The following is a 230686-nucleotide window of genomic DNA, read 5'->3' on the forward strand; positions in this document are numbered from 1 at the left end:
CGTTTATCTGATTTTTACTTTGGTGATTATCGTGGCACTTTTTAATTTGATTGGCGCTTTGATTATGATGATTTTGGAAAAGAAAGGAAATCTAAAAACCCTTTTTAATCTTGGAACTGAAATCAAACATTTGCGAAAAATATTCTTGCTTCAGGGAACTTTGCTAAGTATTTTAGGCGGTGTAGCTGGTCTTGTTTTAGGTATAATTCTGGTTCTTTTGCAACAGCGATATGAGATGATTATGATTACACCAACTTTAGCATATCCGGTTGTTTTTACTCTGGAAAATGTTCTCATTGTTTTGGGAACAATTGTTTCACTTGGTTTTGTGGCTTCCTTAATCGCCAGCAGCAGAGTGAGTAAAAAGCTGTTAAATTAAAATATTTCTTCGTAAAAAAAAATATTCTTATATTTAACGTCTTAAAATTTAAGCATATGATTGTTTCTGCCTAATCCTATTTTATTTTTTAGAATAATTAGGATACTTACGTTTTTTCTTCAGTTCAGATTATTACATCTGGACTAATCTTTTCATTTATCCTAAATATATCATGACAGAAATAACAATAAAAAAGAATTTATTTTCTAAAATTTTCACCACTTTAAAATTAGCAATCAAAGGAGACGAATCTTTTGATTACACTGCCGGAAGCATTAAAAAAGCAGTCATTCTATTAGCCATTCCAATGGTTTTGGAAATGATGATGGAATCGGTTTTTGCGCTTGTCGATTTGTATTTCGTCGGACATTTAGAACACAGTAGTTTCGCGATACAAACTGTCGGTTTAACCGAATCTGTGCTTACAATTATATATTCTTTAGCAATCGGAATGAGTATGGCGGCTACAGCCGTAGTGGCGCGACGCATTGGAGAAAAAGATCCAATCGCTGCCGCCAAAGCCGGAATGCAGGCTATCATTATTGCTTTTGCAGTTAATAGCGTTATGAGTATTTTGGGCGTAATTTATGCCAAAGATATTCTGATTTTGATGGGAGCATCTCTTGAAGCCGCAGAACATGGTTATCGATTTACACAAATTATGATTGGAAGCAGTTTATGCATTATGCTTTTATTCCTGATCAACGGAATATTTCGTGGTGCCGGAAATGCTGCCATTGCCATGAGGAGTCTTTGGTTGGCCAATATTTGTAATATTATTTTATGTCCGGTATTGATTAATGGCTTTGGTCCGATTCCCGCTTTTGGATTAATAGGTGCTGCGATGGCAACTACGTTAGGAAGAAGTATTGGAGTACTATATCAAGTATATCATTTGTTTTTTGGAAAAGGAGCTTTAAGAATTATAATCTCTTATTTTATTCCGGATTTTCAGCAGATTAAAGCTTTGGTGAAAATTGCGGCTCCTGGTATTTTACAATTCGTAATTGCTTCCTGCAGCTGGATTTTCCTGGCGCAATTGGTAGCTACGACAGGTGGAGATCATGGTTCTGCAGGGTATCAGACAGCATTGAGAATTATGATGTTTTTTATTCTTCCGGCTTGGGGATTAAGCAATGCTGCCGCAACTTTGGTTGGACAGAATTTAGGAGCAAAGCGAATTGATCGTGCCGAAAAATCAGTTTTTACAACTGCAAAATACAATGTGATTTTTATGCTAACAATCATGATAGTTACGTTATGTTTTGGTCAATACATTATTTCGTTTTTTACCAATGATGAAATGGTGAAAACAATTGCGGTTGAAGCTTTACAAATTATGAGTATCGGATTTGTTTTCTACGGAATCGGTATGGTATTGATTAACACATTCAATGGAGCAGGAGATACCTGGACTCCAACAGGAATTAATTTTTTTGGATTTTGGTTATTCCAGATACCTTTAGCCTTTATACTGGCAAAACATTTTGAGATGGGACCAACAGGGGTTTTTATTGCAATTCCTGTTGCCGAAACTGCTATAACATTAGCTGGGATTTTCTTTTATAAAAGAGGAAAATGGAAACGTATTCAGGTATAAACTTATAAAAAAAGATCTTCATTTTGAAGGTCTTTTTATTTTGAAAAAATAATATCTTCGGGGTATAAACAAAATCGTATCTTTAGCTTTTAAATTTTTTTTATGAAAAATAAAATCATTATTGCTTTACTTGTCTCAACAATCATGTTATGTACTGTTGTTGTAAAAGCACAAAGTTTAACTCCAACCTCTAGTATATCAGTAGCTGGAACTGCTGATAATTTTAAGGGAGGATATACTTTCTCATACGCAACATCTGGAACTCCTTGGAGTGGTGCACTTATTAGTTTTGGTGGCTTTGCAAATAATTATGATTGTCAGATAAGCTCAGATTATGGTCCTAATGGAGGAAATCACATTTCTTTTAGAACAAAAAATGGAGATGCTAGTACTTGGAATTCATGGAATGAATTGGCAACCAGAGGAACAAATAATTTTATTGGAAATCAAACCATTAATGGAAACATTGGTATTGGTACAACTGCTCCAAATTCCAAATTAACTATTAAATCAGGTAATACAGGTGTAAGTATTGATCCTGGAAACAGTCCGTCATATTTTGGAACTTTAGCTTTTAATAGAGAATCTGCTACAGGTCAGATATTTGATCCTAACGGTCAAGCTTTTCAAATAAATAATGGAGGTGCAGATAAAAATCTTCATTTTCAAGTTTATAATAATAATGGAACACAAATAACAGACAATGCGTTAGTAATTAGCGGAACCAATGCTAATATTGGTATAGGAATTTCAAATCCAACCAATAAATTAGATGTAAATGGTACAATTCACTCTAAAGAAGTAAAAGTGGATATGATAGGTTGGTCCGATTTTGTTTTCAAAAAAGAATATGATTTGCCAACACTTGAAGAAGTTGAAAAGCATATTGCTGAAAAGGGCTATTTAGAAAATATTCCAAGTGAGGAAGACGTTTTAAAGAATGGAATTAATTTGGGAGAAATGAATACTAAACTTCTACAAAAAATAGAGGAGTTGACGCTTTATACTATTGAACAAAATAAGAAAATCCAAAAACTTCAAGAGGAGAATAAAAAATTTATTGAGATAGAAAAAAGACTGGAAAAAATTGAAAAAGAGTCAAAATAAAAAACAAATCACCTTTTGCCAAAGTTATTAACTTTGGCAAAAGGTGATTTAAACAAATTCATATCCCGCATAAACCTGTTCAATTTCTTTCATAATAGCGAAAAGATTTTCAGGTTCATCAGTGGTCACTAATTTTTGTTTGTATTCTTTAAAAGAGTGAATTCCTTTAAAGTAATTGGTATAATGGCGGCGCATTTCTACAATTCCCAAACGCTCGCCTTTCCAGTCCATAGACCATTGCAAATGATTTCTGGCTGCTTCAACACGATCGCTCACAGTAGGAGAAGGCAAGTGTTCACCCGTTTTAAAGTAATGTTTTATTTCGTTAAAAATCCACGGATAACCAATTGCAGCACGACCAATCATGATACCATCGATGCCATATTCATTTTTATATTTTAATGCTTTTTCCGGACTATCGATATCTCCGTTTCCAAAAATAGGCATTGTAATTCTTGAGTTATTTTTTACACGTGCAATATGTGACCAATCAGCATGGCCTTTATACATTTGTGCGCGGGTCCTGGCGTGAATCGTCAAAGCCTGAACACCAATATCCTGAAGTCTTTCGGCAACTTCATCAATATTGATTGAACTGTCATCCCAGCCTAAACGCGTTTTTACAGTTACAGGCAAATCGGTACTGCGAATAACGGCTTTAGTTAAACGTACCATCAAATCAACATCTTTCAAAACTCCTGCTCCGGCGCCTTTGCAAACTACTTTTTTAACAGGGCAACCAAAATTAATATCAACTAAATCCGGTTTTACTGTAGAAACAATTTTAGAAGAAAGTGCCATTGCCTCTTCATCACCACCAAAAATCTGAATTCCAACCGGACGTTCATAATCAAAAATATCCAACTTCATTCTACTTTTGATAGCATCACGAATCAATCCTTCCGACGAAATAAATTCAGAATACATCATGTCAGCTCCATGCGTTTTGCATAATCTGCGAAACGGTGGATCACTCACATCTTCCATCGGTGCAAGTAATAAAGGAAATTCGGGTAATTCTATGTTGCCAATCTTGACCATCTTCAATATTTTGTGCAAAATTACAACTTTTTAGTTGAATTGACACAATTAGAGGTTCAAAGGGTCAGAGTAGTTAAGGTTCAACGGTGTTAGATACAGAGTTTAAACCTCTGTTATCCTGAGCCTTTGTAGCTTTGAACCTTCATACAGTGGTTTTTCTGTAGTCAAAGAACCGAATTGGTTTTCTGCTCATCGGATTAAAAACCAATGGATTTAAAGTTTCTTTTGAGGCAAATTCAATTTTTGGAGTTACTCTCAATTTTGCTCTGAAATGATCTTTTATTTCCTGCAAAAATTCCGGAGTTTGATTTTTTACGGCAATTTTTATCAGGATTTCATCGGTACCTAAATCATTGGTAGAAATCTCAATGATGTGGTTTTCAATAGTATCAAAATCACTCAAAACATCGTTCATTGCAGGCGGATAAAGTGTTGTGCCTTTATATTTAATCATTTGTTTTTTACGGCCAATTACTGGTCCAACTCTGAAAGTATTTCTTCCACAGGAACATGGCTCATCATATAGCTGAACGATATCTCCGGTTTTAAAACGCAATAAAGGCATAGCCTCAATTCCTAAAGTGGTAAAGGTTAATTCACCGGCTTCACCATTTTTTACAGGGTTATTATTTTCATCTAAAACTTCAGTAATAATTAATTCCGGATGATGATGGCCACCAATTCCGTACTCACATTCTGTAAAAGCGGTGCTCATTTCTGTTGAAGCATAAGTCGAAAACAACTTAATATTCCATTTTTCAGCGATTTTTTTGGATAAGGTATTCATCGAAAAATCCTGATTTCTCAAAGATTCTCCAATACAAACGGCTCCTTTTATACTTGAATTATTATAATCGATTCCATGAATTTCGGCATATTCAACCAACTTCAATAAAAATGAAGGAACGGTTATTAAATAGGAAGGTTTATATTTTAAAATAGAATCCCATTGCAATTCCGGAATTCCTGCACCTACGCGAATAACACCTACCTTTAGTTTTCTCAATCCTAAAAAATAAGCCAGACCAGCCATAAATTTACGGTCGATTGTTGTCATTAATTGCACAACATCGCCTTCTGCAATTCCGGCACAGGCAAATGAAATAGCTTCGTTATAAGCCAGTCGGTCTAAGTCAGAATCGGTTAAACCAAAAGTCACCGGATCACCCAAAGTTCCTGAAGTCGAAGAATAATCGATAATTTTATGCTGCGGAACACACAAAAAATCATCGTTATATTGTTGTAAATCCTCTTTTGTAGTTACCGGTAAATGTTGTAAATCTTCAAGGGTTTTAATTTTCGAAATATCAATATTTTGTCCGGCAAAAAGACGTTTGTAAAAAGGAGAGTTTTGGCTGATATAGTTTAAAAGTTCTGCTAATTTTTGCTCTTGAAAATTTTTAATTTCTTCTAAAGAATCTTTTTCTATTGCTGGAATCATTATGATTTTCTTTTGAGTTTTTTTAAATATTTTTCAATTGCTTCTTTATCAGGAACAGTTGTGATTTCTTTAGTTAATGCTTTTTCAAAGTTTTCTTTAGCAAGCCGGAAGTATTTCTGTTGGTAAAAGTACAACCCTGCTTTATAATACACAACCCAATAATCCGGATTTAAAGATTGGTAATTCTCAATAAAATCGAAAGGAATTTCCGTTTTATTTTTCAAATATAAATTTATTTTATGATCTTCAATTCTAAACTTTTGATAGTTTTTAAAGGCAATCGTTTCTAAAAACGGATCTTTGGCAATATTCAGGTTTTCTTCTTCAAACGAAATAATAGAATCCATTTTTCTTTCCTTAAAAATAGAATCTAAATTATAGCACACAAATTCGCCTAACTGATATGGATTTGCAGAAACCCAGACTAATTTTTCTTTAGGTTTAAAAATTATTCCGTGATGCGCCATCAATTGATTTAAGGCTTTTTCATTTCCATATCCCAATTTGATATTTTGTAAACCATCTTTATTCCTGAGAATTTCTGAAGCAATTTGGAGGTTAATTTTCGGATTTTCAATAAACAATTCCTGCATTCTCTCTAAGCGATATTTCGAATGGCTATTGGTAATTTGTGATTCATTTCGTTTGTCATTTTTATAAGCTTCACTCTGAAAATGATTTGAACAAATCAATTGATTGGTGTTTGGGACATCATAAACACCCATTCTTTCCGGTGAAATTTCAATCAGAATTGCTTTGTTATCCTGAGCACTTCCCACCATTATTGATTCAGAAACAAATACTTTTCTTTTTTTGGCAATTGCAATCGCTTCATCAATATTTTTAGCATATTGTAAAATTTCACGTGTCAGAATTGAGATCGGTGTCTTGGCAGTCAAAGGGATTTCTGATTTTCCTGCATTTATAGTTACTGTCAGGCCTTCCTTATTCATTCCGGAAACAGCACCAACCATGCCCGGCCAGGTAACCATCATAAACGGATGTCCTTCTTTTGGATTTATAAATGCCACTATTTTATTTTCCGCGAAAGCATCATTCACATAAAAATCAAAATTACGGCCCAGAATTAAATTACCATCTTCAGATTTTTCGTCCCAGGCGGCAAAAGAAGAGCAGCCTACCAAAGCCAAATCCTGCAAAGCATGACCAATATCGTGCGCAGCGTGCAAATATAAACTGAGCTGATATTGTTTGGCTAAGTTGTCAAAGTTATGCGAAGTGTATTTGGAAACTCCGTAAATTTCGGCTTGATATTCATTCGGAACATTCTGATATAATTTTCTGTTATACCATTTTAGAAAATTCCGAAGCAAATTTTGTTGAAATTTTGAAGGAACAATATTTTCAATTCGGGAGAAAAAAATCTCTTCTTGTTTTTTTAGAAGTGAATCTGACAAAGCTCCGGTTGTCAGACCAATTTCGAGTGGATCACCTTCTGTATATAATTCCCAAAGGCCTTGTTTGTTTTTTAAAAGAGAATTTTTGCCGGAAACAAAAACAGTATCTGCTTGTTTTATTACAATAGGTTTTATGGTATTATAGTTTGAAATGTCAGGTTCATGACGCATGGATTTTGAAGTACCGCACGAAACTAGTATCAACAAAAAAAGGAAAAATAAAATTATTATGATTCGATTCTTCATACACTCTTTTATTCAGATGCCTTATTGATTTTATTAACCAGATATTCTTTTCCAACAATTTCAGAACAAGTCACTACCGCTCCAATGGTCACACCTAAAACGCCATGCATGTTGATACCCTGACCGGTTAAATATAAATTATCTAATTTGGTTTTTGGTGAAATAAAAGTTTTCATGGGATTATTAGAATCTTTTACATAACCATACATATTGCCATTATGACCTCCAATGTAATCGCGATACGAAAGTGGTGTAGAGTTATGTACAGATTTGATGCAATCCTTAATTCCGGGAAATTTTATTTCAATTTCCTCTAAAAAGCGAGTTGCTTTTCTGGATTTAAATTCTTCATAGCTTTCGCCACGATCGTTTTTATCTGCAGTAGTATTAAAAGTATTTACCCAAGGTAATAAATCATCATATTTCATATAGGTGATAAAAGTCATTCCTTCTGCCCATTCTTCCAAATTTTTAGAGGCGTTCATTGAAGCCATGTAAGCTTTTGGCCATGAATTTTCATCATAGTCATGAGCATTCCAAACGTCATTACTATTCTTAAAATGGTAGTAATTGTGATTGATATATTTAAAGGTTTCAGGTTTAAAAACTATATAGAGACTAAAAGCAGATATAACACCTTCAAGGCTTTGAATTCTGCTATAAAAAGATTTTCTAAAGTTTTGTTCCCCTACCATTTTCAAAGTAGTTTTAGGTTCGATATTCGAAATAAAATAAGTCCCTGAAACTTCTGTATCATCTTTCATTTTAGCAGAAGTTACCTTATTGTTTTCAACACTAAAACTGATGACTTCTTTGTATTTAAAAAATTCCCCACCGTATTTTTTAAGCTGTTTTAAAAGCTGTTTTGTTATTTGACTCCCTCCATTTATACAACGCCATGAACTTTGGATATAAGAGTTTACAGAAAGGGCATGAACATAAAAAGGCGATTTATCAGGAATCCCCGCATATAAAAAATTTGACCCGGCCAGAACGGCTTTTAATTTTTCATTTTGGGTAAATTGATCAATAGTTTCCTTGGCGTTTAATGTCAGGATTTCACTATCATATTTTCCTTCCCATTTTAAATTATATAACGGGAATGAGTCGCAGGTCGATTTAACTTTTTCGCAATAATTTTCAATTGATTTTTTTTCTTCGGGAAAATGCTTTACTAATTGATTTACAAAATTTTCATATCCCTGAGCATGCGGATATTCTTTGTTCTCATCTTCAAATGAAATAACATCAAAAGCATCTTCGTCCATTTTTTTTAAATTCAATTGATCGATAATGCCAATATATTTAAAATATTTGTACAAATTCTGTCCTTCGCTTAATCCTCCGATATAATGGATTCCAGTATCAAAAATGGTTTTATCACGTACAAAAGTCTGAAGATTTCCGCCGTATTGATTATTTTTTTCAAGCACACAAACACTGTAACCTTCCTTCGCCAAAATAATTGCCGATACTAATCCACCCAAACCACTGCCTACAATAACAACGTCATAATGCTTTTTCATTCTAAATTTTTCTTTAATATGACTATTGAATTTTCTTCCAAAGCATATTCAAAACCAAAGTTAATCAAAGTAGTTTTTAAACTTTGACAATTCACTAAAATTACACAGGAAGAAGCAGAAACAATTTTTGAAATATCACTATTATAATTTTCTTCCGAAATTAAAATAACATCATATTGGATTTGAGCAGCTGTTTCAAGGTTTTCCAGATAAGAAATTTTCCTTTTTGAAACGATATAATTATTTTTGGCAACTGACAGTTTTTCTTCGTCTGAATTATAAGAATATATTTTTCGTTGAGGTTCCTGCAAAGCCAATAATACATCTAATTGTCCGTAATCATTCGATAAATGTAATATTCTGGCTTTCGCTGAAATATGCTTGTTTAAATGATAATAGGTTTCCAGATGTGTTTTTAAATTGCTTTTTACACTATTTATAATTTCTGCTTCTTTGTAATCATAACTGTTTATAAGCATTTTTTTGAAATATTCCGGACCTTCTAATTCCTGACGGATTTTTTGATATTCGACTTTAAAAAATGAACTTAATTGTTTGGTCCTTTCAGTATAATTTTTCCCGAATGTAAGATTATCAGGAGCAATTCTTTCCAAAACAGAAACAGTAAGACTGGTATCGTGAATTACAAAATCACCTTTCGGAATTGCTTCCGAAGCACCGTGAATAACCACAGGAAGAATGTCTAAATTGAACTGTTCGGCAAGATAAAAAGCACCTTTGTGAAAACGCTTAATCTCATTGCTTTCTGAACGGGTTCCTTCTGGAAAAATCATTAATGAATACCCTTCGTTTATTTTTTGACGTAAATGCTCAATACCGCCTTCAAGACCTTCAGAAACAGGATAAAATCCGGCTTTTTTAACTGTAGCGCCAAAAATAGGGGAATTGTAAACCCAGTCATTTACTAAGAAAATAATGTTCGGGCTCAGCATTCCGCATATCAAAATATCTAAAAATGAAGAATGATTCGCAATTATAATAGCTGGTTTTCGAAAGTCTTCATTAAAATTATTAATGACTTTTTTATGAAGAAACGGATTGGAATATAATACCGATTTCATGAATTTTGAAATCGCATATCTAAATCCTTTCATTTTTGTTTTTTCATTAATGGGAAGAATCGGCATAATAACCAAACTAAAAAGCGACATCAAAACACCGCCGGATCCATAGTAGAAAAAAGATAAAATACCGTGGAGGAAGGTTCTTAATTGAAATGGTGCATTTCCGTTTTTCGGACGATTTGAAATGAATAATTTAAAGAGAATTGGATAGAAAATAAAGGTAATGATGAGTGCGGCAAATACACCAATCAAAGATACCGATGAAATAGATTTTAACGCAGGATGCTCTGCAAAAATCATAGCGCCAATTCCTAAAATTGTAGTAATTACAGCTAAAATTATAGAAGTCCTGTAAATTGCAATTTCGTTTTTTCCGGTTGTATATTCTTTTTGGAGCGCACTTGTCATGAAAATACTAAAATCGACTCCGTGACCAAAAATCAATGTGCAGACAATCATGCTGAAAATATTCATCTGAATGCCAAAAATACCCATGATCCCTGCTGTCACAATTCCTGTCAAGGCAATCGGAATACAGCTTACAATAACTAATTCTATTCTTCGGAAAAAGAAAAACAAAATCAGAATTACGGCAACAAACGAATAATTTACAAGAGAATTAAAATCGGTTTTTAAAGTACTGAAAAACGTTTCGTTCATTTGCTGGCGATCTATGGCAATCAGATTTTTTTTAGTTTCAGCCATTTTTACAAAAGCGTCACGTTGTTTTGGAGCTACTTTTACTAAAGTTGAAATCGTGAAAAATCCATTTTTTTCAGTTACAAATTCATGCAGTTGCAAAGCCTGAATTTTTAGATAATCAGCTGCTGAAATCGGTTTGAAATTAAAATCCAGATGATCAAAAAAGATATTATAAGTTGTAGGCTTAAAACCTAATTTTGAACCTTCGGAAATTAAATCGGATTTCAAAAGTTGTTTTTTATTTGCATCCCAAAAAGAATTCCATTTTTCAATTTTCTGTTGCTGTTCTTTTTGTGAAAGCATAATTCCGCCCACTGAACTAAAGTTTAATATTTTTTGCTGTTGTTTTTCTTTAGACAGATCTGCAAAAAGACGGCTGTTATTTTGCAAAACTTCCTCCATACTTTTTCCGTACGAAGCAACATAAATTGTTTTTGAAGTTAGACTGGTACTTTCTTCCAGTTCTTTTTCGGCAGCTTTTATTTCTTTCGGAACAAAATTTAATTGCGACAAATCGTTATTAAATCCCACATTGTTATAAGTAAAACAACAGATAATCGTAATTAAAACACAAAAACCAATCAGGAATTTATTATTATGGAACGAAAAATGAGCCAATTTATCGATCACATTTTTCTTGTGTTCAAAATTATTTTCTTTCGGTTTATATAAATGTGGAACAATCAAAAGCGAGAAGAATGCAGAAGCCATAACAATCACGGCAGCAAAAATCCCCAAGTCATTTAGTGCTTCAGATTTCACAAACAACAAACATAAAAATGCAACAGCAGTGGTCGAACTGCTCATAATCAAAGGCATCGTAATGTCTTTGTATAGTGTTTTTACATCGCTGTTATGTTTGTAATGTGTCAGAATATGAATGGAATAATCTATTGTAATTCCCAACAGGACAGAACCAATTCCGAGTGAAATGGCTGAAATTTGTTCTTTTACAAAATATAAAAAAGCTATGGCAAACAGGGCGCCAAAAACTGTTGGAAGAAAAATGATTAATGGGATTAATATTTTTCGGTAGAACAAAATTAAGATCAGCATCAAAGTTATCATTGCGATTGTTGTCGTTAAGATAATATCGCTTTTAATTTGACTGGCATTGGCAACAGCTATCAAAGCCGAACCAAAATAACTGATCGAAGTTTTGGTTTTGAATTTGTGATTTAAATTGTCCTGAATCGATTTAAGCTTAGCTGCAAAAATGGTATTTTTTTCGGTTTCGCTTGATGGAAGATTTGAGGTGATAAAAAGTAATAATTTCTTTTTGTCTTTAGTCATTACAAAACCATTGTCGAGTATAAAATCGTCACCAACATTGAGCTGCTGTAATTTTTTTAAAGCAATGAAAGAAATCCCAAGCGGATCCTGCAAAATAAAATCTTTGGTCACAAATCCGGAAGGCGAAATAATCGATTTATAATTTCCCTGAACGGTTGCTGCAATACTATCTTTCTGAAGTTTATCCTGAATAGTTGTATAATCTTTATTTTCCAGAAAAAGAGGGAGATTATTGTACACAAAATCTATTGTCTCCTGAATGTTTTCTTCGTCAACTTTTCCTTGAATTCCGGTTATATATGGCTTGCATGATTTAGAGACACTATCTGAAAAAACGGCAGCCATTTCTTTTAAATCTTCATCAGTTCCATTTTTTTCCAATTTGAAAATAACGGTAATTTTATCAGCAAAATTAAGCTGTTTAAGCACTTTTGCCGTTACATCAGATTTGTCGTTTGTTGGAATAAGTTTCGTAATATCTTCCTCAAATTTAATTTTGGAAGCAAAAAAACCAAACACAAAAAGCATCGCAACAGCCAATAAAACCGATAAAGATTTTCTTCGGTTTACGAATAAATGGATGGCGTAAAAATAGTGATGCATATTTATTTTTTTTTGCCACGAATCGCACGAATTTCCATAATTTTTTTTCAATTTTTGAATAAAATCATGCTATTCCTTTATACTGTGGTTAATTTAAATTTTATTATTTTAAAAATATTCGATCAGAATTACCTTGATTAATTTGTGAAAATTTGTGCAATTCGTGGCAAAACTACACAGATTTTTTAAATCATTTTTAATCCTTTAATCTGCTGCAAAAATACATTTTAATCAAGGTTAGTTTTGTTTTTATCCGAACTAAAAGCCATTAAAAGCAAATAACTGATAAGACCAAAAAAAAGCGCTGAAACGCTTGCTAAAATAAGACTTCCAACGATATATTGTGTTGCATTTTGCTGAATATCATCAAACGTAAGTGAACTGTCTAAAACCAAAGAAGTTTCATTTGATACAAAATAGCTTCCCATTTTTAAAGATCCATAAATAATAAATGGAATAAAAGGCGGAAAACTCACATTTGAAGATAAATAAGCGATGACTTTATTGAGCCTGAGTAAAGTGGCAAAAGATAAAAGCAGTATGGTTTGAAAACCCCAAAAAGGTGACAGACCGATAAAAATCCCTAATGCAATTGCAGCGGCTTTTTTAAAATTAGAATCGTTGCTTTCTAAAATATCCTCCAGAAAAAACTTTTTAAAACCTTTTTTTTTTGCTTTTCGAAAAAAGTCTCTTGGCTTGATGTACAAAAGCGCATTTACAACCAAAACAGTATTCAGAATACTGATTCGGCTAAAATCTTTAAACGGACGAAAGTGTGAAACACGTTCGGCAGGATCATATAAAATCTGAATCGGAATATTTTTTACTAAAATACCTTTCCACGCTGAGCGAACAATCACTTCAATTTCAAACTCAAATTTATTGGTGTAATATTGTTTGGGGATCAATTGCAGAGGATATAATCTGAAACCCGATTGTGTATCTTCAAGTTTTATTCCGGTTTCAAATTGAAACCAAAAATTCGAAAATTTATTTCCAAAACTGCTTTTTTTCGGCACATTTTCCTGTGTCATATTTCGGCTTCCAATCAATAAGGAATTTGGTTCTTTTTGAATTTCAGTGATAAAATTTGGTATGTCAGCAGCAAAATGCTGACCGTCAGAATCAATCGTGATAGCGTATTCAAAACCTTTTTCAATTGCTTTTCGGAAACCGTTTCTCAAAGCTCTTCCTTTTCCTAAGTTTTCAGGATGATGAATTTGTAGCAGATCAGGATATGATTTTAAAATTTCACTTGTTTCATCAGTCGAACCATCATTAACAATTATGACGTTTGAAGTGTAATCTAAAACGGAATCCAATACTTTTTTTAACGTTTTGTGATTGTTGTATGTTGGAACAATCACACAAAAATGCGTTAAATTTAGTAGCTCTTGCTGTGATAAAATAGGTTTCATTGGTTGTATTTTCTTTACCTACTTCACAAATTGCTTCTCCTTTTCAGAGAAACTTTTAGATTGTAATATAAAGCTTTTAAGATATTCTTTTAAAGAGCCATTTTGCTCATTATAATGTTCAGTAATAAACTTTTTGTCTTCTTTAATATTTTTTTTATAACCCGTAATACCCGGTACATTTTCCTGGATACTCAATCGGATCATTCTGATTTCTATATTATTGGGCTCGCTTTTTATAGTCGATTCAAGTAGTTTGGCACCTTCTTTAAAACGTTCCATTTTTGCGCCTAATTTTTTTTCATATTTTGAATCCAACAAAACAGAAGCGGCTTTATAAGCTACTAAAATTTTATCATCATCATCAGAAATATTGGCCAGTTTAGCCGTAAATTCTTTGGCATTAATTTCAGATTTTGTAACCGTTGGATACATTTTTCGAATAGCAGCCAAATCAGGATTTGCAATAAATGCAAGCCATAAAAACAATGAAAAAAGCAGTTTCATAATTATATTTTTTTATACACATTACTTAGTTTCAAAGCAACGGTGTCGTTAAAATAGGTTGTATTTTTTACTTTTACAAAATCATCTTCGGTAGTTACAATATCAAGTTCTAAACGCAATTCCGGAGTAACTTCAGGATTAATAAGCGCCATGAATTTTACATTTGCAAGCGTTTGAATCATTAAAGTACTTTTTGTAATAGCTTCTGTAAGTTCTTTAATAATCTGAATCATGCAGACTCCGGGCATAATTGGGTTTCCAGGAAAATGACCTTTAAAAACCTTATGCTTTTCGTTCACTAAAATAGTAACAATGTATTTTGAATCACTTGTTTTTTCTTCTGAAAGTATTTTGTAAAAATCTTTTAAAACCATAATTTATTATTTTTTCCCAAAAGTATACGTTGCACCAAATTGAAATACCAAATTGTTTGTGTTAACGCCATCAGCATAATAATTAGTAAATGAATCTGTCAGACCCTTTTTAACTCTTGCTTCAAATGAAATTCCATTTTTTAAGCTGTATCCAAACCCACCGATAATTCCTAAATCAACATCTTCTCCTTTGTTAAAATTATATTCTTTCTCTTTTGGATCAACCTTAATATCGTTTGAAATAAGTATATCACAAAAAGGGCCTGCTAAAAAGTAAAAATTCTCAGCAAAATTGAATTTATTAATTGTAACTCCTGAAATATATTGTAAAGAGATATCTACATTCCCGTGATTATTAACAGTTATATAACTATTCGATATTTGGTCATAATAGTCAGTAGTTCCCATCGGAATATCTCCCTTAGCACCTTGTCTCGAATATGTTAATTCAGGCTGTAATGTGTAAACTTTTGAAAGCTTTAAAGCGCCAAATGCACCAATGTAAAAATCAGTTTTATTTCCGAGATCTGAATTTGTAAATTTCGAAATGTTTATTCCTGCATGAATACCAGGTCTAAATGTTACTTGTGCTTGTATTTTTGTTAATGTTAAAAAAACTATTACAATTATTAAATTTTTATTCATCTGTTTTTATTACATTTTAAAAGTATAACTGATGCCAATCTGGAAAACCTGATTTAAAATAACTTCATCATAATTTCCATTTTCATTATCATCATAAATACCGTCGTAACCGTAAATATCAATTAATCCTTGTTTAATTCTCGCTTCAAATGTTAATCCGTTAGGTAAAGTATACCCAACTCCGCCAACTAATGAAAGGTCGAAATCAATTGGGTCAAAACCATATTGATCAAAATTATCACTTGTTTTAAAATCTGCAGAAGGTCCGGCGAGGATATGAAAACCACTTCCATTAAAATGAAATTTAGCCACTGCATCAAGCGAAAGATAATTTAATTCATATTTTGCATTGTAATAATTATCATTAAAATCATAATAACGACCATCTGAACCTTGTCTTGAATACGTTAATTCAGGCTGAAGTGTAAAAAATTTATTGAATTTTATAGCAACAAATCCACCCACATAAAAATCCGATTTTAAACCATTATCATCAATATTGGTTAGTCTTGAAAGGTTTAAACCTCCTTTAAGTCCTGGGCTAACACTTACTTGTGCTTGTGTTGTTGCGATGCCGATAAATAAAACAAATGCAGTTATGATCGATTTTCTCATTTTTAATTGATTTAAAGTTTATTATTAGTTTTTAATTTTCTGATTTAAAATAATTTAGCTCTATTTTTAATTTAATATTCTGATGAATAATCTGAATCTTTTCAGCAAAAATATTGTTTTCTGAATTAAAAAAGACTGTAAATTTTTCTTTTGTTTGGGATGTGTGAACGACTTTTTCTAACTTTTGATCTTTTTTGGTCAGAAACAGGTAATTATCACGTTTTCCATCTGCAGATTTGTAAATGTCAAAAGATTCATTTTCAAATTGTTCCTGAATTGAATAATTCTTTTTCAGAAGCAGACGAAAATCTTCTTTTAAAGTGTTTATTAGAATCTTTTTGTCTAATTCTGATACAATCGAATTGACTTTGAAAGCCGTTTCGGAAATTTCAAAATCAAATAACTTGTTACCAAATTCTGTTGTAAAGACTATCCGATGTGTAGTTTCATTTATTTTTTTTGCGATGAAAATTCCGGACAATTCATTTCCATAAACTGTGATATTGGTTTTGTAAACGTAATCTGTTTTTGAATCTGAAAAATAAGGAACCTCTACAGCTGTTTTGTCTAACTTTTTAGAAGTATAATTTTTTGTGACTGAGCCACAAGAAAATAAAACAATCGCCAAAAGGCAATTAATTAATAAATACTGAATCGTCGATTTTTGCATTGATCACTTTATTTTTAAGTACAATTCGGGTATAATCATCTGATGATTCCAAAAGCTTTACTTGTACAACTGTAGCTTCTTCTTTATCAAAAGTCAGTTCAATTTGTTTGATATATTTTTTTAGCGTTGCATCTTTTGGAATAAATTTAGCCACATTCTGTCCTTTCGATTTGAAGTACGAAATCGTAAATTCTTTATCATCAAACATATTACCACTTACGCTTCCAATGATTAATTTGTTGATACGTCCAAAAATTTTGCTGTTGCCAATATCAACGGCACTTTTCTTACCTTCATCATTGATCAGGATTTTGCCGTTTTTAAAAACAATACTGTAATTATATGGCTTTTTATATTGCCATTGCAGTAAATTAGGTTCTTTAAAAATCATTTTTCCTGATGTTTCAATGTCTTTTGATAAAAAATCCAAATGCTTGTACTGAACAAAATCGGTACTTAAGGTTTTTATTTTCTTTGATACAACATTTACATCCTGTTTGAATGCAGCGATTTCTGCAGCCGTCATTTTTTGTTCCTGAGCTATTAAAGCTGTTTGACAAATGCTGAAAAATAGGGTAAGTAAAAATAGTTTAGTCTTCATATGCTTTAAGATTCAAAAGTTCTTCTACCGAAACAACCTGATAGTTTTGCTTTTGCAGAAATTGCAAAAACTGTTCCAATACCAAAACAGAGTGTGATGCCGTGTCGTGCAAAAGTACAATTCCGCCGGGAGAAATACGTTTAATAATCCGATTGAAAATTAAATTTCGATTTTTAATACCCCCATCAAGCGACCTGATATTCCAGCCAATAACCTTGTGACCGGTTGTTTTTAATGCTCTTCGAATAGATGGAGTAGTCACACCATAGGGAGGCCTGAAAAAATTTATTTTTTTTGAAGTATATTTTTTTAACAGTATGTCTGTTTGCTGAATTTCTTCCGTTATTTTTTTTGCATTATAAAAATCAAAAAAAGGAGAGTGACTGTACGAATGATTTCCAACCAGATGACCTTCAGCGATAATTTGTTTTACAATTTCAGGATGTGCTTTGATATTTTTTCCAATACAGAAAAAAGTGGCGGTTGCATTGTATTTTTTTAAAAGACTCAAAACTTCTAAAGTATAATCACTTGGACCATCATCAAAAGTAATTGCAATTTTTTTTTCGGTTTCTGATGCATTATTACAAAAAGCCTTTACATGATAATTTGAAGAAATTCGGGCTGAGCCTACTATATTTATTCCTAACCAAATCAAAACAATCCCAATAAACCACCAAAAATTAATTGCATTATAGAGATTCAAAAGAAGCAGTAAAAGCAATAAAAAAATAAAAAATAACGAGATGTTTTTATGCGTTATCATTTTGACAGTAACGTAAAACTATGATTTTTTCCACTCAGTTGATTGTACAATAAAATGGTATTATAAGCAGGTTTTTCAACATAATTTACTTTTATAATTTCCGGAACTTCTTGTGTTTTTATAACTTTTGATGCTACCCATAATCCAAAAGCTGAAGCAGTATCGTATTCGCCACACAAATGTTTGTAATACAATTGAGGTGTATTTACAAAAGCATTTTCAGTCAGTTTTTTATAGTAAGAATCGAATTTCAGATCACCATTAAAACCTAAAATGACAGCATCAATATCTGAAACTTGCAGATTATTTGATTTAAGAAAAGTGTTGATTTCAGTTTCAATTTCATTTTCTTCTAACGTGTTTTTAATTTCAACATCCAGAATTTCAGCATAAGTGGTGTCTTTTTTTTCATTTTCTAAAACAAAAAAACTGGCACCTTCACCATGAACTGCACCTGTTGTTGTTGGAGTTAAAAGATTAAAAGGCTGTTCACTTTCTTGTTTAACGCGCCCGGCTAATTTAAAAAGTGACATAGTATAATCACCATTTTCATCTACTCCGCCAACTAAAATCGAATTTGCTTCATTTTCTTCCAGTTGCATTTTAGCATCCAAAAGTGCAGACTCAAAAGAAACTGCGCCATTTACATATGTAAAATTATAACCTTTGCATTGCATTGTCAAAGCTATTTGTGCTCCAACGGTATTATGAGTTGATTGAATAAATGCGGTTGGTGTTAAAAATTCTTCGTTATTATCAAGGATATTTTTCAGGAATTTTTCAGAATCTTCGATGCATCCCAAACCTGTTCCGGTAATAATGGCGTCAACATTTTCTGTGTGCGCATCTTTCATCGCGAGAACCGAAGCTACTATTCCGTTTTTTACTCCTTTCGCCATTCTTCTGGCAGCAGCCGGAGAAATAAAATCCTTGTAAACAGGAGGAACAACACTAAGAATGTTGTCATTTTGATTGTATACAGCGTCTTCTAAAAAAACAGTATCAAATGTTTTTTGAGTCGAAATACAACTTACTCCATTTATATATGTTTTTTTCATTCGCTTTTTGAAAATATTAAGGTTGAACAATTTCCTCCAAAGCCAAAAGAATTAGACAAAACGTGTTCGATATTTTTATTTTTTAAAGAAGTTTGTGGTTTCAAATCAAACTCTTCCATTGGAGTTTCAAAATTCATGTTTGGATAAACGACATTATTCTGAATTGCCAAAACGCTGTAAACGGCTTCAATCGCTGCCGCCGCTGCTAATGTGTGTCCTGTAAAAGGTTTCGTTGAACTAAAATCCGGAACTTTTTTATCTTCGTAAATCCGAAGTATAGCTCTTCCTTCGGATAAATCATTGTTTGGAGTTGCAGTTCCGTGTACGTTGATATAATCTATTTCAGAAGGTTTTAAGCCCGAAACTTCAAAAGCTTTATTCATTGCCAAATAGGCGCCGTCTCCATTTTCTGAAGAAGCAGTCTGATGAAAAGCATCATTTGCATTTCCGTAACCGGAAACTCTGGCCAGGACTTTTTTATTTTGTTTTTTTACAATTTCATCCGATTCTAAAACAAGATAAGCTGCCGCTTCTCCTAAATTTAATCCTTTACGATTGTTGTCAAAAGGTTTGTTATAATCGTCTGATAAAATCATCAGTGTTTTGAATCCGTTGATGGTGAATTTTGCCAAAGCATCAGCTCCGCCAACAATAACACGATCAAGTTTTCCGCTTTTAATTAATCGGGCGCCCAGCATAATTGAGTTGGCAGCCGATGAACATGCGGTGCTGATTGTGGTAACCATTCCTTTTAAACCTAATTCTTCTGCAATTTTATCTGCCACGTCACCACCATCATGACAACTGATGTATTTTACAAGTTCAGGATTTTCGAAATATTTGTAATAATATTTTTCAGTCATATCCATTCCGCCTACACTTGTAGCAGAAATAAGCCCTGTTCTGAATTCGTTTATCGATGTGATTCCGGCATTTTCAACAGCTTGTTTTGCTGCAAAAGTGCCAATCATTGCTGTTCGCGAAAAGTTATTATCAGGTGTGAGATTTAATTCTTCAATCAATTCCTGATTGGTTTTCTTGATTTCGCCTACCTTATTAATGTCGGCATGAATCGTGGTAATATTCTCGACCCGAGTAATGGCACGTTTTTCATTTAGTAATGAATTAAAATTTTCCTCGACTGAATTTCCAATCGAAGAAATAATTCCCATTCCCGTTATTGCAACACCTTTTGTCATTTTAGATTTTAGATTTTTAGATTTTAGATTTTTGGACGATTCTTTAGGTTCACAAAATTTTGAAAACCATTTTGAATTAGATTTAAATATTTCTATCTAAGAAATCTAAAATCTGAAGCCTAAATCTACAATCTATTTAGTTCTGTTAGCTTCAATATAAGCTGCCATACTTTCGATCGATTGAAAAATAGTTTTTCCTTCTTTCGGGTCAACCAATTTAATTCCGTAATCTTTATCTAAAATTACGATTAATTCAAGAGCGTCAATTGAATCTAAACCTAATCCGTCTCCAAACAAAGCATCGTTATCAGCAATATCTTCAACTGCGATATCTTCAAGGTTTAGAGTTGTAATGATTTTATTTTTTAATTCTGCTTTTAATGCTTCCATGATTATTTGTTGTATAAAGTATTGATTGTTTCGTTTGTGTATTTTGTATTTTCTTCTGTACTTATTGTACAAAGAAAAGCTTTGTAATTGTCATTAAAAAATTCAACCCAGCCACAAAGAACCAAATCTGCTTTGTTTGAATTAAGAAGAATGTTCGAATAATTCGACATAAATTCAGGATTGAAGGCATCAAATATAAAGAAAGAATTTTCACTTTTCAGCTGATGACGGATACTTATTTCGCCTAAACATATATTTGGAAGCGTATAAACGAAAACTGCCGGACTCGGATAGTAGTTTTCTTTGTCTGAAATAGATTCCTGATATTTTACATCGGTGTCTAAACTCGAGGATTTATTGGCTAAAACCAAGGCGATATTATTTTCTGTTTGCTTCGCCAGTTCGCTATCGCTCGGGTCAGATGAAGTTATCGGACTTAAAAGCAATTCAGCACCTAAAAAAGCCAATTTGCTCAAAGCATCCATTTTGAAAAACTTCGGATATTGTATCTCAAAATTACGATAGGCCTGTTTTGAGAAATCCCCAAAACTGGTTGGTTCAATTTTGAATACAGAAGCTCCGTTCAAAACAATTTCGTTGTTTTCGATTGTACAATAGGATTGTATGTAGGTTTTATTTTGAGCCATTTTTTTAATTTAACACTAATTCCACAAATTAGCACAGATTTAATTTTTGGGTTTAAATTACACAAATAATATCCTCCGTGAGAATTAGTGCAATTCGTGTTTCATTTTTTCAAAAATCACAGCCGTATTACAACCTCCAAATCCGGAAGCCGTTTTCAAAAATATTTCAACACTTCCCTCTTCATTTTTCTGAATAACATTAATCGATTCGCTTACGCCGATTTCGTCAAAACCTTTCGATTCAAAAAGTATATTTTGATTCGCCGATTCAATTGCAATTACGGTTTCCAATAATCCCGAAGCACCTAATGTATGTCCATAAAAACCTTTTAAACTATTAATTGGAGCATTTTGTAAACCTAAACGGTTTAATGCAATTGCTTCCATTTCGTCGTTAAACGGAGTTGCGGTTCCGTGAGCTGAAATATAATCGATTTGATCTGAATTGATTTTCGCTTCTTTCATCGCATTCTGAATACTTCTAAACAAACCTTCGCCTGTTCTTGATGGTCCTGAAATATGATTGGCATCGTTGATCGAACTGTCGCCAATTATTTTTATTTTGGCATTCCTGACTTCCGCCGAAACTAAAACAGCTGCTGCTGCTTCGCCTAAACTTACACCGGTTCTGTTTTTAGAATACGGTTTACAAGGCAAATCGCTCATCGCCTGAAAAGCATTAAAACCAGACAAAACAAATTCTGAAACTTCATCGCCGGCAACCACAAATACATTATCGTACAATTCAGACTGAATCATTCTTTTGGCAACGGAAACTGCTAAAATTCCCGAAACGCAGGCATTAGAAATTACAATTGGCTGTGTTTTAAATCCGAAAAAATTGGCAACGTTTTTTGCCAAAACATCTAAATGTGCATTCTGAAAACTTGCTGCAGAATCATTTTTCAAAGCTGTAACATTTCCTTTTGTTGTAGAAAGTATAAATGCTGTTTTTGAGTTTAATTCAATTCCTGAATTTTTGATAATCGGCTCTAAAGCCAAAATCATCATTTTTTCTAAACGTGTATATTTTGTATCAGTGCTGATTTTTGTAAAAGCACTGTTTATTTTTTCATCATTAATAATCGAAGCATAAAATGCATTCGGCATCAAAGAAATGTCTTCATGCAATTGAATACCGGAATTACCACGAACAATCGCTTCGATATTCGATTGAACATCAAATCCTAAAGGCGTGATACAATTGGTTTTCGTGATATATACTTCTTTTGACATTTATGATTTCAATTTTTATTATCTAATTAATGGCACGCAGATTTGGCAGATTAAGCTGATTAAATGGGTTTTTTATTTAAAATTTGTGAAAATTGGTGACTCGAGCAATAGCGAACTGGCGAAGCAAATTCGTGTTTTACTTCATTAACCCCACTTTTCGTTTCCACTCCTCATAAAAAGGAGGATTTGTCAGCATTAAATTTCCGTCGCTATCTAAAAATACCTGAACCGTTTCGCCTGTGCAGGCTACTTCGCCTTTGGCATCAATTATTTTAAAACGATAAATTATTTTGGCAGCAGGCGTATCTACTACAGTTGTTTCTATTGTTACAACATCACCATAGCGAAGTGATAATTTATGTTCGCATTTTGATTTTACAATTGGTGTTGTGTAGCCAGTTGCAGCAATATCTAAATAAGTAAGTCCATGCTGGCGCCCAAAGGCTTCTCTTCCATCCTCAAAATAAGTAATATAATTGCCATGCCAGACAATCCCAAGCGGATCAGTTTCGTTAAAACGAATTCTGATTTCATGAGTCACAATCAGGTTAGTTGCTTCGTTAAACTGTTCTTTTCTTTTTGTCATAAAATAGTGCGATTGAAGTTGTGATTATAAAAAACAAAAACAACAAACTTATTTTTGGAATGATTTCTAATAATGTTACGTTGCGCAATAAAACATCGTAAAAGGCTTCTAATCCCCAATTCATAGGAGATGATTTAGCGATGATCTGCATGATTTTTGGCATTACAAAAACAGGTACCCAAACACCACCGATTGCAGCTAAAATAATAACACTCGTTGCGCCAAAAGGGGCTGATTGTTCTTGTGTACTTGCAACGGTTCCTAATAAAATTCCGAATCCGATGGCGGCAAAACCTGAAAATAAAGCGACAATACTCATTAAAAATAAATGCCCTTCGATATTTAATGAAGGCAGACCAATATGCGGAAACAGAAAAATGGCTACAGCAACCATCATATAAAACTGAATCATGCAAATGACAGAGTAGGTGATGGTTTTTCCGATGATGACAATTAAATTCGAAACCGGATTGGTTAATAATCGGACAAATGTTCCTTGTGATTTTTCTTTTACGATATTGATTGACAATGGAATTACGATAAAAAATATGGCAAAGAGGGTCCAGGCTGGAACATTGTGCTGTACTGAATTTGGAAGAATTTCTTTGTTGTTGATTTTCGGAATTATTTCTTTGAAAGTAATAAAACTCTTTTGTTCGAATTTTGTATTTTCTTCACCTAACTGATTCTGAAAAGTAGTGTAAATTGATTTGGTTTCGATCTGCGAAATCATTTTATCAATCGAGCTCATCACCGCATTTTTGAAACTCATCTGAACGGCAGGATCAAAATACAATTTAACTTCTTTTTCTTTAATTATTTTTGAAGGCTTCGTTGTTGCCGAGCTGTCGGATAAACCTATTTTACTCACAATGTTGTCTACATTCTGATCAATTTTGGTTTGTAAATCGATACTTAAATCTTCCGGGATTATAATTGCCAATTGAAACTTTCCTTTGTAAACAGCTTCCCTTGCAACCTCTTCAGTAATAGGTTTATTGTCAATTTGAGTAACAACGCTAAACAAATTGCTTTTTTCTAAATTATCAAAAACGGTTTTAGAGACTGAACCCTTATCATTATCGACCAATAAAATCTGAATTTTAGTATTACTTACAGTTTTAAAAGTACTGTCTTGTATTAAAGTTACCGTGATTACGAGCACCAATGGCATAATAAATAAAATAATCAAACCGCCTAAATCTCGTTTAAGGAGTAAAAATTCTTTTACGACTGACATCCAAATTTTATGCATCATCTCTAAAGTCTTTACCGGTTAATGAAATAAAAACGTCTTCAAGATTTCTTGCTTCAGGGGTTGAATGAATCAATCCTGACGGAGAGCCTTGCGCATAAATTCTGCCCCGGTCTAAAATAGCGATGTTAGTGCAAAAATCTTCAGCTTCGGCTAAATGATGTGAAGTATAAATAATGGTAGTTCCGTTTTGATTCAGGAATTTTAAATAATCTATAATGGCATTTTTCGATTGAACGTCAACTCCAACAGTTGGTTCATCCAAAAACAAAACTTTCGGATTGTGGAGGATTCCCGCAATCAGATTGACTCTGCGCTTCATTCCTCCCGAAAACGTTTCTATACGTTTGTCTGCGAATTTTAAAAGACCTAAAAGATCCAAAGTTTCAATAACCTTATCTTTTAAAACGGAACCTTTTAAACCATACATACTTCCAAAATAATGCAGATTTTCTCTGGCGGTTAATGTTGGATATAAAGCATATTCCTGAGGAACAACGCCAATAATTTTTTTAATTTTTAAGGAATGATTCGTGTAGTTCAGATCATTAATGGTGAAGTGGCCTGAAGTTGGTTTTACCAATCCGCAAAGCATAGAAATTAAAGTTGTTTTTCCTGCTCCGTTCGGACCTAATAATCCAAAAATCTGGCCGTCGTATATATTCAGCGAAAAGTCGTTCAAAGAATACATTTCTGCATTTTTGTACTTTTTCGAAAGGGATTCTATTTTTATAATGGGTTGCAAAATATTTAGCTGATTGCTTTTTTTAGTTTTTTGAAAAATATTTCTTCTCTGTTGGCAATATCAAAAAGGTCGTCAGCAATAGTGTTGTAGACATCTTCTTTGGCACTTCTGTTTTTGTAAATTCGGGAAGCTTCTACTGCAAAATCACGCCAGGAATCTCCAATTTGGGTCATTTCTTTAGAAAGCACCTTTAATTCCTCATTATTTAAAATAACGGAAGCCTCCTGTAAAAAAGCAGCATAAATAAAACGAAAACCTCCACCTCCGGTTCCAATTTCTTCCTGCATCCGAACCATTTGTGCCAGATAATGATTGGCTTTTCTGATACCATGTTTTGCAGGCCATTTTCTGATTCGTCCTGATACAAATTTAATTCCGCGTACGCCAACAATTGGCATTGGTGCCAGCATATCACGACAAGTATTTTTGATTCCTTTAATGATGGCACTTTTCAAATCAACAGACGCAGGGATATTAATTGGATAATACATTTGTCCTCTGGGAGCAAATGCACCTTTTGCAAAACGCACTTTATCCAATTCGTCATGTGTTAATGTGGTAACGGTTTCCATCACGGGATCACTGATTAAATAATCGGTTTTGGTTTTGCCGTAAACGACTAAATTGTGAGCGTTGAAATGAAAGCGGTATTCATCAGGAAAATAACTTAAATGATAAACACCGACTTGTAATCCGGTTGGAATATTATTTTTTAAATTCGCATCCAATGCAGCATTTGCATTAGCAACGGATGAGAATTTTTGCCTTTTTATTTTAAGATTTAAACGGTTTGCAACTTTATTAAAAATCTGTCCCGGTAAAGTTCTGTAACTTATTGCAGGTGCATGATTTACTTTTATAAAAGGCAGATACACGAAAAAAAGGCCAGACCCAATACCAAAAACCATCGGTTCGCTGATGTTCAGTCCGTTGTTTTTTAACAAATTCGAAGCCACTCCATTCTCACAATGAGCAGATTGATGATGTGTAAAATTAGTTTGCATTAGTCTGTTTGATATTTTTTAATTCGGCTATTGAAATTTCAAAAGCGTCTGCATATTTCTGTAAAATTTTATCGTTTAATTTGGCAAAAATTGCAGGCTTAAAATGCCTTTTTACACGCCATTTCCACATGCCAACATAGCCTGCAAGTATCGTAAGATCCATTTTGTTAAGTTCCATATAATAACAAATTGGACTTATTTCTCCCATTTGAACTTTTAATCTTGCTTCTTCTGCTCTTTCCTTTATGTCGTCAATAGCATTAGAAAGTGCAATTGCTTTAGGCTCCCAGCCTGTGCTCAGTGCAGTCGTATAGTTGCCATTTTCGTCGATGGCGTATACCAGTTCTTTTAAGTTTTTCTTGCTTAAATTACTATCGTGCTGAGGTACATTTTCTTTTTCCATGACAGTTTTTCTTTTCAATTAGAATTATGTTATCGTCGAAATTGTTTTTTGTATGAACAAGTTAATTTCACATTCTAAAAGTATTTTGTCGTCGAGTAAGCTTTCGCAGCTCATCGTACATAAAGTATAATCATCGCCAACAAATTTTGAAACCAAATTTGCCTTGGTTCTAATGGTGTCATTAACTTTTGGCAACGAATGTATTTTCAGGTTTTTTAAAGCGCTGATAAAACCAATGACATTTATGTTTTCATTTTCTGTTCCATCCTTGTCAAAAAAATATTTTTTGCCAACAATTGAAGAACAGGTTTGCGCTGTATTTTCGATTAACCCCGCTTCAATAAAAATGCCGTTATTAATAAAAATATTGTCTTCTTTTATCAAAAATATTGTTTCTACAAAGTTGGCATCCAAATTCAAAATTAAGTCAACCATTAGCATTGGCGCCCGGTGCGGTAAGTAATTTTGGATGTCTATTACAGTTTCCATTCCGTTGTATTATTTAGCCAAAACGGTTTTCATTTGCCCTTTTGCAATTTCTTCTCCATTCAGGGTAGTTACAATATTCACTAAAGTGATTCCTGCAAATTCCTGTAAAATTGTTACTGTTGATTGAATATTATTGTTTACCTGAGGTAATTTCTTAATTTCAATTTCTTTGATAGATCCAATATAACCTGTTGGTGCATTTTCATTTTTTAAAAAAAACTGATATCCTGTATGCAGAGCTACAGACTGCGCCATATGTTCAATTAAACCTGCTTCCAAAAAAGTATTATCATCAATAAAAATATTATCTTTTTGAATATCTAAACCTGAGATTAATGAAGTTTCAGTAAACGAATACATTTTGTCTACCATTACAAAAGGAAATTTTTGTGGTAATAAATTCTCTACAGCATTTTTTTCTAAAAGTAAAGTTGTTTTCATTAGCAAACTGTTAAATACGCATAGGCAAACGAAAATCTTCCACTTTCCGGAACCGATAATAAAATATGGTCTCCTTTTTTTAATTTTCCTGAATTCATCAATTCTTCAAGAGCGATGTAAATGGAGGCAGAACCAACGTTACCAACTCTCAGAAGATTCATAAACCATTTTTCCTCCGTAATTACAATTCCTTTTTCGTCCAAGCCTTTTTTAAGTCCTTCTACAAAGAAATTGGAAGAAACATGCGGTAAAAAATAATCAACTTGTTCTGCTGTAACATTATTTTTTGCCATCGCATCGCTCATACTTTCTACACCTTTTGGTAAAATAAATTCATCTAGTAATTTTACATCCTGTTTAACAGCAAATACAGATTCGTTTAACCATTGTTCAGGGGTAAAGTCGCTCCAGGGTTTTATTTCCCCATTTTCTAATTTATCACCACCGGCATACATACACGTTTCCAGTTCGAATGCATATGAATAGGATTCCATCCATTCAATTTTCAATGAAACAGAGCCTTCTCTGGGTTTGTTTTCTAATAAAAAAGCACCGGCTCCATCAGACAGCATCCAGCGTAAAAAATCTTTTTTGAAAGCAATAATTGGCTGTTCTTCAAGATTTTTTAAATTGATAATTTCGTGATTGTATTTTTGGGCAGCAAGCCATGTCGAAACTTTTTCAGACCCTGTACAGATTGCATTTTTAGAATTCCCAGATTTTATTGAAAGAAAACCGTATTTTAATGCATTCATTCCGGAGCAGCAGATACCGGTAGAAGAATTTAACTCAACTGATTTGTTTTTGAGCAGGCCATGAACCATAGCTGCATGGGAAGGTGCAAGAACATCAGGTGATGAAGTGCCACAAGAAAGTACTTCCAAATCCTGAGGTGTAAAATTTTCATCAAACAATTGTACAACAGCATTTCGGGTTAACTCTGTATTATTATGTGTGCTCTTTCCATTTTTATCAATGGCATAATAGCGACTCGAGATTTTATTATTGCGTAAAATAATACGTCTTGCTTTTGAGGCAGTATCATTTATAAGTCCTAAATAATTTTCCATTTCATCATTCGAAACGGCTTCATTTGGCAAATATTTTGCAGCTTTGGTAATATATACTTCAGACATAATTTAAATTAGTATTCTGAACTCCTTGATAATATTGAGTTTCTCTTTTTATAGTTTTTAGTTTAAACGGATAAGTAATAATGTGCAATATATATACTATTGGTGAGATTAACCATATAGCTAAGAATAAATAAATATAAAATATTTTGAGAAGTTGTTTTCTGTTTTTTTGATTTTTATAAATGAATTTGGACCATTTATTAAAAATTTTATTTGCAGTTTTATCAACCGTAATTAAATAAGGACTAATTCTGACACCATCAAGAGCTACCAATTTTGGCTGTAAGTTGGTTAAATTATTTTGATTAAATTCTGAAAGTATCGCTTCTCCAAATTTTGTTGACTCCTGAATATCTTTTTCAGAAACTCCGGGTAACGGAAAGAATCCTAAATATTTTTTCTTTACACCGGAAAACATCCATTCGACAATAGTAATTACACTAATTAAATTTCCAACACGATCTACCAAAGCTATATTTCCTACTAATTGAGCATTTGCCTGCTGTAATAAAACTTTAATTTTTTCCTGAGCCATAATCCACATATTTCGGGAACCGTTAATAGTAATTACAGGAGTGTTATTTAAGATTTTTTTGGCTTCATTACTCTTTAAAAAAGAATTGATTGGGATTGAAGGTGATAAATACCAAACCTGATAATGCAAAAGAACCAAATCAAATTTTGTATTTAATATTTCTTCAGGAATAGGTTTAAGTGCTGTTGGAATTTGCATAAATGATTCCGGAAAAGCATCAAAAAAAGAAGTTTTATCCCAGGGAAACGGAAATGGTTTTTCCAATTGTATTTCATGAAAAGCAACTTTTATTTCTTCGGAATTTAAAAATGGTTTTGCAATGTTTTTTGCAATAGATTCTAATTGTCCGGACTGTGAATAATAAATAACGAGAACATTTTTCATTAGGCTGGCTGCTTTGGTAGAAGGCAAAAGTAAGTATTTTTTTTAAACGAATTTTCGTATTTTATCAGTTCGTTTGGTATGAACCCAATCCGGCCAGGTGGATTTGTCTTCGGCATCATAAATGCGTATTTTTTGATTAGCATCTTCAATCAGTAAATCATCTGAAGTACATTTTAAAATAGAGGCTGCTGCCGAAACTCCGGAATACGTTGCTCCGGTAACGCCGTGTGACAATGTACAGGCACCACAAAGGTGTAAGTTTTCTATTTCGGATTTGTTTTTAAATGAGAATGGACCAACCTGATTTAAAGTTTTTTCTGTGCCGTACACATTTCCATTAGTCGAATTAATATAAAATTCATTTGTTTTTGGAGTTCCTAATTCAGCCTGAATAACATGTTTTTTGGCATCAGGAATAATTTTCTCCACATTATTCATTAATTTTTTGATGACTTTTTCTTTAAACGCAATATATTCCTCATTGTGATAGTCTCCAGTATCTGAAAAATTTGGGATATGCTCGTAATTGACATAGGTTACAATTTCGAAATTATGATAGCGTCCGTTAAAACTTGGCGGATCTTTAAGCGTTGTACAGCTCATAAACAAGGCAGGGAAAGAATTTCCGTCTGCAATAGTATCACTCATTAAATCATCAAAATTAGCATCGTCATTTTCATCCTTCATCACCCATATGTTTCCGGAATCAATTCCGTAGCGTGTTACATCTATATCCAATGTCAAAAATAAAATTAGGGACGTAACTGAATATTTTGTTTTTTGAAGTTTTTTAAGAAGCGAATTGCTCAGATGCTCTTTGCCAATTAAATTTAGATACGTAATCGACGGATCAGCATTTGAAATAATATTTTTTGCAAAAATCTGGTGGCCATTTTCTAATTGTACGCCAATTGCTTTATTATTTTCGATTATTATTTTCTTTACATTTTGGCTAATTCTCACTTCGCCCCCATGTTTTTTTATTCCGTTTGTCATGGCTTTTACGATGCCGCCGCCGCCGCCCATTGGATAAAATCCACCATCAAAATAATGACTCATTACCGAACAATGTACAGGAAAGCAGGCTCTGTTTGGGGAAAGCCCGTGATCGCCGCATTGAATGTTAAGAACAGCTTTCAGCACAGAATCCTTAATGTGCCAGCCAATCACTTTTTTTAATGGGAATAAAGCAAATTTACCAAAATGTTTAGTTCGAAAAGGAACTGTTATTTTCTGCCACCAGCCTTTTAATTTTGGAATTAACTGAAGCTCATAACTTACTCTTTCAACTAAAGAAAGATATTCGTTGATGTTTTTTTCTTCAGACGGAAAATGTGCAGAAAGTGTTTCTTTAAGGTTATTGATTCCTGCTGGCAAATCGAAAGTTTCATCACCAATTATACAATGCTCGAAAGCATTTTTATTCATTCTGAAAAACACCATATCATTGGCAATTCCGAGACCCCGATAAAGTTTGTCTGTTGATTGCCCATCATCCAGAAGTCCAACATAATGAACGCCAGGACTAAAACGCTGACCGTTTAAAGTGAAGCTATGACTCCATCCGCCGGGAACATAATGTTGTTCGAGAACTAAAACTTTTTGTCCTGCCCTTGCCAGACAAATTGCAGTTGCTAAACCACCAACACCAGAACCAATGATAACCGAGTCAAATTCTTCCATACGCTATATTAAGTTTACTAAAGTATGAAAAAACAATAGCTGTTAATTTAATTAGGGATTTATTCTTTGTTATTATTCCAGAAATCGAAATAATTAAACCATTGCAGGGGATATTTCTGCAGTATATTTTCAACACTTTCGATATAAGCTTTTAATAGTCCTTTTTCGTCACGATGTTTTACGGCTGCTTCTCTTGCATATAGATGATAATGTAAATGGGGTTCTTTCATTACATATACAAAAACTACCGGCACCTTTAATCGTGAGGCAATTAAAAAAGGACCTGCAGGAAAGTTTGCTTCCTGTCCCAGAATTTTTTCAGAAAGCGATTTTGTGCCTTCAAAATAACGATCGCCTGTAAAACAAACTAATTCATTATTTGCTAAAGCAGCATTAATCTCAAAAATATGAGATAAATCGTCTTTGATAATAATAAATTTTACCGTTGGTTTTTGTGTGACTGTTTCCAGATATTTTTTAATATCTGAATGCTCTAAATCGGTAGTAACTAAATTAATTTGAAAATCAATATCAATGTCACCTAGAAAATGTTCGGCAATTTCAAAATTTCCAACGTGAGCACTAATAAGAACCCCTCCTTTTTTCTCTGCCAATAGATTTGTTAGAATTTCGATTCCGTCAAATTCATAGGTGAATTTATTTCTCATTCCTGCAGAAATAGAAATTTTATCAATGATGGTCTGACCAAAAGTGTAATAACTTTTGAAAACCATTTTTTTAGATTTGAAATTGGAATACCCTAATCTTTGATTGAAATAATAAAAAATCGCTTTATTGCTTTTCTTTAGGAATAAAAAATAATAAGATGCAACAAAATAAAGTAATACATATGCGGCTTTAATACCTGCTTTTTGTATTAAAAAAACGAATATCCTATAGCCTAAAACAGTTCCTTTCGATTTGCCATCCCATTGACTCATTAAGCAACTTTAACTTTTAGTTTAGTTTCGATAAGGTCATAAAAATTCTCAAAAGTAGCAATTCCGACAAAATCCACTTCAACCAGTTTTACACCAAAATTAGCTTCAATAGAAACTACCAAGTCTACATAATCCAAACTGTCAAGTCCAAGTGTATCTTTTAAATTGGCATCCGGTTGGATTTCATCATTGTCAACTTCAAATTCATCAACCAAAAAACCATTAATTTTTTTTATAATCTCTTCTTTATTCATCACTTCATTTAAACTTTTTAACTACCAATGCAGAATTGGTTCCTCCAAATCCGAAGGAATTGGACAAAAATATGTCAAATTTTTTATTTAACGTACTTTTAACTAAATTTAATTTTGCAGAATCGGCATCCGGGTTTTCTAAATTGATGTTTGGCGCAATAAAATCATGCTGCATCATTATAATAGAATAGATTACTTCGCTTGCTCCTGCCATCCAACATTCGTGGCCTGTCATTGATTTTGTAGAACTTACATACGGATTTTTCTCACCAAAAACCTCAAAAATCGCTTTGGCTTCATTTTCGTCGCCAACCGGAGTTGAAGTTGCATGAGCATTTATATAATCAATATCAGTTGCTTTCAATTGTGCATCATCAAGTGCTCTTTGCATCGCAGTTGACGGTCCTTCGACATTAGGAGTTGAAATATGACCTCCGTTTGATGAAAATCCATAACCTGCAACTTCGGCAATAATAGTGGCGCCACGTGCTATAGCAGAGTCATAACTTTCTAAAATTAAGGTTGCGCCTCCGCCACTCGGAATTAAACCATCGCGGCCAGCATCAAAAGGTCTTGAAGCTTTTGTGGGTTCATTTTCTCTTGATCCGAAAACGCCTAAACCATCAAAACTGCTCATTGCATATTTGTTGATTTCCTGTGCACCACCGCAAATAATAATATCCTGAAAGCCGCTTTTTATTAAAAAATATGCTAATCCAATAGAATGTGAGCCGCTTGCACAAGCAGCACTTATGGTAAGATTGATTCCTCTAAGTTTAAATATAGTAGATAAATTCATTGTTACCGTAGAATTCATCGATTTAAAAATTGCTCCTGAACCTATTAAAGCAGTATCTTTTTTCTCGCGAACAATATCGGTAGCGTCAATAATAGCTTTTGAGACACTATCATTTCCATACATGATTCCAACTTCCCGGGTATCAAAAAAAGAATCGTCGATATTGGCATTTTTTAGGGCTTCGATAGTCGCCATATACGCATACTCGGTTTCTTCACCAATACTCATTCGTTGTCTGCGGGTTAGTGAATTCTTTAAATCAGGTTTTGGAACCATTCCTGTTAAGGCAGACTGAAAACCAAATTCTTTTCGTTCAGCATCAAACTGAATACCGGATTTTCCGTTGTATAAAGATTCCTTTACTTCATCTAAAGAAGTTCCGATACAGGAATAAATTCCCATTCCAGTAATTACAACTCTCTTATTCATCGTCTTTCAAGTAATTTTTTATCCGTTAAGTGTATTTTTTTTAATACATAGATTCATATAGTTTTTGTAAATTCAAAAAAGGCGTTTCACTTATTTGAAATAAACATACCTAACTATGTAAAGAAATATATTCTTTTAGTTCTCTTTTTACACATAAAAATCTATGTTTCTATGTGTTAAATGTTTTTAAGAATATATTCCTCCGTTTATGTTGATAATTTCTCCTGTGATGTAGCTTGCTTTTTTCGAAATCAAAAAACTTACTAAATCTGCCACTTCTTCAGCTTCGCCAAAACGATTTACCGGAATTAATTTTAATAATTCTTTTTCGTCTAATTGGCTTGTCATATCAGTTCTGATAAAACCCGGTGCAACTGCATTTACAGTAATATTACGTTTTGCAACTTCCTGTGCCAATGCTTTTGTTGCGGCAACAATAGCGCCTTTTGCAGCTGAATAATTAGTTTGGCCCGCTGTTCCTTTTACGCCGGATACAGAAACCATATTTACAATTCGTCCATATTTATTGCGAAGCATTTTTTGAATAAAAAACTGTGTCACATTAAAGAAACCGTTCAAACTTGTATTCACGACCCCACTCCAGTCTTCAGGCGTCATCCACATAAACAGACCGTCTTTTGTAATTCCGGCGTTGTTGACAATAGCTTCAACAATGGCTTCAGGATTAGCTTCCTCCCATTGGGTTAAAGCTTTTTGTACTTCTTCAAAACTCGAAACATCAAATCCTAAAATTTCTCCTGTTGCTCCTAATTTCTGTATTTCCTGAAGCGTCTCTTCCGCCGCAGTTTTGTTCGAATGATAATTAATCAGAATATGATAGTTGGCTTCAACCGCTAATTTTTTACAAACAGCACTTCCAATTCCTCTTGAACCACCCGTTACTAATACACATTTCATATATTAAAAATAGTTTTTTTATTATTTTTGAAAAAGCTCGGCATTTTCAAACCATTGGTTACCTAATACAGTTCCGTCTGGTTTAAGAAATCCCCATTTCTTTTCGTTTTTTACTCTTGCAACACCATTAATAAATCCTTTTTCCTGTTCTGTAAACAGGGCTACAATACCATTTGAAGTGATACCATATTGCGTTGGAATTACCAATTTTCCTTTCTCGTTAATAAATCCCCAATTACTTTCTTTTATCGGAGCTAATCCGTTTGTGCTGAAAACTTCAGCATCATTATAAGTTGGCGGAATTACAAAATCTCCTTTTAAATTAATATATCCCCATTTTGAACCAACAAGAACAGGAGCTAAATTTTTTGAGAAAGCTTTTGCTTTATCATATATAGGCAGAATTATCCAATTTCCTTTTAAATCGATAAAACCAATTTTTCCGTTTTTTCTCGCATAGGTTAAATCCTGTGTTCCAAAATCCCAGATTTTATCAGCACCATCTACCGTAATAAATTTCCCTGCAACAACCAGTCCAAAACTCTCTCCTTTTTTTGCCCAGGCTGTAGTTTTGTAATAATTGCCAATTTCCTGATAAGCAATCTCTACTACAACTTTTCCGGCTGTATTGATGATTCCCCAATTGTCATTGTTTTTTACTCTGGCAAAACCATTTTCGAATGATTTGATCATATCATATTTTGGCTCTAAAACAACGGTCATTTTTGGGTTTATTAATCCAATTTTATTTCCTTGTTTTATGAATGCCACACCATTTTCAAAATCAAATACTTTTTCAGAATTTGGTGCAGTCTGAACCTGTCCTTTAGCATTTATGTATACCCATTTTTTATCTTTGGATACTACGCAAATTCCGCTGTTGAAATATTTTACATTATCAAAAGCAGCCGGAATTACCCATGTACCTTTCATATCTATAAAACCCCATTTTCCATTATCTTCTACAGCTGCAAGGCCTTCGGAGAAATTTTTGGCGTTTTTATATTTTGGTTCTATACGAAAAGTTCCTTCTTTAGTAAGGTATCCGTATTTACCGTCTTTTTTAACTAATGCCAGTTCTTGAACCGAAGTCTGACTATTAACAAATTGAATAAACAATAACAACAAAAAAAGTAATGTTTTTTTCATAGCTTAAGGTTCAGATTAAAATATGACGTTTAATTATTTATAAGATGATCTTTTACTTGTTGAACAAACGGATACATCACCTGGTCTTCTTTAAATACAGGGATTATTTTTCTAACATCATCATACCATTTTTTAGTTACCGATGAGATTTTATCTTTTTGACCTAAATAATCAATTGCCTGAACAATTGTGATCATTTCTATACTTAATACTTCAAACGCATTTTCGATTACTTTTGAGGTAATTACGGCAGCATTTGTTCCCATACTTACGATATCCTGATTATCATTATTGTTCGGGATACTGTGAACATACATTGGGTTTGACAGCATTTGGCTTTCAGCAGTTGTTGAGGTTGCTGTAAACTGAACGCCCTGCATTCCGAAATTGAATCCCAGTGTTCCTAAATTGACAAATGGAGGAAGGATTTCATTGATTTTTGAATTCAGTAAATAATTCAATTGACGTTCTGCCAACATTGTTAATTTGGTAATAACAATTTTTAATTTATCCATTTCAAGCGAAATATAATCGCCATGGAAATTACCTCCGTGATAAACATGTTTGTTTTTTACGTCGATAATTGGATTATCATTTGCCGAGTTAAATTCGTCTTCTAAAATTGAAGCTACATTATTTATAGTTTCCAAAACAGGGCCTAAAATTTGAGGCACACAACGCAACGAATAATACTCCTGAACTTTTTCTTTGAAAATTTCCTCAGTATTCTCTCCTGAATATAAATGGTCTTCTCTTTTACGGATCAAAGTACTGTCTGAAAGATTTTGTCTCATTCTCGCAGCAACTTCCTGCTGTCCCTTATGACGTTTGGTTTGGTTTAATTCTTCAGAGAAATGATCGTCATACGCCTGAACCAATTCGTTTATGGCACAAGAGCATTTTAAAGACCAATCTAATAATTTATTGGCATGATGCACATTTACCACTCCAATTCCAGTCATTACAGAAGTTCCGTTAATTAATGCCAGACCTTCTCTGATTTCTACCTGAATCGGTTTTAGGCCTTCGATTTCGAAAACTTCCTGGGTAGGTCTTCTGTCTCCTTTATAAAAAACTTCTCCTTCACCAATTAAAACTAAGGCTAAATGGGCTAATTGTACTAAATCCCCACTTGCCCCAACACCTCCATGTTCAAAAATTAAAGGCGTAATGTCTCTGTTGATGAGTTCTGCCATTAAGTGGATTACAGATGAATGAACACCGGAATTTCCTAATGACAATGAGTTTAAACGGGCTAATATTGCAGCTTTTGCGCAAACAGGGCTCAAAGGTTTTCCTGTCCCTGAAGAGTGGCTTCGGATTAAATTATATTGTAGTTGAATCTGGTCGGATTCCTTGATACGGTATTGAGCCATTGGGCCAAAGCCCGTGTTTACTCCGTAAATTACTTTATTTCCTGAAAATTCTTTCAGAAAATTAAAGCTTTCATTAATTCTATTTAAAACAATATCGCTGACAACAACTTTATTATTTCCAAAAATAATAGACTCAAATTCTGCTAAACTTAAATATTCATTAATTGTATTCATTAAATCGGTTTTGATTGTGCTAATTTAATTTTATTTATCAAAATAAATGTGGTTATTTTGATGAAGGCAAATGTAGGTTAATAATTGATAACATTTTTAATATGATAAAGGAGTTTGTTGATGTTCTAATAATAGGTGCAGGACCTTCCGGATGTGTTTCAGCATCTTATCTTCACAAGAACAATGTTAAGATAAAAGTGGTGGAAAAAACAAAATTTCCAAGATTGGTTGTAGGCGAAAGCCTTATTCCGCGAGTGATGGACCATTTTGCAGAAGCTGAACTTTTTGAATGTCTCGATGCAATGAATTTTGAAAAAAAGCTCGGGGCCCGTTTTATCAGAGGGGAAGAAATTTGTGTTTTCGACTTTAGTAAAAAGTTTGGTGAAGGATGGGATTGGACCTGGCAGGTACCGCGTGCGGATTTTGATAATACTATGGCACAGGAAGTTATCAGGAAAGGAATTGATCTGGAATTTGAATCGGAAGTTTTGGAAGTTTCCTTTGAAGGGAAAAATTCTAAAACCATCGTAAAGGATAAGGATGGTAATCTAAAAGAAATTCATGCTAAATTTATTATTGATTCCAGTGGCTACGGACGTGTATTGCCAAGGCTTCTAGATCTTGATACTCCATCAAAATTAGACCCTCATTCATCGATATTTGCACATGTAAAAGATATCAACAGACCGGAAGGCGAGGAAGGAACTATGATTTCTTTTGATATTTTAGAAACCGAAGTATGGTTGTGGGTAATTCCTTTTTCAAATGGCAATACAAGTTTAGGAGTTGTGGGTCCAACAGATTTTATCAATTCACTTTCAGAAAATAAAGATAATGCCGAGGCTTTAAAAAATGCTATTCAGCTTTCCGATTATTATATAAAAAGATTTAAGGGAACGGAGTTTTTATTCAATCCTGTAAAATTGGAAAATTATTCAAGAGCTGTAAAAAGAATGTATGGAGATGGTTTTGCTTTGACAGGAAACAGTTCAGAGTTTTTAGATCCTGTTTTTTCATCCGGAGTTGCTTTTGCTACAGAATCAGGAATGCTGGCAGCAAAATTATATCTTAAGGAATCGAAGGGAGTTGAAGTTGACTGGGAAGTTGAATTTACAGGATACATGAAACGCGGAATTGCTGTTTTTACCACTTATGTGAAAGAATGGTATACCGGAAACTTGCAGACATTATTTTTTCATCAGCCTGAAAATCCGGATGTAAAAGAAAAAATATGTTCGGTTTTGGCAGGTTATGTCTGGAATGAGGAAAATCCATTCGTAAAAAAACATGACAATGTGATTAAGAATATGGCTTATCTGATAGAAATGGAAAACCAAAATAAAAAAAGCCCTAATTAATTAGGGCTTTTGCTTATATTTATTTTTTTATTTATATGCCTTTTTCAGCAGTAATTTAGCCAGTGATTTTGCAGTTTTGGCATATCCTTCTCCAATTCTGGATTCATTACTGAAATTATTTCCCCATTGATCTCCCGGAGCTTCTTCACTTGAAACTTCTAATAATACATTTGATTTGTTAGCTGTTTCAACAAACTTTAAATTTGTAGTAACTTTAGCAGGCTGTTTCATCATTGCGATATCCCAACCCGGATATAACCAAACAGTTTTTACTATTAAAGTATAAGGAGTAGTTAATCCTTCCTGAAAACTAACATCTTTTTTTTCTTTAACCATAATAACGTTCATTAATTCTAAAAACTTTGGTGTCCAGATTAATTCTTTAGAGGATTCCCATTTCTTTTTCCAAATATTTCCGTTTCCTTTTGATTTTTCATTTAATTCGGCTGTTCTTTCTTCAACATATTGTGCCTCTGTTTTTTTGTCTTTCATCATAGTAAAATCACTATAATCAAATTCTACGTTGATTTCTTTTTGATCTTTTAAAAAATCAAATTTTCCACTTACGACATTCATGTCCTGAGCAAATGTAAGCCCTGTAAAGAATAATAATGCAAATACTGTTTTTTTCATAAAGAATTAGGTTTAAGTTAAAATTCAAAAGTAAGTTTTTTATTTAATTTTTAAAGGATTAAATTTCATTCCGGTTTGTTTATTTTTCAGCCTCAAAAAATACCGTTTTTCTTTGATTATTAAGGTATTTCGAAAATTTTATCCATTAAAATCCATTTTTCGCCAGCTTTTGCCCAAGGTAATGCTTGTTGAAATTGCCACATCAAAGTCTCCCATTCCTGAACCTTTGCATTATTTTTATCCATCAGCGATTTTTTTTCAAATGTAAAATCTGCATCGGCTTCTATAATCATAAACAATCTGTTTCCTGTACAATAAATATCTAAAACAGTAATTCCTGAATTTTTAATGCTGTCAATTATTTCAGGCCATACTTTTTCATGTAACTTTTTATATTCCTGAATTAAGGTTTCGTCTTCTTTTAAATCCAAAGCAAGACAGAATTTTTTTTTAATCATTTTTGAAAATTATAATGGATGATTTTTAATATTTAAGCTTCGGCTTCTAAGCTGGAATTAGTGCTAAGTAAAAAACAACCTTATGAATAGGAATTAAAAGTAGAAATAATTTTGTTATATTGAGAATATTAACGTCTAAAATTTAACTTCCATTTCCAAAAGCATATTACACTAATCCGTAATTTTGTATTATGTATGCTTTAGTTGATTGTAATAATTTTTATGCTTCCTGTGAACGTGTTTTTCAGCCGAAATACATTGGAAAACCTGTGGCTATATTATCCAACAATGATGGCTGTGTGATTTCCAGAAGTAATGAGGCCAAAGCAGTTGGAGTTCCCATGGGCGTACCGGCGTTCAAGATCAGGGAATTGGTAAAAGAAAAAAATGTCAAATTATTTTCATCCAATTATCCGCTGTATGGTGATTTGAGTAATCGGGTTATGGCAATTTTAGGTCAATTTACTCCTAACGTAGAAATTTACAGTATAGATGAAGCTTTTCTTAATTTTGGTGGTTTAGACATTTTGGATTTTCAGGATTACGGGTTTCAGATGAAAAATCGTGTACAGAAATGGGTAGGAATTCCGGTTTGTATTGGCTTTGCACCAACTAAGGCATTATCAAAAGTAGCTAATAAAATTGCAAAGGAATTTCAATACAGAACCAACGGCGTTTATGTGATTGATACGGAAGAAAAACGTCTCAAAGCTTTAAAATGGACAAAGATTGAAGATGTTTGGGGTATAGGCTATCGGACTAAAAAAAAGGCTAAGCTTCAAAATATTGTTACAGCCCTGGATTTTACAGCACCTCAGCATGAAGCATGGATTAAGAAAGAAATGGGGATTATTGGCCTTCGTCTGAAATATGAATTAGAAGGCAAATCGGTTTTAGATTTAGAGCCTGTTGCAGATCAAAGAAAAAGTATTGCGATTACCAGAAGTTTTCCAAAACAAATATCCGATTTTGATTTACTCCGGGAACGTATTGCTACTTTTGCTGCGGTTTGTGCGGAAAAATTACGAAAGCAAAATTCCTGCTGCCATACCATTATTGTAATGTTGATTGTAGATAAACATTTGGTTAAAACATCCAAATATTATTTTAATATGGCACTAACGCTGCCTTATGCAAGTAACTCTACTTTGACAATTTCGAATGCAGCTATAGAACTGCTGAAGAAATTACACAAAGGAAATGAAGGAATCAGATTTAAAAAAGCGGGTGTTGTCGTGACCGAATTGATTGATGAAGATAAAAAGCAATTTCAGTTGTTTGATGAGGAAAATCCAAAACATCTGGCTTTAATGAAAGTGATGGACAAATTGAATCATAAAATAGGGGATGCAAAAGTAAAGCTGGCAACACAAAACCTGAAGCTGACCTGGAATATGAATCAGAATCATCTGTCGCCTAAATATACTACTGATTTTCAAAAAATACTTGAAATAGAATGTCTGTAAAAAAAGAACAAAAACTTACTTTTTTTCAGCCTGATTTCGAAAGTGGAATTAGGATTCCTTATATAAATGAGGGAGTTTCGGCTGGTTTTCCATCGCCGGCTGCCGATTTTATGGAAACAAGCATTGACCTGAATAAAGAGCTGAGCGAAAATCCTCTCGCTACTTTTTACATCCGGGTCAAAGGTAATTCTATGATTGATGCCGGTATAAATGATAAGGATGTATTGGTAGTTGATAGAAGCTTGGAGCCTCAAAACAATAAAATTGCAATTTGTTTTATTGATGGCGAATTTACCGTAAAACGCATTCAGGTCGAAAAAGACTGTTTATATCTTATGCCTGAAAACCCGGATTACAAACCCATAAAAGTGACCGAAGAAAACCAATTAATTATTTGGGGAATGGTTACTTATGTTATAAAAAAAGTGTGAAACTAATTTCTTTGTTTCACACTTTTTATTTAATTTAAAATATTTTTACCAGAATTTAATATATAAAGCGGCTATAATCAATAATGTGATTACAATTAAAACCATTGTCTGTGGTTTTACTTTAAACATTTCAGTATCCAATTCGAATGCTTTAGGATTTACTTTTGGTCCTGCGAAACTTATAGCAATCATAAGAAGCATAGTAAAGACAAATGATAATCCCATACAGATGTGGAACGGAATTTCGAAACCACCTTTTCCATTAGGCCAGGCTGTGTACAATAATGTTTCGTTTCCGAATAAAGCCGGTGCAAATTCATTGAATAAAACCGATAATAAGAAACCTGCGATTACACCTACGATTGCAGCTGTACCAGTTGTTCTTTTCCAAAACATACCAAGGAAGAACATTGCAAATACACCCGGACTAATAAATCCTGTATATTTTTGGATGTAAGTAAAACCACCTACACCACCAATTCCAAGAACGTCGTTCCAGGTAAATAAAACTGCCAAAAGCATCGCTGCGAAAACAGCATATCTTCCGATATTTACCTGATGTCTGTCGCTGGCATTTTTTTGAATGTATTTTTTGTGAACGTCTAATGTATAAATAGTAGAGATACTGTTTACTTTACCTGCTAATGAAGCTACGATAGCTGCTGTTAAAGCGGCTACTGATAATCCTTTTAAACCTGTTGGCAAGAATGTTAACATAGCAGAATAAGCTCCGTCTTTTCCTCCAACTAATTGTGGTAAATGTCCGTTTTTGTATAAAACAAAAGCAGCAATTCCAGGTAACATTACAATTAATGGCATTACTAATTTTAACATACCTGCAAACAAAATACCTGTACGGGCTGTTTGTAAATCAGCACCCAGCGCTCTTTGTGTAATATACTGATTACAACCCCAGTAGTTAAGATTGATAATCCAGATACCTGCCAAATAAGACATTAATCCCGGGAAAGTAAGGTATTTGTCAATTTCCAATTGAGAAGATGATGCTGTAGGCCTGTCAATTATCATTCTGAAATGCTCTGGTGCTTTCTCCATTAATACATTGAAACCAGCGATAGCATCCTGACCAAAACCAAAATACTGTCCTACAGTTGTTAAAGCAATATAGGAAGTTACCAAACCTCCAATAATTAAAACTGCTACCTGAATTACGTCAGTATAAGCTACTACTTTCATTCCCCCTAAAGAGATTATTAAGGCAAAAACAGCCAAAGCAACCATGATTGCATGCAGGTATTCTCCTCCGGCTAAACCATTAATAGCAACAGCTCCTAAATATAAAATAGAAGTAAGGTTTACGAAAACATATAAAAACAACCAGAAAACGGCCATGATTAAGGCAGTAGATTCGTTATAACGTGTTTTTAAGAATTGTGGCATTGTGTAAATCTTATTTTTAAGATAAACAGGAATAAACCAAACGGCAACAATAATCAAAGCAATAGCAGCAAGCCATTCATAAGCAGCAACTGCAATTCCAAGGAAGAAGCCCTCACCGCTCATTCCGATAAATTGTTCTGCCGAAATGTTTGAAGCAATCAATGAAGCTCCAATAGCCCACCAGGTAAGTGTTCCTTCTGCAAGGAAATACGCCTTTGCATCGTGTTCGTTTTTTTCGCGTTTGCGATAAATCGTATATCCGTAAATGGATACTACGAGAAAATAGATAATAAATACTGCATAATCTGCAAAAGCAAGTTTCTGGCTCATTTGTTAATAATGTTTGAAATTAATATAAAGTGATTTTTGTTGGTTTTTCTTAGTTGTAAAATAAATAATGCAGTTTTTTAATCCGAAAAAAATACGATATGTATTTTAATTTTGTTATTTTTTTATTAAAATGAAAATCAAAAGTAAAGTAAAAATTGTTATATACAATAAAAACAAATGTAATTTTCACATTTGTAACAAAAAAGGCGATTAAATAAAAAAAAAGATATGATTTCTTAATGTTTTTATTGTCTTATTTTTTGTTCCCATTTCCAGGCACTCGCAATTGCCTCCTCCAATGTTAATTGTGTTTTCCATCCTAGAACTGTATTGGCTTTATCAGTATTGGCATACGCTTCTGTGATATCACCTTCTCTTCTGTCAACAATTTTATAAGGTAGTTTTTGACCACTTGCTTTTTCAAAAGCCTGGATAACTTCAAGTACAGAACTTCCTTTTCCTGTTCCTAAATTGAAAATCTCTAATTTCTCTGAATTTTTTTTGCTGAGCAACCTTTGCATTGCAATTACGTGTGCTTTTGCCAGATCAACAACGTGTATATAATCACGAATACAAGTTCCGTCAACAGTTGGGTAATCATTGCCGTAAACAGATAATTCTTTTCGTAATCCTGCTCCTGTCTGAGTGATAAAAGGTACCAGATTTTGTGGAACTCCAAGAGGCAACTCACCAATTTCGTTTGATGGATGTGCGCCTATAGGATTAAAGTAACGTAATAGAATAGCATTCAGGTTACTTATTTTTGTAACATCACTTATAATTTCCTCGCCAATTTGTTTGGTGTTTCCATAAGGTGACATTGCCGGCTGCACAGGTGTTGATTCTGCAATTGGCATTACTTCGGCCTGGCCATAAACAGTGCAGGAAGAACTGAATATAAAGTTAGCTTCCGGTTTTTCCTGTAATTCCTGTAAAATGTATACAAGAGAACTAATATTGTTTTCATAATACAATAAAGGATTCTGAACACTTTCGCCAACTGCTTTTGAAGCGGCAAAATGAATTACTCCTGAAACATCAGTATATTTTTTAAAGAAATCCTTAACAGCAGTTTTATCTCTTAAATCTATTTGTTCAAAAAGTGGTTTTTTTCCTGTAATTTTTTCGATACCGTCAAGAACTTCAATTGAAGAATTAGAAAGATTGTCAATTACAATTACTTCGAAATTTTCGTTTTGTAATTCTACAACGGTGTGTGAGCCTATAAAACCTAACCCACCAGTGACTACTATTTTCATCTGTTTATTTGTTTTTATAGTGTATATCCGATTGTTCCCTTAAAATAGCAGCACTTTTTTCGGGTGTAATATCACGTTGTGATTCACCTAACATTTCATAACCTACCATAAATTTTTTAACACTGGCAGAACGTAATAAAGGTGGGTAAAAATGCATATGAAATTGCCATTCTTCATGTTTTTCCCCATCTGTCGGAGCCTGATGTATTCCGGAAGAATAAGGGAATGAAGTACTGAAAAGATTATCGTATTTCGTAGTCAGCTGTTTCAGAATGATGGCGTAAGAAGTTATCTCATCAGATGTGAACTCGGTAATTTTGCTGATATGTCTTTTACTGATAATCATGGTTTCGTATGGCCAAATTGCCCAAAACGGAACCAATGCTACAAAATGTTCGTTTTCTATTACAATACGTTCATCTTTTTTTAATTCAGCCTGAAGATAATCCTGTAAAAGATTGGTGTTATTTTTAACGAAATATAATTTTAGGTTTTTCTGGGTTTTTTCAACCTGAGTTGGCAATGATGACTGAGCCCAGATTTGTCCATGTGGATGCGGATTGCTGCATCCCATAACACTTCCTTTATTTTCGAAAATCTGTACATGATTAATATAGTCAATTTTGCCTAAATCGGTATATTCTTTTTGCCAGGTACGAATTATATTTTCGATATCCTTAATTTCCATTTCGGGTAAAGTAAGATCATGTCTTGGCGAAAAGCAAACGACTCTGGAAATACCTCTTTCTGGCTGTGCCTTAAAAAAAGTCTGTCTGATATCGTCTTCATAAATTATTTCATCCTGCTTCATGGCAGCAAAATCATTTTCGAAAACAAATGAATTCTTATAATTAGGATTGTTCATGCCATTTGCACGAACATTTCCCGGACACAAATAACAGGTTGAGTCGTATTCAGGCAGTTTTTCTGTTGAAATCGCTTCATTTTGACCTTGCCAGGGGCGTTTTGCACGATGAGGTGAAACCAAAACCCATTCGTTTATTAATGGATTATAACGTCTGTGCGGATCTTCGTTAATATCAAAATTTCTCATTAATTTGTTGTCTTATAAAGTGTTGTTCCGTTTGAGATTTTTACATCGTAAATTTTTAAATCAATTCCAAATGTATCAAAATAAAGGCTAGTAAACTTTTCTTTTACATTCTTTTCGTTTCCTTTTTTGATTAAAGTGATAGCGCATCCTCCAAAACCACCACCCATTAAGCGGGATCCGATTACAGTTTCTTCTTTTTTAGCCTGTTCAACTATAAAATCCAGTTCAGGACAGCTTACTTCATATTCTTTCGATAATCCGTCATGAGTATCAAAAAGTAATTGTCCCAGGAGTTCAATATTTCCGTTATCCAAAGCCTCACAAGCCTGAGTAACACGCTTAATTTCTTTTACAACAAAATGAACTCTTTTAAAAACAGTTTCATTCATTTTATCCTGAATGCCCAAAAGCTGTTCTTCTGTACAATCTCTAAAACTTTTTATTTCAGGAAAATGATTTTTGATGATAGAAAGTCCTTCTTCACATTCCAGTCTTCTGTTATTATATTCAGATGTAAAAAGGGAGTGTTTTACATTACTGTCAAACAAAACCAAAGAGTAATCTTTGAAATCAGCATTATGATATTCAAAATCTAAAGTGTTGCAGTCTAATTTTATTACCTTATTTTCAAGACCATGAACACTTGAAAACTGATCCATGATGCCACAATTGATTCCTACCCAATGTTCTGCTTTTTGTCCTAATAAGGAAATATCTACTTTTTCAATAGTAAGATTAAAAAGCTCTTTTATACCAAAAATCATCCCGCATTCCAGTGCTGCCGAAGAAGATAAACCGGAACCAACCGGAATATTACTGCTGAAAACACAATTGAAGCCTTCGAAAGAAAAACCATTATCCTGCAATTGTTTGATAACGCCAAGAATATAATTGGTCCAGACAACTTCACTTAATTGAATTTTCTGAGTTAAGTCAATTTCGAATTCTTCATTTAAATCGATGGCGATTATTTTGGATTTTTGAGAGTTGTTTTTCTCAAAAGCAAAACAGATTATTTTGTCAATTGCCGCCGGTAAAACGTAACCGTCATTATAATCGACATGCTCGCCGATAATATTAATTCTTCCCGGAGAAAGGACAATTTTTTGAGGGGCTGTCCCAAAAGACTTCTCAAAAAAAGCAGTGGTGTTTTGTATTAGAATCTCATTCATCATTTTGTAATTGTAATAATGTTGTTTTGTAATTTTTCTGATGTTGCGTTAAGCGTTATTTTCTTTTTTAAATTTTTAGTTTTAAGGATAATAGTTGCAATTCCGGCTTCGGCTTTTATTGGATTTTGACCAATTAGTTCAGCATTTCCTTCGCTTACAGCAAAAGTTACTTCGTTTATTGCTGTTGGAATAACAGTTCCGTCAGCATCGATAATTTTGGCATAAACAAAAACCATATCCGGAAACTCCGGATTTATGGCTTTGGAAGAAATATCATAACTAAGGTCTATTTTAGAAGCTGTTTCCGGAGTTTTGACACTATCAGAAGCTACTTTTTGTTCTTTTATAAATCCTTCTGCACGTAAAGTTCCGACTTTAAATTCATTAAGTTTAAAAATAAAAGGAGCATGTTCCAATTTGTCATTATTTATATCAATTATAATTTTTTGTTTTGCTATTAAAACATCATTCAGATACAAGACCACTTCATCACAATTACTGTAAACTGTTACATTCAAAGGAGATTCTGAGGTCCAGTTATTGGCAATAGTAACCACGGGTCCTGAGAATAATTTTTTATCCAGAACAATATTGGCATCACGCTGACTTTGGTAAAAGAAATAAGCAAATTTTGGAATTCTGAAAATATCACTTATTCCTGAACTTTCTAAATCCGGGCTGTAACCACGATTATAGTCAAACATTACCCAATTAGCCTCACCAATAGTTTGTGCTCCTTTTCGGTTTGAGTTGGATGCTTCCTGAAAATTATAGGCTTGCTGTAACAAACGTTTTTCACCATCACCACGTAATTGTCTTGATGTTCTTTCGTTTTCTTTCAAATTCGCAAATTGGGTCTGATTGAAACCTGCATTTTGTGCATAATATTCCCAATCTCCATATTCAGCTATGAAAATTTTACGATTTCCTTTGTTGTATTTTGTCCAATAATCTGGTGCTTTTGCGTGCTGACGTGCCGGAATAAACAAATCGTAATTTTCATTATCAATCCAACTTGCACTATAATTATGATCAAAAGGTAATTCTTCTTTTAATGTTTTGGTTGCTTTTTTCATGAATGCTGTACTCATGTCAGTTTCGTTCAGTGAAGCCTCCCAAAAAATAATACTTGGATGATTTCTGTCTCTTCTTGCCATATCGCGAATATCCTGATAAGCATTTTTCTGAAAAGTTTCGTTACCAAAAAACTGCCAGCCTGTTAAACTGTTCATAACTAAAACTCCTAACTCGTCACATGCATTTAAAAAAGCTTCAGAATGTGGATAATGTGATAATCGAACAAAATCGAAACCTGCATTTTTAATTTTTACAACATCACGATATTGGGCTTCATCAGAAATGGCATACCCCAAATAAGGATACTCCTGATGTTCATTTGTTCCTGTGATGTATAATTTTTCATCATTTAGATAATAACCATCTGCTTTTAATTCTGACTTTCTGATTCCGATTTTTTCAGAATAGGAATCAATGATTTTTTTACCGGAAATTATCTGAACTTCCAATCGGTATAAATTCGGATTATAGATAGACCACAATTTTGGATTTTTAATCGAAATTTTTTGAGTAAGAGCAAGATCAGAATTAGATTTTATATTGAAATTTTCTGACTTGAATTCCAATTTTTCTCCTTTATTATCCGTTAAAATATACTTTAAAAACCCAGTTTTGTCTGTCGAAAACTCATTTTTAAAATGTACCTGAACAGTTCCCGAAGCTTCATTTTTGTTTATGTTTTCGAAATTCACATACACACCGCCACTGGCAATTTTATTAGCGTTTACGGCATTAGTAATATATAATTTTGAAGCTGTAATTAAATATACGTTTCTGTAAATCCCGCCATAATAATTAAAATCTAAATCCTTCAACGGTTTCCCTGGTAAAAAATCGGCATTGTCTTCGTTATTGACTTTTACTTTTATTGTGTTTTCTTTATTTGAATTTAAATAGGGAGTGACATCAACTGTAAAAGGCAAATATCCACCTTTGTGATTGGTTACCTTTTTATCATTTATCCAAACATCAGCTTCCTGCATAACACCTTCAAAATACAGAAATGTTTTCTGGTCTTTTGAATTGTCAACTTTGAAGTTTTTTTGATACCATGAAGTTCCCTGAAATTGTTTTATGACTACCAAAGATTCAATCCTGTTTGTATGTGGAATTGTTACTTTTTCCCAATTTGAAGGTTCTTTTTCTTCTCGTTTAAATTCCCAATCAGCACCAAAATTCACTTTTGTACGCGATTGTGCCTGAACTTTTCCAAAAGAAATAGTTACGAAAAATATCAAAAAGAGTAATTTAAAAAATAATTTCATTTTATTACCATTTAAGAGTATGCTCAAAATTTTCAATCATTCCGATCAAAATTAGAACAATTGAAATTTATAAGTTGTTTTTTGAATATATTCATCTCCTTTTCTTAAAACGGAATTAGGAAAATGCATATGATTTGGTGCGTCAGGGAAATTTTGTGTTTCAAAACAAATTCCACTTGCCGAATGATAATCTGTGTTTTCTTTTCCTTTCAGAATATTAAAACAATTTCCTCCAACATAAACATGAACACTTGGCTGATCTGTATAAACGTTCATTTCTAAATTATTTTTCTGACTGAATAATTTTGCAGCCACTGCATTTTTTGATTCAACAACAAAAGAATTATCAATAACAGAAGGGCAATTTTTAAATGTTCTGAAATCAAAATCATGGTTCGTTAAACTTATAAACTCCCCTGTTGGAATACCTTCTGCATTAGTTTCCAGAATTTTATCGGAATTGATAAGCATAATCTGGTCTAAAACATCAGAGTCGTGACCATTAAGGTTAAAATAACTGTGGTGTGTAAGGTTTATGATGGTGTCTTCGGTCGTTGTTGCTTTGTATTCCAATCTCAATTCGTTTTCTTCGGTAAGTATATAAGTTAAAGTCACCTGCAATTCTCCCGGAAAATTTTCTTCTGAATCTTTACTCAATAGTGACAATGTTATCGAAGGATTTTCACCGGTTGTTATATTGGCAACATTCCATATTTTTCTGCCGAAACCAATAAATCCGCCATGCAGAGTATTTTCGTTGTTATTTTGGTTTAACCGGAATGTTTTATCATTCAGATTAAAAATGCCTTTGTGTATTCTTCCTGCGTAGCGTCCAACGGTTGTTCCAAAATAAGGAGCGCTTGGCAAATCATACGATTTTACATAGGAATCCAAATCATCAAAACCCAAAACAACATCTACTAATTTATTATTTACAGGGATTTTCAAACTTTTAATGGTTGCCCCGTATGTAATTAGCTCTGCCTGCATTCCATTTTTATTCTTTAGTGTATATGAATGTACAGAAATATCATTTGTTTTTTTGCCAAATAATTGTAAAGCAAATTCATCTGGAGACTCTGTGAATGATGTTGTTTTCATTGATTTTATTAAAAGTAGGAAGCCAAAAGTATAAATATTCACCAATAAAACATACCAGTACCTACCAGTTTTTGTATATTGCACAAAAAATCATTGTGTATGAATATTATTTCTATCCAGAATAATCTTGGTTTACCTAAGTATAAACAGATTATTCTATCAATTGAAAAGGCAATCGAAGAAGAGAAATTGATAAAAGGCGACAGACTCCCTTCTGTAAACAAGGTTTGTCTGGCTTTCTCATTATCTCGTGATACTGTTTTACAAGGATATGATGAACTCAAAAAAAGAGGTATTATTTATGCTATTCCCGGCAAGGGTTATTATGTTAAAAGTGTAGAAGTCACTATAAAACAGAAGATATTTTTACTGTTTGATGAATTGAATATTTTTAAAGAGGACATTTACAATTCTTTTTTAAAAAATATTGGAAAAAATGTACAGGTTGATATATTTTTTCATCATTTTAATGTTCCGGTATTCAAAAAACTGATAAATGACAGCAACGGGAATTATACCAAATATATAATTATGCCGACTAACTTAATCGATATAGTTGATAGCATAAAAACCCTACCAGTAAATGAAGTAATCATATTAGATCAGACTAATCCGGACTTAAAATCCTACCCTGCAATTTATCAAAATCATCAAAAAGATATATTTGAAGGACTTTCCAAAGGGAAGTCAAGATTGCATAAATACAAAAAACTTATTTTGATTTTCCCCGGATTCAGAGAACCTCTTGGAATGAAAATTGGGTTTGAAAATTTTTGTGCAGAATATGGTTTCGAATATGAAATTATAACTGAATTTAAAGACAGGGAGATTTCAACAGGGGATTTATATGTTATTCCTAATGATAGGGATCTTGTTATGGTAATAGAAAATGCCAGAAATCAAAATTTAAGGTTAGGATTGGATTTTGGAATTATTTCCTATAATGAAACACCGCTAAAAAAAGTTGTGGCCCAGGGAATCACCACAATATCAACACATTTTGAAGCTATGGGAAAAATCCTGGCCGAAATGGTTCTTAAAAGTAAAAATGAACAAATCGAAAATAAATCATCCTTAATTATGCGTAACTCGCTCTAAGTTATTTCCAGTTAATTGGTTATATGGCACTTAATTTTATTTCTGCTTATTAAATCATCAAAAAATTAATAAAAAAAATAAGGAAATAATTTTTTGTTTTTGTAGAATTATTTTACATACATTTGTAAATGTAAATTTTACACTTATTATTTAATTTGATTTTACTTCAGAATAGAAAATGGTTTCTATTTAAAATTCAGTTGAAAGAAATTATTAAAACCACTATAAACAAAACCAATTAGTTTTAAATTATAACTTAGAAATGAACAACAAAATTGACCAATTAGCCGCAGATAATATAAGGGCTTTAGCCATTTCGATGGTAGAAAAGGCAAATTCAGGGCATCCGGGAGGATCAATGGGAGGAGCTGATTTTATGCATATTTTATACTCAGAATATTTAAAATATGATCCAACAGATATGCATTGGATTTTCAGGGACCGTTTTTTTATGGATGCGGGCCATCTTTCAGCTTTAATGTATGCACAATATCATTTGTTGGGGAATTATGAAAAAGCAGATCTTCAAAATTTCAGACAATGGGGTTCTGTAACACCGGGACATCCTGAAATTGATGTAAAACGCGGTGTCGAAAATACTTCCGGGCCGCTAGGACAAGGACACGCAATGGGCGTTGGTGCTGCCATTGCTGCCAAATTTTTATCGGCAAGATTTGAGAATTTATTTGATCATAAAATCTATGGCTTTATAACAGACGGTGGAGTTCAGGAAGAAATTTCGCAAGGAGCCGGACGTATTGCAGGACATTTGGGATTAAATAATTTTATTATGTTTTATGATTCAAATGATGTGCAATTATCGTCAATGACAGATGAGGTGACGACGGAAAACACAGCAATGAAATATGAATCGTGGGGATGGAAAGTCATTACAATTGACGGTCATGACCATACTCAGATTCGAAGTGCCTTAACTGATGCGCATAACGAATCAGAAAAACCAACCTTGATTATTGGAAGAACAATAATGGGTAAAGGTTGCGTTACTGCTGATGGAACAATGTATGAAGGACAATGCGAATTACACGGAAAACCAATTGGTGCAACAAAAGCTGATTTTGATAAAACATTATTGAATTTAGGTGCAAAAACGGAAGATTCATTTGCTGTTTATGAAGAAGTTGCAGCTTATTATAAAACTATTTTAGCGCAAAAAACAAAAGAAGCTGCTGATAGAAAAGCTCAAATTGCAGTGTGGAAAAGTCAAAATTCTGCATTAGCCAAAAAAATGGAACAGTTTTTCTCAGGAGATTTGCCAGCTTTGGATTTTAGCAGTATAACTCAAAAAGCAAATGCTGCAACACGTGATGCTTCTGCTGCAGTTTTGGGATATTTGGCTGAAAATGTTGAAAATATGATTGTTTCTTCTGCAGATTTATCGAATAGTGATAAGACTGATGGTTTCTTGAAAAAATCATCGGTTTTACAAAAAAATAATTTTAGCGGAGGATTTTTACAAGCAGGAGTTGCTGAATTGACGATGGCTGCAATTGCCAACGGAATTGCACTTCATGGTGGAGTAATTCCGGTAGTAGCAACGTTTTTTGTTTTTTCTGATTATATGAAACCGGCTATTCGTTTGGCTGCCATTCAGGAATTACCGGTAAAATATGTCTGGACACATGACTCTTTCCGCGTAGGCGAAGACGGTCCAACTCATCAGCCAATTGAGCAGGAGGCACAAATTCGATTATTGGAAAAAATTAAAAACCATTCAGGAGACCAAAGTTTATTGGCTTTGCGCCCTGCAGATGCTGTTGAAACTTCTGTAGCCTGGCAAATGGCACTTGAAAACAAGAAAACACCAACCGGGTTAATTCTTTCAAGACAAGATATAAAAGATATTCCAACAGTAGGAAACTCAAGATTTGAGGACGCTTCTCAGGCAAAAAAAGGAGGTTATCTGGTAAAATCCACTCAAAATCCTGATATTACCTTAATTGCTAATGGTTCAGAAGTGGCAACTCTTATTGAAGCTGCTGCTGAAATTGAAAAAACAGTCAATATCAAAATAAATGTCGCTTCCATAATTTCTGAAGGACTGTTCAGATCACAATCTGCAGCATATCAGGAAAGTGTAATTCCAAAAGGAACCTTGGTTTTTGGACTTACAGCGGGACTTCCTGTTAATCTGGAAAATTTGGTTGGAAGTAACGGAAAAGTATTTGGACTGGATCATTTCGGATATTCTGCTCCGGCATCTGTTTTAGATCAGAAATTTGGTTTTACCAGTAAAAATGCTGCCGATGAAATCACTAAATATTTAAAAGAAAACAATTTTTAATTCATAAAATAAAAGAAACATGAAATTTTTTATAGATACAGCGAACTTAAAAGATATTAAAGAAGCCAACGATTTAGGAGTGTTAGATGGTGTTACCACAAACCCGTCATTAATGGCAAAAGAAGGAATTACAGGAGCGCAAAATATTCTGGATCATTATATAAAAATCTGTGAATTGGTTGAAGGCGATGTAAGTGCCGAAGTTATTTCGACAGATTTTGAAGAAATGATTGCCGAAGGTGAAAAATTAGTAGCCTTGCATCCGCAAATTGTGGTTAAGATTCCGATGATAAAAGATGGTGTAAAAGCGATTAAATATTTTTCGAATAAAGGCATTAAGACAAATTGTACATTGGTATTTTCATCGGGACAAGCTTTGTTGGCTGCAAAAGCAGGGGCAACTTATGTGTCTCCATTTATTGGCCGTTTAGATGATATATCGACAGATGGTATGAATTTGATTGAAGAAATCAGGTTAATTTATGACAATTATGGTTTTGAAACTCAGATATTGGCAGCTTCTGTTAGAAATGTAATGCATATTATTAATTGTGCGAAAACAGGATCCGATGTTATTACAGGACCTTTGAGTGCAATCGAAGGTTTACTCAAACATCCTTTAACAGATATTGGTTTGGCTACTTTTTTAGCTGATTATCAAAAAGGTAATAGCTAAAATAAAGAAAATAATAGTTTAGTTTTTATATGTAGTTTTTATTAAGTAAAAACCCTGAAAGTTGAGGCTTTCAGGGTTTTGTTTTTTTGATAAAGCTTAAATGAATTGTATTTTTAAATCATTAATTAGCTTCTTATTGTTTTCTTGAGAAATTATAAATTCAATACAAAATCGTTGAGTAATTTCTCTTCGTATTTTTCCTTATTAAAAGTATATAGATAAGATCCTTTTCTGGAAGATTGCATATCTTTTTCGTCCAGTTTAATTAAAATTTCTAACGAATTAATTTTACTGATAAAATTTCGTTTGTCTAATTCTTTACTTAAAATAGCCTCATATAATTCCAATAGTTGTCGCATGGTAAATTTTTCAGGCAATAATTCAAATCCAATTGGTTTTATCGAAGTTCTGTAACGTAATCTTCTAATGGCATGTTGCACCATTTCGTTGTGGTCAAAAATAAGATTTGGAGCATCGGCAATGCTAAACCATTGTGCGTGATAGTTTTTAATTAATTCAGCATTATGGTTTTCTATATTAATTAAAGCATAATAAGAAACGGAAATAGTCCGATCTACCGGATCACGATCTATTTCGCTGTAAGAATGTAACTGCTCCATATAAATATCGTGTAACCCGGTATAAGTATTCAAAATCCTTATAGCAGCATTATCCAATATTTCATCACGTTTCAAAAACCCGCCAATTAAAGACCATTTTCCCTTTTCAGGCTCAAAGTCCCTTTTGATCAAAAGTATTTTTAATCCCTGATGGTCGAATCCAAAAATGATACAATCTACTGCTAATAAAACCTTATCGGCAGAGCTATAACTGTTTAACATAATCAATTTTTATCGGTAAATATATAAACTTCCTAATAGCTTTCATAATTTTATTAATGTGTTTTTAACACTTAAGAAAATTTTATCATAACATAACCTTAATAACTACATTTTTATTAACTTAAGGTGTATTTATTAGCCAATAAATCGTTTCCATAGCGTAAACAGGTCTGTTTGTTTACATGTAAAATCTCTTTTAATCAAAATTAACTTTTATAAATAGGATTTTAAGTACGAAAATTAATTTTGTTTTATTAAAAAACAATTCAAAATTAACCTTTTTTATAATTTTTTTTGACTTTCCTTTTTTGCTTAAAAATATGCTTTTTTATTAAAAGTGTATATTTTACACAAATAATTTGCTTAAAACGTCATTTTTTTGAAAATAATACCAAATTTTAAATGTGTATTTAACACTTAAATTATGAGATGTATTTTTTTTATTCATTTTTTTTACGATTTTAATTTGTTTTTAAGCTTTTTTTTTATTTAAATTTACAAATGTAAAATTAACACTTATAATTATACACTTAACCAACTTAAAAAAACTAGTATGATAACAAAACCGCAATTATTTCTTTATTGGAATTTTTTATTACCAAAAAAAGAATGGCTCATAGCATTAGCAATGCTATTATTTTCTGTTAATCAAATGTCAGCTCAAGGCAAAGAGATTAAGGGAGTTATTACTTCGGCACAGGACAAACTGCCTTTGCCGGGAGTAAATATTATGATAAAAGGAACCAAAACATCCACTACAACAGGATTTGATGGGGAGTATTCTATTAAAGCATCACCTAATGATGTATTGGTTTTTTCATTTATAGGATATAACAAACAAGAAATCGTTGTAGGAAGTCAATCGAATGTTAGTATTGTTTTAAAAGAAGAATCTAATTCTTTAAATGAAGTAGTAGTTATTGGTTATGGTACTCAAAAGAAAGGGGATCTTACAGGATCTGTGAGTGTTGTAAATATGGCAGATGCAAAAAAAACTGTTACTTATGATCCTGCAAAAATGCTTCAGGGACAAGTAGCAGGGGTAACGGTACAGTCGTCTGGTGAACCTGGGGGTTTTGTTAATATTAAAATTAGAGGGATCAATTCATTTACTAATAATAACCCGCTTTTTGTTATTGACGGAATGATTGTAGATGCTCCTTATGATTTTGCTCCGGGAGATATAGAGTCTATGCAAGTTCTAAAGGATGCTTCTTCAGCTGCTATTTATGGTGTTCGCGGTGCTAATGGAGTTATTATTATAACTACTAAAAAAGGAAAAGCAGGTAAGCTGGATATTAAATACAAATCAATTGTAGGATTGCAGAATGTTGCCAAAGAATGGTCTTTGACAGACAGAGCTGGTTATCAAAAAATTACTACAGCGGCTGAGATAAATAAAGGTCTTACTGTTGCTCCAGGAAATGACCCAACAAGCCCGTATTATATTAATAATGTAAATACCGATTGGCAAAAAGAAGCTTTTCAAACAGGGATTGTTCAAAATCATTCCTTAACCTTCAACGGTGGTGCAGAAAGTTTAGGTTACAATATGAATGTGGATTATTTTAAGAACAGCAGTTATGTAAAATCACCACAGGAATATGAAAGATTATCTACTAATTTGAATTTATATGGCAAAAAAGGTAAATTTAAGTATGGTGCAAAATTAGGATATACACAATCTGACAAAGAGAATTTTAATAGTTACTCAGGCGCCTCGCCTATTGCAGATTTATTAGGTGCTATTCCAACAATGCCAGTTTACGATGCGAACAGACTTGGGGGCTATGGAGGTACAGATGTTTTAACTCAGAAAGCTATTTCGATGAATGTTATCGGTTATAATAATTTAATTACCAATAACGGGAAAAGAAATCGTTTTATAGGAGATCTTTGGGCAGAAGTAGAAATTGTAAAAGGTTTAAAATATAAATTAGATGCCAGTTTTGATCGTGTAGATTGGCAAAACAGAAAATACATCCCGGAAAGTGATTTAGGATGGTATTATATCACTAAGGCAGATGAAGCTACATTAGATGTTTCTACAGGTCATGAATCAAGAACATTTTTGAATAACTTATTAACCTACGAAGTTTCATTAGGGAAGCATAAAATTGATGCTTTGGCAGGTTGGATTCAAGAGAAAACAGATAATTATAATCATTGGTCAAAAGGAACAGGATATAAAAATGGAAGTATCAGTCAGATTGAGTATGCCAGTGTTGACATTAGTGCAGGCGAGTATAACAGAACCATTACGGGTATTTCATATTTAAGCAGATTAAATTATTCTTATGATGATCGTTATTTTGTTACTGGAAACTTCAGACAAGATAAAACATCACTTTTTGCTCCGGAGAATAATACGGGTAATTTCTACTCTTTTTCAGGAGCATGGAAAATCAGCAGCGAAAAATTTATAAAATTACCAGAATGGTTTAATACGATTAAAGTAAGAGGTGGTTATGGTGAGCTGGGAAATAACACAATAGCACCATATGCATATACTACTACAATAAACAAATTTGCAGGTTACGATTTTAATAATGAGCTTGCTCCGGGAACAACTGTAGTTAGTGCGGTTGATCCAAACGTACACTGGGAAAATACAAGTACTGCGAATGTAGCTCTTGAATTAGGTTTCTTTAATAATGATCTTCAATTTACTGGAGAATATTATCAAAAAAAATCAACAGGTTTATTAATTGGGGTACCATTACCTTTTTCAACAGGAGCATTTCCGGCAAGTGTTGTAACAAATGCAGGAGCAGTAAAAAATACAGGTTTAGAGTTTACAGCTACTTATAATAACCGTCATCATGAATTTAAATACAATATTTCGGCAAATTTAGGAACTTTAAAAAATGAAGTAACTCAAATTGGAATTAATGGAAATCCTATATATGGAGCAGCATCAAAAACAGAAGTAGGCAGATCTATAGGTGAAATTTTTGCTTGGCAAACAAATGGTATTTTTCAGGATGCAGCTGATTTAGCATCTTCTCCTACACAAACTAATGCAGGAATTGGTGATCAGAAATTTAAGGATATTAATGGCGATGGTGCTATTACCGATGCAGACAGAACATACCAAGGAGTTACAATTCCAAAATACAGTTATGGTTTCAACTTCAGTGCAGAATATAAAAACTTTGACTTTTCAATGTTTTGGCAAGGTGCAGGAGGAAATAAAGTATTTAATGCCATGTATCGTAATTTAATGATTGGAGATTATGGAAATCATCATACAGATGAGCTAAATTATTGGACACCAACCAATACTAATACTAATGTTCCTCGCCCAATTATAGGAGATCCAAATGGAAATGCAAGAGATTCAAATAGATTTATCGAAAGTGGAAATTATGTGAAATTGCAAACTATGCAAATTGGATATACAATTCCTGTAAAAGATAAATTTATTAAAAGCGCTAATGTGTATGTTAACGGACAAAATTTACTAATTATTAGTAAATACAAAGGTTATGATCCGGATTTTAACAGTAATGACGGATTGTTTTCAAGAGGATACGATGCAGGATCTTTTCCAAATCCAAGAACTATTTCTTTAGGAGTTGAAGTACAGTTTTAAAAATGACAAAACAATTAAAAAGAATCAAAATGAAATATAAAATATATAATTATATCACAATTTTCTTTTCACTTTCTGTCGTAATGACAAGCTGTGTGAATGATGAAGATTTAGTACAGGCAGACCCAAATGTTGAGACTGCGGCGTCATATTGGAAAACAGATGATGATGCTTTACGAGGAGTAAATGCTGCTTATGGAAGTTTACTGACAGACGGTACTTATATGAGAAGTACACCACTTTTATTAGATTTAAAAGCAGATGATACCCGTAGTAACAGCCCATGGGGTTCGATGGCTAACGTAGGACGTTTTAATTCAAATGTTACAGATGCCGCTATTTATGGATGGGCATTTGAAACGTATTATCAGGGAATTTATCGTGCTAATCAGGTTTTGACGAATGTACCAGGTATAGCAATGACAGATGCAGGACTAAAAAACAGAATTTTAGGACAGGCCTATTTTTTAAGAGGATTGTATTTGTTTCATGCCGTAAATATGTTCAAAAATGTACCATTACCTACAGCTTTAGCAACTTTTTACCCTCAAAAAACCCAAGCTGAGGGCTGGGCACAAGTAATTGCCGATTTTAAGGCAGCAGCCGAATTATTGCCATCTTCTTATGGTAATGTTATTGGAGTAGACGCGGGAGCAGCTGGTAAAGGTCGCGCAACAAAGGGAGCAGCTTTAGGATATTTAGGAAAAGCGTATTTGTTTACCAAAGATTTTAATAACGCTAAAATAACTTTTAAACAAGTAATAGATTTAGGAGTATATTCTTTGGTTTCAAACTACCGAGATAATTTTACAGATACGAACGAAAATAACTCAGAATCTTTATTCGAAGTACAGTTTAGCAGAGATGCAGGCGGAGTTGATTTAGGTTGGGGTGGAGCTCCAGCTACAGGATGGGGAAAAACTTCAGCAAGAGCGATTACTTACGCACCAAGAGGTTTTGGATGGACAGATGTACAGCCAACATGGGCTTTATTTAATGAATATCAGTTAGAAAAAACAGTTTCAAATCAGGTGGATCCTCGTTTAGATGCTACGGTTTTTTATAACAAACCTGGAGGAATGCAATTATACGGAAAAGATTTTGCTACTTTCTATGCTGCAAACCCAGGCGACTTAAATGATTTATTTTGTAGAAAATATCAAAATTCTGATGGAAATTATGCTGATGAATTTGACTGGCGTTCAGGTATCAACGAGCGTTTGCTTAGATATGCTGATATTCTTTTAATGTATGCCGAATGTTTAAATGAAACAGGTGATACTCCCGGAGCTTACACATATATTCAAATGGTTAGAGACCGAGTTGGTTTACCAAACTTGGCTATAGCTAAACCTGGGTTGACAAAAGAACAAATGAGAGAACAGATTGGTCACGAAAGATTCCTGGAATTTCCTCTTGAAGGCCACCGATTTGATGATATTCGTCGTTGGGGATGGTTACAGGATGATGCTAAGTTAGCATGGTTAAAATCCAGAGACGCAGAATTTAATTCGTATGTACAAGGAAGAGAATATTTCCCAATCCCGCAAACAGAAAAGGATAATAATCCGGGAACAATTCAGAATGACAGTTATTAATATTTTTTTGAGTTAGTAGAATGCATAATATCATGTGGCAGCTTAAAATTGCCATGTGATATTATGTCTTTAAAAAAAATTGAAAATACAGAGAAGTGAATTTAAGCAGTAACTAAAATTATAACAATGAAAACAATAACAAGTTTGGTTTTATTAGCAATATTATTAGGAAGTTGTCAAAATGAAGATGTCATTTCTTCAGATCAGGAAACAAATGCAATCACTAAAAATTCTCAGGTTACAAATATAACAGCCAAAACAGTTGCCGGAAATGTGCCTTCACACGATCCCAGCACCATTGTAAAAAGCGGGGTTAACTATTATGTTTTCACAACAGGAGATAATATCCCGATGACATATTCAACAAATTTAGCAAACTGGGCCTGGGGCACATCAGTATTTACTTCAACCCCAAGTTGGATTACTGGATATGTTCCGGGTTTTACCAAAACATTTTGGGCTCCGGATGTCGCCTGGTTTAATAATCGTTGGAACATGTATTATTCGTGCTCTACATTTGGTTCGGCTACTTCTGCAATTGGTTTAGTAACTACACCGGCTATTTCGCAAAGTGCAGGAACAACCTGGACAGACCGAGGTATGGTAGTGTCATCAAGTTCTTCTTCTGATGTAAATGCAATTGATGCTTCTATTTTAGTAGATGGCAGTAATGTTTATATGGCTTATGGTTCGTGGCATGCAGGGATTGGAGTAGTTCAAATTAATCCCTCAACAGGAAAACCAACCGGAACAAGAACAATTGTTGCCGGAGGAAACAGTGCTTCATGGGAAGCTCCTTGTTTAATTAAAGAGGGCAGCTATTATTATATGTTTGTTAACAGAGGTAATTGTTGTCAGGGAGTAAATAGTACTTATTATATTGTAGTGGGCCGTTCAACAAGCCCGTTTGGACCTTTTGTTGACAAAAACGGAGTATCCTTAAAAAGTGGAGGCGGAACAACAGTTTTGGCGACACAAGGAAATTACATAGGACCTGGACATTTGTCCAGAATTGTGGGAACCCAAAAAGGAGCTGTTCATTATTATGACGGTGCTGATAGCGGTAATCCTAAAATGGAAATTGTTTATTTTACATGGTCATCAGGCTGGCCAGCACTTTCTTATTAAAAAATTAATATTCAGAGGAAAGTTTTACTAATTTTCCTCTTTATAACTTATCTATAACATGAAAAAAACGTTTTTAATTCTATTTGTTTTTACATTTTGTAATCAAATAACTTTCGCTCAAAAAGAAACCACAGTTGTAACATTAAAAAATGACGACAAAGCCCCAACTATTAATAAAAATATCTACGGTCATTTTGCGGAGCATTTGGGCCGATCTATTTACGGAGGATTTTTTGTTGGAGACACATCAAAAATTCCGAATACAAAAGGAGTAAGAAATGATATTGTTAAAGCTTTAAAAGAATTAAAAATTCCAAATTTAAGATGGCCGGGTGGATGTTTTGCAGATACTTATCATTGGAAAGACGGGATTGGACCAAAAGAACAAAGACCAACTATTGTAAATAAATGGTGGGGTGGCGTAACAGAGGACAATAGTTTTGGGACTCATGATTTCTTAAATATGTGTGAATTGCTTGGTGCAGAGCCGTATTTATCAGGAAATGTAGGCAGCGGAACCGTTCAGGAATTGTCTGATTGGGTACAATATACCAATTTTAGCGGTAAAAGTCCGATGAGTGATTTGCGTAAAAAAAATGGAAGAACTGAACCATGGAAAGTTAAATTCTGGGGTATTGGTAATGAAGCCTGGGGATGTGGCGGAAATATGACAGCAGAATATTATGCTGATGAATATAGAAAATTTGCCACATTCATGTCTGATTGGGAAAACACTGGCGGAATTACCCGTATTGCATCCGGATCAAATAGTGCAGATTACCACTGGACTGAAGTTTTAATGAAAAATATTCCTCTAAATATGTTAGGCGGAGTTGGTGTTCACCATTATGCTGTAATCAATTGGGATAAAAAAGGAGATGGAGTTGATTTTACTGAAGATCAGTATTTTCAAACAATGAAGTCTGCTTTAAAAATGGAAGAATTGGTTACAAAACATTCTGCCATTATGGATAAATATGATGCAGATAAAAAAGTAGCCATGATTGTAGATGAATGGGGAGCGTGGTATGAGGTTGAAAAAGGATCAAATCCTGGATTTTTATACCAGCAAAATACTATGAGAGATGCTGTTTTAGCCGGGTCAACACTTAATATTTTTAACAATCATGCTGACAGGGTTCGTATGGCGAATCTGGCTCAATGTGTGAATGTACTGCAGGCAGTTATCCTTACTGATAAAGCAAAAATGATCTTAACACCTACTTATCATGTGATGCAGTTATATAGTGTACATCAGGATGCAAAATTATTACCAATAAGTTTTAATTCGCCAATGTATACTTTTAACGGAGAAACACTTCCTGCAATATCAGTATCGGCCTCAAAAGATAAAAGCGGGTCAGTTCATATTTCACTGGTAAATGTAGATGCAAAAAACAATAACAAAGTAGAAATTGATGTGAAAGACCTTGGAGTTAAAAATTTTACAGGGAAAATTATCACATCAGCAAAATTACAGGATTACAATTCATTCGAAACTCCAAACAAAATAGTACCAACTGTTTTCAAAGGCTTCGAGAATAAAAAAGGAAAACTAGAAATCACGATTCCTCCTTTCTCAGTAGTTGTTTTAGAAGGAAAATAAAAAAATAAAAAAATGAAAAAATCAAATTCCATTTTAAAAATCGCTTCCTGTTTTGGGCTTTTTTTATTTCTTTTTGCTGCAGTAAGTTGTTCAAGTGATGACCCTGCAACTGAAAATACAGATCCTCCGGTAGTTGAGCCGCCTGTGTTGCAGCCTGGTTTTCCAGGACCAACATATGCGGATAATTATAGTTCTATTTCTTCCTGGAACAGCAGGGCACAATGGAATTTAGCCAATGTACACGATCCATCTGTAGAAAAATGTGGTGAGTATTACTATATGTATCAAACAGATGCTTCCTATGGGAATGCACATGATGGTCACGGGCATTACCCTTACAGACGTTCTAAAGACCTTGTTACCTGGGAATATATGGGATCGGCTATGGCCACAGCCCCTGCCTGGGTAAAAGATTCCCTGAATAATAAAAGAGCAAGAATGTCTCCTGCTTTACCTGCAATTGAAAATCCCCGATATGGTTATTGGGCACCCTACATCAAGAAAGTAGGCAGTAAATACCGAATGTATTACAGCATTGTAGTAGACGAGCCAATTGTTGGAACCAGTTTTGAAACTTCATGGTCAGAAAGAGCTTTTATCGGATTGGCAGAATCCGATGATTTAGCAACAAATGTATGGGTAGACAAAGGAATGGTAGTATGTTCTGAACCTGATGGAGTAAAACCATACTCTTTTACAGGAGCCAGAAATTGGGAAAACGCTTATTTCAAATTTAATGCTATCGATCCAACTTTTACAGAGACTCCCGAAGGAGATCAATACCTAATTTATGGTTCCTGGCATTCGGGCATTGCATTACTGAAATTGAATCCAACAACAGGAAAACCGGATCAATTGAAAACCTTAAGTGATTATGGGACCCGTATTGCATCCAGAAGCGCAACAAGTCGTTGGCAAGCTTCTGAAGGACCGGAAATTATATACAATCCGGATAATCAATATTATTACCTCTTTCTGGCTTATGATGGTCTGGATGTTCCTTATAATACCAGAGTTTGTCGTTCCAAAAGCATTACAGGTCCTTTTTTAGGAATCAACGGTGCCAATGTAACCAATGGAGCTGATTGCTGGCCAATGCTTACCCATCCTTATGGATTCAATAATCATACGGGATGGGTTGGATTTTCTCATTGTTCTGTTTTTCAAAATCCGGATACCAAACAATGGTATTATGCATCACAGGCTCGTTTGCCAAAAGATGTACCAGGTATCAATGCGTCAAATGCTCTTATGATGGGGCATGTTCGTGCCATAAAATGGACAGAAGACGGCTGGCCTGTAGTTGATGCTGAAAGATATGCAGCTGTACCGGAAACTACTATTACAGAAGCATCTTTTATTGGAACCTGGGAACAAATTACAATGAATTATCAATATGCAGTCATTCAAAAATCGGTTACTATTTACTTAACAGCTGATAAAAAAGTGAGTGGAGGTGCTACTGGCACCTGGTCGTATGACAGCACTAATAAAACATTAACCGTAAACGGTGTAAAATGCAAAGTAAGCGATGCATGGGATTGGGAATCAGCTACCAGAAAAGTCACTATAAGCTACTCCGGACTTACCGGAGCAGGTGTGCCGGTTTGGGGTAAAAAAATTAATTAAAATCCAATTGCCCTTTCATAACCGGAAGGGCTTTTTGTAAAAAATAATGTTACCAAATTAGCCATAATGAAAAACCTGATTACAAGTCTGTCACTTTTAGTTTTGATTACGTCCTGCAAAACAGCTGTGGCACAATCTGCTGCAAGCCAAACAGATTCCGAAAAATTCAATAACCCGATTATCAAAGATAAATATACCGGAGACCCTGCCGCATTAGTTTACAAAGACAAAGCCTATTTGTATGCAGGTCATGATGAGGCACCTAATGATTTTAATTTTTATAAGATGAATGAATGGGTAGTCTATTCTTCTTCAGATATGAAAAATTGGGAATCACACCCGGTACCGCTTAAAGTAACCGATTTTAAATGGGCTTCTAATGATGCCTGGGCTTCGCAGGTAATAGAAAGAAATGGAAAATTTTATTGGTATGTAACAGTTTCTCACGGAACAGTTCCCGGAAAAGCAATTGGTATTGCGGTTTCAGACAGTCCGACCGGACCTTTTAAAGATGCCTTGGGAAAAGCTTTAATTACAAATGAGATGACAAAATTTACCGATATAAGCTGGGACGATATTGATCCTACGGTTTATATCGATAACGATGGACAAGCTTATTTGTTTTGGGGAAATACCGCTTGTCATTATGCTAAATTAAAAGCTAATATGATTGAATTAGACGGACCGATTCAGCACATAGATTTACCAAATTATACAGAAGCGCCGTGGATTCACAAACATAAAAACTGGTATTATCTATCATATGCCTATCAGTTTCCTGAAAAAATTGCCTATGCGATGAGTAAATCAATTACGGGACCTTGGGAATACAAAGGAATTTTGAATGAACTGGCCGGAAATAGCAATACAAACCATCAGTCCATTGTAGAATTTAAAGGGCAGTCCTATTTTATTTATCACAACGGAGGAATACAACCTCATGGAGGAAGTTTTAGAAGATCAGTTTGTATTGATAAATTATTTTATAACAAAGACGGAACAATGAAAAGGGTGGTTATGACTTCTGAAGGAATTACAGAATAATCAGGAAAATTTTGGAAAAAAAACAAAAACATTTTTTGCCATCTATTTTTACTCATTATATATGCATCCTTTTTTAAATACATTTTTTAACAATTATATTTTAACACATGGTTTTCTCCTATATTAAAGTGAGTTTGAAAAAAATAACGATTAAATCATTTTATTTAGTCGCAACTCTCTTAATTACTTTCTCCTCAATTGCACAGATGCAGGAATTTAAATTGCAAGAGATAAAATTAACGGGTGGTCCTTTCAAAAATGCTCAAAACGTTGATCTTAAATATTTATTAGATCTAAATCCAGACCGACTATTAGCACCTTATTTAATAGCTGCCGGCATACCTACAAAAGCGGATAGATATGGCAACTGGGAAAATATAGGCCTTGATGGACATATAGGAGGTCATTATTTAGCTGCATTATCAATGATGTATGCTTCTACGGGAAATAAGGAGGTTAAAAGCCGTTTGGATTATATGATTTCTGAATTAGCTCGTTGTCAGGAAAAGGATGGAACTGGTTATGTTGGAGGTATTCCGGAAGGAAAAGTCTTTTGGGATAGAATCCATAAAGGAGATATAGACGGTAGTGGTTTTGGTTTAAATAATACCTGGGTTCCGATCTATAATATTCATAAACTTTTTGCAGGCTTAATTGACGCCTACAATTATACTGGTAATGAAAAGGCAAAAGAAATTGTAATAAAATTAGGAGATTGGTTTATCGAATTAATCAGACCTCTTTCTGATGAACAAATTCAAAAAATTTTAAAAACAGAACATGGTGGTATAAATGAATCTTTTGCGGATTTATATAGCATCACAAAAAACAAAAAATACCTTGAAACAGCTGAAAAGCTTTCGCAAAAAGCCATTCTGGATCCATTAATTAAAAAGGAAGACAAACTAACGGGTTTGCATGCTAATACACAAATACCGAAGGTTATTGGTTTTGAGAAAATTGGAAAGCTATCGGATAATAAACAATGGTCCGATGCCGCACAATTTTTTTGGATGAATGTCACCGAAAAAAGAACTGTCGCTTTTGGAGGAAATAGTGTTGCTGAACATTTCAATCCTATAAATGATTTTAGCGGAATGTTAAAATCAAATCAAGGCCCGGAAACTTGTAATTCCTATAATATGGAACGTTTAAGTAAAGCGTTATTTTTAGACAAAAACAATGTGAGTTACCTTGATTTTTATGAGCGTACACTTTACAATCACATTCTTTCTAGCCAGGAGCCTAACAGAGGTGGTTTTGTGTACTTTACTCCAATTCGACCAAATCATTATCGCGTATACTCGCAGCCAGAAACGAGCATGTGGTGTTGTGTTGGTACAGGACTTGAAAATCATTCTAAATATGGAGAATTAATTTATAGCCATTCAGAGCGTGATATTTTTGTAAATCTTTTTATTCCATCCACTTTAAACTGGAAGGAAAAAGGAATAGAATTAGAGCAAACCACAAAATTTCCTTATGAAAATAACACTGAGATTGTTTTAAAACTTAAAAATCCTAAATCTTTTGTTTTGAATATTCGTTATCCAAAATGGGCAACGAATTTCGAAATTTTAGTCAACGGAAAATTGCAAAAAGCAGAAGCCAAACCAGCTAATTATGTTAGTATGGCAAGAAAATGGAAATCAGGAGATAAAATAACCATTGCATTTAAGACTTCAACACATTTAGAAAAATTGCCAGATGGTTCCAATTGGGCAGCATTTGTAAATGGTCCTATTGTATTAGCTGCTAAAACCTCTACTGAAAATTTAGATGGTTTGTTCGCTGATGATAGCCGAATGGGACATGTTGCTCAAGGAAAATACGTTTCGTTAGACAAAGCTTATGCGCTAGTAGGAGAAGAGGGAAGTTATGTTTCAAAGCTTAAAGACTTGGGTAATATGCGCTTTAAGTTAGATTCATTAGAATTACAACCATTCTTTGAAATACACGATGCCCGTTATCAGATGTATTTTCAAACCTATAAACAAGAAGATTACAAAGAAAAACAAGCATTGTTAAAACAACAGGAAATCGAAGCGATGGCTATTGAAGCGAACACTGTCGATAAAATAAATTGTGGAGAACAACAGCCTGAGGTAGACCATCATTACAAAGGAGAAAAAAGTGACTCTGGCTATGAAGAAGATGGCTTTTGGAGAAATACCAGTTCGTATATTTCCTATCAAATGGTAAATAAAAATCTAGAGGGCAAATTTATTGAGATAAGTTTTTTAGGAGACTTTAAAACTGACAACCTGGATGTTTTTATTAATGAAAAACCTGCGGAGATTATCGCAAAAAAAGACAAAATAATTCAATTCAAATTAGACAATACTCAAATTATTAATTTAAAAATTAAGTCTAAAGACGGCAAAAAAACGTCTAAAATTTATCAAATAAGAATTGTAAAATAAAAAATAATCATGCAATTGTACACCAAAATAAAATCAGTATTCACGATCCTATTTATTCTAACGGGATCCGCAGTTATAGCACAAGACATTGTGGTTCATGATCCGGTTGTGATCAAACAAAAAGACACTTATTATTTATATTGTACCGGAAACGGAATCAGTGTTTTTAGTTCAAAAGATTTAAAAAAATGGGATAAACAGCCTCAGGTTTTCAAAGAAAAACCAGTTTGGGCAGACGGTGTTGCAGTCGATTTTAAAAATCATATTTGGGCACCGGATATTTCGTTTCATAACAATATGTATTACCTGTATTATTCGGTTTCGGCTTTCGCCAAAAATACTTCGGCGATTGGCGTTGCAACCAATACGACCTTGGATCCATCTGATAAAAATTACAAATGGGTCGATCAGGGAATTGTAATTCAGTCACAGCCAAATCGTGATATGTGGAATGCCATTGACCCGAATTTAACTTTTGACGAAAACAATACACCCTGGCTGGCTTTTGGTTCTTTTTGGGAAGGATTGAAACTGGTAAAATTAAATCCGGATTTAAAATCGATTGCCCAGCCTCAGGAATGGCATACCATAGCCAAACGCAAGAGAAGTTTTGAACTGGCAGATTCTGATCCGGGAGACGGTGCACTTGAAGCTCCCTTTATTTTTAAAAAGAATGGTTATTATTACCAATTTCTTTCCTGGGATTTATGCTGTCGCGGAGAAAAAAGCACCTACAAAGTGGTGATAGGAAGATCTAAAAACATAACCGGGCCTTATGTAGATAAAGAAGGAAAATCGTTGGCAGAAGGAGGCGGAAGCATAGTAGTTCAGGGAGATGAAAATTATTTTGGAGTGGGTCACAACAGTGCCTATACTTTTGATGGTAAAGATTATATTATTTACCATGCTTACGAAAAGAAAACCAACGGAACACCAAGATTAGTAATAAAAGAAATACAATGGGATGCCGATTTATGGCCTCTTTTAAAATAAAATAATCAATTATAATTAAGAAATTATGCCTTTTTAACAAAGAAAACTATGATTCTATGTGTTAAAAAATAAAGCCAAAGATTAAAGGATTAAAACTGCTTCAATTTGCATAATCTGCGTGAGAAAAAAAATATACCTGCAAGGTTTTAAAACCTTGCAGGAGAAAAAACTGCAAAAATCAGTTGAATATGTTAAACCCGTGGCTCAAAAGACCACAAAAGATAAAACAAAACACAATTAAAATGAACTCTAAATTAATCACAAAAGCTACAATCTGCGGACTATTATTTAGCAGCATTCTGGCATCGGCACAAAAAAATAATCTTCAGGTTGATATTGCAAAAACAGTTACCAGGATTCAGCCTACGATGTACGGAGTATTTTTTGAAGATATCAATTTTGCTGCCGATGGAGGTTTATATGCAGAGATGATCAAAAACAGATCATTCGAATTTCTGTTTCCAATGATGGGATGGAATGAGCCAAACAGCGACCGTCATAAATTAAATACACAATCCGGAATTGCAAATGTGGTTCAATATTCCCAAAAAGGAACAAATCATAATTATTGCAGAGTAACTATTAATGATGCTTCCGGTTATGAGTTGATCAATGAAGGTTTCAGGGGAATGGGAATCAAGAAAGGCCTGAAATACAATTTGTCTTTAAAAGCATTAAAAATATCAGGGAATATTTCTAAAATCAAATTTCAATTCATTGATAAAGACAATAAGGTTTTAGGAGAAACGTCAATAGTACCGGCATCAAAAGACTGGTCAAATTATACAGCGCAATTAACATCATCTGAAACAGAAGCAAAAGCAAAATTAAAAATCACTTTTGAAGGAAACGGAGTGGTTGATTTAGATAATATTTCGTTGTTTCCCGAAGATACCTGGAACGGCAGAAAAAATGGATTGCGTAAAGATTTAGTACAATTATTATATGATTTAAAACCGGGATTTTTACGTTTTCCAGGAGGTTGTATTGTGGAGGGAAGAACTTTGGCAGAACGTTACCAATGGAAAAAATCAGTTGGAAATGTTGAAGACAGAGAAACTGCTGTAAACCGTTGGAATATGGAATTTTCGCATAGACCGGCACCGGATTATTTCCAAAGTTTTGGTTTAGGATTCTTTGAATATTTTCAGCTTTCAGAAGATATCGGAGCTTCTCCGCTGCCAATTTTAAGTTGTGGAATGGCTTGTCAGTTCAATACAGGCCAACTAGTTCCTATGGATCAATTAGACCCTTATGTGCAGGATGCTTTGGATTTAATTGAATTTGCAAATGGAGATTTAAATACAGCCTGGGGTAAAGTAAGAGCAGACATGGGACATCCAAAACCATTCAATTTAAAATTCATCGGAGTTGGAAATGAGCAATGGGGACCGGATTATATTGAGCGTTTTAAAGTGTTTCAAAAAGCGATTAAAACAAAATATCCGAACATCACGATTGTTTCCGGAACAGGACCATTTCCTGACGGGGATTTTTATGATTACGGTATGACCGAACTTAAAAAATTAAATGCAGAAATCGTAGATGAGCATTATTATAAAGATCCGGCCTGGTTCAGAAAAAATGCTACCCGCTATGATAATTATGACCGTAAAGGACCAAAGATTTTTGCAGGAGAATATGCTGCTCAAAGCGTGGCGATAGCAAGTCCGGACAATAAAAATAACTGGGAATGTGCTTTTTCTGAGGCTGCTTTTATGACTGGAATGGAAAGGAACGCTGAAGTAGTTCAATTGACATCTTACGCGCCATTATTGGCTCATGTTGAAGGATGGCAATGGACTCCGGACATGATATGGTTTAATAATTTGCAATCTTACGGAACGCCGAATTATTATGTTCAGAAATTATTTTCAAACAATAAAGGAACAGATTTAATCAATATTACGAAAGATGGAAAAGCAGTAACGGGTCAAAATGATTTGTTTGCATCGGCTGTAAAAGATGTGAATTCTAAAGAAGTAATTCTGAAAATTGTAAACACTGCAGGAACGGTTCAAAATGTTTCAATTGATTTAAAAGGAGCAAAATTAGATGCAAAAGGAACTGCTGTAATTTTGAAAGGAGATGGGTTAAATGATGAGAATTCTTTTGACTCTCCAACTAAAATCAGTCCTAAAGAAAGCGAATTTAAAGTAAAAGGAAACCAAATTCAATATAATTTTCCGGCTTATTCAGTTACTGTTTTGAAGATAAAGATGAAATAATCGCAACAGAATAAATGTAAAGCTAACGTTTATTTTTTGTTTTGATCTTAAACTCCTGTTTTGATGCATTATTTGTAAAAAACAGTCAACTTATTTTTATTAAGTGTTTTTTGTACACTTATAAATTAATTATTTTTATATTTGTCATTATTAAAATGAATTCGAATGAAAAATTACGTTATAGGATTAGATTACGGAACAGATTCTGTTCGTGCGGTGCTGATAGATACTGAAAATGGGCAGGAATTAGCATCAAATGTTTCTCATTATAAAAGATGGAAAAACAAGCAATATTGTGACGCATCGATCAATCAGTTTCGTCAGCATCCTTTGGATCATATTGAAGGCTTGGAAATTACGATTCAAACTATTGTAAAAGAGAGCAAAGTTGATCCGTCGCTGGTTCGGGGAATCTGTATCGATACGACCGGATCTTCTCCGGTTCCTGTAACGAAAGACGGAATTCCACTGGCTTTGACAAAAGGTTTTGAGGAAAATCCAAATGCAATGATGGTATTGTGGAAAGATCATACAGCTATAAATGAAGCAAATGAAATCAACGAATTAGCGGTAAGCTGGGGTGGTGAAAACGTAACAAAATATGTAGGCGGAATTTATTCTTCAGAATGGTTTTGGGCAAAAATCCTTCATATAGCAAGAAAAGATGAAGCAGTTCGTAATGCAGCGCATACCTGGATGGAGCACTGTGATTTAATGACGTATTTATTAATTGACAATAAAGATTTAAAAACATTCAAAAGAAGTCGCTGTGCAGCGGGACATAAAGCAATGTGGCACGAAGACTGGAACGGACTTCCTCCAGTTGAATTCTTAGAGAAATTACATCCTTATTTAGCAGCACTTCGTGGTAATTTATATGACGAAACCTATACTTCTGATTTAGTTGCCGGAAAATTAAGCAAAGAATGGGCAGATCGTTTAGGACTTACTACAGACACAGTTGTATCCGTAGGAACTTTCGACGCGCACTCCGGAGCTGTTGGAGCAAAAATCGAAGAGAATACTTTAGTTCGTGTAATGGGAACTTCTACTTGTGATATTTTAGTAGGTTCTTATGATGAAGTAGGTACAAAAACCGTTCGCGGAATCTGCGGTCAGGTTGACGGATCTGTAATCCCTGGATTTATTGGCCTTGAGGCAGGACAATCTGCTTTTGGAGATTTATTAGCCTGGTACAAAGAATTATTGATGTGGCCAACAGAGCAATTATTAGGTTCTTCTACAATTTTAAATGATACTCAAAAGGAACAATTAAGAGAAGAATTCAGTGATAAATTAATTGTAGAATTAACAAAAGAAGCTGAAAAGATTCCATTGTCTGAAAGTGTTCCAACCGCTTTAGACTGGATTAACGGGCGCAGAACTCCGGATGCGAATCAGGAAGTAAAAAGTGCTATTTCGAATTTATCTTTAGGATCAAAAGCGCCTCATATTTTTAAAGCTTTAGTAAATGCAATCTGCTTTGGATCTAAAAAAATCGTGGATCGTTTTGAAGAAGAAGGCGTAAAAATTGACAGCGTTATCGGTATCGGTGGCGTAGCCCGAAAATCTCCTTTCATCATGCAAACATTGGCCAATGTTTTGAACAAACCAATTAAAGTTGCAGCATCAGATCAGGCACCGGCTTTGGGAGCAGCAATTTATGCAGCGGTAGCTTCTGGAATTTATTCAAATGTAATTGAAGCCAGCCAAAAAATGGGAAGCCCTTTTGAAAGTGAATATATGCCACAGCTTGACAAAGTTGCTGCTTACAACAAATTACTTTTAGCATACGACCAATTAAGTGCTTTTGCAGATCCATCTATTAAAATTACAGAAAATGAGTTCTCTCTATAAAGATTTAAAACAAGAATGCTACGAAGCCAATATGCAGTTAAATGCACTGAATCTGGTGGTTTATACTTTTGGAAACGTAAGTGCAGTGGACAGAAAAAATGGTGTTTTTGCCATTAAGCCAAGTGGTGTTCCTTACGAAGATTTAAAACCTGAGGATATTGTAATCGTAGATTTTGACAACAATATTATTGAAGGAACCATGCGTCCTTCATCAGACACAAAAACGCATGCCTATTTATATAAAAACTGGCCAAACATCGGAGGCGTTGCACATACACACGCAACTTATTCAGTAGCCTGGGCACAGTCTCAGCAGGATATTCCAATTTTTGGAACCACGCATGCCGATCATTTAACAGCAGATATTCCGTGTGCACCGCCGATGGCAGATTCACTTATTGAGGGAAACTACGAACACAATACCGGAATTCAGATTTTTGATTGTTTCAAAGAAAAAAACCTTTCGTATGAAGAAGTAGAAATGGTTTTGATAGGAAACCACGGTCCGTTTGCATGGGGAAAAAACGCTGCAAAAGCTGTATACAACAGCAAGGTTTTAGAAGTGGTTGCAGAAATGGCCTATTTGACTTTACAAATAAACCCGAACGCACCAAGATTGAAAGATTCCTTAATAAAAAAACATTACAATCGTAAACACGGAAAAGATTCGTATTACGGACAATAGAATTTAGAAAAAAGAATAAAGAATAAAAATTTTCATCGGTTTCAAAACCTGAAACTAAGAGAACCTGAAACAAAAATAACAAAGAAGACATGATTGATATATCTCAAAAAGAAGTTTGGTTTGTAGTAGGAAGCCAGGAATTATATGGACCGGAAACTTTAAAACTAGTTGCTGAACATGCTGTAATTATGGCAAAAGGATTAGACGCTTCAAGTCAGATTCCGGTAAAAATTGTTTGCAAAGACACTTTAAAATCGCCTAAACAAATTTTAGATTTATGTTTAGAGGCAAACTCTGCTAAAAACTGTATCGGAATTATTGCCTGGATGCATACTTTTTCTCCGGCAAAAATGTGGATTGGCGGTTTAAGTATTCTTAAAAAACCATTATGCCATTTACATACACAATACAATGCTGAAATTCCGTGGGGAAGCATCGACATGGATTTTATGAACCTGAATCAATCAGCTCACGGAGATCGTGAATTTGGTTTTATCATGTCAAGAATGCGTAAAAAACGTAAAGTAGTTGTAGGGCATTGGGAAGATCCCCGCGTTTTAAACAAATTAGGAGTTTGGACAAGAGTAGCTTTAGGGTGGGATGAACTTCAAAACTTAAAAGTAGCCCGTATTGGAGACAATATGCGTGAAGTTGCCGTTACAGAAGGTGATAAAGTTGAAGCTCAGATTCGTTTCGGAATGTCTGTTAATGGATATGATTCTTCAGATGTGACCAAACATATTGAGAAAGTTACAGAGCAGCAATTAAATGATTTATTAGCGGTTTATGAAGCTTCTTATAGCTTAACTGATTCTTTAAAAGAAGGCGGAGCACAAAGAAGTTCTTTGGTAGAAGCTGCAAAAATTGAATTAGGTTTAAGAGCTTTCCTGGAAGAAGGAGGTTTTGGAGCTTTTACAGATACATTCGAAAATCTTGGAGTTTGGAAACAATTGCCGGGAATCGCGACACAAAGATTAATGGCTGACGGATATGGTTTTGGCGGAGAAGGTGACTGGAAAACGGCAGCAATGGTGAGAGCGTTAAAAGTAATGAATGTTGGACTTGAAGGAGGAACTTCTTTCATGGAAGATTACACCTATCATTTTACACCTCAAAAATCATATGTTTTAGGATCACACATGTTAGAAATCTGCCCATCAATTGCTGACGGAAAACCTTCTTGCGAAGTACATCCATTAGGAATTGGAGGAAAAGAAGATCCTGCTCGTTTGGTATTTAATTCACCTGCAGGACCTGCAATCAATGTTTCGTTGGTTGATATGGGTAATCGTTTTCGTTTGATTGTAAATGAAGTTGAGGCAGTTAAACCTATGGCAGAATTACCAAAATTACCGGTTGCAAGAGTTTTATGGGATTGCAAACCAAACCTGGATATCGCTGCAACAGCATGGATTCTTGCAGGCGGAGCACATCATACAGTATACAGTCAGTCCGTAACGACTGAATTTATGGAAGATTTTGCTGATATCGCCGGAATAGAATTATTGGTTATTGATGAAAAAACGACTATCAGGGATTTTAAAGATAAAATTAATGCCAACGAAGCATATTATCATATGTTTCAACACGGATTGTAAGGAATAAAAGAAGAGTCATTTCTTAAAATATTGAAAGTTTGAAAAGTAAACCTCGTTTTTTCTAAAAATTTTGGTTATATTAATTAGTTTTTTTTAATTCTTACGAGGTTTTTTCTTAACTTTCTACTCTTGATTTATAATGTAATAAAAACCAGTATATATGAATGTATTAAAACGTTGTGCTTTCGGAATTACGATAATCGGTTTGGCGTCTCTTTCCGTTCAATGTAAAAGTGATAAAAAAATGGATGTTACCTCAACTCAAGAAGCAAAAGATTCTGTAACGATTGAAAAATCGGCTTACGGAACAACTCCAAAAGGAGAAAAAATTGAAAGCTACAAACTGAAAAACCAAAATGGGATGGAAGTGGATATCATCACTTTTGGTGGAATTATCACTGATTTGAAAGTGCCAAATAAAGATGGAGTTTCTGAAAATGTCGTTACCGGATTTAATTCTCTGGAACAATATATGAAACCGAATCCGTTTTTCGGAGCTTTGATCGGACGTTTTGGAAACAGAATAGCGAAAGGTAAATTTTCATTAGACGGTAAAGAATATCAATTAGCGATCAACAATACACCAAATGCATTACACGGTGGACCGGAAGGTTTTTACAGAGCAGTTTGGAAAGCTGAAGAAGCAAAATCGGGAGAATCGGCTGTTTTGAAATTATCTTATTTAAGCAAAGATATGGAAGAAGGTTATCCGGGAAATTTACAGGTTTTTGTGACTTATACGTTAACTAAAAATAATGAACTTGAAGTTCTTTATGAAGCTAAAACAGATAAGAAAACAGTTGTAAATCTAACACAGCATTCCTATTTTAATTTATCCGGAGATTTTTCTAAAACGATTTTAGATCATGAATTGACATTAAATGCTGATAAAATAGTTCCTGTGGATGCTACCTTAATTCCAACAGGAGAATTAGAAGATGTAGCTAATACACCTTTCGATTTCAGAAAACCAAAATTAATCGGTAAAGATATTGAAGTTAAAAATGAGCAGTTAGAAAGAGGAAAAGGGTACGATCACTGCTGGGTATTGAATAATCCTGAAAAAGGAAAAACAATCATTGCAACAGTATATCATCCTGCAAGCGGAAGAGTTTTGGAAATGACGACTGACGAACCTGGAATTCAGTTTTATTCCGGAAATTTCCTTGACGGAACTTTACCAATGCGCAATGGCGGAACCTACGCTCACAGAACAGGTCTTTGTTTAGAGACACAACATTATCCGGATTCTCCTAACCAGAAAAACTTTCCTACGACAGTTTTAAATCCTGGTGAAAATTATAAAACGAAAACAACTTTTAAGTTTTCAGTAAAAAAATAAGTTAAATAAATTTTGTTAGTTTAATTTTAAAGCCTCGAAAATTGGTGATTTCGAGGCTTTGTTTTTTTAGAATATTAACCTAATTGATTTAATAAACTATTAGAAATTGAAGATGAACCGGAACAGTAGGTTAGTGGAATAGTTTTTGTCTAATAAATTGAAAAATTGTCTTTTGAAATATGGAAAATAAAATAAATCTACCAAAACCTTGTAATGAAAATTGGAATTCAATGTCACCAAATAAAAATGGTAGATTTTGTAACTCTTGCAATAAAACAGTAATTGATTTCACAAAAATGAATAATCCTGAAATTCAGCAATATTTCACTGAAAATTCAAGCAAAGAAAGAATTTGTGGGCATTTTAAATTTAATCAAATAGAAACCGAAGAAAGTATTAAATATGATAATTTAAGAAACAGATTTAGCCGAATCAAAATAAAACCAATTAAGAAAATCGCACTATTTTCATTGAGTTTAGTTTTTACTCTAACAAGTTGTATGGGGAAAGCAGTAGTAGATGGCGAACCAGCGGTAATAAGTAATGATACAATAAATGAAAGTGAAATTAATAATAAAGTTGAAAATAATGAAAAGCAGAATGATTCTATAAAAAATGAAATTATTCAGGCAAAGAAAAAAAATAAGGATTTGCCAACAAAAGGTAACTAATCAAAGCATCTTCCCAAACTTTTCTACTACAGAATTTTTAGTCAAGGTTATATTAAAAGTGTTCAATCTTATCAATAATTATGGTATTCAAACACCTCTTCAAAGCAGAAATAAATTGGACTTCCAATCAAAATTCTGCAGAATCAAATTCAAAATTCTATAGTAAAAGTCATAAAATTTTAATTGAAGGTAAACCTGTTTTGGATGTTTCGGCTGCAAAAGCTTTCAAGGGCGATCCGGAATTATACAATCCTGAAGACTTGCTTTTAAGCAGTCTGGTTTCCTGTCACATGATGTCATACCTATATGTATGCGCGCAAAACGGAATCGAAGTTGTAGCCTATTCAGACAATGCCGAAGCAACTCTCGAAGTTGCTCCAAATGGAAGCGGCCGTTTTACAGAAGTTCGCTTAAATCCAAAAGTTAAAATTGCAAATCGGGATAAAATTCAGGAAGCATTAGATCTGCATATAAAAGCAAACCAATTGTGCTTTATTGCGAACTCCTGTAATTTTCATGTTCTGCACAATGCCACTTGCGAAATGGCATAAAAAAAAGAGACTGTGTGAACAGCCTCTTTGTATATTGTAATTTTTTATTTTTTTTGATTTGGGGTTTTTTTCGAAAAGGGAAATTAATTTTTTAAGTCTTTAATCACTTTAAAAGCAACATCAACTTGTTCTTCTCCTACCAGAATTGTAAATTCGTTTGAGGTTGAAATTACTTCGTTAATAATAATTCCTTCCCACGCTAAACGCTGAAAAATGAAATAATAAATTCCCGGTACCACAATGTTTTCTTTCGGTAATTTAACAGTGATTGAAGCCAGATTGTCTAATTTCTGAATTAGTTTTTCGCGTAAAAAATGTTTTTCAACTAAATGGTTGATACTGCTGCTTACTACGATATTTGTTTCATTTACGCCACGTGATGAGGTATAAAAAATATCAGATAAAACATTAATATCAGAAATCAAATCAGCTTGTTTGTTTAAAACGGTGTCAGAAGCTGCAAACGTGTAATCGGTCAATTCAGAACGAACCGTAATTTCACCAATGTTTTTAATGACTTTGTTGATTTTGTGGTTCAGTTTAAAATCTAATTCTTCGGTTAACCTTTTTAGCGACATTACTACAGCGCCTTGTTTTACTTCTTTACCAAATTCGCTTTCTAATTCGGTCATAATGTTACGGGACAAAGAAGTCAAATTGATAATTCCCAAGGATAATGCATTTAGTAAAAATGGTTTGGTCTTGATGTAATTTTCTACAATAGAAGAAACGGTTTTCATAATCTTTTAATTGTTTTTGGTAACGTAATTGTGTTAGTTGGTTGTATGTGATGTTATAAATCTCTGCAAAGATAAATAAAAAAACAATTTGTTACAAATATAACAATAAAAAATTATGTTAAAAATGATAAAAAGCATCAGTAAGATGCTCAATAGCAAATGATTCTATGTTTTTGTGGATTGCAATGATGTCAAAACGTACTTCAAAATCTATATCCCTATCGTTTATGTAGGCATTTACTGCTTTTATTAGTAATTGAATTTTTTTTGGTTTTACAAAATCTTGTGGCAAACCAAAATCCAGATTCGAACGGGTCTTCACTTCAATAATGGCCAAAATGTTTTCTTTTTTGGCAATGATGTCAATTTCGGCTTTTTGAAAAATCCAGTTTCGGTCCAGGATTTCATAACCATTTTCTAATAAATAGCCTACAGCAAGTTCCTCTCCTTTTTTTCCCAGTTCGTTATGTTCAGCCATTTTTAGTTTTCAGTTTTCATTCTCAGTTTTCATTCTGAAGATGAGATTATTTCAAAGACACTAAATGCTAAGGTTTTGTTTTAAGCAGATTCTACAGATTTGAGCAGATTTTTTAATCCTTTTAGTCTTTCAATATTGTGATTTTAAATAAGAATCTTTGCGACTCTCCGTCTTTGCGAGATTTTATACAGTAGTGTTTTTTCTTAATTTAAGAAACGGTTATGTTATTTTTGGAAAACAACAGTACTTCCTGAAGCAGTAACTTCAATAGAAACTGTACTTCCCATAACAAGCGCACGATTGTCCTGAATGTGGCCTGCAGGAAAATTAAAAATCACTGGAATATTGTATTTTTTGGTAACATCATCCACAATTTCAAGTGCATTTTTTCCCCATGGAATCTCATTGTCCTTCATTTTGGTCATGGCCCCAATAACAATTCCTTTCAGGTTTTCGATGCATCCATTACGTTTCAGGTTCATCATCATACGATCGATGTGATATAAATATTCATCAAGGTCTTCGATAAATAAAATTTTATCCTTGCAATCGATTGCAGATTGTGATCCTAATAAACTGTACAGAATGGATAAATTTCCACCCACTAATTCACCTGTAGCTTTTCCAAAACGATTCATTTTATCCGGACCAACAGAATAAGAAAGCGGTTCGCCAAACAAACTCTTTTTTAATGAACTGATGGCGTCCGGGGTTGCTCTCGGAATACTCACCGGCATCGCACCATGAATCGATTTGTAGCCCATCGTGTTTAAATGGTTATGTAAGACAGTGACATCACTAAAACCGATAACCCATTTTGGATGTTGTCTGAATTTGGTAAAATCCAATAAATCAATCATTCGAACAGTTCCGTACCCACCACGAACACACCAAATAGCTTTGATATTAGGGTTATCCAGTTGTTTTTGAAAATCGGCGGCACGCTGTTCGTCAGTTCCGGCCAATTGGTTAAGATCAAGCCCGATTGTACTTCCAATTACGGCTTCAAGACCCCAGCTGTGCAATAAATCTAGCGTAGGTTTTAAATTATCATCGATATTTTTTCGGGCTGTGGCTAAAATGGCAACGGTATCGCCTTTTTGTAAATACGGTGGTGTTATCATATTTTGTTGTGATTGACAGGTAAAAGAGTGTAAAGCAAAAATAACAAATACGAATCGACAAAAAACAAAATATTTATTTATTGGAACTAATCGGTTGATATACATTTTCTCTTTGCTTAAAATTTATTTAAAAAAACAAAGATATAGATTTTGAAAAATAAAACTATTAGAAATTTCTGACAAATTGATTATTTTGATTAAATTCAACATTTTAAATTCTTTAAAATTATTTATGCGAATTATCATATCCGGAACCTGTTTCATTTTCTTTTTTTGTATTTCTTCTTATGCCCAATCTAAAAAATACATCATTCATACTATTGCCTTTTATAATTTCGAAAATCTTTTTGATATTAATGACGATCCTTTTACCAATGACGACGAATGGACACCAACGGGTTCTCAGCATTGGACAAAAGATAAGTATACCAAAAAACTGATTAATCTTTCCAGAGTCTTATCTGAAATAGGAATGCCGGACAATCCCAATGCCCCTACTTTTATTGGAGGTTCTGAAATTGAAAACAGGGGCGTTTTAGAAGATTTAATCAAAGAACCCAAATTACTCCGTTTTGATTATGGAATCATCCATTTCGATTCACCCGACAAACGCGGAATAGATGTGGCTTTATTATATCAGAAGAAATTTTTTAAACCTACTTCTTTTTCAAACATACCTTTATATGTATACAAAAATAAAGAGGTGACTGCAGCAGATAAAAAAGAAGAATCTATGGAAGAGGAAGTAGAGCCAGTTGCGCAAAACAATCGTGTTTTTACCCGGGACCAGCTTTTAATTACCGGTTTTTTAGAATCCGAAGAGATTCATATTATAGTCAATCACTGGCCATCACGCTCAGGCGGAGAAAAAGCTACAAGTGAATATCGGGAAGCAGCCGGAAAATTAAACCGAAAAATTATTGACTCATTACAGCAAATAAATCCAAATACAAAAGTGATTACGATGGGTGATTTAAATGATGGTCCGTATAATAAAAGTTTAAAAGTTGCTTTGGGAGCAAAAGCCAAAAAAACCGAAGTTCCGGAATTTGGTGTTTTTAACCCATTTGAAGAAATGGCAAAACGCGGAATGGGAACTTCTGCCTTTCGTGATTCCTGGGATATTTTTGATCAAATAATTATTACGGAATCGCTTATAAAACCTGATTTTTCTACCTTTAAATTCTGGAAAGCAGGAATTTTTAACAAACCCTACCTCATTCAAAACTCGGGACAATATAAAGGATATCCATTACGGCACAGCACAACCGAAGTCGGTTTCAGCGATCATTTTCCCGTTTATATTTATCTGATAAAAGAAATGAATCTATAGAGACGCACAGCAATGCGTTTCCATAATGTCAATAAATATTAAAATCAAGAATCTGAAGACGTACTTGCGTTTCGAAAGACGCACTGCTGTGCGTCTCTACAGAAAACTTTTTCTTAACTTAGCCTCTCAGAAAACTTAGTACCTAAAAAAATGGCCATAGCAAAACCTTTCAACCTGACAAAATGGATAGACGAAAACCGTCATTTATTAAAACCGCCTGTTGGAAATAAAAATTTATATGTAGATTCGGGCGATTATATCGTTATGATTGTAGCAGGTCCAAATGCCCGAAAGGATTATCACTACAACGAAACCGAAGAGCTTTTTTACCAGCTTGAAGGAAATATAAAAGTAGTGATTCAGGAAGATGGCGAACGCAAGGAAATGATTCTGAATGCCGGTGATATGTACCTGCATCCTGCAAAAGTTCCGCATTCTCCCGTTCGTTCTGAAGGTTCAATTGGTTTGGTTATCGAGCGAAAACGTGCCGGATTGGGTTATACTGATGGTTTGCTTTGGCATTGTGACAACTGCAACCATAAATTATACGAAGTATATTTTGAACTGCATAATATCGAAAAAGATTTCCTGCCTCATTTCGAACATTTCTACAATTCAGAAGAATTAAGAACCTGCGATAATTGCGGAACCATTATGGAATCTGACCCGAGGTTTGTTGCTAAAAAATAATTTTCAAAGATTTATAAATAAAAAACCGATAGACTTTTATTAGTTTATCGGTTTTTTTTAGGAGCTATTTCCCGCTATATATTTCAAACGAAGTTCACTGAACTCCGATTAAAATAAAAATTAAGTGAAGTAATCGGGGCTAGTATGTTTTCAAAAGTGTATTTATTCTTTCATATTATTACTTCTTCACACTCCCAATAATCCCTTTCAAAAAACCATTAAAATCAAAGACAGGATCTTCCTTCAGTCCCATTCTCACAATTACCATATCCAATGACGGAATAATTGCAACCATTTGTCCCTGATAACCGTTACAATAAAACATGTCGCGAGGGGCATCCGGGAATTTCCCTCCGGCATTAAGCCAGAATTGCGCTCCATATTTTCCTTCAGAAGTATTAGTAGGAGTTGCAGTGTATTTTACCCAGCTTTCATCGAGAATTTGTTCACCGTTCCAATTGCCTTTATTCAAATACAATAATCCAAATTTTGACCAGTCGCGAGGTGTTGCCCATGCGTATGATGAACCTACAAAAGTTCCGGACATATCCTGTTCGACAATCATCGAGTTCATTCCGATTTTATCAATTACGGCGCTGTACCAAAAATCAAGATATTCTTGTTGGGTTTTAAATTGTCTCTTCAAGATTAATGACAATAAGTTTGTGGTTCCGGAAGAGTAATTCCAATGTGTGTTGGGTTTAAACTGAGCAGGTTTGTCCAGTTGGACTTTCCCCATATCTTCTGCCAGAAAAAGCATTTTGGTAGCATCACAAATAGTGTTGTAATTTTCTTCCCATTCCAAACCTGAATTCATATGCAGCAAATCGTTTATGGTAATGTTTTTGCGTTCGTCATTTTGCCACTCTGCAACAGGAGCAGGTTTGTAAATATCTATTTTTCCTTGTTTCGCAAGAACTCCAAAAGCTGAACTGGTAATACTTTTTGTCATTGACCAGCCTAAAATTTTGCTGTCTTTGGTAAAACCAGTATCGTATTTTTCGGTCAGTAATTTATTTTTATACAAAACCACAACAGCACGTGTTCTTTTTAATTTTCCACCTGATTTGTCAAAAGCATTATCAATTGCTTTTTTCAATTTCAAATAATCAATATTTGCAAAAACGGTGTCTTTCGGTTCATTATTGCCGTAAGGGAAAGGTAAATTATTAATTAATGGAGTTCGTTTTGGAATTAAATAAGGCTTCGAAATATCATAATCATCATTAATTAAAGTCACTCCCAAACCTTCACGATAAATCGCTTTTCGTTCTTTCAATCCATAAACATTTGAAGTCGCAAATTTTCCGGCTTCGTCAATTGTATTGGTTGCCAGATCGATCATATCAATATCGTTGTCGGTTTTTTCGATTAACTCTTTTGAACGATTATCCAAAAAATGACCTGAAGCAATACTTTTGGCTGAAAAACCTGAAATTAAATCCAGCTTTGGATAGGTGGTGAACCCAAAATAAAAAATAATGATAACTAAAACAAGTGCAAGTAATTTGAGAATTTTTTTCATAATTCGATACAGCTATTTTTTATGCAATATAAATAATTTAAGGCCACAATTTTAATACCTAATTTAGAATTTCAATTCGGTAAAATTCATAAATTCAGAATAAAATTTACAAATTCAATATTCGAGATGTGATTTGATAGTGCTATAAAAGGAAATTATAGAATTGAAGGATAAAACAATTTAGTTTTAGTACTTTTGTAAAATAGAATTTTTCTAAATAAATTATGCTGGATATTCAAAAAATAAGAGCTGATTTTCCAATACTTTCTGAAAAAGTAAACGGAAAACCATTAGTATATTTCGACAATGGGGCAACTTCGCAGAAACCACAAATTGTGATTGATGCTATTGCGAAATATTATCAGGAAATAAACGCCAATATTCACCGTGGAGTTCATACGTTAAGTCAATTAGCGACAGATGCTTATGAAATTTCACGTGTAAAATTGCAACATCATATTAATGCCAAATTCGCACACGAAGTACTTTTTACTTCAGGAACTACGCACGGAATTAATTTAGTAGCAAATGGTTTTGCTTCTATTTTAAAGCCGGGAGATGAAATTTTGGTTTCTGCTTTGGAACATCACAGTAATATTGTGCCTTGGCAGATGTTATGTGAGAAAACAGGAGCTGTTCTTAAAGTTATTCCGATCAATGAAGAAGGGCAACTGATCATGAGTGTTTACGAATCTTTATTATCTGATAAAACTAAGATTGTTACGGTAAATCATATTTCGAATGCATTGGGTGTTATCAATCCTGTTAAAGAAATGATTGCAAAAGCACACGCTGTGGGAGCTGCTGTTTTAATTGATGGTGCACAGGCTGTTCCGCATTTAAAACCGGACGTTCAGGATTTAGACTGTGATTTTTATGCTTTTTCGGGGCATAAAATGTGCGGTCCAACCGGGACCGGGATTTTGTACGGAAAAGAAGAGTGGTTGAATAAATTGCCTCCATATCAGGGTGGTGGCGAAATGATTAAGGAAGTTACTTTCGAAAAAACTACTTATGCTGATTTGCCTCATAAATTTGAAGCCGGAACTCCAAATATCGCTGGTGGAATTGTTTTAGGAACAGCTGTCGACTATTTGAATGATATTGGTTTTGGGAATATTCAACTTCAGGAAAACAAACTTTTAGAACATGCCACAAAACGTCTTCTGGAAATTGAAGGCTTGAAAATTTACGGTACCGGAAAAAATAAAGCTTCAGTAGTTTCGTTTAATATCGATGGGATTCATCCGTATGATATTGGTTCCATAATTGACAAATTAGGAATTGCGGTTCGAACAGGACATCATTGCGCGCAGCCTATCATGAACTTCTTTTGTATTCCCGGAACCATTCGTGCGTCATTCTCTTTTTATAACACAAAAGAAGAAATTGATTTAATGGTTGAAGCCATTAAAAAAGCTAAAATCATGTTAAGCTAAAACCAAATATCTTATGCGAATATTATCTTTATTGTTGTTAACCATTTTTCTCGGAACAGGTTGTTCCAGTCAAAAAAAAGCAGATATGACATCTACACAAATTGAATATTCTGCTGTTTCAAGAGGACTGTATAAAAAGATTACGGTTCAAAACCAAACAGTATCTGTTACAACCGGAAGAGGTAAAGAAGCCGTTGAAAACAAAATAGATAATGCGAAATGGAATAAGATTGTATCCGAATTTGAAAAGATAAATTTAGAAAATATTCCAACTTTAAAAGCACCAACCGAAAAACGTTTTCATGATGGAGCTGCTATTGGGAATTTAAAAATAATTCAAAATCAAAAAACGTACGAAACTCAGGGTTTTGATAATGGTTTCCCTCCAAAGGAAATTGAAAAACTGGTAAGTTTGCTGACTGATTTTGTTAAAGAATAATTATGACAATTAAAGAAATACAAAACGAAATAATAGACGAATTCTCGATGTTTGATGATTGGATGCAGCGTTATGAGTACATCATCGAATTAGGAAAAAGTCTTCCGTTAATTAAGGAAGAATACAAAACAGACGAAAATTTAATCAAAGGCTGTCAATCGAAAGTTTGGCTGCAGGGTGAACAAAAAGATGATAAAATTGTGTTTACTGCAGACAGCGATGCTATTCTGACCAAAGGAATAATTGCGATTTTAATTCGTGCATTTTCTAATCAGAAAGCTGAAGATATTATAAATGCTGACACTCAGTTTATAGATGAAATTGGTTTAAAGGAACATTTATCAGCCACACGCGCAAACGGTTTGGTTTCGATGATTAAAAACATCAAAATGTATGCTTTGGCTTTTGACTCAAAAAATAAAAATTAAACTTCCGGTTTAAAGAAAAAACAAAACACAAAAATGGAACAAGTAATAGATACAAATGAATTAGGAGAATCAATCGTAAAAGTTTTAAAAAGTATTTACGATCCTGAGATTCCTGTAGATATTTATGAATTAGGATTGATTTACGACGTAATGGTAAACACTGATTATGAGGTAAAAATCTTAATGACATTAACGTCTCCAAACTGCCCGGTTGCGGAAAGTTTGCCAAGAGAAGTAGAAGAAAAAGTGAAAACAATTGAAAACATAAAAGATGTTGATGTAGAAATTACTTTTGACCCGCCATGGAGTAAAGATTTAATGAGTGAAGAAGCAAAATTAGAATTGGGAATGCTTTAAAAAAGGGTTCAGTAGTGAGTTTTTTAGTGTTCAGTTAGAAGCTGATCACTAAAAACTGATAACTGTTTACTGTAAAATTATGGAAGAAATAATTAATAAAGTTGCCAACAGTGCCTTGGAAGTATTTGATCTTGAGGATTATTATCCAAAAGGAATGCGTGTGCAAATTGATATTTCACAATGGCTTCTGGAGGGCTTTTTACTAAAAGAAAAAGATTTTAGAGAACATTTAAAAAATCACGACTGGTCACAATATCAGGATCAATATGTGGCTGTGCATTGCAGTACAGATGCAATTATTCCGACTTGGGCATTAATTTTAGTGAGTGTTCATTTGGCACCGTTTGCAAAAAAAGTGATTAACGGAACCATCGAAGACTTAGATGGAAGTCTCTATGAAGAAATCCTGAGTAAGATTGATTATTCTGAATACAAAAACAAACCTGTTATCGTAAAAGGATGTTCGAGAAAACCGGTTCCGATGCGCGCTTATATTTTAGCTGTAACATATTTGCAGCCCTTTGCAAGAAGTATTATGTATGGCGAAGCCTGTTCAGCAGTTCCTTTGTACAAAGAATCTAAGAAATAACGCACCTTTACAATCAATAAAACCTATAGAATTTAGTGGTTTTTAGTATATTTGTTAATACACTTAAACTAAATACCATGAGAAAGATATTCATATTACTCTTCGTTTTAGCAAATCTTACTTTTGTTCAGTCACAAAATTCCGAAAAGGAATTAATTCAAAATACAGAAAAAGCTGTAAAAAAAATCAATGATACTATTGAGGATGAAGACTGGAAAGCAAAAGGGGTTGTATCCCTTCTATTAAATCAATCAAGTTTCAATAACTGGGTTGCCGGAGGAGAAGACAGTTTTTCAGGAACTTTAGGAATCAATTATGATTTTAATTATAAAAAAGATGATGTAACCTGGGATAATAAAATACTTGCTTCTTATGGGCTTTTGCAGACTAAAAATTCTGATTTTGGAAAAAAAACCGACGACCGTTTAGAATTTAATTCAATTGTTGGAAAAAAAGCTTTTGGTGATTGGTATTATTCATACTTTTTAAATTTTAGAACTCAATTTACAACAGGCTACATATACGGTCAGGACGTAAACGGAAAAGAAGTCCGAACAGAAAATACCAAATTTATGTCTCCGGGTTATTTAACTACAGGCCCGGGAATCTATTGGTCAAAAGATGAGAATTTAAAAATAAACTTTGCGCCATTAACCTCAAAAATCACTTTTGTTGATGGTGCTTACACATCTGGTATCGATCAGGGAACAGGCTTGCCTTATATTGATGGGGACTATTTTGGAGTAGATGCAAATAAAACTATGCGATATGAATTAGGTTTTTATACCTCTGTTTATTACAAACTTGCTATTATGACCAATGTAACTGCTGAAAACACATTGAATTTATATTCTAATTATTTAGAAGATCCGCAGAACGTAGACATCAATTACTCCTTGAATATTATCATGAAAGTGAACAAATTTTTATCGGCAAATTTAGCTTTCCAGGCTATTTATGATGATAATGCTTTTCAAGGTCTTCAAACCAGAGAAGTTTTTGGTTTAGGAGTTAATTTCGGATTTTAATCATTAATTAGTTAGGAATAAAAAAACGGCTTTTGAAATTATCAAAAGCCGTTTTTTTATTCCTCTTCCTTCTCAATTGCATCCTTATAATCCGGATACAAGAATTTATTATAAGGAAATCTGGTAATATGAATTTGCCTTACTGCTTCATAAAGCCTTTCTCTGAATTCTTCAAAATTCTCTTTATTGACAGCCGAAATAAACAAAGCATTATCTTCGCCTAAACGATGCATCCAGGTTGTTTTCCATTCCTGAAGCGTATAATGTCTTGGTGTTTTTTCGGTCATTAAATCATCTTCATCAATGGTCAGATGTTTATAAGCATCAATTTTATTGAAAACCATAATTACCGGTTTTTCATGTGCTTTAATATCCTGCAAGGTTTGATTTACAGAGGCGATATGATCTTCGAATTCAGGATGTGAAATATCAACAATATGTAATAATAAATCGGCTTCACGAACTTCATCAAGCGTACTTTTAAAAGAATCTACCAATTGTGTTGGCAATTTTCTAATAAAACCAACCGTATCCGAAAGCAAAAAGGGCAGGTTTTTAATCACCACTTTACGAACAGTTGTATCTAATGTTGCGAATAATTTATTCTCAACAAAAACATCACTTTTACCAATCGCATTCATCAACGTGGATTTTCCAACATTGGTATAACCTACCAAAGCAACGCGCACCATGGCACCGCGATTGCTTCGTTGTACACCCATTTGCTTGTCGATAGTTTTGATTTTATCTTTTAGCAACGAAATTCTGTCACGTACAATACGCCTGTCGGTTTCGATCTCCGTTTCACCGGGACCACGCATACCAATACCTCCTTTTTGGCGTTCAAGGTGTGTCCATAAACCGGAAAGTCGTGGTAATAAATATTGGCACTGTGCCAGTTCAACCTGCGTTCTTGCATAAGATGTTTCGGCTCTTTGGGCAAAAATATCCAGAATCAAATTGGTTCTGTCCAGGATTTTACAATCTATAATTTTAGATATATTTTTTTGTTGTGAAGGCGTTAATTCATCATCAAAAATTAAAGTTGATATGTCATTTTCTTTTACATAAAGATTGATTTCATCTATTTTCCCAGTTCCAACAAAAGTCTTTGGATTAGGGCGTTCCATTTTTTGCGAAAAACGTTTAATAACTTCACCTCCTGCGGTAAAAGTCAAAAATTCTAATTCGTCTAAATATTCGTTTAATTTTTCCTCACTTTGATTCTGAGTTACAATACCAACAATAGCTGTTTTCTCAAAATTTATAACTTCTTTTTCTAACATATCTTTGAATAAGATTGCAAATTTAATGATTTGTAAACTACTACACTTATAGAATTTTGTTTTTAAGTTCTAAATAAATAATTTATTCTACAAAAAAAACCATTTAAAGATTTACATGAAATCTATAAATGGTTTTAAAAAAAAATAAACTGAAAACCTTTATTCGTAAATAAAAGTCTTTTCTGTTTTTACAATTCCGTTTTCCTCAATTTGAGAACAGGATATCGGGAAATTTAATTTATTGTATTTATACTTTTTACTTATAGCAACCAAAGCTGCCGAAGAAGGGCTGAAATTCATTTCATTATTATATGAAATATCCTCAAAGCTAAATTCATCTTCATGATAGGAAATCATTGGTACAATTACTTTATAATTATCTCCAAAAAGATTTTGAACAATTAATGATGCTACCGATTTTTTATCATCAAAAGTATATGTTTTAGAAATTTTATCCCCAACCAGTCCTCTGTGTTTTGATACATTATCATTCACATAGACATATTCAATTTTACCAATAATTGCTTTGTTTCTATCACGTGAAGTACGTCTTACAATGATGCCATTCTCAACAATATATTCAATATCTTCCAGTATATTTTGGTGATTTGTACTTTTCTTTGTTATTGCTTTTATTCTGGCTCCATCGTAACCAAAAGTTACTGTTTTGGTAATATAGTCATTGCCTTCGTGGTACTTATTTACAAATTTTGTAATATTGTTATCAGCATCATAAGTATAATTGCTCACTTCTTTCCAGTCGCTCCCAACTTTTTCTTTCACGGTCATATCCAATAATCCATTTTTATTATAAAAGAATTTCTGAATAACATCTGAAGTTGTGATGGTTTCTATTTTTCCTTCTTTAAATACAACGGTTTTGTTTACAATTTCACCGTCTTTAGAATTCTGGTAATTTGTTTTTACAATATTAATTTGTTTTAATCGGACCGGATTATCCTGACTATGCAATAAGGATGGTAAAACCACCATCATGATGGCAAAAAAGTAGATTTTTTTCATAAGAATTTCAATTGATTTGGGATGACCAAAATACAAAATTCTGTCAAATCTTAATAGTTTAACGCTGAAAAAGTAATAACTAGATTTTTAATAATTTTAAATACTGTAAATCAGATAGTTGTGTTATTTGTGTGTTTTATTTTTCACCAAACATTTTCACATCGTCAACCATAAACGCTCCATTAAGTGTCTTATCTTTTCCTGATCCTGTATATTTAAATGCAATATTGATATTTCCTGAATAAGCAGATAAATCAATTCCTCCCGAACTAATAAATTCACGTGTGGGCGTAGAAAGTGAGGCTACCTTAGCATTTAATTTTATCCATGTAGCTTTGGTCAAATTTGATCCGTCAAAATTGGTTGAAATATAAATTTCCAGCGTATTCAAAGGCGAATCAACTTTTAAGTCATGTTGTGCGCTTCTAAACGACAGTATGGTATTTTTATAGTCAGTTAAATTAATTTTCGGAGAAACCAGCCAGGCAATATTTTGCGCAGCTGTTGTACTTGTGGTATTAAACTCTGCATAACCGTTTCCGGCAGAAACCATACTTCTCCATAATTTTGATGCCTTTTCTACGATATTACTCCATCCTGGTAATGCAAAATTGACATTGTTTGTAACAGATTGAAAATCTTCTGTAAAAAAAGGAATATTTCTTTTTCCACCCATTACAACATCTTTTTCCGAGCGAATCATCAATTGATAATCTGAACCAAACTTGGTTAAAATCCCACGGACTTTTCCACTTCCTTCAGGAATTAAACTTCCTGAAAAATCTGCAAAACTGCTGGTTCTAAAAATGACTTGATTACCGGATTTATCCCTTAAATTCCAATTAGTCGACCCTCCTACATTATTATTTTCTTCAAAATAATGACGGCCAATTGCGGATTCTGAAAATTGAACCCCAGATAATTCAATTAAGGTATTCAGGTTGCTTTCATCCAAAGCTTCTTCAATCGTAATCTGATTGACTAATTTCTTTTCATCAATCATCTTACAAGAAGCATTTAATACTTTTTTGTAATCATTTTGAGAAATTCTTCCTACCGAAGCTGTTCCTGAATTACCTTCATACAGACTTCCAAGTCGCATTCCTCCATAAAATAAATCGGTAAATTGATCTTTTAATTTGATATAAACTTTATTTCCGATACGATAATCTACATACATATTTGTTGCATCTACCGAAACACTGAATCCAATGGCAGATTTGTTTTCAGTCGCTAAAGTCTGTAGATATAGGGTCTTGAAAAAATTCCCATTTTCATCACTTGAAACGACGTAAGCTTCAATAATATCGTCATAAACATATTTTGTTGCAGTTATAGTTGCGGTTTTTAGAACGTCTTCAACAGCTCTGTTGGCAGTTAAATCAGGTTGTGTACATTCTAATTTTGGAATGGCAGCATCTTCATTACAATTGCAAAAAAGTAGCAGGAACAATAAAACGAAGAGACATTTATAGTTGTTTTTCATAGAAAATAGTTTTATAAATTGATATTTAGGTTTACGAAATAAGTTCTTCCGTATCCATAAAAATATTTTGAGCCAAAAGAAGGAGTCCCACTGGAAACATCCTGATTTAACGCTCTGAAATTTGAATTTCTTGCCTGTTCAAAACCGCCTGTTTTATAGACAGCATCCAGAACATTATTGATGCTTGCAAAAAGTCCGATTGTTTTACCGTATAGCCTCCAGGATTTTCCGCCAATAACATTTAATAAAGAAACAGGATTTAGTTTTTCCTGTTTTAATAATACTTTTGCCCGCTCTTCTGTAGCTTCCGGAAAATTGAAGCCATTTGCAGGATTTGTATAAAACCGGGATGTTCTCGAAATAGCCGATACAGCAACATAACTATTCGAAATATAATTGATGTTAGCAGAAACCCACCAAAATTTAGGATCACGATATTCCATTCCAAATGAAAAGGCTTGTTGAGGCATTCCGGATTGTTTATAATTTTTCAGCAATGAATTTCCAAAATCAAAAGTCGTTTCTGTATCGGCAATAGCTGCATTTGCATCATTGGTTATTGATACATTAGGATTACTATTATAGGTATAATTTCCATAGGCTATAGCTGCATTAGTTTTAAGCGTAGATGAAATTTGATATTCGAAACTCAACTCTCCACCTATGTTTTTCTTGTCTAAATCGGTTAGTGTCTGACTCACAAAAGCATCTGTATTGTCATATCCTGCCCCGTCATCAAAAATTCCTTCTGCATAAAAAAAAGAAGTTTCAGTGGCATTTTTTATTAAGGAATAATAACCTGTAATCCGCATTTTTAGTTTTGGGGAATGATAAACATAATTTGCTTCGGCAGCACTTATATTTTCATTTTCTATTTTATCAACTACAGAATTATTCAAGCGGGAATTTGAGAACGTATTTCGAAGTGAAGGTGCACGTGTAAGATGCATTCCGTTAAAAAACAGCCATTGTTGCCCTGAAATTTTATAAGTCAGTCCGCCTTTAAATCCAAAATTCTCAAAATTCATTTTTTGGCTTTTGCCGAAAGAATTTGCCGGATAAATTCCGTTTTGATACAATCCTTCCCTTTGATATTTTGAAGTTGAAAAAGAATTACCCAAATAGAAATCTATTTTTCTATAAGAAAATCTGAACTGTGTGAAAGCATCTGCTGCAGTTGCATAATAATTAAAATTATAACCATAAGTATCACCAACTTTTACCTGTCGATCCGGATTTTTTAAATCTGATTGTGATTGATCTGCTTTGTAAAAGGAATCGATATCCTCAAAATATTCACCGCCTAACAGATCTAAAACATTTTGAAAATTATGAGATTTTAAATTTCTAAATGTTGCTCCGCCATTAAAAAATATATTTTCTGTGAGTTGTGTACTGAGATTTGAATTTATGGTAAAAGTTTTGTCATCAGTTCTGTCTTCGTATTGAATATAATGACTTTTCGAAGGTTCATATCCTGTAATAATTCCTTCATCATTTACGATTGGTTTTTGATTGGCTCTATACATTGCTTCCCAATTAAGCTGGGAATTTTCTAAAAACAAGGTTTTACTTTTCTCTGCATTTTCATAATCAGGTGTGAATTTTCCTGAAAATTCTCCGTCGTCAGATGCATAAAGAGAACTAAAATAACTGGGTAATTTTTTGTAGTAAGTCGGGTCAGGACTGTCCGCATTTTGATAATCTATAGTACTGTTTCCTACTTTTCCAAATTGATACATTACACTCGAATTGAGATTTGTCCTGTCATTTATTTTAAAATAATGATTAAGCATAAATAAAGGCTCAACTGTATTTTTGATTCTGGCATTTCGTTTTTCCCCATTCTGGAAACCCCAATACGAGTTGTATTTTGCTGTTTTTAACTGGGTAACTTCATCTGTATTTGGAGAGTTTTTTCCTCGCGAATTTGGAGTATAAAAACTTGTAAAATTTAAGGAATGCTTGTCGCTTAATTTTTTTTCGACACTCATAAAAAAAGAATTTGCATCATAATTTGTTCCTTCAAAATAGCCTTCGTCTGCCCGGCGTTTTCCGGCTGAAATAACATAAGCCCATCCCGACTCATTCATTCCTGAAGCATAAGTAGCCATCATTCTCCAATTATAGTTGGTATTACTTCCTGAGAAAGATATTCGGGCTCCTTTTCTATAAACAGAGGCCCGGGTATGAATTTGCTGTGTACCTAATATACCGCCAAAAGTATAATCTGAAGGTGCTGCTCCAATCGAAAACTCCTGATTTCTGAGAACATCATTCAGTCCTCCCCAGTTATTCCATTGTGGTCTGCCATCATAAATTTTATTCATTATCACACCATTGAGCATCATGGCAGCATTTTCACTATCTAAACCACGAACCCGAAATCTGGCCTGACCCCAATTGAAGGCAGCTGCCTGTAAAAAAGCATCTTTTGAAGATTGTAGAAGTCCGGAAGTGTTTTCAGAGGAGCTATTGTTATCTTCCAGATCACTTTCCAATAGAGAAATTATTGTAGCCTGAACGTTTTCTGATTGGTCTTCTTCTAATAATAAGATTCCCAGATTTACTTTTTTATCCAAATTGGGATTTATTTTTAAGAGTAGATCTTTATAACCCTGACTATGTATTAAAAGTAATTGTTCGCTATTGATGGATGAATGTAATTCGAAAGTTCCATCTTTTTTTGTGAGCTGCATCAAAGCTGAATTTTGAATACTCACCACAATATTTTCTATTGGTTTTTGAGTTTTACTATCAATGATTTGGCCTGAAAAAATAGTTTCCTGTTGTGAAAAAGCAATTTTGAAAGTTAAGAGTAATATAAGAACCAGATATTTTTGTTGCATGAATTAAAAACCGCATTTGTTAAAAAAAACCCTTTTCTTTATTTTAAGAAAAGGGTGTAAATAGTTTTTGACTGAATTTTTGAATCTCAAAAAAGTTCAGTTAAAAAATCAAACCGGGTTTTGGAAAAAAAATGTTTGAAAAGCAGAAATCGTGGTATTAGAAATTTTCAAACAAAATAATAATTTGAATAGTGTGAATTGTATTACAAAGGTAGTGTAAAAAAACTTTTTATTTGTTTTTACTTGTTAAAATGTGCATTAAAATTCATAATAATTCTGCATAAAACTGTAACACAACTGATTAAACCAAATTTTTTTGAATAAACGGAGAAGATTAATACTTAAAATAATCTTACAAATTAAAAAGAATTATGATTAGTTGGATATTTTTATTTTAGAAACCATGAAGGCAATCAAAACCCCAAATATCCCGATAAAAGCGAAAGAAAACTGAAGTCCGAAAGTTTGTGCAATATATCCAATTACAGGAGGTCCCATAAGAAAACCAAGAAAACTAATGCTGGAAACTATCGTTAAAGCCTCACCGGCAGAAGTCGTCGGATTTTTTCCTGCAACACTATAAACAGTAGGAACAATAGTTGAAACTCCTAAACCGACTAACATAAAGGCTAATGTACAAGGAATTATAAAAGGAAAAATAACAGCAGTGAAAAGCCCGACAGAAATCATACATCCACTGATTTGCATGACACGTATCCGGCCAAATTTATTATTCAGGGCGTCACCTATAAAACGTCCACCGGCCATCATGATCATAAATGAGGTATATCCAAGAATTACCAAAGCTCCGGGTGCTTTTATTATTTCTTTAAAATAAATACCACTCCAGTCAAACATAACACCTTCACTGGCCATACTGCAAAATCCGATTATTCCAAGCCAGATTAAGGAGCTGTCCGGTTTAGTAAATAATTTTTTGCCTTCTTTTTTTGATTTAATTTTTTCTTTGGCTTTGACCAAAAAATTAAAATTAAAAGCAATCATTACAAAAACAATTGCACCTACAATTAGAAAATGATGAAAGGGCGTTAAATGCAAAGCTAACATTCCTAATCCTGCCAAGGCACCTGTAAATCCTGCAAAACTCCACAGGCCATGAAAAGAAGACATGATATTTTTTTTGAAAAGTATTTCAGTATAAACGCCTTGCGTATTAACAGCAATGTTTGCTAAATTTCCAAATAATCCAAAAGTAAATAATCCTAAAGAAAGTTGTAATGTACTCGTTGCCAGGCCTAAATTAGTCAAACTGAAAACATACATTATTAAGGAAAAAATTAGAATACGATGACTTCCGAATTTGGTTACCATTTTACCCGAAAAAGGCATAATAATTAGCTGGCCAACCGGTAAGGCAAAAAGCACAGAACCTAATTCGCCTTCGCTTAAATGTAATGCTGTTTTAATATCCGGAATTCTGCTTGCCCAAGAGGCAAAACTTAAACCCATTCCAAAATAAAACACACCAACAGCAAAACGTACACGGTTTAAATAAGATGCTTTTGCATCTCGATATACTTTTTTGATCTTTCCTTTGGTCTGGAAAAGAGCTAATGGATTGAAATTTATCACAGAAATGTTTTGTAGAATTTGCAGATGCAAAAATACTAAATTCCTACTTTATAGTTTAGCAAACCATTGATTGTTACTAAATATACAACGTTATTGTTTATAAATTGTAAATACAATATAGATTTTACTCTAAATTAATTCGTTGCGTGTAATTATTTCAACACATAGAAACATAAATTTTGTAAACTTAAAAGTAGGCGTTTTCACTTAGTTTAAAACACACATAGCTGCCTATGTAAAAGAAATATATTTCTTTTTTGCATTCTTTTTTAATAAAATCTATGTTTCTACCTGCACTGAGCGGAGTCAAAGTGTGTTAAACAAAATTTATAAATTAATTACTTTTTGTTGTGCATTACTGGTAATGGCAGCTTCAATAATCTGCATCACTTTTATGCCATCCTGAGCTGTGACGGGCTCTGGTTTGTTATTTGCAATAGCCTCGTAAACACCATTAAAATAGTCAAAATAATTGCCCTGAAGCGTTTTGATTTTTTCGCGGACCGGCTTTCCGTCAATTTCTGTGTGCAAAAGCCCTTCAAAACCGTCTAATTCTGTTCCCCATGATTCAAGGTTTGGTTTTTTACCGATTTTAAGTTCATCTTCCTGAACATCGCCGCGAGGTTTCAAAAAAGATCCTTTTTTACCGTGAATTGTATAGGCTGGATTTGCTTCTCTGACAAAGAAACTGGCTTTTAGACGTATTCTGAAATCTTCATAAATCAATACTAAATCGATCCAGTCATCGACCAAAGAATTTTCTCTGGTATAGCGGATATCTCCAAAAACTGACTTTGGAGAACCAAACAAGCAAACAGCCTGATCAATTAAATGTGGACCTAAATCTTTTAAAATTCCTGCCCCGTCATTAGCTGTTTCTTTATGTGATTTTGGGCTTAAAACCGGATTATATCTGTCAAAATGAAATTCGGCTTCGACCAAATCTCCCAGGACTCCTTCGTTGATTATTTTCTGAACTGTTTTAAAATCACTGTCCCAACGTCTGTTCTGAAAAACAGCTAGTTTTAATCCTTTTACTTTTGCAATGGCTGCCAATTCCTCGGCTTGGGCAAGAGTAGAGGTAAAAGCTTTTTCGACAACAGCATGTTTTCCTGCGAGAAGTACTTTTTTAGCATATTCGTAATGGGTGTCAACAGGAGTATTTACAATCACCAAATCGACATCGTCAGCCAGTAATTCATCAATTGACGCATAGCTTTTTACGGTTGGATAATCTTCCCGGATTAATTTTTTGCTTCTTTCCCAGGAGCCTAATAATTCAAAACCCGGATGCAGGTCTAAAAAAGGAGCATGAAAAACTTTCCCTGACATTCCGTATGATAATAGTGCTGTTTTAATTTTTTGCATTTTGTATAATATTTAGTTTTTTGCCACAGATTATTATGATTAGAATAATTTCAAAAGATGTGGCCACAAATTACACGAATTATCACAAATCATTGAGCTTAAAAATCGACTATAACAATTTGCGAAAATTAGTGAAATTCGTGGCGAAAAAAGCTTTTTAATCTATGAAATCTGTAGTAAATAATTATCGTGTTTTAGCTCGCTCATATTGTTTCGGCCATTGAATGTCATCGTTTAAATCCCTGGCGAAATCCAAAGGCAAGTTAGGATTTCTAAGTGATTCTCTGGCAAACAAAACCAAATCGGCCTGACCATTGCTTAAAATAGTTTCTGCTTGTATGGCATGCGTAATCAAACCAACTGCTCCGGTTAAAACGGCAGCTTCCTTTTTAATTTTCTCTGCAAACGGAACCTGATAATTTGGTTGTAACGGAATTTGCTGATGCGAAACTAATCCGCCTGATGAAACATCAATTAAATCTACTCCTTTTTCTTTTAAAATTGCCGAAAGTTTTACGGATTCTTCAGGATTCCATCCGCCTTCTGCCCAGTCTGTTGCCGAAATCCGAACAAATAATGGCAAATCTGAAGGCCATTCTGATTGCACCGCTTCTGTAATTTCTAAGGTAAAACGGATTCGGTTTTCGAAACTTCCGCCATATTCATCGGTTCTTATATTCGTTAAAGGAGATAAAAACTGGTGCAATAAATATCCATGCGCGGCATGAATTTCCATAACCTGATAACCTGCTTCGACGGCTCTTTTGGTCGCAGATTTAAAATCGAAAATTACTTTTTGAATTCCGTTTTTATCTAAAGCTTCCGGAAGAAATGGCTCTTCCTCATGATACGGGATCGCACTTGGAGCAACTGTCTGCCATCCTATATTTGATTGGTCTAACTTTTTATTGCCCAGCCATGGAGCCGAAACACTTGCTTTTCGTCCCGCATGTGCCAACTGAATTCCGGGAATCGCATTTTGGGAAACAATAAATTCGTTGATTGTTTTTAATTTTTGAATGTGTTCGTCTTTCCAGATTCCAAGATCGGCAGGAGAAATTCGGGCTTCAGGAGAAACTGCTGTAGCTTCCTGAATAATTAAACCAGCGCCACCACTCGCACGGCTTCCTAAATGAACCAGATGCCAGTCATTGGCGAATCCGTCGACAGCAGAATACTGGCACATAGGCGAAATAACGATTCTGTTTTTTAAAGTGATTTTTTTTATAGTAAGTGGGGAAAATAATAATGAAGCCATAATAATGTAACTTTTAATGTATTTGAGCTACCAATTGGATAGGATAGCGTTTAAAAAGTAAAGTTACAGTATCTGGTTAAAAGTAGAAATCCAAATGTTTATTAATTAACAAACATTTAAAACCTTATGTGTTATATTGCACTGTCAAATTAAAATAGAAACGTTACTTTTGTGCGTTAAATTACGAACTAAAAATACAAAATGGATATAGTTATCAAGCTCTCTCAATTTCTATTGAGTTTATCATTACTTATTATTCTTCACGAATTAGGACATTTTATTCCTGCAAAATTATTTAAAACCAGAGTCGAAAAATTTTACTTATTTTTTGATGTTAAATATTCACTGTTAAAAAAGAAAATTGGTGAAACAGAATACGGAATTGGCTGGCTGCCACTTGGAGGTTATGTAAAAATCTCCGGAATGATCGACGAAAGTATGGACAAAGAGCAAATGGCCCTGCCTCCACAGCCTTGGGAATTTCGTTCAAAACCGGCATGGCAGCGTTTGATTATTATGCTGGGCGGTGTTACAGTAAACTTTATTCTGGCGTTTATTATTTATATCGGAATGGCGTTTGCTTATGGAGACACCTATGTAGCAAATTCTGATTTGAAAGACGGTGTTTATATTGAGAATCCTGCTATGCTTAAAGCTGGTTTTAGAACTGGTGATAAAATTATTTCTATTGATGGTAAAAAAGTAGAGAATTTTGATAGCGACATGAACATGAACGTTATCATGGCAAAACACATTTTAATTGAAAGAAACGGACAACAACACACCATCAATATCCCGAATGATTTTGTTGACCAATTATCAAAACACGAAAAAGGAGTACTTGTAGGTATCAGAATGCCTTTTGTTGTGAGTAAAGTTTCAGAAGAGTCAGTAAATACTTCTTTGAAGCCAAAAGATTTAATTGTAAGCCTTAATGGTCAAAAAGTAAAATACTATGATGAGGCAAAAGTTATTTTAGAAGCTAATAAAGGAAAAACAATTCCAGCTGTTGTATTACGTAATTTAAAAGAAACTCCTATTACTGTAAAGATTTCTGAAGCAGGGAAATTAGGGATTGGAGTTGGAGGTTTAGATATAAAATCATTAGAGAAATTAGGATATTATAAAGTAAGTACGAAAGAATACAGCTTTTTCGAATCTATTCCGGTTGGAATTGAAAAAGGAAAAGACCAGTTGGTTGGGTACGGAAAACAATTGAAAATGATTTTTAATCCCGAAACAAAAGCATACAAACAAGTAGGCGGTTTTGCAGCTATTTTTAACATTTTTCCGAATACCTGGAGTTGGGAAGCTTTTTGGACAATCACTGCTTTGTTGTCAATTATGTTAGGTGTAATGAATTTATTACCGATTCCGGCACTAGACGGAGGTCACGTAATGTTTTTATTGTATGAAATAATCAGTGGTAGAAAACCAAGTGATAAATTCCTTGAAAACGCCCAAATGGTTGGTTTCGTTCTACTTATCGCACTGCTTTTGTTTGCTAACGGAAACGATATTTACAAGGCAATTATCAAGTAGTAAAAATAATTTTTAAAAAGAGTTAAAATATTTTTGAGAAATTAAAAAATCAACTATATTTGCACTCGCTAAAAAGAGCAACAACTTCCTCCTTAGCTCAGTTGGTTAGAGCATCTGACTGTTAATCAGAGGGTCCTTGGTTCGAGCCCAAGAGGGGGAGCAAACTTTTTTTAGCAAACATATTTACCTTTAAGGTGATTCCTTCTTAGCTCAGTTGGTTAGAGCATCTGACTGTTAATCAGAGGGTCCTTGGTTCGAGCCCAAGAGAGGGAGCTTATTAAAAAGACTATCATGAAAATGATGGTTTTTTTTTTGCGGTAAAGCCAAGTAAAATTAATTTCTATCATGTACTATGGAACTTTTTGTATTATATATTACTAGAAATTAATTCCAAAAAAGGATTCCCGATTGAAATCAGTAAATCAATTTTCTTTGGATGGTGACTTAATAGCTTTGTATGAATCTGCATCAGAAGCATCAAGAATAACAGGGATTTCAAAAACTTGTATAACTAGGTGTTGTAGAGGGGAAAGAGAACAGACAAATGGATTTCTTTGGGAATATATCTAAAATTAAAGGCGGTCTAGAAAACCGCCTTTTTTATTAAATAAAATATTAAAACAAATTTACAAAGAACTTTTTTAAATTTTCCCATCTTGAAAATGACATAGGCAATTCTTCCTCAATCATCAATTCTTCCTCAATCGGACAACTTTTAAAATTCTTTTCGGAATAAAACTTCTTTTTATTCTTTTTATCTGCCTTTCTATTATAATCAATCTCATGCTTACTCCACTTAGATGCATGTATGATTTTATTTTCAACTATCCAATAATGTGATTGACATTCAAAACTCCAATTACCTATTGAAGGATTTAGAGAAATTGCTTCGCCATTATAAGTAAACTCCCAATCTGTAGGTGAAAAAGGAGTTATTACTTCATTACCACATCCACAAACACATTTATGAATTGCCGTTCCATATTCCATGGACACATACAACGTCATGTTTTCAATTACCTCTGGTATTGATTTTACAAATTTATACTCTAGTGTCTCCATTAATCAATTCTGCTACATTTATAGAATAAGTACTATGATACTCGTCAATAAGATCTTCATAAAAACCACACAATTTCTTCCATTTTATTACTGCTAGACCCGCATTTAATAAATTCAAGTCAGCAATTTGAATATTTGTAGCATATTCATTAATATCGGTATCAACAGACGGAATTCTTTTTTCTAGATGATCTTTATTTTCAGGAGTTCCAACCGTAGTCCTAACAATTCCAATAAGTTTATCATCTACCAATTGAACACCTAACCCAACATCCACGAATGAAACATTCATATTAAGCAACTCTGCAATAATTTCATTTCTAGCTGAATTTCTATCAATGCAAATAAACACATATGACATGTCTTCTAAGATATGTACATTATCCTTGCTTATATAATTAACATGAGGAACAATTCCTTTACGCATTTTTGAATAGATCTCGGCAAAATAGATTACTTTTTTCTTTCCTTCATTAAGCTCTTCAATCGAAGGTGCACCTGGAGATCGAAAAGCATTATGTTGTGAAAAATCGTCGGCATCAAAAAGATGAATTTCTGAAACTTTTGTTTTAGCTACTAAATCTAAAATATATGAACCAGTTCCTCCTAATCCAATTATAGCTATTTTTTGATTTACTAACTTTTCATTTACTGCAAAAATATTAGCCCTGCTTGAATTCGTGTCAAAATAATTAAAAACACTTATTGGATCATTGTCAACAAAAGGCTTAAATGTATTGGCAGTGACAGAACCGTTTAAAGATTTAGCGGGAGCCGAAATAAGTTGAATGTACCTTAAAAATTTTTCATAGTAATCATCGTAATTACCTTTGGCTGGTTTACTTGAAAAATAATGATTACCAATCATTCCTTCAAATAAAAGTTGATTTGGACTACTATTAATAATCTCATTCATTATTACACCATCCTTATGACATGGATGTTCACCCATAAAATGCATAGTGTGATCAGGAGGTCTTGATGCCAATGTTGGAGAAGCAAGACTTAAAGGACAAATCAAAATCCCTAATTTAACTTCCTTCTTTACATTTACATATGGTATGTGGTGGATACATATGTACCCACCTTTTATTTCTAATTCATACCCTTCATCTCTAAGCTTTTTTAAATCTAGACTAAGATTTATCAGTTGGTGTAGCATTGAATATCATTTTATTAATTACATAAACTACATCACCTTTAGCCATTTCTCCCCTAGGATTCTGTTTCGGTCCTTTTACGTACGTGACAGTATACGCTTTATTTCCATCATTTGAATTACCTTCTGCAAGTGCAACAACTTCTTCAAAAGTTATTGTTCTTTTTCCCCATGATTTATCTCTTGAGTTTACAATAATTACGAAATTTTGGTCATGCTTTTTAGAAAAGAACTTTTCCTTACCCGGTCTAGCTAAATCTACAATTTCATCATCAGTGATAAAATCGTCTTCATATCCTTCCTTTAAATCAAGAAACAAATCATCTTCAGGGTTAATTTTACCTAATTCACGAATTTGTATGCCTCTTATAAATTGTTTATACCAAACAAAAGGTACTTCATTAATTGTAAAGTGGAGTTTCTTCTTGACAAAGAAATACTCTGTATCAGGTCTTGCAAGATTTACAGATTTATCATTCTCTATTAGCTCATCATTATATGGTTTTGCTATAGAAAGATATAGTTCTGTATCCAGTGGAATACCTTTAAGCTCTTTTAGCTCAGCTCCCGTTTTATATTGGTCATAAGTTTCGAAGTCCTCACCTTCGATAATAAATTTAAGAGGAGTTTTTAATTTTTGAGCATCTTTTGCTCCGCTATTATTTTCCATGTTTATGGGTATTAAATTTTTAAAACAAGTAAATTGTATCGCTTATCATTTCGGCGATAATAATTGAAAAATCAACACTTTGACTACTGAATAAATTGCTTGTTTTAATTTTTTAATTACACAAAACAGGAAAAAACACTATTTTAAGATGCATTTCATCGAAATTAACTTAAAAAACTTGTATAATCTTTTTGAAGAAGTTACTTTTGAATTTCCACGTAGAAAAATAACTTCAGAAGCTAAGCAGGCTACTGTTTACTTCAAAAAGATTTTACAAGTCAGGTGATTTTTCTCCTGACTTTTTTTATTTTAATAAATGTTAAAACTGTTATCAAATTTGTAAACTATATTTTCCATTTTACAGATATTTTTAATTTATAAATAAGTTACCAGTTCACAGATATTCAAAGGTAATTAAAATAAACAAAAACACTACCTATGTCTTTTCAACAATTAATACAAGTTGTTAACAAATAATATTGTATTATTGTCTTTTATTATTATCTTTATATATACATAACAACAAAAACTACAATCATTTATTTATGGCAGAACAAATTCTACATCCTGGCGTATTACTAAGTAACATGTTGGATAAAAAGGGTTTGAGTCAAAGAGAATTAGCTTCAAGACTTGATATTGCTCATTCTTTACTTAGCAACATATTAAATAGCAATCGACCTATTAATATGAAACTTGCTATCTCTCTCGAAGCAATTAATTTTGGTACAGCTGATTTTTGGCTCACAAAACAAATGGAGTATGAACTTAATCTTGCTAAAAATGACAAAGAAATTATTAAAAAGCAAGAAGCTATTAAAACATGGAATCAAATAGAAAATTTAATTCCTATCTCTTATTTTAAAAAACTTAATATCTTAAAAACTGATTTCGAAGAAAATATTAATTTGATTTTTAAAATGTATGGCGCATCAGATTTAAATACACTAGAAAGTAATATAAATGGTTATTCCTTTAATAATTATAGAAAGTCATCTAAGTTTAAAGAAAATCGAAATAATGTCATTGCTTGGTCACATCTCGCAGAATTTCAAGCAAAACTTGAAAAAGTTAATGAATTTGATATTACAAAAGAAAATGAATTAGTTGAGGAGCTAAAGAAATGTTTTTTCAAAAACAATGATACTATATCAAAAACCAAATCTATATTAAAAAAACATGGTGTAAAGTTTTTAATATTAGACAGGCCTTCGCAAACACCTGTAGATGGGAAATCATTTATGTCTGGAGATAATCCTGCAATTACACTAAGTTTGAAATATAATAGATTGGATAATTTCGCTTACAATATTATGCATGAACTTGGCCATGTTTACAGGCATTTAACAAATGAAAAATATAAAAATGTAAATTTTTTCACAAATGCGCCTAATATAGAAAAAGAGGAATTTGAAGCGGATGAATTTGCCAGAAACAATTTAATCAATTTAAATGATTGGTATGAGTTTATTTCCACTCACGATGAATTTGATGACGATTCAATTTTGAAGTTTTCAAAAAAAATTAAAGTACACCCGGGAATTATAAGAGGAAGAGTGTGTTTTGAAAATCCGGATTATTATCGAAAAAGAACTGTAATTACTGCTTTAAATGTATTAAAATAAAACAATAAAACAATAAAACAATAAAACAAATTAAAGTATTAATATTACTAGTATAACCGTCCTTGGTTCGAGCCCAAGAGGGGGAGTTTGTTAAAAAGACTATCATGCAAATGATGGTCTTTTTTTTGTTTATGGAATTATCCTGAATTTGTAATACGAGTTTAAAACAAAAAAATAGTGGATTGGTGAAAAGGAAAATAGTTAAAACCAAAAAAACCTCTTCCGTTAAGAAGAGGTTTTTGTACCCGGAGCCGGAGTCGAACCGGCACGGTTTCCCACAGGTGTTTGAGACCAGCGCGTCTACCAATTCCGCCATCCGGGCTTAGCAGACGAAAAAACAACTAATAAATCAGTTATTTTAACGCAATAGAATGAAGTCATAAATGGCGTCATTCCTTTAACACGGTGCAAATGTAAAAAATTAAATTAAATGTTCTACTAAAAATACTTAAATTTTTCCTTTCAGTGTCCAATAAATTTTCTAAATTTGCACCTCGTTAAAACGAAGCACACACAACTAACTACACCCGAGGCAATTATATGTATTTTGCTTTACCGAAAATGGTGAAGCCGAATTGTACGAAGTGCAGCGGAGCAAAAACAACAAATTATAATGTCGCACCTAGAACCAGAAGCTAAAATTTTTGCTTGTTCACAAAGTGTTTATCTTGCAGAAAAAATTGCCGAACAATACGGGATTCCGTTAGGTAAAGTAACGATGTCAACGTATAGTGATGGAGAATTTCAGCCATCTTACGAAGAGTCAATCAGAGGATTACGCGTTTTTATCGTGTGTTCAACTTTTCCAACTGCTGATAATTTGATGGAATTGTTACTAATGATTGATGCGGCAAAACGTGCATCAGCAAGACATATTACAGCTGTTATGCCATACTTTGGTTGGGCAAGACAGGACAGAAAAGACAAACCAAGAGTTCCGATTGGAGCTAAGTTAGTAGCTAATTTATTAGATGCTGCCGGAGCGACAAGAGTAATGACAATGGATTTGCACGCAGATCAAATTCAGGGGTTTTTCGAAAAACCGGTAGATCATTTATTTGCATCAACCATCTTTTTACCATACGTAGAAAGTTTAGGACTGGAAAATTTAACTATTGCATCTCCGGATATGGGAGGTTCAAAAAGAGCATATGCTTACTCTAAGTTTTTAGAATCAGATGTAGTAATCTGTTACAAACAAAGAAAAGCAGCCAACGTTATCGACACTATGGAGCTGATTGGTGAAGTAAAAGGACGTAACGTAATATTAGTAGACGACATGATCGATACTGGTGGAACATTAGCGAAAGCAGCAGATTTAATGATCGAAAAAGGAGCATTAAGCGTTAGAGCAATTTGTACACACGCTATCTTATCAGGTGGAGCTTACGAAAAAATTGAGAATTCGAAATTAAGCGAATTAATCGTAACCGATTCAATCCCATTAAAGAAAGAATCAAAGAAAATCAGAGTCGTGAGTTGTGCACCTCTTTTTGCCGAGGTTATGCACATGGTGCACCACAACAATTCCATTAGTGGGAAATTTATAATGTAATAAGCAGTAAGCTTTAAGCCTTAGGCTATAAGCTTTCCTACTTAGTGCAGAAAAAGCCTAAAGCGTATTGCTTAAAGCTTACAGCAAACAAGAATATTTATTAATAACTATATTTTTTTACAATGAAATCGATTACAATTAAAGGATCAGAAAGAGAAAGCGTGGGCAAAGTGGCAACTAAAGCCTTACGTAATGCTGGAGCGGTTCCTTGCGTGTTATACGGAGGAAATCAGGCAGTACATTTCTCAGCGGAGGCTGCGGCATTCAAAAACTTGGTTTACACTCCAAATGCACACACAGTTGTGATTGAGCTTGGAAAAGGAAAATCATTCAATGCAATTTTGCAGGACATTCAGGTTCACCCTGTATCTGACAAAATCTTACACATTGACTTCTTTCAATTATTTGATGACAAAGAAATCACTATGGAAGTTCCTGTAAAAGTTGTTGGTACATCTAAAGGTGTTCTTGCAGGTGGTGTTTTACGTTTAAACACACGTAAATTAAAAGTTAAAGCTTTACCTAAAAATCTTCCTGATTTTGTTGAAGCTGACATTACTCCACTTGAAATGGGTAACAAATTATACGTTACTAAAGTTGGTGCTCCGGAATACAAAGTGATGCACCCTGAGAACACAGTTGTAGCTCAGGTAAGAATTTCTCGTGCTGCTATGAAAGCTGCTCAGGAAGCTGCAAAAGCTGCAAAAGCTCCTGCAAAAGGAAAGAAAAAATAATTTTTTTCAAATCAATACAAAAGCATCAATCGAAAGGTTGGTGCTTTTTTTGTTTATAAAGGTTCTGAGTTGCTAAGGTGGTGAGGTGAGAAAAACTAATATGTGTCAGACTGAGCCAAGTCGAAGTCCTTCATAAAAAATAATTATCTAATTGACACATTAATTATCAAATTTCAGGAGCAGAACTTTCTTTTTTTCAAGACCTAACGTTCCTGCCATCCGCTATATCTTTTCATCCGCAAAAAAGCGGATAAAAAGGATGCCGCTGCTGTCAGGGCTAGCCAGAGGTTTGGTTTTTATAAAAACAATCTTTGTCAGACTGAGCGGAGTCAAAGTCCTACTCAAGAAACCCGACAATCTGAAAGTGCAAAACTTTGCGGGACTTCGACTCCGCTCAGTCTGACAAAAATGAGAATAAAAAATCTGCTCAATCTGAAAAATCTGAGTAAAACCCTTTTGCTTAGCGAACTTCGTGAAAAAATCTTGCGCTCTTGCGTTTAAATGACAATACAAAATTATCTAATTGACACATTTTCTAATTATCTAATCAACAATTGGCACATTCCCTAATTAAGTTTATTTTTGCATCATGATAAAATGGATAATAAAACTGTTTTCATCAACACAAAAAGAAGAGAACACAGACAACATGAAACCGGAGGTTCACGAACACCCAAAAAACAATATAAAAAGCGTGAGTAAAAAATATTTAATCGTAGGGCTGGGTAATATTGGTGCCGAATACGTAAACACAAGACATAACATCGGATTTAAAGTCCTGGATTTTTTAGCCAGAAAAGAAGGTCTTTCATTTGAAACCGTAAAATTGGGAACGTTGGCCGAATATAAATTTAAAGGGCGAACCTTTTTTCTGCTTAAGCCAAACACTTATATGAATTTAAGTGGTAAGGCTGTAAAATATTGGATGGATAAAGAAAATATACCGCTGGAGAATATTCTGGTCATTACAGATGATTTAAATCTGTCTTTCGGAACTATCCGAATCAAACCTAAAGGAAGCGACGGAGGCCATAACGGATTGAAGAATATTAATTTAGTTTTAAACACGCAACAATACACCCGCTTTAGATTTGGTATCAGCGATCAGTTCAAAAAAGGACAGCAAATCGACTACGTTTTAGGTGATTGGGATGAAGAAGAAAAAGCAAAATTACCGGAAAGATTAGAAGTTGCATCAGAAATTATCAAATCTTTCGGTACAGCAGGATTAGAAAATACAATGACAACTTTTAACGGAAAGTAAAGATTTTATAGGAACTTAGTGTAAAAAACAACAATTATCAATTAACTTAATTCAATTATAACGAAATAGAATTTTCTATTCCAAAGTTAAATGTTTAAATTTGGATAAATTAATATAAATCATAAAATCATATATCATGGCTTTTGAATTACCACAATTACCTTATGCATATGATGCATTAGAACCACATATTGATGCACGTACAATGGAAATCCACCATACTAAACATCATAATGCATATACAACAAACCTAAATGCTGCCATTGCAGGAACAGATTTAGAAGGAAAAACAATCGAAAATATCTTGATTAATTTAGATAAATCAAACGCTGCAGTTCGTAATAATGGTGGAGGTTTCTACAACCACAATTTATTCTGGACCATAATGTCTCCAAACGGCGGTGGATTACCAACAGGTGATTTGTTAGCTGCAATCGAGGCTTCTTTCGGAACTTTCGAAGAATTTAAAGCAAAATTTGCTAAAGCAGGAGCAACCCAATTCGGTTCAGGATGGGCTTGGTTATGTGTTCATAAAGGTGGAAAATTAGACGTTTGCGGAACTCCAAACCAGGATAATCCATTAATGCCGGAAGTTGGCTGTGGTGGAACTCCAATTTTAGGAATGGATGTTTGGGAGCACGCTTATTATTTGAACTACCAAAACAGAAGACCGGATTATATCGAAGCTTTCTTCAATGTAATTAATTGGACAGAAGTAACTAGAAGATTTGCTTTAGAGAAGTAAGAAGAAAATAGAATACAGATTATAGAAATAGACGAACAACCTTTTGGCTGTTCGTCTATTTTTTTATTTACATTATAAATCTATTTTCTACAATCTATATTCTTTTCTCTCTTTATGAGAGTTTACTCCAATAAAAAAGGCGGAATTTCTTCCACCTTTTTTGCCCCAAATCTACCATACACATAACCTACTTATGATATGGTATTTCAAATATATGGCAGTGTGTTAATAACGACAAATATATCGGACTAAATACAAATAAATCCGTTTAAAGGATTGGTTTTTAAAATATTGACTTTATACCAATAAAAAAGGCGGAATTTCTTCCACCTTTTTTGCCCCAAATCTACCATAAACTTAACCTACTAATGTTATGGTTCTTCAAAGATATACTAGCATTGCATTTTCCCCAAAAATATAGGACGAACGGCAAATAAAACCGATGAAATGCATATTTTAACTTTTTATTTAGTAAGCTCTTGCGTTTTTTCCTTCATAAAAATTCATAAATGCACGATTAACTACACGATTTCCTCCCGGAGTTGGGTAATTTCCGGTGAAATACCAATCGCCAAGATTTTTCGGACACGCTATGTGTAAATCGGCTACTTTTTGAAAGATAATTTTTACCTCTGCATTGATTTCAGGAGAGCTTAACATCTCTGCAATTTTGTCTGAAATCTCTTCAGGAGTAAAAGGATCGTAAATTGCGGTTACATAATTTACAACATCAGTATCTACAAAATTTTCCTGTGCCTTGCATTTTGTGTAAACTTCGTCTACAATATGATACAGATTTCTTTCTTTCAATAAGTCTAATGCTGCTCTAAAAGCAACAAGGCCTTCCAGTTTTGCCATGTCAATTCCATAACAATCCGGATAACGAATTTGTGGTGCCGAAGAAACAATTACAATACGTTTTGGTTTTAAACGATCCATCATTTTAATGATACTCATTTTAAGAGTTGTACCACGAACAATACTGTCATCAATAATAACCAGATTATCTGTAGGTTTGATTACTCCGTAAGTTACATCATAAACGTGTGCCACTAAATCATCACGGCTGCTGTCTTCTGTAATAAAGGTTCTGAGTTTGGCATCTTTAATAGCAACTTTTTCAGTACGGATTTTTACAGCTAATAATTCCTGTAAAGTTTCGGCTGTAAGCGTATTTCGATTTTCTAAAATATAATTGTTTTTACGCTGATTCAGGAAATCCTGAGCCGCTTCGACTAAACCGTAAAAAGAAGTTTCAGCTGTATTTGGAATATAAGAGAAAACAGTATTGTCAGTATCACTGTCAATTGATTCAAGAACGGCTGGCAAAATTAATTTTCCTAAATTTTTACGTTCCTGGTAAATTTCAGCATCGCTTCCTCTTGAGAAATAGATTCTTTCAAATGAACAGGCTTTCTTTACAGTAGGCTCTAAGATTTGATTCATAGAAACTTTCCCGTTTTTCTTAATGATCAAAGCGTTTCCCGGTTCAATTTCCTGAACACTTTCAAAAGGTACATTAAATACAGTTTGAATAACAGGACGTTCAGAAGCTACAACAACAACTTCATCATCCTGATAGAAATACGCCGGACGAATACCTGCAGGATCCCTAAAAACAAATGCGTCTCCATGCCCTAATAAACCGGCCATTGCGTAACCGCCGTCTAAGTTTTTTGCTGAACGGGTCAGTATTTTTGCAAGATCTAAACGTTCTGCAATTACTGGTGATGCTTCTCTTTTTGAATAACCTTCTTGTTTGCAGTCCTGGTACAATTGCATTACTTCTTTATCCAAAAAGTGACCAATTTTTTCCATTACCGTAACAGTATCGGCCATTTCTTTCGGATGTTGTCCTAATTCTACTAAATTTTCGAAAAGTTCTTTAACATTGGTCATATTAAAGTTACCCGCCAAGATTAGATTACGATGCATCCAGTTGCTTTGACGTAAAAATGGGTGAACGCTCTCAATACTGTTTTTTCCGAAAGTTCCGTAACGAACATGACCTAAAAACAACTCCCCAATATATGGAATGTCTGCTTTTAATTTTGTCATGTCATCAGCAAGTTCAGGATTAGCAGTCATCTCTTCATTGATACGATCATTAATCTGCTTAAAAACATCCTGGATCGGCTGCGAATGATTCGAACGAACTCTGCTGATGTAGCGTTGTCCAGGTTCTACATCCAGTTTGATGCTTGCAAAACCGGCACCATCCTGACCACGGTTGTGCTGCTTTTCCATCATTAAATACATTTTTTGTATCCCGTAAAAAGCAGTTCCGTATTTTTCTTTGTAATATTCAAGCGGTTTAAGAAGTCTGACTAAGGCTATACCACATTCGTGTTTTAAAGCGTCGCTCATTGTTTTTGTATTTGTGTGTTGTAAGTTGTGTGTATTAACGTAATAAAAAAGCCCCGTTATTATCGAGGCTTCAGGGCATTATATTTCTATGTCAAACTGAGTTAACGACTTAAATTGCTGTAATCGAATCGCTACTTCGGTTTTTGTTAATGTTTCCATCCTTTCAGTTCCAAATTTTTCTACACAGAATGAAGCTAAATTAGAACCGTAAATAATTGCATTTTTCATATTGCCGAACGAAATGTTCTCGCTTTGGGCAATGAATCCTGAAAATCCGCCTGCAAAAGTGTCTCCTGCTCCTGTCGGGTCAAAAACATCTTCTAATGGCAATGCCGGAGCAAAAAATACTTCTCTGTTATGGAATAAAAGCGCACCGTGTTCTCCTTTTTTGATCACCACATATTTTGGTCCCAATTCCTGGATTTTTGCTGCCGCTTTTACTAATGAATATTCTCCTGAAAGCTGTCTTGCTTCTTCATCATTGATGGTAATAACGTCTACGCGTTTGATTACTTCCAATAATTCCGGAAGAGCACAATCCATCCAGAAATTCATAGTGTCTAAAACTACTAATTTTGGTTTTTTCTCCATTTGATCCAAAACACTGCTTTGTACTAAAGGATGTAAGTTTCCCAGCATCACAATATCTGAATCTTTAAAATTTTGAGGAACTTTTGGTTGAAAGTCAGCTAAAACGTTTAGTTCCGTAACTAAAGTATCCCTAGAATTTAAATCGTTGTGGTATAAGCCGCTCCAGAAAAAAGTTTTTCCGCCTTTTACAATCTCGATACCAGAGATATCGATATTTTTTGAAGTTAAAAGATCTAAATGTTTTTGTGGAAAATCGTCGCCAACTACAGAAACTATGGCCGATTGTAAGTTAAAAAATGATGCTGATAAACCAATGTACGTTGCAGCGCCACCCAAAATTTTATCTGTTTTTCCGAAAGGAGTTTCAATCGCGTCGAAAGCAACCGTTCCAACAATCAATAATTTATTCATTTTATGAATTTCGAATTAAGGTGCAAAGATACTTCATAAGTTACAATATTGCAACGGTTTAGGTTCTCAAAATTTTCATAAAAAAACAATATCGTTTTCGGTACTGAAACTACTGTAAATGAGAGTATTAATTTAAATATTTTGAAGGGTTAAAATATGTTTTCCGGATTTAAAAAGCAATACTTATTTCCGAAAATGATTTGAATGATTTGATTGAATATTGAATAAAACAAAATCTACAACTCATACTTCTTGTCAAAATAATTCTTCAATAATCCAATTTGAATCAAGATCATAAAAGGCACAATTAAAATAGCATATAAAATATTTTTTGAAAAATGAATTCCTGAGAATAGAGCGGAAGCTTTATCCGTGTATAGTTTGACCATTTCAAAATTAGACATGTTGTTGTTTGTGAAAATAGAATAAGCAGTCAAAGCAATTAAGCTCAGGCCAATAAAAATCCAGACCGATTTAGAAATCAATGGTTTGTAAGCCTTGATCTTTCTTTTTTCTGTGACTAAAACCTGAGACATTATTTTTGAAGTAAAATCAATTGATGGTGACTCCAAAGTGTTTTCGGCCATCATTTTATCAATAAGATTTTCTATATTTTTATCGCTCTCTTTCATAATAATCTACTATTTCTGGTTCTAATTGCTTCTTTAAAATAACAGCTAATTTTTGTCTGCTTCTAAATAGTTTTACCTTAACATTATTAGCATTAATATTCATGATTTTTCCGATTTCCTCTAAACTCTGATCTTCAAAATAAAATAAAGTCAGCAAGAAATTTTCATCACTTGGTAACAAATTTAAACAATTCTGAATGGTTTGCTTTCGTTCTTTATCTTCTAAAGCGCTCAATGCATTATCCATTGTTTTAATTAAATGTGCCGAAAATTCATCTATTGAAATGTTGTTTTCCTCTTTTTTGTTTTTCTTTAAACGATCTAAACAGGTATTGTAAGCAATCTTATAAATCCAGGTTGAGAATTTGGAATCTCCTTTGAACTTACCCAATGAGTTGTATACTTTAATAAAAGTATCCTGCGCCACTTCTTCAGCCTCTTCTCTGTTTTTAACCATTTTGTGTGCCAGTGTAAAAATCATTTCCTTATAACGATCAACCAGTACGGCAAACGCATTGGTCTCGCCTTGCAGGATTTTATCGATATAATGTAGATCACTGATTGCACTCATATTATATAGGACGATGGTTTTTTTGTTTAGGTTACACTAATTTGGAAAAATTCTTAAAAATAAATTTCAAGTTCCAACTTCAAAAGAAATTTTAAATTCAAAATTAGCTGATAATCAGCATTTTTTGGAAATTAGAATTTAAAATTTGGAATTTATTTTAAAAAAGTGTAACCTGAATTTAAAAACCATCGTCATATGGAATATCAATCAATTAAAAATATAATATTATGAATGTAGAAATTTTAATCCCAATCAGTTTTTTCCTTATGATCTTCGGAATTGTATATCTTATTTATTCAACACGAAATAGGGAACGTTTGGCGCTTATTGAAAAAGGTGTCGATGCCAGCATTTTTTTAGAAGGTAAAAACAACGGTGTCCCGGCATGGAAAATATTTGTTGTGAACCTGGCTTTTTTATTAATAGGAAGCGGTGTCGGAATTTTTATCGCCCTGCTAATTACAACATATACATCTTTAGAAGACGATGCTGTTTATCCTTCGATTATTTTTATAATGGCTGGAGTTGGTTTATTGGCCGGATTTAGAACGGCTAAGGATTTAGATAAAAAAGAATAAACGTCTAAATTAATATATATTGAATAACGTACCGGGAACAATTATTCCTGGTACGTTATTCTTTTAAATCCATTTTTGAGCCGATGGTTTCGTAATAAACATCTACAGAAAGATTTGGCTGCATCGATGCCATAACGGCCAGTTGATCACAGCGTTCGTTTTGAGGATGATTGTTATGACCTTTAATCCATTTAAAATCGACCCGGTGTTTGCGGTAAGCTATTAAAAATCTTTTCCATAAATCAGCATTTTTTCTGCCGGCAAATTTCTTTTTTTCCCATCCTAAAACCCAGCTTTTCAAAACAGAATCGACTACGTATTTGGAATCTGAAATTACCAATACCTTCATGTTTGGCTTTTTTAATTTTTCTAAACCTACAATTACAGCCAAAAGCTCCATTCTGTTATTGGTAGTAAGCCGAAAACCTTCGTAAAATTCTTTTTTATGAGGTGTTCCAACCAATTCCATTACAATACCATAACCGCCATTTCCCGGATTTCCCTTTGCAGCGCCATCTGTATATATGTGTACTTCGTGTTCCATTTTAGATTCTTAGATTTTAGATCTGTAGATTGTTGGATTTTCTTAATTTAGTCTGTTTCATTATTTATTTTTAGATGTGTGGATTAGTACAAAATCTAAAATATTAAGAGAAATCTAAGATTTAATCTTCTAATAATCTTGAAATAATTTCCGGAAAATACTTTTGTTCCAGTTCATGAATCTTCCCGGCTACAGTTTCTGGCGTATCTTCATCAGTCAGAACTATATTTTTCTGGAAAATGATGCCACCTTCGTCATAATTTTCATTTACATAATGAATTGAAATTCCCGTTTCTTTTTCCTTATTATTTACTATTGCCCTGTGAATGTGCATTCCATACATTCCTTTGCCTCCGTAATTTGGTAAAAGGGCAGGATGAATATTGATAATTTTATTTGGATATTGCTCAATTATGTTGTCCGGGAATTTCAATAAAAAACCAGCCAAAACTATTAAATCCGGGTCGATTTTTTGTATTCTATGTAGTACATTTCTCTCGATAAGTTCATTTTTTGAGAAGATTTCGACAGGAATCTGATGATTTTTTGCTCTTTCGATTACTTTTGCCGAAGCATTATTTGTAAAAACAGAAACAACCTTTGCAGTTTTTGTCTTAGCAAAATGTTTTATAATATTTTCTGCGTTACTTCCTGAACCTGAGGCAAAAACAATAATTTTTTTCATAATCGGATTAATTTTTAGAATGCAAAAAACGGAATAAAAAATCAAAATAAATAGTGTTAAAAGACCTTTCTTGAAATTAATTTTATAAATTAGTATCACATTTATTAACTATATGGTTGTTTTAAAATAAAGTTTTTTATTTTTGCCAACAAATTAAATTCTAAAATTAAAGATTATGTCAGACATTGCATCAAGAGTAAAAGCGATTATCGTAGACAAATTAGGTGTTGACGAAAACGAAGTTGTAACAGAAGCAAGCTTCACTAATGATTTAGGAGCTGACTCATTAGACACTGTTGAGCTTATTATGGAATTCGAAAAAGAATTTGATATTCAAATTCCAGACGATCAAGCAGAAAACATTGCTACTGTTGGTCAAGCTATTTCTTATATCGAGGAAGCTAAAAAATAATAAATATACACCCGATTTATATTGCATAAATCGGGTGTTATTATTTTTTTTAAATTAAATTTTCGATTGAAATCCAATCACAAGATATATTTATATTGTAATGCCCATGGCTCTTAAGTAAATACTACAGTTAAGAAAGCGTGGGTTTTATTTGTTTAAAGATACAAAATACATATTTATGGCATTAAGGCGAGTTGTTGTAACAGGATTAGGAGCTCTTACTCCTATTGGAAATAATATCCAGGAATATTGGGATGCACTCGTTAATGGGATAAGCGGAGCTGCACCTATTACATATTACGATACAGAAAAACATAAAACAAAGTTTGCCTGTGAAGTAAAGAACTTCAATATTGAGGATTATATGGATCGTAAAGAATCCCGCAGATTAGATAAATTTGCTCAATATGCAGTTGCTGCGAGTGATGAAGCTATTAAAGATGCAGGATTAACTGATGATAATGTTGACAAACAAAGAGTCGGGGTTATTTGGGGAGCAGGAATTGGTGGTTTAGAAACTTTTCAGGAAGAAGTGATGTACTACGCTAAAGGTGACGGAACTCCAAAATTCAATCCGTTTTTTATTCCTAAAATGATTGCTGATATTGCACCTGCCCATATTTCGATGCGTAATGGCTATATGGGACCAAATTATACTACAGTTTCTGCATGTGCTTCTTCTGCAAATGCATTAATTGATGCTTTTAACTACATCCGTTTAGGAATGTGTGATATTATCGTATCTGGTGGTTCAGAAGCAGCAATTACTATTGCAGGGATGGGAGGTTTTAACTCTATGCATGCTTTATCTACAAGAAATGAAAGCCCTGAATCGGCCTCAAGACCTTTTGATGCTACCAGAGATGGTTTCGTACTAGGAGAAGGAGCCGGAGCTTTGGTTCTTGAAGATTACGAACATGCCAAAGCCAGAGGAGCAAAAATTTATTGTGAAGTTGGCGGTGGCGGAATGTCGTCTGATGCTTACCATTTAACGGCACCACATCCGGAAGGAATTGGAGTTATTGCAGTAATGAAAAACACGTTAAGAGATGCTGGAATGAACCCTGAAGATGTTGATCATATCAATACTCACGGAACTTCTACTCCATTAGGAGATGTGGCAGAATTAAAAGCAATTAGTGCTGTTTTTGGTGATCATGCAAAAAACATCAATATTAATTCAACAAAATCAATGACAGGACATTTACTTGGTGCTGCAGGAGCTATTGAAGCAATTGCTTCTATTTTAGCGATGCAGCATGGTATAATTCCTCCAACAATCAATCATTCTGTTGTTGATGAAAAAATCGATCCGGCATTAAACCTTACCTTAAACAAATCTCAAAAAAGAGAAGTGAATGTTGCTGTGAGTAACACTTTTGGTTTTGGTGGACATAATGCCTGCGTTTTGTTTAAAAAATTAGTTGACTAGTTTTGTCTATGAATATTATCAAAAAAATATTTTCAAAATCCCGTTCTCAAGAAGACGGGATTTTTTTTGACACTATTCAGAAAATTCTTGGTTTCCGGCCGATTTCAATTGAATTTTATAAGAAAGCATTTACGCATAGATCTTCTAATAAATTAGATGAATCAGGGCATCCTATTAATTATGAGCGTCTTGAATTTTTGGGGGACGCTATGCTAAGCTCTGTGATTGCAGCCCATTTGTTCAATGAAGCGCCTAATGGAGATGAAGGCTATTTAACTAAAATGCGTTCTAAGATTGTCAGTAGAGAACATTTGAACGAATTAGGTAAAGATTTAAATTTAGTACGATTTGTTGAAAGTAAAGTTCCTATTCAGCATTTTGGCGAAAATATTCACGGAAATATTTTTGAAGCACTAGTAGGTGCCATTTATTTAGACAGAGGATATTCTTTTTGTGAAAAATTTATTCAAAAGAGAGTTATTATACCTTATGTTGATATTGCGAGACTTGAAGGAAAAGTTATTAGTTATAAAAGTTTAGTTATTGAATGGTGCCAGAAAGAAAAGAAAATTTTTCACTACGACATCTTTGAAGATAACGGAATTGACGGACAACGTTTGTTTGGCGTTAAATTGAGTATTGACGACAAAATAATTGCCAGGGCCAGGGCAACTTCAAAAAAGAAGGCTGAAGAAAAAGCATCACAGCGTGCATATTTTGCATTTCAGGAAAAAATGGATAAAAAATAATAACAAAATTGCTGTAATATTCTTAAGTCTATAACGTTTTCGTTTATAAATTAACAAAAACATGTTGTTATTAACTATTTATGCTCCGCAGAAATAGTATATTTACAGCTTGATATTTCATGACATGGCTATTCATAGATTGGATTTAGACGAATTTGACGAAATTGATTATTATTTAATGGCAATTCATACTTCATTAGAAGATTATCGATTGGCATATTTTATCAATAAAAAACTTCCGATAAACTTAAGTAAGAGCAAAAACGAGATTCACGCTCAGACTAAGGAAGGTGAGACAAATTTTTCAAGATTCTATTATTATGATATTGATAAAGCTGTTTCATGGAATTTAATTCAGAATAAAAATGAAATCATTTCAGTGAGTACAAATGATTTTCAGAATTTGTTTTCCAATGAAACAAGTGAGGTTTCAACAACAATTCATTTACTTCCTGAATTCAAAAAAGTAGATTTTTTCCTGAAAATAGATAATAGCGGTGAGGCTATAAACTTTTCAGACATTCAGCAAAAGCTAAATACAATTGAGAGTATCGCAGCTATTTATGCTGTAGATATCAATAAAATAAAATCAAAAAACAATTTAATTTTTTAAAAAAAATGCTTACAAACAAAAAAACCAAAATTGTAGCCACACTTGGACCTGCATGTGGAACGAAAGAGATTATAAAAAATATGATCGACGCAGGTGTAAATGTATTTAGAATCAATTTTTCGCATGCTGATTATGAAGGTGTAAAAGAGAAAATAAATATTATTAGAGAACTGAATGAAGAGTTTGGTTATACAACTGCAATTCTTGGAGATTTGCAGGGACCAAAACTTAGAGTTGGTGTGATGGAAGAAGGAACAGTAGTTAGCGATGGTGATTTAATCACTTTTACAACTGCTGAAGATATTTTAGGAACTGCTCAAAAAGTTTTCATGAAATATCAAAATTTTCCAAATGATGTTAATCCGGGAGAGCGCATTTTGCTTGATGATGGTAAATTGATTTTCGAAATTATTTCTACAGATAAAAAAACAGAAGTTGTTGCTAAAGTAATTCAAGGTGGAGAATTAAAATCTAAAAAAGGGGTTAATCTTCCAAATACTAAAATTTCATTACCGGCTTTAACTGAAAAAGATATTGCAGATGCAATTTTTGCGATCGAACAAAAAGTAGACTGGATTGCACTTTCATTCGTGAAAACACCTCGTGATTTACAAGATTTGCAAGAATTAATTGCAAAACATTCAGATGTTAAAATTCCGATTGTTGCTAAAATTGAAATGCCGGAAGCACTTGAGAATATCGATAAAATTATAGCGTATTGTGATGGCTTAATGGTAGCTCGTGGAGATTTAGGAGTTGAACTTCCTGCTCATGAAGTGCCATTGGTACAGAAAGACTTAATCCGTAGGGCTAAAACAGCCAGAATACCTGTTATTGTGGCAACGCAAATGATGGAAACAATGATTACAAGTTTAACACCAACACGTGCAGAAGTTAATGACGTTGCCAACTCGGTAATGGATGGAGCTGATGCTGTAATGTTGTCTGGTGAAACAGCTACAGGAAACTATCCGGTACAGGTAATTCAGAAAATGACTCAAATTTGTGAAGCTGTTGAAGATTCTCCGCTAATTCATGTACCACAAAATACGCCGCAAATTAAAACAAAACGTTTTATTACTAAAACAATTTGTCAACAGGCAGCTTTGATGGCTAATACAATTCAGGCAAAAGCAATTTGTACTTTGACAAATAGTGGTTATACCGCTTTTCAAATTTCTGCCTGGAGACCATCTGCTCATATTTTAGTTTTTACTTCAAACAAAAGAATTCTTACCCAATTAAATTTATTATGGGGTGTGAAATCATACTTTTATGATAAAGATGAAAGTACAGATGATACTGTTATTGATGTAAACGAAATTGCAAGACAAAAAGGATTTGTTACTAAAGGTGATTTTTTAATCAATTTGGCAGCTATGCCAATTAAAGATAAAGGAATGGTAAACACTATGAGAATATCAGAAATTGAATAATTTTTCTTTCTAGAAAAACATATTAAATATATAAAACCATCAAAATTTATTTTTTGGTGGTTTTTCTGTATAAAATAATTTTGTTTTTCAGACCTTTAAAAACGTAACTACTTGTTTTTTAGAAATATAAAATTATACGAGCTAAAATTTAACGCACTATATACTAACAAATTGTGTATTATTTGATTGTTTTGTAACAAATATAAATTGTTACTACTAATTTATTAAATCTTTAAATAAAAATTATGAATAGATTTTCAATCAAATCAGTATTTATAGCTTCTGTTTTTTTTGTTGGAGCAACCAGCTGTTTTGCACAGGACATTTTAGTAAATTCACTAAAATTAAATGCAAGTGATAAAAGTAAAGAAAACTTCAAATTCACTGAGGAAATTAATTTAGGGACTACTTCAGTAAAACTGCAGGGTTCTTCAGGAACATGTTGGAGTTATTCTACAAATTCTTTTTTAGAATCCGAAATGATTCGTTTAGGAAAACAGCCAGTTGAATTGTCACAAATTTTTTCGGCAAGGAATGTTTATGTTGAAAAAGGAAAAAATTATGTGCGTATGCATGGTGCTGTAACTTTAGGTGATGGAGGAGCTTTGCATGACGTAATTAATATGTATAAAAAGTTTGGAACTGTTCCAAGAGAAGTTTATACAGGACTGAATTATGGTACGGATAAAAATAAGTTTGCCGAAATGTCGGCCATTATTGAAGGTGTTTTAACAGCTGTTGTTAAAAATCCAAATGGAGAACTGACACCAAGCTGGGAAAAAGCCTATGCTTCGGTTATTGATTCCTATCTGGGGAAAGTGCCGGAAAATTTTACTTACAAAGGAAAAAATTATACACCACAATCTTTTGCTAAAGAAGTCGTGGGAATTAATCCTGATGAATATGTGGAAATGTCCTCATTCACAAATGCTCCATACTACCAAAAAACAGTTTTGGCAGTTCCGGATAACTGGTCATTTGATCAGATTTATAATGTAAAAGTGAATGACATGACCGATGTTATTGATAATGCCCTGAAAAAAGGATATACTGTGGCATGGGCAACCGACGTTAGTGAAAAAAGTTTTAGCTGGAAAAACGGAGTTGCATATGTTCCGACTAAAAAATATGATGATATGACGGCTGATGAAAAAGCAGACATGTTTAACGGCCCAAAACCAGAACCGGAAATTACACCTGAAATGCGTCAGGCTGCTTTTGATAATTATCAAACAACAGATGATCACGGAATGCATATTATTGGTTTGGCTAAAGATCAATCGGGGAAAGAATATTATATTGTAAAAAATTCCTGGGGAGAAACAAATGACTACAAAGGATTTTTATTTGTAACTAAGAATTTTGTAAAATATAAAACAACAGCTTTATTGGTAAACAAAGGAGGAATTCCTTTGGATATTGCTAAAAAACTTGGAGTATAGTTTTCTTGAAAATTTGAAAAAAAAAACCGACAATGCTGATAAACAATATGTTTTTTGGGATTTGTCGGATTTTTTTATGATTATTTTTTTAATAATGTAATTGATAGACAATTTAATTATCTAAAAACAGATCATTTTCTATATTTTTGTAATTATAGATTAAACAATTAAAAATGAAAACATTTGTCATAGGCGACATTCATGGTGGGTTACTCGCACTTGAACAAGTGATGAAAAAGGCCGAAGTTACAGAAAACGATACTTTAATATTTCTTGGTGATTATGTCGATGGATGGAGCCAGTCACCACAGGTAATTGATTATTTGATTCACCTTCAAAGCAAGCAAACTTGTATTTGCATTAGAGGGAACCATGATGAACTATTATTGGAATGGCTTAAAAATGCAAAAAATAATGAACTTTGGTATCAACACGGAGGTGAAGCTACAGTTTTGGCATATGAGAAACTAAACGAAGAACAAAAGCAAATTCATATAAAATTTTTAGAATCACTTCAGGATTATCATCTCGATGAACAAAACCGTTTATTTGTACATGCCGGTTTTACAAATTTGAATGGTGTTGGTTATGAATATTTTCCAAAATTATTTTATTGGGACAGAACGTTGTGGGAAACAGCACTCTCTTTGGATCCAAATATGAAAGAAGAGGATTTGTTTTATCCTAAAAGATTTACCTTATATAAAGAAATTTTTATTGGTCATACACCCGTTACCCGCATTGGTAAAACGATTCCGATAAATAAAGCATGTGTTTGGAATATTGATACCGGAGCAGCTTTTAAAGGTCCTTTGACGATAATGAATGTACAGACAAAAGAGTTTTGGCAAAGTGATCCTTTGAATGAATTGTATTTTGATGAAAAGGGTAGGAATTAAGCTGTAAAATCCTATTTTTGTATTTTAAAAAAAAATTATTTAATTATGAAAAAGATTATTACATTATTGTTTTTAGCTGCATTTGGAATTACACAAGCACAACAAGCTTTTAAAGGAAAAGGAGATGTGAAAATAAATGTTGGTGCTAATATTCAGGATGGAGGTTCAGGAATTCAGGGTTCAGTCGATTTTGGTCTTGCAGAGAATTTCTCTTACGGATTTGTTACTTCTTATTTACTAGGTGTAAATGAGTTTTCAGGTTTTTATAATAATGGTGAAACTCAATACTATAATGAAAAACCGGATTTTAAAGATCGTTTTGATGCGAAATTTAGAATTAACGCCAACTTAGGAAGTGTTTTTAATATTGATGAAAAACTGGATATTTATCCTGGTTTAAGCTTGGGATTGAAAAATTTCGGCGGTCATGTAGGAGGCCGTTATTTCTTTACTGAAGGATTTGGTGTTTTTACTGAAGTTGGATTTCCAATTGCAAAATACAGTAATGATAATGAGATGTTTGATCATTTAAATAATCAGGTTACTTTTAGCCTGGGAGCATCATTTAATTTGTAAGAAGGCAACCTTAACAGAAGCCATAAAAAAAGAGGCAATTTCAAATTTGAAATTGCCTCTTTTTTTATGGCTTAAATCTAAGTTGGGTAAAAAGTTTATTAAAAAAAATAAGAATATTCTGTTGTGTTGGTTCTGCAGGCATTTTAATTTATTTTGTTAAACGTTTTTGGTCTCAAAGCAATATTTATGGGAGTTAAGCAGTATATATATCTACAACGATATAGTTATATTATTGATGCTAAAAGAGACTATTTTTTTATTATGTGTTTTTTTTTCTAAATTTTTTTATGATTAAGAAATTTTATTTACATTCGTGTAATCGATTACATTTTTACACTAGTGTTTCGATATCTATTTTAAACTAAACTATCATTACTTAAACCACAATTATGAAAAGAATTTTACTTTACATGGCTTTATTATTTGCGTCAATGCAAATGTTGGCTCAAGCAGTTACTATCACCAAATCGTCAGGATGGTTAGAATCTGCTTTTGTAGAATGGACGCCTGTTTCAGGTGCCGACAGCTATAACGTTTATTATACCGGTGGTGGTGAAACAAATAAAAAAATTGATGAACAGCTAATCCGTAGCTATGGCACTTATTTTCGTGCTGATGTTCCTGGGCTCGCAGCGGGATCTTACACTCTTACAATAAAACCGGTAACAGCAACTGTTGAAGGTACGGGAAGTACAACTTCAGGTTTAACTGTTCTGACTCAGGATCGTAATGGTTTTGCTTTTGATGGTGGCCGTGTTCCCGGAGGATACAAAGCTGACGGTACACCTAAAACAGGTGCTGTGATTCTATATATTACTCAAAATACTAAGAATACGATTTCAATGAACATAACGGGTGCCAGTGCAAATCCATGTGTTGGCTTGCAGAATATTTTATATGGGATCAAAAAAGGTAAAGATACACGTCCTTTTATTATTCGTTTAATTGGAAATATTACTGATATGACAGTAATGGAAGGAGGAGACATCACTATTGAAAATGCAAACAACGCAAATAGCTATCTTACTTTAGAAGGAGTAGGAAATGATGCTGTTGTAAACGGAATGGGTGTACGTCTTAAAGCAGCATCTAATATTGAAGTTAGCAATCTTGGTTTTATGAACTGTAATAGTACAGCAGGTGATAATATAGGAATGCAACAGGATAATGATCATATTTGGGTTCATAATAATGATTTATTTTACGGTAATGCAGGTAGTGATGCCGATCAGATAAAAGGCGATGGTGCATTGGATAATAAAAACTCAACTTATATTACATTAGCTTACAATCACTTTTGGGATAATGGAAAAGCAAGTCTACTGGGTCTAAGTGAAGGCACGACAACTGGTTTGTATGTTACATATCATCACAACTGGTTTGATCACTCAGATTCTCGCCATCCGCGTGTTCGCTACTATTCTGCTCACATCTATAATAACTATTTTGATGGAAATGCAAAATATGGTTCAGGATCAACTTTAGGTTCCTCTTTATTTGTTGAAGGTAACTATTACCGTAACAGTAAACATCCTATGATGACTTCATTGCAGGGAACTGATATTTGGGATGAAACAAATCAGGTAAATAATGCAGGTACTATGGGAACTTTCTCTGGTGAAGCCGGTGGTAGTATTAAGGCCTTCAATAATACATTTGATGCAGATATAGCAACTAACAGTATGCGTTTTGTTGCGTATGGAGATCCAAATCCTTCATATAATATTGCTGGTAAAATTAGTTCTACAACAGATTTCGATGCTTATTTAGCAACAACCAGAGGAGAGGTGGTTCCTGCCTCGGTTACTTCAAAATCAGGAGCTAATATTTATAATAATTTTGATACAAATGCAGCATTATATGTAAAAAATTTGGTAATTGATTCACCTGCTGATGCTAAAACAAAAGTAATGCAATATGCAGGACGTGTTTCCGGTGGTGATTTAAAATGGACCTTCAATAATTCCTCAGATGATAAATCTTACCTTGTTATTGCAGGATTAAAAACGGCACTTACCAATTATACATCAACTATGGTGTCAGTTCAGGGAGAATCTGCAGCTCCGGGAAATCAAACCTTAATTGCTACTACTAACAATAATAATCAAACGGTATCGAGTGGTACTGCAATTAGTAATATCGTATTTACCTGGGGAGGTGATGCTACAGATGCTACAGTAACAGGATTGCCAAATGGAATTACAGCAGCAAAAAATGCTACTGCAAAAACGCTGACTCTTTCAGGTACACCTACCGAAACTATGGAATATACAGTTACTACTTCTGGAACTGTTGGTACTTCAGCCTCTGATTCCGGGGCAATTACAATATTGCCTCCAAGTAGTCAGGTGCTTACTTCTACCAGTAATAACAACAATCAAACCATAACAATCGGTGCTTCTATTGCTCCTATAGTTTTTACCTGGAGTGGCGATGCAACCGATGCTGATGTAACAGGTTTACCTACAGGCGTTGAAGCGGTAAAAGATGGAATAGCCAAAACTATTACAATATCTGGCACGCCAACTGCCACCGGTTCTGCTACTTATACCGTAATTACTTCGGGAAGTGCTGGGAGTCCGGTTGCTGCATCAGGGACGATTACTGTTAATGCCGTTGTTTCCGGAAATCAAATACATAATTTTACTGCATCAGGTAAAACCAGTTCGTTTTATACAATTACAGGGAATATGAATTCTACTGCTGGTTCTGCAACTTATGATGGTTTAACATTAACTGCACGTTTAAAAATTGAGACTGCTACAACTATTACTTATACGACAGCAGCTGTATCAACTTTAACATTAGTATTTGATCCGGCTTTTGTGGGAAAAATTAAAGTTAATGGTGTAAGTAGTGCTAGTGCTGTAGGAGGTATAATAACCGTATCATCAATTCCTGCCGGGTCAGTTAGTATTACAAAAGGCGATACTGCGAACTTATTTTATATTAAAACGGCTTATGCATCATTGGGTCTGGGAGATAATGTTGAAGCTTCTAAACTAACTTTATATCCTAATCCGGTTGCAGACCAATTGTATATTTCCTCCGATAATCAAAAAGTTGAAAATGTTATGATTTACAGCTTGTCAGGTGCAGTTGTGAAAAATATTACGAACGAAGTTGAATCTATGGATGTAAGCAATCTGACTGCTGGAAATTATTTGGTAAAAGTGACTACTGATCAGGGTTCATTTACTAAAAAAATTATCAAAAAATAGTTTTCATAATTTTTAATAATGTTGAAAAGGCTTCCAATTTGGAAGCCCTTTTTGTTTTTATTGTGGTGAATGTTATGGTTTTGGATTTACGCATCAGAATAATTAACATCTTTTTTCCTATAAAACGTTTTAATTCAAAAAATATTTTTAACAGTATAAAACAAGGTAAATTTTGTGAAAAATCTCAAAAATAATAATCTCAAAAAGTTTCTGAAGTCACGTAAAGAAAGGTTTAATTAATTGTATGTAATTTGTTGCATTTAATGTAATAAATTACATTTAACTCGTTTAAAAACTATTATTTTTATTGAATATGTTTTTTTATTCTAAAAATAATGAGAATGTATAAATTTTATATATTTTTGAGTAATCGATTACATTTTTCAATTTGTCGTCAAAAAAACAAAAACCACTTTAAACTAACTATTAATTAACCAAAAACCACATGATGAAAAGAAACCTACTTTTTTTAACTTTTTTTCTTGTCACTATCCAGGGATGGTCACAACAAATCCAAATTAATGAAGCAGCTGGCTGGTTGGAATCTGCATTTGTAAAATGGCAGCCGCTTAGCAATGCTCAAACCTATAATGTTTATTATACCGGAAATGGTTTTACAGATCAAAAAATTGACAATCAATTAATTCGCAGCTATGGTTCGTATTATCGTGCCGATATACCAGGGCTTAAAGCAGGAACTTATACAGTGAAAATAAAACCGGTTATTTCCGGTGCCGAAGGTACTGGTTCTACAACAAGCACATTAACTGTTTTGGCTCATGATCGCAGCGGTTTTGCTTTTGATAGTGGCAGAGTGCCAGGAGGTTACAAAGTTGATGGAACGCCAAAAGATAATGCTGTAATTCTTTATATTACACAGAATACCAAGAATACTATTTCGATGGACATAACGGGAGCTACAACAAACCCGTGTGTAGGGCTGCAAAATATTCTATTTGGTATTAAAAAAGGAAAAGAGACACGTCCTTTTATTATTCGTATGATAGGAAATGTTACTGATATGAGTGTAATGGATGGTGGAGATGTTGTTATAGAAAATGCTAAAAATGCATCAGCTTATCTGACTTTTGAAGGTATTGGTACAGATGCTGTTGCTAATGGCTGGGGAGTACGCCTTAAATCAGCATCGAATATTGAAGTTAGGAATATCGGATTTATGAATTGTAACAGTACAGCAGGTGATAACGTTGGCATGCAACAGGACAACGATCACGTTTGGGTTCATAATTGTGATATGTTTTATGGAAATGCCGGTAGCGATGCCGATCAAATAAAAGGAGACGGAGCATTAGATAATAAATCATCAACTTATATTACATTAGCTTATAATCACTTTTGGGATAGTGGAAAAGCTAGTCTTTTAGGCCTAAGTGAAGATACTACATCAGGTTTGTATATTACGTATCATCATAACTGGTTTGACCATTCAGATTCTCGTCACCCACGTGTTCGTTTCTATTCTGCACACGTTTATAATAACTATTATGACGGTAATTCAAAATATGGAGCAGGATCTACTTTAGGATCATCGGTATTTATGGAAGGAAATTTTTTCCGTAATTGCAAATATCCTATGCTTACTTCTATGCAAGGAAGTGATATTTATGGAACTGCCGAAGGGACTTTTTCCGGCGAAACAGGAGGTACTATAAAAGCATTCAATAATGTTATGAGTGGGGAAACACGATTTGTTGCTTATGATGCCGTTAATTATCCAAAAGAATTTGATGCGTATGTGGCTTCAACCAGAAATGAAACCATCAGCAGCAGTATTACTTCAAAATTAGGATCAAACACTTACAATAATTTTGATACCAATTCAGCTGTAATGTATTCTTATACACCGGATAGTCCGGAAGCAGCTAAAAATAAAGCAATACAATATGCAGGACGTGTTTCGGGTGGTGATTTAAAATGGACTTTTGACAATGCAGTAGATGATACATCTTCGCTTGTGATCACGGCTTTGAAATCTGCACTTACCAATTACACCAGTACATTAGTTTCCGTACAAGGAGAAACCAATGCAGTAAGCAATCAAACACTTACTTCGACTACAAATAATAGTCAGACTGTAGCAAGCGGTACAGCAATTAGTTCTATCGTTTTCACTTGGGGTGGTGATGCTACAGATGCTACCGTAACCGGATTACCGACATCAGGAATTACTTTTGTAAAAAATACTACCGCAAAAACAATCACAATCACTGGAACACCAACTGCAACTTTGTCTTATTCCATTAGTACTACAGGAACAGGTACAGCAGCAACAGGATCCGGAACTATTACGGTTACACCTGTGAACCCGCAAACTCTTACTTCGACTACTAATAACAATCAGACCGTAACAAGTGGTACTGCTATTGGTACAATTGTTTTCACTTGGGGAGGGGGAGCTACAGATGCTACTGTAACCGGATTACCGGCATCAGGAATTACTTTTGTAAAAAATACTACCGCAAAAACAATTACAATCACGGGAACGCCAACGGCAACTTTGTCTTATTCAGTTAGTACCACAGGAACCGGAACGGCAGCTACAGGATCCGGAACTATAACTGTCACACCTGTGAGTCCACAAACTCTTACTTCAACTACTAATAACAGTCAGACGGTAACAAGCGGCACTGCTATTGGTACAATTGTTTTCACTTGGGGGGGAGGAGCTACAGATGCTAACGTAACCGGATTACCGGCATCAGGAATTACTTTTGTAAAAAATACTACTGCAAAAACAATCACAATCACAGGAACTCCAACTGCAACTTTGTCCTATTCTATTACGACAACAGGGACAGGTACAGCTGCAATAGGATCAGGGACTATTACAGTTACAAATCCCACTCCAGCAAATCAAATTCATAATTTTACTGTTTCAGGAAAAACAAGTACATTTTATACTATTACAGGAAATATGAATTCTACTCCAGGTTCAGTTACTTATGCAGGGTTGACATTGACAGCCCGTTTAAAAATTGAATCCAGCACATCTATTAAGTTTACAACAACAAGTGCTTCTACTCTAACACTGGTATTTGACTCAAATTTTACAGGAACAATATTGGTCAATAATGTATCTTATACTGCATCAGCAGGAATAGTTACAGTATCATTAGCAGCTGGTCTAAATACAATAACAAAAGGGTCTGTTGCAAATCTATACTACATGAGTACTGCATATAATAGTACAGCACGTATGTCCGGAAACAACATTCAAGAAACAGTTGAAGCTGCAAAACTGACATTATATCCAAACCCTGTTTCAAGTGAATTGAATATTTCTTCAGATAAAACTATTCAAAAAGTGGAGGTATATAATTTATCAGGAGCACTGGTAAACACACAACAGGGAAATAGCAATACTGTAGACATGAGTAATCTTGCTAATGGCAGTTATTTACTAAAAGTATTCACGGAAAACAGTGTAATTACTAAAAGAATTATTAAAAAATAAAATACTGCTAACTAACCATTTCTCAATTAAAAAGGCTTCCAATTTTGGAAGCCTTTTTGTATTTATGATAATTAGTGTTTATTTTATAAATCGAATTTAATACCTTGTGCCAATGGTAAACTAGTGGTATAATTAATGGTATTAGTCTGACGTCTCATATATATTTTCCACGCATCAGAACCAGATTCTCTTCCGCCCCCAGTTTCTTTTTCACCTCCAAAAGCACCTCCAATTTCAGCTCCGGAAGTACCAATATTCACATTGGCAATTCCACAATCAGAACCCGTAACAGATAAAAATCTTTCTGCTTCACGCAAATTATTAGTCATAATTGCAGAAGATAATCCCTGTGCCACTCCATTTTGAACGTCAATGGCATTTTCAACTTCTCCTGAATATTTAATCAGATATAAAACAGGTGCAAAGGTTTCATGTTGTACAATTTCGAATGAATTTTGAGCTTCAGCAATAGCCGGTTTTACATAACAGCCACTTTCGTAACCTTCGCCCGAAAGTACACCGCCTTCAACCAAAATTTTTCCACCTTCGGCAACTACCTTATTCAGAGCTATGGCATACATTTCTACAGCGTGAATATCAATTAACGGTCCAACATGGTTTTTTTCATCTAACGGATTACCAATTCGTAATTGTTGATACGCTGCTATCAGAGCCTCTTTTACTTTTTCATAAATGCTTTCATGAATAATTAATCTTCGGGTTGAGGTACAGCGTTGTCCGGCTGTTCCAACAGCCCCAAAGACAGCCCCGATCACTGTCATTTTAATATCTGCATCCGGAGTAACAATAATGGCATTGTTTCCTCCTAATTCCAATAGTGATTTACCTAAACGCCCTGCAACAGCTTGTGCAACTATTTTTCCCATTCTGGTTGATCCTGTTGCAGAAATTAATGGAATTCGCGTATCGGCAGTCATTAATTCCCCTATTCTGTAATCACCGTTTATTAAGCATGAAATACCTTCGGGTAAATTATTTTCTTTAATAACCTGGGCAATAATATTTTGGCAGGCAATTCCACATAAAGGTGTTTTTTCTGAAGGTTTCCAAACACAAACATCTCCGGAAATCCATGCCAAAGCTGTATTCCATGACCAAACCGCAACCGGAAAGTTAAATGCAGAAATGATTCCTACAACTCCTAATGAATGATATTGCTCATACATACGATGTCCCGGCCTTTCAGAATGCATTGTTAATCCGTGTAATTGGCGTGATAATCCAACTGCAAAGTCACAGATATCAATCATTTCCTGTACTTCGCCATAACCTTCCTGCAGAGATTTCCCCATTTCATACGAAACCAATTTTCCAAGGGCTTCTTTGTTTTGACGTAATTTTTCTCCAAACTGACGTACAATTTCACCACGTTGAGGGGCTGGAATCAGTCGAAAAGTTTTAAACGCTGCTGTAGCTGATTGCATAACTCTTTCGTAATCCTCAGGTGTTGATGTTTTTACCGAAGCGATTAATTTTCCGTCAACCGGTGAATAACTGTCTAAAATTTCACCGGATGAAAAATTTTCTAAACCCGTTGATGTCCCTTCATTTATAAACTTAATGCCCAATTTTTCCAGAGCTTCATTTATTCCAAATTGCGATGCTATTGTTGTCATTGTAACTTTTTTAGTTAAAATTGTTGTATTTTTATGTAAAGATATTGTTTCAAATTGAATTCCAATGCCGTAAGTCAAAGTAAATTTAGCGTTATTTTATAGGATTCGGATAAATATATATCTGTTTATTGAGGTTAATTAATGAAATTTGTATCAATAAAATTAGAAATATGAAATTTGTAAAAACGCTTTTGATTTGTTTGATTTTAATCTCAATCCATACGGTTGCCCAAAAAAAGCAAAAAAATGCTTTTCAGGTTGTTCCATTAGGTGTAAAAGGGGGTATTGACGAAAAAAATCTTTCGGCATATTTATTGGCACCTTCAAATACAAAAGATTATATCTGTCTGGATGCCGGAACTATCAATTCAGGAATCGAAAAAGCTATTGAAAACAAAGTTTTTAAAGTTTCAACAAGTGAAGTATTGCGAAAATATATTAAAGGGTATTTGATTTCGCATGCACATTTGGATCATGTTTCGGGCTTGATTATTAATTCTCCGGCGGATTCTTCAAAAACAGTTTATGCTACCAATACATGTATGGAAATGATGGAGAATCATTATTTTAACGATCAGACCTGGGTTAATTTTGGAGATCAGGGTATTGGCTTTCCGTTGAAAAAATATCATTTTCAAACTTTGGCAATTGGTGAAGAAACTCCGATTACAAATACCACAATGACTGTAAAAGCCTTTCCTTTGAGTCATGTGAATCCTTTTGAAAGTACAGCCTTTTTAATCAAAAACGAAGATAATTATGTATTATACTTGGGTGATACAGGTCCCGATGCTGTAGAAAAAAGCAATAATTTACTGGATTTATGGAAAGTAATTGCACCATTAATTCAGAGTAAAAAATTAAAAGGTATTTTTATTGAAGTTTCTTTCCCGAACGAACAGCCAGATCGGTTTTTATTTGGGCATCTGACTCCAAAATATTTGATGAATGAACTTCATGAGTTGGAAAAATTAACCGGAAAAAATTCTTTGAATGAATTTAAAATAGTTGTTACACATTTGAAACCGCCCGCTAAAAACATTAAATTAATTAAAGAGCAAATAAAAATTCAAAATGATTTAGGCTTGAAATTTATTTTTCCTGAACAGGGGAAGTATTTTGAATTATAGGCGACAGTTAATTCTGTTGGGATTTCATATCAAATAAAAATAATTTATTCTGGCTGATAATAATGTGGTTTGGGGAGAACTCATAAAAAAACCGATAAACTTTAAAAGCTTATCGGTTTTATATTTAATAATAGTTTCTTTTATAAATCAAATCCTAAATTAACTCCTAATTTGTTGGCAATAATTTTGGTAATACGTTGCTTTAATTCCGGTATTTTGATGCTTTCGATAACGGCATTTGAGAATGCGTACATCAATAAAGCTTTAGCTTCTTTTTTCGGGATTCCGCGGGATTGCATATAGAACATTGCTGTTTCATCTAATTGTCCAACAGTACATCCGTGAGAACATTTTACATCATCAGCAAAGATTTCTAATTGTGGTTTAGCATTAATTGTTGCTTTATCACTCAATAAAATATTGTTGCTTTTTTGGAAAGCATTTGTTTTTTGAGCTTCTTTCTCTACCAAAACTTTTCCGTTGAAAACTCCTGTTGAGCGATCGGAAAAAATTCCTTTATAATCCTGAAAACTCTCACAATTTGGAGTTGCATGATTTACCAATGTATAATGGTCAACATGTTGTTTTTCACCAATAATGGTAATCCCGTTAAGTGTACTGGTTAGTCTTTCGCCAAAATGATAAAAGTTCAAATTGTTACGAGTCAGGTTTCCTCCAAAAGAGAAAGTGTGTACGTAAACATGACTTTCCTGTTGTTGCGAAACGAAAGTGTTGTCTATTAAATTCGCTTCGATGTTATCATTTTGAATTTTGTAATAGTCAACGATTGCGCGTTTTTGAGCAAAAATTTCTGTTACCGAATTGGTTAAAACAGGATTTTCGTTCAAACTTTGGTGGCGTTCGATAATTTGAACATGTGAATTTTCTCCAACAATAATTAAATTTCTTGGTTGAACCATTAGTGCAGCTTCATTTCCTGTAGAGAAATACATAACTTCAATAGGTTTGTCAGCTACTTTTTTCTGTGGAATATTGATAAAAGCTCCTTCAATTGCAAAAGCAGTATTCAACGAAGTCAAACTGTCATCTTTGCTGGCGATTTGATTGAAATAAGTATCAATAATCATTTTATATTTTGGTTTTGTCAATGCCGATGACATTAAACAAACATCGATTCCGTCGTGAGTTGTAGAAGACAAATGCGAACTGAAAACGCCATCGATAAATACCAATTTATAAGTATCAATTTCGTGTAAAAAGTATTTTTTTACATGATTGAATTCAATTGCATTTTCCTGCTTTGGAAAAACCGTAAAGTCATTTTTTAAGATGGCGTTTAGCGATGTATATTTCCAGGCTTCTTCTTTTTTGGTTGGGAAGCCTTTATTTTCAAAATTTTTTATTGCATTTGTGCGTATGTCATGTAAATCTGAATGTACATCAACACGCTCTTCAAAAGCCATAAAAGACGATACTAATTTTTCTTTTAAATCCATTGTTCTTTTGTTTCCTTCGGGTTTCAGGTTTCAAGTTTCAGGTTGCCTGTTGAACTTAATTCCTTTGAATCCAATTGTTTTAGGTTTAAAATTTCAAGTTTTCTGCTGAAACTTATTTCCTTTGAAATCTTTTTTATTTAGATAAGTGATAATTTTTTTTAATTTACCGCTTAAATTTTCATAATCTGTTTTTAAAACTTCGAATTTTTGTTCAGAAATATATTCAAAATCAAAAACTCTATAAAGCTGAGATCTTGTTTCTCCAGCCGAACCTTTTGCGATTGATAAAAATTGTCGAAATTCTAGATTCCATCTCTTTCAAAACCTTCAGCGATATTATCCATTACGGATCCGGAAGAATCTTTTATTTGATTTTTAAATTTGAAATCCGACTTCAATTCCGTTTCAACTGCAATGAGATGAATTTCTTTTGATAATCGTCTCGCTTCCTTCCAGATTTCTAAATCTTCAAACCTATTTATTGTTGCCATAATCCCTGTTTTTTATTTTTAAAGTTTAAACTTACAAAAACAAGTTCAACCTGAAACTAAAAAAACATGAAACATGAAACAAAAATTCTAATTCTCCGCTTTAATCCAGTCGTATCCTTTTTCTTCCAGTTCGTAAGCCAGTTCTTTTCCGCCAGATTTTACTATTCTTCCGTTGTACAAAACGTGAACGAAATCCGGAACGATATAATCCAGCAAACGTTGGTAGTGCGTAATTACGATAATGGCGTTTTTCTCGCTTTTAAGTTTGTTAACTCCGTTAGCTACAATCCTTAGCGCATCAATATCAAGGCCTGAATCGGTTTCATCAAGAATAGCTAATTTTGGTTCTAACATTGCCATTTGAAAAATCTCATTTCTTTTTTTCTCACCACCTGAAAAACCTTCATTAAGAGAACGGGATAGAAATTTACGGTCGATTTCCAACAATTCAGATTTCTCACGAATTACTTTCAGCATTTCGTTTGCAGGCATTTCTTCCTGACCGTTTGCTTTGCGTGTTTCGTTAATCGCTGTTTTCATGAAGTTCGTAACACTTACTCCGGGAATTTCTACAGGATATTGAAACGAAAGGAAAACTCCTTTATGTGCTCTTTCTTCAGGAGCAAGATCAGCAAGATCTTCTCCGTCAAGAAAAACTCCTCCGTCAGTAACTTCATAGTTTTCGTTTCCGGCAATTACAGCCGAAAGTGTACTTTTTCCGGAACCGTTAGGCCCCATGATAGCGTGTACTTCACCAGCTTTAACTTCTATATTAATTCCTTTCAGGATTTCTTTATCACCAATTGAGGCGTGAAGGTTTTTTATTGATAACATTGTTCTCTTTTATTTTATATAAATGTCAATTCTATTTTTGTTGTTTGGTTTAAGATGTTGGCATTAAAATGCACGTGTCCTAAATATTCCATGCCTAAATAATCGGCTGTTTTTTTGAACGGAATGTAAAAACTTTCTTCGATTTCATTATCGTGTGAATTTGAAATCACGCCAATTTTCTTTCCTCTAAGCTTTCTTCCGGTTTCTTTTTCAATTCGGATTAAATCCGAAAAACGATCAAAAAAAACCTTCATTATTCCACTCATATTATACCAATATATTGGCGTTGCAAAAATTAAGGTGTCATAATTTTCGATGATACCTTTTATTAAAGGAAAAAAATCATCTTCTCTGTTTTTGCTTTCGTAATCGTAATAGGAAATATTAAAATCACTTAAATTTATTACCTCTATTCCGTGTTCTTTAGAAATCTCATCCACAATTTTTGTTGTGTTTCCGTTTTTTCTTGACGAACCTAAAATGATTACTGCCTTACCTTCCATTTTGTATTAACCTACTGATCCTTCAAGAGAAATCTCTAATAATTTTTGAGCTTCAACAGCGAATTCCATTGGTAATTTGTTCAGGACATCTTTACTGAAACCATTTACAATTAATGCAATTGCTTTTTCTGTCGGAATACCTCTTTGGTTGCAATAAAAAACCTGATCTTCTCCAATTTTACTTGTAGTTGCCTCGTGTTCTATTTTTGCCGAAGGATTTTTACTTTCGATATAAGGAAAAGTATGCGCTCCACAATTATTACCCATTAATAATGAGTCACATTGCGAAAAGTTTCTCGCATTGTCAGCTCTGGCACTAATTTGCACTAATCCACGGTAACTGTTTTGTGATTTTCCAGCTGAGATACCTTTAGAAATAATAGTCGATTTAGTGTTTTTTCCTAAATGGATCATTTTAGTTCCGGTGTCAGCTTGTTGGTAATTATTGGTGACAGCGATTGAATAAAATTCTCCTACCGAATTGTCTCCTTTTAATATACACGAAGGATATTTCCAGGTTACAGCAGAACCGGTTTCTACCTGTGTCCATGAAATTTTAGCGTTAGTTTCGCATAAACCTCTTTTGGTTACAAAATTATAAACCCCGCCTTTTCCTTCTTTATTTCCTGGGAACCAGTTTTGAACAGTAGAATATTTAATTTCGGCATCATCCAAAGCAATTAATTCAACCACAGCAGCGTGTAATTGGTTTTCATCACGACTTGGAGCCGTACAACCTTCAAGGTATGAAACATAACTTCCTGCATCTGCAATAACCAAAGTTCTTTCAAACTGTCCGGTTCCTGCCTGATTGATTCTAAAGTATGTTGAAAGTTCCATTGGGCAGCGAACACCTTTTGGAATATAACAGAAACTTCCATCAGAGAAAACGGCTGAGTTTAATGCGGCATAGAAGTTGTCTTTTTGAGGTACAACAGTTCCTAAATATTTACGAACTAATTCCGGATGTTCTTTTATAGCCTCAGAGATCGGACAGAAAATGATACCTTTTTCTCCTAATGTTTTTTTGAAAGTAGTAGCAACAGAAACAGAATCGACAACAATATCCATAGCGACATTGTTCATCATTTTTTGTTCATCAACTGAGATACCCAATTTTTTGTACATCTCTAAAAGTTCAGGATCTACATCATCCAGCGTTTTATTAGGATCTACTTGTTTTGGAGCAGAATAGTATGAAATTGCCTGAAAATCCGGTTTTACATAATGAACATTTGCCCATTCCGGTTCAATCATTTCTTTCCAGGCACGAAAAGCTTCAATACGCCATTCGGTCATCCATTCAGGTTCTTCTTTTTTAAGAGAAATAGCCCTGACGATATCTTCGTTTAAGCCAATAGGAAACGTTTCCGACTCAATATCAGTATAAAATCCGTATTCGTATTCTTTAGTTTCGAGTTCGATCTTTAAATCGTCTTCTGTATATTTTGACATTTTTCAGTTTTTTAAAACTTTTAAGAAATTAAAATGTAATTTTTTAAAAGTTTAAATTTTTTGATTCTTTAATTTTTAAAGTGAAAAAGATTCACCACAACCACAAGTTCTGCTTGCATTTGGGTTATTAAAAACAAATCCTTTTCCGTTTAATCCGCCGGAAAATTCTAAGATTGTTCCGGCTAAATATAGAAATGATTTTTTTTCAACTGCAATTGTTATGTCATTGTCTATAAATATTTTATCATCTTCGCCTTTGGTTTTATCAAATTTTAAATCATATGACAAACCGGAGCATCCGCCACTTTTCACCCCTACGCGTACGTAGTCATGTGCGGCATCAAAACCATCATCTTTCATCAAATCGATGATTTTCTTTTTGGCTGTATCAGAAACCTTTATCATTGTTTTTAAGTATTTGTTTTTGTCTTCATTTTTAATTGCTTCTAAAAACAGTAAATATGACTATTATTTTTTAAAGTACTGTATTCCAATATTCAAATGAAATTATTTGCAAAGATACGACTTAAAAACCTTTTTCCATAACGCTTCACATTATTATAACAAATGTTAAAATAGACAGAAGTTATTTTAATAATTAACTCTTTGTGATTTTATTATCATTATAGGAATGTTTTTGTTAAGTAATTGTTATCAATTTTAAGTAATTGTCTAAATAACCATAAGTATACTTATATTGAATAAGAAAATATTGTTATTTTTGCACGAAATTAAGAGTAATTATGAAGAAGCATTATAACAGTTCGTTAAAAATAATTATTGCAGTACTTTTTGTTTTTGGATTAGGTGCTACATTTTATATTTTTAGTAACGAGCTAAAAGGAAATTTTAATGTATCAAAAACTGCAACCGAATTGAATCAGAAAGGATCTGTTCAAAAAAACATATTAGACTCTTTAAACACTCTAAAATTAGCTTATGATGTGGCAATGCTTGAAAAATCAGCTTTGTCAGAAGAATTAGAACTTGAAAAGAGAAATGTTGAAAATTTAATGGCAATCATAAACGCTTCTAAAAACCCAACCTTTCTGCAATTACAAGTTTATCGAAAGCAACTTTCAGATTTGAAAATTTCATTTGAAGCAAAACGTGCAGAAATTAAAAAACTTAAATCGCAAAATAAATATTTGCTGACTGAAATTGAAAGTCAAAATGCGGCTATGTCTCAGCAAAAGATTAAAAATGATACTTTGGTTTCACATCAGAAGCAGCTTGAATCCACTTTAAAAACAGCTTCTACATTGGATTTGAGTAATTTCGATGTTGTAGCACTTCGGAACAAAAAATCAGGGGAGGAATTGGAAACAGACAAAGCGAAAAGTACCAATAAGCTTAAAGCGAGTTTTTCTATTTCAGGAAATTCTGTAGCCAAAAAAGGAAAAAGAGTTTTTTATGTTCAGGTTTTAGATCAGCAAAATGCAGTTTTAGGTGCTAATAAACTGATTGAATTTGGTAATAATAAAGCCCTGGTTTATAGTTTTATTGTTGCTATTGATTTTCAGGGAAAACCCGTAAACGTGTATGGGGTTTTAAATTCTGATGGATATGAATTTAAAAAAGGAACTTATTTTGTCAATTTCTTCGACAAACAAGAATTAATCGGAAGCGCATCTATTGTATTAAAATAATTGTTTTTCAATTTTTAAATTGAATTTTAGCAATAGAAAATTGGATTTCCTAGCTTTGTTTAAATCTTAGAAATTCAAACTTATGAAGCTTTATCCAATAGAATCAGGAAATTTTAAATTAGACGGAGGCGCCATGTTTGGTGTTGTTCCTAAAACAATCTGGAATAAAACCAATCCTGCTGACGTCAATAATCTAATTGATATTGCGGCTCGTTGTCTGCTTATTGAAGATGGCAATCGTCTGATTTTGATCGATACCGGAATGGGGAATAAACAATCGGATAAGTTTTTTGGATATTATTCGCTTTGGGGATCTCACACCCTGGATGGCTCTTTAGCAAAATATGGCTTTCACCGCGATGATATTACCGATGTTTTTATGACGCATTTGCACTTTGATCATTGTGGAGGAAGTGTGCAATGGAATTCTGACAGAACCGGCTATGAACCAGCATTTAAAAATGCCAAATACTGGAGTAACGAAAATCATTGGGAATGGGCTACAAAACCAAATGCCCGTGAAAAAGCTTCTTTTTTAGCTGAGAATATTTTGCCAATGCAGGAAAGTGGCCAGTTGAATTTTATAAAACGCCCTGAAGCTGATTTTGGGTTTTCAGAAGAATTGGATTTTGGAATTTACTACGTTGACGGTCATACCGAAAAACAAATGATTCCACACATTCAATATCAGGACAAAACGATTGTTTTCTGTGCCGATTTATTAGCAACTGCCGGACATATTCCGCTGCCGTATGTTATGGGTTATGACACTCGTCCTTTATTGACAATGCCGGAGAAAGCAAAATTTTTGAATGCAGCTGCAGATCATAATCATTATTTATTTCTGGAACATGACGCACACAATCAAATTATAACAGTTGAACATACTGAAAAAGGGGTTCGGTTAAAAGAAGTTTTTACTTGCGAAGAAGTGCTATAGAACTTACTATTTTTACAAATTATTGATGTAAATGTCCCTAAAATATAATGTTTAGAAATTTTTGAATATTAAACAACTTAGTAAAAAAATCATAACACACTGTTAATGGTTAGTTTTTTGTAACAAAAAAGTATAATTTAGTCGAATTATTTTCAACATTATTTATATTATAACATGAGCCATATAAAACCTATTAGTATATCTGCTTTTGCATTCCTTGTTTTAGCAGGTGGTGGTGCAACCTTACATGCACAAGTTTCAATACCTAAGGAAGCGATTACAGCGCCTTTAGCAATTGTAAAAAAAGCACCGGTTTCTGAAAACGATTTAAAAAGATGGAGTCATCTTGATTTAGTAAAAGATACCATTCCGGGAATGAGTGTTGATAAAGCCTATGCTGAATTACTACAAGGTAAAACCGGCAAAAAAGTAATCGTCGGAATTGTAGATTCGGGAGTAGATATTGAGCATGAAGATTTAAAAGGAATGATCTGGACAAATCCTAAAGAAATTCCGGGAAACGGAATCGATGATGATAAAAACGGATTTGTTGATGATATTCACGGATGGAATTTTCTTGGAGATGCAGTACATGAAAATCTCGAAATGACGCGTATTGTTAAAAAAGGAGATGATGGATCTGCTGAGTACAAAAATGCTTTGGCACAATATGAGGAAAAATCTAAAAAGGTTTTAGAAGATAAACAACAGGTCGACTTTTTATTAGATGTTCATAATACAATAAAAAAAGAACTAAATAAAACAACTTATAAACTTGAAGATTTAAGCAAAATTACTTCGACTGATCCAAAAGTGGCGAGAAGTAAAATGGTTATGACGCAAATTTTTGGCAATGCAGGCCCAACTTTTGATCCCGAAGCTGAATTGGAAGATTACAGAGAGCAAGTTTACGATCAGTTCAACTATAATTTGAATAAAGAGTATGACGGAAGAAAAGTTGTAGGCGATAATCCTGAAGATATTAAAAATAATCATTATGGAAATAATATTGTTTTTGGTCCGGACAAAGAAAAAGCACTTCACGGAACACACGTTGCCGGAATTATTGCACAAGTTCGCGGTAATAATTTAGGAGGTGACGGTATTACCAATAATGTTGAAATATTAACTGTCAGAGCTGTACCTGACGGAGATGAATACGATAAAGATATTGCTTTGGCAATTCGTTATGCTGTTGATAATGGAGCAAAAGTTATTAACGGAAGTTTTGGAAAAAGTTTTTCTCCCCACAAGCAATGGGTTTATGATGCTATAAAATATGCTCAGAAAAAAGATGTTTTAATTGTTCATGCCGCAGGTAATGACGGTTATAATATTGATGAAACAAAGAACATCAATTATCCAAATGATTCTGAAAATAATATCAAAGAGTTTGCAGATAATGTTATCACGATTGGTGCAATTAATAAAGAATATGGAGAAAACGTTGTGGCCGGATTTTCGAATTTCGGAAAAGTAAACGTCGATGTTTTTGCTCCTGGTGAAGAGATCTATGCAACAGTTCCAAACAACAAATACAAATATTTGCAGGGAACTTCAATGGCTTCACCAAATGCTGCCGGAGTTGCAACGTTGATCCGTTCGTATTATCCAAAATTAAAAGCTTCACAGGTAAAACACATTTTGATGGATTCAGGAGTTTTGCTTCCAACAAATGTAGTTTTAGGAGAAAATAAAGAGGTAAAACCAGCATCCGAATCATCAAAAACGGCTAAAATGGTGAATGCTTACAATGCTTTATTGATGGCGGAAAAAATGTCAAAAAAATAAAAAAATAAATTACTAATCCAATGGAAGGGTGAAAGCTCTTCCATTTTTTTATTTAAATGAATATGCATAAAATTATTCTACTTTCTTTTTTAAGTTTTGGTTTGAACTCGGTTTTTGCACAAAATACTCCCTACTGGCAACAACATGCTGATTATAAGATGGAAGTGTCGATGGATGTAAAAAACTATCAGTATAAAGGAAAACAGGAATTGATTTATACCAATAATTCTCCGGATACTTTACGAAAAGTATTTTATCATCTGTTTCCAAATGCTTTTCAGCCGGGAAGCGAAATGGATGCACGTCTGCATTCTATAAAAGATCCTGACGGAAGAATGGTAAGTAAAGTAAAAGGCCCTGATGGTAAAGACGTAAAACAAAGCAGAATTGAAACTTTAAAACCAAATGAAATCGGGTTTTTGAAAATTACCAATTTCAAACAAGATGGTGTAACAGCACAAACGAGAAATTCAGGGACTGTTTTAGAAGTCACATTGGCTAAGCCGATTTTACCTAATTCTAAAACTACTTTTACTTTAGATTTTAATGGACAGGTCCCGGTTCAGATTCGTCGTTCAGGAAGAAATAATTCAGAGGGAATCGAATTGTCAATGTCGCAATGGTATCCTAAATTAGCCGAATTTGATTTTGAAGGCTGGCATGCAGATCCTTATATTGCCAGAGAATTTTATGGAGTTTGGGGTAATTTTGATGTAAAAATTACAATCGATAAAGACTATACCATTGGAGGTTCAGGATATTTGCAGGATAAAAACGAAATCGGCCACGGCTATGAAGATGCTGGTGTAACAGTGGTGTATCCTAAAAAAGCAAAGACATTAACCTGGCATTTTATCGCTCCAAATGTACACGATTTTACCTGGGCAGCAGATAAGAATTACGCACATGATATTGTAAAAGGACCAAATGATGTTGATTTGCATTTTTTCTACAAAAACAATCCAAAAGTTGCTGAGAACTGGAAAAAATTAGAGCCATTAATGGTGAAAGTAATGGATTATTATAACCATAAAGTGGGTGCTTATCCGTACAAACAATATTCATTTATACAGGGAGGAGATGGCGGAATGGAATATGCAATGTGTACTTTGATGTTAGGAAACGGAACCCTTGAAGGAATTTTAGGAACCGCAACTCACGAATTGGGACATTCCTGGTTTCAGCATATTTTAGCTTCAAACGAGTCAAAACATCCATGGATGGATGAAGGTTTTACAACTTACATCGAAGATTCGGCTTTAAATGAACTGGCAGGAGATAAAAAAGTTGCAAATCCATTCAAAGGAAATTATGCTGCTTATTATCAACTGGTACAGTCCGGAAAGGAACAGCCACAGACTACCCATGGCGATCGTTATGATGAAAACAGGCCATACAGTATTTCGTCTTATATAAAAGGAAGCATCTTTTTATCACAATTAGGATATGTAATCGGGCAGGAGAATCTGGATGCGACTTTAAAAAGATATTTTAACGATTTCAAATTCAAACACCCAACTCCAAACGATATTAAAAGATCTGCAGAAAGAGTTTCAGGTGCTGAATTAGACTGGTATTTGACTGATTGGGCACAAACAACAAACACAATTGATTACGGAATTAAGGACGTATCAGATAATGGAGGTAAAACGATCGTAACTTTAGAAAGAATCGGAAGAATGCCAATGCCAATCGATTTAACCGTAGAATATACTGACGGAACTTCTGAGAGTTTCTATATTCCGTTAAGAATGATGAATTTTATCAAGCCAAATCCTAATCCGAACGTAAAAAGAACTGTATTGGATGATTGGGCATGGGCAATGTCAAACTATAACTTTACAATTGACAAAAACAAAACTGCCATTAAGAAAATCACAATCGACCCAAGCGGACTAATGGCTGATGTAAAAGCTGCCAATAATAGCTACGAAATAAAATAATTTCCAAAAGTATTTTTTGTCAAAAAAGCCAAAGTTAGTTTCTTGCTAATTTTGGCTTTTTTCTGTTTTTAAAACTTACCCGAAGTAATGTATTACTAATTTTATTTTTGATTAAAACAAAATAATATAAATACTACAAAATTTAATTTTATTTTCTATTTTTAGCCAAAATTTAATAAATCAAATGAAAGCTAATTTCAATTATAATTTTAGGGTTGTCCATGATATTAGTTTTCAACTATTCGAAAAAAAATCTGCGGCTGCAAGTACTTATGACGTTCAATTTGAACAGCTGGAAAGCAAAAATTTCAAGATTGAAGTCAGGCGTAATGATTTTAAAGTCAATGACAAAAAAATCGAACTAAAGTTTGAACGAATAGCCTATGAATACAATAAGGCAATTTTTCCGGTTTTATTTGATGTAAAGGATGGTGCTTTTTTACTTTCAAATTATACTGAAATAGCAGAAAGGATCACCGCAAAAGATGAGGAGCTCAAACAGAGGCATGAAGGCCCCGGATTTGAGTATATCCGGAATCAGTTTTTAGAAAATACAGCAAAAGATGGTTATGCGATGTCGAGGTATTTCTTTTCTTTTGGTTTGATGAAAGTAATTATGCTTTGTCTTCAGGAAACAGAAAATTATGATGAATATGATTTTCACTGGGATATCATTCCGTTAGAAACTACCTTGTTTTGGAAAGGGAATGCAAAGTTTGACCCTGCCTTGAAAACTTTAAAATACGAAGGACAAGAAGCCGATACTGAAGAACTTTTTGAGAAAATAAAAGAATATGGTATTGTCAACAAATATCCTCAAAAATTGCGCGATGAAGATTCGCTGATTACTGCAACGGCAAATAACGAAACTCAATATATAACCACAAAACTTGATTTTGAATTCTCTAAAACAGAGATAAAAATCAACAACCCCTATTTTGATTACCAGGAAATAATATCTATCAATCGTAAGTATTAATCGTGCGCGATTCAACTAATAAATAAAAGAAAATGAGTGCTGCCATACCTTATTTAGTAAAAAAAGGAGATACGTTAGAGAGTATCTCGTCAGATTTAGGAATAACAAATTCTTACGATTTACGTAATTACCATAACATGAACAGTGAGGTAAAAGACGGAATTGGTGCTGATGTTGTAGAAGGAAAGACCCTTTTGACGCCACCGAAAGAAAAGATTGATGCTGCGAACGCCAAAAGAGAAGAGCTTGATAAGGATGATAAGGCAGAAAGTGAGAAAAAGGAAAAAGAGAAAAAAGAGGAGCAGAAAAAAGAAGAAGAGAAGCAAAAGAAAGCTGCCAAAAGCGAACATGACGACAAACATTTTGTAGTGCATAAAGCGGAATGTGCCTGTAATCAGGCCGAAAACCCTAAGCAGACAGCAAAATTATTAGTTACTTCACATGACAAGGTAGTGCTGAACGATCAGGATGGGAAGTTTTTTGCCACTGAAATCGATAAAACCTTTGATCCGTCTGCGGCTACTTTTGGAAAGTGCAAACTTCAGCCTTCTTCCAGTGGATATTTGCCGTGTACACTTGCTCCTGCTCCAAAATGGACTAAAGTATATGAGAAAACAGAGGTTTTAGGAAATAAAGTGCTGACTGAGATTTCGACTTTGCAATGTACCATAGGAGGAAAAATTGAAATAGTAAAGCACGGTCAAACCGACAGTGTAATGAAAGAGCATGCAGACAATACCGATCCTGCGGCATTGGCTCTGATAAACCCGGCAATAAAAATGCCTGTTCCGGAAATGGCCTATCCAAATATTTCGGGCATCACATTAAAAAGTTTAGAAAACGATCCGGCCTTTAAATCCGTTTCATCATCAGAAGGCAAAAAGGTGGAGCAGGTAATGGTACGTCCAAATACCGAATGTACTTTTGAAGCGAAGGTAAAAAAAGGAAATGTTGCCCTGACCTCCTGGGTTATTTATGAAGGTGATACAGGAGATAAGGACAAGAAATTACTAACGAGTGAACAAGTAGGAACCAGCTTTAAAAACAGTTTTCCGACCTTGGGCAAGTATCGGGTTGAAGGGTATGGTAAACCCAAAAAAGAAGATTTTGAGAAAGGAAAATTCGATAAAAATTATCCTGATTGTTCTATAGATGTCGAGGTTACCCACAATAAGCTCGTTGGAAATGAGCTGCTGCCTATCGATGGAGAGAATTTTGCAAAAAAAGTTGGTGGAAAAATGCGTCTGAGACAAAATTTTCCGGCCAGTTTTAAGGCAAAATTTTTGATGCCGCCAACTGCTGAAGAACTGGAACAATTACGATTGTATGTTACCGACGCCTCAGGAAATATTATAGATTCAATAAAACTAAACCATACCGTTTCGTTTACTCCAATAAACACTAAAGCACAGTATAAAATTATAGCCGAATATATACCGGATTCAGGCGAGGTGTTTACCCAAAGTTTTACTGCCGAAACCATAACCAACTCTGTAGCTGCAATAACCCATACTGCTGAGGTGATCAGGCCCGGAACTGCTATGTCATTTTCTGTAAAAGAAGGCACCTTTAGTTTTTATGTTCCGGATGATGAGGCTGCAGATGCTGCCATTGGCAAAGAGTTACAACAAGTAAAATGGAATTTGAATGGACGCTTTCTGGGGAGCGGTAAAAGTATCGCCATACCCGGACATGAATTCTTCAGCAAAGGAAAATATGTAGTAGAAGCCTATGTACAGAAGGCCAATGCCTATGGTGCAGCAACCAAAGATGAAGAGGATGACTGGCGTTTTGAGGTAAAAGACAATGATGTCCTGGCTTTTAGTTATATAGGAGCTCCAAAAGTAGGGAAAACAACCCGGCTGGAGGCTAATTCCTTTGTGTTTGCTGATTTACCCGAAACCGAAAAGGTATTTTGGGAAACTGCTGTGCAGCATAAACAATTAGATAAAAAAAGCATATCGATCACGCCTGCGGTTGCAGGAAAGCAAAACGTAAGATGCAGGATCAACAACCAACCAGGCGTAACCTTAAGTATTGATGTAAAACAAGCCAAAGTTCTGGAGATGCTTTTTACAGACAGTAACGGTATTGAGATACAAAGAGCCAGCTGGGGACAAAAGATAAATATCTGGGTGAAACAGGAACACCTTATTGACGAAGATATTATTGTAGAAGTTTGGGATAATGATACATTTGATGGTGATGATAATGTTGCTGTTATCAATAAAAACAAATATGATGGAGGCTTGATATCGTTTGATTTAGGTCCTTTTGTTAAACAAAAAACGGGCGACCATGGTAAGTTGTATGTACGAATTGGTGCCCCAAAGTTAAAATTAGCCAATTCGAATGCTATATTTGAATCTAAAAATCATCTTGACGTTCAGGACAAACGAGAGATTTATGGGGCGCATATTGGCAGCCAGGATGGTAAAGAGAGACATTATATGGCAGATTATGATAAGATAAGTTATTTTTATGCCAAGTCGAGAGGAATAAAAAAAGAGGAGCAATTAAATTTAACCATTTACGAAAAAGATAAAGAACTTTTAGTAGCCACCGTGCATGTAGACGAAAGTGGGATGATAAAGGTAAAGTTGGAATGGAATCTAATAAATCCAAAACTTCCAATGCGTATGGTTTATGCCATTGTAAAAGACAAAGAGGATAATATTCTGTATAATGGTGCCAGAACTGTTACAGGTCTTGTTGTTATAACCAAAAAAAGTGCTTTGCTAAGTCTTGCGGAGTATAAAAGTGCTGTTTTGGTTGGGAATGAGGATGCAAATGGTTCTAAAAAAGATAACAAAAATGGGGTTTGTGAATGTGAGGCAAAAGTGCGAGCTTTTATGAGGATGTTACGTGTAGGTGAAGGTACTGAAAATGAAATAGGCTATGAAACAATTGTTGGAGGAAGTACTTTTAAGGATCATGGAAAAAACTTTGATAACCATCCAAATGTTTATATAAAAAAGCATGATTCTAGAGCCGCAGGTGCTTATCAAATAACAATGAATAATTGGAATGATGTAGCTTTTGTTGATTGGAGAAAAGAGCATGGTTTAAATGATTTTAAACCTGAGAGTCAAGATAAATACTGTGTTTATCTAATAAAAGAAAAAAAGAAAGCGTTAGGTTTAATTAAAAAAGATAATATAAAAGAAGCTATTGATAAATGTCGAACGGAATGGGCTAGTTTACCGGGTGCGGGTTATGGACAAAGAGAAGAAGATATTGATAATATTTTAAAAAAGTATAAACAATATTACCAAGAAGAATTAAAAGGTCCAACAAACCATTTGCATATTAAAAAAGGTTTCCTCAAAGAATTTGGTGAGGAATGTTGTGAAGAAGAAAATATTGTTGTAGGCGTTATTAATAAATATAGAATTGATGTTGATGTTTTTACATATTCTAAAATAATGAAGTGTTTAACATCTAATAAATATCAATATGACATTTATGAAAGTAATAAGTTAATTAAAACAATAACTGTAGAAAAAAATGAGCATAATTTGCTGCCTTTTCCTGAGACGGGTATAAATTGGGGACGATTTGGACCTAGAGATAAAGGTGGAGATAATTGGGTAAATGAAAAAGTATGCGCTGCCTTACTAGGTTTTTTCTTTTCATTACCAAAAAATGGTTACTCAGAAGCATTGTACTTTAATGATATTTCTGCGAATGATGGAAGAGACATTGGACATAAAGGGCACAATATTGCAGGGAATGATATAGATATTAGATATCCAGGAAGTAGTAATGCTGGACGAACTTTATGGAGCGATGCTATGAACAAATACAAGACGGAAGAAGAATTTGTGAAAGTATTAGAAAACATAATTTCTGTAGGTGTCAAATGGGGTTTTAATAAAAATTATGCATATAAAAAGGATATTAAAAACACTACTGGAAAATCAACATCAGTTCATCAAGACCATTTCCATTTAGGCTTAAGATAAAACATTATGAAAAAAATAATTTTAATAAATAGTATTCTACTTCTCATTATTAGTAGTTGTAGATCTCAAGAAAAAAAAAATGAATTAGAATATCAAAATGATAATTTAATTCAGAATGTTGGAATCGGATTGGTTCAATTGGTAAAAGTAGAAGAAAGCATTGTCTTATATGCGGATACTACCTTTCTTGAAACAAAAACAAAAAAGGCTAAATTAGGAAAAGATATTATTCCTCTATTAAATAAACCCGATTATGGAATTTTATTTTTTACTTGTATTGAAAAAAAAAATAAATATTATAAAATTGTTACTGCCAAAAACACTTTTGCTTATATTAAGCCTACACAAAATTTTATATTTTATAGTTGGAATGAATTTTTGAAAGATCAGGTTGTAAGTATTGTGAGTAAAAATTTAAAAGAGAATCCGCCTCGTAATAACATTAATGGTAAAAGTATAAACATAAAAGAATGGAATTCTGATGATGAAATTGAAGTTATAAAAATTCAAGGAAATTGGCTGCAAGTAAAAAATATAACACAGGATAATAAATTGTTTTGGATAGAATGGCGGAACGATAAAACATTAAAAGTATATTTAAATCTCTTAATCTAAAAAAATGAAAAAAAGTGTAATGCTTGTTTTGCTAATTAGTTCTCTAAGTTGTAGAAATCACTCTAATAATGATATAGGGAAAGAATTAAATAACAACTCTTTTGAAAAAAAAGCAGAGGAGGATAAAAGTTATTTTAACAATTTAGATTTCGTGGTAAGTTTAATGAAAACAGATGAAGATGACAGACCTTCTAAATTTAAGATTAGGATAACCAGAGAGAATAAAACTTCCCAAGATATAATTTATTCTCCAGGAATTTGGCCTGCAATTAACGATTCTATTAATTTAACTCGGATTGATTATTTTAATTCGGACAATGAAATAAAAGAAGGAATTGAAAATTATCATGATTTTATAGTTGCTGATTTTAATTTTGATAATCTTAAAGATTTTGCAATTCTCTATGATTATGGAGGTAATGGAGGTCCAATATATTCTTATTTCTTTCAGAATAAAGATGGTAAATTCACTGAGGATGAGAAATTTCCCCTCAATAAAGGATTTTTCCCAAAAATCATGGACAAAACAAATAAAAGACTTACAATCGTTAGGCCTCAGGGTTGTTGTAAAACGAATACAACTATTTTTCAATTGAAAGATAATAAATGGAAAATAGTTAGTAGTGTGTTAGAATGATATCCGTTAAAAATATAATAAAGTTATTTAGAAATAAAACAGTAAAAATCAACAAGAAATAATTCTAAAAAAAATGCGAAGAATAATTTTATTTTCAATAGTATTGCTTGTTATATCTTGTAATGATGCAAAAAAGGAGAATTTTGAATCAGCAAATCCAAAAAATCCGGCAACAGGAAAAAATGATCTTATTGAAGAACGCAACCCGGCATCAGGCATAAACGAAGAATCTTATGAGGAAGATGAGATTGAAGATGAAGAAAATACTTCTAATAATAAAGAAATCGATTATTCACTTAAGACATTAAAAGGTTATTGGGGTTATGATTGTGAAAATGAGTCGGGTTTAAATATCAACAATGAAGAACTTGTAATTCCTGTTGCGTTTAATCAATACTATATACATTTAACTAGAATTGACAAAAAAAATGATGCAGGTATTTTCAAGTATAAATTAGAAAGGATGGAAGGTTTAGGAGCAGTAGATGAAACTTCAAAAGATTATTTTAATGACACTGAGATTGCGATTGTTAAAATCATCGATAATAATACCATAGAATTTAATTGGCTGGGGTTTTATAATAAATCGAATAAACAAAGACAATATACAGATCCGCATTTTGGTGATCAAAATCCAATTATTTTAAAGAAATGTGAGTATGGAAATTGAAATAGAAAATAACTACCATTAATGATAGATTCCTGTCTAATCAATATTTAGAAAAGGTAACACGATAGAAAAGACAGCTGAAGAGCTGTCTTTTCTGATCTTGAGATTGTATTTGAAGTGTAGGACCAAGTAAAAAATAAACTTAATGTTAGTTAACGCACTTTATTTATTTGGCTGGAAAAAATTCTATTCATGGAGGTTTAATGACGAATTACTTCCACATAGCACACAATTAGTTCATCATAATCATCACTTACATATGTATAATTACGAACCTAATTTTGAAGAAATCAATGAAAAATAAAAATTATATTATAAATAATATTTTAGGAATGCTTTTGTTTTTTACAATAAATTGTCATTCTCAAATTAATGATAGTTATGTAATTACTTCTGTTGATAAAAAACAGTATTCAATTTTTATTAAAGATTCAATTTTTATTAAAAATGATATTTCTTTTAAAAAAAAATATGAAAATAAAAATGGCGTTAACATCAAAACAAAATTGAAAAATATTTTATTAAAAAATAATACATCTGTTGATGAAGATAATGATGGATATAAGAAATATGAGTATTTATATTACATTAAAAATCACAACAAACATTTGATTAAATTCACTTATTTTGAAGGGGATCATTATTTACTAATAGATGATAAAAGTGGTAAAATCGACACTTTAGATAGTAAGCCTTTAATTTTTGGAAATCGTTTACTAATAATATATCAGGATATGGAAGATGCTGATCAATTTTCAACTTTGAAATATTATATTTTTAATACTAAGAATAATCTAAATTTAATAAACACGAGAAAAGAAAGATGGGTTTTAAAAAAAGCTATATTACTAAAAAATAATAACGTGGCAATTTTGGTTAATTCAATTCAAGATAATAAAGCAAAGTATAACAAGATCGTTTTTAAAAATTAATAAAGGATTTATGAGAAGTATATATCTGATTTTTATTTTACTATTAGTAAATTGTAAAGATCCAAAAGAAAAAAACTTAGGTCAACTCAATACGAATAAATATAGTGATTCTATAGAAATACCTATTTCTAATAAATGGTATGGTAAATATTCATTTGTAATAAATGAAAATAGTGATGATTGGAGAGATATACACGATATTTCCATTACAATTAATAAAGATTCTGTAACTTATTTAGCCAAAGGATTTCAATTATATCAATTATATAAACTTTCTGCTATTGAAAAAAATAACACTTTAAAATTGACTTTCGAAAAAGCTTTAGATAATACTGATAGTTGGGCATTGAAAAAAACTAAAGACTTCGGAATAATTACTTTTGACAACAAAAATTATATATGGAACTGTCCATATATCGACACATGTTATAATGAAAATAAAAAAGGATCATATGTTTTAAAGAAAAGCCAATGATTATATTATCAGCAAGTTGTAATAAATAAATTAAGATGAGAAAAATAATAATTTTATTTTCAATAGTATTGCTTGTTATATCTTGTAATGATGCAAAAAAGGAAAATTTTAAAATTGCGAATTCAATAAGTCCTGAAATAAATCCGGATCTTTTTTTGGACAGTTTATTTATTGGGGAGCCATTGGTAAAGAATGCTGAATTTATAAGAAATGTAGAAGCAGGAGGTGATAATTATCGCTATTTTGAACAATTTGGAAATGTTTTAAAGAAGCACAATAAGAAATATGTAAATTATAAAAGCAATGGTTTTATAAAAACATTGAAAGTGTCAGACAAATTGACTTTAGAACTTAAGAGAAAAAAATACAGTTCAAAAGATAAAAACAGTGATATCCAAATTGTATTATTTACAAAGATCAACGATGCTGTTAAAGATTCTATTGTTTTTTATAAATACCAGTTAGACCAGGATTTTCCTAAAGAACAACGATTCGAAACCCTGGCTTTTTTAGACAATAATTTAGAGATTTTTAAATTAGAATCTTATAGCGGATTATCTGAATTTGCGTTTCAAGCTGAAAAATGGGAAAAGTTTAAAATAAACAGCTCCAACGGAAAGATTGAATTAATCAGGAAGCTAAATTACAAAGACTCAGCAAATACAACTACTGAGAGTAAAGAAACTAATACTGAAGTAAGTGCAGTAAGTAACGAGATATTTCCTTTTGAAGATAGTGCAGTAAAGTGGAAACTTACGTGTGATAATTCCAATCCACAGAAGAATGTTTATTTTGAAAAACATGAAGCTAACTTTGTTTTTTCATATTCTGATGGATTTAGCATTGTATTAATTGTCAAAAAAATAAATGATAAAGAATACGGTTTGTACTATAATTATCCGCCCTTCTTTCCAGCTCCGGAAGATATGGATTTTGAAAATTACGCAACAACGAAACCTTGCGCTACCTTTAATTTGATAAACACTTCAAAAATTGAATTTACATGGCTTGGTTTTTATAATAACAAAACCAATAAAAAGGAACGCCTAAAAAACCCATTTACTCAAAAAATAGAGACATCTCCGGTTATTTTAGAGAAATGTAGTTAAGGAAAGTTAATAATTAAGACAATGAAAGAATGAAGATCTTTTCATATTGATTTTAATTTTCAAATTAAAAACCAACATAAAATAACGAATTTTAAACCAACAATAATTTCATTAATTATCCCAAATGTTCCAGCATATCTTTGGTCATCGATTCAAGATCAAAAGTATGTTTCCAGCCCCAGTCTTTTCTCGCATCAGAATCATCAATACTTGCAGGCCAGCTATCCGCAATTTTCTGACGAAAATCAGGATTGTAAGTGATTTCAAATTCCGGAATATGCTTTTTGATTTCGGCAGCAATTTCTGTTGGCGTAAAACTCATCGCGGCCAAATTGTAAGAGGAATGTATTTTGATTTCCTCAGCCGGAGCTTTCATAATATTGATGGTAGCGTTAATGGCATCATCCATATACATCATTGGCATTTTGGTTTCTGAAGATAAAAAGCATTCGTATTTTTTGTCGGCAATAGCTTTATAAAAAATATCAACCGCATAATCTGTAGTTCCGCCGCCGGGAGGCGTAGACCAGCTGATTAAACCTGGATAACGAATGCTGCGAACATCAACCCCGTAAATATTATGATAATATTCGCACCATCTTTCTCCGGCTTGCTTACTGATTCCGTAAACAGTAGAAGGCTCCATAATCGTGTATTGTGGTGTATTTTCTTTTGGCGTAGTAGGTCCAAAAACTGCAATGCTCGATGGCCAGAATATCTTTTTTATTTTTTTTGCTTTGGCAAGATTTAAAACGTGAAAAAGCGAATTCATATTCAAATCCCAGGCAAATGCAGGATTCTTTTCGGCAGTTGCTGATAAAAGTGCCGCCATCAAATAAATGTCCGTAATTTGATGCACTTCAACAAGATGCTCAATCTGGTTGAAATCCAAAGCATTAATCACTTCAAACGGACCGGAATTGACAACATCAGTATTTAATTTTCGAATATCTGAAGCAATTACATTTTCCGTTCCGTATAACTTACGTAGTTTTTGAGTCAGTTCTGTTCCAATCTGACCGCAAGCGCCAATGATTAATATTTTTGGATTCATTTGAATAGATTTAAAAAACAAATATAATGTTTTCGCAAATAAATACTATTTAAAGAAGGATAAATTATAATATTAATAGCAGATAAGATTATTTTTTATGTTATTCGTTACATCAGGGTCTTTTTAAAGGCTAAATAAAGATGCTGGAATTCACTTTATTTATCATAAAATCAAAATTCATATTTATAAATTTACTTGTAACTTTGTAGCTTAATGTTTTACCAAAGTGAAATCGCCATTAACAAAAGTTTGCTCAGACATACAGCAATAAATAAAAGGCGATAACATGTATGACCATTAAAAAATAAATTTTAATATATGAAATACAAAATATCTCTTTTTCTTCTCTTAATTTTTGTACTGAATTCATGTCAGGATGAAAATGAAAAACGTATCGCTGAAAACAAAAAGGAAGCGAAAAAGAAAGAAGTCATTTTTAATAATATAAACAAAGGCTGGTCGTTTATTGATGAACCTATTAATGAAGTTTCAGAAAAAAATGTAAACGATTGGAAAGAATGGCGTGAGTTTTTAAAAGAGTTAGGAGGGAAACCCCAAAAAACAATTGGAGCTTTTCAGAAAAAATCGGCCTCAATTGCTAAAAAAGCTATGGCATTAAACAATAATATTCCGGCACAATTTAATCAGCCACAGATAAGAAGCCGGATTTCTATTTTGATTACCAAAGTAAAAATGATGGATTTATTTATTCATCTGGATAAAATCCCGGATGAAAAAGTAACTTTTTTAATTGGAGAAATCAATAAAGAATTAGTCTCATTAGAAAGACAAATGGATAAAATTGTTGAAAAAAGCAAAATTCCAAAAGAAGAAGGAGAATCGGATTTCTTACGAATGTTAGATACAGCTCGTGCTATTCCGAATACTATTGTAGATCCAAATTTACCTAAAGTTGAGTAAAAACGCCCTATATACTATTTATGACAATTTGCCAAAAACACAGCAGATTGCAACAAATTTACTGGAAGGAAATCAAATAAAAATGCATCTTAACGGACTGTTAGGGTCAGCAGTTTCATTTATTATTCGCTCAGTTTTCAAAAAAACGGAACTGCCTTTTTTGATTGTTTTAGACAATAAGGAAGAGGCAGCGTATTACCTGAACGATCTCGAACAGATGATTGGTGAACAGGATGTGCTGTTTTATCCTGGTTCATTTCGCCGTCCGTATCAAATTGAAGAAACAGATAATGCGAATGTTTTACTTCGTGCTGAGGTTTTAAACCGAATTAACTCCCGTAAAAAACCAGCCGTAATTGTTACGTATCCCGAAGCACTATTTGAGAAAGTAGTGACACGTCAGCAGTTGGATAAAAACACTTTAAAAGTTTCTTTAAACGATAAAATTTCAATTGATTTTATCAACGAAGTTTTGTTTGAATACGAATTCAAAAGAGTTGATTTTATTACGGAGCCCGGCGAATTTTCGGTTCGTGGAGGAATTGTAGATGTGTTCTCTTTTTCGAACGATCATCCGTACCGAATTGAGTTTTTTGGAAACGAAGTAGACAGTATCAGAAGTTTTGATGTGGAGACGCAATTGTCTATAGAAACACATAAAAAAATCACGATTATTCCGAATGTTGAAAATAAGATTTTTCAGGAAAACCGTGAAAGTTTCTTAGATTATATTGCCGAAAAAACAATTCTGTTTATTCAAAATACGGACGGACTTTTTAGTCAGTTAGACAAACAATTTGCAAGGGCAGAAGAAGCTTTTGAGAAATTATCCAAAGAAATAAAACATGCAGAACCTGAGAAATTATTTTTGAATCAGGCTTCTTTCATTAAACGGGCTTTAGATTTTTCGATTGTGGAATTGCATTCAAAGCCAATTTTTAAAACAACAAAAAAGTTCGATTTTCATATTCATCCTCAGCCTTCGTTCAACAAACAATTTGATTTATTGCTGAATAATCTGAGTGACAATCATTTTAACGGATACAAAAATTATTTGTTCTGTTCGAATGATGCTCAGGCAAAACGGTTTCATGATATTTTTGAAAGTCTGGATGAAGCCAACTCTGAGAATATCCGGAAGCAATATCATACCGTTGTATTGCCTTTGTATCAGGGTTTTGTTGATGAAGAAAATCAGATTACTGCCTATACAGATCATCAGATTTTTGAGCGTTATCATAAATTTAATATCAAAAACGGTTATTCGAAAAAGCAAAATATTACGCTTAAAGAATTGACTGCGCTTTCGGTTGGCGATTATGTAACCCACATTGATCACGGAATTGGGAAGTTTGGCGGATTGCAGAAAATTCAGGTTGAAGGTAAAACGCAGGAAGCTATAAAATTGGTTTACGCCGATAATGATATTGTTTATGTAAGCATTCATTCGCTTCATAAAATTTCAAAGTATAATGGAAAAGACGGAACGCCGCCTAAAATTTATAAGTTAGGATCGAACGCCTGGAAAATTTTAAAACAAAAAACCAAAGCACGTGTCAAACATATTGCGTTCAATTTGATTCAGTTGTATGCGAAACGTCGTCTGGAAAAAGGTTTCCAATTTGCGCCCGACAGTTATCTGCAAAACGAATTGGAGAGTTCGTTTATTTACGAAGATACCCCGGATCAAACTAAGTCGACACAGGAAGTAAAAGCCGACATGGAAAGTGACCGTCCTATGGATCGTTTAGTTTGTGGTGATGTTGGTTTCGGAAAAACGGAGGTTGCGATTCGTGCTGCTTTTAAAGCCGTTGATAACAGCAAACAAGTAGCAGTTTTGGTTCCGACAACTATTTTGGCCTACCAGCATTATAGAACTTTTACAGAACGATTGAAAGATATGCCGGTTTCTGTTGGGTACTTAAACCGATTCAGAACAGCGAAACAAAAAGCTCAAACCTTAAAAGACTTAGCCGAAGGAAAATTGGATATCGTAATCGGCACACATCAATTAGTAAACAAAAATGTAGTTTTTAAAGACCTTGGTTTATTGATTGTTGATGAAGAACAGAAGTTTGGCGTAAACGTAAAAGATAAACTTAAAACGATTGCTGCGAATGTAGATACGCTGACATTAACGGCAACGCCAATTCCGAGGACGCTTCAGTTTTCATTGATGGCAGCCCGTGATCTATCGGTTATTACAACGCCTCCGCCAAATCGTTATCCGATAGAAACAAATGTGGTCAGTTTTAATGAAGAGATAATTCGGGATGCGATTTCGTATGAAATTCAGCGAAACGGACAAGTTTTCTTTATCAATAACCGAATCGAAAATATAAAAGAAGTGGCCGGAATGATTCAGCGTTTGGTTCCAAATGCGAGAGTAGGAATTGGTCACGGACAAATGGAAGGAGCCAAACTCGAGGAATTGATGCTGGGTTTCATGAACGGAGATTTTGATGTCTTGGTAGCCACCACAATCATCGAAAGCGGTTTGGATGTACCAAATGCCAACACTATTTTCATCAATAACGCCAATAATTTTGGATTGTCAGATCTGCATCAGATGCGTGGCCGTGTAGGGCGAAGCAATAAAAAAGCGTTTTGTTATTTTATTTGCCCGCCATATTCATCAATGACAGAAGACGCCAGAAAACGTATTCAGGCTTTGGAGCAATTCAGCGAGCTCGGAAGCGGTTTCAATATTGCGATGAAAGATCTCGAAATTCGCGGTGCGGGAGATTTATTAGGTGGAGAACAAAGCGGTTTCATCAACGAAATAGGTTTTGATACGTATCAAAAAATCATGAACGAAGCCATCGAAGAATTAAAAGAAAACGAATTCAAAGATTTATATCCGGAAGAGAATAATATCGATACCAAAGAATACGTAAAAGACATTCAGATTGATGCTGATTTTGAATTGTTATTCCCGGATGAATATATCAATAATGTTTCCGAACGTTTGGTTTTATACAATGAATTGGGTGCGATAAAAGATGAAGCCGGATTGCAGGAATATGAAAGAAAACTAGTCGACCGTTTTGGACCATTGCCAAAACAAGCAACGGCATTATTAAACAGCATTAGAATCAAATGGATTGCAACCAGGGTCGGAATTGAGAAATTAGTCTTGAAACAAGGCAAAATGATTGGTTATTTTGTCTCAGATCAACAGTCAGATTATTATCAATCCTCTAAGTTCAGAAACGTTTTGACCTTTGTACAAAAACACAGTTCACTCTGTAAAATGAAAGAAAAACAAACCGTAAACGGATTACGTTTATTGCTGACTTTTGATAATGTAAAATCGATTAAACGAGCGTTGGAATTGATGGAATTATTTGAAGAATAGGAGAATTACAGTTTAATAACAACAGAAGTTAAAGTCATGCTAAACACATTACTTGCCATTCCTGTAAGTTTTGTAAATGGCATAGAGTTTAGAATTTTTTTTAAGATTTTTTATTCTAATTTTCATACTTCTTTTAAAAGCAAGTTTTCTAATAGTCAGATAATTATAGTAATTGATTCTATACTTCCCCCGCTTATTAGTTTCATATTCCCTAATTATTCTGGAGTAAGTGTTTTCTAATTGGGTCACTATGGAGAGAAAATCGGCTTCTTTCCGAATGAAATTTGAGACTTTTAAAATGTTTTCGCTATCATATTTCTTGATTTCATTAACAATTAAGTCCGTTTGTATTTTATGGGTCATCAGTTTCATTCCAAAATTATATTTTCTGTAATGCAACATGTTTTCCGGCGTTACCATCCCTGCCAATCCTCTAAAATCACATACAATTACTGCTGCACCAGTAGCCATAGATTCTATTGCTGCTTTTGCTTTTCCAAAGACAATATCATATTGTCCAAGAATATCTTCAGGAGTCATAGTAGCATTATGATTACCGCTGCCTATTAATTCTATTTCGATGCCTTGAGATAAACAGGCTTCTTTTATAGACGGAAAAATATTTGTTTGAGACATGTAATTAGAGAATGCCAAAGCTTTTCTAGGTATGGCTGAAATAGCTTCTCGCTGCTTAAAACGGGATAGATTTGCCCAATTATAAATTACTTCAACATCCTCATCTTCAAACCCGTTTTCAAGACAGTAACGTTCTTTACAATTATAATCTACAGCTGCATATTGTAAAATGTTAGGGTGTTTAAAAGGATAATCCATGACATTTGTTCTATCATGAATAAAAAACAGAATAGGCGTTTTTTTAAAAAAGCGTGCAGCTTTTATGGCCGTTAAATTGTGATGGGCATGTATACAATCAGGTTTCTTTTTTATTTTTTTTAAATCTGTACAAACATGTATTCCCTGTTTTATTAAATCTTCTGCCAAATCACCCATTATATAAGTAAATATTTCAACATGATGTCCACGGTTATACAATTCTATTGCTAAATCGTGTACATATGTTTCTGTACCTGAGGGTTTATTTAAAACAAAATTTGTAATTAAAATATTCATTTACTTAATTCAATGGTGTGCATCAAACAAATCTCGGCAATTGGCTTAATGTGTTTCTCAAACTCAATACAATTTTTATATGCTCCGGATGCCACTCTTTTCCTTCCTACTTCTTCATAATAAGGATAATCAGTTTCCCAATTAACAATTTGTTTCAAATCCGTAATTTTACCGTAAAATTCCCAGGCAAAAGATGAAATACCGAAACGTTCTATAGCCATTTCTATTTCTGTTTTTAATTCGGGATAATTCAGGCCAGCCTTTATTTTCATTTCCAGTTCAGGCTGAGAAAGTTCAAAAGATAAATTATGAGAGTGTTCTTTTTGGGATAACATATCCGGTGCTTTGTCAAGTACGAAATCATAATTTAGAATTGATTTTGAAGGATTTATTTTTTCCAATTCAGCAACAATTCCATTAATCAGATACCTGCAAATATCATGTGTTGGATTAAAACCCTCCAGGGCATCACCATATATTTCATCATAATTGCCTTCTTTTATCAAAATTAAAAGCTGATCTTTTACTTGTTTAATTTTATCCAGATCCCCAGATAAGATAATGTTATACAGCTCTTTATCGGTAAAGGGAGAAAAAGAATTTTTGTAAGTTGCACCTAATGATTCTATTAATTTTATAGATTGATACAATCTGGATTCATTGTTTTGTCCCGAACCATCTGTTAGAATATAGACATCTGGTTTTGAATCTTTTAAAAACTTAAAAGCTCTTAATTCATGACCAGGATGTCCAATTATCAACGCTGATTTAGTCTTCATACTGTAACCCTTTTTTTGTTAAAGTTAAAAAAAACAAAAATAATAAAATTATGATATAAAGCAATTAAAAACAGGAGTCTATAAAATTCATAAAATTACTCGTATATATTTGTTGTCTGATTGACTTTAAGATCAAGTTCATTTAAGTTGTTATGTTAAATAGACAATGAAAATTAATTAATGATTAATACAACATCATTGCCTTTTTTACCTTAATATGTTTTTTTAGATTTAAATTTGTAAAATGACTGAATCGCCAATTTATCGAAAAATAATCCATATCGATATGGATGCTTTTTATGCTTCGGTAGAGCAAATGGATAATCCTGCTTTACGTGGAAAGGCTATTGCGGTTGGTGGCTCAGAAAATCGTGGTGTTGTTTCCGCTGCCAGCTATGAAGCACGTAAATTTGGTGTTCGAAGTGCCATAAGTGGTGTTTTGGCTAAAAAATATTGCCCTGAAATTATATTTGTCCGTCCCCGCTTTGACCGTTATAAAGAGATTTCTTCGAAAATTCATAAAATTTTTTATGAATACACAGATATGGTGGAACCGCTTTCACTTGACGAAGCCTATCTTGATGTTACTCAAAATAAAAAAGGAAATCCAAGCGCATCATTACTGGCTCAGGAAATCAGGTTAAGAATTTTTAATGAAGTGGGGATTACAGCTTCTGCGGGAATTTCAATAAATAAATTTGTGGCCAAAGTCGCCAGTGATTACAATAAACCTAATGGTCAAAAAACGGTAAATCCAGATGAGATAATTCCTTTTTTGGAAGAATTGCCCATTCGAAAGTTTTACGGGGTTGGAAAAGTCACTACTGAAAAAATGTATCAATTGGGAATTTTTACCGGATCAGATCTGAAAAGCAAATCACTGGAATTTTTGGAAAAGCATTTTGGAAAATCCGGAGCCTTTTATTTTAATGTTGTACGCGGTATTCATAATAGTGAAGTGAAAGCATCACGAATTACAAAATCAGTTGCTGCCGAACATACTTTTGATGTCAATCTCTCTTCGGAGATATTTATGCTGGAGCAACTTGATAAAATCGCTGTTTCATTAATAAAAAGGCTAAAAAAGCACAATATTTCGGGTAAAACAGTCACGCTTAAAATTAAATACAGCGATTTTACACAACAAACAAGAAGCAAAACGTTGCCTTATTTTATTGCTGATAAAAGTTTAATTTTAGAAACTGTTGAAGAGTTATTGTATCAGGAACGTATGAAAGATTCTGTTCGATTATTGGGAATTTCTCTAAGTAATCTAAACACAGAACAAAAAAAAGCAGTAGTTGTGCAGTTAAAATTTGATTTTTGAAAAATTACATTATATTAAATAGTTCAAACGTTATGTGCTGTAACACAATTTCTGTCTAACTTTGAATAAAAGTTTTTTATGAATTCTGTAAATTATTATAGTGAGTCTTTTGATGAATTTGATACAAATTTAAATTATAATTCAGTTCCGATACTTTGTTGGGATTTTCATTATGAATCTATAAATGAATTAAAAACATTTTCTTCGGATATAAAAAAAATTAAACGTATTTCCAGTCAGTTCAAGTGGAATGAATTGGATCTGAATATAAGGGAGCGTTTGGATAATGAGGTTGTTTTAATTACCGATTTGGAACAAAAAATAATTTTTGCTTCTAAAGGAATTTGTAAAATGACAGGTTATACAGAAAATGAGGTTCTCGGAAAATTTCCAAAAATGTTTCAGGGTCCAATGACTTCAACTTTAGTTTTGAAAGAAATTAGAGAAGCAATCAAAAAGCAAATCCCTTTTGAAAAAACAATTCTAAATTATAAAAAAAATGGTGAAACCTATGATTGTACAATTCATGGTTTTCCGGTTTTTAACTTAAAAGGTGAATTATCACACTTTATAGCTTTTGAAAAAGCAGCATAAAAAAAGCCTTTTTGAATTTCAAAAAGGCTTTTGTTTTATATAAGGCAGTAATTAAATAAATTAATTTTTGCTTGATAATTTTGATAATAATCTTAGGAACTCAATATACAGCCAAACCAATGTAATTACTAGTCCCATTGCACCGTACCATTCCATAAATTTTGGCATTTTTTGTTGTACGCCTTTTTCGATTTGGTCGAAATCCAGAAACAAGTTTAAAGCAGCAATAATAATTACGAAAACACTAATTCCGATACTCATCATAGAATTTCCATGATGTACTGGTGTAAAGTCTGTAAACATTGAAACCAGCCATGAAATTAAATAGTAAGTCGCAATTGCCAATGTTGCAGCAATAACTACTGATTTGAATTGTTCTGTAACTTTTACAATTTTAAATTTGTATAAGCCTAAACAAACTAAAAAAGTCACCAGGGTTGCTCCAACTGCATTAACTACTATTCCGGGATACATGGCTTCAAAAATTGCAGAAATACCTCCAATGAATAAACCTTCAAACAAAGCATAGCCCGGAGCTAAATATGGAGAAGCCTGTGGTTTGAATGCTGAAATTACAACTAAAATAAGCCCAATGATAGCACCGCCAATTGTTGGCAGCATTGCATTTAAGCCATTAAATGCCATCCACCATGTTACCATAGCTGATCCGCATAATATTAAAAATAAAATAGCTGTCTTATTGATAGTCCCCGATATAGTCATTTCCTGATTATAATCAATAATTTGTGCGTGATGCACTTCTTCAGCTTTTGAAACAGCATTTGATGAAAAACGCTTGTCACTTAAAAATGGATTTTTTGAATTGAAGTTCATGTTTCTAATACTTTTAATTGTACTCAAATATAAGTAGTTTTTTCGAAGTGTAATATTTTCAGTAAAATTTTTAACATGATTTTTTCTTCTGAATAAATTCATCTTAAAATAAAAATCCATCCGTTGTATGGATGGATTTTATGTATTTGGATTATTCTTTTTTATTTCAATAAATCTAAAACTAATGATGGAAATAAACCTAAAACAATATTTAATGCAATAGAAATAATTGCTACACCATAAATAAGAAAAGGTTTTCCTGTTCGCTCTTCGTTTGCTTCTTTTGAATACATTGCCAGAATCAGTTTGAAATAATATCCAACACTAATAATTGAGTTTATTACTGCTACAATTACTAAAGCAATATAACCTGCCTGAATAGTTTGGTTGAATAAGAACAATTTGGCAAAAAACCCTGAAAAAATTGGGATACCGGCCATTGATAATAATGAACCTGTAAGTATAGCCGCTAATAACGGATTTGTTTTTCCTAAACCATGAAAGTTTGTAATGTCTTCGTTGTCCTGATTTTTACAAACGTATAAAATAACACTAAATGCAGCGATTCCTGCTAATGCGTAAGCCGCTGTGTAGTATAATAAAACTCCTGCAGATGTTGCAATGCTCAATAAAGTCATTAACATAAAACCTGCATGCGAAATTCCTGAAAAAGCCAGCATACGTTTCACATTTACCTGACGCAATGCCATAATGTTACCAACTGTCATTGAAGCAATTGATATAATTACCACAATTGTTTCGAAAGTTCTTAAAAGGTCCTGGTTTTCAAGTGATGAAATTAAATTTAATCCATTAACTAATTTATATAAAGTAGCGATTGCAATGACTTTTGCCAAAGTACTCATTAAAGCAGTTGTCAACGCTGGAGAACCTTCGTAAACATCCGGAGCCCAAAAATGAAAAGGAACAGCAGCAATTTTAAATAACATTCCAATTACCATCAAAACCATTCCGATTGGGAACCAGATTGGCAATTCTGCGGATAAAGAGCTTTCATGTATTTCAGCAATGTCAAAACTTCCCATTGCACCATAAATCAGACAAATTCCGAATAAAATAATTCCTGATGCAAATGAACCCATTAAGAAATACTTCATACCTGCTTCGTTACTTTTTAAGTTTAAACGTTCACTGGCTGCAAGTACATACAAAGCAATTGATAAAATTTCAATTCCTAAGAAAAACATCGCTAAGTTTCCAAAAGAAACCATTGCAACTCCTCCGGCTAATAAAAATATTTTTATAGCAACAAAATCTGAAATTTTGGTTGGATGATTTTCATAGAAATTATGACTTAATGCCACTAAGAAAATAGTCAGGATAATAAACAATGATGAGAACGCAGTTGAGAATTTACTCACTGTAATCATATTGTTGTAGTAACTTTCTGTTGCTCCAAATTCATAAAAATTAAGTGCCAAAACGCCTACTAAACCAAGAATGGTAATTGGAACAATGGCTTTTCTTAAATTAAGAATTTCAAATAATAGGCAGAAAATACCCAATCCTGTTATAGCTATTAATGTATTCATTTTTGCTTTTTTGATTTAGGAAATCCAAACTACAGATGCCCTAATTTATTTTTATTTAAAATATTAATTTTTATTGATAACGCTCAAAATTGTTTCTAAACTTGGTGTAATCAAATCTGTAATTGGTTTTGGATAAAATCCGAAGAAAATTAAAACAGCAATAATCACTACTAATGAGATTCCTTCATGAACAGATATATCTGCAAAAGTTTTAGAATTTGTTTCTCCCAACATTACATTTTGAAACATCTTAAGCATATAATAAGCTCCTAAAATAATAGTTGTTCCGCCTAAAACGGCAAACCAAATATTAATTTGAGAAAGACTATATAAAACGGTAAATTCTCCAACGAAGTTAAAAGTTCCCGGCAAAGCTACAGAAGCCAAAACCAAAATTAAAAACATAGAGGTGAATTTTGGGGATTGTGTACGAATACCACCCATTTCTGAAATGTTTCTCGTTTCGTATCTTCTATAAATGATTTCAGCTGCGTAGAATAATCCAACAACAACAAAACCGTGAGCGATCATTTGTAAAACTGCTCCACGTAAACCGTCAACGGTTAAGGTGTAAGTTCCTGCAGCAATTAATCCAACGTGCGCAAGAGATGAATAAGCTAATAATTTCTTTACATCTTTTTGTCTTAAAGCAACGATTGATCCGTAGATTACACCAGCAATTCCTAAAGCGATGAAAATATCCATGTATTCTTTTGCAGCAAGAGGCGCAATTGGCAATTGCCAACGAATAACACTGTATAATCCCATTTTTAACATGATCCCGGATAAAAGCATAGTTCCAACTGTTGGAGCTTTTTGGTACACATTGGCTTGCCAGGTGTGGAAAGGAATGATTGGAATTTTAATAGCATAAGCCAGAAAGAAAGCCAAAAATATCCAAAGTTGCTCCGTAGCCGATAAATCTAATTTGTATAAATCCTCAATTAAGAAACTTCCGGCTTTTTGGTATAAGTAAATGAAAGCTACCAACATGAACAATGAACCGGCAAGTGTGTAAATAAAGAATTTAACCACTGCTTTTCTGCGTTCTTCAGCATCTCCATTCCCCCAAATAAGGGCAATAAAGTAAATTGGAATTAAAGCTAATTCCCAGAAAATATAATATAAAAGACCGTCTGCTGCCAAGAAAGTTCCTGTCATTGCAAAAGCCATAAATAAAATTAAAGCATAAAAACCTTTTGCATTTTTATATTCATTTCCAAAAGAAGAGAATATAATAATTGGTGTTAAAGCTACCGTTAGTAAAAGCATAGCAATTGCCAATCCATCAGCATTTAAAGCAAATGAAATTTTAGGTTGTGTGATCCAGGCATTTATTACACTGATGTTATCACCGGCACAAAAATGATTTAACAGTACAACCGAACAGCCCAAAGCTGCCAAACTAAAGAACAAAGCTACTTTTGATGCCAGTTTATCACCAACAAAATAAGTGACAAATGCACCAATTAAAAGAATAATTAATATAAGGGAAACGTTCATAGTTATAAAATTATTGAGCTAAAAATATATAGGAAATAATGGCACAAAGACCCAAAACAAAAACAAAAAGATATAATCCGATACTTCCGCTTTGTAATTTTTTACCTTGAAAAGCCAATTCATTAGTTACTTTACCTAATCCAAAAACAACTGCTGATAAACCAGTTTCAACATAGTCTCTAAAGAATTTTGACAATCCGTTTATAGAACGTACAAATATTGCATCGTATACTTCGTCTACATAATATTTGTTGTATAAAACTTTGGCTACGCCAGTGATGTTCTCATCTGATTCAGGAACATTATCTTGTTTAAAATATTTGATATAGGCAATTAAGATACCGATTAACCCACCTAAAACAGCGACTCCCATTAAGGTATATTCTGTTGTGCCTAATTGGTGTTCTTCTCCGGCCGCTTTCGTGAAAAGAGGAGCTAAATATTCATTTAACCAACTGTTCCCAGGAAGACTGATGAGTCCTCCAAAAGTAGCCAAAAGAGCCAAAATTATTAAAGGAAAAGTAATCAAACCGTCACTTTCATGTAAATGATGTTTTTGCTCTTCTGTTCCTCTAAAATCTTTAAAGAAAGTCAGGAACATTAATCTAAACATATAAAAAGCAGTCATGATGGATGCAATAGATCCAATAATATATAATGTTTTACTATGGTGAAAAGCAGTCATTAAGATTTCATCTTTAGAAAAGAAACCAGAAAAGAAAGGAACTCCTGAAATGGCCAATGATGAAATTAACATGGTCCAGAAAGTAATTGGCATTGCACTACGCAAACCTCCCATTTTACGCATATCTTGTTCTCCATGCAATCCGTGAATTACAGATCCTGATCCCAAGAACAAACAAGCTTTAAAGAAAGCGTGTGTGATTACGTGAAAAACAGCTACTTCATAAGCACCAAATCCTAAAGCTAAAAACATTAATCCCAATTGAGAAACGGTAGAGTAGGCTAATACTTTTTTAATATCCGTCTGAACCAATCCAATTGTTGCGGCAACTAATGAAGTCACAGCTCCAATTATTGCAATTACAGTCTGAACATCCGGAGCTAAATCGAAAACAAAGTTTAATCTCGTTACCATAAAAATACCGGCAGTAACCATTGTTGCCGCGTGAATCAATGCAGAAACCGGAGTTGGTCCTGCCATCGCATCCGGCAACCAGGTGTATAACGGAATTTGAGCTGATTTACCACATGATCCGATAAACAAACATAAAGCAGCTAATGAAAGTAAGGGTAAGTTTAGATTTGTTGCTCCCGCAATCGCCGTTTTTAATGTTGCATAATCTAAAGTTGAGAACATAGAACCAATGATAAACATTCCTATCAAAAGACCTAAATCTCCAATTCTGTTCATGATGAACGCTTTTTTTGCAGCATCATTATAATCTTGGTTTTTATACCAAAATCCAATTAATAAGTACGAACAAAGTCCAACACCTTCCCAACCAATGAATAAAACTAATAAATTGCTTCCAATTACAAGGGTAATCATGAAGAATACGAATAGATTCAAATACGCAAAGAATTTATGCATATTTTCATCATCATGCATGTAACTAATAGAATATAAATGTATCAATGATCCAATTCCGGTTACAAAAAGCAACCATAAAATTGACAATTGATCTAATAAAAACCCTAGATTAATATGAAGATTACTAATCTGAATCCAGTCAAATAAAATGACCTGAATGGCTTTTCCAGTTGAAGTAATTTGATTAAATAATATAAGTGTAACTACAAAAGAAACTGCTACAGCAACTGTTCCGATAATACCCGAAACTGTTTTTCCTAAGCTTTTCCCGAAAAAAACATTTATTAAAAATCCTAAAAAAGGAGATAAAACTAAGACTAAAGCTAAATTGGTATCCATTTCCATTTATCCTTTTAAATTTTTTAAATTATCGATACTAATTGAGCCTAAATTTCTAAAAATAGAAACCAAAATGGCCAATCCTACCGCAACTTCTGCTGCAGCAACTGCCATCGAAAAGAACACAAAAACTTGTCCCTGTGCATCCTGATGATAGGTTGAAAAAGCAACAAATAAAAGGTTAACCGCATTCAGCATGATTTCGATAGACATGAAAACGATAATAGCATTTCGTCTGTACAATACACCAAAAATACCAATACAGAAAAGTACAACGCTCAAAAAAATGTAGTTTTCAATACCTATTTGATTTAATATATTACCCATTATTTATTTAGTTTTTCTTTTTTAGACAATAATACAGTTCCAATCATCGCTACTAAAAGCAGGATGGAAGCAAATTCAAATGGAACCATATATTCGTTCAGTAATATTTTACCCAAAACTTGAATAGACTGGAAATCTTCTCCGGTTGAATCGTATTCGCCAACAATTGGTTTAGAGTTAATGAAAATTGTAATTAATACAATTACAATTATGCAAAAAGAAACAATAGCACCCAAACGTGTAATCCTAGGCCTGTGAACCTGATGGCGTTCGTTTAAATTCATCAACATGATGGTAAACAAAAACAAAATCATAATCGCTCCCGAATAGACTATTATATGTACAACAGCCAAAAATTGAGCGTTTAATAATAAATAATGACCGGCAATCGAAAAGAAACAGATTACTAAATAAATAGCACTATGAATTGGATTTCTGCTAAAAATGGTTAAAAAAGCGGTAATTACCGTGATAAACGCTAAGAAACAAAATATAACTTGTACAGTTGTTGCGTTTGCAAAATCAGGAATATGTATCATTTAGTTAGCATTATTAAGTTGAGCATTTTTGATCGCCACATCAAGAGGCATCACTAATCTGTCCTTTCCAAAAATGAAATCTTCTCTTTCATAGCTGGAAGGAACCAAAACTTTTGAAGTCGTCAGGTAAATAGCATCTTTCGGGCAAGCTTCCTCACAAAGACCACAGAAAATACATCTTAACATGTTGATTTCATAAATCGAAGCATATTTTTCTTCTCTGTACAAATGTTTTTCATCTGGTTTGCGTTCAGCAGCTTTCATAGTGATGGCTTCTGCAGGGCATGATAAAGCACACAATCCACAAGCAGTGCAGTTTTCACGACCTTGCTCATCACGTTTTAACTGATGCTGACCACGATAAACCGGACTCATTTCACGCACTTGTTCGGGATAATGAATAGTAGCTTTTTTTCTGAAAAAATGCTTGATGGTAATCAGTAAACCTTTTACAATCGCCACAAGATACAATCGCTCCCAAAAAGTCATCTCTTTGTTAGAGACCAGCTTTTTTCTACCCGATAATGATATAGTTTCTATTGACATTTAAAGTATAATTTGTGATTCAATTTGATGATTAGACCAAATTTAAATCTATTTTGTTTTATTATTTAGTAGCTAATCCTGCTATCCGCTTTATCTTTTATTTTTTAAAGAAAAATAATAAAAGGATGCCGCTGCTATCAGGGCTAGGGCTCTTCGGTTATTAAAATCCTAAAAAGGCAGCAATTTCGCCTCTTAAAATAACAACACCTGTAATCATGATATTAATAATAGAAAGCGGAATCAGGATTTTCCATCCCAAGTTCATTAACTGGTCATATCTAAATCTCGGAATTGTCCAGCGTACCCACATATAAAAGAATATGAAGAAACATATTTTTACAAATAGCACCGCAATACCTAATAAGTTAGCTGTATTTACACCAACATTTTCTACCATCCATTGCATTCCCGGATAATTATATCCTCCAAAAAATAATACCGATATAATAGTAGCCGAAATAAACATATTCGCATATTCAGCAAATAAATAGAATCCCATTTTCATGGATGAATATTCTGTATGGTAACCACCAATCAACTCAGATTCACATTCTGCAAGGTCAAAAGGCGTTCTGTTGGTTTCTGCAAAAGCACAAATAAGGAAAATCAAAAAGGATAACGGCTGGTAAAAAACATTCCAGTTCATTCCCGCCTGTTGTAATGAAATTTCTTTTAAGCTTAATGTTCCGGTCATCATCAATAATGCAATCATCGATAATCCCATGGCAACTTCATAAGAAACCATTTGCGAAGCAGCACGAACAGCTCCCATCAATGAGAATTTATTGTTTGAAGCCCATCCACCAATCATGATTCCGTAAACTCCAATAGAAACGACGCCAAAGAAATACAATAAACCAATATTGATATCAGTTGCCTGTAATAAAATGTCCCTTCCAAATAAATGCAATCTGTCTCCCCAGGGAATTACAGCACTGGTCATTAAAGCCGTACTCATGGCAATTGCCGGACCTACAATAAATAAAAATTTATTAGGAGTATTTGGGAAAAATTCTTCCTTCGAAAATAATTTCAAACCATCAGCAAGAGGCTGTAATAATCCTCCCCAACCTGCACGGTTAGGTCCGACACGGTCTTGTAAAAATGCTGCAACTTTACGCTCAGCCCAGGTAGAATACATTGCCATGATCATTGTTACGGCAAAAACTACAACAATTACAACACTTTTTTCTATAATAAATGCACCATCTACCATCTTAAGAATTTTTGTTGTTAGTGTTTAACGGAATTTCAGCCATACTGATTTTTTTACGGTCGATATCTCTTCCTAAAAGGATGTTTTTTTCTGTAGCGATTTCTACTTTCTCTAATTTTTGAGTGTAGTTATTTTGGTTGATAACAGAATCTTTTTCAAATTCTCTTGGTCCTTCAATAACCCAGTCATTTACATTTTTGTGATCAAAACGACAAGAATTACAAATGAATTCTTCTACTTCATGGTACTCATCTTTACGGCCGGTTACACGTTGAATTTCCCCTCCAAACATCCAAACGGTTGTTTTCCCGCAACATCCCGGAGTGGTACATTCTCTGTGTGCATTATAAGGTTTGTTGAACCAAACTCTCGATTTGAAACGGAAAGTTTTATCAGTTAATGCTCCAACCGGGCAAACGTCAATCATGTTTCCGGAAAATTCATTGTCGATAGCTTTTGATATTCCGGTTGAAATATTAGCGTGATCTCCACGATCTAATACTCCGTGAACTCTGTTGTCTGTCAATTGATCTGCAACTTGTACACATCTTTGACATAAAATACAGCGGTTCATATGCAGTTGAATATTTGGACCAATATCTTCTGGTTCGAATGTTCTTTTTTCTTCAATAAAACGTGATTTTGGATTTCCGTGTTCGAAACTTAAATTTTGAAGATCACATTCTCCTGCCTGATCACAAACCGGACAATCCAATGGGTGATTGATCAATAAAAATTCCGTTACAGATTTACGGGCTTCTGTTACTCTGTCTGAAGATTTGCTGTTTACTTCCATTCCGTCCATACAGCCGGTAACACAAGATGCCATTAGTTTTGGCATTGGTCTCGGATCTGCTTCGCTTCCTTTGGAAACTTCCACTAAACAACAACGACATTTTCCGCCGCTCCCTTTTAATTTTGAGTAATAACACATGGCTGGCGGAACTAAATCTCCTCCAATCATACGTGCAGCCTGCAGGATAGTAGTTCCTGGTTCTACGTCGATACTTTGACCGTCTATGGTTACTTTCATCTCTCTTAATGATTTGAATGTCGAAAGTTTAGATATTCAAAAGATTTGCTGTCCTTTTAATACTTATAACTTTGTAATTTCTGCTTTTTATTTTTAAACTATTTGAAATTGTTATTGTATAATGTTATAACTTCTTCAATTTGACTTGTTTTATAATTATTATTTGAATCCATCCATTTTTGATATAATTCCGGATAATCATTTATTAATTCTCCAAACTTTTTTCTTATGCTGAAGCCAGTAAGTTGAACAAGTTTACTATCTTTTAAAATATATGGAGTTTGTAACGGAAATCCTCCTTGAAGATTTCCTTTATATATAACATAATAAGATAATTTTCCTTTAATTATTTCATGAAAAAAATGCTCTCTATCTTCAGCTAAACTTACGAATTTATAATCTCCCTGCTTTGGACCAGTTATAAAAATAGTTTTTAATTCGGAAGGCATATATTTTACTTTTTCTCCATTTTCCTTGTAGATTTTTGCTCTTTTGCTAATTCCAGCATCATAGAATAAAGTATTATCAAAAATATTCATATCCAATGAAAATTTGCATTTGATTGTATCATTAGCATTAGTTACTACATAGCCATTAAATCTTTGAGCATTTGCAAAAGAACTTAAAAGAATGAAAATAAGAATTACATTTTTTTTCATATTTACACGATTACTTTTCCACCAACCAAATGTTTCACTTGCGAAAATGGCTCTGCAACAAAATGATCTCTGTGTTTTATTTTTTCAGGGAAACGAACGTGGTATTCAAACTCTTCTCTGAAATGACGAATAGCTGCTGCTACAGGCCACGAAGCCGCATCGCCAAGCGGACAAATCGTGTTTCCTTCGATTTTACTTTGAATACTCCATAATAATTCGATATCCTCTTCACGGCCGTGACCGTTTTCAATACGATGTAATATTTTTTCTAACCAGCCTGTACCTTCACGACAAGGTGTACATTGTCCGCAAGATTCGTGGTGATAGAAACGAGCAAAATTCCATGTATTTCTCACTATACACGATGTGTCGTTGTAAACAATAAATCCTCCTGAACCTAACATTGATCCGGTAGCAAAACCACCATCACTTAAAGATTCATAAGACATTAATCTGTCTTCACCATTAGCTGTTTTAAAAATCAATTCAGCCGGTAAAATTGGCACTGAAGAACCTCCGGGTACTAATGCTTTCAAAGGTCTGTCGGAAGACATTCCTCCTAAATATTCATCAGAATTCATGAACTCATCGACAGATAGTCCTAATTCAATTTCATAAACCCCGGGATTCTTAATATGTCCTGAAGCCGAGATTAATTTAGTTCCCGTAGAACGTCCAATTCCAATTTTAGCATATTCATCACCAGAATTATTGATAATCCATGGCACGGCAGCAATAGTTTCTACATTATTTACTACAGTTGGATTTGCCCAAAGCCCTGAAACAGCCGGAAATGGCGGTTTAATACGAGGGTTTCCTCTTTTACCTTCCAATGATTCGATAAGTGCAGTCTCTTCTCCACAAATATATGCGCCAGCTCCACAGTGAACATATAAATCCAAATCGTAACCTGTACCTAATATATTTTTTCCCAACCAACCGGCAGCTTTAGCTTCGGCTATGGCTCTTTCTAAAATTTTATAAACCCACATATATTCTCCACGAATGTAGATATACGAAAGGTTAGCGCCCAAGGCAAAACTCGAAGTAATCATTCCTTCAATCAATAAGTGAGGAATAAATTCCATCAAATATCTGTCTTTGAAAGTTCCTGGTTCAGACTCGTCGGCATTACAAACTAAATGTCTTGGTTTTCCTGATTTTTTATCAATAAAACTCCATTTCATTCCTGCAGGGAAACCAGCTCCACCACGACCTCTGATTCCTGATTTTTTTACTTCTTCAACAACTTCGTCAGGCGTAAGTGTTTTTAAGGCTTTTTCTACAGAAGCATAACCACCGTTTTGACGATATACTTCGTAAGTTTTGATACCCGGAATATTGATTTTGTCTAATAATATTTTTTTTGACATCTTATTTATCGTGTAATATTATTTTATCATCTCTGCAATCAGCAATTAACTGATCGATTTTATCTTCTGTCAATTTTTCTTTGTAGAAATCTCCCAACTGCATCATCGGAGCATATCCGCAGGCACCTAAACATTCTACACCGGCAATGGTAAACATCCCATCAGGAGTTGTTTCACCCATTTTAATGCCTAATTTTTCAGAAGTATAATCCATTAAATTTTCGGCACCATTTAAACAACAACAAGAAGTCTGGCAAAATTCGAACATGTATTTTCCAATTGGTTTTTGATTGTACATGGTATAAAAAGTAACCACTTCGTAAACCTCAATTGGTTTTATATGTAAAATTTCAGCAACTTTATCCTGTAAATCAATACTTAACCAGTTATCGTGCGCATCCTGCACTTCATGCAAAACAGGCAACAAAGCTGATTTTCTTTTGTCTTCCGGATAATGACTAATCAATTCATTGATGCGAGTCATCAATGCTTCAGTCATGTTTATTTCTTGTTTGTAATGTTTACGTTCCATTTTTATTTTAGATTTTAGATTTTAGATTTTAGATTTTTCAATCTGTTGTCTATAAATCCATATTCTGCAATCTTTTTTAATTTTAGATTTCTGACTTTAGATTTTAGATTTTTCAATTTGAAATCTACATTCTAAACTCTACAATCTTTTTTATGCGTCTAATTCTCCTGCAATAACATTTAAGCTTGAAAGGATAACAATTGCATCAGACAGTAAAGCGCCTTTAATCATTTCCGGATATGCCTGATAATAAATAAAACAAGGTCTTCTGAAATGTAATCTGTATGGGGTTCTGCTTCCGTCAGTAACTAAATAAAATCCTAATTCTCCGTTTCCGCCTTCAACCGGGTGATAAATTTCTGCAACTGGTACAGGAACTTCCCCCATTACAATCTTAAAGTGATAAATTAAGGATTCCATTGAAGTATACACATCTTCTTTTGGAGGAAGATAATAATCAGGAACTTCCGCATGATATTCATTTCCAGCCGGCATTTTATCCAAAGCCTGGCGAATAATGCTTAGACTTTCCCAAACTTCAGCATTACGAACACAGAAACGATCGTATGTGTCACCTGATTTTCCAACAGGAACAATAAAATCGAAATCTTCGTAAGAAGAGTAAGGTTGTGCTACACGTACATCATAATCAACTCCGGCAGCACGCAGGTTGGGACCTGTAAATCCGTAAGCCATTGCTTTCTCAGCAGAGATTGCACCAACATTTACAGTCCTGTCAATAAAAATTCTGTTTCTTTCGAATAAGTTTTCGAATTCTTTCCATGCAATTGGAAATTCTTCAAGGAAAGCATCTAGTTTTTTGAAAGCGGCTTCAGACCAATCTCTTTCAAAACCACCGATTCTTCCCATATTGGTTGTCAAACGGGCACCACAAATTTCTTCGTAAATTTCGTAAATTTTTTCTCTAAATTGAAAAACGTATAAGAAACCAGTATAAGCACCAGTATCAACACCAAGAATCGAATTACAAATTAAGTGGTCTGTAATACGTGCTAATTCCATTACGATAACTCTTAAATATTGAGCTCTTTTAGGAACTTCAATACCTAACAATTTCTCTAAAGTCATCCACCATCCCATGTTGTTGATAGGAGAGGAACAATAGTTCATACGGTCTGTAAGTGGCGTAATCTGATAAAAAGGACGATTTTCGGCAATTTTTTCGAAAGCTCTGTGGATGTAACCAATAGTTGGTTCAGCTTCAAGAATTCTTTCTCCATCCATTAACAGGATATTCTGGAAAATACCGTGGGTCGCCGGGTGTGTAGGACCTAAATTCAGTACTGAAAGTTCGCTTCCGTCTTCGTTTAGTTTTTCCTTAATTATTTTAGCATAACGATGCTCTGGTGGTAATAATAGTTCTGACATTTTATAATGTTGAATTATTTTTTAGCAATTTGTTGTTGTTCTTCCAAAGAATCTGTCATCTTTATCTGTTCTTCCGCTGTCTTCCATTGGAAACTCTTTTCTCATCGGAAAAGAAATCATTTCATCCATATTCAAAATACGTTTCAATTGTGGGTGACCAATAAAGTTCACGCCAAAAAAATCGTATGTTTCTCTTTCCATCCAATTGGAGCTTAAGAAAATATTTGAAATTGTTTTTATCTCAGGTTTTTCTCCGTTAAGATATACTTTGATCTTAATTCGTTTGTTTTCATACCAGTTGTGTAAATGATACACTATTGCAAACTGACGCTCTGACTCATTATCCGGATAATGGATACCGCATAAATCAGTTAAAAAGTGAAAACGTAAATCTGAATCGTTTTTTAGAAAAAGAATTAAAGCAGTGATTTTATCAGCTGTTGTTTCTAAAGAAAAAATATCTCTTTCCTGTTGAAAGTTAAAAACACTTGTGTCAAATGTTTCTGTAAGTTTATCTTGAATAAGGGTGTTTTCTAAAGCCATCTTATGAAATATTATAGGAAGCCAGTAATTCCTGGTATTCTGGTGAGCTTCTGCGTCTTACAGATTCGCTTCGTACCAATTCTTGTAGTTTCATTACACCATCAACAATTTGCTCCGGTCTTGGCGGACATCCCGGTACGTAAACGTCAACCGGAATAACTTTATCGATTCCCTGTAGAACAGAGTACGTATCAAAAATACCACCTGATGAAGCACAAGCTCCTACTGCAATTACCCAACGAGGTTCTGCCATTTGCTCGTAAACCTGACGTAAGATTGGTGCCATTTTTTTAGAAATAGTTCCCATAACCATTAACATATCAGCCTGACGAGGAGAAAAACTCACACGCTCAGAACCAAAACGTGCCAAATCGTAATGAGAAGCCATCGTTGCCATAAATTCAATTCCGCAGCATGAAGTTGCAAAAGGCAATGGCCAAAGAGAATTCGCTCGTGCCATACCTACAACATCATTTAGTTTTGTGGCGAAAAAACCTTCACCAACAACACCTTCAGGAGGGGCAACCATTTTTACATTTGAATCGCTCATTTTTATTTTAGATTTTAGATTTCTGATTTTAGATGTGCAAATCTGAAAATTGAAATCAATATTTTAAAAATCAATATTATGTGTTGAGAAATTTATTTTTCAAATCTAAAATTCTAAATCAAATTAATCTAAAATCTAAAATCTGAAACTAAAATTTCTTTATTCCCAGTCTAATGCTTTCTTTTTGATGATATAGAAAAAACCAACTAAAAGCAAAGCCATAAAAACAATCATTTTTAGCATTCCTTCAATGCCAAGTTCTTTAAAGTTTACAGCCCAAGGATAAAGAAAAATTACTTCTACATCAAACAATACAAATAGAATGGCTACCAGGAAGTATTTTACCGAAAATGGAATACGGGCATTACCAACAGATTCGATACCGCACTCGAAGTTTTTGTCTTTAACTTCTGAGGTTCTTTTTGGTCCTAATTTCCCGGAAATAATGATGGTACCAACCACAAAACCAACTGCTAAAATTAGCTGCATTAAGATAGGTAGGTAACTGTATTGATCTGATTGCATAAACTTGGGATTTTTACTTAAAAAATAAGCCACAAAGATAGCTTTCAACTCTGTAAATCACAAGCTAAAAAATGATTTAAGTTTAGTCTGAAACAACGTTTAAGTGTAATTTTTAATGATTATAAATAAAAGCTCAGACTTTTACATTTTTTTAACAAGAAAGCAAAAAAAAAACGTTTCGAAATAAATCGAAACGTTTTTAAACCATTCAGAGGCAAAAAAAATAAATTGCTATATTTTTCTTAGATAACTGCTACTTTAGCAGCAACTTTCCCTTTTCTTCCTTCTTCTTCTTCGTAGCTTACTCGGTCACCTTCGCGTAATTCTTCCGCGTTAATTCCTGAAGCGTGAACGAAGATGTCTTTTCCTGTTTCTTCGTCTGTAATGAATCCATAACCTTTAGACTCATTGAAAAATTTTACTGTACCTGTACGCATTGTAATTGTAATAATAATTTATAATAAAGCAAATGTAATATATAAATTCATACAAAAGACACTAAGGTGTTAATTTTTTGTAAAAATTATTGATTTACAGTGTTTTCTGTGTTTAAACTATATTAAATTTCATATGAATATCTTTGAATTAAGATTCATTTATTAAAAATAAAGCAATTCCATACTTGTATTATTGTAATAAACGGACTACTTATTAAAAATTATCTTTTTTTAAATTGTACAATAAATTTCAAAAAAATCAAAAAAAAGAGCAACAAAATTAATTGTCATTCTTTTTGTTTTGATTGAAAAATTTATAGAATTACTTTAAATCTAATTTAATTGATAATTCTTTCAATTGCGAATCATCAATTGCAGCAGGAGCATCAATCATGACATCACGACCTGAATTATTTTTTGGGAACGCAATGAAGTCTCTAATGGTTTCCTGACCTCCTAAAATGGCTACCAATCGATCTAAACCAAAAGCTAAACCTCCGTGTGGAGGTGCTCCAAATTGAAAAGCATCCATCAGGAATCCGAATTGTGCTTTTGCTTCTTCTTCGCTAAAACCTAAATATTTGAACATTAATTGCTGAGTAGCTTTATCGTGAATACGAATCGATCCTCCTCCAATTTCGTTTCCGTTTAAAACCATGTCATACGCATTTGCACGAACTTTTCCCGGCTGTGTTTCTAATAAATGCATGTCTTCCGGTTTTGGAGAAGTAAATGGATGGTGCATGGCATGATAACGGCCGCTTTCTTCATCTAATTCCAATAATGGAAAATCAATAACCCATAACGGAGCAAATTCTTCCGGTTTACGCAATCCTAAACGAGTAGCCAGTTCCATACGAAGTGCCGAAAGCTGCCCTCTTGTTTTATCAGCAGGCCCGGAAAGTACAAAAATCATATCTCCGGGTTTTGCTCCTGTAATTTTTGCCCATTGTCCTAAATCATCCTGATCGTAAAATTTATCTACAGATGATTTAAATGTTCCGTCATCGTTACATTTTGCATACACCATTCCTGATGCGCCAACCTGCGGACGTTTTACCCAGTCAATTAATCCGTCAATTTCTTTACGGGTATAGTTTCCTGCTCCCGGAACAGCAATTCCAACAACTAATTCTGCAGTATTGAATACCGGAAAATCTTTGTGTTGTGCGAATTCGTTTAACTCACCAAATTCCATTCCGAAACGAATGTCCGGTTTGTCATTTCCATATGTTTTCATGGCATAATCGTAGGTAATTCTTGGGAATTTATCTACTTCAATACCTTTAATTTCTTTTAATAAATGTCTTGTCAGTCCTTCAAAAACATTCAAAATGTCTTCTTGCTCCACAAAAGCCATTTCGCAGTCGATTTGTGTAAACTCAGGCTGACGGTCTGCACGCAAATCTTCATCACGGAAACATTTCACAATTTGGAAATATTTATCCATTCCGCCCACCATTAACAATTGTTTGAAAGTTTGTGGAGATTGTGGTAATGCATAGAATTGACCTTCGTTCATACGGCTTGGTACGACAAAATCTCTTGCTCCTTCCGGAGTTGATTTGATTAAATATGGCGTTTCAACTTCGCAGAAATCTAAATCAGATAAAAACTTCCGAACTTCCATTGCTACTTTATGACGGAACAACAAGCTGTTTTTTACAGGATTACGACGAATATCCAAATAGCGATATTTCATTCGGATATCTTCTCCACCATCTGTTTCATCTTCTATTGTAAATGGAGGAGTCAAAGCTGCATTTAGAATATTCAATTCAGAAACTAAAATTTCGATATCACCAGTCAGAATATTTTTGTTTTTTGCTTCACGTTCAATAACAGTTCCTTTTACCTGAATTACAAATTCTCTTCCCAGAGTTTTCGCCAATTCAAAAACTGCTTTATCGGTACGGCTTTCGTCGAAAATAAGCTGTGTAATTCCGTAGCGGTCACGTAAATCAACCCAGTTCATAAATCCTTTATTGCGTGATTTTTGAACCCAGCCCGCTAGTGTAACTTCGGTATTAATGTTTGAGGCATTTAATTCGCCACAATTATGACTTCTATACATGATCAAAATTTTAGACTGCAAAAGTAAACACAAAATTCAAATTAATATAGTAAAGTATGCAACTTGATGTGCATTAAAATAAAATATTTTGTTAATAGCTAAATTTCTCACATACAATTTTTTTAAATTTGAAGTATTCAAAATAAAACAATGTCAATTATGAAAAAAGTTTTTCTTTATAGTTTGTTTATTATCAGTACTTTTAGTTGTACTTCGCAGACAAAAAATCAAATAAAGTTTACGGCTAAAATTGCTAATAGAAATAGTGATACTTTAGTTATCAGAGGAGCTAATAATTTTATTCAGGTTATCCCAATTAACAAAAAAGAAGTTTTTGCTGCTACTTTTGATGCTCCAAAAGGTTTTTATCAGTTTTCTGACGGAAAAGAAGTTTCCAGTTTGTATTTAAAACCGGATTCTGAAGTTAATTTAACAATGGATGCCAAAGAATTTGATGAAACAATTGTTTATAAAGGTAAAGGTGTAGGTGAAAGTAATTTTCTGGCACAACATGCATTGAAAGAGGAAAAATTTCAAAAGGAAGCTTTTACAAAAGAACCAACAGTGTTTAATACATTATTAGAAGCAAAGAAAAAATCGGATGTAGAAAGTATTGAAAAAGGAAACTATGATCCTGAATTTAAAAAAGCTTTATTAAGTTCATTTGAACAGTCTCACCAATATGCCCTGCAAAATTATGAAAGTGCCTCAAAAGCAAATAAACTTAATGGAAAAGCTTCTCCGGATTTTGATTATGAAAATTACAAAGGCGGAAAAACTAAACTTTCAGACTTAAAAGGCAAATATGTTTATATTGATCTTTGGGCAACCTGGTGTGGGCCATGCAGAGGTGAAATTCCTTTTTTACAAAAGATTGAAGAAAAATACCATGGGAAGAATATTGAATTCGTAAGCGTTTCTATTGATAAAGCAAAAGATTACGAAAAATGGAAAAAATTTGTTGCGGATAAGAATTTAGGAGGAATACAATTATTCGCTGATAAGGACTGGGAATCTGAATTTGTTACGAGTTATGGCGTAACAGGAATTCCAAGATTTATATTAATAGATCCAAAGGGAAATATTGTGGATTCAGATGCAGACAGACCATCTTCGGCTGAATTACAAGAAAAATTAGACACTTTATTGAAATAATTGGTCAAATTTATAACGTTATAGTACTTTAGAATATTTTATAAAACACCAGTAAAACCAATGCTTTAGCGTTGGTTTTTTTGTTTTTGGCAAATTTCCAATGTTAAGTTTTTACTCAATGTTATCAAATTGTTAAGTAAAAGTTTTTTTAATGTAAACAATTATTTATATTTGATAAAGATTTGATAACCTTAATACCATAAAGATATGAAAAAGTGTGTAATTTTAGTTGCAATATTGTTCTCTGGAATTTTAGTTGCACAGGAAACAAAACCTCAATTAGAAGCTGTTGGAAGTAAAGTAAGAGCTACTTACTATTATGAAAATGGCAAAGTACAGCAGGAAGGCTTTTTTAAAGAAGGCAAACTGGATGGGGTTTGGGTATCGTATGATGAAAATGGAAATAAAAAGGCCATTGCTGAATATTCAGACGGATTGAAAACCGGAAAATGGATTTTCTTTAATGAAAATAATATTTGTCAGGTAGATTATTCAAAAAGCAAAATCAATTCGGTTAAGAGTTTAGAAGAAAAGGTTTTGGCAAATAAATAGAATTAATTATTATTTAGTTAGAAAAAGGAGCAAATTTTATTAAAATTTGCTCCTTTTTTGTGTTTGTATCTATTTCTTATTTTTAATTATTTCCTTTCGGTTTTAATGAAAAAGCCGCATAAAGTGTAATTGAGGCTAAAACGATCCAGAAAATATCAATAAAGAATATCTGAACCTGATCTTGTACAAAAGTTTTCCAAAACCAGTTTTCTGTACAGATGCCATTTGCAATCGGAATCATAAATCCTAAAATACTTCCTGAAATTAAGCTCCATTTATTTGTGAAGTTAATATCTTTCTTTAAAAGGAAAAATATAATTAACACCAGCCAGCTTATAAAATAGACGCTATAAATATTGGACTGACTTAACGGATGAAATACTTTATTGGCAATGAATGACAAGGCAGTAACCGGATACATACTTAAACAAACTGCCAAATATATCTGAACAACTGAGTTGTTAAAACGACGTTTTTTCTCCGGCATATTTTTCTTATCTCTGGCTACTAACCAAATCATAACTCCTGATATGATTACGAAGCAAGTAATAATACCAAGTACAAAACTGATTATTTTTAATGCATAGCCGCCATAATCACCAAAATGAATCCGGTATAAAACATTCTTGACTCCATCCAAATAGTTGTTCTGGGTTATCGGATCTTTTTTAGCAACAATTTTACCATTGGCAATTTTATAAATTATTTTTCCAACGGCCGTGAATTTCTTGTCATAAGGCATTTCACCTTCAACAACCACATGCATGTTAGCATCTCCATAATTCTGAATCTGAACGCTGGAAATTTCAAAATCTTTCCAGGTGTTTTTTGTTTTTGAAACAAATTCATTAATATTGAAAGGATTGGCTAATTTTTTATTTTCAAACTTATAAACGGGATTGTTATATTCTAAATCATCATATAATTTAGTGTCATCTCCTTTGTACAAAACCATTACACCAGGTGCCACCAGAACCAGTTTGATCATAAAAAAGGCACCGGTAACGGCATATACAAACTGAAAAGGCAGACCTATCATTCCTAGTGCCGTGTGTGCATCAGTCCATAATGTTTTTAGTTTTTCTTTGGGACGGAAAATATAAAAATTAGATACAATTTTGTTCCAATGTAACAGAACTCCGGTTACAATAGCAAACAAGAAAAATAAAGCAATAAAACCTGAAAGATAATAACCAACCGGATAAGGGATCTGAGCCAGAAAGTGAAGCCGGTACAAGAATTCGCCTAAAGAATAGGACTCTTCATAAGTCTGTATTTTGAAATTTTTGGTATCTAAATAAAAAAACTGGCTTTCTTTTAGTTTCGCCGGAGCTAAAGTATCTTTAGTACCTTCCATGTAAACATTTACACGTCTTTCATTACCGGATTTTGAAATTGAAATATTTCTTCCGGCTAATGTGTATTTTTTATTTAAAGTGTCTAAAGTTGCATCGTAGTTAATACGGATTTCTTTGGTAAGTGAAACAGATTCGCCTCGTTCCCAATTGATAGTTTCATCCCTAAAAAAAGAAAACGATCCTGCAAAAAAAATAACAAACAACACAACGCTAATTACAATACCGCTTACGGTATGTGTATGAAAATAGATATTATAGTTTCTGTTATTCATGAATTATTTGGTAATAGGGTTATAGGTTTGTCCGAGATAAATGATGCCAGAGAAAAGTAAAGTCATCAATAAATAAATTCCCCATATTTTCCATCCGTTTTTTGCTAAAAAGGCAACAACCATAAGTACTACCCAAAGAATAAAACCGCTAAAAGCCATTGTGATAAGAATATTTGCCCGGTTGAACCAAGTGGCTAAAGCCAAATGAAATGTCACAGAAACAAAATAGCCGCCCAGAATAGCAGCTGTAATTTTGGCGAAACGCTGCCATTTTGATTGCGTTAGATATTTAGGATTTGCGGGCATTGTTTAGTGGTAATAAAATTCGAATAAAGCTACTGTCACAAAAAGAATTAATAACATTATCGGACTTATTTTTTTTAATGGAATCAGGATAATGATTAAACTCCCAATTGCCATTAATTGAATAAAAAACAGTAAAGTACCGCAACATAATGATTGTGTAATAAACCATAAAGAATAAGCTGTCAAAAGAAAGACTAATCCTGTAATTTTGGTTTGTTTAGGATTGTTTTTCATCCATTTTTCAAAACCTGAATCATAAGATAACACAGCTCTTTTTGAGGTATAATAAAGTGTATAAAAAGCTAAAAAAACGAAAAGACTGGCGATTGTTATCATAGTTTTAAAGTTTAGAATATCTTCATGTTATTTAGAATCGTTTTTGATACTGCAAATCTAATACATGAATCAAAGCAAAGCAAATTATTTTTATTTATTCCAAATAAGAAATATAAATAAAAAAGCCTGCTCAAGTAAATAAGCAGGCTTTAAATACAAAATTAAATGATGTATTAGTGGGTATGTTTCGGATTAAAACCGTCTTCGCTTAGTTCGGTATGCTCATAATCAGCAACCATTTCAGCTTCGTAATCGATTTTATCTCCTTTAGAGAATTTATGAATAATTTTCTCCATGATATTATAAATTACAGGAACCACAATCAAGGTTAGGAATAAAGAAGAAATTAATCCTCCGATAATTACCCAGGCCAATCCATTTTTCCATTCGGCTCCTGCTCCTGATGCCAGTGCAATTGGGAACATACCAAATACCATCGCAATTGTCGTCATTAAAATCGGACGTAAACGAGCGTGGTTTGCCTGGATTAATGCTGTTCTGATCGATTCACCTGCAGCTCTTCGCTGATTGGTATAATCGACAAGCATAATCGCATTTTTACACACCAGACCAATCAACATGATAATACCTAAAATTGTGAAGATATTTAATGAGTTGTTTGTTAAAGCTAAAGCTAACATCGCTCCAATAAACGAAAGCGGAATAGCAAACAATACTACAAACGGGTGAACAAAACTATCATAAAGCCCAACCATTACAAGGTAAACTAAAATAATGGCGGCCAATAATGCAATTCCTAAAGTTCCAAAACCTTCACTTTGGTTTTCCTGATCACCACCCCAGATGTAGTTTACACCGGCAGGCTTTTTAAGTTTGTCTAACTTCGCTTGCCATTGCGTTACAATTGTTCCTGATGGCACCCCAACGTTTTGTCCTTTTACAGTTACAGAAGCAGATTTGTCTCTACGCTCTAACTGGCTAGGTCCGGAACCTTCTGTAATATCTGCAAATTGAGACAATTTAATTTGCTGTCCTGCTGCATTTACAAAAATCAAGTTACTAACGTCAGTAATACTTTTTCTGTCGAAAGCATTGTATCTGATATTGATATCATATTCGTATTCACCAGCTCTGTATTTACCATCTGTATTTCCGCTAAAAGCTGTTTGCATGGTTAAACCAACTGTTTGAAGAGTCAATCCTAATGCAGCCATTTTATCACGGTCTACTTTTACGTTAATTTCAGGATTTCCGTCCTCAACAGTTAATTTAATTTCTGTTGTTCCTGGAATTGTACGTAATTCAGCTTCAGCTAATTTTGCAAAAGCCATAGCAGCTTCTGTAGATGGACCTGTTACAATTAATCCTAAAGTTGCATCTTCAGCAGTTCCTAAAATACCTACTGGAACTGTTTTAACTTTTGCTCCAACTAATACTTTCTCCAGTTTGCGTTTAATTTTTGCAGCATAAACGTTTGCATCATCAGTACGGTCTTTTTGTTCGATCATTTTTACGTCAATCTCAGCTTTGTACGCTGTAGCCTGCGATGCTCCAAAACCTTCAGAAGTTTGTCCTACCGTTGTAATCTGACTGTGAACATATTCTTGTGCTTTTAAATAGGCTTCTGCTTTTTGAGTCATGAAGTTGGTTTGTTCCAAAGAAGCATCTTTCGGCATTTCGATTTGAACTAAAAACTCTCCACTATCAGAGGAAGCGAAGAACTCTCCACCAATGAAACCTCCACCCATTAATCCTATTGTCGATCCGAAGAACAATACCAATACAATTAAAATGGTTTTAATATAATGATCTAAACACCAGGTTAATAATTCAGAAACCCAGTTTGTAAAACGCGTTAAATAGCTTTCGAAACCAAGAATGATTCTTCCAAATAAATTCTTTCCTTCAATATGTTCTAATTTACCATAACGGGATGATAACCAGGGAATAATTGTAAATGAAGCCAAAAGCGACAATAAAGTGGATATAATTACGGTAACACAAAATTGTGTAATAATATTAGAAACCAAACCGGAACTCATTGCAATCGGAAGGAATACCACGACAATTACCAAAGTAATCGAAGTCACTGTTCCACCAATTTCGGCAGTTCCATCGTATGATGCACGAATTCGGCTTTTACCCATCTCCATGTGCCTGTAAATATTCTCCAAAACCACAATCGCATCATCGACCAGAATACCTACCACCAGTGATAATCCTAATAAACTCATTAAATTTAAGGTATATCCCATCAAATAAATACCAATAAAAGTAGCAATCAAAGATGCCGGAATCGAAACCATTACAATCAATGAGTTTCTGATACTATGTAAGAAGAACAACATTACAAGGGCCACCAAAATTACTGCAATCAATAAATCGTGAACTACAGAATCTGCAGCTTCCAAAGTAAAGATTGTACTGTCTTTTGCAACTTCTAATTTTAATTGATTTTTTTCATAATCTTTTTCAAGTTGTGCAACTGTTTTTAATAATTGTTCACTTACTGCTACTGCATTTGCATCAGATTGCTTAATAATTTGTAAAACAATCGCGCTTTTTTGATCTACACGTGATATTTTTTCAGCTATTTTTTGAGTATCCTGAACATCGGCAATATCACTTAAACGAATCTGAATTCCGTTTTGAGAGGAGACTACTAAGTTTCTTAATTCCTCAACATTTTTATATTTACCCGCTAAACGAATTAATATTTTTTGCTCACGTGTCTGAATATTTCCTGTTGGGAAATCTAAGTTCGAAGTCAAAATAGTTTGCTGAACCTGAGGAATTGAAAGCCCGTAACCCTGCATTTTTACTGCATCAAGATTTACCTGAATTTCACGCTCCGAACCACCAATAATATTTACCTGAGCAACACCTTGCACACGAGATAAAATAGGCGCTATTTTTTTATCAATTAAGTCATAAAATGCAGCTTCATCCATTTTTCCGTTGGCACCAATTGTCATAATTGGCAAATCACTCAGGGAAAATTTGGTTAACGATGGCGTTTCGGCATCATCCGGTAAATCACTAATGATCGCGTTTATTTTTCGCTGTGCGTCATTCATAGAGAAATCGACCTTTGCATTTGAAGTCAAAGTAATTGACACAATAGACAAACTTTCGTAAGATTTAGAGTCAATTTTCTTGATATTTTCCAAGGATGCAATCGCATCTTCAATTTTTTTGGTTACGGTATTTTCTACCTCACTCGGAGAAGCTCCAGGGTAAATTGTAGAAATTGTAATAACATTTTGTTCAAATTTTGGGATCAGCTCATAGCCTAACTGGCTGTAGCTGAACAATCCACCAAGAGTCAGAATTGTAAACAGTACAATTACCAACGACGGACGTTTTATGGATATTTCGGCTAATTTCATGTTTTTTGCTTTAGGCTTTAGGCTTTAGGCAATAAGCTTAATGCTTATGGCGTGTAGCTTAATGCTTTAAATTATTTAATAATTTCTATTTTATTTCCGTCTTGCAAGTTAATTTGACCAGTCACAATTACCAATTCTCCATCAGATAATCCGTTGATAATTTCTACTTTATCTCCCAGGATTCTTCCCGAAGTTACTTTTCTTAATTTTGCGATACCTTTTTCAGCTACAAAAATCTCGTTGCTGCTTACACTTCCTACAAACGCATTTCTAGGTACAACCATAAGGTTTTGTTTTTGTCGGTTTGATGCAAAATTTGCTGTACCGTACATACCCGCTTTCAGATCATTATTTGTGTTATTTGCGATTTCAATTTCAACAGGGAAATTCAAAGACTCATCAGCTTTTGAAGCGATAAAAGTAATTTTTCCGGAAAAAGTTTTATCAGGATAAACACTTGCTGTTACACTTACAGGATTTCCTAATTTTAAACTCGCTACCTGATTTTCGTTTACTGTAACTTTTAATTTTAATTTAGAAACATTTACAATGTCAAACAATGCTGTTGCCGGCGTAGCTGCTAATATAGATCCTGGTTCAATATATTTTTTATTGATGAATCCGTTTATTGGAGCTTTTACTCTGGTATCCCCTACATTAATTTTAGCTTGTGTATAGTTAGATTGAGCATTTGTTAAAGCTAATTTTGCCTGATCTAATTGTTGTTTAGTTACACCACCCGTTTTAAATGCATTTTCATATCTGCTGTAATCAGATTTCGCATTTAGATACGCTGCTTCTGCTGCCTGAGCACTCACATTAATTACATCTCCCCTTACTGTTAATAATGTTTGGCCTACTCTTACATAATCACCTTCTTTTACTAAAACACTAATTACTTTTCCGGATTTTTCTGCAGAAAAAGTTAATTCCTGAATAGGTTGAAAGTTTCCGTTAGCTACGAAGTCTAATGAAACTTCTTCTGTTTTTACAGGAGTTACTTTAACTGATACAGCAGCATTTTTCTCTGCTACAATATCCGTTTTGGCTTTATTCTCTTTCTTATTTGTAGTTAATACGAATCCAATTAGTGCTAATGCTCCAACTATGACTACAATTGTTATAATAATTTTTCTCATTTTGTTAGTTATTTAATAAGTGTTTTAAGTTCCCCTTTTGATTTGATTAGTGCTACTTCAGCTAATTTGTAATCTAATATTGCTGAGGTATAATTGTTTTGTGCTTCGATAGATGCATTTTCTGCATCTAATAAATCGGTTAATGAAGCCAGTCCTTGTAAATAATTATTTTTAGTATTAGTCAGAATTTCTCCTGCCAGAGTCATATTCTCTTTTTGATTTTCAATTGTAATCAAACTATTTTGAATTTGAGTAGTTGCATTTTTGTATTCTAAATCAAGAGAAAGTCGGGTGTCTTTGATATCTTCCTGAAGTGATCTGATTTTTACATCTGCCTGTCTCACTTTGGCACGAGTACCAAATCCTGTAAAAATAGGCACTCTTAAATTCAAACCAATCGCTGAGTAATCAGACCAATATACACCATCTGCAGGTTTTGCAAACCAGGGAAATTCAGGACCTTGTCCTATATAATTATATCCGGCAGACAACGAAAGGGTAGGGTAATATTCAGCTTCAACCGATTTTTTTTGAAACATCAATAATTCTTCCTGTTTTTTCAAAAGCAAATATTCTGTTCTGTTTGCAGTATTAGGAGCCTCACTTAAAGCAGCAGGAGTCACTTCAAATTCAGATTGTGGAATCTCAATTTGAGTTTCCATAGGCATTCCGATGTAAAATTTTAAGGCATTTTCCTGTAACTGTACCGCATTCAAAATTTGTTGACGCTGTGTACTGATGTTTGACATTTTTACACTGACTCTGTCCAAATCAATTTTTTTTGCCAAACCGTTATCAAATTGCCCTTTAATAATGTCGTGAACTTTAGTAGTATTGACATAATTGCTGTCTAATAAAATTAATTTCTGACGTTGAACATACACCTGATAATAGTTGTTTGCAACTCTTTCAATTACTTGTTCTTCTGTTAATTGGTCATTGATCTGATAAAATTGACGGGTAGATTTTGCTGCCTTTAAACCTGTAAAAACAGATAAGTCAAACAAAGCCTGGGTTAATGAAACTCCCGCTCCTGAGGTCCATTTTTGTCCAAAAGTTGCCTGAATGGTTGTACCAGGCTGTCCAAACGAACTCCCATCAATTACGTTTGTCTGTAAGATTGGGTTGTAAGTTAAATTTCCGTTAGCAATAATTTGAGGTAATGCTCTCGAACGTACTTCCTGAATTTGATATTCGCTGTTTTCAACGTCTAATTTTGCTTTTTTTGCTTCGGCTTTATTTTGCAGCGCATAAGTAACAGCATCCTTTAATGTTAAAGTTGTGACTTGTGCATTGGCAGACAGGCCAATTGTACACAAAAATATAAGAATTATTTTTTTCATAGATTGATGAATATTTAAGTAATAATTTTTTTAAGTTGTTTTTCTAATTCTATTATGCCCGCGGGTGTTGCCATTGCTCTGGTATGATATTCCAAAGCTTCCAATTCCATTTTTTGGGCTTCTTTTTCCGAGACTGTATTTTCGTTAATATGAAAAATCAAAGTGTAATAAAATTTCACATAGACATCTTTATTTAAATCTTCCCGGTAAAGTTTTTCCCGAATTCCTTTTTCGATGTTCTCTTTAAACCATTGACTGCACAGATCAATTTCCGTAGTCATTATATTATGATAGATTTCCGGATAATGCTTTTTTAACTGATATATAGGAGAAGAATCAATATTATTTTTAAACATGTCACAGAACATTTCTCTGATTTCAAAATTTTCATGAATTGCATTATAATTTTTAGCAACTATAGTATCAATAATTTCATGTACCTGCTTATGAACCATTGAAGTGCTTTCTACTATTAAAACCTCTTTATTACAGAAATATTTGTAAATCGTTTTTTTAGAAATACACATTTCACCTGCAATATCATCCATAGTGACGCTCTTAAAACCCAGTTTTAGGAACAGTTCACTTGCTTTGGCTATTATTTTATCTTTCATCTTAATTTCCAAATTGACTTACAAATATAAGAAGGAAACTTTTCCTGCAAAAATAGTTTCCGCTATTTTGTAATAATTTTACGTTAATTTATTATCCTAAACATAGGATTTATATGCTAAATTCTAAATTAGCAATTAGTTTAATATCTTTCCCCAAGGCTAATCCTCCATTATGATTATAGGAATTATAATCCAGTCCAAAGTCCTGACGTTTAATATCCGCTTTAATTTCAAAAGCTACTTTTTTCTCTCCGTTATAGGTATTAATCCCAATAAATTCAGCATCAAGTTCAACCACTCTGGTAATATCTTTTATGGTTAAATCCCCTTTAAAAAAATTAATGTTATTATTTACTTTTTGAAAAGAAGTAGATTTAAAACTTATAATTGGATGTTCATTCACATTAAACAGGTCGTTGAGCTGCAAATGTGTGTCAATTTGCTGGAAACTGTCTTTCTTATTATTTATGTCCAGAGAGAATTCAACCGAAGCATCTTCAATTTCATTGTTTTCAATATTCACATAACCGCCAAATTGGTTTGTAGTTCCTCCCATGTAGGCAATAATCGAATGTCTCATTTTTATCAAAACATCTGATTGGCTAGAATCTATGGTCCATGTAGTTTTCATAAATATTTGGTTTTTGTTAGTTTATAAATCATCTAAACTTTCCTCGGAAACTTTTACAGTGTTTAAAGTTTCCAATTGAGATTGCAAATATAAACAGGAAACTTTAAACACCAAGAAAGTTTCCAAGTTTTTTTTAAAAATAATTTGAAAAGGCTTTTTTGTAAGTAATTTTTAAATTGGCATCCTTAATATTATTAAAGTAATAATTCATATATGAATTGTATCTTTGAGCCTCGCAAACCAGAATTTCATTATGCATACTATTAGTCAATACCAGGATTTTTTTGTCAGTTATTTAAAAAATCAAAACATACATAAAGAGCCTAAAAATCTCTATGAACCTATTGAATATATCTTAGGGCTTGGCGGCAAGCGCATGCGTCCCGTATTGACTTTAATGGCTGCTGAAGTTTTTGATGCTGATTATAAATTAGCGCTTCCTGCTGCTATGGCAGTAGAGGTTTTTCATAATTTTTCTTTGGTCCATGATGATATTATGGATGATGCCCCTCTGCGAAGAGGAGAAGTAACCGTTCATGAAAAATGGAATATAAATACCGGGATTCTGTCAGGAGATGCGATGCTTATTCTGGCGTATCAATATTTTGAACAATATGATCCGAATGTTTTTGTTGCTTTAGCAAAATTATTCAGTAAAACAGCACTTGAAGTTTGTGAAGGGCAGCAATGGGATGTTGATTTTGAAACCCGCAAAGATGTTACAATCCCGGAATACCTGAAAATGATCGAATATAAAACAGCGGTTTTAGTAGCTGCTGCCATGAAAATGGGTGCGATTGTAGCTAACACTTCTGAAAAGGAGGCCGAATTAATTTATGATTTCGGTTTGAATTTAGGTCTTGCATTTCAGCTTCAGGACGATTATTTAGACGCTTTTGGCGATCCTGAAACTTTCGGTAAACAAGTGGGCGGTGATATTATAGAAAATAAAAAAACCTATCTGTATCTTAAAGCATTAGAGTTTGCTGATTCAAATGATAAACAACGATTATTAGAATTGTTTGAAAGTGAAATAGAAGATAATTCAGTTAAAATTGAGAAAGCCAAAACTATTTTTATTGCCTCAGGCGCAGATAAAATAACCCAGGAGGCAATAGAAGAATATACACTAAAAGCTTTCAGTACTTTGGATAAAATGAATATCGATAACGATAAAAAAGAAATATTAAGAAGTTTTGGTCAAAATTTAATGCAAAGAATTGTGTAGTTTTTTAACTTAAAAATTCCGCTTTTCAATATAAATACCTGATGGATAAAATAGAAACGGTTTTTTTAAATTCCGAAACAAATAACGTAAAACTGCAATTCTTTTTTGCAATATGTTTTCCGTTTTTTACAGTTTTGGCATTAGGAATTGACTCTGTTTTTTTTACAGAACACTATTTTGATGCAAGGCAGCTTACAAATGTGTTAAGTATTCTTTATTTTGCAGGTTTCTTTTTTGCCTCAAAACTCCAATTAAGAAAACTGATGCTCATTATGGTTGGACTTTCCTATATTGGAGAGTTGATTTTCTGTAAACTATTAGGGATGTATGAGTATAGAACTCCAATGATTCCTTTGTATGTGCCTTTTGGACATGCTATTGTTTATGCCTCAGGTTATGTTTATGCAAATACCAACTGGTCAATTAATAAAGAGTTTTCTTTAAGGAAATATTTCCTTTACTTTTTCGCTATCCTGTTTTTAAGTGTTGGAGTATTTTTAAAAGATTATTTTTCGCTATTTTTTGGGATTCTGTTTTTTTTACTTTTGAAAAAAAAAGGCTGGCAGAATCTTTATTGTTTTATTGCGCTTTGTGTTATATTTATTGAGTTGGCAGGGACTTATTTTAAGTGCTGGGCATGGAACCCTGATGTGTTTGGGTTTATTCCCACATCAAATCCTCCAATGGGAGCGGTTTTTTTCTATGCCGGTGGAGATGTGTTATTGGCTAAAATTGTAGGTATCCGGGAAAATAAAAAGAAAACAGAATGAATTTCATTGCTCCAAAATCAACTGAATTATTGCTTCAGCAAGCCGAAAACGAGGCGTTATATCTTAAGTTAATTGAACAGATTAATAAAGATTTTAATCTGGCTAACGAAGGAATTGATTTTCCTTTAAGTATTTCGCCTGATGAATTAAAAATCCAGCTCCACGAAAAAATATATCGAATGATTCAGTACAAATTTGCTGAATATCTGAATCTCCTTTATATAATAGACGTTTCGGAAATCGAAATAAAACAACTCGACGGTTCAGATTTAGTGATTCTGGCTGAACAAGTTTCTTTTTTAATCTTAAAAAGAGAATGGCAGAAAGTTTGGTTTAGGAATAATTTTAAGTAAAGGTACAAAGTTGCGAAGTAACAAAAGTTTCTTTCAAACTGCAATATAAAAACTTTGAACCTTTGTTACTCTGAGTCTTTGAACCCTTTTAAAAATAAACCCTCACAAAAGGCATAAAAGCAGATCCGTAAAGACTTCTTTCTTCATCAAACAAAACATCATAACGAGCGCCGATGGTTACATTTCCGGTTCTGTAACCGGCTCCCAGGAATAAGGCTGTATTCCAATAATTATCAGAAAAAGCGGGTCTGTTATTATTTGCTTTATAATCTGTATTTACTCTTACTTGTTCTAATTCGGCAGATAATTGAATTTCCGGAATTGGATTAACCAGTGTAATTATACTTCCACCGTAAACATATGAATTATAATAATTTCTGGAAGATAAATAACCAAATTGCAACCCTATACCAACAGCAACAATTTCATTTACATTATAAATAGCACTTGGCATTACAGAAATATCAGTATAACCGGAACCAATTCCTAGTCCTAATCCACCGCCAAACTGTACTTTTTTCCAAAAATGAGTATTGTTATCGATTACATTGTTTTCGTCCTGAGCAATTATAAGATTTGAAAACAGACTAACCATAATCACAAAAAATGATTTGAAAACGATTGAAAGATGAATTTTTCTCATAGTTAGATCAATTTTTAACAAATTTTTACGTAAAAGTACGTAAAAAAACGATTTAAATAATCTCGATTGTTGTACTTTTGCCATTCTATTTAACAAAAAGTATATTCAAACATATTATGGATAGGTTTTCATTTTTAAATGCAGCGCATACAGAGTTTTTCGCACAATTATATGATCAATATTTAGTAAACCCAGATAGCGTTGAGCCAAGCTGGAGAAGTTTTTTCCAGGGTTTCGATTTTGGAATGACTACTTATAATGACGAAAATCCGGTTCAGCAAATCGTTGAATATGTAACTAGCGATAACACAGATTACAGTAAGGTTTCAGAAAAATTACAAAAAGAATTTAATGTTTTAAAATTAATTGATGGCTATCGCACACGAGGTCATTTATTCACTAAAACAAATCCGGTTCGTGATCGCAGAACATCATCACCAACTTTGGATATTGAAAATTTCGGCTTAACAACTGCAGATCTTTCTACTGTTTTTGATGCAGCTCAGGTTATCGGAGTTCCTCCTTGTTCTTTGCAGGATATCATTACCCGTCTTAAAGCGGTTTACTGTCAGCATATTGGTGTTGAATATATGTACATCAGAAACCCTGGTGTTGTAAAATGGATTCAGGATAAATTAGGGGTTAATAATAATCAGCCTGATTTTTCTACAGAAGAAAAACAAAATATCCTTAATAAATTAAATCAGGCCGTTTCTTTCGAGAACTTTTTGCATACTAAATATGTAGGTCAAAAACGATTTTCATTAGAAGGTGGAGAAACTATCATTCCGGCTTTGGATGCTTTGATTGAAAAAGCTGCTGAAAAAGGAGTAGAGCAATTCGTAATGGGAATGGCTCACCGTGGCCGTTTGAACGTTTTGGCAAACATCTTCGGAAAATCAACTCAGGATATCTTTAGCGAATTTGACGGTAAAGATTACGATCAGGAATATTTTGACGGTGACGTAAAATACCACTTAGGTCTTACGGCTGACAAAAAAACAAGAACAGGAAAAAGCATCAATATCAATTTAGCACCAAACCCTTCGCATTTAGAAACGGTTGGAGCAGTAATTGAAGGAATCACAAGAGCAAAACAAGACAAATATTATGCTGATGATTTCTCAAAAGTATTACCTATCGCCGTTCACGGAGATGCTGCAATTGCAGGTCAGGGTATTTTGTATGAAATCATTCAGATGGCACAATTGGACGGTTACAAAACCGGAGGTACCATTCATATCGTGATCAACAATCAGGTTGGATTTACAACAAACTATTTAGACGCCCGTTCATCTACATATTGTACAGATGTTGCCAAAGTAACACTTTCACCTGTATTACACGTAAATGCTGATGATGCAGAGGCAGTTGTACATGCTGTATCTTTTGCTTTAGATTACAGAATGGAATTTGGACGTGATGTATTTATCGATTTATTAGGATATAGAAAATACGGTCATAACGAAGGTGATGAGCCTCGTTTCACTCAGCCGGTTTTATATAAAATCATTGCAAAACATCAAAATCCAAGAGATATTTATGCGGAGAAATTATTATCAGAAGGAGTTATTGATGGTAATTATGTAAACGGATTAGAAAAAGAATACAAAGCAGATCTTGAACAAAATTTAGAGGCATCCCGTAAAAAAACCTTGACCATTATAACACCATTCATGCAAAATGAATGGAGTGGTTTCCAACAGGTTTCTGATGATGCGATGTTGAAAAAGGTAGATACTACTTTCGATAAAAAAGGGTTGGATTCTATCATCAATACGATATCAACATTACCATCAGATAAAAAATTCATTAACAAAATTACCAAAATTGTAACTGACAGAAAAACAGGATATGATAATAATACTTTAGACTGGGGAACTGCAGAAGCATTGGCTTATGGTTCGCTTTTAACTGAAGGATTTGATGTCAGAATTTCAGGTCAGGATGTTGAGCGTGGTACTTTCTCTCACCGTCATGCGGTAGTTAAAGTAGAAGATTCCGAAGAGGAAGTAATCTTATTGGATAAGATCGAAAACAAAAAAGGAAAATTCGGAGTTTTCAATTCACTTTTATCAGAATATGGAGTTTTAGGATTCGATTATGGTTATGCTTTGGCAAATCCAAATGCCTTAACTATTTGGGAAGCGCAATTTGGAGATTTCTCAAACGGAGCTCAAATTATGATCGACCAGTATATTTCATGTGGTGAAGACAAATGGAACAACCAAAACGGAATTGTTTTATTATTGCCACACGGATACGAAGGACAAGGTGCAGAACACTCTTCTGCAAGAATGGAACGTTATTTACAACTTTGCGCAAGACATAATATGTATGTTGCAGATTGTACAACGCCGGCTAACTTCTTCCACTTGTTGAGAAGACAGATGAAAACAGATTTCCGTAAACCTTTAGTTGTTTTTTCTCCAAAAAGCTTACTGCGTGATCCAAGATGTGTGTCTTCAGTTGATGAATTGGCAACAGGAAGTTTTCAGGAAACTATCGATGACAATACAGTAAACAAGAAAGATGTAAAAACTTTGGTTTTCTGTACAGGTAAATTCTATTATGATATTGTTGCCGAAAGAGAAAATAACGGAAGAAAAGATGTTGCAGTAGTTCGTATCGAGCAATTGTTCCCTTTCCCTGCTGAGCAAATCAAAGAAATCATTGCAAAATATCCAAAAGCAGATGATTATGTCTGGGCACAGGAAGAGCCTAAAAACATGGGAGCCTACAGCTTTATGTTAATGAACTTTGATCTTGTAAAATGGAGACTGGCTTCGTTAAAAGCATACGCTGCTCCGGCTGCAGGAAGTTATACTCGTGCAAAACGCCGTCACGCAGATGCTATCAGAATGGTTTTTGATAAAGATTTATTCAGATAATAAGGAGCTGATTCCTGCTGTCCGCTAAATCTTTTCCCGGCTAAAAGAAGCCAGAAAAAGGATATCGCTTCCATTAGGGCTAAAAAATAAAAATAAGAAAGTTCTTCACGGAACAATTAAAATATAAAATTCATAATTTAAAATAACAGAACATGATTTTAGAAATGAAAGTCCCATCACCAGGGGAATCAATAAAAGAAGTAGAAATTGCAACTTGGTTAGTAAAAGACGGAGATTATGTAGAAAAAGATCAGGCTATTGCCGAAGTTGATTCAGACAAAGCAACTCTTGAATTACCAGCTGAAATGAGCGGAATCATTACCCTAAAAGCAGAAGAAGGTGATGCAGTAGCAGTAGGAGCGGTAGTTTGTTTAATCGATACTGATGGTGCAAAACCTTCAGGATCTGCTCCGGCAGCTGAGGCTCCAAAGGCGGAAGCTCCGAAAGCAGAAGCCCCGAAAGCGGAGGTTAAGGCAGAAGCCCCAAAAGCGGCACCAGCTGCAGCAGCAACATATGCTACCGGAACTCCATCTCCGGCAGCAAGAAAAATATTAGACGAAAAAAACATTGCACCGGCAACAGTTTCAGGAACTGGAAAAGGTGGAAGAATTACAAAAGACGATGCTGTAAATGCAGTACCTTCAATGGGAACTCCAACTGGTGGAAGCCGTGGAACTGAGCGTACAAAATTATCAATGCTGCGTCGTAAAGTAGCGGAGAGATTAGTAGTTGCTAAAAACGAAACAGCAATGTTGACTACTTTCAATGAAGTTAACATGACACCAATCAACCAGATTCGTAATGAGTACAAAGATGCTTTCAAAGCGAAACACGGTGGTCTTGGTTTAGGATTCATGTCTTTCTTTACAAAAGCAGTTACAAGAGCTTTACAATTGTATCCTGATGTGAACTCAATGATGGATGGTGATTATAAAATTGCTTACGATTTCGCAGATATCTCAATCGCGGTTTCAGGACCAAAAGGATTGATGGTTCCTGTTGTTCGTAATGCTGAACTTTTAACTTTCCGCGGAATCGAAGCTGAAATTAAAAGATTGGCTCTAAGAGCTCGTGACGGACAAATCACTGTTGACGATATGACTGGTGGAACATTCACAATTACAAATGGTGGTGTTTTCGGATCTATGTTGTCTACACCAATTATCAACCCTCCACAATCTGGAATCTTAGGAATGCACAACATTATCGAGCGTCCAATTGCTGTAAACGGTAAAGTTGAAATTCACCCAATGATGTACGTAGCACTTTCTTATGACCATAGAATTATCGACGGACGTGAGTCAGTTGGTTTCCTGGTTGCTGTTAAAGAAGCACTAGAAAATCCAGTAGAATTATTGATGAACGGAGATGCTAAAAGAGCATTGGAACTATAGTTTTAAATAATTTTATAGTTTTTATAATAATACTAAAATCCCAAATTCAAATAAAAATGAGTTTGGGATTTTTAATTTTGATTTAAGCATCTACACAACCCTGTTTCAAATACAAATAATGGTTATAATAATCAATAATACCTTTACCTTCCATCAAAACATCAGCACCGATAATGCCGTGAACAGGTTTTGCCTTGTATTGCTGTAAAGCTTCATTTACGTGCGAAAGATCAAAAATAACGATACCGAAATCAGGATTTTTCCAGGAACCTATTTGCAGGGAGTTATCTTTGGAGATTTGCGTTTTCATTCCGGTTCCGCCTGCGCCTGCAGCTTTGGTCTTTGAATTTTTTGTAGTTAATTTAAATCGTTCTATACTTTCAAAACCCACACAGGAATTCGAAGCTCCGGTGTCTAAAATAAAATTTCCCGAAACATCATTTATTTTTACTTTAATCAATAAATGCTGTGTTTTGATGATTTTAAATTTTATTTTTTTGTATTTTTCTTTTTTGAGGACTTTTTGAAGTTCTTCCATTTCGATAATGATTGAAAATCAAAAATAAACCAATTGCAGTCAATATACTAATGATGTACACGATATAATTTGAAGATTTTTCAGCATTAGAAATTGTGCCATAGTATACAAAAGCACTCCAATAATAAGGCGATTTTTTAGCATTTGGAATATTTGGATCATTCAGGAAATCGCGTTTTGCATTGGCATTTGCTTCAAAATAAGATTGCTTTTTTTTGATTTTTTGATAAAAATTATCCATAAAAACCGAAGTCGTATAATCGTTTACTTTCCATAACGAAAACAATAAATTTTGTGCACCGGCAGACTGAAAACCTCTTGCAATACTCATCGCTCCTTCGGATTTGTAGAGTTTTCCAATTCCGGTTTCACAGGCACTTAAAACGACCAATTCCGGATTTACATTAAGATTATACAACTCCGAATATAGTATTTCCTGATCGTAGAATTTAATACTCGCCGGCGTTTCTGTATCGCCGGAAGAAGCATGTGTACTTAAATGCAGAATAGAATAATTGATTGCATTGTTTTTAAAATTTGAAAATGTTGCATTATTGTTTTCGAAAAACTGACCTTCAAAATTCTTCTTGATAGATTGCAATTCATTCTTAGAAAATGTCAAAGCAAAATTGGTTTTTTCGAATACCGGAAAAATTCCCAAAACTGTTTTTTTAGTATTTGAAAACGGAATTGAGTTCAGATAAAATGAAGCAGAATTGTTGTAAGCAACATTAAAATCATTTAGTAAATAATGCATTTTTGCAAAATTTGCAGTTTTGGATTCTTTTGTAATCAAAGCTTCAAAAGGTAAAAAACTCAGGACACCATCAGGAATAATGATGAGGTTTTTGTAATTCTTATGGGGCTGAATTTTTAGGTTTTTGTAAATGGTATTTCCAATTCGATTGTAATTTTGAGGATTATCTGCAATCACATTTGGATTATTGAAAAAGCGGATAAATTCCATCAGGCTTGCAAAACCGGTACCTTCCAGAGAAATATGATGAAGTGTTATTTTTTTGTTTTTAATCGTAAAATTATAAATGTAATTGCTGCCAAAAAAATATTCAGCCATCGTGGCCTTGTTTTCCTCTAATTTGGCATATAGTTTTTGTAAATCAAACTCGTTATTGGTTTCTTTAGCAGTTTTGGTTTGATTTTTTTTAAGAAGCAGCATCAATTCGTTTTGTTTTTTGATGGCTTCATTAATTTTAGAAATATCGGCCAATTCCAGTTTTTGCTGTTCTTTTACAATAACCGTATTCCAGTTTTGAAGCTGCTGAAGAATGAGTTTTTCTTCTCTCGAAAGAATTTGATGATTATTGAGACGACTCTTTAAAACAACAGATTTGGTTTGTTCCGAAAGTAAAAAAGCGTTTTCGATATAACTTATTTTCTTTTCTTTTTCATAAAGCGAATAATAAATAGCAATACATTTTTCAGTTCGGTTTCGATTTCTGATTTGAGTTACGATTTTAGAATTTTCATAAACCAAAAGGGACTGAAAAATATCTTCTATATAAAATGAAAGTGCATAACTTTTTAAAGCATTTTTCGGCTGGTTTTGTGCCAGATAAATTTCAGCCTGTAAATCTAAAGCATCCAGTAAAACTGTTTCTGCATACAGCGAATTTTGATCAGGCAAAACACTTTTTATATTGGAATAATTTGGAAGAAGTGTTTTAAAAACAGCCGTAATGTTCTGGTTTGCATCTGTTATTTTTCTTTGTTTGAAAGAAATAAAAGCAGCTTCGTAATAAAACTGCGCTATTTTTCGGGGCTCCTGACTTAGGATTTTATTGAATTCAATTTTGGCTTTTTCAAAATATTCAACTGCTTTATTCAAATCATTGCGTTCCAGGTTTAGTTTGGCTAAATTTCGGTAAGAATTGGATAAAGTTTCAGTTTGTGATTTGTCATTTTTTAATAATGAAATGGCTTTCAGAAATGAGCTTTCAGCCTTGTCAAAAGTATTTGTTTTGATTAAAAAACCTTTGGTTGTCAGGAAATAATTAGTTCCTAAATTGTTTAATAAAAGCCCTTTTTGAGTTGGGGTTAATCTTTCGGTTTGAAGTGTCTTTTCGATTAAATCAATTGCTTTATAAACATTGCCCGTATTTTGATATACGTTTGATAAATTAAGGATTGCAGCCACCTTCTGCGGTTCGTTTTTCTCCAGATTGGCAATAAAATAGTATTGTTTGATAGTGTTTTCTGCATTATCGTAATCACCCAGAATGGTATATAAATTACCTAAAGGTTTCAGGCAATATTCGATAATATCGTAATCTTTAAGTTTGTGTTTTTGATAAATCTGCCAGGCTTTCTCGTAACTTTTTATTGCATTTTCTGATTGTCCAAATTGGTTTTCATAATATGCTTTGTTGCAGTTTAAAACCACAATTGCCAATAACTCATCTTTAGATTTTTGTTTTGGACTTTTCCAGAAATTAGTTTCTGTATTCGTTAGATTTTGCAAATCTTTTACAGATGGATTTGCTACAAAAACATCAATTGCATTATATATTTTATCTTCCTGATGTTGTCCCCAAACTGTTAGGTTTAGGAAAAGAAAAATTAAAATATATAAGTTATTTAAGTTCATATTATAGTTGGAATAGTTGTGAAGTGTCCGTCTGAGCGGAGTCGAAGACCTTTTCAATTATGAAGCCTTCGACTCCGCTCAGGGTGACATTTGAATTTTAAAACTTCCAAATTCCATAAAACTGGAAATAATTAAAATTCTGTTCAAAATTAATTACATAACGCGCACCCAGACTTGGACCAATTCTGGCAAATCCAGCAGTTAAATCAAATAAAAGCCCTGTTTTTAAATTTGCCAATGAGTTTTTAACTGAGTTTGATTCCGTTCTTGTGCTAATTATGAGTTTATCCGAATCACCCTCAAAAATGTCTATTCGTTTATTTTGATTCTGTTCTTGCGAAACATTTATGTTGGTTTGAAAACCGGCACCAACTCCTATATAGTTATTAATGTTGTAGCGGATAAGAATAGGGACTTCCCAATTGACACTTTTGTTTTCGGTACTCGTTGTGGTACGCTGTCTTTGTTTTACGCCGTTTGCACTGGTAATTGTTTCATCAACTACATTAACCGAACTATCATATTTATTTAAGCTATTGATCCATTCTGCCTGCCAGTAAAAACGGTAGGATTTAAAAGGTGAAATAGTTGCGCCAACAAAATAACTCGTTGAATTATCTAAATCAGGGTACAAATTATATCCGGCTTTAGCGCCAATGGATATCCCGGGTAAAAATCGGGTAGTGGCGTAGTTGGTAATAATAGGTTCGTTTTTGTCGAAAATGATGGCGGTTCGGCTTTTGGTTTTTACTTTATGAAAGTCTTCATTGAATTTCATTGAATACCGGACAAAACCTTTTGTGCTGTCTTTTTCGTTTACGTTTTTTTGTTCGCTTCCGGGTAAATAAATATTTTTGAAGGTAAAAAATATTTGTTTTTGTTTGATAATTGTATCTAAACAGCTTACTGTTGGTTCTTCGCCTTTTGGACAAATAGGACATTCTGGATACATCCCTTCAATTTGGAATGTTTTTTTATCAAACATATCCGGAATATCAGTTTCAAGCCGAATCATTCTTGCAGGCCCTTCGCCGTTATTCTGAAAACGGGTTTTAAATTTTACTCTTTTAAACCGTACTAAACGATAGTTAATCAAACTTCCGTTAGATCCCATTTTGTTTGGATCGTGAGAAGTTACGATTTCCATTTCGAGGTTTTTTATTTTATGGTTTTTAAAACTTCGATTTGGAACAAATATCCCTCGCATTGTTACCGTTGCGCTGGTATCCTTAATCATTTCGGGAGTAGTTTTAAAAGTATAAAAAACATTATGGGTTTCACCTGGATTGACATCGTCAAATTCTAAAACAGAAACATTATGATAGGTTTTATGGGCGTCTGTTAAAGATGCATCGAGATCTTCTTCGGTAGTTGTATTTCGGTATTTTTTTATTTTTAAAGTTTGATCGGCTGAAGCCAGATAATTTTTGGTGTCATCAAGATCGTCAACAGCTGCTACAATGTTTTCTTTTACTTCGCGTTCGTTGGCATACGTTCTAAAATCGACTAAGTCGAAATTATTGCTTTTAAATTGTTTTTCGTTATAAAAAAGATAGAGTTTACCGCTCGAAACATAATTCTCCAAATTTTGATAGCCCACTACAACAACCATTTCCTGTTCCGGAATTGGGTCACAGTTTTTCAGGATTTCGAATCCGTTTTGATCAGCAATCGATGCAATGTCTTTGTAATTTGTGTCGGTTATGTCATTTACAGCGATTTTTTTTGGGCGTGTTGCCGGAGGTTTCCCATTGTCGTAATTATTGGTTACGGCAAGTCGGGTGGTATAAGTTCCTTTGTTTTTGTAAACGTGTTTAGGTTCAGCTTCTTTACTGAAATGACCGTCGCCCAGTTCCCATAAATAGGAGTAACTTGGTTTTGGTGCGCCTGCAATCGGAATTAAAGGCGGTGTTTCGGGTTTAAAAGTAACCTGATTTCCGTTCTGATTGTAAATGATATTGGCTCTTCGGGTAATAGTGTCTTTTACTTTGGTTTGTGCCAACGTCATTGCTGATGAAAGAAAAATTAAGTAATATATAAGTCTTTTCATGTCGAGGAGGTTTTTAGCCCTGATGGAGCGGCATCCTTTTTCTGGCTTCTTTAGCCGGGAAAAGATAGAGTCGGACAGCAGGATCAGCTTCAGAAAATCGTTAGGGATAATTTGAAATCTGGATTAAATGTAAAAAAAAGTGATGAGCAAATCACCACTTTTTCTTAAAAAAGTATTTGTAAGTTATTGAATAGCATTGATTGCTGCTACCAGTTGAGCTTCGCTGCCGACTGTTGTTTCGGCAAGTGTGAAGGTATAAATATCGCCGGCAGCTATAGTAACCGCTTTGATTGCATAACGCCATTGACCATTATCTTCTGTGGCAAAAATGATGTGACAAGCTAATCCAACCGGGATTTGTCCGTAGTGCTCGCTGAATAATCCTGCTGCTGTATAAGTGTCTAACTTCGCCAAAGCGTTTTGCCCTTCTCCGTCGTATGATAAATAAATTGCACAATTATCGTTGTCGTAACCTTCCGGAGCATCAACAAGAATAGTAGTTTTAGGTCTTGGATCACTGTAGAATTTATCAACATTTGTCCATCCAAAATTTCCAAATGTTACATAATAATTGTTTCCTTCGCCCTGAACACCGCCTTTTCCTCCGGTACCGTCAGCACCATCTTTGGCTTCTCTCCAAACTAGATCTTCTGCATTCTCAGTGTTTCCAAACCATAATGTCATGGCATTATCCAGGCCTCCTGTCAAATTTGTAGGTACCAACAGATTGATGTTACAAGTAGTGGCTAATGCTTGTCCGCCTTGCGTGGCTTTGATGAAAAATTCACCACCGGAAATCAACAAGTTTTTGTTTCCGTCAGGCATTAAACCCATGGTTGGTTTATTGGTTACAAGCATATCGCCTTTGTCAAAAAGCTCTACATATTCAATATCGATTGCTCCGGTTACCGCATTTCCTGCTTTAGTCAGGCAATTTCCGTTGATATTGATTTTAACTCCTTTTGCAGATGTAAGTGTTATTGCTCCTGCTCCTGCAGTTGCAGTAAAATGTTGTGTTTTTCCTGCCAAAGCTTCGTTTCTGACAGCAGCAAATTCACTTGATGATGGTGGCGTAACTGTGTTGTCTCCATCGCTGTCATCACAGCTTACAAATGTTGCGATTGCTAAAAATAATAATCCGATTTTTTTAAAATTTGTGTTCATGATTTCTAATTTTTTATAAATCTGTCTTGAAAAATTTCAAGTGGTTTCAGATTTCGGTTGTTAATTATCGTTTTTGTATTCTTATATCAATTCGGGTTTGATATTGTTACCCTTGTTTTCAAAATTTATTTTTAATTCTTTTTATATGGTTATATCAACTGGCTTTTTAAATTGTTACCCCTGTTTTTAATTTTTTTTGAAATTTATTTCGAGAGGCATTTTTCTTCAAAAACATTTCCGTCTTCATCAAGGGCAACAAGTATTTCTTTATTACCTGAAAGTTTAATCAGTATATAAAACCAGACAATTGACCAAAGTCCCAGAGTTGCAAAAACCAAAGCAAGGTGAAATGAAGGATCCATTTGTTTTTTTGCTTTGCTTAAAACAACATACGGCAGTTTATCATTACGTTCTATTATGACAAAACCGTTACGGATTTTGGCAGAAAGTGTTTCCTGGAATTTGGCAAAACCTTTCTCGGTTGTAAATGGATAACTTTTCATTTTGATGTGATTTTGATTCTTAAAACAACATTTGTAATGCTATATCAATTTGTTTTTATAATTGTTACCCTTCTTCTTTAATTTTTTTTCAGATTCTTTTTTTACTTTAGCTGATAATTTTTAATATGGAAAAACAGACAATTCATCCTGACCAAATGTATATCGAAGGACTGGCGAATAATAATTCGGCAGTAATTCAGTCTATTTATAAAAAGTTTGTCCCTAAAGTCGTGTACTTTATAAAGAACAACTCCGGAGATGAAGATCAGGCGCAGGATGTTGTTCAGGAAGTGATGATTATACTTTTTAATCAGGCAAAAGCCAATACACTGCAGCTGACTTGTCCGTTTGATGCCTATTTCTTTTTGCTGTGTAAAAGGAGATGGCTGAATGAATTGAAAAAAACATCAAATAAAGGGGTAACAATCAACGAGGATTTGGCATCTATAAAGGAATCAACTCAGGAAATGGTTTTGCAAACTGAAGCCTTCGATGAAAAACAGCAGCTTTTTGATCTGATGTTTCAAAAGTTAGGTGACAAATGCAAAGAACTTTTACAATGGAGTTTTACGCTTAAGACCATGGAAGAAGTAGCCGAAAAGCTCAATGTAACCTATGGTTATGTCCGTAAAAAGAAATCGTTGTGCGTAGGACAGTTAACGCAGTGGATTCAGGAAGCCAATTCTATAAATCGTTAAAAAGGACCCCATCATGAACGAAGAAAAATACATATTGTTTGATCAGTATCTTCAAAATGAAATGACACTTGAAGAGAAAAAAGATTTTGAACGCCAGTTAGCGGAAGATAAATCGTTTGCTTCTTCATTTGAAACTTTTAGAGAAATGCATTTTCAACTGGCGAATAAATTTGGGATTGCAGAAGAACGTGAAGCTTTTAAAGCTAATCTAAAAACTATTTCTAAAGCGCATTTCAAATCGCCTGAAGCAAAAGTAATTAAACTTAAACCATGGTATGTGGCAGCAGCTGCATCAGTTGCTGTTTTAATTGGGATTTTCTTTTTTAATCAGAATTCAAACCCAAATTTTGAAGATTACAATCAGCAGGAACAAGCTTATTTTGCCGAAAGAGGTGATGTCAATGCAGCTTTAAAACAAGCAGAAACAGCTTTTAATGCTAAAGATTATAAAAAGGCAATTCCGCTTTTTGAAACCATTTTGAAAGAAAATAAAACGGCTGAAATTCAATATTTTTATGGAATTTCCTTATTGGAAACAAATCAGTTTTCAAAAGCGGAAACTGTTTTTAACCAATTAAAATCTGGAATTTCCCTCTACAAAGATAAAGCCGCCTGGAGTCTGGCTTTGTCTAAATTAAAACAAAAAGACTATAAAGCCTGTAAAGAAATTTTATTGACTATTCCTTCTGATTTTGAGAATGAAGACCAGGTTCAGAAATTGTTGAAAGAATTGGATTAAAATTTTTACCATAAAAGAAGCAGAAATTACAAAAAGAGGCAAATTCACATTGTCTCTTTTTTTGTGCTAAAAAATAATAGGATTTAAATTTAATAAAAGGAATTCAGGCAGGAAAGGATGAGGTTTTAGGCCGTGCTTTGGTATTTATTGAAACCGGGAAATAAATATGTTTACGTTGCGGGACTTCGACTTCGCTCAGTCTGACAAGAATACAAGTAAATCCGTTAAATCCGCGTACTAATATACGCAATTGGTATTCTTTTAATATTATCGTAATTTTGACAACTTTAAAAACAAAAAACAAACAATTGAATTCAATACCTGTAATTACCGATACACATACGCACCTATACTCTGAAGAATTTGATCAGGATCGTGACGAAATGATACAGAGAGCCATAAATGCAGGAGTAAAGCGTTTTTTTATTCCGGCAATTGATGCGGCAGCAACGCAGTCAATGTATGATTTAGAGCGTAATTATCCAGAACATGTTTTCCTGATGATGGGTTTGCATCCCACTTATGTGAAAGATAATTATCTGGACGAGTTAAAACATGTTGAAACCGAATTGGCAAAACGAAAATTTTATGCCGTTGGAGAAATAGGGATTGATTTGTATTGGGATAAAACACATCTCAAAGAACAGCAAATTGTATTCAGAAGACAAATTCAGCTTGCTAAACACTATAAATTACCAATCGTAATTCATTGTCGTGAAGCTTTTGACGAGATTTTTGAGATTTTGGAAGAAGAAAAATCAGAAGATTTATTTGGAATTTTTCATTGTTTTACGGGTAACTATGAACAGGCACTTCAGGCAGTTTCGTACAATATGAAGCTGGGAATAGGAGGAGTGGTGACTTTTAAAAACGGAAAAATCGACCAATTTTTAAATCAAATTGATTTGAAACATATCGTTTTAGAAACCGATTCGCCTTATCTGGCGCCAATTCCATACAGAGGTAAACGAAACGAAAGCAGTTATTTAGTAAATGTAATTGCAAAATTGGCTGAAATTTACGACCTTTCAGAAACTGAAATTGCAGAAGTAACAACGCAAAACTCCAAAGACGTTTTTGGGATTTAATATGCAAATTACAATTGTTTAATTTTTTTTTTGTTCTTTTGCCCACCTAAATTGATATTTATAATGCAGAAATTTGATGCCATTCGACCATTTTATGATTCAGAAGTAAATCAAGCCCTTCATGACGTTGTCAATCATCCGATGATGAAAACCATGATGAATTTTACTTTTCCGGAATTAGACGATCAGGTTTGGAAAGAACAATTGAAGAAAACACATTCTATTCGTGATTTCCAGTGCAATTTTATCTATCAGACAATTCAAAAAGTACTCGAAAAAAGTTCGGAAGGACTTACAACTTCGGGTTTTGAAAAGTTAGAAAAAAACACTTCCTATTTATTTATTTCCAATCACAGGGATATTCTTTTAGATACCACTTTACTGAATGTGTGTTTGTTTGAACATGGTTTGGTGATGACAGCATCGGCAATCGGGGATAATCTTGTAAAAAAAGCATTCTTAAGTACATTGGCAAAACTAAACCGAAATTTTTTGGTTTTAAGAGGTCTGTCTCCAAGAGAAATGCTGCAAAGCTCTAAGTTGCTGGCTGAATATATGGGGCAATTACTGCTTCGTGAGAATCGTTCGGTATGGATAGCACAAAGGGAAGGACGTACTAAAGACGGAAATGATGAAACCAATCCGGGTGTTTTAAAAATGATCGGAATGGGTTCTGATGAAGCCAATCTGATGGATTATTTTAAGAAATTAAAAATAGTTCCGGTTTCTATTTCATACGAATACGATCCGACGGATGTTTTGAAAATGCCGCAATTAATGGCAGAAGCAAATAATGAGGTTTACGTCAAAGATAAAAATGAAGATTTCATGACTATTTTGAGTGGTATCATGGGAACTAAAAAAAGAATACATATCTCTGTTGGAGATGTTTTAGATACTGAAATTGATCAGATTGTTGCTGAAAACGATAATTCGAACAAACAAATTCAAGCCTTGGCACAAGTAATCGATGATTCTATTTTGCAGAATTACCAGTTATGGCCAACCAATTTTATTGCATATGACATCTTAAATGAAACTGATAAATATTCTCATTTATATAAGGAAAACGAGAAATTACTTTTCGAGCGACGTTTAGAGATGCGAATTGGATGCGATAACGGTGTTGCAAGACAAGGATTTTTAGCTATGTATGCAAATCCTGTAGTGAGTAAATTAAAATATCAGAATGTCTTCTAAAGCTAAAATACTCTTAATCTATACCGGTGGAACTATCGGAATGAGTAAAGATTTTGAAACAGGAGCACTTAAAGCTTTTGATTTTGGCAAGCTGTTGAAAAATATTCCCGAAATCAAACAACTGGACTGCGAAATTGAAACGGTTTCGTTTGAAAATCCAATCGATTCCTCTAACATGAATCCGGAAATGTGGGCTAAAATTGCCGATATTATCGAGAAAAATTATATTTCTTTTGACGGATTTGTAGTGCTTCATGGTTCTGATACGATGTCGTATTCGGCTTCGGCATTAAGTTTTATGCTCGAAAATTTAGCAAAACCTGTTATATTTACAGGTTCTCAATTACCAATTGGAGATTTGCGTACCGATGCCAAAGAAAATCTGATTACCGCCATTCAGATTGCTTCTCTTCAGGAAAATGGAAAACCGGTGATCACCGAAGTTTGCCTGTATTTCGAATATAAATTGTACAGAGGGAATAGGACTTCAAAAGTAAATGCAGAACATTTTAAAGCATTTACGGCACCTAATTATCCTGAATTGGTAGAGTCAGGAGTTCATCTTAAATTAAACCGGCATTTATTCCTTCCTGTAAAAAAGGATGCAGAACTGATTGTTCATAAAAACCTAAATAATCACGTAGTGATTATAAAAATGTTTCCGGGAATGAGTGAAGTTGTTTTAGCTTCGATTCTGGCGATTAAAGATTTAAAAGGAATTGTTTTAGAAACATATGGAGCCGGAAATGCACCTACCGAAGAATGGTTTTTAAATTTAATTAAAAAAGCGATTCAGGACGGTTTGCATATCGTGAACGTCACACAATGTTCCGGCGGAAGTGTCAATATGGGACAATACGAAACCAGTACTGTTTTAAAATCCTTAGGCGTTATTTCAGGAAAAGATATTACGACAGAAGCTGCCATTACTAAATTGATGTATCTGTTGGGACATACGGTTACGATCCCACAAACTGAGTTTAAAACTATTTTCGAAACAGCTTTACGAGGTGAAATTTCACTTTAGCAATAAATAATAGCAAGTATTGAAAGGATTTTTGAAAATTACTTTTGTAACTCGTTTTTTTTCATGTTATTTGCAAACCAAAATAGAGAGGTGTCCGAGTGGTTGAAGGAGCTAGCCTGGAAAGCTAGTATATGGGTAACTGTATCGAGGGTTCGAATCCCTTCCTCTCTGCTAAAGTCAAAAACCGCAATTTCATAAACTTATGTTATTGCGGTTTTTTGATTTTTTTAAAGATTTGTTAATTTAATAAGTACAATAAACTGTATCGGAATGATTGGAAGTTGGAAAGGTTATTATAAGTTTGATAATGAAAGAATTCAAAAAGCTATAGGGTTTGAAAAAACGTATTTTACTATAGTAATTGAAAGTTTCGGAGGAGTTAATTTTCAGGGAAAAGTGAATGATGATATTCCTAGCGGCGGAATGGAAGAAACTGGTGATGTAATTGGTAAAGTCTATAATAACAAAGTTCGGTTTAAAAAACTGATGCCTAAGAACTGCCAAATATATGAGAATGGCGAAAGAGAAACGACAAATCAAAAACATCCGGTACTTTATTATGAAGGTGTTTTTTCTAATGATAAAACTGAAATAAGCGGGAAATGGTTTTTTAAAAGAAAAATTGTTTTTTTGTATGGTATTGTTCCAATAATTTTTCATCCAGGAAAAGGAACCTGGAGTATGAAGTTGTCGTAAATTCTGTTTGACATATCCGATATAAATTCTAAATAGATAATAAATATTTTGAGTATTTACAAATATCATTTCCGACCAGGATATCAATCTGATGATTTCTTGATAGATATTTTTAATGGAGCTGAGAAGGAAACGTTTATTTCGGATTTCCTGAATGCAATCAATGAATTAAAACCCAGACTGATTGATATTTTGGATTTATGGATAAATGATGAGGTCTTGATGACTATTGATTCTGAAGCAGGACAATTTACGATTTCAAAAGATATCTGGGGCTTTGCTTTCGTTATGGCTGAAAATAATCAGAATGGTTTAGTTCGGATTAATTCGATTTTAGAAAACGCAGAAATGTTTGAAAAGATTGATGTTGATTTTGAAAATTATAAATAAAAGTTAGCTTCAATAATTTGAAGTTTTCCCCTTGTCAAAAGTTATGAAATTTACTAAACATCTAATTTAGCCCCGATTGAATCGACATCCTCTTGTGGCGGGGTTCGCCATAAGAGATAAAGTGGAAAGCGGGACTGAAGGTGTTTTGAAAAATGATTTTCTGCTTCTAAAAAGGTTTAATCCTGCAAGACTATTTTAGCTTTAGGCAATATTCTTTCCACAAATAATTTATAAGCAGATTCAGAAGGATGTAAGCCGTCTGAAGCGACTAAACCGGGATTATCAAGTCCCTGGCGGGTAATATCAGTAATTGTGATAAATGTTACGGATTTTGTTCTGCAATAATTTTCTGCAAACATATTATATTGGTCGATTTCTGCAGAAATTTTTGCTCTTCCGGTTTCTCCATAATTTTTTCCAAAAGAGGTATAGGCATAATCCGGTATAGAAAGCACAATGACATTTTTATAATCTCCTTTTGCCAGCGTAATAGCTTTGTTTAATAGTTCAGGGAATTCTTTTTCGTATAATGAAAAATCTATATGCTGAAACTGGTTGTTAACACCAATTAAAAGTGTAACCAAATCGTAATTGGATTCTAAGGTTTCATTTTTTATTGCCGCAATTAAATTCGAAGTTGTCCAGCCAGTTCTGGCGATAACTTTTAATGAAAAGTTAGTATCGGTATAGAACATTTTTAAACTCGTTTTAAGCTGTTCCGGAAATCTGCAGGTTTCACAAACACTTTGGCCAATAGTATAACTGTCGCCTAAGGCTAAATAATTTATTGATTTGGGAATTGGTCCAGTGGGAACTTCCGGATTTGGGACAGTTGTTGGAGGAATAACAGGTTTGGGAGTAACTGCCGTTTCTGAAGGTGTTTCTTCAGTGCTACAGCTCAAAAGAAATATAGATAGGAAAACAATAACTATTTGTCTGAACTGTGGTTTCATAATTTGAATAAATTAGATTTTACATCATTTCTAAACAAATAGTTACGTTATATATGTTGTTTTGGTTTTAAACCATTTCAGCTTTCATTGAAATTTCTTCTTCGATAGCATTCCAAAGACCAATACGTTTTTCTAAAGCGAGAATCGAAATTTCTTCTACATCAGACCATTTTTGATCGTCATCTCCGCATAAATCGGTAATCATTTGCATCGCCATTGGTCCGTGCTCATCCGCATCAAGTTCGATATGTCTTTCGAAATAATAAAGCAACTTGCTTAAATCAGTTTCGGGAAGGTTTTTTTGAAAGTTTGTCAGGATTGCGGTAAACATACTTGGGATTAAATCTTCTCTTCCAAAAGTAAAAGCTGCAGCAATTTCATGTGGTTTTCCCTGTTCAATAACTCTAAAAGTAAAATCTAAAAAAGATTTTATATCCGGATGCAATGAACTTTGTTTTATGGCAACAAAAATATTATGAAGAGAATTTACTTCAGATAAAAATTTGTTGATTCCTGTTGTATCGGCACCACAATCTTCCATAGCCTCAAGATACATTTCGTAATGACTTTGTCTTCTTCCGTCAATAGTCAGGTCAGTTTCTTCAGCAAGAACAATTTCGTTGATTAAATATCTGGTTTCAGGATTTTTTGTAGCAAACCAAGGGGTAGTTGTGCAGGTAAGTTTAGCCTGTAAAGCTTTTAATAATGACATAAAGTCCCAAACTGCAAAAACATGACTTTCTAAAAAACGATGTAAGTCATCAATACTTTGAATTTTATTGTACAAAGAATGCTGTAAAAGCATGTCCTTTTGAGGCTGAATGCTTTTGTTGATGGTTTCAATATTCATATCTGTGGTATTTTTTGGTAAATATAAAAAAGCTTCCCGGTTAGAAGAAGCTTTTGGTATTGATTTTCAATATATTTTAATAGAGCATTATTATTTGAATGCTGATATTCCGGTTACATCCATTCCGGTTATCAATAAATGAATGTCATGTGTGCCTTCATAAGTGATCACACTTTCGAGGTTCATCATGTGTCGCATTATCGAATATTCGCCTGTGATTCCCATTCCGCCTAACATTTGTCTGGCTTCTCGGGCAATATGAATTGCCATATCAACATTATTTCTTTTTGCCATTGAAATCTGTGCAGTAGTTGCTTTTCCTTCATTTCTCAAAACACCTAAACGCCAGGTTAATAATTGTGCTTTGGTAATTTCGGTAATCATTTCGGCTAATTTCTTTTGCTGCAGCTGTGTTCCTCCAATAGGTTTTCCAAACTGAATTCTTTCTTTGGCATAACGTAAAGCGGTGTCGTAACAATCCATCGCTGCACCAATCGCTCCCCAGGCAATTCCGTAACGAGCCGAATCTAAACAGCCAAGTGGTGCTCCCAATCCGGATTTGTTTGGTAACAGATTTTCTTTAGGTACTTTTACATTGTCAAAAATTAATTCACCTGTTGAGGATGCACGAAGCGACCATTTATTATGTGTTTCGGGTGTTGTAAAACCTTCCATACCACGTTCTACGATTAATCCGTGAATTCTTCCTGATTCATCTTTAGCCCAAACTACAGCAATATCAGCAAATGGTGCATTTGAAATCCACATTTTGGCACCGTTTAAAAGATAATGATCTCCCATGTCCTTAAAATTGGTAATCATACTTCCCGGATCAGAACCGTGATCAGGTTCAGTCAATCCAAAACAGCCCATGAATTCTCCTGTAGCCAGTTTTGGCAGGTATTTCATTCTTTGCTCTTCGTTCCCGTATTTCCAAATCGGATACATTACTAACGATGATTGTACAGATGAGGTTGATCGTACGCCGGAATCACCACGCTCAATTTCCTGCATGATTAATCCATAAGAAATCTGGTCTAAGCCTGCGCCTCCGTATTCAACCGGAATATAAGGGCCGAAACCGCCAATTTCTCCAAGCCCTTTTATAATTTGTTTTGGAAACTCTGCTTTTTGGGCAAATTCTTCAATAATAGGAGAAACTTCTCTTTTTACCCATGCACGTGCAGATTCACGAACCAGTTTATGTTCGTCGGTCAATAAGTCGTCAAGGTTGTAATAATCCGGTGCCTGAAATAAGTCTGGTTTCATCTTTTAAGTAATTTTTCAAAACAAATTTACGCAATAAAAATATAACAAAACAAAGTAATTTTGTTATAATAATACAAAACAGTTTGGAGAAATAAAGATGATTAAAATTTCAAATAGAAATCCTTGGTAAGCTCCATATATTCAGGTGTATAAACGTGTCTGTCGGTTTCGATAATTAATTCATCAATTGCAGTATTCAGAATTTCATTTCGACTAAAAGCCAACAAACTGCGTTTGATATCTGATGCTGGAGTTCCTTTTACACGTGTAATTTTTACAGGATACAATTCGGATTCTTTAGCAAGTGTAATAAAATTTTGTTCTTCCTTATAAGGTAGGATAACTGCAAATACTCCATTTTCGGAAAGCATTAAATCCGCAGCTTCAATTAATTCTTCGAATGGCATGGCATCCTGAAAGCGTGCTAAATCACGTTGTTCATTTTCTGTTTTATAGTTTTCAGAATAAAATGGCGGATTCGAAATTATCAAATCATATTCATCCTCAGGTTCTTCAATAAATTCATCTAAACCGGCATGAAAACAAAATAAGCGATCCCCCCAAGGTGAGTTTTCAAAATTTTCAACTGCTTGTTCATAAGCCTCTTCATCAATTTCTAAAGCATCAATTTGTTCGGCATGAGTTCGTTGAGCGAGCATTAAAGCAATAATTCCGGTCCCGGCGCCAATATCTAAAACGCTAAAGGGGTTATGATGTATTGGAACCCAGGCACCTAATAAAACACCATCTGTCCCAACTTTCATAGCGGTTTTATCTTGCTGAACAGAGAATTGTTTGAATGAAAACATAGAGATAAAATTCCAATTTTTTAAATTCCAAATTCCAACTTAAAAAGAGTGAATCCCAAAAAAGAAATTCAAATACTAAGAAGAAATATAGATTTTGATAATAATAGTATGGTGCAAAAGTAAGATTAAAATCCCGATTTAATGTTGTGAAGTTTTAGTGATTATTGTGGATAGAATTTTTCTTAATTCTTCTACTTCGAATAATAAAAGATCTGAAAGCAGCTTTTGTTCAGGATTTAATTCCTGTAGTAATCGTAGCCAATATTTGGATTCTTTAGCTTCTTTGCGAGATATTTTTAGTCTAAATAATAAATCTTTATCTCCAAGTTTTTCGTTTGCTTCAATGTAATTGGCATCTACAGAACCAGATGATCTAATTAATTGTTTTCCGTCTTCAATGTTAGATGCAGTTTTAGGTAGATTTTTGATATAAATTCTACATTCTTTTGCAAACAAGAAAGTTCTTTCTTCTAAATCGTATGGTTTACTCATAATTAAATTCCAAATTTCAATAAAGATAGAATAATATTTAAAATAAGCTTTTTCCTTCAAAATAAATTGTAGAAATAAAGTTTTATAATTTATTTTATTGAAATTTCTCTTTTTGGTTTGGAATTTGGAATTTAAAAAATTTGGAATTTCTTTTTTAAAGATACATTTCAACCAAACCTTCAGGCAGATTCATGATAACTTTTTTATTGTCACGGTCAATTTTTACAAGGAAATGATCGATCATTGGAATCAGCATTTCGATTTCGCCATTTAAAACTTCAAAAAGAGGTTGTGCAGTAGTATCGTTAACGGCTACAATTTTTCCAAAAACACCTAAACGCTGGTCTTCAATTTCGAAACCAATAACTTCGTGGAAATAAAATTTGTTGCCGGAAAGTTTTGGCAGCATATTTAAAGGAAGATAAATTGCATTCCCCATAATGGCATCAGCATCTTCTTCAGTATTCATGTCTTCAAAACGGATTCTTAGAAAATCATTTTTGTGCAATGAACTTTTTTCAATAAAAAAAGGAACCAGATGTTTATTGCATTCAATAAACACTGATTCCAGATTTTCGTATAACTCAGGTTCGTCTGTGTCTAAATAAGCCAGGACTTCACCTTTGAAACTAAATTTTTTAGCGATTTTACCTAAATAAAAACATTCTTCTTTACGCATTATCGCTAACTAAAATTATGCTTCAGTTGTTTCGTTATTTTCTTCAGCAACAGGAGCTTCTTCAGTAGCAGCTTCCGCTTCAACTTCAGCAACTTCTTCTTCAACTGCAGGAGTTGCAGCAGCGATAGCATCAGCTTCAGCCTGAGCTGCAGCAGCTAAACGCTTAGCGTTAACTTCTTGTTCTGCTTTAAAAGCTTTAGCTTTAGCATCAGCTTGCGCTTTTGATAAACCATCTTTTTTAGCATCAACTTTTCCAGATTTAGCTTCTAACCAGGCAGCTAATTTTGCATCAGCTTGTTCTTGAGTTAAAGCTCCTTTACGAATACCTCCATCAAGGTGGTGTTTCAATAAAGCTCCTTTGTACGAAAGGATTGCTCTTGCAGTATCTGTTGGCTGAGCACCATTGTGCAACCATTTTACAGCGCTATCAATGTTTAATTCGATAGTTGCAGGGTTTGTGTTTGGATTGTAAGTACCGATTTTCTCTAAGTATTTACCATCTCTTTTTGAGCGTGCATCTGCAGCTACAACCCAGTAAAAAGGTTTTTGTTTTTTACCGTGTCTTTGTAATCTAATTTTTACTGACATAATCGTATGATTAAATTTTGAGGTACTCGACCTCTGTTAATTAAGGGCGCAAAGATATAATTTTTTTCTGAATTAGGAGATCAAAATTATATTTAATCTCTTGAGAATGAATTTTTGTCGTTTTTTTGAATTCTTATAGTGTTTGTTTCTCTCCAAAGAAGAGATTTTTGCTTTAAATTACTTTATAATGAAAATACTTTCCCTTTCTTTCTTTTAATAATTGATTGTTTTTACTGTAATATTTTATCATAAAATCAAAATAAAAACATAAATAAGCTAATTTATAGTAGATTACAAAAAAATAAGATTACATTTGTGTATTATTATAAATAAGTACATATGAACATTTTTGTTGGAAGCCTTCCATTCAGTATTGAGGAAGCAGATTTAAGAGAGTCTTTCGAGGCTTACGGAGCAGTTGATTCAGTTAAGATCATTACTGATAAATTTACTGGAAGAAGTAAAGGATTTGGTTTTGTTGAAATGACAAACGATGATGAAGCTCAAAAAGCAATTGATGAATTGAACGGAGCTACTGTTCAAGGACGTGCAATTGTGGTTAATAAATCTGAACCGAAACCAGAAGGCGAAAGAAGAAGCTTTAACAATAACAGTCGTGGTGGAGATTCACGCGGTGGTTATAGTGGAGGAAACAGCCGTGGTGGAAATGACCGTGGTGGTAACAGAGGAGGATATTAATATTTTTTTCTAAATATATAAAAGGGATCAATGTAAATTGATCCCTTTTTTTATGGTAAATTTTGTTTCAGGTTTATTTGTTTCAGGTTTTAAGTTGGAAAACCTGAAACCAGAAACAAAAATTAACTATAAGTTCGCTACAAGCCAATCTCCAACTTCACTCGTTTTGTATGCCTTTGTTCCTTTTATAGCTAAATCTTCAGTAACAACTCCTTGTTCTAATGATTTATTTACCACTGCTCTAATCGCTTCAGCTTCGTCTTTTAATCCAAATGCATCTTCAAACATCATGGCAGCTGATAAAATAGTAGCCAACGGATTAGCAATATTTAACCCTGTTGCCTGAGGGTAAGATCCGTGAATTGGTTCGTATAAAGAAGTGTGCTCTCCAACAGAAGCAGAAGGCATTAATCCCATAGAACCTGAAATTACAGAAGCTTCATCGGTTAAAATATCTCCAAATAAATTTTCTGTAATCAATACATCGTAAGAGTTTGGCCATTGTACCAAACGCATGGCAACAGCATCAACAAATTCGTATGAAACAGTTACTTCAGGATAATCTTTTTCCATTGCCTGAACAGTTTCTCTCCATAAACGTGAAGTTTCCAAAACGTTTGCTTTATCAACACAACACAATTTTTTAGAACGTGTCATTGCTAATTCAAAACCTTTTTTAGCCAAACGCTGAACTTCAGCTCTGGTATAAACACAGTTATCAAAAGCAGTTTCTCCGTTATCCCTTCTTCCTTTTTCTCCAAAATAGATTCCGCCGGTTAATTCTCTTAAGAAAACCAAATCAGTTCCTTCAATTCTTTCTCTTTTTAAAGGAGAGTTATCAATTAAAGAAGGGAATGTAAAAGTTGGACGTACGTTAGCGAACAAACCTAATTTTTTACGCATTAACAATAAACCTTGCTCAGGACGAACCGGTGCACTTGGATCGTTATCATATTTTGGATGACCAATTGCTCCAAATAAAACAGCATCAGCTTTCATACAAACTTCGTGAGTTTCATCAGGATAAGGAACTCCAACTGCATCAATTGCACAAGCACCTGTAAGTGCAGGCGTCCATGTGATTTCATGATTGAATTTTTTTGCGATAGCATCAGATACTTTTACAGCTTCATTAATTACTTCTGGTCCGATTCCGTCTCCGGCTAAAAGGGCTATGTTAAATTTCATTTGTTTGGTTGTATTTATATTTATTATCTATTTTTATTTTTTAAGACTCAAAGGTTACAACTTTGTTCCTCTGCAACTCTGAACCTTTGTACCTTAGTTAGTAATTACATTCAGCATCTTTTGAGTTGCTATAATGGCTGCAACTGTTTGATCGGAATCTAATCCTCTTGTTTTAAATTCTTTCCCGTTGTTTACCCAGGTAATTATGGTTTCGCATAACGCATCCGAACTGCTTCCGGGAGGAATTCGTACCGCATAATCAATTAGTTTTGGAAGGGTCAATTTTTTACTTTTGTAAATTTTGGTTAATGCATTCATGAAAGCGTCAAATTGACCATCGCCTTGTGCATTTTCCTCAATGATTTCATTGTCAATTTTTAAAAGCAAAGTTGTTGAGGGACGCATTCCTTTTGAATGCATTAATACATAAGATTCGATTGTAATTTTTTCTTCGTAAGTATGACTATCCAAAACATCAGAAATGATGTATGGTAAATCTTCTTTGGTAACCGTTTCTTTTTTATCACCTAATTCGATGATTCTTTGGGTAACCAATTTTAAATCTTCCTGATTTAATTTTAAACCTAATTCCTGAAGATTTTTTTCAATATTAGCTTTTCCGGATGTTTTTCCGAGTGCATATTTTCGTTTTCTTCCAAAGCGTTCCGGAAGAAGATCATTAAAATATAAATTGTTTTTATTATCTCCATCAGCATGAATTCCCGCAGTTTGTGTAAAAACATTATCCCCAACAATAGGTTTGTTGGCAGGAATTCTGTAACCGGTAAAAGTCTCAACTAGTTTACTTACAGAATACAAAGAGGTTTCTTTAATATTGATGGTAACATCAGGCATAAAATCATTTATAACGGCAACAGTACTTTCAAGCGGAGCATTTCCGGCGCGCTCTCCCATTCCGTTTACGGTAACGTGAAGCCCTTTTATTCCGGCTTTTATGGCTTCCATAACATTTGCAACACTTAAGTCGTAATCATTATGGGCATGAAAATCAAAATGAATTTGAGGGTATTTTGATGTGATTTTTGAAATAAAATCAAAAGCCTGTGACGGAATCAATACACCAAGTGTGTCCGGAAGTAAAATTCTTTTTATAGGCTGCTGCGTTAAAAAATCTAAATATTGAAATACATATTCAGGAGAATTACGCATCCCGTTGCTCCAGTCTTCAAGATAAACATTGGTTTCAATATTGTTTTCTTTTGCTAATGCGATAGTTTGTGCGATTTCAGAAAAATGCTGTTCCGGAGTTTTTTTTAATTGATGCGTCAGGTGATTCAGGGAACCTTTAGTTAATAAATTCTGAACTTTGGCTCCGGATTTTTTCATCCATTCAATAGAAAGACCACCGTCAACAAAAGTCAAAACTTCGATTCGGTTGGTATATCCTTTTTCCTCAGCCCAGGACATAATGCCTTTTACGCCTTGAAATTCACCTTCGCTTACACGTGCCGAAGCAATTTCGATTCTATCAATATTTAATTCTTCCAACAGTAATTGTGCAATGGTAAGTTTTTCTGCAGCAGAAAATGATACTCCAGAGGTTTGTTCACCATCACGAAGCGTCGTATCCATTATTTCAATTTTTCTTTTTTCCATTTCAAATATGATATGACTTAAATACAGTTTTGGCGTATTTTAATCAAAAGGGTTATATAAAATTATAAAAGCAGTTACTAACCCAACCCTAAAGTTGAAGTCTGAGTAACTGCATTTTAAAGGTTGTTTTTAGTAAGGAAGTTTGTCGGCGAAAGCCACAATATCTTCTTTAATATTTTGTAAATAATCAATGTCATCAAAACCATTGATCATGTTATTCTTTTTGTATCCATTTATAGCAAAAGATTCAGATTGACCAGTTGCCAATAAAGTAATCGTTTGGTTTGGTAAATTAATTTCTAATTGCGTATTAGGATCAGCTTCGATTGCTTTAAAAATAGTATCAGCAAACTCAGGGCTGACCTGAACTGGCAAAACACCAATATTCAAACAGTTTCCTTTGAAGATATCAGCAAAGAAACTTGAAACTACAGCTCTGAAGCCGTAATCATAAACTGCCCAGGCAGCGTGTTCTCTTGAAGACCCTGAACCGAAGTTTTTTCCTCCAACCAATATTTTTCCAGAGTAAGTTGAATCATTTAAAACGAAATCAGCTTTTGGAGAATCATCTCCGTTATATCTCCAGTCTCTGAAAAGATTATCTCCAAAACCTTCGCGTTTTGTAGCTTTCAGGAAACGTGCAGGGATGATTTGATCTGTATCTACGTTTTCTATCGGCAGCGGCACTGCACTGCTGGTAAGTATGTTAAATTTATCGTATGCCATTTTTGAAATTTTAGATTTTAGATTTTAGATTTTCTTTTGAAAACTTAGAATCTAAAAATGTTTTTGTATTAAATAATGTTGATCAATTTTATTTGAAGAAATTTAGATGAAGATTGCTCACAGTGAGAAATCTAAAATCTCCAATCTAAAATAACTCCCTTGGATCTGTTAGTTTTCCTGTAACAGCAGCAGCGGCAGCCATAATTGGGCTCGCTAATAATGTTCTTGAACCAGGACCCTGACGACCTTCAAAGTTTCTGTTTGAAGTACTCACTGCATATTTTCCGGCTGGAACTTTATCATCGTTCATTGCTAAACATGCTGAACATCCAGGCTGGCGTAATACGAAACCAGCTTCTGTCAAAATATCCAAAATACCTTCCTCTTTAATTTGAGCTTCAACAACGTGAGAACCAGGAACTAACCAAGCCGTAACATTATCTGCTTTTTTTCTTCCTTTTACAATTTCAGCAAAAGCTCTAAAATCTTCAATACGTCCGTTTGTACAACTTCCTAAGAAAACATAGTCAATTGGTTTTCCAATCATCACATCATCTTCGTGGAAGCCCATATAGGCTAAAGATTTTTTATAAGTTTCCTCACCGCCTTCAACCTGGTTAGCGTTCGGAATATGTTTTGTGATACCAATTCCCATTCCCGGATTTGTACCATAAGTAATCATTGGTTCAATGTCTGAAGCGTTGATGTTTAATTCAGCATCAAAAACAGCATCAGCATCGGTTTTTAAAGTTTTCCAGTATTCAACTGCTTTAGTCCAGGCTTCGCCTTTTGGAGCATACAATCTTCCTTCAAGGAAATCAAAAGTTTTTTGGTCAGGAGCAATCATTCCGCCACGGGCACCCATTTCGATACTTAGATTACAAACGGTCATACGGCCTTCCATAGTCATGTTTTCGAAAACATCTCCGGCGTATTCAACAAAATATCCTGTACCTCCGGAAGTAGTTAATTGAGCAATAATATAAAGAGCAACATCTTTAGGGCCAACACCTTTGCTTAATTCACCATTTACGTTGATACGCATTTTCTTTGGTTTTGGCTGCATGATACATTGTGTAGAAAGTACCATCTCAACCTCAGAAGTTCCGATACCAAAAGCAATCGCTCCAAAAGCACCGTGAGTAGATGTATGTGAATCTCCACAAACAATAGTAGCACCTGGCAAAGTAATTCCGTTTTCAGGACCAACTACGTGTACAATTCCATTTTTTATATGACCTAATCCCCAGTGAGAAATACCGTATTCAGCAGCATTATCTTCAAGAGCTTTAAGCTGATTTGCAGATAAAGCATCTTCAACCGGTAAGTGTTGGTTTATAGTTGGTGTATTGTGGTCAGCAGTTGCAAAAGTACGTTCCGGGTATAAAACCTTTACGCCTCTGGCTTTTAATCCTAAAAAAGCAACAGGACTCGTAACTTCGTGAATGAAATGGCGGTCAATAAAAAACACATCTGGTCCATCTTCAATTTTACGCACTACATGTGAATCCCATACTTTGTCAAATAATGTCTTACTCATTTTTTATTTTTTTTAATTGTAATTTTATAACCACAGCAATTCCTGATAATTATAATAGGAAAACAAAATTAAAAAAAGATACAAAGTGGTCAATTTCAATATTTCATTATATACGATACCCAAACTAAAATACAAATTGCGATTGGCTTTTGCAAAATCAGTTTTGGTTGAAATAAGAATATGAAATTGGTTTTGCTTTTCTTTTTCAGCTTAATTTTTATTTAATTGCTTTTCATTTTAATAGTTTGCAAATTTATCTCAAAAGCTGTATAAAATATAGGTTTTAATTCAAAAAAATGTAACAAAAGTGATGAAAATAGTAATAATTGTTAGTTTTGATTTCTTTTTTAGGATTTTGAAATTCCGAATAATTGGTCTTTTTAAATGTAATTAACAGAGAATCTGATGAAATTTTTCAGTTGATTTTTTAATTAAAATACTACGACATCCAAAAGAATGATTTTTATGAAATTTTATGATTTTTGAGATAAAAACTGATTTGTTGATAAGAATGTTTTTTTACCAATCTAAGCATTTTCTTTCTCCAAAAAAAGGACTAAATTTGAAGTTCAATTTTTGTATTTTTATAAAATTGCAATCACCTGATTTATAGCTATGTACTTAATATTCGATACCGAAACTACTGGATTACCGAAACGTTGGGATGCCCCAATTACCGACTCTGATAACTGGCCCCGCTGTATTCAGATCGCGTGGCAGCTGCATGACGAAATGGGACAATTGATCGAGCATCAGGATTATTTGGTAAAGCCTGACGGATTTAATATTCCGTATGATGCGGAACGTATTCACGGAATTTCGACCGAATTGGCTGAAGCCGAAGGAATCACGCTGGCCGAAGTTTTAGAAAAATTCAATATTGCCTTAAGTAAAACCAAATTTATCGTTGGTCAGAATTTAGGTTTCGACGTTAACATTATGGGTGCCGAATTTCATCGAATGGGAGTGGATTCTCCGATGAGTTCTATGCCTGTTTTGGATACTTGTACTGAAGTTACCGCTTCATTATTACAGCTTCCCGGTGGTCGTGGAGGAAAATTCAAACTGCCAACCTTAACAGAATTACACAGTTATCTTTTCAATAAACCTTTCTCGGAAGCACACAACGCAACTGCCGACGTTGAAGCAACCACGCGTTGTTTTCTGGAATTAATCAGAAGAGAGGTTTTTACCAAAGAAGAATTAGATGTTCCAAAAGATTATTTCAAGGAATTCCAGAATCGAAATCCGCAGGAATTTCCGCTGATCGGTTTAAAACATATCAATTTAAAAGCGGCTTCTGATAAAATCAGAGAGCAAATTAAAGCTTTACAATCTAATGACAGACAAACTGTAGTTTCAGAGTCTGATAAAGCAGATTTTAAAGCGGCAAAATATTCGCATTTGCACAATCATACACAGTTTTCGGTTTTACAATCTACTATCGGAATTGGGAATATTGTTTCGGCTACAGCCAAAAATGGAATGCCGGCCGTTGCCATGACAGATACCGGAAACATGATGGGGGCTTTTCACTTTGTGAGTGCCGTTATGAATCATAATAAAACGGCTTCTGCAAAAAATAAAACTTTGGCTGAAGCTGGTGAAGAACCTGCAGAAACTGAAATAAAACCAATTGTAGGCTGCGAATTTAATATCTGTGAAAACCATTTAGATAAAAGCAAAAAAGACAACGGAAATCAGGTTGTGCTATTAGCCAAAAATAAAAAAGGCTATCACAATCTGGCAAAAATGTCATCAATTGCTTTTACAGAGGGATTTTACTATGTTCCGAGAATTGACCGAAAAGTTATTGAGCAATACAAGGAAGATATTATGGTTTTGTCCGGGAATTTATACGGAGAGATTCCAAGTAAAATTCTGAATATTGGTGAAAACCAGGCTGAAGAAGCTTTGATTTGGTGGAAAGAACAATTTGGAGATGATTTTTATCTGGAAGTCATGCGCCACAATCAGGAAGATGAGAATCGTGTCAACAAAACCCTGATTGAATTTGCCCAAAAGCACAATGTCAAACTAATTGCAACTAACAATACTTTTTATTTAAATAAGGAAGATGCCAATGCACACGATATTTTATTGTGTGTAAAAGACGGTGAAAAACAAGCTACGCCAATTGGTCGAGGCCGTGGTTACCGTTACGGGTTGCCCAATCAGGAATACTATTATAAGTCGGAGGAAGAGATGAAAAAACTCTTTTCCGATTTGCCGGAAGCCATTATTAATATTCAGGAAATTGTAGATAAGGTTGAGATTTATTCGCTTTATCGCGATGTATTGCTTCCTAAATTTGATATACCGGAAGAATTTATCGTTCCCGAAGATGAAGCTGATGGCGGTGTAAGAGGTGAAAATAAATATTTGCGTCATCTGACAATGGTGGGAGCAAAAAAGAGATATGGCGAGATTACAGAATCTATTCAGGAACGTTTGGATTTTGAATTACTTACGATTTCGAATTCCGGATATCCGGGTTACTTTTTGATCGTTCAGGATTTCATTGCCAAGGCCCGGGAAATGGATGTTTCGGTAGGACCGGGACGTGGTTCTGCGGCTGGTTCTGCAGTGGCATATTGTTTGGGGATTACGAATATCGACCCGATTAAGTACGATTTGCTTTTTGAGCGTTTCCTGAATCCCGATCGTGTATCCATGCCAGATATTGATATCGATTTTGATGATGAAGGCCGTGGCCGTGTTATGGATTACGTAATCAATAAATACGGAAAAAATCAGGTAGCGCAAATTATTACGTATGGTAAAATGGCAACCAAATCAGCGATTCGTGATACGGCTCGTGTTTTGGATTTGCCTTTATTTGAAGCCGACAGAATTGCAAAACTGATTCCGGGAATGATGCCGTCCAAATGGAATCTGGCGCGTTTTATTTCTGAAAGCGAAGACGATATCAAAAAAGCACTTCGTTCTGATGAATTTGATAATATTAAGGAGTTAATCGCTATTGCCAACGAAGGCGATTTGGCAGGAGAAACAATTCAGCAGGCCAAAATCCTTGAGGGATCGATGCGAAATACCGGTATTCACGCCTGTGGAGTAATTATTACGCCATCGGATATTACGAATTTCGTTCCGGTTACCACCGCAAAAGATTCTGATTTGTATGTAACGCAGTTTGATAACTCGGTTGCTGAAAGTGCAGGATTGCTGAAAATGGACTTTTTGGGTCTGAAGACTCTTACCCTAATAAAAGATACCGTTAAACTGGTAAAATACAGAACCGGAATTGAGCTGGATCCGGATACTTTTCCAATTGATGATCCTGAAACGTATGCGCTTTTCCAAAGAGGTGAAACAGTTGGAATCTTCCAATATGAGTCACCCGGAATGCAAAAATACATGAAAGATCTGAAGCCCACGGTTTTTGGAGATTTAATTGCAATGAATGCCTTGTATCGTCCGGGACCTTTAGAATATATTCCATCTTTCGTCCGAAGAAAAAATGGGGAAGAAGAAATCAAATACGATCTGGATGCCTGCGAAGAATATTTAGGAGAGACTTACGGAATCACGGTTTATCAGGAGCAGGTAATGCTTCTGTCCCAATCGTTGGCTGGCTTTACAAAAGGTGAGGCCGACGTTTTGCGTAAAGCGATGGGTAAAAAGCAAAAGGACGTTCTGGATAAAATGAAGCCTAAATTTGTAGAACAGGCTGCGGAAAAAGGCCATGATGCCAAAATTCTGGAAAAAATCTGGAAAGACTGGGAAGCTTTTGCGAGTTATGCCTTCAATAAATCACACTCGACATGTTATGCATGGATTGCTTACCAAACGGCTTACTTAAAAGCGCATTATCCTGCAGAATATATGGCGGCGGTACTTTCGAATAATATGAATGATATCAAACAGGTGTCATTTTTTATGGAAGAATGTAAACGTATGGGATTACAGGTTTTAGGACCTTGTGTCAATGAATCATATTATAAATTTACCGTAAATGATGATTACGCTGTCCGTTTTGGAATGGGAGCAATTAAAGGAGTAGGTTCGGGAGCTGTAGCAACTATTGTGGAGAGCAGAAAAGAGGCAAGATATAAATCGATTTTTGATCTGGCAAAGCGAATTGATTTGCGTGCCGCTAATAAAAAAGCAATTGAAAACCTGGCTCTTGCCGGTGGATTCGATTCCTTTGAAGGAACTACAAGAGCACAATATTTTCATGATGATGGCGACGGGATTACGTTTTACGAAAAAGCGATTCGTTATGGATCTAAATTTCAGGAAAACGAAAATTCATCGCAGGTAAGCTTGTTTGGAGAAGCGAGTGAAGTTCAGATTGCAGAACCTGTTGTGCCTCCGTGTGAAGACTGGAGCACTATGGAAAAACTGGCTAAAGAGAAAGAAGTTGTCGGGATTTATATTTCCGGACATCCGTTGGATGATTTTAGATTTGAAATGAAATACTTCTGCAATGCACGATTGGAAGCATTAAAAAGTATGGAATTATATGTGGGTAAAAACCTGACTTTTGCCGGAATCATTAATAACGTACAGCATCGCGTTGCTAAAAACGGAAAAGGCTGGGCGATGTTTAACTTAGAAGGTTATGATGAAAGTTATGAGTTCAGAATTTTTGGTGAAGAATATTTAAAGTTTCGTCATTTTCTGATTCAGAACAATTTTGCTTTCCTTAAAATCTTAATAAAAGACGGTTGGGTAAATCATGATACTGGCAAAAAATCTGAGCCGAGAATGCAATTTGTTGAGGTGAAACAATTGCAGGATGTCTTGGAAACATTTGCGAAGAAATTAGTTTTATTATTGAATATTAAAGATCTGCAAACCGAATTTATTCATAAGCTGAGTCAATTATTTAATGAAAATAAAGGAGATAATTCAGTGACTTTTGAAATCATGGAACTAGAAAAAATAAAACGTCTTGTTGAAGTTGAAACGCCAACCGAATTTGAAGAAACCGAAGATGTTGTCTTTGAACATGAAACTGAAAATGAAGATATAGAAACAGCTCTCAATGAAACTAAAATTCAGGAAGTTACTGAGGTCGAAGAAATAAAAGTAGTAACCAAATTAACAATGCCAAGCCGTAGGTTAAAAGTCAAAATTTCAACTGAATTGTTACAGGAGCTGGAAAAAATGCAGGTTAACTTCAAATTAAATTAATTTTTAATAGTTAAAATTTAGAGGGATATATTTTTTTTAAGTTAAAATTATGCACGCATAGTAATTTATAATGTCATTATTTTTTAAATCAATAATAATAGCCCATAGTATGGGAATGTTGTAAAAAAATAAATTTTAATTATTATAAGTTTGCATTAAATTAACAAAGAAAAAATTATGAAAAAGCATTTATTTTTAATCGGATTAATGATTTGCTCTATGGCCACAATGGCGCAAACAGAAAGTGCAGATAAACCGGAAAGCTGGTATTTTAAATTAGGAGGATCATACTTCATTCAGACTGCGGCTACTGATTTCCCAATTATTTCAGGAACATTACCTAATAATGATGTCTACGCAGCAGATGGTACAACTTTGGTTTCAAGAGAAACTAATCATGGATCATTCGGGGAAGGATTCCGCACAGGATTGACTGCCGGATATCGTTTTTCGACACGTTTTGGTGTAGAGGTAGGATTTAATTATTTCAATGGTAATAGTAAGACAATGGCACAGGCAACACATAAATATGTGCCTAATCCTAATAATGTACCAATTTTTGTAACAGGTAGTGCAGAAGGAAAAATTGAAGCGTTTGATATAGCACCTGCACTTGTAATGTTTTTAGGAGAGGCTCATGGTTTTGAACCATATACTAAAGTTGGAGTTATTGTTCCTGTTCACGGAACATTAGAAATTGAAAGCAATAGAGCATTTACAACACCTGCCGGAGTTACCAATACCTATACTAAAGATGTTGTGAAACCTAAACCAACCGTAGGTTTTATGGCGGCTATTGGTACTTCCTATAAATTAGCAAATCGTATTTCCGTATTTGCAGAGATTGAGTACCGTAATTTTACTGTACATGGTGACACTAAAGAAACTGAAGTCTATACTGAAAATGGAGTTGACAAATTGTATACTCCAACTACTTTTAGAGCAGATGCTTCTTACTCAGCAAGCCATGTTAAATATGTTGATGAATTGACTGCGAAATCAAATCACTATTTATTTAATCCTAATACAGCAACAACAAATATAGAAAAAGATACAACCAGACCTGATGATGCAATGAACGATATTAGTTCTTATGTTGGAATTAGTGGTTTAGGATTAACTATAGGTCTTAAATACAGTCTTTAATTCTTAAGGGAATTTAAGATATAAAAAAGAGGGTATTCATAACGAATACCCTCTTTTTTATATCTTTAAAATAAATTACTTTACTTCCTTAATCGCTGAGGCATCAATCCATCCTTCAGTTCCGTCAGTTAATTCGATTTTTTTCCAGTTTTCTAAAGTTTCTTTTACATATACTTTTGCCCCTTCATGTAATAAGAAAATACTTGATCCTGCTTTTTGAGGTTCACTGCGCACTTCAGCCATTTCAGCAAATACAATTGCCGGAAGATCGTTATCATAATGGCTTTTTTCCGTTATTCCGGCTGAAACGCTTAATAGTAATGCGAACAAAAGAATAAACATTCCAATGAAATAAATTCTTTTTGAAAGTGTAAGCTGTGAAAAATAATATCCAATAAAACTCAATAGAAATGTAAACGCTATTCCGATTGAAATCCAGGCCCAGGTATTATAATTAAAAATACCGGTAAAGTTCTGGATCAGTTTTGCAAAACCTACTTTTGGAACATCTTTAATTTCGTCTATAGTGAGTTTTTTGGCAAACTTTAAATTGCTTAAAGTTTCTGCATCATTTGGTTTTAAGACCAGAGCTTTCTCATAATTATAAATCGAAGGAGCTACTTTATTGAGTTTGTAATAGCAGTTTCCTAAATTAAAATACAACTCAGCCGAATGTTTTTTCTCTTCTTTAAGTATGCTTTCATATTCCTGAGCAGCTTGTTTGTATTCCCCTTTTTGATATAATGCATTCCCTTTTTCAAAGCTGCTTTGAGCAAAGAATACCTGAGAGATGAATAGAAAGAGATATAATATGTTTTTCATTTGTTTATGTTTTTCATTTTGTCAAGTTGAGCGGAGTCGAAACTCAAATGTTCATCCCGACTCCGCTCGATTTGACAAATGATTATAATGTATTCAATTAAACAATTTGCTTTTCCAATTCAGAAATGATCAAAACAGCTTTGTCATAATCCTGCTGAATAGATGCGCTTGATGCCGGAGCATAACGTGCAAACTCACAATTTTCAGTTAAGTTGATAAAACTTTGAACTGTTTCCGGATTTGAGTTTCTCGATAATAATAACTCCCGGATATTGTCTTTGCTCATCTCCGAAGTTTCAATATGCAATTTAGCTTTCAGAAAATTGTGCATTGCTTTTTCCAGGGCAATATAAAACGGCTCTTTATTATTAAGCTGTTTTTTGGCTTCAGATAGATATTTCCTTGCCAGTTTATTATTCATTTTGATTCGGTTACCGGTTACATCACTGTCAATTGCTTCTTTTTTCTTCTTGGCAATTACAATAATTGGTAAAATCACGAAAGGCAATAATAATAATCCGTAATATAAATCAGAACCATAAAAATCATCTTTAGCTATAGGAACTAAAGTGGTTCTTGATTTGATATATTTAAACTGCTCTGATTTTGTAATCACATTTTTTGATGAATTTGATGCAGCTGCTTCAGCCTGCATTGGTCCATCCAAGACATCAATCATAATTTCCGGTGACGTTATGGTCTTATAACTGCCCGAATTTAAATCGAAATAGGAGAATTCCATAGGCTTTATAGCATATTTTCCTTTGTATTGAGGAATAATCGTATACTTATCTGAAATTTTTCCACTCATTCCGGCAAGCGATGTAGTCACTTTTTCATCATGAACAGGATCGTACATCTCTAATGCATTTGGAACAACCGGTTTAGGTAAAGTAAATAATTTCATATTTCCGGTTCCAGTTGCACTGACAATCAAATCAAGACTTTCTCCATTTTTCAAAGAAGTTTTTGAAGGTGTTACCCTGAAATCAAATTTACCCACAGCACCCGTAAATCCAACAGGTTTATTTGTTTCCGGAAGTGCTTTTA

General features: G+C 33.7%; 202 protein-coding genes, 4 tRNA genes and 1 pseudogene (2 of these 207 cut by a window edge). 88 read left to right on the forward strand and 119 right to left on the reverse strand.

The genetic code is table 11. The annotated features are described in order from the left end of the window. From ACEN92_RS14940 to ACEN92_RS14950, 3 genes are all read left to right on the forward strand, one after another. Window positions 1-379: the 3' portion of an ABC transporter permease gene (locus tag ACEN92_RS14940; RefSeq protein ID WP_495639145.1), read on the forward strand. Its footprint begins 821 nt before the window's first position; 379 of the gene's 1200 nt are visible here — the last part of the coding sequence; the start codon falls outside the window, past its left edge; its stop codon occupies window positions 377-379. Between the two features lie 172 nt (window positions 380-551). Further along, on the forward strand, window positions 552-1979 hold the full coding sequence (locus ACEN92_RS14945; protein WP_495639146.1) for an MATE family efflux transporter: 1428 nt from the start codon (window positions 552-554) through the stop codon (window positions 1977-1979). A 102-nt stretch (window positions 1980-2081) separates the two neighbouring features. Beyond that, window positions 2082-3086 (forward strand): hypothetical protein, encoded by a 1005-nt coding sequence (locus tag ACEN92_RS14950; protein ID WP_495639147.1) that lies wholly within the window; start codon window positions 2082-2084, stop codon window positions 3084-3086. A 48-nt stretch (window positions 3087-3134) separates the two neighbouring features. On the opposite strand, the gene dusB is transcribed toward ACEN92_RS14950, so the two are convergent. The 34 genes from dusB to flxA all read right to left on the reverse strand — a co-directional run bounded on the left by dusB (window position 3135) and on the right by flxA (window position 37265). Next, window positions 3135-4127, reverse strand: a complete 993-nt coding sequence (gene dusB, locus ACEN92_RS14955) for a tRNA dihydrouridine synthase DusB (protein ID WP_495639148.1) — start codon at window positions 4125-4127, stop codon at window positions 3135-3137. Between the two features lie 142 nt (window positions 4128-4269). Then, window positions 4270-5568 carry a flexirubin biosynthesis putative acyl-CoA ligase FlxY gene (gene flxY, locus ACEN92_RS14960; protein ID WP_495639149.1) on the reverse strand — a complete coding sequence of 433 codons (1299 nt, stop codon included), beginning with the start codon at window positions 5566-5568 and terminating at the stop codon, window positions 4270-4272. Continuing rightward, window positions 5568-7232, reverse strand: coding sequence for a C45 family autoproteolytic acyltransferase/hydrolase (locus ACEN92_RS14965; RefSeq protein WP_495639150.1), 1665 nt, complete (start codon window positions 7230-7232; stop codon window positions 5568-5570). Before ACEN92_RS14965 ends, flxY begins: the two co-directional genes overlap by 1 nt. Before the next feature lie 8 nt (window positions 7233-7240). Then, on the reverse strand, window positions 7241-8758 hold the full coding sequence (locus tag ACEN92_RS14970; RefSeq protein WP_495639151.1) for a phytoene desaturase family protein: 1518 nt from the start codon (window positions 8756-8758) through the stop codon (window positions 7241-7243). After that, on the reverse strand, window positions 8755-12441 hold the full coding sequence (locus ACEN92_RS14975) for an MMPL family transporter (RefSeq protein WP_495639152.1): 3687 nt from the start codon (window positions 12439-12441) through the stop codon (window positions 8755-8757). The genes ACEN92_RS14970 and ACEN92_RS14975 overlap by 4 nt, the downstream gene beginning before the upstream one ends. A gap of 227 nt (window positions 12442-12668) precedes the next feature. After that, window positions 12669-13859, reverse strand: coding sequence for a DUF2062 domain-containing protein (locus ACEN92_RS14980; RefSeq protein ID WP_495639153.1), 1191 nt, complete (start codon window positions 13857-13859; stop codon window positions 12669-12671). 18 nt (window positions 13860-13877) lie between these two features. Next, the gene (locus tag ACEN92_RS14985) at window positions 13878-14363 is read right to left on the reverse strand and encodes a hypothetical protein (RefSeq protein WP_495639154.1); all 486 of its coding nucleotides are present in this window, start codon (window positions 14361-14363) and stop codon (window positions 13878-13880) included. Between the two features lie 2 nt (window positions 14364-14365). After that, a complete protein-coding gene (locus tag ACEN92_RS14990) occupies window positions 14366-14737 on the reverse strand; it encodes an ApeI family dehydratase (protein ID WP_495639155.1) in 372 nt (123 codons plus the stop codon). 6 nt (window positions 14738-14743) lie between these two features. Beyond that, window positions 14744-15382, reverse strand: a complete 639-nt coding sequence (locus ACEN92_RS14995) for an outer membrane beta-barrel protein (RefSeq protein WP_495639156.1) — start codon at window positions 15380-15382, stop codon at window positions 14744-14746. 9 nt (window positions 15383-15391) lie between these two features. Continuing rightward, entirely contained in the window at window positions 15392-15997 is a 606-nt protein-coding gene (locus ACEN92_RS15000) for a porin family protein (RefSeq protein WP_495639157.1), read from the reverse strand. Window positions 15998-16028: 31 nt separating this feature from the next. Then, the gene (gene lolB2 / locus ACEN92_RS15005; RefSeq protein ID WP_495639158.1) at window positions 16029-16667 is read right to left on the reverse strand and encodes a flexirubin biosynthesis protein LolB2; all 639 of its coding nucleotides are present in this window, start codon (window positions 16665-16667) and stop codon (window positions 16029-16031) included. Further along, entirely contained in the window at window positions 16633-17268 is a 636-nt protein-coding gene (gene lolA2 / locus ACEN92_RS15010) for a flexirubin biosynthesis/transport protein LolA2 (protein WP_495639159.1), read from the reverse strand. The genes lolB2 and lolA2 overlap by 35 nt, the downstream gene beginning before the upstream one ends. Next, window positions 17258-18034, reverse strand: a complete 777-nt coding sequence (locus ACEN92_RS15015; RefSeq protein WP_495639160.1) for a polysaccharide deacetylase family protein — start codon at window positions 18032-18034, stop codon at window positions 17258-17260. Before ACEN92_RS15015 ends, lolA2 begins: the two co-directional genes overlap by 11 nt. After that, the gene (locus ACEN92_RS15020; protein WP_495639161.1) at window positions 18031-19092 is read right to left on the reverse strand and encodes a beta-ketoacyl synthase N-terminal-like domain-containing protein; all 1062 of its coding nucleotides are present in this window, start codon (window positions 19090-19092) and stop codon (window positions 18031-18033) included. Before ACEN92_RS15020 ends, ACEN92_RS15015 begins: the two co-directional genes overlap by 4 nt. Further along, window positions 19089-20291, reverse strand: a complete 1203-nt coding sequence (locus ACEN92_RS15025) for a beta-ketoacyl-[acyl-carrier-protein] synthase family protein (RefSeq protein WP_495639162.1) — start codon at window positions 20289-20291, stop codon at window positions 19089-19091. The genes ACEN92_RS15020 and ACEN92_RS15025 overlap by 4 nt, the downstream gene beginning before the upstream one ends. 132 nt (window positions 20292-20423) lie before the next feature. Then, entirely contained in the window at window positions 20424-20681 is a 258-nt protein-coding gene (locus ACEN92_RS15030) for a phosphopantetheine-binding protein (protein ID WP_495639163.1), read from the reverse strand. 2 nt (window positions 20682-20683) lie between these two features. Continuing rightward, entirely contained in the window at window positions 20684-21328 is a 645-nt protein-coding gene (locus ACEN92_RS15035) for a 3-oxoacyl-ACP synthase (RefSeq protein ID WP_495639164.1), read from the reverse strand. Window positions 21329-21412: 84 nt separating this feature from the next. Next, window positions 21413-22564 (reverse strand): beta-ketoacyl synthase N-terminal-like domain-containing protein, encoded by a 1152-nt coding sequence (locus ACEN92_RS15040; RefSeq protein WP_495639165.1) that lies wholly within the window; start codon window positions 22562-22564, stop codon window positions 21413-21415. A 136-nt stretch (window positions 22565-22700) separates the two neighbouring features. Beyond that, window positions 22701-23150, reverse strand: a complete 450-nt coding sequence (locus ACEN92_RS15045) for an acyl-CoA thioesterase (protein WP_495639166.1) — start codon at window positions 23148-23150, stop codon at window positions 22701-22703. Continuing rightward, the gene (locus ACEN92_RS15050; RefSeq protein ID WP_495639167.1) at window positions 23125-24408 is read right to left on the reverse strand and encodes an ABC transporter permease; all 1284 of its coding nucleotides are present in this window, start codon (window positions 24406-24408) and stop codon (window positions 23125-23127) included. The genes ACEN92_RS15045 and ACEN92_RS15050 overlap by 26 nt, the downstream gene beginning before the upstream one ends. Then, window positions 24398-25096 (reverse strand): ABC transporter ATP-binding protein, encoded by a 699-nt coding sequence (locus ACEN92_RS15055; protein WP_495639168.1) that lies wholly within the window; start codon window positions 25094-25096, stop codon window positions 24398-24400. Before ACEN92_RS15055 ends, ACEN92_RS15050 begins: the two co-directional genes overlap by 11 nt. A gap of 59 nt (window positions 25097-25155) precedes the next feature. Continuing rightward, on the reverse strand, window positions 25156-26154 hold the full coding sequence (gene darH / locus ACEN92_RS15060) for a BtrH-related acyltransferase DarH (protein WP_495639169.1): 999 nt from the start codon (window positions 26152-26154) through the stop codon (window positions 25156-25158). Beyond that, window positions 26144-26557, reverse strand: a complete 414-nt coding sequence (gene DarG / locus ACEN92_RS15065; RefSeq protein ID WP_495639170.1) for a flexirubin biosynthesis protein DarG — start codon at window positions 26555-26557, stop codon at window positions 26144-26146. Before DarG ends, darH begins: the two co-directional genes overlap by 11 nt. A gap of 24 nt (window positions 26558-26581) precedes the next feature. Continuing rightward, entirely contained in the window at window positions 26582-27046 is a 465-nt protein-coding gene (locus ACEN92_RS15070; protein ID WP_495639171.1) for a hotdog family protein, read from the reverse strand. A 9-nt stretch (window positions 27047-27055) separates the two neighbouring features. Continuing rightward, window positions 27056-27487, reverse strand: a complete 432-nt coding sequence (locus tag ACEN92_RS15075) for a hotdog family protein (protein ID WP_495639172.1) — start codon at window positions 27485-27487, stop codon at window positions 27056-27058. Then, window positions 27487-28623 carry a dialkylresorcinol biosynthesis protein DarB gene (darB, locus tag ACEN92_RS15080; RefSeq protein WP_495639173.1) on the reverse strand — a complete coding sequence of 379 codons (1137 nt, stop codon included), beginning with the start codon at window positions 28621-28623 and terminating at the stop codon, window positions 27487-27489. Before darB ends, ACEN92_RS15075 begins: the two co-directional genes overlap by 1 nt. Next, window positions 28616-29542 (reverse strand): NADPH-dependent FMN reductase family protein, encoded by a 927-nt coding sequence (locus ACEN92_RS15085; protein ID WP_495639174.1) that lies wholly within the window; start codon window positions 29540-29542, stop codon window positions 28616-28618. Before ACEN92_RS15085 ends, darB begins: the two co-directional genes overlap by 8 nt. A 42-nt stretch (window positions 29543-29584) precedes the next feature. Further along, window positions 29585-31225, reverse strand: a complete 1641-nt coding sequence (locus ACEN92_RS15090) for a phytoene desaturase family protein (protein ID WP_495639175.1) — start codon at window positions 31223-31225, stop codon at window positions 29585-29587. Between the two features lie 59 nt (window positions 31226-31284). After that, window positions 31285-32166: a lysophospholipid acyltransferase family protein gene (locus ACEN92_RS15095; protein WP_495639176.1), complete on the reverse strand. Its 882-nt coding sequence runs from the start codon at window positions 32164-32166 to the stop codon at window positions 31285-31287. Further along, window positions 32166-32420: an acyl carrier protein gene (locus ACEN92_RS15100; protein ID WP_495639177.1), complete on the reverse strand. Its 255-nt coding sequence runs from the start codon at window positions 32418-32420 to the stop codon at window positions 32166-32168. The genes ACEN92_RS15095 and ACEN92_RS15100 overlap by 1 nt, the downstream gene beginning before the upstream one ends. A gap of 4 nt (window positions 32421-32424) precedes the next feature. After that, complete coding sequence (locus ACEN92_RS15105) at window positions 32425-33648, reverse strand: beta-ketoacyl-[acyl-carrier-protein] synthase family protein (protein WP_495639178.1); 1224 nt, start codon at window positions 33646-33648, stop codon at window positions 32425-32427. Window positions 33649-33834: 186 nt separating this feature from the next. Continuing rightward, the gene (gene flxB, locus ACEN92_RS15110) at window positions 33835-34566 is read right to left on the reverse strand and encodes a flexirubin biosynthesis SDR family reductase FlxB (RefSeq protein ID WP_495639179.1); all 732 of its coding nucleotides are present in this window, start codon (window positions 34564-34566) and stop codon (window positions 33835-33837) included. 21 nt (window positions 34567-34587) lie between these two features. After that, window positions 34588-35715, reverse strand: coding sequence for a WG repeat-containing protein (locus ACEN92_RS15115; protein ID WP_495639180.1), 1128 nt, complete (start codon window positions 35713-35715; stop codon window positions 34588-34590). 29 nt (window positions 35716-35744) lie between these two features. After that, entirely contained in the window at window positions 35745-37265 is a 1521-nt protein-coding gene (flxA, locus tag ACEN92_RS15120; RefSeq protein ID WP_495639181.1) for a flexirubin biosynthesis tyrosine ammonia-lyase FlxA, read from the reverse strand. Window positions 37266-37366: 101 nt separating this feature from the next. Between flxA and ACEN92_RS15125 the strand changes: the two genes are divergently transcribed. Then, window positions 37367-38623: an NAD(P)/FAD-dependent oxidoreductase gene (locus ACEN92_RS15125; RefSeq protein ID WP_495639182.1), complete on the forward strand. Its 1257-nt coding sequence runs from the start codon at window positions 37367-37369 to the stop codon at window positions 38621-38623. A gap of 27 nt (window positions 38624-38650) precedes the next feature. Here ACEN92_RS15125 and ACEN92_RS15130 read toward each other — a convergent pair whose 3' ends face one another. Then, complete coding sequence (locus tag ACEN92_RS15130) at window positions 38651-39256, reverse strand: hypothetical protein (RefSeq protein WP_495639183.1); 606 nt, start codon at window positions 39254-39256, stop codon at window positions 38651-38653. Window positions 39257-39375: 119 nt separating this feature from the next. Continuing rightward, entirely contained in the window at window positions 39376-39714 is a 339-nt protein-coding gene (locus ACEN92_RS15135; RefSeq protein ID WP_495639184.1) for an L-rhamnose mutarotase, read from the reverse strand. Between the two features lie 191 nt (window positions 39715-39905). On the opposite strand from ACEN92_RS15135, the gene ACEN92_RS15140 reads away from it, so the two are divergent. Together ACEN92_RS15140 and ACEN92_RS15145 are read left to right on the forward strand one after the other, a co-directional pair. Further along, window positions 39906-41180: a Y-family DNA polymerase gene (locus ACEN92_RS15140; RefSeq protein ID WP_495639185.1), complete on the forward strand. Its 1275-nt coding sequence runs from the start codon at window positions 39906-39908 to the stop codon at window positions 41178-41180. Next, window positions 41171-41611, forward strand: coding sequence for a LexA family protein (locus tag ACEN92_RS15145; RefSeq protein WP_495639186.1), 441 nt, complete (start codon window positions 41171-41173; stop codon window positions 41609-41611). The genes ACEN92_RS15140 and ACEN92_RS15145 overlap by 10 nt, the downstream gene beginning before the upstream one ends. A 45-nt stretch (window positions 41612-41656) precedes the next feature. On the opposite strand, the gene ACEN92_RS15150 is transcribed toward ACEN92_RS15145, so the two are convergent. The 6 genes from ACEN92_RS15150 to ACEN92_RS15175 all read right to left on the reverse strand — a co-directional run bounded on the left by ACEN92_RS15150 (window position 41657) and on the right by ACEN92_RS15175 (window position 50270). Continuing rightward, entirely contained in the window at window positions 41657-43342 is a 1686-nt protein-coding gene (locus ACEN92_RS15150) for a sodium/sugar symporter (protein ID WP_495639187.1), read from the reverse strand. Between the two features lie 245 nt (window positions 43343-43587). Further along, entirely contained in the window at window positions 43588-44601 is a 1014-nt protein-coding gene (galE, locus tag ACEN92_RS15155; protein ID WP_495639188.1) for a UDP-glucose 4-epimerase GalE, read from the reverse strand. A gap of 4 nt (window positions 44602-44605) precedes the next feature. Next, on the reverse strand, window positions 44606-45655 hold the full coding sequence (locus ACEN92_RS15160) for a UDP-glucose--hexose-1-phosphate uridylyltransferase (RefSeq protein ID WP_495639189.1): 1050 nt from the start codon (window positions 45653-45655) through the stop codon (window positions 44606-44608). Next, window positions 45655-46827, reverse strand: coding sequence for a galactokinase (gene galK, locus ACEN92_RS15165; protein WP_495639190.1), 1173 nt, complete (start codon window positions 46825-46827; stop codon window positions 45655-45657). Before galK ends, ACEN92_RS15160 begins: the two co-directional genes overlap by 1 nt. Then, window positions 46827-49169: a glycoside hydrolase family 2 TIM barrel-domain containing protein gene (locus ACEN92_RS15170; RefSeq protein ID WP_495639191.1), complete on the reverse strand. Its 2343-nt coding sequence runs from the start codon at window positions 49167-49169 to the stop codon at window positions 46827-46829. The genes galK and ACEN92_RS15170 overlap by 1 nt, the downstream gene beginning before the upstream one ends. Before the next feature lie 51 nt (window positions 49170-49220). Beyond that, window positions 49221-50270 (reverse strand): aldose epimerase family protein, encoded by a 1050-nt coding sequence (locus ACEN92_RS15175; protein ID WP_495639192.1) that lies wholly within the window; start codon window positions 50268-50270, stop codon window positions 49221-49223. A gap of 99 nt (window positions 50271-50369) precedes the next feature. Here ACEN92_RS15175 and ACEN92_RS15180 point away from each other — a divergent pair, with 99 nt between their 5' ends. From ACEN92_RS15180 to fsa, 3 genes are all read left to right on the forward strand, one after another. Continuing rightward, window positions 50370-51368, forward strand: a complete 999-nt coding sequence (locus ACEN92_RS15180) for a GntR family transcriptional regulator (protein ID WP_495639193.1) — start codon at window positions 50370-50372, stop codon at window positions 51366-51368. 262 nt (window positions 51369-51630) lie between these two features. Beyond that, entirely contained in the window at window positions 51631-53673 is a 2043-nt protein-coding gene (locus ACEN92_RS15185; RefSeq protein ID WP_495639194.1) for a transketolase family protein, read from the forward strand. Between the two features lie 19 nt (window positions 53674-53692). After that, complete coding sequence (gene fsa / locus ACEN92_RS15190; RefSeq protein WP_495639195.1) at window positions 53693-54349, forward strand: fructose-6-phosphate aldolase; 657 nt, start codon at window positions 53693-53695, stop codon at window positions 54347-54349. A 152-nt stretch (window positions 54350-54501) separates the two neighbouring features. Here the strand turns inward: fsa and ACEN92_RS15195 are convergent, their stop codons facing one another. After that, complete coding sequence (locus ACEN92_RS15195; protein WP_495639196.1) at window positions 54502-55191, reverse strand: NUDIX hydrolase; 690 nt, start codon at window positions 55189-55191, stop codon at window positions 54502-54504. 553 nt (window positions 55192-55744) lie between these two features. Here ACEN92_RS15195 and ACEN92_RS15200 point away from each other — a divergent pair. The 15 genes from ACEN92_RS15200 (at window position 55745) to ACEN92_RS15270 (ending at window position 78139) form a co-directional block, all read left to right on the forward strand. Continuing rightward, window positions 55745-58786, forward strand: coding sequence for a SusC/RagA family TonB-linked outer membrane protein (locus ACEN92_RS15200; protein WP_495639197.1), 3042 nt, complete (start codon window positions 55745-55747; stop codon window positions 58784-58786). A gap of 29 nt (window positions 58787-58815) precedes the next feature. Next, window positions 58816-60384 (forward strand): RagB/SusD family nutrient uptake outer membrane protein, encoded by a 1569-nt coding sequence (locus ACEN92_RS15205; RefSeq protein WP_495639198.1) that lies wholly within the window; start codon window positions 58816-58818, stop codon window positions 60382-60384. A 126-nt stretch (window positions 60385-60510) separates the two neighbouring features. After that, window positions 60511-61512 (forward strand): arabinan endo-1,5-alpha-L-arabinosidase, encoded by a 1002-nt coding sequence (locus ACEN92_RS15210; protein WP_495639199.1) that lies wholly within the window; start codon window positions 60511-60513, stop codon window positions 61510-61512. Window positions 61513-61570: 58 nt separating this feature from the next. Then, window positions 61571-63118: an alpha-N-arabinofuranosidase gene (locus ACEN92_RS15215; protein WP_495639200.1), complete on the forward strand. Its 1548-nt coding sequence runs from the start codon at window positions 61571-61573 to the stop codon at window positions 63116-63118. 12 nt (window positions 63119-63130) lie between these two features. Next, a complete protein-coding gene (locus ACEN92_RS15220) occupies window positions 63131-64747 on the forward strand; it encodes an arabinan endo-1,5-alpha-L-arabinosidase (RefSeq protein WP_495639201.1) in 1617 nt (538 codons plus the stop codon). A gap of 66 nt (window positions 64748-64813) precedes the next feature. Next, a complete protein-coding gene (locus ACEN92_RS15225; protein ID WP_495639202.1) occupies window positions 64814-65791 on the forward strand; it encodes a glycoside hydrolase family 43 protein in 978 nt (325 codons plus the stop codon). 128 nt (window positions 65792-65919) lie between these two features. Further along, window positions 65920-68214, forward strand: a complete 2295-nt coding sequence (locus ACEN92_RS15230; RefSeq protein ID WP_495642355.1) for a glycoside hydrolase family 127 protein — start codon at window positions 65920-65922, stop codon at window positions 68212-68214. Between the two features lie 9 nt (window positions 68215-68223). Beyond that, on the forward strand, window positions 68224-69207 hold the full coding sequence (locus ACEN92_RS15235; RefSeq protein WP_495639203.1) for an arabinan endo-1,5-alpha-L-arabinosidase: 984 nt from the start codon (window positions 68224-68226) through the stop codon (window positions 69205-69207). 242 nt (window positions 69208-69449) lie between these two features. Next, window positions 69450-71435, forward strand: coding sequence for an alpha-L-arabinofuranosidase family protein (locus ACEN92_RS15240; RefSeq protein WP_495639204.1), 1986 nt, complete (start codon window positions 69450-69452; stop codon window positions 71433-71435). Between the two features lie 165 nt (window positions 71436-71600). Further along, on the forward strand, window positions 71601-73292 hold the full coding sequence (locus ACEN92_RS15245) for a ribulokinase (RefSeq protein ID WP_495639205.1): 1692 nt from the start codon (window positions 71601-71603) through the stop codon (window positions 73290-73292). After that, window positions 73276-73977, forward strand: a complete 702-nt coding sequence (locus tag ACEN92_RS15250) for an L-ribulose-5-phosphate 4-epimerase (RefSeq protein WP_495639206.1) — start codon at window positions 73276-73278, stop codon at window positions 73975-73977. Before ACEN92_RS15245 ends, ACEN92_RS15250 begins: the two co-directional genes overlap by 17 nt. A gap of 89 nt (window positions 73978-74066) precedes the next feature. Then, a complete protein-coding gene (gene araA / locus ACEN92_RS15255; protein WP_495639207.1) occupies window positions 74067-75575 on the forward strand; it encodes an L-arabinose isomerase in 1509 nt (502 codons plus the stop codon). A gap of 160 nt (window positions 75576-75735) precedes the next feature. Beyond that, window positions 75736-76917 (forward strand): aldose epimerase family protein, encoded by a 1182-nt coding sequence (locus ACEN92_RS15260; RefSeq protein WP_495639208.1) that lies wholly within the window; start codon window positions 75736-75738, stop codon window positions 76915-76917. A gap of 179 nt (window positions 76918-77096) precedes the next feature. Further along, window positions 77097-77588, forward strand: coding sequence for a hypothetical protein (locus ACEN92_RS15265; RefSeq protein ID WP_495639209.1), 492 nt, complete (start codon window positions 77097-77099; stop codon window positions 77586-77588). An 80-nt stretch (window positions 77589-77668) separates the two neighbouring features. Continuing rightward, window positions 77669-78139, forward strand: a complete 471-nt coding sequence (locus ACEN92_RS15270; RefSeq protein ID WP_495639210.1) for an OsmC family protein — start codon at window positions 77669-77671, stop codon at window positions 78137-78139. Between the two features lie 83 nt (window positions 78140-78222). Here ACEN92_RS15270 and ACEN92_RS15275 read toward each other — a convergent pair whose 3' ends face one another. From ACEN92_RS15275 to ACEN92_RS15285, 3 genes are all read right to left on the reverse strand, one after another. After that, on the reverse strand, window positions 78223-78879 hold the full coding sequence (locus tag ACEN92_RS15275; protein WP_007808595.1) for a hypothetical protein: 657 nt from the start codon (window positions 78877-78879) through the stop codon (window positions 78223-78225). A gap of 118 nt (window positions 78880-78997) precedes the next feature. Then, window positions 78998-79357 carry a YraN family protein gene (locus tag ACEN92_RS15280; protein WP_495639211.1) on the reverse strand — a complete coding sequence of 120 codons (360 nt, stop codon included), beginning with the start codon at window positions 79355-79357 and terminating at the stop codon, window positions 78998-79000. 224 nt (window positions 79358-79581) lie between these two features. Next, a complete protein-coding gene (locus ACEN92_RS15285; protein ID WP_495639212.1) occupies window positions 79582-80481 on the reverse strand; it encodes a S66 peptidase family protein in 900 nt (299 codons plus the stop codon). 232 nt (window positions 80482-80713) lie between these two features. Between ACEN92_RS15285 and ACEN92_RS15290 the strand changes: the two genes are divergently transcribed. Together ACEN92_RS15290 and ACEN92_RS15295 are read left to right on the forward strand one after the other, a co-directional pair. Continuing rightward, window positions 80714-81814 carry an endonuclease/exonuclease/phosphatase family protein gene (locus tag ACEN92_RS15290; RefSeq protein ID WP_495639213.1) on the forward strand — a complete coding sequence of 367 codons (1101 nt, stop codon included), beginning with the start codon at window positions 80714-80716 and terminating at the stop codon, window positions 81812-81814. Between the two features lie 150 nt (window positions 81815-81964). After that, window positions 81965-82504 (forward strand): 3-hydroxyanthranilate 3,4-dioxygenase, encoded by a 540-nt coding sequence (locus ACEN92_RS15295; RefSeq protein WP_495639214.1) that lies wholly within the window; start codon window positions 81965-81967, stop codon window positions 82502-82504. A 178-nt stretch (window positions 82505-82682) separates the two neighbouring features. Here ACEN92_RS15295 and ACEN92_RS15300 read toward each other — a convergent pair whose 3' ends face one another. Continuing rightward, entirely contained in the window at window positions 82683-84029 is a 1347-nt protein-coding gene (locus tag ACEN92_RS15300; RefSeq protein ID WP_495639215.1) for a serine hydrolase domain-containing protein, read from the reverse strand. Between the two features lie 224 nt (window positions 84030-84253). Here ACEN92_RS15300 and ACEN92_RS15305 point away from each other — a divergent pair, with 224 nt between their 5' ends. The 6 genes from ACEN92_RS15305 to ACEN92_RS15330 all read left to right on the forward strand — a co-directional run bounded on the left by ACEN92_RS15305 (window position 84254) and on the right by ACEN92_RS15330 (window position 88309). Then, a complete protein-coding gene (locus tag ACEN92_RS15305; protein WP_495639216.1) occupies window positions 84254-85468 on the forward strand; it encodes an aminotransferase class V-fold PLP-dependent enzyme in 1215 nt (404 codons plus the stop codon). 13 nt (window positions 85469-85481) lie between these two features. After that, window positions 85482-85907 (forward strand): hypothetical protein, encoded by a 426-nt coding sequence (locus ACEN92_RS15310; protein ID WP_495639217.1) that lies wholly within the window; start codon window positions 85482-85484, stop codon window positions 85905-85907. A 2-nt stretch (window positions 85908-85909) separates the two neighbouring features. Further along, window positions 85910-86335, forward strand: a complete 426-nt coding sequence (locus ACEN92_RS15315; RefSeq protein WP_007808614.1) for a SufE family protein — start codon at window positions 85910-85912, stop codon at window positions 86333-86335. A gap of 33 nt (window positions 86336-86368) precedes the next feature. Next, window positions 86369-86692, forward strand: a complete 324-nt coding sequence (locus tag ACEN92_RS15320; RefSeq protein ID WP_495639218.1) for an SUF system Fe-S cluster assembly protein — start codon at window positions 86369-86371, stop codon at window positions 86690-86692. Between the two features lie 79 nt (window positions 86693-86771). Then, window positions 86772-87281, forward strand: coding sequence for a DUF2480 family protein (locus ACEN92_RS15325; RefSeq protein WP_495639219.1), 510 nt, complete (start codon window positions 86772-86774; stop codon window positions 87279-87281). Between the two features lie 77 nt (window positions 87282-87358). After that, window positions 87359-88309, forward strand: coding sequence for a DUF3078 domain-containing protein (locus ACEN92_RS15330; RefSeq protein WP_495639220.1), 951 nt, complete (start codon window positions 87359-87361; stop codon window positions 88307-88309). 56 nt (window positions 88310-88365) lie between these two features. On the opposite strand, the gene hflX is transcribed toward ACEN92_RS15330, so the two are convergent. From hflX to ACEN92_RS15365, 7 genes are all read right to left on the reverse strand, one after another. Next, entirely contained in the window at window positions 88366-89595 is a 1230-nt protein-coding gene (gene hflX / locus ACEN92_RS15335) for a GTPase HflX (RefSeq protein ID WP_495639221.1), read from the reverse strand. Between the two features lie 159 nt (window positions 89596-89754). Next, the gene (locus ACEN92_RS15340) at window positions 89755-90618 is read right to left on the reverse strand and encodes a hypothetical protein (protein WP_495639222.1); all 864 of its coding nucleotides are present in this window, start codon (window positions 90616-90618) and stop codon (window positions 89755-89757) included. Window positions 90619-90754: 136 nt separating this feature from the next. Next, window positions 90755-92104, reverse strand: coding sequence for a DUF5689 domain-containing protein (locus tag ACEN92_RS15345; RefSeq protein ID WP_495639223.1), 1350 nt, complete (start codon window positions 92102-92104; stop codon window positions 90755-90757). An 11-nt stretch (window positions 92105-92115) separates the two neighbouring features. Continuing rightward, the gene (locus tag ACEN92_RS15350) at window positions 92116-94953 is read right to left on the reverse strand and encodes a carboxypeptidase-like regulatory domain-containing protein (RefSeq protein ID WP_495639224.1); all 2838 of its coding nucleotides are present in this window, start codon (window positions 94951-94953) and stop codon (window positions 92116-92118) included. 375 nt (window positions 94954-95328) lie between these two features. Beyond that, window positions 95329-96546, reverse strand: coding sequence for an MFS transporter (locus tag ACEN92_RS15355; protein WP_495639225.1), 1218 nt, complete (start codon window positions 96544-96546; stop codon window positions 95329-95331). Window positions 96547-96873: 327 nt separating this feature from the next. Next, complete coding sequence (locus ACEN92_RS15360; protein ID WP_495639226.1) at window positions 96874-97914, reverse strand: Gfo/Idh/MocA family oxidoreductase; 1041 nt, start codon at window positions 97912-97914, stop codon at window positions 96874-96876. A 184-nt stretch (window positions 97915-98098) separates the two neighbouring features. Continuing rightward, window positions 98099-99172, reverse strand: coding sequence for an NADH:flavin oxidoreductase/NADH oxidase (locus tag ACEN92_RS15365; RefSeq protein ID WP_495639227.1), 1074 nt, complete (start codon window positions 99170-99172; stop codon window positions 98099-98101). A 201-nt stretch (window positions 99173-99373) separates the two neighbouring features. Between ACEN92_RS15365 and rseP the strand changes: the two genes are divergently transcribed. From rseP to ACEN92_RS15385, 4 genes are all read left to right on the forward strand, one after another. Then, window positions 99374-100714, forward strand: coding sequence for an RIP metalloprotease RseP (gene rseP / locus ACEN92_RS15370; RefSeq protein WP_495639228.1), 1341 nt, complete (start codon window positions 99374-99376; stop codon window positions 100712-100714). An 86-nt stretch (window positions 100715-100800) separates the two neighbouring features. Beyond that, window positions 100801-100874, forward strand: a tRNA-Asn gene (locus tag ACEN92_RS15375). Between the two features lie 39 nt (window positions 100875-100913). After that, window positions 100914-100987, forward strand: a tRNA-Asn gene (locus ACEN92_RS15380). Window positions 100988-101122: 135 nt separating this feature from the next. Further along, a complete protein-coding gene (locus ACEN92_RS15385; RefSeq protein WP_495639229.1) occupies window positions 101123-101284 on the forward strand; it encodes an NUMOD1 domain-containing DNA-binding protein in 162 nt (53 codons plus the stop codon). 45 nt (window positions 101285-101329) lie between these two features. On the opposite strand, the gene ACEN92_RS15390 is transcribed toward ACEN92_RS15385, so the two are convergent. The 3 genes from ACEN92_RS15390 to ACEN92_RS15400 are packed head-to-tail and all read right to left on the reverse strand — an operon-like array spanning window position 101330 to window position 103605. Next, window positions 101330-101776, reverse strand: a complete 447-nt coding sequence (locus ACEN92_RS15390; RefSeq protein ID WP_495639230.1) for a ubiquitination-like system serine protease family protein — start codon at window positions 101774-101776, stop codon at window positions 101330-101332. Then, window positions 101757-102938, reverse strand: coding sequence for a ThiF family adenylyltransferase (locus ACEN92_RS15395; protein WP_495639231.1), 1182 nt, complete (start codon window positions 102936-102938; stop codon window positions 101757-101759). The genes ACEN92_RS15390 and ACEN92_RS15395 overlap by 20 nt, the downstream gene beginning before the upstream one ends. Continuing rightward, entirely contained in the window at window positions 102913-103605 is a 693-nt protein-coding gene (locus ACEN92_RS15400) for a multiubiquitin domain-containing protein (protein ID WP_495639232.1), read from the reverse strand. The genes ACEN92_RS15395 and ACEN92_RS15400 overlap by 26 nt, the downstream gene beginning before the upstream one ends. A gap of 545 nt (window positions 103606-104150) precedes the next feature. On the opposite strand from ACEN92_RS15400, the gene ACEN92_RS15405 reads away from it, so the two are divergent. Then, window positions 104151-105230, forward strand: coding sequence for a HigA family addiction module antitoxin (locus ACEN92_RS15405; protein WP_495639233.1), 1080 nt, complete (start codon window positions 104151-104153; stop codon window positions 105228-105230). A gap of 242 nt (window positions 105231-105472) precedes the next feature. On the opposite strand, the gene ACEN92_RS15410 is transcribed toward ACEN92_RS15405, so the two are convergent. Next, window positions 105473-105552, reverse strand: a tRNA-Leu gene (locus ACEN92_RS15410). A 291-nt stretch (window positions 105553-105843) separates the two neighbouring features. Between ACEN92_RS15410 and ACEN92_RS15415 the strand changes: the two genes are divergently transcribed. The 4 genes from ACEN92_RS15415 to ACEN92_RS15430 all read left to right on the forward strand — a co-directional run bounded on the left by ACEN92_RS15415 (window position 105844) and on the right by ACEN92_RS15430 (window position 109528). Beyond that, on the forward strand, window positions 105844-106785 hold the full coding sequence (locus tag ACEN92_RS15415) for a ribose-phosphate pyrophosphokinase (protein ID WP_007808646.1): 942 nt from the start codon (window positions 105844-105846) through the stop codon (window positions 106783-106785). A 122-nt stretch (window positions 106786-106907) separates the two neighbouring features. Next, window positions 106908-107519, forward strand: a complete 612-nt coding sequence (locus tag ACEN92_RS15420; protein WP_495639234.1) for a 50S ribosomal protein L25/general stress protein Ctc — start codon at window positions 106908-106910, stop codon at window positions 107517-107519. A gap of 589 nt (window positions 107520-108108) precedes the next feature. Then, window positions 108109-108783: an aminoacyl-tRNA hydrolase gene (gene pth, locus ACEN92_RS15425; protein WP_495639235.1), complete on the forward strand. Its 675-nt coding sequence runs from the start codon at window positions 108109-108111 to the stop codon at window positions 108781-108783. A gap of 136 nt (window positions 108784-108919) precedes the next feature. Then, window positions 108920-109528: a superoxide dismutase gene (locus ACEN92_RS15430; protein WP_495639236.1), complete on the forward strand. Its 609-nt coding sequence runs from the start codon at window positions 108920-108922 to the stop codon at window positions 109526-109528. A gap of 468 nt (window positions 109529-109996) precedes the next feature. Here the strand turns inward: ACEN92_RS15430 and ACEN92_RS15435 are convergent, their stop codons facing one another. From ACEN92_RS15435 to ACEN92_RS15450, 4 genes are all read right to left on the reverse strand, one after another. Continuing rightward, window positions 109997-111895: an amidophosphoribosyltransferase gene (locus tag ACEN92_RS15435; protein WP_495639237.1), complete on the reverse strand. Its 1899-nt coding sequence runs from the start codon at window positions 111893-111895 to the stop codon at window positions 109997-109999. A 78-nt stretch (window positions 111896-111973) separates the two neighbouring features. After that, window positions 111974-112897 (reverse strand): PfkB family carbohydrate kinase, encoded by a 924-nt coding sequence (locus ACEN92_RS15440; protein WP_495639238.1) that lies wholly within the window; start codon window positions 112895-112897, stop codon window positions 111974-111976. A gap of 236 nt (window positions 112898-113133) precedes the next feature. After that, window positions 113134-113529 carry a hypothetical protein gene (locus ACEN92_RS15445; protein WP_495639239.1) on the reverse strand — a complete coding sequence of 132 codons (396 nt, stop codon included), beginning with the start codon at window positions 113527-113529 and terminating at the stop codon, window positions 113134-113136. Further along, window positions 113513-114100, reverse strand: a complete 588-nt coding sequence (locus tag ACEN92_RS15450; protein ID WP_495639240.1) for an RNA polymerase sigma factor — start codon at window positions 114098-114100, stop codon at window positions 113513-113515. Before ACEN92_RS15450 ends, ACEN92_RS15445 begins: the two co-directional genes overlap by 17 nt. A 227-nt stretch (window positions 114101-114327) precedes the next feature. Here ACEN92_RS15450 and ACEN92_RS15455 point away from each other — a divergent pair, with 227 nt between their 5' ends. Further along, complete coding sequence (locus ACEN92_RS15455) at window positions 114328-114678, forward strand: DUF6249 domain-containing protein (RefSeq protein WP_495639241.1); 351 nt, start codon at window positions 114328-114330, stop codon at window positions 114676-114678. Window positions 114679-114733: 55 nt separating this feature from the next. Here the strand turns inward: ACEN92_RS15455 and rnhA are convergent, their stop codons facing one another. After that, window positions 114734-115222 (reverse strand): ribonuclease HI, encoded by a 489-nt coding sequence (gene rnhA / locus ACEN92_RS15460; protein WP_495639242.1) that lies wholly within the window; start codon window positions 115220-115222, stop codon window positions 114734-114736. 121 nt (window positions 115223-115343) lie between these two features. Beyond that, window positions 115344-115907: a phosphoribosylglycinamide formyltransferase gene (gene purN, locus ACEN92_RS15465; RefSeq protein WP_495639243.1), complete on the reverse strand. Its 564-nt coding sequence runs from the start codon at window positions 115905-115907 to the stop codon at window positions 115344-115346. A 175-nt stretch (window positions 115908-116082) separates the two neighbouring features. Between purN and ACEN92_RS15470 the strand changes: the two genes are divergently transcribed. From ACEN92_RS15470 to ACEN92_RS15515, 10 genes are all read left to right on the forward strand, one after another. Continuing rightward, on the forward strand, window positions 116083-116319 hold the full coding sequence (locus ACEN92_RS15470; protein ID WP_007137004.1) for an acyl carrier protein: 237 nt from the start codon (window positions 116083-116085) through the stop codon (window positions 116317-116319). Window positions 116320-116497: 178 nt separating this feature from the next. Continuing rightward, entirely contained in the window at window positions 116498-117751 is a 1254-nt protein-coding gene (gene fabF, locus ACEN92_RS15475; RefSeq protein WP_495639244.1) for a beta-ketoacyl-ACP synthase II, read from the forward strand. An 8-nt stretch (window positions 117752-117759) separates the two neighbouring features. Continuing rightward, a complete protein-coding gene (gene rnc, locus ACEN92_RS15480) occupies window positions 117760-118500 on the forward strand; it encodes a ribonuclease III (protein ID WP_495639245.1) in 741 nt (246 codons plus the stop codon). Window positions 118501-118624: 124 nt separating this feature from the next. Continuing rightward, window positions 118625-119113: an IPExxxVDY family protein gene (locus ACEN92_RS15485; RefSeq protein WP_495639246.1), complete on the forward strand. Its 489-nt coding sequence runs from the start codon at window positions 118625-118627 to the stop codon at window positions 119111-119113. A 5-nt stretch (window positions 119114-119118) separates the two neighbouring features. After that, on the forward strand, window positions 119119-120549 hold the full coding sequence (pyk, locus tag ACEN92_RS15490) for a pyruvate kinase (protein WP_495639247.1): 1431 nt from the start codon (window positions 119119-119121) through the stop codon (window positions 120547-120549). A 245-nt stretch (window positions 120550-120794) separates the two neighbouring features. Beyond that, window positions 120795-121991 (forward strand): C1 family peptidase, encoded by a 1197-nt coding sequence (locus tag ACEN92_RS15495; protein WP_495639248.1) that lies wholly within the window; start codon window positions 120795-120797, stop codon window positions 121989-121991. A gap of 173 nt (window positions 121992-122164) precedes the next feature. After that, window positions 122165-122890, forward strand: coding sequence for a metallophosphoesterase family protein (locus ACEN92_RS15500; protein ID WP_495639249.1), 726 nt, complete (start codon window positions 122165-122167; stop codon window positions 122888-122890). A gap of 45 nt (window positions 122891-122935) precedes the next feature. Beyond that, the gene (locus ACEN92_RS15505) at window positions 122936-123466 is read left to right on the forward strand and encodes a DUF6646 family protein (protein WP_495639250.1); all 531 of its coding nucleotides are present in this window, start codon (window positions 122936-122938) and stop codon (window positions 123464-123466) included. A 389-nt stretch (window positions 123467-123855) separates the two neighbouring features. Further along, entirely contained in the window at window positions 123856-126687 is a 2832-nt protein-coding gene (locus ACEN92_RS15510; RefSeq protein WP_495639251.1) for a pectate lyase family protein, read from the forward strand. Window positions 126688-127135: 448 nt separating this feature from the next. Beyond that, entirely contained in the window at window positions 127136-130162 is a 3027-nt protein-coding gene (locus ACEN92_RS15515) for a pectate lyase family protein (RefSeq protein ID WP_495639252.1), read from the forward strand. Between the two features lie 83 nt (window positions 130163-130245). Here the strand turns inward: ACEN92_RS15515 and amaB are convergent, their stop codons facing one another. After that, window positions 130246-131799, reverse strand: coding sequence for an L-piperidine-6-carboxylate dehydrogenase (gene amaB / locus ACEN92_RS15520; RefSeq protein ID WP_495639253.1), 1554 nt, complete (start codon window positions 131797-131799; stop codon window positions 130246-130248). 170 nt (window positions 131800-131969) lie between these two features. Here amaB and ACEN92_RS15525 point away from each other — a divergent pair, with 170 nt between their 5' ends. Next, on the forward strand, window positions 131970-132929 hold the full coding sequence (locus tag ACEN92_RS15525) for an MBL fold metallo-hydrolase (protein ID WP_495639254.1): 960 nt from the start codon (window positions 131970-131972) through the stop codon (window positions 132927-132929). Window positions 132930-133069: 140 nt separating this feature from the next. Here ACEN92_RS15525 and sufD read toward each other — a convergent pair whose 3' ends face one another. The 6 genes and pseudogenes from sufD to ACEN92_RS15555 all read right to left on the reverse strand — a co-directional run bounded on the left by sufD (window position 133070) and on the right by ACEN92_RS15555 (window position 138074). After that, entirely contained in the window at window positions 133070-134386 is a 1317-nt protein-coding gene (gene sufD, locus ACEN92_RS15530; protein ID WP_495639255.1) for a Fe-S cluster assembly protein SufD, read from the reverse strand. Between the two features lie 93 nt (window positions 134387-134479). After that, a pseudogene (locus ACEN92_RS15535) lies at window positions 134480-134877 on the reverse strand (four helix bundle protein). An 87-nt stretch (window positions 134878-134964) separates the two neighbouring features. Beyond that, window positions 134965-135711, reverse strand: a complete 747-nt coding sequence (gene sufC, locus ACEN92_RS15540) for a Fe-S cluster assembly ATPase SufC (RefSeq protein ID WP_495639256.1) — start codon at window positions 135709-135711, stop codon at window positions 134965-134967. Between the two features lie 14 nt (window positions 135712-135725). Beyond that, window positions 135726-136214 carry a flavodoxin family protein gene (locus tag ACEN92_RS15545; protein WP_495639257.1) on the reverse strand — a complete coding sequence of 163 codons (489 nt, stop codon included), beginning with the start codon at window positions 136212-136214 and terminating at the stop codon, window positions 135726-135728. 6 nt (window positions 136215-136220) lie between these two features. Then, a complete protein-coding gene (sufB, locus tag ACEN92_RS15550) occupies window positions 136221-137669 on the reverse strand; it encodes a Fe-S cluster assembly protein SufB (protein WP_495639258.1) in 1449 nt (482 codons plus the stop codon). Window positions 137670-137744: 75 nt separating this feature from the next. Next, the gene (locus tag ACEN92_RS15555) at window positions 137745-138074 is read right to left on the reverse strand and encodes a HesB/IscA family protein (protein ID WP_007809160.1); all 330 of its coding nucleotides are present in this window, start codon (window positions 138072-138074) and stop codon (window positions 137745-137747) included. A 338-nt stretch (window positions 138075-138412) separates the two neighbouring features. Here ACEN92_RS15555 and ACEN92_RS15560 point away from each other — a divergent pair, with 338 nt between their 5' ends. The 13 genes from ACEN92_RS15560 (at window position 138413) to ACEN92_RS15620 (ending at window position 153374) form a co-directional block, all read left to right on the forward strand. Next, on the forward strand, window positions 138413-139318 hold the full coding sequence (locus ACEN92_RS15560; RefSeq protein WP_495639259.1) for a DUF8428 domain-containing protein: 906 nt from the start codon (window positions 138413-138415) through the stop codon (window positions 139316-139318). 82 nt (window positions 139319-139400) lie between these two features. Next, window positions 139401-140258, forward strand: coding sequence for an MBL fold metallo-hydrolase (locus ACEN92_RS15565; RefSeq protein ID WP_495639260.1), 858 nt, complete (start codon window positions 139401-139403; stop codon window positions 140256-140258). Window positions 140259-140432: 174 nt separating this feature from the next. Next, window positions 140433-142049 (forward strand): S8 family peptidase, encoded by a 1617-nt coding sequence (locus tag ACEN92_RS15570; protein WP_495639261.1) that lies wholly within the window; start codon window positions 140433-140435, stop codon window positions 142047-142049. 62 nt (window positions 142050-142111) lie between these two features. Beyond that, window positions 142112-143992, forward strand: a complete 1881-nt coding sequence (locus ACEN92_RS15575; protein WP_495639262.1) for a M1 family metallopeptidase — start codon at window positions 142112-142114, stop codon at window positions 143990-143992. Between the two features lie 184 nt (window positions 143993-144176). After that, a complete protein-coding gene (locus ACEN92_RS15580; protein WP_495639263.1) occupies window positions 144177-144971 on the forward strand; it encodes a hypothetical protein in 795 nt (264 codons plus the stop codon). 32 nt (window positions 144972-145003) lie between these two features. Then, window positions 145004-148936 (forward strand): PAAR-like protein, encoded by a 3933-nt coding sequence (locus ACEN92_RS15585; protein WP_495639264.1) that lies wholly within the window; start codon window positions 145004-145006, stop codon window positions 148934-148936. A gap of 6 nt (window positions 148937-148942) precedes the next feature. Then, complete coding sequence (locus tag ACEN92_RS15590) at window positions 148943-149551, forward strand: hypothetical protein (protein ID WP_495639265.1); 609 nt, start codon at window positions 148943-148945, stop codon at window positions 149549-149551. A gap of 4 nt (window positions 149552-149555) precedes the next feature. Then, the gene (locus ACEN92_RS15595) at window positions 149556-150188 is read left to right on the forward strand and encodes an XAC2610-related protein (RefSeq protein WP_495639266.1); all 633 of its coding nucleotides are present in this window, start codon (window positions 149556-149558) and stop codon (window positions 150186-150188) included. A 73-nt stretch (window positions 150189-150261) separates the two neighbouring features. Then, on the forward strand, window positions 150262-150858 hold the full coding sequence (locus ACEN92_RS15600) for a hypothetical protein (protein WP_495639267.1): 597 nt from the start codon (window positions 150262-150264) through the stop codon (window positions 150856-150858). Window positions 150859-151003: 145 nt separating this feature from the next. Further along, window positions 151004-151162, forward strand: a complete 159-nt coding sequence (locus ACEN92_RS15605; RefSeq protein WP_495639268.1) for a hypothetical protein — start codon at window positions 151004-151006, stop codon at window positions 151160-151162. Beyond that, a complete protein-coding gene (locus ACEN92_RS15610) occupies window positions 151152-151790 on the forward strand; it encodes a hypothetical protein (protein ID WP_495639269.1) in 639 nt (212 codons plus the stop codon). Before ACEN92_RS15605 ends, ACEN92_RS15610 begins: the two co-directional genes overlap by 11 nt. A gap of 10 nt (window positions 151791-151800) precedes the next feature. Then, window positions 151801-152265 (forward strand): hypothetical protein, encoded by a 465-nt coding sequence (locus ACEN92_RS15615; protein ID WP_495639270.1) that lies wholly within the window; start codon window positions 151801-151803, stop codon window positions 152263-152265. Window positions 152266-152300: 35 nt separating this feature from the next. Continuing rightward, window positions 152301-153374, forward strand: coding sequence for a hypothetical protein (locus ACEN92_RS15620; protein ID WP_495639271.1), 1074 nt, complete (start codon window positions 152301-152303; stop codon window positions 153372-153374). 115 nt (window positions 153375-153489) lie between these two features. Here ACEN92_RS15620 and ACEN92_RS15625 read toward each other — a convergent pair whose 3' ends face one another. Next, complete coding sequence (locus tag ACEN92_RS15625) at window positions 153490-154428, reverse strand: L-threonine 3-dehydrogenase (protein ID WP_495639272.1); 939 nt, start codon at window positions 154426-154428, stop codon at window positions 153490-153492. Window positions 154429-154746: 318 nt separating this feature from the next. Here ACEN92_RS15625 and ACEN92_RS15630 point away from each other — a divergent pair, with 318 nt between their 5' ends. Together ACEN92_RS15630 and mfd are read left to right on the forward strand one after the other, a co-directional pair. Next, window positions 154747-155349 carry a hypothetical protein gene (locus ACEN92_RS15630; protein ID WP_495639273.1) on the forward strand — a complete coding sequence of 201 codons (603 nt, stop codon included), beginning with the start codon at window positions 154747-154749 and terminating at the stop codon, window positions 155347-155349. Then, window positions 155342-158707 (forward strand): transcription-repair coupling factor, encoded by a 3366-nt coding sequence (gene mfd / locus ACEN92_RS15635; RefSeq protein ID WP_495639274.1) that lies wholly within the window; start codon window positions 155342-155344, stop codon window positions 158705-158707. Before ACEN92_RS15630 ends, mfd begins: the two co-directional genes overlap by 8 nt. A 48-nt stretch (window positions 158708-158755) precedes the next feature. Here mfd and ACEN92_RS15640 read toward each other — a convergent pair whose 3' ends face one another. Both ACEN92_RS15640 and ACEN92_RS15645 read right to left on the reverse strand, forming a co-directional pair. After that, on the reverse strand, window positions 158756-159838 hold the full coding sequence (locus ACEN92_RS15640; protein WP_495639275.1) for a glycosyltransferase: 1083 nt from the start codon (window positions 159836-159838) through the stop codon (window positions 158756-158758). Beyond that, a complete protein-coding gene (locus ACEN92_RS15645) occupies window positions 159835-160617 on the reverse strand; it encodes a hypothetical protein (protein ID WP_495639276.1) in 783 nt (260 codons plus the stop codon). Before ACEN92_RS15645 ends, ACEN92_RS15640 begins: the two co-directional genes overlap by 4 nt. Before the next feature lie 244 nt (window positions 160618-160861). Here ACEN92_RS15645 and dinB point away from each other — a divergent pair, with 244 nt between their 5' ends. Both dinB and ACEN92_RS15655 read left to right on the forward strand, forming a co-directional pair. Beyond that, window positions 160862-161944: a DNA polymerase IV gene (gene dinB / locus ACEN92_RS15650; RefSeq protein ID WP_495639277.1), complete on the forward strand. Its 1083-nt coding sequence runs from the start codon at window positions 160862-160864 to the stop codon at window positions 161942-161944. Between the two features lie 78 nt (window positions 161945-162022). Further along, complete coding sequence (locus tag ACEN92_RS15655) at window positions 162023-162538, forward strand: PAS domain-containing protein (protein WP_495639278.1); 516 nt, start codon at window positions 162023-162025, stop codon at window positions 162536-162538. 60 nt (window positions 162539-162598) lie between these two features. On the opposite strand, the gene ACEN92_RS15660 is transcribed toward ACEN92_RS15655, so the two are convergent. The 18 genes from ACEN92_RS15660 to aspS all read right to left on the reverse strand — a co-directional run bounded on the left by ACEN92_RS15660 (window position 162599) and on the right by aspS (window position 180065). Continuing rightward, window positions 162599-163372: a Bax inhibitor-1/YccA family protein gene (locus ACEN92_RS15660; protein WP_495639279.1), complete on the reverse strand. Its 774-nt coding sequence runs from the start codon at window positions 163370-163372 to the stop codon at window positions 162599-162601. A 161-nt stretch (window positions 163373-163533) separates the two neighbouring features. Continuing rightward, the gene (locus tag ACEN92_RS15665) at window positions 163534-164925 is read right to left on the reverse strand and encodes an NADH-quinone oxidoreductase subunit N (protein ID WP_495639280.1); all 1392 of its coding nucleotides are present in this window, start codon (window positions 164923-164925) and stop codon (window positions 163534-163536) included. 63 nt (window positions 164926-164988) lie between these two features. Next, window positions 164989-166428, reverse strand: a complete 1440-nt coding sequence (locus ACEN92_RS15670; RefSeq protein ID WP_495639281.1) for a complex I subunit 4 family protein — start codon at window positions 166426-166428, stop codon at window positions 164989-164991. 10 nt (window positions 166429-166438) lie between these two features. Then, window positions 166439-168322 (reverse strand): NADH-quinone oxidoreductase subunit L, encoded by a 1884-nt coding sequence (gene nuoL, locus ACEN92_RS15675; RefSeq protein ID WP_495639282.1) that lies wholly within the window; start codon window positions 168320-168322, stop codon window positions 166439-166441. Between the two features lie 6 nt (window positions 168323-168328). Then, the gene (nuoK, locus tag ACEN92_RS15680) at window positions 168329-168649 is read right to left on the reverse strand and encodes an NADH-quinone oxidoreductase subunit NuoK (RefSeq protein ID WP_017494599.1); all 321 of its coding nucleotides are present in this window, start codon (window positions 168647-168649) and stop codon (window positions 168329-168331) included. Next, window positions 168649-169188, reverse strand: a complete 540-nt coding sequence (locus tag ACEN92_RS15685; protein ID WP_495639283.1) for an NADH-quinone oxidoreductase subunit J family protein — start codon at window positions 169186-169188, stop codon at window positions 168649-168651. Before ACEN92_RS15685 ends, nuoK begins: the two co-directional genes overlap by 1 nt. Beyond that, window positions 169189-169734: a NuoI/complex I 23 kDa subunit family protein gene (locus ACEN92_RS15690; protein WP_294928649.1), complete on the reverse strand. Its 546-nt coding sequence runs from the start codon at window positions 169732-169734 to the stop codon at window positions 169189-169191. It abuts the gene before it with no gap. Window positions 169735-169894: 160 nt separating this feature from the next. Beyond that, entirely contained in the window at window positions 169895-170950 is a 1056-nt protein-coding gene (nuoH, locus tag ACEN92_RS15695) for an NADH-quinone oxidoreductase subunit NuoH (protein ID WP_495639284.1), read from the reverse strand. 1 nt (window position 170951) lies between these two features. Beyond that, window positions 170952-171983, reverse strand: a complete 1032-nt coding sequence (locus ACEN92_RS15700) for an NADH-quinone oxidoreductase subunit G (protein WP_495639285.1) — start codon at window positions 171981-171983, stop codon at window positions 170952-170954. Between the two features lie 98 nt (window positions 171984-172081). Beyond that, a complete protein-coding gene (locus ACEN92_RS15705; RefSeq protein ID WP_495639286.1) occupies window positions 172082-172642 on the reverse strand; it encodes a hypothetical protein in 561 nt (186 codons plus the stop codon). 2 nt (window positions 172643-172644) lie between these two features. Next, window positions 172645-174015 carry an NADH-quinone oxidoreductase subunit NuoF gene (gene nuoF, locus ACEN92_RS15710; RefSeq protein WP_495639287.1) on the reverse strand — a complete coding sequence of 457 codons (1371 nt, stop codon included), beginning with the start codon at window positions 174013-174015 and terminating at the stop codon, window positions 172645-172647. Window position 174016: 1 nt separating this feature from the next. After that, window positions 174017-174547, reverse strand: a complete 531-nt coding sequence (locus ACEN92_RS15715) for a complex I 24 kDa subunit family protein (RefSeq protein WP_495639288.1) — start codon at window positions 174545-174547, stop codon at window positions 174017-174019. Window positions 174548-174697: 150 nt separating this feature from the next. Further along, window positions 174698-175936, reverse strand: coding sequence for an NADH-quinone oxidoreductase subunit D (locus ACEN92_RS15720; protein ID WP_495639289.1), 1239 nt, complete (start codon window positions 175934-175936; stop codon window positions 174698-174700). A gap of 21 nt (window positions 175937-175957) precedes the next feature. Next, on the reverse strand, window positions 175958-176479 hold the full coding sequence (locus ACEN92_RS15725) for an NADH-quinone oxidoreductase subunit C (protein ID WP_495639290.1): 522 nt from the start codon (window positions 176477-176479) through the stop codon (window positions 175958-175960). Window position 176480: 1 nt separating this feature from the next. Further along, a complete protein-coding gene (locus ACEN92_RS15730; protein ID WP_495639291.1) occupies window positions 176481-177029 on the reverse strand; it encodes an NADH-quinone oxidoreductase subunit B in 549 nt (182 codons plus the stop codon). 159 nt (window positions 177030-177188) lie between these two features. Then, a complete protein-coding gene (locus ACEN92_RS15735; RefSeq protein ID WP_007809098.1) occupies window positions 177189-177554 on the reverse strand; it encodes an NADH-quinone oxidoreductase subunit A in 366 nt (121 codons plus the stop codon). A gap of 242 nt (window positions 177555-177796) precedes the next feature. Continuing rightward, on the reverse strand, window positions 177797-177991 hold the full coding sequence (locus tag ACEN92_RS15740) for a cold-shock protein (RefSeq protein WP_007137066.1): 195 nt from the start codon (window positions 177989-177991) through the stop codon (window positions 177797-177799). Window positions 177992-178313: 322 nt separating this feature from the next. Beyond that, the gene (gene aspS / locus ACEN92_RS15745; RefSeq protein ID WP_495639292.1) at window positions 178314-180065 is read right to left on the reverse strand and encodes an aspartate--tRNA ligase; all 1752 of its coding nucleotides are present in this window, start codon (window positions 180063-180065) and stop codon (window positions 178314-178316) included. A gap of 159 nt (window positions 180066-180224) precedes the next feature. On the opposite strand from aspS, the gene ACEN92_RS15750 reads away from it, so the two are divergent. Continuing rightward, window positions 180225-181220 (forward strand): TlpA family protein disulfide reductase, encoded by a 996-nt coding sequence (locus ACEN92_RS15750; protein ID WP_495639293.1) that lies wholly within the window; start codon window positions 180225-180227, stop codon window positions 181218-181220. Between the two features lie 207 nt (window positions 181221-181427). Further along, the gene (locus tag ACEN92_RS15755; protein WP_495639294.1) at window positions 181428-181772 is read left to right on the forward strand and encodes a toxin-antitoxin system YwqK family antitoxin; all 345 of its coding nucleotides are present in this window, start codon (window positions 181428-181430) and stop codon (window positions 181770-181772) included. Window positions 181773-181854: 82 nt separating this feature from the next. Here ACEN92_RS15755 and ACEN92_RS15760 read toward each other — a convergent pair whose 3' ends face one another. The 8 genes from ACEN92_RS15760 to ACEN92_RS15795 form a co-directional block, all read right to left on the reverse strand. Beyond that, on the reverse strand, window positions 181855-183402 hold the full coding sequence (locus ACEN92_RS15760; protein ID WP_495639295.1) for a PepSY-associated TM helix domain-containing protein: 1548 nt from the start codon (window positions 183400-183402) through the stop codon (window positions 181855-181857). 3 nt (window positions 183403-183405) lie between these two features. Beyond that, window positions 183406-183708 (reverse strand): hypothetical protein, encoded by a 303-nt coding sequence (locus ACEN92_RS15765; protein WP_495639296.1) that lies wholly within the window; start codon window positions 183706-183708, stop codon window positions 183406-183408. Between the two features lie 3 nt (window positions 183709-183711). Beyond that, the gene (locus ACEN92_RS15770) at window positions 183712-184044 is read right to left on the reverse strand and encodes a hypothetical protein (protein WP_495639297.1); all 333 of its coding nucleotides are present in this window, start codon (window positions 184042-184044) and stop codon (window positions 183712-183714) included. Window positions 184045-184217: 173 nt separating this feature from the next. Next, the gene (locus ACEN92_RS15775; RefSeq protein ID WP_495639298.1) at window positions 184218-187394 is read right to left on the reverse strand and encodes an efflux RND transporter permease subunit; all 3177 of its coding nucleotides are present in this window, start codon (window positions 187392-187394) and stop codon (window positions 184218-184220) included. 71 nt (window positions 187395-187465) lie between these two features. Next, window positions 187466-188533, reverse strand: a complete 1068-nt coding sequence (locus ACEN92_RS15780; protein ID WP_495639299.1) for an efflux RND transporter periplasmic adaptor subunit — start codon at window positions 188531-188533, stop codon at window positions 187466-187468. A gap of 8 nt (window positions 188534-188541) precedes the next feature. After that, the gene (locus tag ACEN92_RS15785) at window positions 188542-189876 is read right to left on the reverse strand and encodes a TolC family protein (RefSeq protein WP_495639300.1); all 1335 of its coding nucleotides are present in this window, start codon (window positions 189874-189876) and stop codon (window positions 188542-188544) included. Window positions 189877-189890: 14 nt separating this feature from the next. After that, complete coding sequence (locus tag ACEN92_RS15790) at window positions 189891-190490, reverse strand: TetR/AcrR family transcriptional regulator (RefSeq protein WP_495639301.1); 600 nt, start codon at window positions 190488-190490, stop codon at window positions 189891-189893. 109 nt (window positions 190491-190599) lie between these two features. Continuing rightward, a complete protein-coding gene (locus ACEN92_RS15795) occupies window positions 190600-191121 on the reverse strand; it encodes a YceI family protein (protein ID WP_495639302.1) in 522 nt (173 codons plus the stop codon). A gap of 253 nt (window positions 191122-191374) precedes the next feature. On the opposite strand from ACEN92_RS15795, the gene ACEN92_RS15800 reads away from it, so the two are divergent. Genes ACEN92_RS15800 through ACEN92_RS15810 form a run of 3 tightly spaced genes read left to right on the forward strand, consistent with a single transcriptional unit; the run spans window position 191375 to window position 193472 of the window. Next, the gene (locus ACEN92_RS15800) at window positions 191375-192349 is read left to right on the forward strand and encodes a polyprenyl synthetase family protein (protein WP_495639303.1); all 975 of its coding nucleotides are present in this window, start codon (window positions 191375-191377) and stop codon (window positions 192347-192349) included. Window positions 192350-192390: 41 nt separating this feature from the next. Continuing rightward, window positions 192391-193119 (forward strand): hypothetical protein, encoded by a 729-nt coding sequence (locus ACEN92_RS15805; RefSeq protein WP_495639304.1) that lies wholly within the window; start codon window positions 192391-192393, stop codon window positions 193117-193119. Next, window positions 193116-193472, forward strand: a complete 357-nt coding sequence (locus tag ACEN92_RS15810) for a hypothetical protein (protein ID WP_495639305.1) — start codon at window positions 193116-193118, stop codon at window positions 193470-193472. The genes ACEN92_RS15805 and ACEN92_RS15810 overlap by 4 nt, the downstream gene beginning before the upstream one ends. A gap of 88 nt (window positions 193473-193560) precedes the next feature. Here ACEN92_RS15810 and ACEN92_RS15815 read toward each other — a convergent pair whose 3' ends face one another. Continuing rightward, the gene (locus ACEN92_RS15815) at window positions 193561-194115 is read right to left on the reverse strand and encodes a hypothetical protein (protein WP_495639306.1); all 555 of its coding nucleotides are present in this window, start codon (window positions 194113-194115) and stop codon (window positions 193561-193563) included. Between the two features lie 116 nt (window positions 194116-194231). Here ACEN92_RS15815 and ACEN92_RS15820 point away from each other — a divergent pair, with 116 nt between their 5' ends. Beyond that, complete coding sequence (locus ACEN92_RS15820) at window positions 194232-197006, forward strand: 2-oxoglutarate dehydrogenase E1 component (protein WP_495639307.1); 2775 nt, start codon at window positions 194232-194234, stop codon at window positions 197004-197006. Between the two features lie 152 nt (window positions 197007-197158). Next, window positions 197159-198400, forward strand: coding sequence for a 2-oxoglutarate dehydrogenase complex dihydrolipoyllysine-residue succinyltransferase (gene odhB, locus ACEN92_RS15825; RefSeq protein WP_495639308.1), 1242 nt, complete (start codon window positions 197159-197161; stop codon window positions 198398-198400). An 82-nt stretch (window positions 198401-198482) separates the two neighbouring features. Here the strand turns inward: odhB and ACEN92_RS15830 are convergent, their stop codons facing one another. The 5 genes from ACEN92_RS15830 to ACEN92_RS15850 all read right to left on the reverse strand — a co-directional run bounded on the left by ACEN92_RS15830 (window position 198483) and on the right by ACEN92_RS15850 (window position 205260). Next, window positions 198483-198938: a retropepsin-like aspartic protease gene (locus ACEN92_RS15830; protein ID WP_495639309.1), complete on the reverse strand. Its 456-nt coding sequence runs from the start codon at window positions 198936-198938 to the stop codon at window positions 198483-198485. After that, window positions 198883-201543, reverse strand: coding sequence for a CHAT domain-containing protein (locus ACEN92_RS15835; protein ID WP_495639310.1), 2661 nt, complete (start codon window positions 201541-201543; stop codon window positions 198883-198885). The genes ACEN92_RS15830 and ACEN92_RS15835 overlap by 56 nt, the downstream gene beginning before the upstream one ends. A 97-nt stretch (window positions 201544-201640) precedes the next feature. After that, on the reverse strand, window positions 201641-203593 hold the full coding sequence (locus tag ACEN92_RS15840; protein WP_495639311.1) for a DUF7849 domain-containing protein: 1953 nt from the start codon (window positions 203591-203593) through the stop codon (window positions 201641-201643). Between the two features lie 183 nt (window positions 203594-203776). Continuing rightward, entirely contained in the window at window positions 203777-204757 is a 981-nt protein-coding gene (locus tag ACEN92_RS15845) for a hypothetical protein (RefSeq protein WP_495639312.1), read from the reverse strand. Window positions 204758-204960: 203 nt separating this feature from the next. Continuing rightward, on the reverse strand, window positions 204961-205260 hold the full coding sequence (locus ACEN92_RS15850; protein WP_495639313.1) for a hypothetical protein: 300 nt from the start codon (window positions 205258-205260) through the stop codon (window positions 204961-204963). A gap of 125 nt (window positions 205261-205385) precedes the next feature. Between ACEN92_RS15850 and ACEN92_RS15855 the strand changes: the two genes are divergently transcribed. The 8 genes from ACEN92_RS15855 (at window position 205386) to ACEN92_RS15890 (ending at window position 211098) form a co-directional block, all read left to right on the forward strand. Then, window positions 205386-205958, forward strand: a complete 573-nt coding sequence (locus tag ACEN92_RS15855; RefSeq protein ID WP_495639314.1) for an RNA polymerase sigma factor — start codon at window positions 205386-205388, stop codon at window positions 205956-205958. Window positions 205959-205971: 13 nt separating this feature from the next. After that, window positions 205972-206697, forward strand: coding sequence for a tetratricopeptide repeat protein (locus ACEN92_RS15860; protein ID WP_495639315.1), 726 nt, complete (start codon window positions 205972-205974; stop codon window positions 206695-206697). A 308-nt stretch (window positions 206698-207005) separates the two neighbouring features. Continuing rightward, window positions 207006-207785, forward strand: coding sequence for a TatD family hydrolase (locus ACEN92_RS15865; protein ID WP_495639316.1), 780 nt, complete (start codon window positions 207006-207008; stop codon window positions 207783-207785). A gap of 63 nt (window positions 207786-207848) precedes the next feature. Continuing rightward, a complete protein-coding gene (locus ACEN92_RS15870) occupies window positions 207849-208985 on the forward strand; it encodes a 1-acyl-sn-glycerol-3-phosphate acyltransferase (protein WP_495639317.1) in 1137 nt (378 codons plus the stop codon). Beyond that, a complete protein-coding gene (locus tag ACEN92_RS15875; protein WP_495639318.1) occupies window positions 208975-210012 on the forward strand; it encodes an asparaginase in 1038 nt (345 codons plus the stop codon). The genes ACEN92_RS15870 and ACEN92_RS15875 overlap by 11 nt, the downstream gene beginning before the upstream one ends. Window positions 210013-210096: 84 nt before the next feature. Beyond that, a tRNA-Ser gene (locus ACEN92_RS15880) sits at window positions 210097-210183 on the forward strand. Window positions 210184-210282: 99 nt separating this feature from the next. Further along, window positions 210283-210708, forward strand: a complete 426-nt coding sequence (locus tag ACEN92_RS15885) for a hypothetical protein (RefSeq protein ID WP_495639319.1) — start codon at window positions 210283-210285, stop codon at window positions 210706-210708. A 48-nt stretch (window positions 210709-210756) separates the two neighbouring features. Then, window positions 210757-211098 carry a hypothetical protein gene (locus tag ACEN92_RS15890; RefSeq protein WP_495639320.1) on the forward strand — a complete coding sequence of 114 codons (342 nt, stop codon included), beginning with the start codon at window positions 210757-210759 and terminating at the stop codon, window positions 211096-211098. Between the two features lie 176 nt (window positions 211099-211274). On the opposite strand, the gene ACEN92_RS15895 is transcribed toward ACEN92_RS15890, so the two are convergent. The 7 genes from ACEN92_RS15895 to ACEN92_RS15925 all read right to left on the reverse strand — a co-directional run bounded on the left by ACEN92_RS15895 (window position 211275) and on the right by ACEN92_RS15925 (window position 216738). Further along, window positions 211275-212051, reverse strand: a complete 777-nt coding sequence (locus ACEN92_RS15895) for an SGNH/GDSL hydrolase family protein (protein WP_495639321.1) — start codon at window positions 212049-212051, stop codon at window positions 211275-211277. Window positions 212052-212118: 67 nt separating this feature from the next. Beyond that, window positions 212119-212901 carry a DUF3050 domain-containing protein gene (locus tag ACEN92_RS15900; protein WP_495639322.1) on the reverse strand — a complete coding sequence of 261 codons (783 nt, stop codon included), beginning with the start codon at window positions 212899-212901 and terminating at the stop codon, window positions 212119-212121. Between the two features lie 90 nt (window positions 212902-212991). Then, entirely contained in the window at window positions 212992-214170 is a 1179-nt protein-coding gene (locus tag ACEN92_RS15905; protein ID WP_495639323.1) for an acyl-CoA dehydrogenase family protein, read from the reverse strand. A gap of 101 nt (window positions 214171-214271) precedes the next feature. Then, a complete protein-coding gene (locus ACEN92_RS15910; RefSeq protein WP_495639324.1) occupies window positions 214272-214979 on the reverse strand; it encodes a tRNA1(Val) (adenine(37)-N6)-methyltransferase in 708 nt (235 codons plus the stop codon). A gap of 138 nt (window positions 214980-215117) precedes the next feature. Then, a complete protein-coding gene (locus ACEN92_RS15915; RefSeq protein WP_495639325.1) occupies window positions 215118-215471 on the reverse strand; it encodes a four helix bundle protein in 354 nt (117 codons plus the stop codon). A gap of 154 nt (window positions 215472-215625) precedes the next feature. Next, on the reverse strand, window positions 215626-216150 hold the full coding sequence (rimM, locus tag ACEN92_RS15920) for a ribosome maturation factor RimM (protein ID WP_495639326.1): 525 nt from the start codon (window positions 216148-216150) through the stop codon (window positions 215626-215628). Window positions 216151-216165: 15 nt separating this feature from the next. Next, on the reverse strand, window positions 216166-216738 hold the full coding sequence (locus ACEN92_RS15925) for a 30S ribosomal protein S16 (protein WP_495639327.1): 573 nt from the start codon (window positions 216736-216738) through the stop codon (window positions 216166-216168). A 339-nt stretch (window positions 216739-217077) separates the two neighbouring features. Here ACEN92_RS15925 and rbp point away from each other — a divergent pair, with 339 nt between their 5' ends. After that, complete coding sequence (gene rbp, locus ACEN92_RS15930; protein WP_495639328.1) at window positions 217078-217437, forward strand: RNA-binding regulator; 360 nt, start codon at window positions 217078-217080, stop codon at window positions 217435-217437. A 126-nt stretch (window positions 217438-217563) separates the two neighbouring features. Here rbp and leuB read toward each other — a convergent pair whose 3' ends face one another. The 4 genes from leuB to leuC all read right to left on the reverse strand — a co-directional run bounded on the left by leuB (window position 217564) and on the right by leuC (window position 222508). Continuing rightward, on the reverse strand, window positions 217564-218625 hold the full coding sequence (leuB, locus tag ACEN92_RS15935; RefSeq protein WP_495639329.1) for a 3-isopropylmalate dehydrogenase: 1062 nt from the start codon (window positions 218623-218625) through the stop codon (window positions 217564-217566). Between the two features lie 93 nt (window positions 218626-218718). After that, window positions 218719-220242 (reverse strand): hydroxymethylglutaryl-CoA lyase-like TIM-barrel protein, encoded by a 1524-nt coding sequence (locus ACEN92_RS15940; protein WP_495639330.1) that lies wholly within the window; start codon window positions 220240-220242, stop codon window positions 218719-218721. A gap of 129 nt (window positions 220243-220371) precedes the next feature. Further along, window positions 220372-220968, reverse strand: a complete 597-nt coding sequence (leuD, locus tag ACEN92_RS15945; RefSeq protein WP_110835950.1) for a 3-isopropylmalate dehydratase small subunit — start codon at window positions 220966-220968, stop codon at window positions 220372-220374. A 145-nt stretch (window positions 220969-221113) separates the two neighbouring features. Then, window positions 221114-222508 (reverse strand): 3-isopropylmalate dehydratase large subunit, encoded by a 1395-nt coding sequence (gene leuC / locus ACEN92_RS15950; protein WP_495639331.1) that lies wholly within the window; start codon window positions 222506-222508, stop codon window positions 221114-221116. Window positions 222509-223123: 615 nt separating this feature from the next. Here leuC and dnaE point away from each other — a divergent pair. Then, window positions 223124-227668, forward strand: coding sequence for a DNA polymerase III subunit alpha (gene dnaE, locus ACEN92_RS15955; protein WP_495639332.1), 4545 nt, complete (start codon window positions 223124-223126; stop codon window positions 227666-227668). A gap of 177 nt (window positions 227669-227845) precedes the next feature. Further along, window positions 227846-228814, forward strand: coding sequence for an outer membrane beta-barrel protein (locus ACEN92_RS15960; RefSeq protein WP_495639333.1), 969 nt, complete (start codon window positions 227846-227848; stop codon window positions 228812-228814). 75 nt (window positions 228815-228889) lie between these two features. Here ACEN92_RS15960 and ACEN92_RS15965 read toward each other — a convergent pair whose 3' ends face one another. Further along, the gene (locus ACEN92_RS15965) at window positions 228890-229636 is read right to left on the reverse strand and encodes a tetratricopeptide repeat protein (RefSeq protein ID WP_495639334.1); all 747 of its coding nucleotides are present in this window, start codon (window positions 229634-229636) and stop codon (window positions 228890-228892) included. A 97-nt stretch (window positions 229637-229733) separates the two neighbouring features. Then, a protein-coding gene (locus tag ACEN92_RS15970; RefSeq protein ID WP_495639335.1) for a BatD family protein crosses the window boundary here: on the reverse strand, window positions 229734-230686 show its 3' portion. 796 nt of this gene lie beyond the right edge of the window; the window shows 953 of its 1749 coding nt (coding positions 797-1749); its start codon lies off the right edge, out of view; it ends in the stop codon at window positions 229734-229736.

This window comes from Flavobacterium sp. Flavsp81, from assembly GCF_059491325.1.

Excerpts from the sequence above, each read along its gene's own strand:
- ACEN92_RS14945 (WP_495639146.1), top strand. The coding sequence starts at position 552 with ATGACAGAAATAACAATAAAAAAGAATTTATTTTCTAAAATTTTCACC.
- ACEN92_RS14950 (WP_495639147.1), top strand. The coding sequence starts at position 2,082 with ATGAAAAATAAAATCATTATTGCTTTACTTGTCTCAACAATCATGTTA.
- dusB (WP_495639148.1), bottom strand. The coding sequence starts at position 4,127 with ATGGTCAAGATTGGCAACATAGAATTACCCGAATTTCCTTTATTACTT.
- flxY (WP_495639149.1), bottom strand. The coding sequence starts at position 5,568 with ATGATTCCAGCAATAGAAAAAGATTCTTTAGAAGAAATTAAAAATTTT.
- ACEN92_RS14965 (WP_495639150.1), bottom strand. The coding sequence starts at position 7,232 with ATGAAGAATCGAATCATAATAATTTTATTTTTCCTTTTTTTGTTGATA.
- ACEN92_RS14970 (WP_495639151.1), bottom strand. The coding sequence starts at position 8,758 with ATGAAAAAGCATTATGACGTTGTTATTGTAGGCAGTGGTTTGGGTGGA.
- ACEN92_RS14975 (WP_495639152.1), bottom strand. The coding sequence starts at position 12,441 with ATGCATCACTATTTTTACGCCATCCATTTATTCGTAAACCGAAGAAAA.
- ACEN92_RS14980 (WP_495639153.1), bottom strand. The coding sequence starts at position 13,859 with ATGAAACCTATTTTATCACAGCAAGAGCTACTAAATTTAACGCATTTT.
- ACEN92_RS14985 (WP_495639154.1), bottom strand. The coding sequence starts at position 14,363 with ATGAAACTGCTTTTTTCATTGTTTTTATGGCTTGCATTTATTGCAAAT.
- ACEN92_RS14990 (WP_495639155.1), bottom strand. The coding sequence starts at position 14,737 with ATGGTTTTAAAAGATTTTTACAAAATACTTTCAGAAGAAAAAACAAGT.
- ACEN92_RS14995 (WP_495639156.1), bottom strand. The coding sequence starts at position 15,382 with ATGAATAAAAATTTAATAATTGTAATAGTTTTTTTAACATTAACAAAA.
- ACEN92_RS15000 (WP_495639157.1), bottom strand. The coding sequence starts at position 15,997 with ATGAGAAAATCGATCATAACTGCATTTGTTTTATTTATCGGCATCGCA.
- lolB2 (WP_495639158.1), bottom strand. The coding sequence starts at position 16,667 with ATGCAAAAATCGACGATTCAGTATTTATTAATTAATTGCCTTTTGGCG.
- lolA2 (WP_495639159.1), bottom strand. The coding sequence starts at position 17,268 with ATGAAGACTAAACTATTTTTACTTACCCTATTTTTCAGCATTTGTCAA.
- ACEN92_RS15015 (WP_495639160.1), bottom strand. The coding sequence starts at position 18,034 with ATGATAACGCATAAAAACATCTCGTTATTTTTTATTTTTTTATTGCTT.
- ACEN92_RS15020 (WP_495639161.1), bottom strand. The coding sequence starts at position 19,092 with ATGAAAAAAACATATATAAATGGAGTAAGTTGTATTTCGACTCAAAAA.
- ACEN92_RS15025 (WP_495639162.1), bottom strand. The coding sequence starts at position 20,291 with ATGACAAAAGGTGTTGCAATAACGGGAATGGGAATTATTTCTTCGATT.
- ACEN92_RS15030 (WP_495639163.1), bottom strand. The coding sequence starts at position 20,681 with ATGGAAGCATTAAAAGCAGAATTAAAAAATAAAATCATTACAACTCTA.
- ACEN92_RS15035 (WP_495639164.1), bottom strand. The coding sequence starts at position 21,328 with ATGGCTCAAAATAAAACCTACATACAATCCTATTGTACAATCGAAAAC.
- ACEN92_RS15040 (WP_495639165.1), bottom strand. The coding sequence starts at position 22,564 with ATGTCAAAAGAAGTATATATCACGAAAACCAATTGTATCACGCCTTTA.
- ACEN92_RS15045 (WP_495639166.1), bottom strand. The coding sequence starts at position 23,150 with ATGACAAAAAGAAAAGAACAGTTTAACGAAGCAACTAACCTGATTGTG.
- ACEN92_RS15050 (WP_495639167.1), bottom strand. The coding sequence starts at position 24,408 with ATGATGCATAAAATTTGGATGTCAGTCGTAAAAGAATTTTTACTCCTT.
- ACEN92_RS15055 (WP_495639168.1), bottom strand. The coding sequence starts at position 25,096 with ATGTATTCTTTGAACGACTTTTCGCTGAATATATACGACGGCCAGATT.
- darH (WP_495639169.1), bottom strand. The coding sequence starts at position 26,154 with ATGCAAACTAATTTTACACATCATCAATCTGCTCATTGTGAGAATGGA.
- DarG (WP_495639170.1), bottom strand. The coding sequence starts at position 26,557 with ATGGAAAAAGAAAATGTACCTCAGCACGATAGTAATTTAAGCAAGAAA.
- ACEN92_RS15070 (WP_495639171.1), bottom strand. The coding sequence starts at position 27,046 with ATGGAAACTGTAATAGACATCCAAAATTACTTACCGCACCGGGCGCCA.
- ACEN92_RS15075 (WP_495639172.1), bottom strand. The coding sequence starts at position 27,487 with ATGAAAACAACTTTACTTTTAGAAAAAAATGCTGTAGAGAATTTATTA.
- darB (WP_495639173.1), bottom strand. The coding sequence starts at position 28,623 with ATGTCTGAAGTATATATTACCAAAGCTGCAAAATATTTGCCAAATGAA.
- ACEN92_RS15085 (WP_495639174.1), bottom strand. The coding sequence starts at position 29,542 with ATGAAAAATGTTCTCGTTATTTATTATTCACAGTCCGGACAATTAGAA.
- ACEN92_RS15090 (WP_495639175.1), bottom strand. The coding sequence starts at position 31,225 with ATGGAAGAATTTGACTCGGTTATCATTGGTTCTGGTGTTGGTGGTTTA.
- ACEN92_RS15095 (WP_495639176.1), bottom strand. The coding sequence starts at position 32,166 with ATGAGTCAATGGGATGGCAAATCGAAAGGAACTGTTTTAGGCTATAGG.
- ACEN92_RS15100 (WP_495639177.1), bottom strand. The coding sequence starts at position 32,420 with ATGAATAAAGAAGAGATTATAAAAAAAATTAATGGTTTTTTGGTTGAT.
- ACEN92_RS15105 (WP_495639178.1), bottom strand. The coding sequence starts at position 33,648 with ATGAATAAGAGAGTTGTAATTACTGGAATGGGAATTTATTCCTGTATC.
- flxB (WP_495639179.1), bottom strand. The coding sequence starts at position 34,566 with ATGAAATGTGTATTAGTAACGGGTGGTTCAAGAGGAATTGGAAGTGCT.
- ACEN92_RS15115 (WP_495639180.1), bottom strand. The coding sequence starts at position 35,715 with ATGAAAAAAACATTACTTTTTTTGTTGTTATTGTTTATTCAATTTGTT.
- flxA (WP_495639181.1), bottom strand. The coding sequence starts at position 37,265 with ATGAATACAATTAATGAATATTTAAGTTTAGCAGAATTTGAGTCTATT.
- ACEN92_RS15125 (WP_495639182.1), top strand. The coding sequence starts at position 37,367 with ATGATAAAGGAGTTTGTTGATGTTCTAATAATAGGTGCAGGACCTTCC.
- ACEN92_RS15130 (WP_495639183.1), bottom strand. The coding sequence starts at position 39,256 with ATGAAAAAAACAGTATTTGCATTATTATTCTTTACAGGGCTTACATTT.
- ACEN92_RS15135 (WP_495639184.1), bottom strand. The coding sequence starts at position 39,714 with ATGATTAAAAAAAAATTCTGTCTTGCTTTGGATTTAAAAGAAGACGAA.
- ACEN92_RS15140 (WP_495639185.1), top strand. The coding sequence starts at position 39,906 with ATGTATGCTTTAGTTGATTGTAATAATTTTTATGCTTCCTGTGAACGT.
- ACEN92_RS15145 (WP_495639186.1), top strand. The coding sequence starts at position 41,171 with ATGTCTGTAAAAAAAGAACAAAAACTTACTTTTTTTCAGCCTGATTTC.
- ACEN92_RS15150 (WP_495639187.1), bottom strand. The coding sequence starts at position 43,342 with ATGAGCCAGAAACTTGCTTTTGCAGATTATGCAGTATTTATTATCTAT.
- galE (WP_495639188.1), bottom strand. The coding sequence starts at position 44,601 with ATGAAAATAGTAGTCACTGGTGGGTTAGGTTTTATAGGCTCACACACC.
- ACEN92_RS15160 (WP_495639189.1), bottom strand. The coding sequence starts at position 45,655 with ATGAGAAATTTTGATATTAACGAAGATCCGCACAGACGTTATAATCCA.
- galK (WP_495639190.1), bottom strand. The coding sequence starts at position 46,827 with ATGAATGAGATTCTAATACAAAACACCACTGCTTTTTTTGAGAAGTCT.
- ACEN92_RS15170 (WP_495639191.1), bottom strand. The coding sequence starts at position 49,169 with ATGAAATTATTTTTTAAATTACTCTTTTTGATATTTTTCGTAACTATT.
- ACEN92_RS15175 (WP_495639192.1), bottom strand. The coding sequence starts at position 50,270 with ATGAAAACAACATCATTCACAGAGTCTCCAGATGAATTTGCTTTACAA.
- ACEN92_RS15180 (WP_495639193.1), top strand. The coding sequence starts at position 50,370 with ATGAATATTATTTCTATCCAGAATAATCTTGGTTTACCTAAGTATAAA.
- ACEN92_RS15185 (WP_495639194.1), top strand. The coding sequence starts at position 51,631 with ATGAACAACAAAATTGACCAATTAGCCGCAGATAATATAAGGGCTTTA.
- fsa (WP_495639195.1), top strand. The coding sequence starts at position 53,693 with ATGAAATTTTTTATAGATACAGCGAACTTAAAAGATATTAAAGAAGCC.
- ACEN92_RS15195 (WP_495639196.1), bottom strand. The coding sequence starts at position 55,191 with ATGTTAAACAGTTATAGCTCTGCCGATAAGGTTTTATTAGCAGTAGAT.
- ACEN92_RS15200 (WP_495639197.1), top strand. The coding sequence starts at position 55,745 with ATGATAACAAAACCGCAATTATTTCTTTATTGGAATTTTTTATTACCA.
- ACEN92_RS15205 (WP_495639198.1), top strand. The coding sequence starts at position 58,816 with ATGAAATATAAAATATATAATTATATCACAATTTTCTTTTCACTTTCT.
- ACEN92_RS15210 (WP_495639199.1), top strand. The coding sequence starts at position 60,511 with ATGAAAACAATAACAAGTTTGGTTTTATTAGCAATATTATTAGGAAGT.
- ACEN92_RS15215 (WP_495639200.1), top strand. The coding sequence starts at position 61,571 with ATGAAAAAAACGTTTTTAATTCTATTTGTTTTTACATTTTGTAATCAA.
- ACEN92_RS15220 (WP_495639201.1), top strand. The coding sequence starts at position 63,131 with ATGAAAAAATCAAATTCCATTTTAAAAATCGCTTCCTGTTTTGGGCTT.
- ACEN92_RS15225 (WP_495639202.1), top strand. The coding sequence starts at position 64,814 with ATGAAAAACCTGATTACAAGTCTGTCACTTTTAGTTTTGATTACGTCC.
- ACEN92_RS15235 (WP_495639203.1), top strand. The coding sequence starts at position 68,224 with ATGCAATTGTACACCAAAATAAAATCAGTATTCACGATCCTATTTATT.
- ACEN92_RS15240 (WP_495639204.1), top strand. The coding sequence starts at position 69,450 with ATGAACTCTAAATTAATCACAAAAGCTACAATCTGCGGACTATTATTT.
- ACEN92_RS15245 (WP_495639205.1), top strand. The coding sequence starts at position 71,601 with ATGAAAAATTACGTTATAGGATTAGATTACGGAACAGATTCTGTTCGT.
- ACEN92_RS15250 (WP_495639206.1), top strand. The coding sequence starts at position 73,276 with ATGAGTTCTCTCTATAAAGATTTAAAACAAGAATGCTACGAAGCCAAT.
- araA (WP_495639207.1), top strand. The coding sequence starts at position 74,067 with ATGATTGATATATCTCAAAAAGAAGTTTGGTTTGTAGTAGGAAGCCAG.
- ACEN92_RS15260 (WP_495639208.1), top strand. The coding sequence starts at position 75,736 with ATGAATGTATTAAAACGTTGTGCTTTCGGAATTACGATAATCGGTTTG.
- ACEN92_RS15265 (WP_495639209.1), top strand. The coding sequence starts at position 77,097 with ATGGAAAATAAAATAAATCTACCAAAACCTTGTAATGAAAATTGGAAT.
- ACEN92_RS15270 (WP_495639210.1), top strand. The coding sequence starts at position 77,669 with ATGGTATTCAAACACCTCTTCAAAGCAGAAATAAATTGGACTTCCAAT.
- ACEN92_RS15275 (WP_007808595.1), bottom strand. The coding sequence starts at position 78,879 with ATGAAAACCGTTTCTTCTATTGTAGAAAATTACATCAAGACCAAACCA.
- ACEN92_RS15280 (WP_495639211.1), bottom strand. The coding sequence starts at position 79,357 with ATGGCTGAACATAACGAACTGGGAAAAAAAGGAGAGGAACTTGCTGTA.
- ACEN92_RS15285 (WP_495639212.1), bottom strand. The coding sequence starts at position 80,481 with ATGATAACACCACCGTATTTACAAAAAGGCGATACCGTTGCCATTTTA.
- ACEN92_RS15290 (WP_495639213.1), top strand. The coding sequence starts at position 80,714 with ATGCGAATTATCATATCCGGAACCTGTTTCATTTTCTTTTTTTGTATT.
- ACEN92_RS15295 (WP_495639214.1), top strand. The coding sequence starts at position 81,965 with ATGGCCATAGCAAAACCTTTCAACCTGACAAAATGGATAGACGAAAAC.
- ACEN92_RS15300 (WP_495639215.1), bottom strand. The coding sequence starts at position 84,029 with ATGAAAAAAATTCTCAAATTACTTGCACTTGTTTTAGTTATCATTATT.
- ACEN92_RS15305 (WP_495639216.1), top strand. The coding sequence starts at position 84,254 with ATGCTGGATATTCAAAAAATAAGAGCTGATTTTCCAATACTTTCTGAA.
- ACEN92_RS15310 (WP_495639217.1), top strand. The coding sequence starts at position 85,482 with ATGCGAATATTATCTTTATTGTTGTTAACCATTTTTCTCGGAACAGGT.
- ACEN92_RS15315 (WP_007808614.1), top strand. The coding sequence starts at position 85,910 with ATGACAATTAAAGAAATACAAAACGAAATAATAGACGAATTCTCGATG.
- ACEN92_RS15320 (WP_495639218.1), top strand. The coding sequence starts at position 86,369 with ATGGAACAAGTAATAGATACAAATGAATTAGGAGAATCAATCGTAAAA.
- ACEN92_RS15325 (WP_495639219.1), top strand. The coding sequence starts at position 86,772 with ATGGAAGAAATAATTAATAAAGTTGCCAACAGTGCCTTGGAAGTATTT.
- ACEN92_RS15330 (WP_495639220.1), top strand. The coding sequence starts at position 87,359 with ATGAGAAAGATATTCATATTACTCTTCGTTTTAGCAAATCTTACTTTT.
- hflX (WP_495639221.1), bottom strand. The coding sequence starts at position 89,595 with ATGTTAGAAAAAGAAGTTATAAATTTTGAGAAAACAGCTATTGTTGGT.
- ACEN92_RS15340 (WP_495639222.1), bottom strand. The coding sequence starts at position 90,618 with ATGAAAAAAATCTACTTTTTTGCCATCATGATGGTGGTTTTACCATCC.
- ACEN92_RS15345 (WP_495639223.1), bottom strand. The coding sequence starts at position 92,104 with ATGAAAAACAACTATAAATGTCTCTTCGTTTTATTGTTCCTGCTACTT.
- ACEN92_RS15350 (WP_495639224.1), bottom strand. The coding sequence starts at position 94,953 with ATGCAACAAAAATATCTGGTTCTTATATTACTCTTAACTTTCAAAATT.
- ACEN92_RS15360 (WP_495639226.1), bottom strand. The coding sequence starts at position 97,914 with ATGCAAAAAATTAAAACAGCACTATTATCATACGGAATGTCAGGGAAA.
- ACEN92_RS15365 (WP_495639227.1), bottom strand. The coding sequence starts at position 99,172 with ATGGCTTCATTATTATTTTCCCCACTTACTATAAAAAAAATCACTTTA.
- rseP (WP_495639228.1), top strand. The coding sequence starts at position 99,374 with ATGGATATAGTTATCAAGCTCTCTCAATTTCTATTGAGTTTATCATTA.
- ACEN92_RS15390 (WP_495639230.1), bottom strand. The coding sequence starts at position 101,776 with ATGGAGACACTAGAGTATAAATTTGTAAAATCAATACCAGAGGTAATT.
- ACEN92_RS15395 (WP_495639231.1), bottom strand. The coding sequence starts at position 102,938 with ATGCTACACCAACTGATAAATCTTAGTCTAGATTTAAAAAAGCTTAGA.
- ACEN92_RS15400 (WP_495639232.1), bottom strand. The coding sequence starts at position 103,605 with ATGGAAAATAATAGCGGAGCAAAAGATGCTCAAAAATTAAAAACTCCT.
- ACEN92_RS15405 (WP_495639233.1), top strand. The coding sequence starts at position 104,151 with ATGGCAGAACAAATTCTACATCCTGGCGTATTACTAAGTAACATGTTG.
- ACEN92_RS15415 (WP_007808646.1), top strand. The coding sequence starts at position 105,844 with ATGTCGCACCTAGAACCAGAAGCTAAAATTTTTGCTTGTTCACAAAGT.
- ACEN92_RS15420 (WP_495639234.1), top strand. The coding sequence starts at position 106,908 with ATGAAATCGATTACAATTAAAGGATCAGAAAGAGAAAGCGTGGGCAAA.
- pth (WP_495639235.1), top strand. The coding sequence starts at position 108,109 with ATGATAAAATGGATAATAAAACTGTTTTCATCAACACAAAAAGAAGAG.
- ACEN92_RS15430 (WP_495639236.1), top strand. The coding sequence starts at position 108,920 with ATGGCTTTTGAATTACCACAATTACCTTATGCATATGATGCATTAGAA.
- ACEN92_RS15435 (WP_495639237.1), bottom strand. The coding sequence starts at position 111,895 with ATGAGCGACGCTTTAAAACACGAATGTGGTATAGCCTTAGTCAGACTT.
- ACEN92_RS15440 (WP_495639238.1), bottom strand. The coding sequence starts at position 112,897 with ATGAATAAATTATTGATTGTTGGAACGGTTGCTTTCGACGCGATTGAA.
- ACEN92_RS15445 (WP_495639239.1), bottom strand. The coding sequence starts at position 113,529 with ATGAAAGAGAGCGATAAAAATATAGAAAATCTTATTGATAAAATGATG.
- ACEN92_RS15450 (WP_495639240.1), bottom strand. The coding sequence starts at position 114,100 with ATGAGTGCAATCAGTGATCTACATTATATCGATAAAATCCTGCAAGGC.
- ACEN92_RS15455 (WP_495639241.1), top strand. The coding sequence starts at position 114,328 with ATGAATGTAGAAATTTTAATCCCAATCAGTTTTTTCCTTATGATCTTC.
- rnhA (WP_495639242.1), bottom strand. The coding sequence starts at position 115,222 with ATGGAACACGAAGTACACATATATACAGATGGCGCTGCAAAGGGAAAT.
- purN (WP_495639243.1), bottom strand. The coding sequence starts at position 115,907 with ATGAAAAAAATTATTGTTTTTGCCTCAGGTTCAGGAAGTAACGCAGAA.
- ACEN92_RS15470 (WP_007137004.1), top strand. The coding sequence starts at position 116,083 with ATGTCAGACATTGCATCAAGAGTAAAAGCGATTATCGTAGACAAATTA.
- fabF (WP_495639244.1), top strand. The coding sequence starts at position 116,498 with ATGGCATTAAGGCGAGTTGTTGTAACAGGATTAGGAGCTCTTACTCCT.
- rnc (WP_495639245.1), top strand. The coding sequence starts at position 117,760 with ATGAATATTATCAAAAAAATATTTTCAAAATCCCGTTCTCAAGAAGAC.
- ACEN92_RS15485 (WP_495639246.1), top strand. The coding sequence starts at position 118,625 with ATGGCTATTCATAGATTGGATTTAGACGAATTTGACGAAATTGATTAT.
- pyk (WP_495639247.1), top strand. The coding sequence starts at position 119,119 with ATGCTTACAAACAAAAAAACCAAAATTGTAGCCACACTTGGACCTGCA.
- ACEN92_RS15495 (WP_495639248.1), top strand. The coding sequence starts at position 120,795 with ATGAATAGATTTTCAATCAAATCAGTATTTATAGCTTCTGTTTTTTTT.
- ACEN92_RS15500 (WP_495639249.1), top strand. The coding sequence starts at position 122,165 with ATGAAAACATTTGTCATAGGCGACATTCATGGTGGGTTACTCGCACTT.
- ACEN92_RS15505 (WP_495639250.1), top strand. The coding sequence starts at position 122,936 with ATGAAAAAGATTATTACATTATTGTTTTTAGCTGCATTTGGAATTACA.
- ACEN92_RS15510 (WP_495639251.1), top strand. The coding sequence starts at position 123,856 with ATGAAAAGAATTTTACTTTACATGGCTTTATTATTTGCGTCAATGCAA.
- ACEN92_RS15515 (WP_495639252.1), top strand. The coding sequence starts at position 127,136 with ATGAAAAGAAACCTACTTTTTTTAACTTTTTTTCTTGTCACTATCCAG.
- amaB (WP_495639253.1), bottom strand. The coding sequence starts at position 131,799 with ATGACAACAATAGCATCGCAATTTGGAATAAATGAAGCTCTGGAAAAA.
- ACEN92_RS15525 (WP_495639254.1), top strand. The coding sequence starts at position 131,970 with ATGAAATTTGTAAAAACGCTTTTGATTTGTTTGATTTTAATCTCAATC.
- sufD (WP_495639255.1), bottom strand. The coding sequence starts at position 134,386 with ATGGATTTAAAAGAAAAATTAGTATCGTCTTTTATGGCTTTTGAAGAG.
- sufC (WP_495639256.1), bottom strand. The coding sequence starts at position 135,711 with ATGTTATCAATAAAAAACCTTCACGCCTCAATTGGTGATAAAGAAATC.
- ACEN92_RS15545 (WP_495639257.1), bottom strand. The coding sequence starts at position 136,214 with ATGGAAGGTAAGGCAGTAATCATTTTAGGTTCGTCAAGAAAAAACGGA.
- sufB (WP_495639258.1), bottom strand. The coding sequence starts at position 137,669 with ATGTCAAAATATACAGAAGACGATTTAAAGATCGAACTCGAAACTAAA.
- ACEN92_RS15555 (WP_007809160.1), bottom strand. The coding sequence starts at position 138,074 with ATGATAAAGGTTTCTGATACAGCCAAAAAGAAAATCATCGATTTGATG.
- ACEN92_RS15560 (WP_495639259.1), top strand. The coding sequence starts at position 138,413 with ATGAAGAAGCATTATAACAGTTCGTTAAAAATAATTATTGCAGTACTT.
- ACEN92_RS15565 (WP_495639260.1), top strand. The coding sequence starts at position 139,401 with ATGAAGCTTTATCCAATAGAATCAGGAAATTTTAAATTAGACGGAGGC.
- ACEN92_RS15570 (WP_495639261.1), top strand. The coding sequence starts at position 140,433 with ATGAGCCATATAAAACCTATTAGTATATCTGCTTTTGCATTCCTTGTT.
- ACEN92_RS15575 (WP_495639262.1), top strand. The coding sequence starts at position 142,112 with ATGCATAAAATTATTCTACTTTCTTTTTTAAGTTTTGGTTTGAACTCG.
- ACEN92_RS15580 (WP_495639263.1), top strand. The coding sequence starts at position 144,177 with ATGAAAGCTAATTTCAATTATAATTTTAGGGTTGTCCATGATATTAGT.
- ACEN92_RS15585 (WP_495639264.1), top strand. The coding sequence starts at position 145,004 with ATGAGTGCTGCCATACCTTATTTAGTAAAAAAAGGAGATACGTTAGAG.
- ACEN92_RS15590 (WP_495639265.1), top strand. The coding sequence starts at position 148,943 with ATGAAAAAAATAATTTTAATAAATAGTATTCTACTTCTCATTATTAGT.
- ACEN92_RS15595 (WP_495639266.1), top strand. The coding sequence starts at position 149,556 with ATGAAAAAAAGTGTAATGCTTGTTTTGCTAATTAGTTCTCTAAGTTGT.
- ACEN92_RS15600 (WP_495639267.1), top strand. The coding sequence starts at position 150,262 with ATGCGAAGAATAATTTTATTTTCAATAGTATTGCTTGTTATATCTTGT.
- ACEN92_RS15605 (WP_495639268.1), top strand. The coding sequence starts at position 151,004 with ATGTTAGTTAACGCACTTTATTTATTTGGCTGGAAAAAATTCTATTCA.
- ACEN92_RS15610 (WP_495639269.1), top strand. The coding sequence starts at position 151,152 with ATGAAAAATAAAAATTATATTATAAATAATATTTTAGGAATGCTTTTG.
- ACEN92_RS15615 (WP_495639270.1), top strand. The coding sequence starts at position 151,801 with ATGAGAAGTATATATCTGATTTTTATTTTACTATTAGTAAATTGTAAA.
- ACEN92_RS15620 (WP_495639271.1), top strand. The coding sequence starts at position 152,301 with ATGAGAAAAATAATAATTTTATTTTCAATAGTATTGCTTGTTATATCT.
- ACEN92_RS15625 (WP_495639272.1), bottom strand. The coding sequence starts at position 154,428 with ATGAATCCAAAAATATTAATCATTGGCGCTTGCGGTCAGATTGGAACA.
- ACEN92_RS15630 (WP_495639273.1), top strand. The coding sequence starts at position 154,747 with ATGAAATACAAAATATCTCTTTTTCTTCTCTTAATTTTTGTACTGAAT.
- ACEN92_RS15640 (WP_495639275.1), bottom strand. The coding sequence starts at position 159,838 with ATGAATATTTTAATTACAAATTTTGTTTTAAATAAACCCTCAGGTACA.
- ACEN92_RS15645 (WP_495639276.1), bottom strand. The coding sequence starts at position 160,617 with ATGAAGACTAAATCAGCGTTGATAATTGGACATCCTGGTCATGAATTA.
- dinB (WP_495639277.1), top strand. The coding sequence starts at position 160,862 with ATGACTGAATCGCCAATTTATCGAAAAATAATCCATATCGATATGGAT.
- ACEN92_RS15655 (WP_495639278.1), top strand. The coding sequence starts at position 162,023 with ATGAATTCTGTAAATTATTATAGTGAGTCTTTTGATGAATTTGATACA.
- ACEN92_RS15660 (WP_495639279.1), bottom strand. The coding sequence starts at position 163,372 with ATGAACTTCAATTCAAAAAATCCATTTTTAAGTGACAAGCGTTTTTCA.
- ACEN92_RS15665 (WP_495639280.1), bottom strand. The coding sequence starts at position 164,925 with ATGAATACATTAATAGCTATAACAGGATTGGGTATTTTCTGCCTATTA.
- ACEN92_RS15670 (WP_495639281.1), bottom strand. The coding sequence starts at position 166,428 with ATGAACGTTTCCCTTATATTAATTATTCTTTTAATTGGTGCATTTGTC.
- nuoL (WP_495639282.1), bottom strand. The coding sequence starts at position 168,322 with ATGGATACCAATTTAGCTTTAGTCTTAGTTTTATCTCCTTTTTTAGGA.
- nuoK (WP_017494599.1), bottom strand. The coding sequence starts at position 168,649 with ATGGGTAATATATTAAATCAAATAGGTATTGAAAACTACATTTTTTTG.
- ACEN92_RS15685 (WP_495639283.1), bottom strand. The coding sequence starts at position 169,188 with ATGATACATATTCCTGATTTTGCAAACGCAACAACTGTACAAGTTATA.
- ACEN92_RS15690 (WP_294928649.1), bottom strand. The coding sequence starts at position 169,734 with ATGTCAATAGAAACTATATCATTATCGGGTAGAAAAAAGCTGGTCTCT.
- nuoH (WP_495639284.1), bottom strand. The coding sequence starts at position 170,950 with ATGGTAGATGGTGCATTTATTATAGAAAAAAGTGTTGTAATTGTTGTA.
- ACEN92_RS15700 (WP_495639285.1), bottom strand. The coding sequence starts at position 171,983 with ATGAAAGTAACCATAGACGGTCAAAGTATCGACGTAGAACCAGGAACT.
- ACEN92_RS15705 (WP_495639286.1), bottom strand. The coding sequence starts at position 172,642 with ATGAAAAAAAATGTAATTCTTATTTTCATTCTTTTAAGTTCTTTTGCA.
- nuoF (WP_495639287.1), bottom strand. The coding sequence starts at position 174,015 with ATGTCAAAAAAAATATTATTAGACAAAATCAATATTCCGGGTATCAAA.
- ACEN92_RS15715 (WP_495639288.1), bottom strand. The coding sequence starts at position 174,547 with ATGGAACGTAAACATTACAAACAAGAAATAAACATGACTGAAGCATTG.
- ACEN92_RS15720 (WP_495639289.1), bottom strand. The coding sequence starts at position 175,936 with ATGTCAGAACTATTATTACCACCAGAGCATCGTTATGCTAAAATAATT.
- ACEN92_RS15725 (WP_495639290.1), bottom strand. The coding sequence starts at position 176,479 with ATGGCTTTAGAAAACACCCTTATTCAAGATAAACTTACAGAAACATTT.
- ACEN92_RS15730 (WP_495639291.1), bottom strand. The coding sequence starts at position 177,029 with ATGAGCGATTCAAATGTAAAAATGGTTGCCCCTCCTGAAGGTGTTGTT.
- ACEN92_RS15735 (WP_007809098.1), bottom strand. The coding sequence starts at position 177,554 with ATGCAATCAGATCAATACAGTTACCTACCTATCTTAATGCAGCTAATT.
- ACEN92_RS15740 (WP_007137066.1), bottom strand. The coding sequence starts at position 177,991 with ATGCGTACAGGTACAGTAAAATTTTTCAATGAGTCTAAAGGTTATGGA.
- aspS (WP_495639292.1), bottom strand. The coding sequence starts at position 180,065 with ATGTATAGAAGTCATAATTGTGGCGAATTAAATGCCTCAAACATTAAT.
- ACEN92_RS15750 (WP_495639293.1), top strand. The coding sequence starts at position 180,225 with ATGAAAAAAGTTTTTCTTTATAGTTTGTTTATTATCAGTACTTTTAGT.
- ACEN92_RS15755 (WP_495639294.1), top strand. The coding sequence starts at position 181,428 with ATGAAAAAGTGTGTAATTTTAGTTGCAATATTGTTCTCTGGAATTTTA.
- ACEN92_RS15760 (WP_495639295.1), bottom strand. The coding sequence starts at position 183,402 with ATGAATAACAGAAACTATAATATCTATTTTCATACACATACCGTAAGC.
- ACEN92_RS15765 (WP_495639296.1), bottom strand. The coding sequence starts at position 183,708 with ATGCCCGCAAATCCTAAATATCTAACGCAATCAAAATGGCAGCGTTTC.
- ACEN92_RS15770 (WP_495639297.1), bottom strand. The coding sequence starts at position 184,044 with ATGATAACAATCGCCAGTCTTTTCGTTTTTTTAGCTTTTTATACACTT.
- ACEN92_RS15775 (WP_495639298.1), bottom strand. The coding sequence starts at position 187,394 with ATGAAATTAGCCGAAATATCCATAAAACGTCCGTCGTTGGTAATTGTA.
- ACEN92_RS15780 (WP_495639299.1), bottom strand. The coding sequence starts at position 188,533 with ATGAGAAAAATTATTATAACAATTGTAGTCATAGTTGGAGCATTAGCA.
- ACEN92_RS15785 (WP_495639300.1), bottom strand. The coding sequence starts at position 189,876 with ATGAAAAAAATAATTCTTATATTTTTGTGTACAATTGGCCTGTCTGCC.
- ACEN92_RS15790 (WP_495639301.1), bottom strand. The coding sequence starts at position 190,490 with ATGAAAGATAAAATAATAGCCAAAGCAAGTGAACTGTTCCTAAAACTG.
- ACEN92_RS15795 (WP_495639302.1), bottom strand. The coding sequence starts at position 191,121 with ATGAAAACTACATGGACCATAGATTCTAGCCAATCAGATGTTTTGATA.
- ACEN92_RS15800 (WP_495639303.1), top strand. The coding sequence starts at position 191,375 with ATGCATACTATTAGTCAATACCAGGATTTTTTTGTCAGTTATTTAAAA.
- ACEN92_RS15805 (WP_495639304.1), top strand. The coding sequence starts at position 192,391 with ATGGATAAAATAGAAACGGTTTTTTTAAATTCCGAAACAAATAACGTA.
- ACEN92_RS15810 (WP_495639305.1), top strand. The coding sequence starts at position 193,116 with ATGAATTTCATTGCTCCAAAATCAACTGAATTATTGCTTCAGCAAGCC.
- ACEN92_RS15815 (WP_495639306.1), bottom strand. The coding sequence starts at position 194,115 with ATGAGAAAAATTCATCTTTCAATCGTTTTCAAATCATTTTTTGTGATT.
- ACEN92_RS15820 (WP_495639307.1), top strand. The coding sequence starts at position 194,232 with ATGGATAGGTTTTCATTTTTAAATGCAGCGCATACAGAGTTTTTCGCA.
- odhB (WP_495639308.1), top strand. The coding sequence starts at position 197,159 with ATGATTTTAGAAATGAAAGTCCCATCACCAGGGGAATCAATAAAAGAA.
- ACEN92_RS15830 (WP_495639309.1), bottom strand. The coding sequence starts at position 198,938 with ATGGAAGAACTTCAAAAAGTCCTCAAAAAAGAAAAATACAAAAAAATA.
- ACEN92_RS15835 (WP_495639310.1), bottom strand. The coding sequence starts at position 201,543 with ATGAACTTAAATAACTTATATATTTTAATTTTTCTTTTCCTAAACCTA.
- ACEN92_RS15840 (WP_495639311.1), bottom strand. The coding sequence starts at position 203,593 with ATGAAAAGACTTATATATTACTTAATTTTTCTTTCATCAGCAATGACG.
- ACEN92_RS15845 (WP_495639312.1), bottom strand. The coding sequence starts at position 204,757 with ATGAACACAAATTTTAAAAAAATCGGATTATTATTTTTAGCAATCGCA.
- ACEN92_RS15850 (WP_495639313.1), bottom strand. The coding sequence starts at position 205,260 with ATGAAAAGTTATCCATTTACAACCGAGAAAGGTTTTGCCAAATTCCAG.
- ACEN92_RS15855 (WP_495639314.1), top strand. The coding sequence starts at position 205,386 with ATGGAAAAACAGACAATTCATCCTGACCAAATGTATATCGAAGGACTG.
- ACEN92_RS15860 (WP_495639315.1), top strand. The coding sequence starts at position 205,972 with ATGAACGAAGAAAAATACATATTGTTTGATCAGTATCTTCAAAATGAA.
- ACEN92_RS15870 (WP_495639317.1), top strand. The coding sequence starts at position 207,849 with ATGCAGAAATTTGATGCCATTCGACCATTTTATGATTCAGAAGTAAAT.
- ACEN92_RS15875 (WP_495639318.1), top strand. The coding sequence starts at position 208,975 with ATGTCTTCTAAAGCTAAAATACTCTTAATCTATACCGGTGGAACTATC.
- ACEN92_RS15885 (WP_495639319.1), top strand. The coding sequence starts at position 210,283 with ATGATTGGAAGTTGGAAAGGTTATTATAAGTTTGATAATGAAAGAATT.
- ACEN92_RS15895 (WP_495639321.1), bottom strand. The coding sequence starts at position 212,051 with ATGAAACCACAGTTCAGACAAATAGTTATTGTTTTCCTATCTATATTT.
- ACEN92_RS15900 (WP_495639322.1), bottom strand. The coding sequence starts at position 212,901 with ATGAATATTGAAACCATCAACAAAAGCATTCAGCCTCAAAAGGACATG.
- ACEN92_RS15905 (WP_495639323.1), bottom strand. The coding sequence starts at position 214,170 with ATGAAACCAGACTTATTTCAGGCACCGGATTATTACAACCTTGACGAC.
- ACEN92_RS15910 (WP_495639324.1), bottom strand. The coding sequence starts at position 214,979 with ATGTTTTCATTCAAACAATTCTCTGTTCAGCAAGATAAAACCGCTATG.
- ACEN92_RS15915 (WP_495639325.1), bottom strand. The coding sequence starts at position 215,471 with ATGAGTAAACCATACGATTTAGAAGAAAGAACTTTCTTGTTTGCAAAA.
- rimM (WP_495639326.1), bottom strand. The coding sequence starts at position 216,150 with ATGCGTAAAGAAGAATGTTTTTATTTAGGTAAAATCGCTAAAAAATTT.
- ACEN92_RS15925 (WP_495639327.1), bottom strand. The coding sequence starts at position 216,738 with ATGTCAGTAAAAATTAGATTACAAAGACACGGTAAAAAACAAAAACCT.
- rbp (WP_495639328.1), top strand. The coding sequence starts at position 217,078 with ATGAACATTTTTGTTGGAAGCCTTCCATTCAGTATTGAGGAAGCAGAT.
- leuB (WP_495639329.1), bottom strand. The coding sequence starts at position 218,625 with ATGAAATTTAACATAGCCCTTTTAGCCGGAGACGGAATCGGACCAGAA.
- ACEN92_RS15940 (WP_495639330.1), bottom strand. The coding sequence starts at position 220,242 with ATGGAAAAAAGAAAAATTGAAATAATGGATACGACGCTTCGTGATGGT.
- leuD (WP_110835950.1), bottom strand. The coding sequence starts at position 220,968 with ATGGCATACGATAAATTTAACATACTTACCAGCAGTGCAGTGCCGCTG.
- leuC (WP_495639331.1), bottom strand. The coding sequence starts at position 222,508 with ATGAGTAAGACATTATTTGACAAAGTATGGGATTCACATGTAGTGCGT.
- dnaE (WP_495639332.1), top strand. The coding sequence starts at position 223,124 with ATGTACTTAATATTCGATACCGAAACTACTGGATTACCGAAACGTTGG.
- ACEN92_RS15960 (WP_495639333.1), top strand. The coding sequence starts at position 227,846 with ATGAAAAAGCATTTATTTTTAATCGGATTAATGATTTGCTCTATGGCC.
- ACEN92_RS15965 (WP_495639334.1), bottom strand. The coding sequence starts at position 229,636 with ATGAAAAACATATTATATCTCTTTCTATTCATCTCTCAGGTATTCTTT.